A 165,651-nucleotide genomic window follows, 5' to 3' on the forward strand; every position below is an offset into this window, starting at 1 on the left:
GGCACCACGACCCCGACCCTGCCGGTCGCCCTGCAGCTGCTGCAGGCCGGGTTCTTCAAGGACATCGCGCTGATCATGGCCGGTGTCGTCATCTCGGTGATCCCGCTCATCCTGGTGTTCCTCGCCGCCGGCCGTCAGCTCGTGGCCGGCATCATGCAGGGCGCCGTCAAGGGCTGAGCACGGCGTCTCCTCAGGCCACGGACGACGGCCCGGCGCACGCCCGGGCCGTCGTCCTGCCACACTGACGCTGCACCGCAGCCGCAGGAAGGAAGACCAATGGCGGTCGACAACGCATCGACGCACGACCTGCACGCACGCCCCGCCGTTCCCACCCTCGAAGAGGTGGCCGAACGCGCCGGCGTGTCCCGGTCGACCGCGTCGCGTGCCATCAACGGCGGGCTGCGCGTGTCCCCCGAGGCGCTCGCCGCGGTCGAGGCCGCCGTCGCCGAGCTGGGGTACACCCCGAACCGGGCGGCCCGTTCGCTCGTGACCAAGCGCACCGACTCGATCGCGCTGGTCGTGCCCGAGCCCGACGAACGGGTGCTGTCCGACCCGTTCTTCGCCGGCACGCTCAGCGGCCTGTCCGCCTCGATGGCTGACACCGACATCCAGGTGGTGCTGGTCATCACCCGACCCGGTGAGAGCGACCGCACCATCCGCTACCTGCGCAACGGGCACGTGGACGGCGCGATCGTCGTCTCGCACCACCGCAACGACGAGCTGGACCGGTCGTTGCTGGACCTGCGCATCCCGAACGTCTTCGTCGGCCGTCCGTTGTCCGCCAACGAGTCGGACGTGCAGTTCGTCGACACCGACAACGTCGAGGGCGGGCGGCTGGCCACGCAGCACCTCATCGACCGGGGTTGCCGACGCATCGGCACGATCGCCGGCCCCGGCGACATGTCCGCGGGCATCGACCGCCTCGGGGGGTGGCGCCAGGCCGTCCTGGGTGCCGGGCTGCGCGACGACGCGGTCGCCTACGGCGACTTCACGATCGCCTCGGGTGGCGTGGCGATCCGCCGGCTGCTCGCGGAGCACCCGGACCTGGACGGGGTGTTCATCGCCTCGGACCTCATGGCCACGGGCGCGCTGTCGGTGCTCGCCGAGCTGGGCAAGGACGTCCCCGGCGACATCGCCGTGGTCGGCTACGACAACCTGGGCGTGTCGGCCTCGACCTCCCCGCCCCTGACGACGGTGATCCAGCCGGTCGTCGCGATGGCGCGGGCGGCGGGCCTGCGGCTGCTGGACCAACTGGAGGGGGCACCCCGGCCGTCCGAGCCGCTGATCTTCGCCCCCGAGCTGGTGGTCCGCGAGTCCGCGTAGCTGTCGCCGCGCATCAGGGCCGCTGCTGCAGCGCGGCCCGACGGTCGGGCTCCACGTGCCCGAACCGGTGCCGGGTGCGGCTGACGGCCTGCTCACGCAGCACCGTCAGCAGCTCGCGTTCCGCGCTGGCCACGACAGGTGCGTCGAGCACGGTGACCTGGCCGACGCGGCTCGCGGCGGCCTCGCGCAGTCCAGGTGCGGCGCCGACGACGCGCACGCGGCCGGTGACCGCGCCCCGCTCGACCCGCGCGGCGAACGCCGCGTGCGACTCCGCGCGCACGTCGCTGACGTGCACGGGCACTGCGACGGTCGCCGCCGCGTGGCGGACGCGTGCCACCTCGCGCGGGTGCGCCCCGTCACCGACCCGCAGCGTGAGGGCGGCGACGGGCACGTGGCGCAGCGTGTTCTCCTCGACGAGCAGGCCTGACCGGTCCTGCCCCGCGAGCAGCGTCGGCCCGACGCGGCGGTCGTCGGCCTGCGCCCACGCGAGCCACGCCGCGTCGTCGGTCGGGACGTCGGGTGCGTCCGCCCACGTGCCCAGTGCCGCGACGTAGTGCGGACCGCCGGCCTTCGCGCCGGGTCCGACCGCGGAGGCCTTCCAGCCCCCGAACGGCTGGCGCTGCACGATCGCCCCGGTGATGTGGCGGTTGACGTACGCGTTGCCGACCTCGACGTGCGCCAGCCAGTGGTCGATCTCGGCCTCGTCGAGCGAGTGCAGACCGCCCGTGAGTCCGAACTCCACCTGGTTCTGCACCGCGATCGCCTCGTCCAGGGTCTGCACCCGGATGACGCCCAGCACCGGGCCGAAGCACTCGGTCAGGTGGAACCAGGACCCGGGTGCCACCGAGTGCCGGACGCCCGGCGACCACAGCCGACCTTCGTCGTCCAGGCGCCGCGGCGCGACGAGCCACCCCTCCCCCGGCTCGAGCGTGGTCAGCGCGCGCAGCAGGCGCCCCTGGGCGGGTTCCACGAGCGGGCCCACGGCGGTGCCGAGGTCGTGCGCGGGCCCCACGTGCAGCGAGGCGACGGCGTCGGCGAGCTGCCTGCGCAGGCGGGCCGACTGCCCGGCGGAGCCGACGAGGATCAGCAGCGAGGCGGCCGAGCACTTCTGCCCGGCGTGCCCGAAGGCCGAGCGGACCACGTCGGCGACGGCCAGGTCGACGTCGGCCGAGGCCGTCACGACGATCGCGTTCTTGCCCGACGTCTCGGCCAGCACGTCCAGGTCGGGCCGCCAGCCGGCGAACAGGCGCGCCGTCTCGATCGAGCCCGTGAGCAGCACGCGGGCCACGTCGGGGTGCGTGACCAGATGGCGGCCGATCTCACCCTCGGGGCTGAGCACCACCTGAAGCACGTCGGCTCCGACCCCGACCTCGTCGAACGCCTCCTGCACGGCGGCCATCGCGACCTGCACGCAGCGCGGCGTCTGCGGTGCGGGTTTGACCAGCACGGGTGACCCGGCGGCCAGCGCGGCCAAGGTCGACCCCACGGGGATCGCCACAGGGAAGTTCCACGGCGGGGTGACGACCGTGACACCGGACGGGACGGAACACGGCACCGGGTACCGTCCCGTCGGCGAGCTCGGCGGCCCGGTCGGCGTAGTAGCGGGCGAAGTCGACGGCCTCGCTGACCTCGGGGTCTGCCTCGGCGACCGTCTTGGCACCCTCGTGCACCATCGTGGCGACGAGGTCGCCGCGCGCCCGCTCGAGTGCGAGCGCCGCGCGGCGCAGGGCGAGCGCACGTCGGGCGGGGTCGGTGGCCGCCCACCCGGGTGCGGCGGCGACGGCGCGCGCGACCACGGCGTCGACCTCGTCGGTGCTGGTGACCTGGACCGCCCCGTCCGGGACGGGCGGCGCGCCTCGCAGGAGCCCGCGCGCCCACGCACGGGAGGCGGCCACGGCGGGGTCGGTGTCGGAGGCGTTGGCGAAGAGCGCGGCGGGCTCGGACGAGCGCCCCGCGAGCGACGTGTCACCCTGCTCGGTCCCCGGACCAGAGGTGGGCCCGGGCCGGCGCGCGCTGCGGCGCGGGACGGTGGACACGGTGGCCGCGTCGTGGACGGCCGCACGGAACGCCGCCTCCTGTGCTCCCATGCCGACGCCGGACGCGGCCCCTTCCTCGCCCGTGCCTGCCTGTTCGTCGGCGAACAGCGCGTGCAGGAAGTTCTGGGCGGCGGAGTTCTCCTCCAGCCGCCGCACGAGGTAGGAGATGGCGACGTCGAAGTCGTCGCGCGCGACCACCGGGGTGTAGAGCAGCAGGTCACCGACCACCTCGCGCACCGCGCGGGCCTGCGCCGGGGCCATGCCCTGCAGCATCTCGACGTCGAGGGCCTCGCCCACGCCACGGTGCTGCGCGAGCAGGTGGGCGTAGGCGACGTGGAACAGGTTGTGACTGGCCACCCCGACGCGGACGGCGTCGGTGCGGGTCGGGTCCAGCGCCGTCTCGAGCAGCCGGACGTAGTTCGCGTCGACGTCGGCCTTGGTCGTGTACGGGGCCTGCGGCCAGCCGTGCAGCTCGGCCTCGACCTGCTCCATGGCCAGGTTCGCGCCCTTGACGAGGCGTACCTTGACCGGCGCACCGCCTGCGGCCCGGCGTCGTCGGGCGGTGGCGGTCAGTTCCTCGAGCGCGTCGGAGGCGTCCGGCAGGTAGGCCTGCAGCACGATCCCGGCGGGGACGGTGAGCAGCTCGGGGTCGAGCACGAGCCGCTCGAACACCCGCATCGTCAACGTCAGGTCCCGGTACTCCTCCATGTCGAGGTTGAGGAACGTGCCGTTCTGCGCGGCCACCCGGTACAGCGGCAGCAGGCGCTGCACCACGCGGTCGACGCTGCCGGCGGTGTCCCAGGTGGACAGCTGGCTGGCCACGGCCGAGACCTTCACCGACACGTAGTCCACGTCGGGCCGTTCGACGAGCCGACGCACGCGGGCCAGCCGGGCCACGGCCTCCCCCTCGCCCAGGACGGCCTCGCCCAGCAGGTTCAGGTTGAGGCGGAACCCGGCGGCGCGCATCCCGGCCAGGTGCGGGCCGAGGCCCCGGCCCGCGTCGGCCACCAGGTGCCCGACGAGCTGGCGCAGGCGCAGCCGCGCGGCGGGCACCACGACGGCGGGCAGCACCGGTGCCAGCCGTACGCCCAGAGCCAGCAGCGTGCGGTCCACGGGGCCGAGGAACGCCCGGGCCGAGGCGGCGTGGGTGCGCAGCCCGGCGAGCTCTGCCGCGGCGACGTGCAGGTCGTCGGGCCGCGCGACCCGGTCGACGAACCGCACCGCGAGCTCCAGACCGGCCGGGTCGCCGACCAGGGCCGCGAGCCGGCCGGTGGTGCGGCGCTCCCGCGGTGTCTCGTCGGCGGCGGTGGCGTCCAGCCACCGCCGGGCCAGCTGCACGGCGTCGTCGGTCAGGGTGGCGGGCGCCGAGGTCGTGGTCGAGGCCGGCGCGGACAGGTCGCTGCTCACGTTCCGATCCTGCGCCCCCGAGCCGCGCGCGTCTTGTGCTGGAGACCCGGCCAGGTGCACGGATCGCGACCAGGACGCACGGCCGACCCATCCCGGAAGCGTCACCGACACACACCGCCACTAGCGTCCCAGGTGCCATGGGGACCCGACCTGCACCCGCGCAGCCCGCCGAGCCGGCGTGGCCTGCGGCCAGGGCACTGCTGCGGTCCCTCGACGCCTCGTTCCTGGGCCTGGTCGACGACCTCACCGCGACGATGTTCTGCGCGAAGGACACCACCGGGCGGTACGTCGCGGTCAACGACGCGTTCGTGCGCCGCACCAGCGAACGCTCACGCCGCGACGTGGTGGGTCGGCGCGCGGCGGACCTGTTCGTGCCGCAGCTGGCGCGCCGGTACGACGAGCAGGACGCGCACGTGCTCGACACGGGTCGGCCGTTGCGCCGTGAGCTGGAGCTGATCCTGCGGCCGGGCGGGCGGCCCGGCTGGTACCTGACGTCCAAGGTCGCGGTCCGTGACGGGCGCGGTCGGACGGTCGGGCTGGTCAGCCTGTCGGAGGACCTGGGCACGCACGACCCGGCGGACCCGGCGGTGCAGTCCCTCGCACGGGTGCTGGCACTCGTGCAGGCCCGGCTCGCCGACCCTCCCTCGTCGGCCGAGCTGGCCGCCGCGGCGGGCTGCTCCACCTCGGCACTCGACCGGCGGGTGCGGCGCGTCTTCGGGCTCTCCCCGCAGCAGCTGGTGCTGCGTGCCCGGGTCGATCACGCCACGGTGCTGCTGACCGGACCCGACCCCGTCGCGGACGTCGCGGTCGCATGCGGGTTCTACGACCAGGCGGCGCTGACCAGGACGTTCGGGCGACTGACAGGTCAGACCCCCGCGCAGTTCCGACGCTGGTCACGAAGTCACGCCGCGCCTTGACAGGTCGGTGCACCGTGGGGAGGCTGAGGCGCACCGGGACCGGCTGCGGCCGGCCCCGGTCGTTCCGCCCCGCGCGCGCGGGGCGTCGTCAGATGCAGGGGGAACTCATGTCAGTCATGCCCGCACGCCCGGCCACCCGTCGGGTCCGCACAGCCCTGGCCGCCCTGGTGGTGGCCGGCCTCACCGTGACGGCCCTCGCCGGGCCGGCCTCCGCAGACGAGGACGGCCCGGTGGCCGGCACCAGCCTGCCGGTGGTCACGTTGCCCACACCCGACTCGGGCACCCGCCCGATGGCCACGATCGAGGACGCCGAGGAGTTCTGCTCCTGGATGACGGGCATCTACGACTCCAAGCCGTCGTCGTTCACGGTGCGCACCGTCAACTGCCGCACCACCGACGTGTTCGTCAAGGGCGTGTACCGCAACGGCGGGTTCGGCCCGTGCGTGCTGGTGCCGGCGCGGCACTCGCGCCACCTGGGTGGGTCGTTGCTCAAGCCCCTGGAGAAGTCGCAGATCTGCTGAGCCGCGCACGCGGGTGAGCCGTGCGCGTCCTGCCAGACGGACGTGCACGGCTCACCGGTCGGGTCGGCGTGGCGCTGGCCTGCGCACGTGCCACAGTGGGCACGACGGGCCGGGCCCGGCGGTGCGACGACGAGGTCGCGCCCACCGACCTGTCGCCAGGAGGTACAGCGTGAGCGCACCGTCCACGAACCCCGCCCAGCACGGGATCGGGTCCCCGCTCGTCACCGCGCAGGCCCAGCTCTCCGAGGCGATCGAGATCCTCGGGTACGACGAGGGCCTGCACCAGATGCTCGCCACGCCCCGACGTGAGATGCACGTCGCCGTGCCGTTGCGGCGCGACGACGGACGGGTGGTGCTGCACTCCGGGTTCCGGGTGCAGCACAACATCTCGAGGGGCCCCGGCAAGGGCGGCCTGCGCTACGCACCCACGGTCGACATCGAGGAGGTGCGCGCGCTGGCGATGTGGATGACCTGGAAGTGCGCCGTCGTCGACGTGCCCTACGGCGGCGCGAAGGGGGGCGTCACGATCGACCCCCGGGGGCACTCGGCCGCCGAGCTCGAACGGCTGACCCGGCGCTACACCAGCGAGATCTCGCCGATCATCGGGCCCGAGCGGGACATCATGGCCCCCGACATCGGCACGGACGAACGCACGATGGCCTGGGTCATGGACACCTTCTCCGTCAACCGCGGGTACACGATCCCGGCGGTGACGACCGGCAAGCCGTTGACCATCGGGGGTTCGTTGGGACGCACGACGGCGACCTCGCGCGGCGTGGTGCACACCGCACGGGCGGCGCTCGCCGACGCCGGCACGGACCTGCGGGAGGTGTCGACCGCGGTGCAGGGCTTCGGCAAGGTCGGCTCGCACGCCGCACGGTTCCTGCACGAGACGGGCGCCCGGGTGAACGCGGTGAGCGACCAGTACGGCGGGGTGCACGCCCCGGACGGGCTGGACGTCCCGGCGCTGCTCGAGCACGTGGCCGCCACCGGGTCGGTCGTGGACTTCGCGGACGCCGACCCGATCGACAACGCGGACCTGCTCGCGCTCGACGTGGACGTGCTGGTACCGGCGGCCGTCGAGGGCGTGATCGACGCCGAGACCGCCCGGACGGTCAAGGCCCGCTGGGTAGTGGAGGGGGCCAACGGGCCGACGACGGCCGAGGGTGACCGCCTGCTCGCCGAGCGCGGTGTGCAGGTGGTGCCGGACATCCTGGCCAACGCCGGCGGCGTGGTCGTCTCGTACTTCGAGTGGGTGCAGGCGAACCAGGCCTACTGGTGGACGGAGCACGAGATCGAGGAGCGCCTGGAGCACCGGATGCTCAGCTCGTACCGGTCCGTGGCGGCGCTGGCACGCGCGGAGGGCATCTCGCTGCGCGACGCCGCGCTGGTGATCGGGGTGCGGAGGGTCGCCGAGGCGCACCTGGTGCGGGGGCTCTACCCCTGACGTCCGGCGACGTGCACGAGCGGCACCGTGAACGGCTCCGCCGAGCCGTCGAGCGGCACCGGGATGTGCGTGTCGGACACCCACAGCAGGCCCTCGGGTCCGTCGATGCGGGCCCGCAGGGCCAGTCGGGTGTGCGGGTCGAGCTCGGAGCGGTCCACGACGACCTCGAACGGCACCGGCACCTGATGGTGCTGCGCGTCGATGACGCTGCGCCCCAGGGCCCGGGCCGGGGCGTCGGCACGGGAGCTGTCCTCGACCGTGACGGTGACCACCGACCGGGGCGGCAGGGCGATCCGTTGCCGGTAGGTCACGGCTCCTGTGACGACCAGGGGGCCGTCGGCGTCCAGGTGGGTGGGCAGCTCGGCGTGCCGGGGGGCGCCCGTCGGCTGCTCCGTGTCGGCGGCGGGCGCCGGCGCGGGGTCGTCGCCGGCGTGCGGGTCGAGCACGAGCCGGGCGCGGCGACCGTCGTCGGCCACCAGCTCGAGGTCGCTCGCGGGTGCCCCACCTCCCGCGGACCCGGCGGGTTCGTCCCGCTGCCGTACGGCGAGCGGGACCGCGAGCAGCTGCTGCACGGCCAGCTCGCAGGCGGTCGCGGCAGGCGGACCTGCCATCAGGGTCGACACCATCGGCCCGATCAGCAACCGGGGTGACCCACCCTCCGAGGGTTCCTCGAGGGTCCACGTGCCGCGCACCCGGTTCACACCCGAGCAGCCGTACACCTGACCGTCACCGTCGAACGTCAGCCAGGGGCGGCCGTGCACGGCCGTCACCGGGTCGAGGTCGTCGATGCTGACGAACCGCCACGTCCCTGTCAGGCCCATGCCTCGATGATCGCGCGACGGCGCGCCCTGCGCCCGTGGACGCCCGCTCGGGCGCGCGTCCGCGTCCGGCGACGCCCGCTCAGGCGCGCGGGCGCGCGTCCGCCCAGGCCGCCAGCTCCACCCGCGGACCGGTGTAGAACGGGACCTCCTCGCGCACGTGCAACCGGGCCTGCGTGGCCCGCAGGTCGCGCATCAGGTCGACGATCCGGTGCAGCTGCGGGGCCTCGAACGCCAGCAGCCACTCGTAGTCGCCCAGGGCGAAGCTGGAGACGGTGTTGGCCCGCACGTCGGCGTAGTCGCGGGCTGCCTGCCCGTGCTCGACGAGCATCCGGCGCCGGTCGTCCTCGGGCAGCACGTACCAGTCGTAGGACCGCACGAACGGGTACACGCACAGGTAGTCGCCGGCGGGCTCCCCCGCCAGGAACGCCGGCACGTGACCGCGGTTGAACTCGGCGGGTCGGTGCAGGCCGACGACCGACCACACGGGGAACAGCTGACGGCCGAGCTCGCTGGCGCGCAGGCGCAGGTAGGCGCCCTGCACCTCCTCGATCGTGGCGGCGTGCCACCACACCATCAGGTCGGCCTCGGCGCGCAGGCCTGCCACGTCGTACCAGCCGCGGATCTCGAGGCCTTCGGCGGCCACGGCGTCGAGGGCCTGGCGGACGATCGCGGCGCGCTCCTCGTCGTCGGCGGGCAGCTCGCCGTCGAAGGAGAACACCGACCACATCGTGTAGCGGACGGTGGCGTTGAGCGCCTCGGTGTCGAGCTGGGGGTGGTCGGTCACAGGGTCCTCCGGGCAGGCGGCGCGCACGGCCGGCACGAGGCCGACCGGACGAGGATGGGGCAGGTGTGCTGGCAGGTCAGGTGAGCGGGTCGGTGCTGCAGGCCGCCGGGACGCCGGAGTCGACGCCGGCCCGCTGGCGGCAGCAGCCGGGCGCGCAGACGTCGCGGAACGGCCCGAGGTCGCCGATCGTGCGCCCGTCCGCGGGCGACTGACCGGCCTCCCGCGCGCGGGCGCGGTCCGCACGCTCGAGCACCAGGTCGACCAGGCCGCGCACGAAGGCCTCCCGCGTGCCCACGGTCCCGGCGCGCACCGCGTGCAGGCCGAGCTCGCGGCACGTCTCCAGCGCCTCGGTGTCGAGGTCGAAGGCGACCTCCATGTGGTCGGACACGAACCCGATCGGGGCGATCACCACGGCACGGGTGCCGGCCTCGGCAAGCCCGGTGAGGTGGTCGTTGACGTCGGGCTCGAGCCACGGCTGGTGGGGCGGGCCGGAGCGCGAGCAGTAGGCCAGGTCCCACCCGACGGGGTGCCCCAACGCGGCCTCGGCCTCGCGGGCGACGACGCGTGCGACGTCGAGGTGCTGCTCGCGGTACGTCGCGCCGGAGACGGCCGAGGCCTCCTCCATCGTGGTCGGGATCGAGTGGGTCACGAAGACCAGTCGCGCGGCGGTCGCGTCGGCCGGTGCCTGCGCGGCCAGTGCCCGGTAGGCCTCGACGACCGCGTCGACGTTGGCCTGCACGAAGCCGGGGTGGTTGAAGTACGCGCGGATCTTGTCGACCTGCAGCGGGTGCTCACCGGGCTCGAGGCCCAGCTCGTCACCCAGCGCGTCGAGCGCGCCGTACAGGTCCTCGCGGTACTGCCGGCAGCCGGAGTACGAGGAGTACGCGCTGGTGACGATGGCCACCACGCGTCGGGCACCGTCGGCGTACGCGGCCGCGAGCGCGTCGCGCGTGTACGGCTGCCAGTTGCGGTTGCCCCACAGCACGGGCAGGTCGAGCCCCTGGGCGCCCAGCTCGGCGACGAGCGCTCGCTGCAGCGCGAGGTTCTGCTCGTTGATCGGGCTGCGTCCGCCGAAGTGGTGGTAGTGCTCGGCGACCTCGGCGAGCCTCTCGTCGGGGATGCCCTTGCCTGCCGTGACGTTGCGCAGGAACGGGAGCACGTCGTCAGGGCCGTCGGGCCCGCCGAAGGAGTAGAGGAGCACGGCGTCGTACGGCGCGGCCGGCGACGGGGACGACGTGCGCAGGGTCGGGTGCGTGTCGGGTGCGGTCTGGGCTGCCACCGCTCGATCATCGCACCACAGCAGGCGACCTCCACCGCGGACCGCGCTCGCGCCGCGTGAGTTTGTCACGACATGGCGTCAGCAAGCGTCCGTCCGGTCGGCGGACGACCGGACGGACGCTTGTGGAGGTCGGGGCCCTAGGACGAGACGGACGGCACGCAGGCCACGAGCGCGTCGGCGATGTCGCCCGCCCAGGAGGCCACAGCGGCCATGTCGCGGTGGTCGCCCTCACGGGCACGACCCCCGGCGATCACAGCCCGCTCGGCGAAGCTGAGCACTGCACGGTCGAGGCGTCCCCGGAAGTGGCGGTGACCGCGCGCACCGAGTCGCTCGCGCAGCGCGGCGATCTCGTGCGGGGAGTTGGCGGAGTTCGCAGGCTGGGTGGCCAGGCCCGAGGAGAAGAGCCACACCGGGCGCGAGACCAGCTCGTCCTCGCAGCGCTCGGCGAGCTCACGCGCCGTGGGCATCCAGTGGGCCAGGTAGATGGCCGACCCGAGGATCACCGCGTCGTAGCCGGCGACCGTCGTGACGTCCTCCGGTGCCCGGACGTCGACGACGTGCCCGCGTCCGCGCAGCACCTCGGCGACGACGTCGCCGATCTCCCACGTCCCTCCGTGCCGCGACGCGACAGCGACCAGGACATCCATGTGCGCACCCCCATTCGTGGACGAGACCGATGTGTCCCATCCTGCGCGGCGGGGCCTCGCGCGTCGTGGGCCGGAGGTCCCCCCGCCGCTGTGACGCACACCGGCGCCCGGCGGGGACGTTGGTCCGGTCAGCCGGGGTCCGGGATGCCTGCCTGCGCGAGCCGCAGCTTGTCGCTGAGGGACCGCAGCGTCGCCAGCTCCTGCGCGTCGAGCGCGCCGCCGACCAGCGCACGGATGGTGCGCACGTGCCGTCGCCCGATCTCGCGCTGGACGCGCTCCCCGGCGGGCGTCAGTGTCACGGCCACGCCCCGCGCGTCGCCCTCGACGGGCCCGCGCTCGACCAGACCGTCGCGTTCGAGCCGCTCGACCAGGCGCGACAGGCTCGGCTGCGTCAGCAGGCTGGTCTCGGCCAGCTCCCGCAGGCGCGCCGTGCCGCCGGGGCACCCCGACAGCGTGAACAGCACGTCGTACTCGCGGATCGTGAGGTCGCCCCACACGTCGGTGCGCTGGAACCGGCGCATGAGTGCGACCTGCGCGCGGAACAACGCCTCCCAGGCCTCGGCCGCCTCCCGCGTGGTGGGTTCCTCGCCCATCGTCGCCTCCCTCCGCCGCCCCTGCGCACCGGGTCCATGCGTGCGCATCGACCCTAGGGGGCAACAACGCCGCGCCGCAGGAACGTCATCCCGGGCGGAGCACGCGGCTAGCCTGGGCCGATGAGCACCGACACGGCCGCCAGCGGGACCACCTACCTGCTGGTCGACGGCGAGAACATCGACGCGACCCTCGGGTCGTCGATCTTCGGCGGACGTCCCACACCCGAGCAGCGTCCACGCTGGGAGCGGGTGCTCACGTTCGCCGAGCAGCGGTGGGGGCAGCCGGTCAAGGGGCTGTTCTTCCTCAACGCCTCCAACGGCACGTTGCCGATGTCGTTCGTGCAAGCGCTGACCGCGATCGGGTTCCAGCCGATCCCGCTGTCCGGCGAGTCGTACGAGAAGGTCGTCGACATCGGCATCAAGCGCACGCTCGCGGCGATCGCCGGGCGCGAGGGTGATGTGCTGCTGGCCAGCCACGACGGCGACTTCGCCCCTGAGGTCGAGACGCTGGTCGACGCCGGGGACCGGCGCGTGGGCCTGCTGGCCTTCCGTGAGTTCACCAGCACCGCCCTGGCGGGGATGACCTCGCGAGGGCTGGAGGTCTTCGACCTGGAGACGGACGTGGCCGCGTTCAACGTGCAGCTGCCGCGCCTGCGGATCATCCCGCTCGAGGAGTTCGACCCGCTGCGCTACCTCTGACGGGTGCGGCCGGGCCTGCGTCGCCGCGGCCCGGCCCGTTCTACAACGTTGTGTGATCCAGGTCACGAGATCGTCACGATCTCTCATGACCGCGCTCCCACGGTCGAGGGTCGCCGGGCCCGCTGGTAGACATGGCCACGGACGGCTCGGGCGGTCCGGAGCGGCCTTCGTCAACGGCGACGGAAGCCGTTCCGGAACGGCCGAGCCGTTCGGCTTCCCCGCCCCGTGACCCACCCGCAGGTCAGAGGGTCAGCCCGCGAACGCCTCCGCCAGGGCACCGTCCACGAGGCCCCGCAGCTCGTCGGCGACAGGCCCGGACAAGATCGCCACGCCGTGCGAGGAACCCTCGAGCTGCACGAACCCCTCCGGGTCGTCGGGGCGCGCGATCGTCTGCGTCTGCGACGCCGGCACGTCACGGTCGTCGGCCGAGGCCACCACGAGCAGCGGACCGGTGTAGGCCGCACGGCCCGCCACGGCGTCCATGCCGTCGAACGTGGCCGGCGAGGAGATGGCGACCACCGCGACCGCGCCCAGCTCCTGCGCCAGGGCGACGGCGTAGGTGCCACCCTTGGAGGCCCCGACGAAAGCCGTGCGCTGCGCCCCGAGCCGGTCGAGGACGGAGGTCGCCGCCCGGAACGACGCCTCGTCGTCACCCGCCCAGCCGAACGTGGCCACCAGGTAGCCCTCACCGGCCAGCCGCCGGGCCTCCTGCGCCCACTGGCACTCGTCCCCCCCGCTCTGCGGGACGAGCAGCACGGCGTCGGTGCCCCCGCCGGCCACGACCACCGTCGTGGGGTCGTCGGCCGGGCCGGCCTGCACGGCCCGCAGCCCGTCGGGGACGCAGCTGCCGACCTCGACCTCCGTCAGCCCACCCAGGTCTGCCGTCACCTCTGCGGTGACGGTCGACGCGGGAGCGCTCTCAGCATCCGGGTCGGTCGTGCAGCCGACAAGGAGGAAGGCGCCGAGAATCACGGCGGACACGGTGAAGCGGGTGGGCCGGGAAGCGGCAGCGTTGCTCACGCGTCGTTCCTAGAGGGAGACCGGCCCGCCGCGCAAGACCTCCGTCGCCGTGTCGTACCGATCCAGCACGATCCTGGCCAGCCGCACGTCCGGGGCGAGCGGTGCGGCGACCACGTCCGCCCCCGCCTCGAGCACCCGGTCGTGGAAGAACCCGGGCGCCAGCAGGTACGAGGCGACCACCACGCGGCCGCCCGGCGCGAGCCCCTCACGCACCTGCTCGACCGCGACCGGCACCCGCGGGTGCGCACCGGCGCCGTACCCGACCGTCACCGGCCGCCCCAGGTGCGCGGCCAGCCCCGACGCCACGGTCTCGACGGCCACCGCCGCGGCAGCCACGCTCGACCCGGCCGCGGCGAGGACCACACCGTCGTCCGGGCGTAGCCCGGCCTGCGCCAGGCGGTCGGCGAGGATCGCCACGAGCCGGTCGTCAGGGCCCAGAGGGACGGCGGCCGCCGCGCCCGGCCGGGCCACGGCCTGCACGATGTCGACACCCACGTGGTACCCGACGGACAGCAGCAACGGCACGACGACGACCTCCGAGGCCCCCGTCAGCGCGTCGGCCACGACATCGGCCACCTCGGGCTGCTGCACGTCGACGAACGCCTCACGCACGTCCAGACCCGGCCGCAACGCGCGCACGTCGTGCAGGATCGAGGCGATCGCCACCCGCCCGGCAGCATCGTCCGTGCCGTGCGAGCACCCCACCAGCACGGGCTGGGCCACCAGGGGGCTCATGCCTCGGGCTCCAGCTCGAGCCGGTAGCCCCGCTTGACCACGGTGCGCACCAGCCCACGGTGACCGCTCGCCTCGCGCAGCCGGGCGATGGCCACCTCGGCGGCGTGCGGGTCGGTCGAGTCGCCGGGCAGGGCCGCGAGCACCTGCTCGCGCGGCACCACCGAGCCGCGCGCGGCCGCCAGCAGCCGCAGCACCTCCAGGCCGCTGGGCGTCAGCGGCAGCACGCGCCCGTCGAGCACCGCGGCGCCGCGGTGCACCTGCAGCGGGCCCGCCACGGTCTGCAGGGCCTGCAGCCCGCCGTAGTGCGCCACGATCGCCCGCACCAGCGAGCCCAGCCGGCCACGATCGGGTACGAGCGGCTCGATGCCCCGCTCCACGAGCGGACGCGCGGTGACGGGGCCGACGGCCGCCATGACGACGCTGCCCCGCGCGCACATCCGCACGATCGTGTCGGTCACCCCGGCCGCGTCGGCCGCCGCGAGCCACGCGGCGGACCCCGGCGCCGACGTGAACGCCACCGCGTCGACCTCACCGGCGGCGACCGCGCGCACCGAGGCGTCCACGACGGCCTGGTCGGGCGGCGGGCCCCACCGGTAGACGATCAGGCTGCGCACGCGCGCACCGGCCGCTGCGAAGGCCTCGTCGAGTCCGTCCGAGCCCGCACCGTGGTGCTGCACCGCGATGTCACGCCCGGCGACACCCTCGTCGAGCAGCACCTGGGCGATCTCCGCGCTGGTCTCGGACTCCGCGACCCAGTCGGCGGTCAGCCCGGCCGCCTGGATCGCGCCGCGTGCCTTGGGGCCCCGGGCCACCAGTCGCGTGCCGCGCAGCATCTCGACGAGTTCCTCGGCCAGCCCGACCGCGTCGGCCGCCTCGACCCACCCGCGGAAGCCGATGCCCGTGGTGACCACGACGGTGTCGGGCGGGTCCTCGATCAGTGCGCGCGTGCCGGCCAGCAGGGCGGCGTCGTCGGTGTGCGGCACCATGCCGATCGCCGGTGCGTGCCGGATCGTGGCCCCACGGCGCTGCAGCGCGGCGCTGAGCTCCCCGGCCCGCCGGTCGGCGGTCACGAGCACGACGCAGCCCGCCAGCGTCTGGTCGATCGGCTCGGTCACGGCGCCATTGTGACGTGCGGGGCGGCCTCGAGCAGTCCCGGTTCCGCCACCGCCCCGAGCACCACCACCGCGGGGGCGCGCACGCCGGCCGCGGCGGCGACGTCGACCACCTGCCCGAGCGGCGCGCGGGTGACCCGCTGCCCCTGCGTGGTGCCGCTCTCGACGATCGCGACGGGCGTGGCGGCGTCGACACCCTCGTCTAGCGCCTGCGCCACCAACGCGGGCAGCACCGCGACCCCCATCAGCACCACGACCGTGCACGAGGCGTCGCGCAGCCCGGTGAGTGCCGCCGAGGACCACCCGTCGTGCCCGTTCATCACGTGGACCGCACCGACCGTGCCGCGGTGGGTCAGCGGGATGCCTGCGGCCGCCGGCACTGCCAGCGCGCTGCTGACCCCGGGGACCACGTCGACCGCGACGCCCGCCTCACGGCACGCGAGGACCTCCTCGCCGCCACGCCCGTAGACGAACGGGTCGCCGCCCTTGAGCCGGACCACCAGACGGCCCCGCTGCGCCTGCTCCACGAGGATCCGGTTGATCTCGTGCTGCGGCACCGGGTGGTTCCCGGGCGTCTTGCCCACGTCGATCACCTCGACGTCCGCCGGCAGCTCGTCCAGCACGCCCACGGGTCCGAGCCGGTCGGTGACCACCACGTCGGCCTCGGCCAGCGCACGACGACCGGCCAGGGTCAGCAGGTCGACGTCACCGGGACCGCCACCGACGAGCACCACCCGACCCTCGTGCGGTGCGCGCGGGCGCCGACGACGCAGGTCCACCTGGCCGTCGCGCAGGTGGGCGGACAGGGCGTCACGCACCACGACGGTGCGCCGCGGGTCGGGCTCGCCCGTCGAGACGACGCCGACGAGCACGTCACCGTGCCGCGTGGTCGCCGGGGTGCGCGCGGTGCCCTGCCGTCCGGCACCTGCGTCGACGCAGAACAGCCGTCGTTGCCCCGCCCAGCCGACGACCGCCGAGTCGGTCGCCCGGTCCCCCGTGGCGGTGTGCACGAGCCACACGTCGTCGAGGTCACCCTCGAGCACCTCGCGGGCGTGCCAGGTGATCAGTCCCCACCGGTGCAGGTCGCGCAGCACCTCGCACAGCTGGGGCGCCACCACGACGACCCGCGCCGCGTCCGCCAGCAGGCCCTGCACGCGCCGGGCGGCGACAGGCCCCCCGCCGACGACCAGCACGCGCCGCCCGGCCAGCTCCAGGCCGACCAGCGTGGTCACGGGGCACCCGTCGCGACGTGCACCACGCCGTCGACCACCCGCACGGGCCACGTCCGCAGGTCGGCGCCCAGACCGGGCACCGGCTCCTTGCCCGCCCGGTCCAGGCACTGCCCGGTCAGCAGGTCGAACACCTGCTTGTACATCGGCGAGGCGATCGTGGGCACGTCGACGCCATCGACGAGACGGGAGCCGACGATCCCCCGGGACAGCACGTGCGCGTCGCAGAACGGGTCGTGCTGCTGCACCGCCAGCACACGGTCGTCGAGCAGGCGGACCAGCGCGACCTGCGTGCCCCCGAGCAGGGCCGCCGCACCGCGCTCCGGGGCGAGGTCGTCGAGCCGGCAGACGGCCACCCAGCCCTCGATCGCCCCGGTCGGGCCCCCCGCGGCGATCGTGTCGAGGACGGTCATCAGCGCACCTCCAGCGTGGATCCGGCGACCAGCACCGGCTCACCGCGCAGCGCGGCGGCCTTCTCGTCCGCGGTGGCCGGGCGGGCCTGCCCGCGCTCGGGCACGTACGCCAACGACGGGTCGGGCTCGCCGGGTGCGTTGACGAACGCGGCGAACCGGCGCAGCTTCTCGGGGTCGTCGAGCGTGGCGCGCCACTCGTCCTCGTACTCCTGCACGTGCAGCGCCATCTGCGCGTCCAGGTCCGCGGCGATGCCCAACGAGTCGTCCATCACGACGGCACGCACACCCTCGAGGCCGCCCTCGACCTCCTCGATCCACGGGGCGGTGCGCTGCAGACGGTCGGCCGTGCGCACGTAGTAGAGCAGGAACCGGTCGATGGTCCGCACGAGCGTCTCGGTGTCCAGGTCCTCGGCGAGCAGCTTCGCGTGCCGCGGCGTGAACCCGCCGTTTCCGCCCACGTACACGTTCCAGCCCTTGTCGGTGGCGATGACCCCGACGTCCTTGCCTCGGGCCTCGGCGCACTCGCGGGCGCAGCCGGACACCCCGAGCTTGATCTTGTGCGGCGAGCGCAGGCCCCGGTAGCGCAGCTCGAGCATCACCGCGAGCGCCACGGAGTCCTGCACGCCGAACCGGCACCAGGTGGACCCGACGCACGACTTCACGGTGCGCAGCGACTTGCCGTACGCGTGCCCGGACTCGAACCCGGCGTCGACGAGCTTGCGCCAGATGACCGGCAGCTGGTCGATGCGGGCGCCGAACAGGTCGATCCGCTGGCCGCCGGTGATCTTGGTGTAGAGACCGAACTCCTGGGCGACCTGACCGATCGCGATGAGCCCCTCGGGGGTGACCTCGCCGCCGGGGATGCGGGGAACGACGGAGTACGAGCCGTCCTTCTGCAGGTTCGCCATGACGTGGTCGTTGGTGTCCTGCAGCGTGGCCCGCTCCCCCTCGAGCACGTGCGCGGGGGCGGTGGTGGCCAGGATCGAGGCGACGGCGGGCTTGCAGATGTCGCAGCCGCGGCCTGCGGCGCGGGTGCCGAACCGGGCGACGACCTCGCTGAAGGAGCGCAGCCCGGCGACGAGCACGGCGTCGTACAGCTGGGCACGGGACAGGGCGAAGTGCTCGCACAGCGCGGTGCTGACGGTGACGCCGAGCTTCTCCAGCTCGGTGGTGACGAGCTTCTTGACCAGCGGCAGGCACGACCCGCAGCTGGTGCCGGCCTTGGTGCAGGCCTTGACGGCCCCCAGGTCGGTGCAGCCGCCCTCGCTCACGGCGTGCCGGATCGCGCCGGCGGAGACGTTGTTGCACGAGCAGACGCCGGCGTCGTCGGGCAGCTCGAGGTCGGGTGCGCCCACTCCGCCCTCGGGCAGCAGGTAGGCGCCGGGGTCGCCGGGCAGCTCGCGCCCGAGCATGGGGCGAAGGCTCGCGTACGCGGACGCGTCGCCGACGAGGACGCCGCCGAGCAGCGTGCGGGCGTCGTCGGACAGGACGAGCTTCTTGTAGACGCCGCCGACCGGGTCGGCCCACACGATCTCCAGGGCGCCGGGCGTGGTGGCGAACGCGTCGCCGAAGCTGGCCACGTCGACACCGGCGAGCTTGAGCTTGGTGGCGGTGTCCGCACCGGGGAACCGCGCGGCGCCGCCCAGCAGGCGGTCGGCGGTGACCTCGGCCATGGCGTAGCCGGGGGCGACCAGGCCCAGGCAGGCGCCCTGGATGCAGGCGACCTCGCCGACGGCCGAGACCGCGGGGTCGTCGGTGAGGCACGTGTCGTCGACGACGACGCCGCCGCGCGCACCGATCGGCAGGCCGGCCGCGCGGGCCAGCTCGTCGCGCGGGCGGACCCCGGCAGCCACGACCACCACGTCGGCGTCGACCCGACCGCCGTCGGCCAGGTCGAGTCGCCCGACGCCACCGCGCCGGTGCGCGCGCAGCCGGGTGGTCTCGGCGTGCAGGCGCACCCCGATGCCCAGGCCGTTGATGAGCCGGCGCAGCGCCTCGCCGCCACCGAGGTCAACCTGCGCGGACATCAGGTGGGTGCCGAACTGCAGCACGGTCGGCTGGGCGCCCAAGGCCTTGAGGGCGCCGGCCGCCTCCAGGCCGAGCAGGCCGCCGCCGAGCACCGCGCCGCGCACCGGCCCGGCGGTCCGGGAAGCGAGCTCCTCGACGTACCCGCGGATCGCGGCGACGTCGTCGAGCCTGCGGTACACGAACACACCGGGCAGGTCGGCGCCCTCGATCGGGGGCACCCAGGCGGACGAACCGGTGGCCAGCACCAGGTGGTCGTAGTGCTCGGTGCGGCCACCGGCGGTCGTCACGGTGCGCTGCGCGCGGTCCAGGTCGACCACGGCGTCGCCACGGACCAGCGTGACGAGCGGGTCGTGCCACAACTGCGGGTCACCGAGCGTGAGCTCCTCGGCGGAGCGGCCCGAGAACCAGCTGGTGAGCGCGACGCGGTCGTAGGGGCGGCGGGGCTCCTCAGCGAGCACGGTGATGCGCCAGGTGCCGGCTGCGTCGCGGTCGCGCAGGGCCTCGACGAGCCGCTGGGCGACCATGCCGCCACCGACCACGACGAGGTGGCGGGCGGGCGTGGGGGGTGCGGTCATGTCTGCTCCGTCGTCGGGGTGGTGTGACTGGCGAGGGCGGCTGGTTATCAACGTAGGAAGCGTGTGTTTCGACGGGCCCCCCGCCCCGTTTCGGTGCGGGAACGGTGCGCGCACAACGCACCAGGCCTCGCCGTGAGGCCGCGCCGTCACTCGAACGAGTGAAACGAGGTCACACGGACGGCAGAACCGGCCTGTCACCGCCGACGCCGTCGCCCCGACCGGTCACCCTGTGGGACATGACCGCCGTGATCGCCCTCCTGCGCGCCGTGAACGTGGCCGGCCGCACGGTCCCGGCGGCCCGCCTGCGGGAGATCGCCGAGCAGCTCGGTCACCGCGAGGTCGTCACGCACGTCAACAGCGGGAACCTCGTGCTCGTCCCCGCCCCGGGGGCCGGTGCACCCGACCAGGTCGCCGCGGGTCTGGCCCGTGCGCTCGAGGACGAGCTCGGGTTCGCCGTGCCCACCATCGCGCGCGAACGCGCCGACTGGGACGAGATCGTCGCCGCCAATCCGTTCACCGAGCAGGCCGTGGCCGACCCCTCGCACACGGTGCTGGTCTGCTGGGACGGCACCCCCGACCCCGCCCGCGTCGCGGCGCTCGACCCCAGCGCGTACGGCAACGAGCGGGTCGTCTGGCACGGCCGCGAGGCCTACGTCTGGTACCCCGACGGCATCGGCCGCTCCAAGCTGACCCTCGACGTGCTGCAGCGCGCCAGCGGGCTGCTCGGCACCGGACGCAACTGGCGCACCGTGACCGCCCTGCAGGCCCTGGCGGCCGAACGCGACGGCTGAACGCCCGCGACTACGGTGGACGCATGAGCACCCTGTTCACCCGGATCATCGACGGCGAGCTGCCCGGACGCTTCGTCTGGGCCGACGACACGGCCGTCGCCTTCACCACGATCGCGCCGATCACCGACGGCCACACGCTCGTGGTGCCGCGCGCGGAGATCCCCGAGCTGACGCAGGCCCCCGACGACGTCCTCGCGCACCTGATGCTGGTGGCGCGCACCATCGGGCAGGCGCAGCAGACCGCGTGGTCCGCCCCGCGCGTCGCGCTGCTCGTGGCCGGGTTCGAGGTGCCGCACCTGCACCTGCACGTGCTGCCCGCGTGGGACGAGGCGTCGCTGACGTTCGCCAACGCCCGGCACGACGTCAGCGCCGACGACCTCGACACGGCCGCCGAGCGGGTACGGGCCACACTGGTGGCCGCCGGTCACGGCGCTCACGTGCCGGCGGCGCTCGGTTCCGCCACGCTCTGAGGCCGGTCGGCGTCGGCCCCGGTGCCGGCGGCTGTGCCTGCCGCGGGGTCGGATACGGGGTCGGATGCGGGGTCGGCTGCCGGGTCGGCGCGTCGCAGCCAGTCGACGATCCCGCACACCGCGTCCGTGCAGCCCCCGCAACCCGTCGTGGCACGGGTCGCCGCCACGACCCCCTCGACGTCGTGCACTCCCCCGCGCCACGCCTGCACCAGCTGCCCCTTGGTGACACCGTTGCAGCGGCACACGACCGCGCGGTCGGGCATGAGCGTGGGTGAAGTGGCCTGCACGGCCGCTCCCCCGACGGGACGCAGGAGCAGCTGGGCCGGGTCCGCCGGAGCCGGTGTGCCGCGGGTGTAGGCCGCGACCAGGTCGGCGGCGACCGCACCGGCCCCCACGCACGTCGCCGCGACCACCCGGCCGTCGGCGACGACGACCTCCAGGTGTCTGCCCCCGTCCGGGTCGCTGAGCACCACCCGTCGACCGCCGCCGTCGCTGCCCGCACCCATGCTCACCAGGTCCAGGCCCGCGGCCTTGACCCGCACCACGTCCGTGCCGGCCGCCGGCAGCGCTTCACTGACGGCAGAGTCGGCATCGACGGCACCGAAGGCACCGCCGCTCGGCCCGTCGACGACCCGGCCGTGCTCGGCCAGCCGGCGCGCCAGTCGCCGCGCCTGGTCCCAGCCCTGCGCCACCAGCCCCGTGCCACCCTCGGGCGGCTGCGCGCAGTCACCGATCGCGCACACCCGCGGGTCGGCGGTCGCCAGGTCGGCGCCGACCACGACCCCGCGCCCTACCTCGAGGCCCGCCCGACGCGCCAGCGCGACCTCCGGCACCGTGCCGGCCGAGAGCACCAGCAGGTCGGCGGGCAGCACCTCACCGCCCTCGAGCCGGACCCCGACGACCCGACCGTCGTGCAGCACGGCCTCCTCGGTGCGGGCACGGGTGCGCACCTGCACGCCCAACCCGGCCAACGACCGCTGCACGACGTCCCCGGCGCCCTGGTCGAGCTGGCGGTCCATGACGTGCCGTCCGCCGTGCACCACGGTCACGGCCAGGCCGCGACGGGCCAGACCGCACGCGACCTCCAGACCGAGCACTCCCCCGCCGACCACGACGGCCACGCGCGCGTTGACGGTCGCCGCGACGACCTCGCGGGCGTCGTCGAGCGTGCGCAGCGCGTGCACCCCGGCCGGCAGGCCCTCCTCGAACCCGACCAGGTCGGGCACACGGGCGCGCGCCCCGGTCGCCAGGACCGCGACGTCGTACGGGTGCCTGACACCGCAGTCGTCGACCACCACCTGCGCCTGCCGCTCCACGGCGACCGCGCCGACACCCGGCAGCACGCGGGTGCGCTCGTGCCGGGCGGTGCGCGGCAGGGTGATCGCCGCGACGTCGACCTTGCCGGCCACCACCTCCGAGAGCAGCACCCGGTTGTACGGCTCGTACTCCTCGGCGCCGAGCACCACCACGTCGAACCGGCCCGGTCCGCCGTACGCGTGCAGGTCCTCGACGAACCGCGCCCCGACCATGCCGTGCCCGATCACGACGACCCTGACGGGTGCGAGTGCGCTCACCGGACCTCCCCGAGTCCTGCCGCGGGTCGGCCTGCCGGGCCCGCGAGAGCGGGGGCGTCGGGATGCGGATCGACCGGGACGGGGCCGCCCCAGCGCCGCACGTCGACGGCGCACACCTTGAACTCGGGCATGCCCGAGATCGGGTCGGTCGCATCGGTGGTCAGCCGGTTCGCGCTGCCCGGACCGGACCAGTGGAACGGCAGGAACACCGTGTCGGGGCGGACCGCGTCGCTGATGCGGGCGGGGGCGAACCCGTGGCCGCGGCCGGTGCTCAGACGCACCGTGTCGCCGTCCTCGACCCCGTGCAGATCGGCCAGCAAGGGGTGGATCTCCACGAACGGACCGGGGGTGGTCCGCACCAGCTCCGGCACCCGCCGGGTCTGCGCCCCGGACTGGTAGTGCGCGAGCACCCGCCCGGTGACCAGCCACACGGGCGCGTCGGGGCGCAGGTCGTCCCGCGGCCCACGGTGGTCGACGGGGACCAGGCGGGCCCTGCCGTCGGGGTGCGCGAAGCGGTCGAGGAACAGCCGCGGCGTCCCGGGGTGCGCCGGGCCGGGCTGCCCGTCGGGCTGCTCCGGCGCGGCCGGGCACGGCCAGAAGAGATCCGGTTCGGCGTCCAGACGCGCATGGCTGAGCCCCGAGTAGTCGGCCCGCCCTCCCGCCGACGCACGCGCCAGCTCGTCGAAGACCACCGACGGCTCGGTGGGGAACGCCACGGTCGAACCCAGGCGCACGGCCAGGTCCGCCAGGACCTCCAGCTCGCTGCGCACACCGGGCGGCGGGTCCAGCAGTCGACGGCGGCGGATCACCCGGCCCTCGAGCGAGGTCATGGTGCCCTCCTCCTCGGCCCACTGGGTGACGGGCAGCACCACGTCGGCCAGCATCGCGGTCTCCGAGGGCAGGAAGTCGCAGACCACCAGCAGCTCCAGCGCAGCCAGGCGATCACGCACCCGGTCCGCATCAGGTGCGCTGACCAGCAGGTTCGAGCCGTGCACCAGCAGCGCGCGCGGACCGTCGGGCGTGCCCAGGCGGTGCAGCAGCTCGACCGCCGGCACCCCCGCACGCGGCAGCGACGCGGGGTCGACCCCCCACACGCCCGCGACGTGCGCCCGCGCGGCCTCGTCCTCGATGGACCGGTAGCCGGGCAGCTGGTCGGACTTCTGCCCGTGCTCCCGCCCGCCCTGGCCGTTGCCCTGCCCGGTGATCGCGCCGTAGCCGGACCCGACCCGCCCGGGCAGACCCAGCAGCAACGACAGGGTGATCGCCGCCGTCACTGTGTCGGTGCCCTGCGTGCTCTGCTCGACGCCCCGACCGGTCAGCACGTACGCGCCGGCACCGCCGTGCACCGGCGCGGCGGCCGCGAGCAGGTGCGCGACCCGCCGCAGCGTCGCGACCGGCACGCCGGTGACCTGCTCGGTGCGTTCGGGCCACCACGAGGCCAGCGAGCGCCGCACGTCGTCCAGCCCCGTGGTGCGGCGCTCGAGGTAGTCCAGGTCGGCCAGGCCGTCGGCCAGGACCACGTGCGCCAGGCCGAGCAGCAACGCCAGGTCGGTGCCGGGGACCGGCTGCACGTGCACCCCGCCGCCCTCCTGCGTGAGGTCGGCGGTCGCCGAACGCCGCGGGTCGACCACCACCAGGCCACCGGCCGCGCGCACCCCGGCCAGGTGCTGCACGGCCGGTGGCATGGTCTCGGCCAGGTTGGAGCCCAGCAGCACCACCGCCTGCGCCCCACCGAGGTCGGCCCACGGGAACGGCAGCCCCCGGTCCACGCCCAGCGACCGGTTCGCGGCCGCAGCCGCGCTGGACATGCAGAACCGCCCGTTGTAGTCGATGAACGGCGTGCCCAGCACGGTCCGGGCGAACTTGCCCAGGGCGTACGCCTTCTCGTTGGTCAGACCGCCCCCGCCGAACACCGCGACCGAACCCGCCCCGTGCACGGCCCGCAGGGCGGCCAGACGGTCGGTGACCAGCGTGAGTGCCTCGTCCCAGGTGGCCGGCACGAGCGTGCCGTGCACGTCCCGGACCAGCGGGGTGGTCAGCCGGTCCGGGGCGTGCAGCAGCGTGGGGCTCGTCCAGCCCTTCTGGCACATGCCGCCGCGGTTGGTCGGGAACTGCCGACCGGCCGCGGTCACCACGGCGGTGCTCGCCCCGGCTGCGGTGAGGGTCTGCGCGCACTGCAGTGCGCAGTACGGGCAGTGCGTGTCGGCCGTCCGGACCGTCATACCGGCGGGCGTGCCGGCGGTGGTGCTGGTGGGCGGCACGGCTCAGATCACCGTGGTCCCGAAGGCCGAGCCGCGCCGCTGGTAGACAGCCCAGGTGGTGGTCGCCATGACCAGGTACAGGCCGACGATCACCCACAGCGCGGCCTGGATGGTGCCCGTGAGCGAGGTGGACACCGCGAACCCGCGCGGGATGAGGAACCCGCCGAACGCGCCGACCGCACCGGCGATCCCCAGGCACCCGGCGGCGGCCTTGGCCCGGGCGGCCAGGTCCGTCGCGCCGCTGGCACCGAACCGGAACACCGCCGGGATCATCCGGTACACCGAGCCGTTGCCGGCGCCCGTCGCGACGAACAGCACCAGGAACGAGGCGAGGAACGGGCCGAACGCGTGCGCCCGCAGCGAGAAGATCGCCGACACGGTCCCGGCAGCCATGACCGCGAACGCGACGATCGTCACGCGCGTGCCGCCCCACCGGTCGGCCAGCATGCCGCCCAGCGGCCGGGCCACCGAGCCGACCAGCGCCCCCAGGAACGCGATGGACATCGTCACCTCGGGGAACTGCCCCTTCAGCAGCGTGGGGAACGCACCGGAGAACCCGATGAACGACCCGAACGTGCCGATGTAGATGAACGAGATGATCCACGTGTGCGGGTGCCGGGCCGCCGCACCGTACGCGCGCGGGTCGGCCTTCGCGTTCGACAGGTTGTCCATCGCCCGCCACGCCAGCACCGCCGCGAGGACCGCCAACGGCACGAACATCAGCCCGGCGAGCTCGAGCTGCAGGCCGGCGCCGGCCACGATGACGATCGGCACCGCGAACTGCACCGCGGCCGTCCCCAGGTTGCCCCCGGCGGCGTTCAGGCCCAGTGCACGCCCCTTCTCCCGCTCGGGGTAGAAGAACGAGATGTTCGCCATCGACGAGGCGAAGTTGCCGCCCCCGACGCCCGCGAGCGCCGCGACGGCCAGCAGCGTGCCGAACGAGGTCGTCGGGTCCTGCACCGCCCACGCCAGCGCGAGTGTGGGCAGCAGGAGCAGCAGCGCCGAGACGATCGTCCAGTTGCGGCCGCCGAACAGCGGCACGGCGAACGTGTACGGGATGCGCAGCGTGGCGCCCACCAGGCTCGGCACGGCGATCAGCCAGAACAGCTGGTCGACGGTCAGGTCGAAGCCGGCGGCGGGCAGCTGGGGCACGACGATGCTCCACAGCGCCCACACGGCGAACCCGAGGAACTCCGCGAACACCGACAGACCGAGGTTCCGGCGGGCGATCGCACGGCCGGCGGAGGCCCACTGCGCGCGGTCCTCCGGGTCCCAGCCGTCGATCCAGCGGCCGGGGCGGAACGTCAGTGCCCGCCCGGTCGCGGCCGGTGCACCGGCGTGCAGGGGCGAGGTGCCCGCCCGGTCGGTGGACGTGTCGGTGGACGTGACAGAGCTGAGGGCGGGCGCCTGGTCGGCGGCCGGGGTCACGAGCGGTGTCGCCATGGAAGACCTCCGGGAGGACTGTGGGGGTGCCTCGAACGGTCCCGACGGTAGGAAGCCGATGTTTCGGCCGGCGGTGCCGGACCGTTGCGCCCGGGGAACTTCCGCCGCACGGCGCGCAGACCCCCGGTGTGAGGACCGCGGTCCGCCGGGCGGCGGCGGGGCGCCGCCGCTGCGCCCCGCCCCAGGTCGGCGGTAGCGTCCGGGCATGGCGAAGCGGTCGAAGGGCCCGACGATCTCCGACGACGTGTACGAGGCCGAGCTGTTCCGGCTGCAGTCCGAGCTGGTGCGTCTGCAGCAGTGGACACGCGCCACCGGTGCCCGGGTCGTGGTGATCTTCGAGGGGCGTGACGCGGCCGGCAAGGGCGGCACGATCAAGCGGATCACGGAGTACCTCTCGCCCCGCATCGTGCGGATCGCCGCGCTGCCGACGCCCACCGAGCGCGAGAAGTCGCAGTGGTACTTCCAGCGGTACATCGCGCACCTGCCCGCCGCGGGCGAGATCGTGCTGTTCGACCGCTCCTGGTACAACCGCGCAGGGGTCGAGAAGGTCATGGGGTACTGCACACCGGCCGAGCACAGCCGGTTCCTGCGGCAGACGCCGATCTTCGAGCAGATGCTCCTCGACGACGGGATCCTGCTGCGCAAGTACTGGTTCTCGGTGTCCGACGACGAGCAGCTGCGCCGCTTCCGCTCACGTCTGCACGACCCCGTGCGGCAGTGGAAGCTGAGCCCCATCGACCTGGAGTCGATCCATCGCTGGGAGGACTACTCGCGGGCCAAGGACGAGATGATGGTGCACACCGACGTGCCCACCAGCCCCTGGTACGTGGTGGAGTCCGACAGGAAGAAGCACGCGCGGCTGAACATGATCGCGCACCTGCTCTCGACGATCCCGTACACCGACGTCCCGCACGAGGAGGTGCACCTGCCCGACCGGCCGGCCGACTCCAGCGGGTACACGCGGCCCCCGCGTGAGCTGTCGACCTACGTGCCCGACCACGTCGCCTCCCTGCTGGGCGACCCCGAGAGGAACGCGTGACGGCCCCACCCTCACCGGGTCCCGCGCTGCGGGTGCCCTTCCCGTCGGTCTCCCCGTCGGTCCGGGCGTTTCTGGCCACCGAGGCCGGCAGCGCGATGGTGCTGCTGGCCGCCACGGTGCTGGCCCTGATCTGGGCCAACTCGCCCTGGTCGGACTCCTACGCGGCACTGTGGGAGACGTCCGCGGGGTTCCACGTCGGGGGGTTCGGCCTCGAGCTCGACCTGCAGCACTGGGTGAACGACGCCGCCATGGCGGTGTTCTTCGCCGTCGTGGGCCTGGAGATCAGCCGCGAGGCGACCAGCGGCGAGCTGCGCGACCGACGCACCGTGGCCGTGCCCGCCCTGGGTGCGCTCGGCGGCCTGCTGGTGCCGGTGCTGATCTACCTGGCCGTGACCGCCGGACAGCCCGAGATCGCGCACGGGTGGGGTGTGGTCATGTCGACCGACACCGCGTTCCTGGTCGGGATCCTCGCGCTGTTCGGCCCGGCCTGCCCGGACCGTCTGCGGCTGTTCCTGCTGACGTTGGCGATCGTCGACGACATCGGCGCGATCACCGCGATGGCGGTGTTCTACACGGACGCGGTGTCCGCGGGTCCGCTCGTGCTGGCCGCGGTGATCGTCGCCGCGATGCTGGTCATGCGCTGGCTGCGCGTGTGGCAGGTGACGCCCTACGCACTGGCCGGGGTGCTGCTGTGGTTCGCGGTGCAGTCCTCCGGGGTGCACGCCACGCTCGCCGGGGTGCTCGTCGGCCTGCTGGTGCCCGCGACCGTGCCGCAGCGCGAGCACGCCGAGGCGGTCCCCCGGTACGCCGACCACCTGGTGGCCGACACCACGGCCGAGCGCGAGCACGTCACCGAGCTGGCTGCCCGTGCCGCGGTCCCCACCGCCGACCGGCTGCAACGGGCCCTGCACCCGTGGAGCGCGTTCGTCGTGGTGCCGCTGTTCGGCCTGGCCAACGCCGGGATCGCCCTGGACGCGGCCACCCTCGGCGACGCGTTCCGGTCGCGGCTGACCCTCGCGGTGATCCTGGCGCTGGTGATCGGCAACGCGCTGGGCATCACGGGTGCGGCCACGCTGGCCATCCGCCTGGGGCTCGGTGAGCTGCCGGGGCGCGTGCGGTACGGGCACCTGCTGGGCGGGGCCGTGCTGGCCGGGATCGGGTTCACGATCTCGTTGTTCATCGCCGGGCTCGCGTTCGACGACCCCGAGCAGCTGGCCGACGCGAAGATCGGCATCCTCACCGGGTCGCTCGTCGCGGCGGTTCTCGGCTCGGTGCTGCTGCGCTGGCTCGGCGAACGGCTGCCGTTGTGCTCCCCCGGGCCGGAGGGGCCGCCGTCCGCGCTGCCGCCGCTGCCGTGGCGGGCACCGGACCGAGGCACCACGGGCACGAGCACCTGACGTCACCGGCAGGTCAGCGGCACAACCACCGGGCACCGTGGCCGGGCCCTGTCACCGGCACTGTCACCGGCACTGTCACCGGGCGCGGGCACAATGCCGTGTGCCCTACCTGCTCGTGCTCGACGACCCCGCGCACCCGGGTGCCGTCGTGCTGCAGGAGGCCGACGACACCGGTCGACCGGGCGCGCGGCACCCTGTCCCCGCCGGGGAGCTGGCAGCCGCGGTCACCCGGTACGAGCACGAGCGGCCCCGCTGGGTGTGGGACGACACCGCCCGCCGCTACCCGCCGCTGCTGGCCGCGGGGATGCGCATCGAGCGCTGCCACGACCTGCGCCTGTGCCACGCGATCCTGCGACGCAGCACGCTGACCGCGGGCTCGGCACTGGCGGCCGCCCCGCCGAGCGCCTGGGACGCGCCGCGCAGCGGGCCACCCGTGGCCGTCGAGACCTCGCTGTTCGACGTCCTGCCGGACCCCGGCCCGACCGCCGGACCGGACCCCGCAGCCGAGCTGCGCGCCCAGCTGGACGCCGTCTCCGGCTCGGCGGCCCCCGGCCGGCTGCGCCTGCTGCTGGCCGCCGAGTCCACCGGTGCCCTCATCGCCGCCGAGATGCAGCACGACGGCATGCCGTGGAGCACGCGGACGCACGACGCGCTGCTCACCGAGCTGCTCGGCCCGCGACCCGCCGGCGGCGGGCGCCCCGCACGCCTGGAGGAGCTGGCCACGCAGGTCCGCGATGCGCTCGGCCAGCCGTCGCTGCACCTCGACTCGCAACCCGACCTGCTGCGCGCGCTGCGGGCCGCTGGACTGGAGGTCACCTCCACGCGCACCTGGGAGATCCAGGCGCTCGACCACCCCGTGACCGCCCCGCTGCTCGCCTACAAGAAGCTCTCCCGCCTGCTGTCGGCCAACGGCTGGGCGTGGATGGACACCTGGGTGCACGAGGGCCGGTTCCACCCCGACTACGTCCCCGGCGGCGTGGTCACCGGACGCTGGGCCACCAGCGGCGGCGGCGCGCTGCAGCTGCCCGCCGCGGTCCGCGGCGCGGTCCGGGCCGACCCCGGCTGGCGGCTGGTCGTCGCCGACGCCGCCCAGCTCGAGCCGCGCGTGCTGGCGGCCATGTCCGGCGACGACGCCATGGCGTCCGCGGCACGGCACACGGACCTGTACGAAGGGGTCGTCGACGCGGGCATCGTCGCGACCCGCAAGGACGCCAAGTACGCCATGCTCGGCGCCATCTACGGCGCCACCACCGGCGCCTCCGCCGTGCTCATGCCACGGCTGACCACGGCGTACCCACGGGCCGTCGCCCTCGTCGAGCAGGCCGCCCGCTCGGGCGAACGCGGCGAGCAGGTCAGCACCTGGCTGGGCCGCAGCTCCCCCCTGCCGGGCGAGGCGTGGCAGGCACGCCGCCGCGCCGCGGCCACTGAGGGCGCCGGCTCCGAGGACGCCGCCGCGGCCCGTCGGCAGGGACGCGACTGGGGGCGCTTCACCCGCAACTTCGTCGTGCAGGGCACCGCCGCCGAGTGGGCGCTGTGCTGGATGGCCTCGCTGCGGCGCCGCCTGCGTGACATCGACGGGCGACCGCACCTGGTGTTCTTCCTGCACGACGAGGTCATGGTGCACACCCCCGCGCACGTCGCGGACCAGGTCGCCCAGGCGGTGCGGGACGCTGCCGCGGAGGCCGGTCGGTTGCTCTTCGGGGACACGCCGGTGGACTTCGCCCTGCAGGTCGCGGTCGTCGACTCCTACGACCAGGCCAAGTAGCCGGTCAGACCGCCGGGTCGTCCGGCCCGTACGCGCTCAACCGCAGGCGGCGCGCATCGGTGGCCAGCACCTGCCCGGTGACCGCACGCAGCGAGTCCACCGTGTCGGCCCCGGCGCGCACGAAACGGCCCGACCACGCGTCGAGCTCACCGTCACCGAAGGCCAGCACCAGCTCGGCCACGTCCTCCACGGGCGTCCACTGCGCCCGCTCGTCGTGCATCGGCATGCCCGCGGTCATGTCGGTCGCCACCACACCCGGCGCCAGGTCCAGCGAACGGATGCCCCGGTCGCGGTACTGCGCGTCGATGGCGGTCGTCAGCCGCGCCAACGCACCCTTGCTGATGCCGTAGCCGGTGTACGTGTCGGTGGCCCGGTGACCGGCCCCCGAGTTGATGTCGAGCACCCGCCCGCCGCCGCGCGCCAGCATGCCCGGCAGCACCGCGTGCGTCACCAGCAGGGGCCCGCGCACGTTCGTCTCGACGACCCGCCACACGTCCTCGACGTCGTCGTCGACCAGGTGCGTCTCGGCCCGTTCGATCACGCCCGCGTTGTTGACCAGCAGACCGATCCCGCCCAGGTCCGCGAAGGCATCCTCGACGAGCGACACGGCGCGCGCGACGGCGGCCACGTCCACCACGTCGGCGGTCGCCGTGACGGTCATCGCCCCCAGGGCCGCCGCCTGTGCTGCGACCTCGTCCAGGTGCGCCTGCGTGCGCCCGACGAGCGCCACCGCGTACCCGGCGCGGGCCAGGCCCAGGGCGATCCCGCGGCCGATGCCCCGACCGGCCCCGGTGATCAGGGCCGTGCGGGGCGCCGGGACGGGCGGCAGGTCGGTGCGTGCGCTCATCCGTCCATCGTGCCGCACGCGTCACCGGTCGTCGCAGGTCGGGTGCCGAGCTGCACGGGCACCGGTTCGGTCGGCGCCGCGCCCCTGCCCTCACCCGCGCCGGACTGCCCGTCGCCGTCGAGCACGGCACGGACGGCCGAGCGCAACGTCTCCAGGTCGACCAGGCCGTGCAGGTGCTGGTGCCCGACCAGCAGGGTCGGGGTGGCCCGCACGTCGAGCGCCAGACCCGACAGGTAGTCCGCCTCGACCGCGGGGGCGTACCGCTGGGCGCCGTCGCCGGCGACCTCGTCCGGGTCGAGGCCCAGCGCACGGGCGTGCCCCCGCAGGTCGGCGTCGGTGAGCCGGTCCTGGTGCGCGAACAGGCGGTCGTGCATCGCCCAGAACTGGCCGTGCGTGGCGGCGGCCTCGGCGGCCAGCGCCGCGGTCAGCGCGTACGGGTGCACCTCGAACAGCGGGAAGTGGCGCCAGACGAGCCGTACCTGACCGTCCGAGGTCTCCACCAGCGTGCGCAGCACGGGGGCGGCAGCCCGGCAGTACGGGCACTCGAGGTCGCCGTACTCCACGACCGTGACGGGCGCGCCCCGCTCCCCGTACACGTGGCGGTCGGGCAGGACGGGACCGGCACCGGCGGTCTCGGGTGCGCTCATACGCCCAGCATGCCCGCTCACTCCCAGCCGGAGGAGTCCTGGCCCCAGCGGTGCCACGTCGAGCGCAGCGCCGTGCGGCCCCGTTCGAGCTGCGTCGCCGCCAGCACGGCCACGAACCCCGCACCGGCCACGAGCAGCCAGACCGCCGCACCGCCCCAGCCGGGCAGCAGCGCCACCAACGGCACCCCGACCAGCAGCACCACCGAGACCAGCACCACGAGGGTGCCGGTGACGACCCGGCGGCGCACCCGCGTCAGCGCACCCCACCCGGCCACCAGCACTCCCAGCAGCAGCACGACGGCCGCCTGCAGCACCGAGGTCGTCACCGCCTGCACGCACGGCACCACGACCAGGAACCCGACACCCACGAGCTCGAGCGGCACGACGTCCCGCAACGCACCGGACTCGTCGCGACGCCGCAGGTCCGCACGCCACAGCTCCACGACCGCCAGGGTCGCCACGCCCACGGCGATCGTGTACGCCGAGGCGCCGACGTCGAGGGCACCCGCGGCGAACGACCACCAGGCCAGGCAGGCGAGCACCGGTGCCAGCGCCTGCAGCCGCCACGACCGCAGCGTGGCCCCGGCCGCCCCCGCCTGCACGGCACCGGCCGCCAGCACCGGACCGAGCAGGAGGACATCCCCCGAGAGCAGGCCCACCACGAGCCCGACGGTCGAGGCCGCCGCTCCGGTCGACGCGGTGGCCCGGAACCACGCGTGACCCGGCGCACGGGTGGCCAGGACCGTCGCGGCGGCCGCCAGCACCGCGGCCACCCCGGCCAGCACACCGACTGTCTGCGCGGGGCCCGCGCCCACGAGCACCAGCAGGAGCAGCACACCGAGCAGGCCCTCCGCACCGCACAGCTCACGCAGACCGCTCAGGCGCCACGGGGTCGCGCCGAGCCCGGCCGCGACCGCGACCAGCCCCACGGCGACCAGCAACGCCGCGGTGACCTGGGCGACCCGCGGCTGATCGTCGCCCGCGGCGGGCAGCACCGCCACCGCACTGAGCAGACCGACCACCACCACGCCGGCGCCACCCCAGGCGAACGCCCACGAGCGGGCCGGGTGCGCGGGCCGCACCCGCGCGTGCACCGCGAAGCCGAGAGGGACGGCCGCGCCGAGCAGCGCTGTCAGGTCCCAGGCCTGCGTGCCGGGCATGTCGAGCCACAGCAGCGCCGCGCCCCATGCCAGCCAGGCCGCCAGCACACCGATCGTCAGGCGCACCGCCCGGGCCGCAGCACCCGCGCGTGCAGCCAGCGCGGTGTGCGTCGCCGCCAACGCCAGCAGCGCGAGCGCGAACCACCCGGGTCCCGCCGTGGCCGCGCCGACCAGCACGAGCAGGGTCCCGACCGCACCGAGGACCTCCGCCGTGACCGGGCGCCCGCGCCACCGCAGCGCGGCCGCCACCGCCACCGCCAGCGCGCCCGTGCCGACCAGGGTCAGCACCGGCTGCTCGGCGACACCGAGGGCCACCGTGCACACGGCCACCGGCAGCGCGGCCAGCAGCACGGGCACGTCCCACCGCGTCCAGGTGCCGCGGGAGCGGGTGCGGCGGTGCAGCACCTCCGCGGCAGCCAGCACGCCGGCGGTGCTCGCCAGCAGCACCCACGCCCGCCCCTGCAGGGCAGGGCCGGCCAGCCACACCGTCGCCGACCACCCCAGCACCACCGCGGCCCCGCCGAGCGAGCCGAGTCGCAGCACCCCCGCCAGCGCCAGCAGGACCACTGCCGAGACGAGCGTGAGCACGGCCCCTGCCGGGGCGGGCACCGCCAGGACGGCCACCGCGGTGCCGACCACCAGCTCGAGGGCACCCACGGCGAAGGGCACCAGCGTCCACGGGCGGCCCCGCCCGGCTGCCGGCTCCGCCGGGGCAGGCTCGGTCGCCACGGGTGAGCCCGACGCACCCGCCGGACGGGAGGTGAGCAGCAGGTTCACCAGCGCGCTGCGCACCCCGCGCACGGCCGCGACCAGGGCGAGCGACCCACCGACCACCACGGCGGTCGCCGCGACCAGCACGGTGTCGTCCAGGTCCGCGGCGACGGCACGGACCAGCAGACCGACGAGCGGAGCCAGGGCCAGCCAGGCGGACCATCGGGCCAGAGCGGTCCGTCGCGCGGCGGGCTGCAGCACCCCGACGACGAGCACGGCCGTCCAGCCGAGGACCGCCGGCCACGCACCCGCCCGGTCGTCGACCATGACGACGCCGGCCGTCAGCACGGCGACCAGTGCGGCCACCGAGGAGGCCCACAGGGCGACGGTGCGCAGGCGGGGGCTGCCCCACCAGCGCACGGCCGAGGCGTAGACCACGGCGACGCCCGCCGGCACGAGCACCCACCAGGGGCTCGAACCGCTCAGCACGTGCAAGATCCGCAGCACCAGCACCCCGGTCAGCGGCAGGCCGACGACCGCCAGCGACCAGGGCAGCAGGGCCGCACCGGTCCCACCGCGTGCGCACCAGGCGCCCACCGTCGAGCGGTCGCGGTCGCTGCGGACCGCCGTGACGAGCACGGCGAGGGTCGCCGCACCCGTCGTGAGGGCCAGCGCCGTGAGCGCCGCCTGCTGGCTCGTGCCGGCGTCCTGGCGCACGAGCGCCGCAGCCACGGCCAGCGCCGCGATCGTGTGCCCAGCCAGGCCGAGGTGCAGCGCGAGCGCCGACCGGGCACCGCCCGGCGCACCGGCCGGGGGCGGGGCGGCCACCGGGGACACCACGTGGGACGCCACGACCAGCAGCAGCCCGGCCACACCCAGCACGCCCACACGCGCCGCCCAGGGCACGGCCTCGGCCAGCACGGTGGCGGTGGCCAGGAGCCATGCACCGCTCAGCGCACCGGAGCAGGACCACACGGTGGCGGGTGCGGGCATCGGTCCGACGACCGCGAGCGCCGCGACCACCACCAGCACGGCCACGGCGATCCACCGGTCCAGGTCGGCCCCCGCTGCACCGTGCACGGCCAACGCGCCGGCCCCGACGACCGCCAGTCCACCGAACCACCACCGGGACCAGTAGACGTCGGACGGATCGCGGCGAAGGGCACCCGTCCGGGCCGGCACGGTGGCCAGGGCGACGAGCGCGGCGGCGGCCAGCAACCCCACGGCCGGGCGGGTCACGGAGACGAGCGCCACCACGGTCCAGACAGGCAGGACCGCAGCGGCACCGTCGAGCACCGGAGCGGCGAGCGGGCCGGCCGCGGCGAAGGGCCGGGTGCGCCGCAGCACCACCCAGACGCCTGCCGCGGCGGGGGCCACCACACCCCACCAGGACCCGCCGACGGTCAGCAGCAGCGCGGCCACCACACCTGCCGCGGGGACGGCCAGCGCCACGACCGAGGCACCACGGCGCGCACCCAGCTCGGTGAGCAGCACGAACCCGACCAGCAGCAGCGACCCGACGGCCGCCGGGGCCAGCCCCGGCAGCAGCGCCAGGCCCACGAACCCGAGGGTCAGCGGTGCGAGCACGTCGGCGACCGCGGCGGACAGTCGTGGCCGCAGGAGCTCGACCTGGAGCACGAGCATCGCGCCGGCCACCGCCACCGGCACGGTCGGCCACCCGTCGGCGACACCGGTGAGCACCACGAGCACCGCCACCACGACGGTGCCCGGCAGCGCGGCGGTGGCTGCCGGTGCCGCCCACACCGCAGTCGGCCTGCGCCAGGCGGCCACCGTCGTGACCACGAGCGCGACCGTCATGGCGGCGGTCTGCGCGGCGCTCGGCACCGCCACCCCGTCACCCGTGGGCAGCGGGCGACCGACGCCGAGCGTGAGCATGGCGGCCGCCAGCCACAGCGTCGGCGCCACGGTGAACCGGACACCCGAGTCGGGGTGCCGACGCGACCAGAGCAGCCCCGCGGTCGCGGACAGCAGGCACAGGGCGGTGAGCACGACCACGAGGGCGGCGCCGTGCGGGTCGGGGGGCACGGGGAACCCGTCGAGGGTCGAGGTGATCAGCAGGATCGGGAGCAGGAGCCCCCCGACGACCTCCAGCGCCCGCCCCACCACGACGGCCCCGTGCCCGATCAGCCACCAGGCGGCGACGAACGGGACCGCCGCGCACACCAGCTCGGCGAGGGGCCGCACCGCGGGGCGCACGTCGCCGAACGCGAACGCGACGAGCCCGAAGACACCCACGAACATCAGCAGGACGCCCAGGTACGCCAGGCCGTGCAGGGCCAGCGACGAGCCGACGGCCTCTCGCACTCGGTGCCACCACTGGGCGAACGCCGAGGGCGGACGGGCCGCGGCGACCCGCGGCAGCGCGGGGCCACCGCCTGCCGCACCCGGCAGCTGCGCACCCACCCCCGCCGCTGGTGACGCCGGCGCCGGAGCAGGCGTCGGGCGCGCGCTCGCGGTGCTGGACGCCCCCTGCCCGGCCGCTCGCGCGGGGGTGGCACCGGCGGCTGCAGCGGGGGTCGCGGCGGTGGAGGCGGCCGGCGCCGCGGTGTTCGGCGCCGCGCCAGGGGTCACCGTCCCGGTGGCCTCGGCCGTCAGCTCGGCCAGGACCCTGCGTGCGGCCTCCTCCTGCTCGGCGTCGAGCGTGACCCCGGAGCGCAGCTCGGGCAGGTACACCTCCTCGACGAACCGGAGCGCGGCCAGGTCGAGCAGGCCCAGGCCTCGCCGGACCGGCCGGGGGTCGGACCACACGCGCTGCCCGTCGGACAGCCACGCCGTCCACGCCCCGGAGCCCCACAGACGCAGGGGTGCACGGCGCAGAGGGTCGGGGTACCAGCCGTCGGCCCACACGGCGGGCCCGCCGACGCGACCCCCGCCTGCGGTGGGCCAGCCGGCGGTCCCCTGCGCCTGAGAGTCGTGCACCGTGCTCCTCCTCCGCGGCACCGGCGGGCGCCCGTGCGCCCACCCGCGACCGTGCCGTGCGCGCCCGGGAGGCCACGCCTGGGCCTGACGCTAGCGGCGGGACGGGTCCTGCCACGGCTCATCCACAGGCCGGTCATCCGGTCGACGGGCTCAGAAGAGGACGGAGCGCCCGCCGTGCTGCGCCGCCTCGAGGTCGAGCAGGGCCCGCTTGCGTTCGACGCCCGCCGCGAACCCGGTGAGCGAGCCGTCGGCGCCGATCACCCGATGGCACGGCACGACGATCGCCAGGCGGTTACGTCCGTTGGCCGCCCCGACGGCGCGCGACGACGTGCGGGGATCGAGCCCCAGCTCACCGGCCAGCTCGCCGTACGACCACGTCGAACCGAACGGGATGCGCAGCAGACCGCGCCAGACGAGCTCCTGGAACGGCGAACCGTCCAGGTGCACGGGGAGCTCGAACCGGGTCCGGTCACCGGCCGCGTACTGCGCCAGCTGCTCACGGGCGTCCGTCAGCGCGTCGTCGTCACGCCGGCCGAGCTCGACCGGCAGGGAGGAGGGCCGGGTGCCGTCGAGCGTCACCGAGAGCAGCACGTCGCCGCGGGCCACCACGGTCAGGTGCCCCAGAGGTGTGTCGAGGACGGTGTGGTGGAGGGTGGCTCGGGGGTCGGCGACCACGACCCGCACGGACCCCGTCTGCTGCATGGGGACATCCTCACCCGTGCGACTGACACGGCCGGTGCCCCGGTCACCTCAGGGGCGGCGCTCGCGTCGTGTGGAGCGCCGCTCCACCCTCGGGCCACCCGACGCGGTCGCGTCGGCGGGCGCACCTGTCGCGAAGGGGGCCGGGTCGGTGCTCAGGTAGGCCGTCGGGTCACCGGGCTCGTCCAGGTACCCGCCGCCCGGGTACCCGGCCGACGGCGTCACCGGGCCGGTCGGTCCGCCGAAGACCTGGGTGGCGCCCATCCGCGGGTCGGGCCCGGCGGGCGGCTCGGCCACAGGGCCACGGCCGTACACGATCACCGGCGGGGATGCCTGCGCCGCCACCGGCGCGGGGGCCGACCGGGGCACACCACCGGCGGGCGAACCCACCGGTGAGGACGTCGCCGACCGGCGCGGGGCGGGCGCGGGCGCCGACACCGCCGCCACGACCGGCGCGGCAGGCGCGGCAGGCGCGGCAGGCCTCGCGGTGCGGCCGCTCGTCACCACCACCCGTGCTGCGGGCGCGTCGGGCACCCGCGACCGTGCGGCCACCGCGCCCTGCCCCGGTCCGGCGAAGGCGCGTGCGCGGCCCAGGCCCTCGAGCGATCCGGCGAACTGCCGGGCGCGCTGGTCGGCCACGTCGAACGCCTGGGTCTCGCCGCTGATGGCCCGGGCGACCCTGGGAGCCGGGGCGGGCCGCACCTGTGCCGGGCCGACCTGCTCCTGGCGGGTGCGCGGCAGCACATCGCGGCCCTGCTGCTGCAGCCAGCCGAGGAGCCCTTCGCGCACGGCGCAGCGCAGGTCGTCGAGCGCGGGCGCGTCCTGGGCGCTGAGCAGTGCGCGCACCCGCACGGACCCGCCGACGGCGTCGACCACCTGGAGCACGCCGACTCGGCCGTCCCACAGCTCGTCCTGGGTGAGCAGGCGCTCGAGCTCGGACCGCAGCGCGTCCACCGGCACGGTCCAGTCCAGGTCGAGCTCGACCGCCCCGAGCGGACCGTCGGCGGTACGGGTCCAGCTCTCCACGACCATCGAGGTGACCGCCGAGGTGGGCAGCACGAGCCGTCGGTCGTCCCACAGCTGCACGACCACGCGGGTCAACGAGATCTGCTCGACGCGGCCCCACTGCCCCTCGACGACCACGACGTCGTCCAGCCGGACCACGTCGTCGAACGCGAGGCGCGCACCGGCGACGAGGTCCGCCAGCAGGTCACGGGCGGCCACGACGGTCGCGACCCCGAGCAGCGCTGCCACGGCCAGGAACGCCAGGCCGACGGGCGCCGTGCCCGGCAGCGTCAGCAGGGCGAGCCCGACCGCGACGACGGCCAGCACGGGGACGACCAGCACCCGCACGAGGTGGACCTGTGCCTGGCCGCGCGCGACCGAACGGGGGTCGGGCTGACCTGCGGCGCGTGCCGGGTCGCCGAGGTCCGCCGCCATCTCACGCTCCGCCGAGGCCTGAGCCACGCCGAGCGCGGCGGCAGCCAGGACCCACGCACCGCCGGCGATCGCCGCGACCACCAGGACGCGGTCGACGACGGTGAGCCACGTGGCCGGATCGGCTCCCCGCGTGAGCGCGACGTGCAGTGCGAGGGCGACCAGCAGTGCGCGCACGGCCGCGTGGGTCCGCGCCCCGAGGTCGGCCCCGAGCACGCTGCGGCGGGTGAGCCGGCGGACGAGCCAGGCCACGGCCAGCGAGGCGAGCCAGGCGACCACGACCGCGACGACGGCCGCCACGACGAGGCCGGGCATGCCCGACGCGGCGCCGCCGGCGGGCTCCGGGGTCACCGCGAGGGGCAGGGGCGCGAGGGCGACAGGAGAGGACAGCACGCCGCAAGGGTAGACACCTCGCCGGTCCGGTTCATCCGATTCTCGGGGCCTGGCCGCCCCCTCGCGACCGCACCGTCGCGGGACACGCGCGGCCACCTGCACGGACGCCGGCGCACGCCGGTCGACGCCGACCGGTCCGTGCAGACGAGGTGCCCCACCCCTGCGCGGGGCGGGGCACCGATCAGGAGTCGTCTCGCCGGCACGGGGCGTGGCGTGCTCCCTGACCCTCTCGGGCCCGGTCCGGCTCTCGCCGTGACCCACGAGGCGGCGGGCCCGGAACGCCCGCCGACCGGTCGCGAAGGTGCCCCCTGCGATCGGCTGACCTGATCTTGACCCTTTCCGTGCCGTCGCGCATCCGGAACGGGCACGCCGGCACGGCCACCCGGGTGGCGGACCGCTGTCGTGGGGGCATCCGATCTGTCGGGACCACGGGATGCGATCGCATGACGATCCCGTCACGATCGGCACGCCCGGGTCACGATCCCACCACAAGCGCCCCTGGTCCCGACCGTGCGCCCTAGCGTCGTGGGCATGGTCCTGGACACGGCACGGGCAGCAGCGGGGGCACCTTCGACGCACCGCGAGGAGCGCACGGACGGAACGCCACGGGCACGAAGGCCACGGCGGGCGCTGCCGCTCGCCGTGGCCCTGGGGGTGGCCGCCGCCCTGGCAGGCTGCAGCGCCGGGGGCGACTCCTCCACGGTCGGGCAGGTCGCCGCCGACCAGTCGGCCGTCGACGGCGACGCCGGTTCCGCCGGCGCGGCGACCGAGGAGCTCGCGGTCGGCGGCACGCAGGCGGCCGCGGACGCACGCCAGGTCGTCCAGACGGGCACGGTGTGGATGACCTCCCCGGACCCGGTGGGCACCGCCGCGCAGGTGGTCACGCTCACCGAGGGCCTGCAGGGGCGGGTGGACTCGCGGCACTCCGTGGCCGGCGGGGACGATCGCCAGGCCTCCGCCTCGCTCGTGGTACGGGTGCCCGCCGACGAGCTGACCGCATTGCTGGACGGGCTGGGCGGGGTCGGCGAGGTCGTCGAGCAGTCCGTGCAGTCGCAGGACGTGACGGCCGACGCGCAGGACCTCGACGCCCGGATCCGCGCCATGCAGCTGTCCGTGGCCCGCATGGAGGACCTGCTGGCCCGGGCGACGACGAACGAGGACCTGGTGACTGCCGAGCAGGCCCTCACCGACCGGCAGTCGAGCCTGGAGCAGATGCAGTCGCAGCGTGCCCGGCTGGCCGAGCAGGTCGCCCTGTCCACGGTGACGGTCGAGCTCACCGAGCCCGGTGAGGTGCCGGCCGCCGCCGAGCCGGCACCCGAAGGGTTCCTGGGTGGGCTGTCGATGGGCTGGGCGTCCCTGGTGGGCACGCTGGGCACCGTGGTGCTGGTGATCGGGGTGCTCGCGCCGTGGCTCGCGTTCGCCGGAGCCGTCGGTGCGGGCGCCGTCGCGGTGAGTCGGTGGTGGCACCGTCGTGCGGCGCGGCGCCCCGGCGCACCGGCCGTCACCCGCCCGGCCCCTGCGCCGGTGGCCGCTCCCGTCGAGGCGCGTGAGGATGACTGAGGGCCTGCGGCGGACACATGCTGGACAAGCCCAAAGGTCCCACCCGGGCCGTCCTATACGGTCCTAAAGTCCTGGCCAAGTGAGCGTCGGCCGTCCGCCGACCGGTCGACCTTCGGACGGCGCTCATGGCCGGTCGGGCTCCCGCTGCCCTCCCGCAGCTGAACCCCCGCCCGGTCATCCTCCGACGAAGGAGCCCACACCGTGAGCGTTGTCGCGTGTCCGTCGCTGGCCGACGTAGCCCTGCCCCCCGAGGTGCGTGCCGCCCTCGACGCCTGCAAGACCGTCATCGTCCCGTCTTCGCGCGCTGAGCTGTACGAGCTGACGCTCGGCCCCGCCGGCGGACCGGTCTTCTCCGTCGACTACGACGTCAACGGCTCGCCGTTCACGGAGGCCACGGTCACCCGCTGCAGCAACGGCGCCGCGGTCAACTACCCCGAGGACTACATGCGGCGGCGCGACCCCGACTGCATGCGCATCGCCGACGACCTGCCGACCGACAAGCCGCGCTACCGCGACGTCTTCGGCTCCGAGTTCGCCTCCGTCAAGCAGGAGACGCTCGACTGGCTGGCGCAGCAGGAGCTCGTCGTCGTGCCGTTCAAGGCCGGCGGCCCGCGCTTCGGGTACCCGTCGCTGGCGATCATCCCGGCGAACGCCGCGTTCTTCGCGCTCGCCCTGGTCGACCTGCAGGGCTGGGTGACGTTCGACGAGATCGGGCCGTTCACGCCCCGCTCGATCCTGTACGTGGCCCCGCCGTTCCGGCACACGCACTTCGAGGGCCGCCAGGTCGTGGTGCACGACCGCACGGACACGCTGCACGAGATCTTCGCGTACAACCTGTACCCGGGTCCCAGCGCCAAGAAGGGCGTCTTCTCGGTGCTGCTCGACATCGGCGAGCACGAGGGCTGGATCACCGCGCACGCCTCGTCGGTGCGGGTGACCACGCCGTACGAGAACGAGACCGTGATCATGCACGAGGGCGCCTCGGGCGGCGGCAAGTCCGAGATGTGCCAGGAGATCCGACGCGAGGACGACGGCCGCATCCTGTTCGGCACCAACGTCGTGACCGCCGAGCCGTACCACCTGACCCTCGGCGAGACGAGCACGCTCGCGCCGGTGACCGACGACATGACCCTGTGCCACCCGTCGGTGCAGCGCGGCGACGGTTCGCTCGTGGTCGCCGACGCCGAGGCCGGCTGGTTCGTGCGCGTCGACAACATGCAGTCCTACGGCGAGGACCCGGCGTTCGAGCGCGCGGTCATCCACCCGCAGGAGCCGCTGGTGTTCTTCAGCATCGACGGCACTCCCGACGCGACGGCCCTTCCGTGGGAGCACACGCTCGACTCGAACGGCAAGCGTTGCCCGAACCCGCGCGTGGTCATCCCCCGCCGGTTCGTCAAGGGTGTCATCGACGAGCCCAAGGCCGTCGACGTGCGCACCTTCGGTGTCCGCATGCCCGCCTGCACCAGCGAGAAGCCCACCTACGGGATCATGGGCATGATGCAGGTCGTCCCGCCGTCGCTGGCGTGGATGTGGCGCCTGATCGCCCCGCGCGGCGACAAGAACCCCTCGATCGGCGAGTCGAAGGCCACGACCTCCACGCTCAAGCACGGCGGCATGGTCGCCGAGGGTGTCGGCTCGTACTGGCCCTTCGCCACGGGCACGAAGGTCGCCGCGGCGAACCTGCTGCTCAAGCAGATCCTCGACGCCGACCGGGTGCGCTACGTGCTGACGCCCAACCAGCACATCGGCGCGTACAAGGTCGACTTCGCGGCCGAGTGGATCACCCGGGAGTACCTGGCCCGTCGTGGTGGCGGCAAGATCAGCGCCGACCACCTGACACCGGCGCGCTGCGCGCTGTTCGGGTACCGCCCGCGTGAGGTGAAGATCGACGGCCAGCAGATCCGTCCGACGATCCTGCAGCCGGAGAACCAGTCGCAGGTCGGCCTCGAGGCGTACGACGCCGGCGCGGAGATCCTCACCTCGTTCTTCAAGTCCGAGCTGAGCAAGTTCCTCACCGACGACCTGGACCCGCTGGGTCGCCAGATCATCGAGACGTGCCTGGCGGACGGCACGGTCGAGGACTACGTGGCCCTCACGCCGATGCACTTCTGAGTCGGTCCCGCAGCACCACGAGCGCCCCTGGGCACCTCCTCACGGAGGTGATCAGGGGCGCTCGTGCGTGTGCGCCGGTGCGACGGGCAGGAGCGAGGCGGGATCAGGTCCTCTGCCGGGTAATCAGCACGGGGCAGGCACTGTGCCGCACCACGCCACGACTCACCGAGCCGAGCAGCAGGCCTGCCAGTCCACCGCGACCTCGCGCACCGGCGACCACCAGGTCGGCCGACCTGGACGCGGCGACCAGGACGTCGGCCGCGCGACCCTCCGTGATCTCCCAGGACGCCTCCAGGCCGGGGGCGGTCCGGGCCAGCCGGGCACGGGCGACCTCCTGCACCTGCTCGGCGTGCGCGAGCGCCAGCTGGTCGGGCGTCGAGTCGGGGTAGGCGACGACCCAGTAGCTCATGGTCGACGTCACGGGGACGGAGGTCCAGGCCGTCAGGACCCGCAGACCTGCCCCCCGCGCGAGCGCGTGCTCGGCCGCCAGATCCAGCGCCAGGTCGGCACCCGCGGAGCCGTCGACCCCGACGGCGACCACGCCGTGCGCCGTGGCCTCGCCCGGCGGGACGACCACGACCGGGCAGAACGCGTGCTGCACGACCCCGGCTGCCACCGAGCCGATGACGGCCTCGCTCACCCAACCCGTGCCGTGCCGACCCAGCACGACGAGCCGGGCGTCACGGGAGTGGTCCACCATCACCTGGGCGGGCGGGCCGTGGCCGACGAACCCTCGCGCGTGCACCTCCGGCGCGGCCTCGAGGGCCACCGCGACGCCCTCGTCGGCGACCGCCTGGACCCCGGCGACGACCTGCGCGCCCAGCCACGAGGTCCCCGCGCCCCCGGTGCGCTGGTGGGCGAAACCCCACACGTGCACGACGAGCAGCGGGCTGCTGGTGCGTGCGGCCTCGCGGGCGGCCCAGCGCACGGCCGCGGCGGACTGCTCTGACGCGTCGTACCCGACGACCACGGACGGGACCATCTCGACCTCCTCGCCGGCGGCGCCCCCCGGACCACTGCTCATGGTGTGCCCACGCCCCCAGCCAACACCTCTGGCGCGTGCCGCGCATGGCAGGGCGCGCGGCGCAGGGCAGGATCTGCGCATGAGCGAGACACGGCGTGCCCGGCCCACCCCGGGGCCTCGTCGCGCCTGGACGGTGCTGCTGGCCGTGGTGGTGCCCGTCGCGGTGGCGGCCGTGATCGGCATGGTGCTCACCTGGCCGGGAGAGGTCGACGACGCGAGCCGCCGCCAGCTGACGGACGTGGTGGTCGAGCTCGACCAGGCGCGGGTGACCGCGACGACGATGCAGCGGTGCGACGGCTCGATCGAGGACGTGCTGCCCGACGGCACCGTCCCCGCGCAGGTCGACTGCCTGCGGGTGACCGCGACGGTGACCAGCGGTCCCCGTGCGGGCCAGACCGCCGAGGTGTTCGCCACGGCCGGCCTGACACCCCGGGACGTGCCGGTCGGCACGGGCATCGTCCTGCAGTTCTACCCGGAGGAGGACGGCGCACCGGCGATCTGGGCGTGGCACGACTTCGCGCGGGCGATCCCCTTGGGGGCGTTCGCTCTGGCCTTCGCCCTGGTCACCGTCCTGGTGGCCGGGGCGCGGGGTGTGCGCGCGCTGATCGGGCTGGGGTTCGCGTTCGGGGTGCTCGCGGTCTACGTGCTGCCCGGGTTGGTGGCCGGTGAGAACGCGGCCGCGCTGGCGCTGTGCGGGGCGTCGGTGATCGTGCTGGTGGTGCTCTACCTGACGCACGGTGTCTCGTTGCGGACCACCACCGCACTGGTGGGGACCCTCGCCGGGCTCGGCATGGTGGCCGCGCTCGGGGCGTTCGGGGCGCACGTGGCGCGGCTGGACCCGGTGACCACGGAGGACGCGTACCGGCTCGCCCAGATCCTGGGCACCGACGGTCCGCAGATCCTGCGGGGGGTGTTCCTGTGCGGTGTGGTGCTCGCCGGGCTGGGGGTGCTCAACGACGTGACGATCACGCAGGCGTCCGCGGTGTGGGAGCTGCGGGCGGCGGACCCGTCGGCCGGGTGGCGGCGGCTGTTCACGCAGGGCATGAGCATCGGCCGGGACCACATCGCCTCGACGGTGTACACCATCGCGTTCGCGTACACGGGGGCGTCCCTGCCAGTGCTGCTGCTCCTGGAGGTCTACGGGCAACCGTTCGGCCAGACGATCACGAGCGGGCCGTTCGCCGAGGAGGTGGTGCGCACGCTGGCCGGGTCGATCGGCCTGGTGCTGGCGATCCCGCTGACGACGCTGGTGGCGGCCCTGGTGGCCGTGACCGCCTCGACCGAGCAGGCCAGGGATCAGGCGGGCGACGCACCGGGGCACCTGCACGCCCACTGATCGGCGTGGGCGGCGCGGGGCCGCGGCGGTCTTCTCATCCTGGTGCCTCGCCCGGCGGCGGCGGTACGTTCGAGGCCAGTCTGCGACAGACTGTCTCGTACGCGACCTCGCCCACGAGCCACCGCGATCACCGCCGTCCGGCGTCGGCCGGCGCGCACCAAGGACCCGTGCCCCGATGGACCCTCGTCTGACCCGCACCCGCGAGGCCGCCCTGTCCGCGGCCGACGAGCTGCTCGACGCGTACGGGATGACCGCCCTGACGCACCAGAACGTCGCCGCCCGGGCCGGCCTGGCCCGCGCGACCGTGTACCGGCACTGGCCCACGACGGTGGACCTCCTGCTCGACCTGCACTCCCGGCACCGCCCGCCGGAGTTCGTGACGACGGGCGACACGCTGCGCGAACGCATGGCCGCCAGCTTCGACGTGCAGCGCGCGCACCTGGTGGACCCGCGATCACGCAACGTGTCGGTCGCCCTGCAGGGTGCAGCGCAGGACGAACGGGTGCGTCTGCGACTGGCCGAGACGAACACGGTCCGGCTGCGGTCGGTGGCCGACGCCGCGGGGCCCGCGTACGACCTGCACACGCGACGCGACCACCTGCTGACCGTGCTCGCGCTGATGACCGGCCCGGTGCTCCAGCTGGCCTCGTTCACCTCGTCGGCGATCGACGCCGACCTGCGTGCGACGGTGCTCGACGCGGTCGTGGACTACCTCAACAGCTACTGCCGCGCACCGGCACCAGCACCAGCACCCGCGGACGGCTCGGCAGGGTCTACCCTGTCCCCGGCGGTCTGAGACGGACCGCACCCGGAGCAGCACGCCGCACCCGCGGCGGGACCCGCAGGAGGTGACGCCGCCCATGCGCAGCGAACCTCCTCATCGCGCAGGCTGACCGGCCGCTCGCCGGTTCACCTCCCCCGCCCCACCTGCCCGGTCGGGTCGCGCACCGTGTCGCGTCCCCGGGCAGCCGCCTGCCCCGCACCGCGCGCCCGCACGCGCCGCACCTGAGGCTCCGAGCCCACCGTCCTCGACGGCCGCCGCTCGCCCCGCCCCGGTCTGCCGCGCGGCCTGCGTGCGCGGTGCCCTCCCGCTGGAGCGTGCCATGCCCGTCCGCCGTCACCGTCCGCTGCGTGCCCTGCGTCCCCTGCCCCTGGCCGCGGGCCGCCGTCAGGGCTTGCCGCCCACCGCACCCGCCGTACCCGCCCCGGACCCCGCCGTCGGGCCTCCCGCACGGCACGGGGTCGTCGACAGCGCCGTCTACGAGCGCGGATGCCGCGTCGCCTCGCCCGAAACGCTCGTGCAGACCTACCGCTCGCTGCGCGAGCACGAGGACGGGATGGCCTGGATCGGGCTGTACCGGCCCGACGCGAGCGAGCTGGCCTCGCTGGCGGCCGAGTTCGGGCTGCACGAGCTGGCCGTCGAGGACGCGATCCAGGCGCACCAGCGACCCAAGCTCGAGCGGTACGGCGACACCCTGTTCGTCGTGCTGCGGGCCGCCACCTACGACGACGCGGCCGAGGAGGTCGGGTTCGGCGAGCTGCACGTGTTCCTCGGGCAGGACTTCGTGGTGACCGTGCGGCACAGCCAGTCCCCCGACCTGTCCAGCGTGCGTCGGCGGCTCGAGCGGGACCCCGAGCTGCTGGCCCGCGGCACCGAGGCCGTGCTCTACGCGATCCTGGACGCGGTCGTCGACGGCTACGCACCCGTGGTCGCCGGCCTGGAGAACGACATCGACGAGATCGAGTCGGAGGTGTTCCGCGGCGACCCGGAGGTCTCCCGGCGCATCTACGAGCTGTCGCAGGAGGTCGTGGAGTTCCAGCGGGCCGGCAGCCCCCTGGCGGCGATCCTGGCCGGGCTCACCGCCGGGTTCGACAAGTACGGCGTCGACCTGGAGCTGCAGCGCTACCTGCGTGACGTCGCCGACCACGTCACGCACGTCAACGAGCGGGTCGAGGGTGCCCGGCAGTCACTGCGCGACATCCTCGCCGTCAACGCCACCCTGGTCGCGCAGCGGCAGAACGAGGAGATGCGCGCCCTGACGCTGGCCAGCTACGCCCAGAACGAGGAGGTCAAGAAGATCTCCGCGTGGGCGGCCATCCTGTTCGCACCCACGCTCGTCGGGACGATCTACGGCATGAACTTCCAGCAGATGCCCGAGCTGGGCTGGGCGTGGGGCTACCCGTTCGCGCTGGTGCTCATGGGTGTGGTCTGCGGCACGTTGTGGGCGGTGTTCCGGCGACGCGGCTGGCTGTGAGGCCGGTCACGCGGTCGGACGTCAAGACCTGAGGGGTCCGCGTCAAGAACGCGTCAGGATCGTGCGCCGGGGCCGCGCGTCCGCCGTTCACTGGCGAGGTGACCCAGATCGCCAGCCTGCCCAAGCGGCTGCTCGTCGGGCGGCCGCTGCGCAGCGACCGGCTCGACGACACGCTGCTGCCCAAGCGTCTCGCCCTGCCCGTGTTCTGCTCCGACCCGCTCTCGTCGAACGCGTACGCCACGCAGGAGATCCTGCTGATGCTCTCGCTCGGCGGGGTGGCGCTGCTGCACCTGACGGTGCCCGTCGCGGCCGCCGTGGTGGTGCTGCTGATCGTGGTCGTGGTCTCCTACCGGCAGACCTGCTACGCCTATCCGGGCGGCGGCGGGGCGTACGCGGTCAGCCGGGCGAACCTCGGCCAGCGGGCCGCGCTGGTGGCCGCCGCGGCGCTCCTGGTCGACTACGTGCTGACCGTGGCGGTCTCGATCGCCTCCGGGGTCTCGAACGTCGTCTCGGCGTTCCCGGCGCTGGCCCCGCACGCGGTCTCGATCTCCGTCGGGCTCGTCGCGCTGATGACCCTGGCGAACCTGCGCGGTGTGCGGGAGTCGGGTGCGGCGTTCGCGGTGCCGACGTACGGGTTCGTGGTCGCGGTGTTCGCGATGATCGCCGTCGGGCTGGCACGGACCGCCGTGGGCGCGGCACCCGTCGCCGAGTCCGCGCACCTGTCGATCGCCCCGGTCGGTGAGCACGCCGGGGTGCTGGCGCTGGTGGCGATCGGCCTGCGCGCCTTCGCCTCGGGGTGCACGGCCCTGACCGGTGTGGAGGCCGTCAGCAACGGGGTGCCCAACTTCCGGCCGCCCAAGAGCCGCAACGCGGCCAGCACGCTGGGCATCATGGCCGTGCTCACGGTGACGATGTTCGTCGGGCTCACCGCCCTGGCCCTCATCTCCGGGGTGCACGTCTCCGACGAGGTCGAGCGGCTCATCGGGGCACCCGAGGGGTACCAGCAGCGCACGGTGATCGCGCAGATCGCCGGGGCGGTGTTCGGCACGAACAGCGTCGGCTTCTACGTGGTGCAGGCGTTCACCGCGCTGATCCTCGTGCTGGCCGCCAACACCGCGTTCAACGGGTTCCCGGTGCTCGCCTCGATCCTCGGGCAGGACGGCTACCTGCCCCGGCAGATGGCCCGCCGCGGCGACCGGCTGGTGTTCAGCAACGGCATCCTGATCCTCGCCACGGCGGCCGTGGTGCTGCTGGTCGCCTTCCGGGCGGACCCGAACCGGCTGATCCAGCTGTACATCCTCGGCGTGTTCGTCTCGTTCACGCTCAGCCAGGCGGGCATGGTGCGGCACTGGTCCGCCGAGCTGCGCACCGCACCACGCTCCGCGCACGCCCGCATCCGACGGGCGCGGGTGATCAACGGCGGCGGCGCGCTGCTGACCGCGGTGGTCCTCGTCGTGGTGGTCAGCACCAAGTTCACGCACGGTGCGTACCTCGTGGTCATCGCGATGCCCGTGCTGTACGTGGCCATGCAGGGGGTGCGCAAGCACTACGCGCGTGCCGACGCCGAGGTCGCGCCCGGTCCGGAGGGGGTGCCCCTGCCCAGCCGGGTGCACGCCGTGGTCCTCGTCTCGCGGATCAGCCGGCCCGCCCTGCGCGCGCTGGCGTTCGCCCGCGCGACCCGGCCGTCGAGCCTGCGCGCGCTGACGGTGCGCACCAACCCGGAGGAGAGCGACCGGCTCGTCGCGGACTGGACGGCGCGCGACGTGCCCGTGCCGCTGACGGTGCTCGACTCCCCCTACCGCGACATCACCCGCCCGGTGCTCGAGCACATCGCCTCGATCCGCCGCGACAGCCCGCGCGACGTCGTCGCGGTGTTCCTGCCCGAGTACGTCGTCGACCGTTGGTGGGAGCAGCTGCTGCACAACCAGAGCGCGCTGCGCCTCAAGGCGCGGCTGCACTTCATGCCGGGCGTGATGGTGACCTCGGTGCCGTGGCAGGCCGGCTTCGACCCCGAGGGGCGCGTGGCCGCGCAGGACGACCTGCCGATGGGTGCACCGGTCGTCGCGAACCGGTGACCGTTCGCGCACGTGCCAGGCTGGGCGCATGACCAGCATGGCGGGGTACACCCCGATGTCGGCGGCACCCCGGCTGACACGCCTGTCGCGGACCCGCCGCGTGTCCGCGGTCGTGGTGCTGCTGGTCGCGCTGCCGGTGCTCACCGCCGTCGCGGGCGGCAGCAGCGAGCTCTCGTTGGGCAGCGACCTGCTGCTCTACGTGCTGCTCGTGGTGGTGGTGGCCTCGGTGGGCGGCATCGGCCCGGGCGTGCTGGCGGCACTCGCCTCGGCGTTGACGGCCAACTGGTTCCTCATCCCGCCCCGGCACACGCTGGCGATCGAGAGCCGCGACGCCGTCCTCGAGCTCGTGGTGTTCCTGGCCGTCTCGCTCATCGTGAGCGTCACCGTCGAGCTGGCGGCCCGGGAACGCGCCACCGCGGGCCGCACCGCGCTCGAGGCCCGCGTGCTCGCGGACGTGTCCGCCCGCGCCCCCGGCGACCTGCAACCGGCCGAGGTGCTGGACGAGGTGCGCCGCGCGTTCTCCATGACCGCGGTCGCCCTGGTCCGCTCGCGGCCGGGACGCGCCGACGAGGTCGTCGCCTCGGTCGGTGCGCTGCCCGAGGCTCCCGCCGCGGACGCCGTCCCGGAGGGCCCCGCCGCGCGGCTCAAGGCCGGCGACGAGCTCGAGCTGGTCGCCCACGGGCCGGTGCTGTTCGCGGAGGACCGCGGGCTGCTGCAGCGTCTGGCCGCCGCGGCCGGGCGCGCGTGGGAAGGGCAGCGACTGGCGGCGCACGCCGTGGAGCTCGCGGAGACGGACCGGATGAGGGCTGCGCTGCTCGCCGCCGTCGGCCACGACCTGCGCACGCCGCTGGCCGGGCTCAAGGCCGCCGTGTCGAGCCTGCGGCAGGACGACGTGGAGTTCTCGCCCGACGAGCGCTCGGCGCTGCTGGAGTCGATCGAGGAGTCCACCGACCACCTGACCGACATCATCGCCAACCTGCTCGACATCAGCCGGATCGAGGCCGGTGCGGTCAGCGCGCTCCTCGCCCCGGTCGCGCTCGACGAGGTCGTCGCCCGCACCCTGCTGCACGTCCCCGTCGGGCAGGTCGACCTCGACCTGTCCGACTCGTTGCCGCTCGTGCGCGCCGACGCGGGACTGCTCGACCGTGTCGTGGCGAACCTCGTCGACAACGCCCGGCGGCACACCCCGCAGGACGTACCCGTGGAGGTCCGGGCGCGGCTCGTCGGCGACCACGTCGACCTGCAGGTGCGTGACCACGGGCCCGGGGTGCCCCGCGAGAAGTGGGACAACCTGTTCGTGCCGTTCCAGCGGCTCGACGACAAGGGCGTCGGGGGTCACACCGGGCTGGGGCTGGCCATCGCCCGAGGGTTCTGCGACGCGATGGACGCCCGGCTGACCCCCTCGCAGACGCCCGGGGGCGGTCTGACCATGACCGTGCGGCTGCCCGTGGAGCCCGTGGGGGTGCAGGCACCATGACCAGGATCCTCGTCGTCGACGACGACCCCGTGCTGGGCCGGGCGCTGTCGATCAACCTGCGCGCCCGGCACATCGACGTCGACCTCGCCGTGGACGGTGCCGGCGCGCTGCACCAGGCCGCGTCGACCCCGCACGACCTGGTCATCCTCGACCTGGGCCTGCCCGACATGGACGGTGTGGACGTCGTGCACGGCCTGCGTGGCTGGTCCGACGTGCCGATCATCGTCCTGTCGGCACGCGACTCGCAGTCGGCCAAGGTGGATGCGCTCGACGCCGGTGCCGACGACTACGTGACCAAGCCGTTCGGCATGGACGAGCTGCTCGCCCGGGTGCGTGCCGCCCTGCGCCGCTCGACGCACGAGCCGGACGCCCCCGTGGTGACGACCCCGTCGTTCACGGTCGACCTGGCCGCCCGCCGGGTCGAGCGTGACGGGGTACCCGTGCGGTTGACGCCCACCGAGTGGCACGTGCTCGAGGTGCTCGTGCGACACCCCGGCAAGCTCGTCACGCAGCGCGACCTGCTGCGCGAGGTGTGGGGGCCCGGGTACGAGCAGGAGACGAACTACCTGCGCGTGTACCTGGCCCAGTTGCGCCGCAAGCTCGAGCCGGAACCCGCGCGGCCCCGGCACCTGGTCACCGAACCGGGGATCGGCTACCGGTTCGAGCCGTGATCGCGGGCGCGGACCCACCGGCCGGACCGCCGGCCGGGCCAGGTCGGTCCACCAGGCCGAGCTCGTGCGCGAGGGCATCGAGCCCGGGCAGCCGGCGCAGGCGCGGGTGCTCGGCGAGGTCGTCGGGCACGCTCTGCGCCGGGTCGATCTGGTACGTGCGTGCCCCGCAGGCCAGTGCGGCCCGCACACCCGTGGGTGAGTCCTCGACGGCCACGCACGCCGCGGGGTCGACACCCAGGCACGCCGCGGCCTGCAGGTAGCCGTCGGGTGCGGGCTTCGCCCGCAGCACGTCGTCACCGGCGACGACGACCCGCACCGTGCCGGCCGGCGCGCAGCCGGCCAGCGCGCGGGCCAGCCCGCCGTGCGTGGCGGTGACCCACGCGCACGGCACACCGGCCGACTGCAGTGCCACCAGCAGCGCGCGGGCCCCGGGCTGCCAGCGCAGCTCGCGGCGCAGCGTGCGGCCCACGTGCGCGTGCAGGCGGTCGGCCAGCTCGGCGTCGTCGAGCGGGACACCGCGGCGCCGCAGCTCGACGCACAGCGCGGGGATCGACCACCCGACCACGGCCAGGTCGTCCGCGGGTGACCACGGCAGCCCGTACGCACGCGCGGTGTCACCCACGGCCTGCGACCAGGCCGGTTCGGAGTCGATCAGCGTGCCGTCCAGGTCGAGCAGGACGGCCGCCGGTGTCAGCCGACCAGCCACGTCGGCCGGTGCAGGTACTTCTCGGCCACCTCGAGCGTGCCCTCCCGCTGGGCCGCCCACAGCTGCGGCGGCAGGGCGTCCTGGCGGTGGGTCGTGGTCCAGCCGAGCATCTGCAGCCGTCGGATCATGGACAGCGCGCACGCCCGCTGCTCGTCGAGCACGTCCAGCGGCCGCACCTGCGAGTAGCCGGACAGCCACTCCTTGGCCATCGCGTCGGCGTAGGGCACGTGCTCCATGAACGTCAGGGCGGCGGCGAAGTCGTAGGCGAACCAGCCGTAGCCGCAGTCGTCGAAGTCGATGACCGTGAGCACGTCGCCGTCGATCATGATGTTCGAGGGCCGCAGGTCGGCGTGGATCAGCCCCCACTGGTCGGGGGTACGCGGGGCGTCGACGAGGACCTCGAGCGCGGCGGTCTGCGCCCGTCCGAGCAGCCGCAGGGCCCCGGCGTCCAGGTCGGCGTCCTGCCAGCGTCCCCACCGGCACGTCGGGCCGACCATGTCGGTCAGCTCCCAGGAGTGCCGACGGAAGCCGACGGGCGGTACCCAGGCCATGGCGTGCTCGTGCAGCTCGGCCGTGGTGCGACCGATCTGCGCGTAGTACGGCACCGGGTCGGCGATGTCCTCCAGGATGCTGCCGGGCACGAAGCCGAACGACACGCACGTCCAGCGGTGCCCCACCTCGTCGAGCACCTCGACGGCGAAGCGGCCCTCGACGCTGCGCAGCCCGGCGGGCACGTCGGCCGTGCCGTGGGTGGCCAGGGCCTCGACCCACGCGAGCTCGGACTCGAACGCGGCCGGGTCGCCCATGTACCCGGGGCGCGCCACCCGGGTGACCGCGACGGGCGTCCCGGCCTGGCGGACCAGGAACGTGGCGTTCTCCGAGACGGTGATGAGCGTGACCTGGGTGGTGGTGGGGTCGAACAGCCAGGCGTCGACGATGCCGTCGCGCAGCCAGCGCGGGGCGGGCGCACCTTGGGCGAGCGCGTCGAACGCGGCCAGCGACGCAGGCGCTGGCACGGTCGAGGTCACGGGCGGGGACAGCAGCTGATCGGTCATCGGGGGCCCCTCGAGGGTCGGGGCGAGGCCGGGCGGGCAGAACCATCGTGCGCGCCCCGGCCGGTCCGGCAGAAGGGCTCGGCCGCAGATTTCACGTGCACGTCACAGACCCGCACGCGCGTGACCGGCCATTAACACCAGGCCGCCACCGGTAACACAGTTCTTACGCGCACCCGGGACGCCCGGTGCGCCCGCGGAGAACGATGGGCGTCATCCACGAGCGAGGGCCGGGCGGCCGACCGACGCGGACCGGGCGATCACGCCCGCGCACCACCCACCACCTCGCGGAGGACTCCCCGTGGCGACCCGTTCGACGATCATGGACACCAACAGCTTCCGCTCCGACGCCGGCGGTGAGCTGCCCTGGCCGACCGCACAGCTGGTCCGCCGCCGCGAGCGTGTGCTCGGCCCCTCGTACCGGCTGTTCTACCGGCGGCCCGTGCACCTGGTGCGCGGCGAGGGCGCGCACCTGTACGACGCCGACGGCCTGCAGTACCTCGACGTGTACAACAACGTGGCCTCGGTGGGGCACTGCCACCCGCGGGTCGTGGCCGCGATCGCCGAGCAGGCCGCAGCGCTGAACACGCACACCCGGTACCTGCACGACCGTGTCGTGCAGTACTCCGAGGACCTGCTGGCCACGATGCCGGACGAGGTCGACCAGGTGATGTTCCTGTGCACCGGGTCGGAGGCCAACGACCTGGCCGTGCGGGTCGCCCAGGCGGCCACCGGCGGCACAGGGGTGATCGTCAGCGCCGAGGCGTACCACGGGAACTCCGCGCTGACCTCGCAGCTGTCGCCCGCGCTGGGGACCGCGCAGCGGCTGGGGCTGGACGTGCGCACGGTGCCGGTGCCGGACCCGCTGCGCACCGGCACGGACGAGCCGGGAGCCTGGTTCGCGGCGCGCATGGCCGAGGCGGTCGCCGACCTGGAGCGGCACGGCGTGCAGGTCGCGGCGTTCGTCGCCGACTCGATCTTCTCCTCCGACGGCGTGTTCCCCGACCCCGTGGGCTACCTGGCACCCGCGGTCGAGGTGGTGCGCCGGGCCGGCGGGGTGTTCGTCGCCGACGAGGTGCAGCCCGGCTTCGGGCGCACCGGGAGCGAGTTCTGGGGGTTCGCCCGGCACGGTGTGGTGCCCGACCTGGTGACCACCGGCAAGCCGATGGGCAACGGCATCCCCGTCGCGGCCATGGCGGCCCGTTCCGGGGTGCTGGCCGCGTTCGGCGAGTCGATCCCGTACTTCAACACGTTCGGCGGCAACCCGGTGTCGATCGCGGCGGCGCAGGCCGTGCTCGCGGTGATCGCCGAGGAGGGCCTGCAGGAGCGGGCCGCGCGCACCGGCGCCCGGTTCCTGGCCGAGCTGCGCACCCTCACCGCCGACCACCCGCTGATCGGCGACGTGCGCGGCGTCGGGCTGTACATCGGCGTCGACGTGGTCACCGACCGGGTGTCGATGGCGCCCAGCACGCAGGTGGCTCTCGACCTGGTCGAGGCCCTGCGCGACCGCCGGGTGCTGACCTCGGTGTGCGGTGCGGGCGGCAACGTGCTCAAGCTGCGCCCGCCCCTGGTGTTCTCCGACGACGACGTCGACTGGTTCCTGGCCGCCTTCGCCGATGCGCTCGACGACGTGCTCGTGCCGGACCGGCCGTGACCGCCGCGTCCGTCGACACCCTGTGCGTGCGGCTGCGTGCCCGGCTGCGCGCCGAGCAGCTGGGGCCGGGTGAGCGGCTCGGCGACGAGCGTTCGCTGGCCGAGCAGCTGGGGGTGCCGCGCGCGCAGCTGCGCTCGGCACTGGACCGGTTGGAGGCCGAGGGGCTGGTCCGCCGCACCATCGGCCGCGGCGGCGGCGTGCGGGTGGCCGACGGGCGCATCGAACGGAACCTCAACACGATCGAGGGTCTGCCCGACATCGCCCGCTACCAGGGGTTCCACGTCGACACCCGGGTGCTGCGCGTCGAGCTGACCACCGCCGGTGCCCGCGAGCGACGACTGCTGCAGCTGCCGGAGGGGGCGGCGGTGCACCGCCTGTGGCGGCTGCGCCTGGCCGACGGCCGCCCCCTCTCGCTCGAGGAGTCGCACCTGCCCGCCGACCTGTTCCCTGGCCTGGCCACGCAGGACCTCGGTTCGCTCTACCGGACCTTGCGCACCGTGTACGGCGTCGAGCCGGAGTACAGCGACGAGAGCCTCGAGCTGACGTTCGCCGACCACGAGCAGGCCGCGCACCTGGGCGTCGACGTCGGTTCGCCGCTGGTGCACGTGCAGCGCACGGCGACGGGCACCGGCGGGCGACCCATCGAGGCCGCGCACGAGCACTTCGTCGGCACCCGCATGCGGTTCCACCTGCGCAAGTACGGGTACGTCACCGCGCAGCACGAGCACCAGAACCGGCACGAGGACCAGCACCAGCACCCGAGGAGGACATCATGAGCGCGACACCGACCACGAGCGTCGCCGGCGTGACCTACGCCGCCGCCGACCAGACGTACTTCGACAAGCGGGGCCTGACTCGCACGGCCGGGTTCTGGGGCCTGTGGGGCATCGGCATCGCCGCCGTCATCTCGGGCGACTTCTCCGGGTGGAACCTCGGCATCGGCGAGGCCGGCTGGGGCGGGTTCGTGGTCGCGACCGTCCTGGTCGTCGTCATGTACTTCGGGATGCTCTTCTCGATCGGCGAGATGTCGGCCGCCATGCCGCACACGGGAGGCGCGTACTCCTTCGCGCGCGCCGCGATGGGCCCGTGGGGCGGGTTCGTGACGGGCCTGGCCGAGACGGTCGAGTACGTGATGACCACGGCCGTGGTCGTGTACTTCTCCGGGCAGTACGCCGACTCGATCACCTCGGAGCTGTTCGGGGTGTCCCTGCCGGCGTGGGCGTGGTGGCTGATCATCTACGGCGTGTTCCTCGCGCTGAACACGGCCGGGGCGGAGATCTCGTTCAAGTTCGCGTTCGTCGTCTCGTTGATCTCGATCGCGGTGCTCGCGGTGTTCGCGGTGATGGCGCTGACCTCGTCCTCGCTCGACCTGGGCTCGCTGTTCGACATCGAGCCCGACCCGGGCCAGAGCACCTTCCTGCCGCACGGGTTCGGGGCGATCTTCTTCGCGCTGCCGTTCGCGATGTGGCTGTTCCTGGGCATCGAGGAGCTGCCGCTGGCGGCCGAGGAGGCGCACACCCCCGCCAAGGACATCCCCCGTGCGGGCTTCTGGGGCATGGTCACACTCGTCGTCACCGCGGCCGTGGTCGTGGTGCTCAACCCGGCGATCACCGGCTCGGCGGCGCTGTCCGGCTCCGGCGAGCCGCTGCTCGACGGGTTCCGGACCATGCTGCCCAGCGGTAACGTCGCGGCGATCCTGTCGGCGTTCGCGCTCGTCGGCCTGCTGGCCTCGACGCAGGGGATCATGTTCGCCTACGGCCGCAACATCTACTCGCTGTCCCGTGCGGGGTACTACCCGACGGCCCTGTCGCTGACCGGTGCCCGCAAGACCCCGTGGGTGGCGTTGCTGGTGGGGGCCGCGATCGGGTTCGCCGCCCTGGTACTCGTGGACTACGGGGTGGCCTCCGCCGGGTCGATCGTGCTGAACATCGCCGTGTGGGGCGCCGTCATCGCCTACCTGCTGCAGATGGCCTCGTTCGTGCTGCTGCGCCGCCGGTTCCCGGACGCCGCCCGGCCCTACCGCAGCCCGGTCGGTGTGCCCGGCGCGGTGGTCGCCGGCCTGCTGGCCCTGGCGATCTTCGTGGCCGTGATGCTCAACCCGGACTACCGTGCGGCGATCGTCGCCATCGGGGTGGTCTTCGCCGTCGCGCTGGCCGCCTTCGCCCTGTGGGGCCGTTCGCGTCTCGTGCTCTCTCCCGAGGAGGAGTACGCGCTGTCCGGAGGCCTGAGCGCCCCGGCGCCGGACGAGGTCGCCGCGGCCGACGACGAGGCCGGGGCACCGCTGGAGGACGAGGGCGAGCTCGTCGGCTCCTGAGCGAGCCGCGTCGGGGGCGCCTGCCGGGCGGGCGCCCCCGACGGTCCGGGTGGTGGGCGACGGGTCAGACGAGCACGTCGGCGAGCGGGCGACGCGGGCTGCGCCCACCGGCCCGCTCGGGGTGGCCCACGCGCACCAGCAGCAGCCCTCGCCGGGCCCCGTCGGGCACGATCCGTTCCCACCGCTGCGCCAGGTCGGCGGCCGTACGCGCGTCGCCCGCCATCCCCAGCGCCACGGCGTCGAGGTACTCGGTGACCTGGTTCATCGGCTGCGCCGCCAGGCCGGCGGCGGTGCAGGCGAGCAGCAGACGTTGCAGCGCGACTCCCCCGGCCACCTGCGCGGCCGTGTCCGTGACGTCGTCGACGACGAGCACCGCGTAGGCCGCCGCTGTCGCCGTGTGCACGTCGCGGGTGCGCTTGACCCAGAACTCGTCGCCCTGCCGCCGCGACGAGGCGGGCAGCACCGCGGCGGCGAACGAGGTCACCCGGTCCAGGCCCTGGCAGTCGAGCGTGAGGCCGTCGCGGTGGCTGTCGACCTGCGACCGGGTGGAGCGGAACCACGAGAACGCCTCGACCGACATCGCCTCGTCGGCGACGACCGCCACGGTGGCGTCGACCACGAGCGCACCGAGCGCGGCGCGCTCGTCCGGGTCGACCACCCACTGGACCCGCACGCCGTCTCGTGCGGCCTGCGTGGCCAGCTCGGCCAGCACGTCGGCCTCGACCGGCTCGTCGGTGAACGCGCCACGCGAGGTGTGCCGGTCGGCGAGCACCCGCGCGAGCGCCACGTCCTGCTCGTCGGCCGCGCGCTCCCCCACGGTGACGCGCGCGGCGGGTCCGTGCGGGCCGTCGGGCAGGTAGGCGACGGTCGTGCCGGCTCCCCGGGCGGCGGCGGCGACGACCATGTTCGTCACGGCGCAGCCGATCCCGGCCAGATGCTCGCGGCCCGAGGCGTCGTTGACGGGCATCGTGCGCGTCGGGTCCTCGTGCACGTCGATCGTCCGCCGGTCACCGGTGCCGTCCGCGACGGCGAACGTCCACGGCTGGGTGTTGTGCGGGTTCGCGGCGAGCACCCCGGCCGCGACCAGGTGCCGCCCGAGGTCGTCGACGTCCGCCCACGTCGACCACAGGTCGTAGGGTGCGCCGACGCCGACCTGGAACGCCCCGTTGAGCGCGCCGCGGACGCCCGTGCCGACGGTCGCCACCGCGACGAGCCCGCCGAGCCCGAGGGCGCCGCGGCGCAGGAGCGTGCGGCGCGTGAGCCCGCGCGGACGGTCCTCGTCCGGCTGCCGGCCGCTCATGCCTGCACCCCCAGCACCGTGCGTCCGCGGTCGGTCAGCTGCGCGAGCAACGGCGCGAGGAGCACGTCGGGCACCCGGTCGGCCGGTCCGACGGTCTCCAGGTAGCCCGGCCCCAGCTCGGCCAGGATCCAACCGCCCAGCACGACGTCGCGTGCGTGCAACGGCGGGCTGGGTGCGCGGAGCAGACCGGCCTCGACCAGCACGTCGACCGCGTGCGTGAGGGCCTCGACGCGCGTCTGGTAGCTCGCGCAGTAGACCTCGGCGAGCTCGGCGTCGGAGCGCAGCAGCGGGACGAGCTCGCGTGCGAGCGGGCCGTACCGGTCCGTGAGCTGCCCCTGCCCGCTGAGCACCGAGGCGAGGGCACGCAGTACCGCGTCAGGGTCGCCCTCGGCGAGTGCGGCAGGGAAGGTCGACTCGGCCTGCCACCGCTCGACGAGCGCGCGCAGGATCGCGGGCTTGCCGGAGAACCAGTAGTAGAGGTTCCCGGCGCTGATGCCGGCCCGTTCGGCGACGTGGTTGGTGGACACCGGACCGATGCCGCGTTCGTCGAACAGGGCGAGTGCGGCGTCGAGGATCTCCTCGCGTCGGCGGGTGCGGGTTGCGGGGACGCCGTCGCGTCGGGTGCCGGTCATGGGTTCTAGAGTAATTGCTCTAGTCCATCTCGGCCACCCGTCGGCCACCCCCGTCCGTCAGCCCGACCCCCGGCTCACTCCTGGCACCCGCCGCACGCGTAGACCGCGCCACCCAGGTACGTCGACTTGCCCACCCGTCCGCCGCACCGCGGGCACGGCACCTCCAGCGTCCGGCGGCTGAGCACCGTCCGGTACCCACCCGGCTCCCCCTGCAAGGTGCGCTCGGTGTCGCGCCCACCCCCGGCAACCATCGCCGCCAAGGTCGAGCGCACCGCGTCCATCAGGGCCGTCCGCGCCGCCGCGTCGAGCGTGGCCACCGCACGCCGCGGATGCACCCGCGCCTGCCAGCAGATGTCCTGCAGCACGCCGTTGCCCAGCCCGGGGATCCGCTGCTGCGTCGCCAGGAACGCCTTGACGGAACCGCGCTCGACACCGTCCTGCGCCCACAGCCCGGCGACCCACTCCTGGTCGAACCGCTCCGTCAGCGGCGACGGGCACCGCAGGGCCGCCTCCAGGTACGGGTCGGGGTCGCTCACGTCGACCAGGTGCAGCCCGCCGTACATCTGCACACCGACCGTCAGCGCCGACCCGTCGTCCAGGTCGAGGCGCAGCTGGTGCCTGTCCGGCACGCGCGCACCCGGTGCGTGCAGCCGGGGGTACGCCCCGTCGCCCAGCAGCAGGTGCTCACCCCCGCCGACGTCGATCAGCACCAACCCGCCGGCCGCCGACGCACCACCCAGGACCCTGCCGCGCAACCGGGACCGGTACGAGCCCGGATCACCGGAGTAGAACGCGAACCCGTGCGGTGAACGGCCTGCCTGCGCCTCGACGACGGTGCGACCCGTCAGGGCAGCCTGCAGGCCCGCGGCGTACGTGACAGCCTCGGGCAACTCGATCATGCCGCCAGCCCAGCGCGCCGAGGCCCTCGGCACCAGGGACGAAGGGACCGGTCAGGCCCGCAGCGAAGCCGTGCTGGCGCGGATGGGCGTGGGCAGCTCGGTGCGACCCGACAGGTAGGTGTCGACCGCGGCCGCGGCAGCCCGGCCCTCGGCGATCGCCCACACGATCAGCGACTGCCCACGGCCGGCGTCGCCGGCCACGAACACCCCGGGCACGTCCGTGGCGAACGTGTCGTCGCGCGCCACGGCACCGCGCTCGGTGAGCGTCACCCCGAGCTGGTCGAGCAGCGCGCCGCGCTCCGGCCCGGTGAAGCCCATGGCCAGCAGCACCAGCTGCGCCGGGATCTCCCGCTCGGACCCCTCGACCGGCGCGAACCGCCCGTCGACCAGCTCGACCTCGACCAGCCGCAGCGCACGCACCTGGCCGTCGTCGTCCGCGAGGATCTCCTGCGTGCTGACCGCGTAGACGCGCTCGCCGCCCTCCTGGTGGGCGCTGGAGACCCGGTAGATCATCGGGTAGGTCGGCCACGGCTGCGAGGACGGACGCTCCTGCGGCGGGCGCGGCATGATCTCCAGCTGCGTCACCGAGCGGGCACCCTGCCGGATGGCCGTGCCCACGCAGTCAGCGCCGGTGTCACCGCCGCCGATCACCACGACGTCCTTGTCGGTGGCCACGACCTGGTCCTCGACGACCTCGCCGCGCGCCACCCGGTTGGCCGGCACCAGGTACTGCATGGCCTGCAGCACCCCGCCGTGCTCGCGACCCGTGACGGGCAGGTCGCGCGGTGTGGTCGACCCGACCGCGACGACCACGGCGTCGTACCGCTCACGCAGCTGCTGACCCGTGATGTCGGTGCCGACCGCGACGCCGTTGTGGAACCGGGTGCCCTCGGCCTCCATGAGCGCCAGACGGCGGTCCACGTGCCGCTTCTCCATCTTGAACTCGGGGATGCCGTAGCGCAGCAGTCCACCGGGGCGGTCGGCACGCTCGTACACGGCCACCGTGTGACCGCAGCGCGTCAGCTGCTGGGCAGCGGCCAGGCCGGCCGGGCCGGAGCCGATCACCGCGACGGTCTTGCCGGTCATCCACTGCGGCACCTGCGGCTGCACGAGCCCGCGGTCGAACGCCTCGTCGATGATCGTGACCTCGACGTTCTTGATGGTGACCGGCGGCTCGTTGATGCCGAGCACGCACGCGGTCTCGCAGGGCGCCGGGCACAGGCGGCCGGTGAACTCCGGGAAGTTGTTGGTCATGTGCAGGCGCTCGATCGCATCGGCCCACTGCCCGCGCCAGACCAGGTCGTTCCACTCGGGCATCACGTTGCCCAGGGGGCAGCCGTTGTGGCAGAACGGGATGCCGCAGTCCATGCAGCGCCCGGCCTGACGGGTGACCATCGCGACGTCGTCGGGGTGGCCGGCACGGTGGGCGTGCACCTCGCGCCAGTCCATGATCCGGACGTCGACGGGCCGGTCCGCGGGCAGCTCGCGCTGCCGGGTCGTCAGGAACCCTCGGGGGTCTGCCACGTCGCCGCCTCCTCATGCCGGGCTCACGCCCGTTCCCGCGCCGGGCGACGGGCCCGACCAGCACGCAGGCTACGGGGGTGGGCCCCGCTCGACCCAGCCGAAGGTCCCGCTCCGCGGACACCAGTCGCCCGGCACGCACATCTGCGCAGGTCAGCAGGGGTAAAGGCGCCCCCGAAGGTCGAGCGCCCGCTGCCCGGAGCGTGAGACCGTCACCTAGCACGGGCCGGTGGCGCGGCGAGCCAGGCCAGCAGGTACGTCCGCGAGTCGGCGTCGTCGATCGCCGTGTCGGGCAGGTCCGCGGCAGCCGTCGCGGCAGCGTGCGGGTCGACCAGCGCCAGGTACATCACCAGGTAGTCGCCGAACTGCACGTCGAACCCCGCCGGCGCGGCCTCGGCGACGGCCGACCTGACCTGCTCGGCGTCCGCCGCGAACAGCCCGTCCACGGCCGGCATGGGCAGCAGCTGGATGCCGAGCATGGCCGACGGCTGCGCGCTGAACCACGTCGCGTAGTCGCGCTTGGCACCCCACGACATCGCCAGGATGCGGTGGCCGAACCCCTCGTCCACCAACCAGCCCAGGTCCGGCTCGGTCCAGTACGCCCGGGCGCTGAACGCCTCCGTCGACAGCATCCACGCCGCCTGCGTGGCCAGGTCGTCCTGGCCGGAGGCCCGCGCCCACAGCCCCAGCCCGTTCCACGCCGAGATCGCCTCGGCCGTCGACTCCTGGTTGTTGCCGTCGGCGAACGGCGAGGTGCCCGACGCCCAGGAGTGCCCGCGGTACACGTCGAGCACGCGCAGCGCGGGGAACCAGGCGGACGGCTCCCCCGCGGCGATGTCGAGCGCGAGCAGGTCCATCACGGGCGCCAGGTCGGCGGCCAGGTCCGGGTCGTCGGCCGCCATCAGGCCCGCCGCCCCGAGCAGGTAGCCGTAGTGGAAGTGGTGGTCGTTGAACTCCTCGGACCCGAACGACGGCGTCAGCCCGACCACACCGCGGGCGGTCTCGTCGTACAGGAAGCAGCGCGCCGCGCGGGTCCGGCAGCCGTCCGGCTCGGTCCACTCGCGCAGAGCCCCCACCACGCGCTCCGACAGCGCGGCCACGGCCTCGTCCTCGCCGAGCGCGCGGCCAAGGGTCACCAGCATCGCCGAGCGGTACAGCGCCTTGCCACCGAAGTAGGTGTCCGACGGGTACGCGGACGTGGTGGCCACGTCCGCGCGCAGCTGGTCCGCGAGCGCCGCCCGCGTGGGCCCGTCGACCTGCGCGATGTCGGGCGCGGCGGTGGGCGTCAGTGCCGGCACGCGCGTGACGAGGTCCGTGCCGGGGCACAGCGTGAGGGTGCCGTACACGCTGGGGTAGGTCCCCAGGTCGCACTCCGACGCCTGACCGGTGCCGCCCACGCCGCCCGCGACGTGGTGGGGCATCGCGGCCACGACGGTCGGGGTCCCGCGCGCCGTGGTGTAGCGCAGCGTGGTGCGCGCGACCCCGTCGGCGACCCCGAGCTCGCTGACCCCGTAGGTCAGGGCCGTCGCGGTCACCGGGTCGGCCGCGGCCTGCGCCAACCGGTCCAGCGCCCGCTGGTCGGCGTCGTCCGGCAACGGGTACACGGTGGCGCTCTGGCCGGCCGCGAGCGCGACCTGCTGCCCGCTCACCGCCCCGGCCGGCCCGGTGGCCACCAGCGCCCACGTCCGCCCGGCGACGTGCGCGGTGGCGGGGTCGTCGGCGGTGCCGGTGCCGGCGAACGCCACGTCGGAGCGCAGCGTGAGGTCGCCGGCGGCGGTGAACGCCACGAACGGTGAGCCCTCGGCCAGCACGAGCCGGCCCAGCGGCTCCCCCGACGCGTCGAGCGGTTCGAGGGTCACCGACGCGGTGTCGTAGGCGACCACGCGGGAGGTGGCGGCGCCCACGTCGAGCGTGACGGCCGGCACGTGCGGGCCGACGACCGCTGCGTCGGAGACCACCGGCACGGGCAGCCCGAGCGACCAGCCGGCGTCGGTGAGCGCGAACGATCCGGGCAGCGCGAACACGGGCTGCGGCGCGGGCCCGAACACGAGGCCGCTGAACCACCGGTTGGTCGGTGGCACCATTCCGTCGGCCAGCCGCATCGGCCCGAGGTCACCGGGTGACCCGTGCTCGACGGCGTCGACGAGCGCGGCGGCGTCGAGGACCGGTGGCCTCGCGTCGGGCGGGTCCCCGGTGAGCGCGGCGGTCGAACCACCGGTACCCCCGAGGTCCGCACCGGGTGCGTCGGCACCGGCCCAGGGCGGCCGCAGCGCCGCCACCAGACCGCCGGCGACCAGCACCGTGGCGACCGCGGCCACGAGGGGCGCCCGGTTCACCCCGGCCACCGGTCCAGGAGCGAGTCCACCGCGACGGTGAGTCGGTCCGCCATGGTGCTCACGACACCGTCACGGCGCAGGTGCAGCGTGGCCGTCACCGGGGTGCCGGGGGCGACGAGGCCGTCGGCCGCACCCCGCACCAGACCGGCGCTCGTGACCGTGGCGACCGCCTGGGCCGCACCGCCGGTCGACTGCACGCTCACGTCGCCGACGGTGCCCGTCAGCCGGGTGCCGTCCGGCAGGGCGAGGGCGACCTCGGCGGAGTCCTCGAGCCGGGCGTACTGCTCGGGCGTCAGCTCGTACTGCGCGGAGACGTACAGGGTGCCGGTCCGCTCCACGGTGGCCAGCACCGTGCCGGCCTGCACGAACGTGCCCGTGGTGCTGCGCAGGTCGGCGACGATCCCGTCGCCGGTGGCCGTGACGGTCAGCAGCCCGCTGGCGTCGATGGTCGCCGCCGAGGTGTCGGGGTCGACGAGGCCGTGCGCGACGTCCTGACGCAGTGCCGCGCTGTCGATCACGACCAGCGGGTCCCCGGCGGCGACGTGGTCACCGACGGCCACGGGCTGCTCGACGACGAGCCCGGCGTACGAGGTGCCGACGTCGTAGGTCAGGGTCTTGATGGACGCCTCGCGGCTGGCCACCTGGGCCTGGCTGCGGTCCAGGTGCACGGTCAGCGCCGCCACCGCCAGCAGCACGGCCAGCAGGCCCGTCAGGAGCCGCAGCACCGCGGCGGCGGTCACGCTGCACCGCCGCGGGCGGTGGTGAGCTCACGACGGCGTCCGGGCGCGGCGGTGATCGCCACCCGGACGGGTGGCACCGTCGCCACCCGTCGGCCTCGACGTGCTGCGGCCCGCGCCTGCCGGCTCTCGCGGGCGGCGGTGACGACGAACGCCCCGAGGATCGCCGCGTTCGTGGTGTTCCAGGCCAACGCCAGGCTGAGGGTGCCGACCCCCAGGTCGCGCCAGAGCCCCACGAGCGAGGTCAGCGAGAGGAACACGAAGAACAGGATCTGCGGTGCGATGAACGCGAACGGGGACACCGCCGCGCCCTGGCGCCCGGTGACGTGCCAGCCCTTCTCGCGGCGCAGCAGGGCGTCGACCAGGGCCCGGGTGTAGATCGGGAACGAGACGGTCGACAGCATGAGAGTCTCCCAGCGGAACGTGCCCAGCGTGTAGAACGCCAGCGCGATCTGCAGCACGTAGAACCCCGCGTAGTAGAGGACCCACGTGCCGGTCGAGGTGTCGATCGCCATCGGCGAGAGCCCCAGGTAGATCTGCATCGGTGGCACGAGGAGCAGGAGCAGCGGCGTGATGCCGGTCAGGTAGTGCGTCGCGGTCACGGTGTACTGCAGCCGCTGGTCGAGGGTCAGGGTGCGGCGCGGCGCGAGCGGGTTGTGGGTCAGCAGGATCTCGAACCCACCGGTCGCCCACCGCTGCTGCTGCTTGGTGTACGCCTCGATCGTCTCGGGGGTGTCACCGATGGCCAGAGGCATGGGGATGAACACCGACCGCCACCCGCGTTCGTGCAGCAGCAGCGAGGTCCACACGTCCTCGGACTTGGAGTCGGTGTACATGCCGCCGACGTCGTCGATCGCGGTGCGCCGGAAGACGACGTTCGTGCCGACGCAGAACGCGGCGTTGAAGCGGTTCCGCCCGGGCTGGATGTACCGGTAGAACACCGTCTGCATGTACCCGGCACCCCGGGAGATCAGGGTGTCGAGGTTGCCGTACACCTGCGGTGTCTGCACGAACGCGACGTCCGGCGAGGCGAAGAACGGCAGCGTCTCGCGCAGGAACGCCCGGTCGGCCACGAAGTCCGCGTCGAGGATGACGAAGAAGTCGCCGTGGGTGAGGGACAGCGCGTGGTTGATGTTGCCGGCCTTGGCCCCGCCCGAGGAGCGGCGGCGCACGTACCGCACACCCAGCTCGGCGGCCAGGTCGCGGATCGCGTCGGAGCGGCCGTCGTCGAGCACCCAGGTCAGGTGGGCGCCGTCGATGTCGCGGGCGGCCACGAGGGTGCGGCGGACCACCTCGGGGTCCTCGCCGTAGGTCGTCACGAACACGTCGACGTCGACCGGACGGTCGTGCAGGTAGGGCCGCCAGCGGCGTGGGTCGTCACCGGCTCCCTCGCGCAGGATCTCGGGGGCGTCGAACAGGCGGTCCTGCGCGTGGTGGAACGCGAACCCGCGCGGGTTGTGGCCGGCGGACAGGATCGTCCACATGGACAGCAGCGCCTGGACGACCAGCACGGTCTCGGCGGCCATCACCATCAGGTACGGCACGAGGTCGCCGCGGTGCGAGGGGTCGAGCAGGAACGCGGCGTAGGCGAGCACGCCGGCGCTGGCCAGGAGCACCAGCAGCATGAGCGAGGGGGACTCGGCCGCGGAGTCGCCGGTGCGGGCGCCCGCACGGGGGTCGTCGGTGCGGCGGGGGGTGGTGAGCAGTCGGTCGACATCGGTGAGGGTCATCGCAGCTCCCGTACTGGAGAGGGGGCGGGGCGCTCGCACGGTGGGACTGGCGGCGGGTGCGCACCGGCTGCGATGGCGGCGGCGACGGGTCCCGACATCCGGAGGAACCGGAGGAATGGGACGTTCCGCATCGACGCTACGAGGCCCGTGTGTCGGACAGGTGAACAGTTGATGTGACCTGGGTCACATGCGTGCGGTCGGTCGGGACTTTGGCGCCTCAGGGGCGCCCGGCACCACCACCTACGCTGGAGCAGTCGTCGGACGCGGGCAGCCACCTCGCCGGCACCCCGGTCGACCGCACGGGCCGACACCCACCGCACGGACGGAGCACGGACGATGCACGGCGAGCGCCTGCCCTCGACGCGCGCCGCGACGATCGCCCTGAGTGCCGCGGTCCTCGCCTACTTCATCGCCGTCGTGCACCGCACCGCGCTCGGCGTCGCCGGCGTCGAGGCGATCGACCGGTTCTCGCTCGGCGCCACCGGGCTGGCAATGTTCTCCGTCACCCAGCTCACCGTCTACGCAGCCATGCAGATCCCCGCCGGTCGCCTCCTTGACCGGTTCGGCGTCCGCGCCATGATCGTCACCGGTTCGACCGTGATGGCCGTCGGGCAGCTCGTGCTCGCCCTGGCCACCGACGTGCCCGCCGCCCTGGTCGCGCGGGTGCTCATCGGCGGGGGCGACGCGGCCATCTTCATCAGCGTCTGCCGCCTGGTCGCGGCCTGGTTCCCGCCCCGCCGCGTCCCGGTGCTCGTGCAGACCACCGGGCTCGTCGGCCAGGCGGGGCAGATCGCCTCGGCCATCCCCGTCGCCTGGTTGCTGCACGGGTACGGCTGGACCGCCACCTTCGGCACCCTCGCCGGGGTCGGGCTGCTCGCCGCCGGGGCCTCCGCCTGGAAGATCCGCGACCGGCCGCCGACCGCGCAGCCCACCGGCCCGGGCTCGACCGGCACACCCCACGACCCGTTCTGGCCCGCCGTGCGCGAGTCGGTGCGACCGGCGGCGACCAAGCTCGGGTTCTGGAGCCACTTCGTCAGCCCGTTCAGCGCGAACGTCGTCTCCTTGCTGTGGGGCGTGCCGTTCTTCGTCACCGCGCAGCAGCGCACACGCGCCGAGGCGAGCCTGCTGCTGACGATCCTGACGCTCACCGCCATGACCTCCGGCCCGATCATCGGCCACCTCACCTCACGGCACCCCCTGCGCCGCAGCTGGATCGTGCTGGCCAGCAGCACCGCGACCCTGCTCGCCTGGGTGTCCCTGCTGCTGCACGACACCCCCCGCCCGATGTGGCAGCTCGCGCTGTTCGTCGTGGTGATCGGTGTCGGCGGCCCCGTCTCGCTCGTCGGCATGGACTTCGCCCGCTCGACCGCGCCGGCCCGGCTGCAGGGCACCGCGACGGGCTTCGTGAACTCCGGCGGGTTCATCTCGACGATCGCCGGGGTGCTCGCCGTCGGACTGGTCCTGCAGACCGCCTCACCGCCCGGGGCCACCACGTACTCGTTGGACGCCTACCGGCTGGCGTTCAGCGTGCTGCTGGTCCCCTGGGTGATCGGCGTCGGCGGTGTGCTGCGCAACCGGCGGCGTGCGCGCGCCGTGCTACTCGCGTCCGGCACCACCGTGCCACCGGTCCGCGAGGTGCTGCGCCGCCGACGGCAGACCAGCCGCTAAGCCCCCGGCATCTCGCCGAACCGGGCGACGATCGCCTCGACCGCCGCACGGTCCAGCCCGACGCCCCGCACCAGCGCGTCCACCACGCCGACCCCGGCGTACACGCCGACGGGCACCAGCAGCAGCCACTCCCGCACCGAGCCGGCGTCCCCCAGCAGCGGAAGAGCCAGCCGACCGCTGGGACGCCACACCTCGCGCAGACCGGGCACCGAGCGCACCCAGCGCGGCGCCTTCGGCATCCACGGCCACAGGAGCGGCACCCCCCGCGTGGTCAGCAGGTCGCCCAGCACGTGCACGGACGCACCCAGGCCGACGGCCAGGGGGAGCCAGTCCGTGCGGTCCGGCGCCGCGACGAGCACGAAGAACGCCGCCGAACCCGCCACCAGCCACGGGCCGACCACACCGTCACCCGTGAGCCGCCACACGCGCGCCGCGAACGCCACCAGGAGCAGGGCGAGGATGGCCGCCCCGAGCGCCAGCCGGCCGTACGAGCTGGGCACCGTCACCTGGCCGAGCAGCGCCGCCAGAGCGGTCGCCACACCCACGCCCAGGATCGAGTGCGTCCCACGCCGGTGGCCGCCCGAGACCTTCTCGACCGCGGCGCACACCAGGTCGGAGACCGGCGGCAACGACTGGGCGATCGTCGCGCTGCCGTGGTCGGCATCCGGCAGCAGCGCAGCGCCGGCGCACACGAGCGCCCCGGCGATGACGCCGGCGGGCGGGACGGGGTGCCACCCGAACGCGAAGCTCGCCGTGGAGGTCACCGCCACCCACGCCGCCGCACCCGACAGCGCGTGGTGCCCACCCATCATCGGGACGTCACCTGCCCGTCGAGGTCCGTCCCGTCGTCCTGCGGGCGCGCCCCGTGCGCCCGGACGCCCGTCGAGGACCCTCGACCGGACTCCCCCACCGCGACGAAAGGCGTGCGCGGACCGTCGACGTGCCACGCCGGCCCACCCTCGTCGACGCCATCCGGCTCGGGAGATCGGGGCGCACGCAGGCGCAGCGGTTGCGTGTCGCCGACCTCCGGCAGGAACGAGGGTGGCAGCGGGACGGGGGCGGACGAATCGGGCACGGAGGACACCTCACCATGCGCCACCGACACGCCCTCCCGCAGGTCAGCGCCCGATGCGGCCTGTGCGGCTGCGGGAGCGGGTGCAGGCGCCGCACCGAAGCCCGGCAGGCCGGGGGGCCGCCCCTGGCCCGGCGCGAAGATCGTGGCGCACAGCCGCCGGTACGTCTCGTCCGGGCGCGCGACCCACCCGATGCGCCGCATGGCCTGGTCCTGACCGGCCGACTCGAGCACGAACTCCCCGTACCCGAGCACCTGCCCGACCAGCGACCTCGAGTAGCTCATGTCGGTGACCTTGTGCAGGGGCATCATGGCGACCCGGTGCGTGAGCAGCCCGGTCAGCAGCAGCATCCGGCGGTCGGTCGCCACGAACCACTCGACCCGCCACTCCAGCAGCCGCCACACGAGCCGGACGGTGGGCAGCAGCCCGAGCCAGAGCACGACCAGGCCGACGTCGCCGACCGCCGCCTGGGCGCGCTCGGCCAGCACGGCGCCGACCGCGAGCGCGACGACGGCCGTGATCGCCGGTTCGGCGAGCCGCGCCCAGTGCCGCCGCACGGCGAGCACCACGTTCTCGTCCGCGAGCACGTACCGACGCAGGCCCCGGTGCCGCTCGACGGCGTCGACCGAGGCGCCCGTCGCCCCGCTCACGTCAGGAGGTCAGACTGTCGAAGAACCGGCCGAACCCGGCGAAGGCGGCCGAGATCATCTCCCACAGCGCGCGCACCACGTCCGCGGCCCGTTCGGGGCTGGTGATGACGGCGTAGACCAGGAAGATGACGATGACCCAGATCAGGGCGCTCTTGGCCTTGGGCGGCATGGTGTCCTCACACGTCGTCGCGCACGCGTCACGCGTCGGCACGGGCTGTGGCTGATGGGTGGGTGCAGGGGTCGGCCCGACCGTGCGGGGGCGGGGTCGGGCCGACCGGCGGTGACGATACAGACATATCGGGCGGACGCGCCGACGACGCGCGCGACGCGCCCGGTCCGACACGCTCGACGTCGTCCGACATGCGGTCAGGGGTTGTTCGCGCAGGCCACGGCGACGACGATCTGCCCATGCCTGCCGCCCGCACACCGTTCGTGGTGGTGGTGCGCGCACTGACCGGCACCCCCGTCGCGGGGTGCTCGGCGACGTCGTGTCGCCCGTGTCCGCGGTCCTGCTGACCGCCTCACCGGCCCGACCGACCCCGCTGCCCCCGACGGCAGCCGCCCCGCTGGAGCATCCCTGCCATGTCCTCGCTCGTGCTCGACCGCACCCGTCCGGTGCCGGCACCCGCCCCTGTCGTCTTCCGGCCGTCCTCGGCCGTCGCCGTCGCACTGGCTGCGGCGCGCGCCGATGTGGTCCGTCTCGAGTTCAGTGCCGCGTGGCCTGATATCGCCGCGCTGCGCGGGGCCGTGAGCCTGCTGCACGAGGAGCTGGCGGCGGTGGGTCGCCCCCGCGCGCAGGTGCGCGTCGAGCTGGCCGTCGAGGTGATCGTGGTCGCGGACCCCCGGGTCGCCGCCGCGACGAGGACCCGGTTCGAGATGCTCGACGCGCTCTCCGGCGTGGCCCCGCACGTGGGTCGCGGGAGCCTGGTGGGGACGGCCGACCAGGTGCGCGCGCAGGCGCAGCGGCTGGCACGGCAGGTGGGGGCCGACGCGGTCGTCACCGTGCCGCTCGCCGGCACCTGACGAGGAGCGGGCCCGGGGCCGATCCAGGTGTGGTGTCAGGCCAGGGAGAGGAACAGCTTCTCGAGGCGGGCGACGTCGAGCTGCTGCTCGCCCTCAGGACCGGTGAGGCACTGGCGCATGCCGGTGGCGATGATCGCGAAGCCTGCTTTGTCGAGCGCGCGGCTGACGGCCGACAGCTGCGTGACCACGTCCTCGCACTCGCGGCCCTCCTCGAGCATCCGCAGCACGCCGGCCAGCTGACCCTGGGCGCGCTTGAGGCGGTTGACCACTGCGGTCATCTCGGCCGGGTCCAGCTGCATGGCGACTCCTCCGCTCGTCGTCGCGGGGCATGCTGCCTGCGCGCTCGTCCTGCACCCAGGATACCCCGGAGGGTAACCGGGACCTTCGTCACTGGCCGTTCGTCGGCGCCGTCCTAGCGTCGGAAGCAGACGAAGGGTCACATCGACGAAGGCGTGGTGTGGGGTCATGTCCAGACGTCTGCTCGTCCTCGGTGCCGGCACCGCAGGGACCATGATCGCGAACAGGATGCGCCGCGCCCTGGACGCACGCGACTGGCAGATCACGATCGTCGACAAGGACGACGTGCACCTGTACCAGCCGGGCTTCCTGTTCCTGCCTTTCGGCACGTACCGGCCCGAGCAGGTGCGCCGGTCACGGCACACGCTGCTCGCCGACGGCATCGACCTGGTGCTCGCCGGTGTCGAGCAGATCGACGCCCCGGCCAGCACCGTGACGCTCACCGACGGGCGCGTGCTGGCATACGACCAGCTCGTCATCACCACCGGCACCAGCCCGCGACCCGACCAGACGCCCGGCATGCTCGGCGAGGAGTGGCGGCGCAGCATCTTCGACTTCTACACGGTCGAGGGCGCCACGGCCCTGCACGCCGGGCTGCACGGGTTCACCGGCGGCCGGCTCGTGGTGCACGTGACGGAGACCCCGATCAAGTGCCCGGTCGCACCGCTGGAGTTCGTGTTCCTGGCCGACGCCTGGCTGCGCGCACGGGGTCTGCGCGGGCGTACCGAGCTCGTGCTCGCGACCCCGCTGTCGGGTGCGTTCACCCAGCCCATCGCCTCGGAACGGCTCGGCTCGATGCTCGTCGAGCGGGGCATCCAGGTCGAGACCGACTTCCTGGTGGAGCACGTCGACGACCAGGCCAAGGCACTGGTCTCCTACGACGAACGGCAGGTCCCCTTCGACCTGCTCGTCACCGTGCCGCTCAACATGGGCGCCGACGTGATCACCCGCTCGGGGCTCGGCAACGAGCTCGGGTACGTGGGCGTCGACCGCCACACGCTGCGCTCGCGCGCCCACCCGAACGTGTTCGCCGTGGGCGACGCGGCCGACCTGCCCACGTCCAAGGCCGGGTCGGTCGCGCACTTCGCGGTCGAGACGTTCGTGCGCAACTTCGCGTTGCTGGCCGACGGGCACGACCCCGTCGACTCCTTCGACGGGCACGCGAACTGCTTCATCGAGACCGGCCACGGCAAGGGGCTGCTCATCGACTTCGACTACGACACCCAGCCGCTGCCCGGCACCTACCCCCTGCCCTGGGTCGGGCCGCTGCGCCTGCTGACCGAGACCCGCGCCAACCACCTGGGCAAGCTCGCGTTCCGCTGGCTCTACTGGAACGCGCTGCTGCCCGGTCGCCCGATCCCCCTCCCTGCCCACATGTCGATGCGCGGGAAGGACACGACCCTGCTGGCCGACGCGGCCTGAGGGAACCACCCACCGACCCGGTACCGAGCACACGAGAGAAGGACCGCCATGCCCGAGACCACGCTCGACGGCCACCGGATCCACGTCGACGCCGAAGGGTTCCTCACGGACCCCGCCGAGTGGGACGAGGAGCTCGCCGCGGTCCTGGCCGCGCAGATCGGCCTGACGCTCACCGACGCCCACTGGAAGGCCCTGCGGTTCCTGCGCGCCGACTTCGCCGAGCAGGGCGAGACCGCCACGCTGCGCCGCGTGTCGACCGTGGGGGCCATCCCCGTCAAGGAGCTGTTCGCGCTCTTCCCCGGCAAGCCGGCCAAGAAGATGGCCTACGTCGCCGGCCTGCCCAAGCCGCACGGCTGCGTCTGAGACGCGACCGGCCCGAGCGATCAGGAGACCGTCATGACCGTCAACGACACGACCACGCACCCCGAGGCACCGGCGATCGTCCCCCAGTTCGACGCCGTCGACGAGGCCTCGGCCGGGCGCACGCTCGCGATCATCTGCTCCAAGGGCAACCTCGACATGGCCTACCCGGGCCTGATCCTGGCGAACGCCGCCCTGGGCGAGGGCGTGCAGACCCACCTGTTCTTCACGTTCTGGGGTTTCGACATCATCACCAAGAAGACGATGGGCGACCTGAAGTTCACGATGCTGGGCAACACCGCCACCCACATGCCACAAGGACTGGGAGGGCTGCCCGGCATGACGGCCATGGCCACGAACCGGATGCGCAAGTCGATCGCGGAGATCGACGTGCCGACCGTCCCGGAGTTCCTCGAGCAGATCGTCGCCTCCGGTGGCCACCTGTGGGCGTGCCGCATGTCCGCCGACATGAACCACCTGACCAAGGACGACCTGTACGACGACGTGGAGGCGATCATCAGCGCGTCCGACTTCATCGAGAAGACCGCCGGCGCCCAGCTGCTGTTCATCTGAGGGCGGGCGCCCACCACCGCAGGGTCGGGCGGCGCTGCCTGTCCGCAGGGTGAGGAGTCCCAGGTCGTCGGCCCGTGCGGCTCCTACGATCGTGCGGGCCGACCGCCCGTGCCGGCCGCCGTCGATCCGAAGGAGCGGGCAGCCATGCTGGGTCTGCACACCGAGTACCTCGTCGAAGAGCTGGACGAGGACGGCGCACCCCGCTCGTTCTCGTTCACGTGCCCACCGTCGTTCAACTTCGCGTACGACGTGGTCGACCGGCTCGGCCGTGAGACCCCGGATCGTCGCGCGTTGCGCTGGTGCAACGACCACGGCGAGGAGCGCACCTTCACGTTCGCCGAGATCTCCCGGCTGAGCGACCAGGCGGCCGCGTACTTCCTGCAGATCGGCGTCCGCAAGGGCGACCGCGTGCTGCTGGTGCTCAAGCGGCACGCGCAGTTCTGGTGGGCGATCCTCGGCCTGCACAAGATCGGTGCGATCGCCGTGCCGGCCACCGACCAGCTCAAGACGTACGACCTGGTGTTCCGCCTGACCGAGGCGCGCATCTCGACGGTCGTGTGCACCCTCGAGGGGGGCGTCGCCGAGCAGGTCGACGGCGCGCAGGCCGAGCTGGGCCGCCCGCTGACCCGCATCGGCGTGCGCGGCACCCGCGAGGGCTGGGACGACTTCGACGCCGGCGTCGCGACGGCGCCCCCGTTCGTGAAGCCCACGGGCGAGGACCTGCCCGTGGCGGCGGACCCGCTGCTCCTCTACTTCACGTCGGGCACCACCGCGCAGCCCAAGATGGTGCTGCACGACCACTCCTACCCGGTCGCGCACATCGCCACGGCCAAGTACTGGCACAAGGTCGACCCCGAGGGCCTGCACCTGACCCTCTCGGAGACCGGCTGGGCCAAGTCCGTGTGGGGCAAGCTCTACGGCCAGTGGTTCCTGGAGACCTGCGTCGACGTCTACGACTTCGACCGGTTCGACCCCGACCGCCTGCTCACGCACCTGCAGGACGCGCGCGTCACCACGTTCTGCGCCGCACCCACCGTGTACCGGTTCCTCATCCAGCAGGACCTGTCCGGCTACGACCTGTCGGCGCTGCAGCACTGCACGATCGCCGGCGAGGCGATGAACCCGGTGGTCTACGAGACGTTCCGCGACCAGACGGGGATCGAGCTCAAGGAGGGCTACGGCCAGACGGAGATGACCCTCGCCGTCGTCACGAACTGGTGGCAGGCGACGAAGGCCGGCTCGATGGGCCTGCCCTCCCCCGCCTACGACGTCGTGCTCCTGCGCGAGGACGGCACCGAGGCGGGCGTCGACGAGGACGGCGAGATCTGCCTGCGGATCCCCGAGGGCACCCGCCCGATCGGCCTGTTCACCGGCTACGCCGACGACCCCGCCACCACGGCCTCGGTCTGGCACGACGGCTACTACCACACGCACGACCTGGCCCGCCGTGACGCCGACGGCTACCTCTGGTACGTCGGTCGCACCGACGACATGATCAAGACCTCCGGCTACCGGGTCGGCCCGTTCGAGGTCGAGTCCGTCGTCATGGCGCACCCGGCCGTGCGCGAGTGCGCGGTCACGGGCGCCCCCGACCCCGTGCGCGGCGTCGTCGTGAAGGCGACCGTCGTCCTCACGGCCGGCTACGAGCCGTCCGACGAGCTGGCCAAGGACATCCAGACGTTCGTCAAGGCCCGCACCGCTCCCTACAAGTACCCGCGCAAGGTCGAGTTCGTCGAGGCCATGCCGACGACGATCTCGGGCAAGATCCGCCGGGTGCAGCTGCGCGAGAAGTCCGAGGGCTGAGCGGGGCGCTCGTCGGCATGCACCCGTCCGGGGCGTCCGTCGGGTCCCGGACAATGGGTCCCATGAGCGCGACCGTGCAGGCCAAGGGTGTGGGTGCCGGGTTCGGCGACCGAGAGCTGTTCGCGGGCGTGGACCTGGTGGTCGCACCCGGGGACGTCGTCGGGCTCGTCGGGCCGAACGGGGCGGGCAAGTCGACGCTGCTGCGCATCCTCGGCGGGCACCGCGCGCCCGACGCCGGGACGGTGTCCGTGTCGCCGCAGCACGCTCAGCTCGGGTACCTCGCGCAGGAGATCGAGCGGCGCGCGGACGAGTCGGTGCACGCGCACCTGGAGCGGCGCACGGGGGTCGGGCCGGCGCAGGTGGCGATGGATGCGGCCGCCGAGCGGCTGGCGACCGGGGAGCCGGGTGCGGACGACGAGTTCGCCGAGGCGCTCGAGCGGTGGATGGGACTGGGCGGCGGTGACCTGGACGCCCGGATGGGCTCGGTGCTGGCCGACCTGGGCCTCGACGTCTCCCCCGACCTGCCGATGACGGCACTGTCCGGCGGGCAGGCCGCCCGGGTGGGGCTCGCGGCGCTGCTGCTGTCGCGCTACGACCTGTACCTGCTGGACGAGCCGACCAACGACCTCGACCTGGAGGGTCTGGACCTGCTCGAGGACTTCGTGCACCGCTCGACCGCGCCGGTGGTCGTGGTCAGCCACGACCGGGAGTTCCTCTCGCGCACCGTCACCTCGGTGGTCGAGATCGACCGCAGCCTGCAGCGCGTCGCCGTCTACGGCGGGTCGTACGACGCCTACCTCGACGAACGCTCCACGGCCCGCCGCCAGGCCCGCGAGGCCTACGAGGACTACTCGGCCCGGCGTGACGCTCTCGAGGGACGCGCACGCATGCAGCGCGCCTGGATGGCCAAGGGTGTCAAGAACGCCCGCCGCAAGTCCGCCGACAACGACAAGATCGGCCGCAAGTTCCGCTCCGACGCCTCCGAGAAGCAGGCCGCGAAGGCCCGCCAGACGCAGCGGATGATCGAGCGGCTGGACGTGGTGGCCGAGCCACGCAAGGAGTGGCAGCTGCAGATGAGCATCGCGGCGGCGCCCCGCTCGGGCGCGGTCGTGGCGGCTGCCCGGCACGCGAGCGTGCAGCGCGGGGACTTCGTGCTCGGTCCGGTCGACGTGCAGCTCGACTGGCGCGACCGCGTGGCGATCACCGGCCCCAACGGTGCGGGCAAGACGACGCTGCTCGGCCTGCTGCTCGGCCGGCTGACCCCCACCGAGGGTCGCGTCGACCAGGGCTCGGGGGTGCTCGTCGGCGAGGTCGACCAGGCACGCGCGGCGTTCGAGGGCGACGACCCGCTGGTGACCGCGTTCTCGCGCGAGGTCCCCGAGTGGACGACCGCGGACGTGCGCACGCTGCTGGCCAAGTTCGGGCTGGGCGGGCACCACATCCCGCGTCCGGCCGCCTCGCTCTCCCCCGGCGAGCGCACCCGCGCGGCCCTCGCGCTGCTGCAGGCCCGCGGGGTGAACCTGCTGGTGCTCGACGAGCCGACCAACCACCTCGACCTGCCGGCGATCGAGCAGCTCGAGCAGGCGCTCGAGGCCTTCGACGGTACGGTCCTGCTGGTCACCCACGACCGCCGCATGCTCGACACCGTGCGCCTGACCCGTCGGTGGCACGTCGAGGACGGGCAGGTCACCGAGGTCACACCTGACTGACGCGATGATGGGGTCTCGGTCCGACGCATCGCCGGGAGGCAGCGCAGTGAGCAGGCAGGACACGACGCCGGCCCCCGGCGTGCACGTGGTCGTCATGGGTGTGTCCGGCTCGGGCAAGTCGACGGTCGCCGGGCTGCTCGCCGAACGCCTGTCGCTGCCGTTCGGCGAGGGCGACGAGTTCCACGGCGAGCGCAACCGGGCGCTGATGGCCTCGGGTGTGCCGCTCACCGACGAGGACCGTGCGCCGTGGCTGGTCGCGGTCCGCGACTGGATGAGCGAGCAGGTGGCGACCGGGTCGGTCGTCGCGTGCTCGGCCCTGCGCCGCGCGTACCGCGACGTGCTGCGCGGGGCGACGGGTGAGGTGCTGTTCCTCGAGGTCGACGTGCCGGCGCAGGTGCTGCGCACCCGCATGGCCGCCCGGACGGAGCACTTCATGCCGGTGAGCCTGCTGGACTCCCAGCTGGCCACGCTCGAGCACCTGGCGCCCGACGAGCCCGGCCTGCGGGTCGACGGCGCCGCACCGCTGCCGCAGGTCGTCGACGCCTGCCTGGCGGGCCTGCGGGCGCAGCGGGGTGCTGCCGGGGGCACGCCGCTCCCGCTGGCGTGACCCCGGCAGCGGCCGCTCAGAGCAGCGAGCGGTAGAGCTCCTCGATCTCGGCGACGGACGCCGGGCGGGGGTTGCCGCCTGCGCACACGTCCTCGAACGCGGCCTTGGCCAGGGCGGGGATGTCGGTCTCGGTGGCGCCGACCGCGGTGATGGACGTCGGGTTGCCCAGGTCGCGGGTCAGCGCCGCGACGGCCTCGACGGCGGCGGCGCGCGCCTCCTCCAACGGCATCGTGTGTGCGCCCTCGACACCGAACGCGGCGGCCACGTCGCGCAGCTTCTCGCCGGTGGACGCGGCGTTGAACGCCATGAGCGGCGCGAGCAGGATGCCGTTGGCCACGCCGTGCGGGGCCGAGTAGAACGCACCGAGCGGGTGGGCCATGGCGTGCACCAGGCCCAGGCCGACGTTCGAGTAGCCCATGCCCGCCACGTACTGCGCCAGCGCCATGCGTTCGGCCGCGACCGGGTCGCCGTCGGCGGCGTCGCGCAGCGAGGCGGCGATGACCTGGATCGCCTTGAGGTGGAACAGGTCGGACAGCTCCCATGCCCCTGCCGTGGTGTAGCCCTCGATGGCGTGCGTGAGGGCGTCCAGGCCGGTGGCGACCTTGAGGGCGCGGGGCGCGCTGGACATCATCTCGGGGTCGACGACGGCCATCACGGGGATGTCGTGCGGGTCGAAGCAGACGAACTTGCGCTGGCGCTCGACGTCGGTGATGACGTAGTTGATCGTCGTCTCCGAGGCGGTGCCGGCCGTGGTGGGCACGGCGATGATCGGCACGGAGGGGTTCTTGGTGGGCGCGCCGCCCTCGAGCGAGCGCACGTCGGCGAACTCGGGGTTGGCCACGATGATGCCGATGGCCTTGCAGGTGTCCTGCGGGGAACCGCCACCGACGGCGATGAGCACGTCCGCGCCGGAGGCGTGGAACGCGGCGACCCCGGCCTGCACGTTCTCGATCGGCGGGTTCGGCAGCACGTCGGAGTAGACCTCGTAGGGGAACCCGGCCTCGTCGAGCAGGTTCGTGACGCGGCCGGTCACGCCGGTCTCCACGAGCACCTTGTCGGAGACGACCAGGGCCTTGGTGAACCCGCGCCGGGCGAGCTCCTCGGGGATGACGGTGATCGACCCCGCGCCGAAGTACGCGGTCTGGTTCCAGATCATGCGCTGTGCCACGTCGCACCTGCTCCGTTCTCGTGCGGCGCCCGTGCGCCGCCGTCCCGCCACCCTGCGCGGGTGGCTCGACTCGATGAATCGATTCAGTCATCCAACCAGCCCCACAGCCGGCACGCACGGGGCAAAAGTCCCGACGACCTGCACACCTTCCCGCCCACTGCCGCCCTGGCGACCCCGGCCAAGGGCGCACGGCGCCGACCGGCACACCCCCGCTACCGACCGGACGGTTGACATCGCGGGAGGCGTCGACCTACCGTGGTGATCGTTGATTCATAACCGAATTTTCATTCACCGCATCGGCGGGGCCGCCGCAGGACGGCGTGCCGCACCGGTGCCGGTGCCACCAGGCAGGAGGAGCGGTGACGGACGTCGTCGTCGCGATCGACCAGGGCACGACCAACACCAAGGCGGTCGCCGTCGACCCCACCGGTGCCGTGCTCGCCCGGGCCTCGGCCCCGCTCGGCATCCGGCACGGCGACGGCGGACGGGTCGAGCAGGACCCCGTCCAGCTCTGGCGCACCGTGCAGCAGGTCGTCGCCGACTGCCTCGCCGCCACGCCCGGGCTGCACCCCGTGGGCGTCGCCCTGTCCACGCAGCGCGAGTCCGTGGTCGCCTGGGACCGCCGTGACGGCCGTCCCCTGGGCCCGGTGCTCAGCTGGCAGGACACCCGCACCGCCGAGGACTGCCGCCGCCTGCTCGCCGACCGACGTGCCACCCTCGTGCCCGCCCGCACCGGCCTGCCCCTCGACCCGATGTTCTCCGCCCCGAAGATGGCCCGGTTGCTGGCCGACGCCCAGCGCGCCGGCGCCGACCTCGCGCACGCCGCCGTCGGCACCGTCGACTCCTGGCTGCTGTGGAACCTCACCGGCGGCGCCGCGCACACCATCGAGGCCGGCAACGCCTCCCGCACGCTGCTGCTCGCCCTCGCCGACGTGGACTCCCTGACCTGGGACGCCGAGCTGGCCGACCTGTTCGGCATCCCGCTGCCCACGCTGCCCCGCCTGGCTCCCTCCTCCGGACCGTTCGGGCTCGTCACCGGCGACGGCCCGCTGCACGGCGTGCCCGTGCTGGCGGTGCTTGCCGACTCGCACGCGGCACTGCTCGGGCACGGCGCCACCGGCCCGAGCACCGTCAAGGCGACCTACGGCACCGGGTCGTCCGTCATGCGTCCGTGGCCCGCACCGGACGTGGTCGGCACCGGGGTGTCCACCACGCTCGCCTGGCTCACCGACCGGCCCACCTACGCCCTCGAGGGCAACATCCGCTACTCCGGCGCCGCGCTCGACTGGACCGCCTCGCTGCTCGGGCTGACCGGCGGCGCCGCGCTCGGCCAGCTCGCCGCCACCGTCCCCGACGCCGGCGGCGTCACGCTCGTGCCCGCGTTCGGCGGCCTCGGCGCACCGCACTGGGACGCCGACGCGGTCGGCCTGCTCACCGGCCTGACCGGAGGCACGGGCCCGGCACACGTCGCCCGGGCAGCCTTCGAGGCCGTCGTCTGGCAGGTCGCCGACGTCGTGGCCGCCATGAGCCCCGACGGCGCACCCTCCCCCGACCTGCTCGTCGCCGACGGCGGGGCGAGCGCCAGCGCGCTGCTCATGCAGCTGCAGGCCGACGCGCTCGGCTGCGAGGTCCTCACCTCGCGGCACGCCGAGCTGTCCGCGCTCGGCGTGGCCGGTCTCGCCGGGCAGGCGCTCGGCTGGGACCCCGACCTGCGGGCCGACCCGCACACCGGCGGGGCCCGGTACCTGCCCTCGATCGACCCCGACGAGCGCGCCGCCCGGCGGGCCCGCTGGGACGCCGCCCTGCACCGGTCCCGAGGCCTGCCGGCCGACACGGACCCCTCGACCTCACGCACGTCCTGATGAACGGAGAGAACGACCATGTCTGAGCTGCCCCGCTTCGGTGCCGGCCTGTGGCACTTCGCGTCCTACGTGGACCGCTACGCCGTCGACGGCTACGCGCCGCCGCTGTCCACGCTCGAGCAGATCGCGCTCGCCGGGACCGTCGAGGACCTCTCCGTCGTCGACGTGCCGTACCCGTTCACCCCGGGCGTCACGGTCGACCAGGTCAAGAGCGCCCTCGCCGAGGCCGGGCTGTCGTGCATCGGCGTGACCCCGGAGATCTACCTGCGCAAGTTCGGCAAGGGGGCGTTCACCAACCCCGACCCGCAGGTGCGCGCCGAGGCGATGGAGCTGCTGCACGAGGCCACCGGTGTGGCCAAGGAGCTCGGCGCGGACTACGTGAAGATCTGGCCCGGTCAGGACGGCTGGGACTACCCGTTCCAGGTCAACCACCACGACCTGTGGAAGCTCGCCGTCGACGGCATGAAGGAGCTCGCCTCGGCGCACCCCGACCAGCGGTTCGTCATCGAGTACAAGCCGCGCGAGCCCCGCGTGAAGATGACCTGGGACTCCGCCGCCCGCTCGATCCTGGGCATCCAGCAGACCGGCTGCGACAACATCGGCGTGCTCCTCGACTTCGGCCACTCGCTGTACGGCGGGGAGTCGCCGGCCGACGCAGCCCAGCTGCTCATCGACCACGGGCTGCTGTGGGGCATGGACGTCAACGACAACCTGCGCGGCTGGGACGACGACCTCATGGTCGGCTCGGTGCACCTCACCGAGATCTTCGAGTACTTCTACACGCTGAAGATCAACGGCTGGGAGGGCGTCTGGCAGCTCGACCAGTTCCCGTTCCGGGAGGACACCGTCGAGACGGCCCGCGCCTCGATCCGGCTGCTCAAGGCGCTGCACCGGGCGCTGGACACGCTCGACATCCCGGCGCTGCGCGAGGCACAGGCCCGGCAGGACGCCATCGGTGCGCAGCGGCTCGTGCAGGACGCGCTGCTGTCGAGCATGGGCGGTGAGCGATGACCGTCACGGTGCCGCCGCTCGGGCTGGTGCACGACCCCGGGCCCATCCCGCTGCTGCCCGCCCCCGACCGGGAGATCGCCGTGCTGGGTCGCGTCCCGGCCGGTGCCGACCGGGACGCCGTCGTGGCGCACCTCACGCAGGCCTCGCACGAGGTGCGCCGGCGGGCGGTGCAGACCGTGCACGACGCCGGACTGGGCCACATCGGCGGGGAGTTCTCCATCACCGACGTCCTGGTCACGCTGTACCTGCACGTGATGAACATCAGCCCCGAGCAGGTCGAGGCTGGCGACCCCGAGCGTGACCGGGTGGTGCTGTCCAAGGGGCACGCCGCCAACGCGCTCTACACGGTGCTGGCCGTCGGCGGGTACATCGCCCCCGAGGCGCTGCGCACGTTCATGCAGCCCGAGTCGATGCTCAACGGGCACCCCGCCCGCGGCAAGATCCGTGCCGTCGAGGCCAACACCGGTCCCCTCGGTCACGGCCTGCCGATCGCGGTCGGCACGGCCGTCGCCGCGCAGATCGACGGTTCCTCGCGCCGCACGTTCGTGCTGCTCGGTGACGGCGAGCTGCAGGAGGGCTCCAACTGGGAGGCGCTGATGACCGCCGGTCACCGAGGCCTGTCGCACCTGTGCGCCGTCGTCGACCGCAATCGCCTGCAGCAGGGCGCCCGCGTGGCCGAGACGAACGACCTCGAGCCGCTCGCCGACAAGGTGCGCGCGTTCGGCTGGGACGTCGTCGAGGTCGACGGCCACGACCACGCGGCCCTGCTCGACGCGTTCGCGGGGGTACCCGCGGCGTCCGGCCGACCGACGTTCGTCATCGCCCGCACCGACAAGGGCCACCCCGTCAGCTACATGCGCGACCACGTCGCGTGGCACCACAAGGTGCCCTCGGCCGAGCAGGTCACCCAGGCGCTCGCCGAGCTCGACGCCCTCGCGGGCGGGCAGGAGGAGAAGTGAGCACCACGGCACCCGCAGCCCCCCCGACCGCGCGGACCCTGCACGACTGCCGCGACGCGTGGGCCGCGACCCTGATCGAGGTGGCCGAGGCAGACCCGCGCGTGGTCGCGGTCGTCAACGACTCGGTGGGCTCCAGCAAGCTCGGCGGGTTCCAGGAGCGGTTCCCCGAGCGGACCGTCAACGTGGGCATCGCCGAGCAGGACATGGTCGGTGTGGCCGCCGGTCTGGCCAACGGCGGCAAGGTGCCGTTCGTCTCGGCGGCCGGCTGCTTCCTGACCGCGCGCGCCATGGAGCAGATCAAGGTCGACGCCGCGTACTCCGGGTACAACATCACGCTGGTCGGGCAGTCGCCCGGCATGGCGTACGGAGAGCTCGGCCCGACACACCACTCGATCGAGGACCTCGCCTGGCTGCGCACGATCCCCGGCATGACGGTGGTGGTCCCGGCCGACCCGACCGAGACGGCGCAGGCCGTGCGGTGGGCCGCCCAGCACGACGGCCCGGTGTACCTGCGGATCTCCCGCATGGGCGTGCCGGACGTGTACCCGGAGGGGTACAGGTTCGTCCCCGGCCGGGCGGTCACGCTGCGCGAGGGCACCGACGTCACGCTGATCGCCACGGGCACCACGGTGTGCCGCGCGCTCGACGCCGCCGACCTGCTCGCCGCGCGCGGTGTGCAGGCCAGGGTGCTGTCGATGCCGACGATCAAGCCGCTCGACGTGGACGCCGTCGTGGCGGCCGCCCGCGAGACGGGTGCGATCGTGACCGTCGAGGAGGCGCTGGTCACCGGTCTGGGCGGGGCGGTGGCCGAGACCGTCGTGCAGCACCACCCGGTGCCCGTGCGGTTCGTCGGGATGCGCGACGAGTTCGCGATCACCGGGTCGGCCGAGTGGCTGCTCGACCACTACGGCATCAGCGCCGCCGGGGTGGCCGACACGGCGTACGACCTGCTCGGACGCTGATCGCCACACCCCACGGCGGATAGAGTCCCGGGACGACGAGGCGCCGGTCCGTACCCACGGGCCGGCGCCCACCGGACGGCCCGGACCGGTCAGGTCGACCGGGCGGCACCCGGTTCAGGACGAGAGAGGCGCACGTGACGGCCACCAGCGGAGCACCCCGGGGCGGACGACGCCTCGGGCACGCCGACGAGCAGACCCGGCTGCTGGCGAAGGTCGCCCGCATGTACCACGAGCGGGGTCTGCGTCAGTCGGAGATCGCCGCCGAGCTGCACATCTCCCAGCCGCGCGTCTCCCGCCTGCTCAAGCGCGCGGTCGACACGGGGGTCGTGCGCATCACCATCAGCGTCCCCTCCGGTGTGCACACCGACCTGGAGGAGGCGCTCGAGGCGCGGTACGGCCTGGCCGAGGCCGTCATCACCGACGCCGGCACCACCGACCCCGACGACGAGGCCGGTGTCGAGCGCGCCCTGGGCGCCGCCGCCGCGGTGTACCTGGAGACCACGCTCATCGGCGGCGACACCATCGGCATCTCGTCGTGGAGCGCCACGCTGCTCGCCGCCGTCGAGGCGATGCGGCCCTCCACCGGCCAGGTCGTCGACGAGGTCGTGCAGCTGGTCGGCGGGGTCGGCGACCCGCGCGTGCAGGTCGAGGCCACGCGCCTGCTGTCGTCGTTCGCCTCCGCGACCGGTGCCGCACCGGTCTTCCTGCCTGCTCCGGGGCTGCTCGGCACGCCGCAGGCCCGGGAGTCGCTCATGGGCGACGCATCCGTCACGCAGGTCACCGCGCACTGGGCCACGCTCACCACGGCCCTGGTGGGTATCGGCACGCTCGACCCGTCACCGTTGCTGCGCAGCAGCGGCAACGGCATCTCGGACGCCGACCAGGCGCAGCTGCGCGAGCTGGGGGCCGTGGGCGACGTGTGCCTGCGGTTCTTCGACGCGCAGGGCACGCCCGTGGCCTCCGCCCTGGACGAGCGGGTCATCGGCATCAGCGCGACGGACCTGCGTCGCATCCCGCGCCGGATCGCTGTCGCCGGTGGCGTGCGCAAGGTCCCGGCCATCCGCGGCGCGCTGCAGGGCGGCTGGGCGAACGTCCTGGTCACGGACGTCGCGGCGGCCAAGGTGCTGCTCGCCGGCTGACGCCCGCAGCACGTCGCCCGGTCAGCCCCGGTCGAGGTGCTCGCGCAGCTCCTCGATCGACACCAGCGGCAGGCGGTGCTGCTGGGCGAACGCCGCCAGGGCATGGCCGCGCAGCATCGTGCCGTCCTCGGCGGCGATCTCGCAGATGACGCCCGACGGGTCGCGCCCGGCGAGCCGGGCCAGGTCGACGGCGGCCTCGGTGTGCCCGGGGCGCTCGCGCACTCCCCCGGCCACGGCCGCCAGCGGGAACACGTGCCCCGGCCGCGCGAGGTCCTCGGGGCGGCTGGTCGGGTCCACGAGCACCTGCACGGTGCGGGCGCGGTCGGCGGCGCTGATGCCGGTGGTGACGCCCGTGGCGGCGTCGACGGACACGGTGAACGCGGTGCGGTGCGACTCGGTGTTCCTCGCCACCATCGGCGGCAGCTCGAGCCGGTCGAGCGCGTCCTGGGTCATCGGCACGCAGATCAGCCCGCGGCAGTGGGTCATCATGAACGCGATGTGCTCGGCGGTGACCGCGTCGGCGGCGACGATCAGGTCGCCCTCGTCCTCCCGGTCGGCCTGGTCGGTGACCACGACGGCCCGCCCTGCGGCGATCGCCTCGACGGCGTCGTCGACCCTGGACATCCGACCTCCTGGTGCTGGCACCCGCGACGCGATGGCCTTGGTGTGCCGGGGCGGATGGGCGTCGATCGTACCGAGCGAACCTGGACGACCCGGCCGGTCGTCCGGTCCGTGGCGACCTCAGCGGGCAGGTTGGCTGGAGGCCCGCACGACCAGCTCGGGCTGGAACACGACGTGGTCGGTGCCCGTGGCCGTCCCCGCCCGCCGGGCGAGCAGGATGTCGGCCGCACGGAACCCCAGCTCATGGGTCGGCTGCCGCACCGAGGTGAGCGGCACGGCCAGCTCGGCGGCGACGTCGATGTCGTCGTAGCCGACCAGGGCCAGGTCGCCCGGCAGCGGGTGCCCGGCTCGGCGCAGCCCGCGCTGCGCGCCGATCGCCACCAGGTCGTTGACGCAGAACAGGCCGCTGGGCAGGCCTCCGTCGCGGGAGAGCAGCGCGGTGATCGCCGCCTCGCCGCCGGCCGCGTCCAACGACGCCAGCAGGACCTCCTCGACGACCTCGTCGGGGTCGAGCCCGGCCGCCCGCACGGCGCGCACCACACCCTCGAACCGGTCGCGGCACTGGCGGATCGTGTGGGCCCCGTTGAGCATCGCGATCCGCCGGTGCCCGAGCGACAGGATGTGCCGCGCGGCGGCCTCTCCCCCGGCCACGTCGTCGACCGCGACCGACGGGATCGAGGCGTCGGGCGACGGGGAGTCCAGGAGCACGACGTCGACGCCCCGGTCCATCACCGCGCGCAGGTGCGCCACGTCGTCCCCGCTGCTGACCACGAGCACCCCCGCCACGCCGTGCTCCTCGAACAGCCGCAGGAAACGGCGCTCGCGTGCGGCGCTGTCGTCGGAGCTGGCCAGCATGAGCGTGAAGTCGTCCTGCGCGAGCCGGTCCTCGACGCCGCGGGCCATGTCGGTGAAGAACGGGTTGCGGATGTCGAGCACGACGACGCCCACGGTGCTGACCGTGCCGGCCCGCAGCTGCCGAGCGGGGGCGTTCGGCACGAACGAGAGGGCGGCGATGGCGTCGGTGACCCGCGCGCGCGTGTCGGGTGCGACGCGCTCGGGGCGGTTGAGCACGTTGGACACCGTGCCGACCGAGACCTGAGCGGCGCGCGCCACGTCCGTGATGGACGCGCGCCGTGAGCGTGCAGCCGGGACCACCGTGCGACCTCGTTCTCCGCGGCGACCCGCACCGCTGGCTGGACCGGATGGGCTCCCAGGCTAGGCCACCCTGTGACGGCTCCCCGTCAGCCCGGCCTCATGCCACGACGGTGTCGACCGGCAGGTCGAGCGTGTGCTCGCCGTGACCGAGCGTGCGTGGAGGTTGTCCGGGCAGGTCGAGCACCGCCGTGGTGCCCACCGGCACGACGGCGTGGAGGACGAACCGGCCCGCGGTGACCTGCCAGTCGACGGACGCCGTGCCGTACGGGGTCAGGTGCGTCGCGCCGGCGTGCGTCAGACCGCCACCAGGCCGCGGGGCGAGCCGGAGGCGCCGGTAGCCGGGCGCATCCGGTGCCAGACCGGCCACGACGCGGTGCAGCCAGTCGGCCACGGCGCCCAGCGCGTAGTGGTTGAACGAGGTCATGTCGCCGGGGTTCACGGTGCCGTCCGGCAGCAGGCTGTCCCACCGCTCCCACGTGGTGGTCGCGCCCATCGTCACCGGGTACAGCCACGACGGGCAGCGTCGTTCGAGCAGCAGCCGGTACGCGCTGGCCACGGCACCGGCCGCGCTGAGGGCGTCGCACACCACGGGGGTGCCGGCGAACCCGGTGGCGATCGTGCCGCCCGACTCCTCGACGAGCGCGGCGAGCCGCGCCGCGGCGGACTCCCGCGTGGCCTCGTCGGGGAGCAGGTCGAAGACGAGCGCGAGCGCGTGACCCGTCTGGGTGTCCCCCGCGACATGCCCGTCGGCGTCGACGTAGCGGGCGGCGAACGCGGCCTGCACCTCGTCGGCGAGCGAGCCGAACCGGGCCGCGTCCTCCCCCAGCCCGAGCACGGCGGCGCTGCGCGCGAGCACGCGGGCGGAGCGCGCGAAGTACGCCGTGGCCACCAGGTGCGGGTCGGTGCGTGCCTGCAGCGGGTTCTCGGGTGGCGCGGTCGGGTCGAGCCAGTCGCCCAGCTGCAGGTTCTGGTCCCACACGCGGCCCGGGCCGGCGAGGGCCTCGACCTGCTCCACCCATGCCTTGGCGCTGGGGTACTGGCGGGCGAGCAGGTCACGGTCGGCGAACCGCTCGTGCAGCACCCACGGGGTCAGTGCGGCGACGTCGCCCCACACGGCTCCGGGCTTGGTCGGGTCCCACCAGTGCCCGCCCGGGATGAACGGCACGTACCAGGGCACGGTGCCGTACTGCTGCTGCTCGGCCGACACGCTGCGCAGCCACTCGGCGAGCATCCCGGCGGTGTCGTACAGGAACGAGGCCGTCGGGGCGAACACCTGGATGTCGCCGGTCCAGCCGAGCCGCTCGTCGCGCTGCGGGCAGTCGGTGGGGATGTCGACGAAGTTCGAGCGCAGGGACCACACCACGTTCTCGTGCAGCCGCTCCACGTCGGGCTCGGAGCAGCGGAACCAGCCGGTGCGCTCCATGTCGGTGTGCAGCACGCGCGAGACGACGTCGTCGGGCCCGAAGTCGCCGACCCAGCCGGTGATCTCGGCGTAGCGGTAGCCGTGGATCGTGAACCGGGGCTCCCACTCGCCCGGGCCGTCGTCACCGAGCACGAGCACGTCGGTGGCCGCGGCACCCCGCAGCGGGCGCGTGCACAGCTCGCCGTCCTCGAGCACCTCGGCGTGCCGCAGCCGGATCGTCGTGCCCGCCGGTCCGTGCGGGCGGATGCGCAGTCGCCCGGCGTGGTTCTGCCCGAAGTCGAGCAGCAGCCGGCCGTCGGGGCGACGGTCGACGCTCACGGGTCGCAGCTCGTCGGTGCAGCGCACCGGGGGGCCGTCCGGCGCGGCGAGCGTCGCCAGGTCGACCTCGGCGATCTGCACCGGCGCCCAGGCGGTGTCGTCGAACCCGGGGCGCGACCACCCGGGCACGCCGAGCCGCTCGTCGTGGTGCTCGCCCTCGTAGAGCCCGGTCGAGATCAGCTCACCGACGGACGTCCGCCACCCCGGGCCGGTGGCGACCGTCTGCCGGGTGCCGTCGGCGAGCACCAGCTCGAGCTGGGCGAGCAGGCCGATGTCGGAGCCGAAGTTGTCGTGCGTGCCGCCCTCGAACCCGATGTGCCCGCGGTACCAGCCGTCGGCCAGGCGCGCGCCGATCGCGTGCGGCCCGGCAGCCCCGAGCAGGTCGGTGACGTCGTAGGTGAGGTAGCGCAGCCGGTGGGTGTAGCTGGTCCAGCCCGGCACGAGCTCGTCGCGGCCGACGCGGGCGCCGTCGATCTCGACCTCGACCAGGCCGTGCGCGGTGACGTACAGCCGTGCGGAGCGGACCGGCTGGTCCACGGTCAGCTCGGTGCGGACCAGCGGCGGGCGGCGCAGGCCACGCGCGGCCGCGTCGGGCGCCTCGGCGGGCTCGGGCTCCGCGGGCCCGACCATGCGCGCCACCCAGTCGGTGGCCTCGAGCAGCCCGAGCTCGGTCGTGGCCCACTCGCTCCACGGGCTCCACGCGGCGTCCTCACCGGCGCCCTCGACGCGGACCCGCAGGCGTACGGCGTCCCGCGAGCGCAGCGGTGCGCTGGGCCACGGGACGAGGACCTGCTCGGCGGAGTCGACCACGGCGTGCACGGGGCGGCTGCTGCCGTCGGCCGACATGACCTCGCCCTCGACCTGGTAGCGCGCCTGCTGGTAGCCCGCCGGGGCCTCGGGGACCGACCAGGACAGGCGGGGGCTGCGCTCCCCGATGCCGAGCGCGCCGGCCTCGTGGTGCTCGAAGCGCACGTGGACGGGAGCCGCCGGGGAGGAGGGAGCCATGAAGCGATTCAACACCGCAGGGGCCCGATTGGCCAACGCGCCTCGACCTGACGCACTCCGCGAGATGAGGAACCGCCCGACCTTGCGCGCGGCGGCGGGCTTGCCTCGGGCGCGAGGACGTGGTTTCATCGATGAATCGATTCATTCTGCCGCACACCGCGGCGCTCCGGTTCGAAGGAGATCCGATGTCGCACTCCCTGCCCGCGCCCGCCGCGGACGCCCTGCGGTCCCAGACGATCGAGATCCCGTCGTGGGCGTTCGGCAACGCGGGGACCCGGTTCAAGGTCTTCACCCTGCCCGGCGGCCCGCGCGACCCCTACGAGAAGATCGCCGACGCCGCCCAGGTGCACCGGTACACCGGCATCGCCCCGCGCGTCTCGCTGCACATCCCGTGGGACCGCGTCGAGGACTACGACGACCTGGCCCGACACGCCGCCGACCTGGGTGTGCGGATCGGCGCCATCAACTCCAACCTGTTCCAGGACGACGACTACCGGCTCGGCTCCCTCACGCACGCCGACGAGCGCATCCGCGCCAAGGCGATCGCGCACCACCTGGAGTGCATCGACGTCATGCGCGCCACCGGCTCGCAGGACCTGAAGATCTGGCTGCCGGACGGCACCAACTACCCCGGCCAGGACTCGATCCGCGCCCGCCAGGACCGCCTGGCCGACTCCCTCGCGCAGATCTACGCCGCGCTCGACGCCGACCAGCGGCTCATCCTGGAGTACAAGTTCTTCGAGCCGTACTTCTACACGATGGACATCCCCGACTGGGGCACCTCGCTGCTGCACTGCCTGGCCCTCGGCGAACGCGCCCTGGTGGTCCTCGACACCGGCCACCACGCGCCGAACACCAACATCGAGTTCATCGTCGCCCAGCTGCTGCGGCAGGGGCGCCTGGGGGCGTTCGACTTCAACTCCCGGTTCTACGCCGACGACGACCTCATGGTCGGGGCCGCCGACCCGTTCCAGCTGTTCCGGATCATGCACGAGATCGTGCAGGCCGGGGCCCTGTCCCCCGACTCGGGCGTCAGCTTCATGCTCGACCAGTGCCACAACATCGAGCCGAAGATCCAGGGCCAGATCCGCTCGGTGCTCAACGTGCAGGAGGCCACCGCCAAGGCGCTGCTGGTGGACGTCGACGCGCTGACCGCCGCGCAGCGCGCCGGGCAGGTGCTCGAGGCCAACCAGGCGCTCATGGACGCCTACCACACGGACGTGCGCCCGATGCTGGCCGAGCTGCGCGCCGACCAGGGGCTCGACCCCGACCCGATCGCCGCGTTCAAGGCCAGCGGGTACGTCGACCAGGTCGCGCAGGCCCGCGTCGGCGGCGCCCAGGCCGGCTGGGGGGCCTGAACGACCATGGCGAGCACGGCAGCCCCCGCGGGGGCGCCCCCGGGCACCTGCCGGGTCGTCGCGGTCGATCTCGGCGCGTCCAGCGGGCGCGTCCTGTCGGTCCGCGTCGGCCCCGGCACGCTCGAGGCGCACGAGGAGCACCGGTTCCCCAACGAACCCGTCACTGCTGGTGGGACGCTGCACTGGGACGTGCTGCGGATCGCGCACGGCATCGAGACCGGCCTGCGCGCCGCCGCGGCCTCCGGGCCTGTCGACGCGATCGCCATCGACTCCTGGGCCGTCGACTACGGCCTGCTCGACACCGACGGCACGCTGCTCGGCAACCCGGTCAGCTACCGCGACGACCGCACGATCGGTGTCCCCGAGCGCGTGCACGCGGTCCTCGACCCCGCCGCGCTCTACGCCGTCACCGGGCTGCAGCACCAGCGGTTCAACACGCTGTTCCAGCTCGCCGCGCAGCGCGGCAGCGCCCAGCTGGCGGCGGCCGACCGGTTGCTGATGATCCCCGACCTGCTGGCCTACTGGCTCACCGGGGTGGTCTCGGGCGAGGTCACCAACGCCTCGACCACCCAGCTGGTCGACGCGCGCCGCCGCGACTGGGACCCGGAGCTGCTGGCCGTCGCCGGGCTGCGGCGCGACCAGGTGCCCGACCTGCTCGAACCCGGGGCGGTGATCGGCACCGTCGCGCCGGACGTCGCCCGCCGCACCGGCCTGGCCGTCGACACCCCCGTGATCGCGGTCGGCTCGCACGACACCGCCTCCGCGGTCGTCGGCGTCCCGGCCACCGGCGAGGACTTCGCCTACGTGTCGTGCGGCACGTGGTCGCTCGTCGGCCTGGAGCTGCCCGCCCCCGTGCTGACCGAGCAGGCCCGCGCGGCCAACGCCACCAACGAGCTCGGCGTCGACGGCACGGTCCGGTTCCTGCGCAACACCATGGGCCTGTGGATGCTGCAGGAGTGCCTGCGCACCTGGGAGCGCGACGGCCTGCCGTGCGACCTGCAGGAGCTGCTGGCCGCAGCCGCCGCCGAGCCGACACTGGCCTGGACGGTCGACGCCGACGACGACACGTTCCTGGCCGCCGGTGACATGCCCGCCCGCATCACCGCGGCGGCATCCGCCGACGGGCGCCCGGCGCCGGCCACTCCCGCGCAGGTCGTGCGCTGCATCCTCGACAGCCTGGCCCTGGCGTACCGCGGCACGATCCGCACGCTCGAGCAGCTCACCGGCCGGCAGGTCCGCACGATCCACCTGGTCGGCGGCGGCTCGCAGAACGCCCTGCTGTGCCAGCTCACGGCCGACGCGTGCGGGTTGCCCGTCGTCGCCGGCCCCACCGAGGCGGCCGCGCTCGGCAACGCCCTCGTGCAGGCACGCACCCTCGGCGCCGTGCACGGCGACCTGGCCACGCTGCGCGACCTGGTCGTCCGGACGCACCCGCTGCCCACCTACCTCCCCCGCGACGAGCACCGCGCCGCGTGGGACGCCGTCGCCCGACGCACCACCACCTGACGCACCACACGACAAGGAGCACCACCATGAGCGCTGCGAGCACCCAGATCCGCGAGGAGATCCTCTACTGGTGCCGCGAGTCGGTCCGCACCGGTCTGAACTTCAACACCCAGGGCAACATCTCGGTGCGCCTGCCCGAGCACGAGGCGATCGTCATCACCCCGTCCGGCATCCGCTACGACGTGCTGACCCCCGAGGAGATGGTCGTCGTCGGCTACGACGGCGTGGTCCGCGAGGGCGACCTGTTCCCCTCCACGGAGACCGACGTGCACCTGGCGCACTACCGCCGCCGCCCCGACGTGAACGCCATCGTGCACACCGAGTCGCCGTACGTGAACGTGTTCGGTGCGCTCGGCAAGGCCATCGACCCCGTGCTGCTCAACATGGTCCTGTACGCCAAGGGCGCCGTGCCGGTCATGCCGTTCGAGTTCTCCACCAACTCCGCGTTCGGCGAGCGCTCGGCCGAGATCCTCGGCGACGCCGTCAACGCGGTCGTGTGGGCCAACCACGGCCTGCTGTCCGTCGGCGAGGACCTGCCCGGCGCGTTCAAGGTGGCCGTCGCCGTGGAGGCCAACGCCCAGGTGCTGGCCGGCGCGCTCGCGCTGGGCACGCCCCGCCTGCTCGACCTGGCCGAGATCGTCATCCCCGAGGGTGCACGCCTGCCCTGACCGGGCCGGGCCGCGATCGGTCGTCGGGTGCATCGCGACGCCCGACGACCGATCGACCTCAGAAGGTGAACTGCGCGACGTCCGAGCGCAGGCCGTGGGCCACCTGCGCCAGCTCGTTCGCGGCGGTGTCCACCTGCACCATCGCCTCGTTGGAGGTGGCCGCCGCGGTCGCGACGCTCGTGATGTTGCTGGCGATCTCACCGGCCCCGGCAGCGGCCTCGGCGACCGAGCGGGACATCTCGGCGGTCGTGGTGGTCTGCTCCTCCACGGCCGAGGAGATCGTCAGCTGGTAGTCGTTGATGCCGGCGATGATCGCGGAGATCTCGCCGATGGCCGTGACCGCGTCCTGCGTGTCGGCCTGGATGGCCTCCACGCGGCGGGCGATGTCCTCGGTCGCCTTGGCCGTCTCCTGCGCCAGCTCCTTGACCTCCCCGGCCACCACCGCGAAGCCCTTACCGGCCTCCCCGGCCCGCGCCGCCTCGATCGTGGCGTTCAACGCCAGCAGGTTCGTCTGCTCCGCGATGGACGTGATCACCTTCACCACGTTGCCGATCTCCTGGCTGGACACCCCGAGGCGCGTCACCTTCTCGTTGGTCGAGGCGGCGACCTGCGTCGCCTCGCCGGCGACCGTCGCCGCCTGCGACGCGTTCTGCGCGATCTCCCGGATGCTCGCACCCATCTGCTCGGCGCTCGCGGCGACCGTCTGCACGTTCCGGCTGACCTGCTCGGCCGCGGCCGCCACGACCCCGGCCTGCGCCGAGGTCTCCTCGGCGGTGGCCGACACCTGCGTGGAGGCGGCGGACATCTGCTCGGTGGCCGCTGCGACGGTCTGCGCGGTCTCCGCGACACCGGCGATGGTGCGGCGCAGCGTGCGCTGGGCGGTGACCAGCGAGGTCGTCATGCGCCCGAGCTCGTCGGCTGCCACCACGGGCGGCTCCCTGGTCAGGTCACCCTCGGCCATGGCACCCAGCGCGGACTGCACGCCTCGCACGCCACGCAGGATGTCGCGCACCACGGCGACGGCGATCACGGCGGCGACCAGCAACGACACCGCGAGGACGAGCCAGACCGTGACGATCGAGGTGCGGGCCAGGGCGGTGCCGTGGTCCGAGGTGGCGCCGGCCTTGTCGGCCAGCGCGGACGACTCGGCCTCGATCGCGTCGGCGGTCGCCTGGCCGTTCGCGGCCAGCTCACCGGTCACGTACCCGTCGATGGCCTCCTGGTCGCCTGCGGCCAGGAGCGGGAGGAAGTTCTGCTCGGCATCCGAGTAGTACGTCAGCACGGCCTCCTCCAGCTCGGCGAACAACTCCGGGCTGGAGGCCACGGGCTCGAGCTGCGACAGGTGCAGGTCGATCTCGTCGCGGTTGGCCTCGATGGTGTCCAGCAGGTCGGCCCGTGCGGTCTCGGTGTCGACCGCGGCAAGCCGGGTGTAGCGGACCCGGTCGCCGGTGAGTGCCTGCGCGAGGCCGTTCAGCGCGGCGAGCGGCACGGCGGACTCGGCGTACATGACGTCCTGCTCGGCCGACAGCTCGTCGAGCCGCACGGTCGCCACGGCGGAGATCGCGACGGCCACGACCGCCACGAGGCCGAGGCAGGTGCCGAGCTTGACGCCGATCGGCCGGTCGGCGAACCACCGTCGCCGACCGTCTGACCTGGTGGACCCGGTTCGGGCGGGGTGTTCTGCGTGGGGCTGGGAGGACACGTGGAGCTCCGTTCATCGACAGGTCAGGGGCGACATCGCGTCGCCACGGTTCCTATCGCGTCACCCATTCCCACCTTGAGAATTCACCCGTCAATTCTTCGATCCAACGGCACTCAGAATGCAAATGACGGCTTGTCGCCGCCGGATCCTTCAGCAACAGTCAGGTATTTTGGATTTGCGATCACGCTCATTCCTCGCCCAGATTCACTCGGTCGGCGGGCGTGGACCGGACGGCCCTGCCCGGCACGTTCAGACGGCCTGCGAGGCCGCCCATGCCGCGTGCTCGGCCAGCTTGAGGAACATGTCCTCGAACATCAGCCGCGTGTCGACGCGGGTGAGCACCCGGATCTCCCGTCCGGCCGGGTCGGCGACGAACCCACCGTCGGGACCCAGCTGCGGCGCGGGGCGCCGGACCCAGGCGGACGAGGACGCGTCAGGCTCGAACGCGGACTGCAGGGCGGTGGCCAGCACCAACGGCTGGTCGCCGAGCGCGTAGGTCTCGCGGCGGCCGCCCAGGTACTCCACGAGTCGGTCCTGCAGGGTGGCGATCTCGCGGTACAGGTAGGCGCCGAGCGGACCGGCGGGGGCCACGCGGGCACGCAGCTCGGCGTCGGAGACGAGGCACTGCCGGTAGGCGTCGCGCGGCACCTGCCACAGGGGCACGGGTGAGGCGAGCAGCACCCGACCGGCGGTCACGTCGATGCCCAGGTTGTACTCGAGCACCGGGGCACCGGGTGGGGCGTCGGCCAGCTCGGGGTCCTCGGGGCCGCCGATCCACACGACCGTCAGGCGGTCGGCGATGGACGGTTCGCGCAGGTACGCCGAGGCGATCTCGGTGAGCCCACCGCCGCAGACCACGAACAGCGGTGCCGTGGTGTCCTCACGCAGGGCCTCGGCCACGATGACGTCGACGCCGGCCGAGTGCTGCGGGGTGTGCTCGTCGACCAGGGCGTCCTCGGTGCCGAGCACGAGCAGGTCGTCGAGGTCGACGCCCATGACGTCCGCCAGCTCGCGGACCCGCCGTGCACCGTTCGCGGCGGAGTGCGGCCCGGGGTCGAACCCGTCACCCGGCGCCAGGTGCGAGCTGATCACCGCCCGCAGGTCCACGGAGGGCGAGAGCAGGTGGTGCGCCAGCTGGAACAGGTCGTCCGGGTCGCCCGCGAAGTCGTTGTCGACGATGACGCGCACGGACGGGTGGTGCGGCCCGGGCAGCCAGGGCGGCCGGCCGGGGGCCCACCGGGCGGCGGGGGATCCGCCCGGTGGGCGCTCAGGCGACGGCACCGGCCTGCTCGTCCTGCTCGGCCTGGATCGCCAGCAGGCGCTGCCGGTCGGCGCGTCGACGCATCTGCTCGTCGGGGTCGGGCACGGGGGCGGCCATCCAGAGTCGCTGCGTGTACGGGTGCTCGGGGGTGCGGGTCACCGCGTCGGTCTCGCCCCACTCGACGATCTCCCCGTGGTACATCACCGCGACCCGGTGGCTGACGTGCCGCACCACGGTCAGGTCGTGCGTGATGAACAGGTACGCGACGCCGGTGCGTTCCTGGATCTCCACGAACAGGTCGAGCACACGGGCCTGCGTCGACAGGTCCAGGGCCGAGACGGGCTCGTCGCAGATGATCAGCCGCGGCTCCAGGGCCAGGGCCCGGGCGATCGCCACGCGCTGGCGCTGACCGCCGGAGAACTCGCGCGGCAGCCGGCCGAGCGCGTCCGAGGGCAGCCGGACCTGGTCGAGCAGGTCACGCACGCGCGAGCGGGCCTCGCTGCGCGAGACGCCGTTGGCCGTGAGCGGCTCGGCGAGGATGTCGCCGACCGTCATCGACGGGTTGAGCGAGGTGTACGGGTCCTGGAAGACCACCTGGATCTCGCTGCCCATCTTCCGGCGGGCCTGCCGGTCGGCGTGCGCGATGTCGGTGCCGCGGTAGTCGATCGTGCCGCTGGCGACGGGCGCGAGGCCGAGGACTGCACGGCCCAGGGTCGTCTTGCCCGAGCCGGACTCGCCGACCAGGCCCACGCACTCCCCCGGCCGCACGTCCAGGCTGACGCCCTTGAGCACGCGGAACGGCTCCTTGCGGTGCCCCGGGCGCGGGTACTCGACCACCAGGTCGCGCACGTCGAGCAGCGGAGCCGCGGCCGGTGAGGTCCCGGCCGGGGCGTAGGGCGGCTGCGGTGTCGTCATCGACGTGCCTCCTGTGCGGGGACGCCCTGGTGGGCGACGAACGGCGGGCGGATGCCCTCCTCGGAGAGGATCGCGCCGAACAGCTGACGGGTGTACGGGTGCTGCGGGTCGCGGAACACCTGGCGGACGTCGCCCGACTCCACGATCTCGCCCTCCTGCATGACCGCGACGCGGTCGCACAGGTCGGCGACGACCCCGAAGTTGTGCGTGACGAGCACCATGCCCATGCCCAGGTCGGCCTGCAGGCTGCGCAGCAGCTCGAGGATCTCGGCCTGCACGGTGACGTCGAGCGCCGTGGTCGGCTCGTCGGCGATCAGCAGGTCGGGTTCGCAGCTGATGGCCCCGGCGATGAGCACGCGCTGGGCCATGCCGCCGGACACCTCGTGCGGGTAGGACCGCATGGTGCGGGCGGGGTCGGGGATACCGACGCGACGCAGCAGCGCCATGGCCCGCTCGCGGGCCTCCTTCTTGCTGATCTTCAGGTGCAGCCGCATGGGCTCGATCAGCTGGTGCCCGATGGTGAACGTCGGGTCGAGGTTGCTCATCGGCTCCTGCGGGATGTACGCGATCGTGCTGCCGCGCATGGCGGTCATCTCGCGGTCGCCGAGCCCGGCCAGGTCGGTGCCCTTCCAGAGCACGCGGCCGCCGGCGACGGCACCACCCTCGGGGAGCAGCCGCATGATGCCGAACGCGGTCTGCGTCTTGCCCGAGCCCGACTCCCCGATCAGGCCGAGGACCTCACCGGCCCGCACGTCGAAGCTGATGCCGTGCACGACCTCCTTGGCACCACCGGCGTAGGCGATGCGCAGCTGCTGCACCCGCAGGATCACCGACGGGTCGTCGGTGGCGAGCACCGCACCGTGCGTGGAGGTGGACTCCGTGGGCACGAAGTCGGCGGCCACCCGGGTGGGCCGCGCCTTCTTGGCACCGGCGGTGCCCTCGAGCGCGTCGCGCAGGGAGTTGGCGACCAGCGACAGGGCAAGGCAGACGAAGGCGATCAGCAGGCTCGGCCACAGCAGCAGGATCGGCGCCTGGTAGATCTTCGCGAAACCGTCGTTGAGCATCGAGCCCCACGTCGGGATCGTCATGTCGCCCAGGCCCAGGACCTCCAGACCGGCCTGGATGGCGATGGCCACCGCCGCGATGGAGGCGACCTGGATGATGATCGGTGCCCGGACCACGCGCAGCACGTGCCGGAAGATGATCCGCAGGTCGGACAACCCGCTGACGCGGGCGGCGTCGACGTACAGCTCGCCGCGCACCGACTGCACGGTGCTGCGCACGAGGCGGAACACCGACGCGGACAGCAGCACGCCGAAGATGCCCATCGCCCACCATGCGGAGGGGCCGACGACAGAGCGGGCGGCCAGCAGCACGACCATGGCCGGCAGGGCCATGAGGATGCTCGCGGCCCAGGACGACAGCTCGTCGAACCACTTGCCGAAGTACCCGGCGATCAGACCGGACACGGCGCCGATGACGACGGCGAAGAGGACAGCCAGCGCGGCACCCAGGAGGCTGAACCGGCAGGCGTAGAGCAGGCGCGCCCACACGTCACGACCCGAGCTGTCCGCGCCGAGCAGGTGGTCGCCCCCAGGAGGGGCCAGCACGTCGGCCAGCACGGCCTCGTTCGGGTCGTGCGAGGTGAGCAGCGGGGCGAACACCGCGGCGAGCACGACGAGCAGCAGGAAGCCGAGCGCGAGCGCTCCGAGCGGGTCGCGCAGCAGCCGGCGCGCGAGGGACGGCGTGGGTGCCGTCAGGTCAGGAGTGGTCGGGGTCGTGGTCACGAGATCCGCGCCTTCGGGTTGAGCCAGCCCTGGACGATGTCGATCACCAGGTTGACGACGAGCACGATGATCGCGACCACCACGACGACGCCCATGATCACGGGGATGTCGCCCTGCGTGGTGGTCGAGACGGACAGCGAGCCGAGGCCCGGGATGGCGAACATCTGCTCGATGACGACGGCGCCGCCGAGCAGGCCGACGAAGAGCAGGGCCAGCACCGACAGCGCGGGGCCGGCGGCGTTGCGCAGCACGTGCTCGAGGATCACGCGACGCTCGGGCAGCCCGCGGCTGCGCAAGGTGCGCACGTAGTCCTGGCGCAGGCCGTCGATCATCGACGAGCGCACCTGCTGGGCGACACCGGCGACGCACCCGATGGTCAGGGCGATCACCGGCAGGACGATCGAGGTGGCCCAGCCGGCCAGGTCGTCCTGGGGACGCACGTAGCCGGTGGGGGCGACCCAGGCGAGGTTGATCGCGAAGACCAGGACGAGCGCGATGGCCACGAGGTAGTTGGGGATCGCGGCGCCGACCAGGGAGACGATCTGCAGCACACGGTCGACCCAGCCGCGCTTGATCGCGGCCCAGACGCCGACCACGGTCGCCAGGACCGCGGAGATGAGGGTGGCGAGCACGACCAGCGAGAGGGTGACGCCCAGGCGGGCGGAGACCAGGTCGGTCACCTGCGCCCCGGAGAACCACGAGACGCCGAGGTCGCCGCGGATCGCGCCGGACAGCCAGTCGACGTACCGCTGCAGGAGCGGCTGGTCGAGGCCCAGCTGCTGCGCCTTGAGGTCGACCGCCTCCTGCGAGGCGTTCTGACCGAGCAGCGTGCGGGCGATGTCCGCGCCGGTGAGGTAGATCAGCCCGTAGGCGACGGTGCTGATCACGAAGAGCATGGCGACGCCGGAGACCAGCCGCCGCAGGAGGAACTTCAGCACTGAGGACTCCTCAGGTTCTGACGGGGCGGACCGGGGCGGACGGTGAGGTCCGCCCCGGTCCTGGCCGCTCAGGAGGCGGGCTGGATGAGGTAGAGGTACGGCGTGGCGTTGTCCGCCGCCATGGTGACCTGCACCGTCGGCTTGCTGACGAACAGGTTGTCGAGCCGGTACATCGGCACGAACCACGCGTTGTCGGTCACGTAGGCGTTGAGCTCCTGCGCGGCCGCGGCGGCCTCGTCATCGGTGCCGGTCTGCATGGTGGCCAGCATCGCGTCCGTCTCGGCAGTCTGCGTGCCGAGCGGGTTGAAGGTCGCGTTGGGCACCAGGGCCAGCTGGGCGAACTGCCAGTCGTTGGCCGAGGCCAGCTGCATCCACGTGCTCGTGTACTTGCCGGCGATCAGGTCGGTGATGAAGTTGGCGCCGGTGTCCTCGTAGGTCACGGTGATGCCGACGTCGGCGAGCTCCTGCTGGATGGTGGTGAGCAGGCTCTGGTTGATGAGCGAGGACGAGGGCATCGTCAGGGCGAACCCGTCGGGGTACCCGGCCTCGGCGAGCAGCTCCTTGGCCTTCTCCGGGTCGTAGGAGTACGTGGAGTCGAGGTCCTCGTCGTAGCCGGCGGTCGTGGGCCCGAACACCGAGCTGGTGACCTCGCCGTAGCCGAGCTGGATCGCCTTGAGGATGCCCTCGCGGTCGATCGCGTAGTTGAGCGCCTGGCGGACGCGCACGTCGGCGAGCGCCGGGTCCACGGTGCCGTCACGGTCGAACAGGATCAGGCCCATCCAGTCCAGCTGCGAGGTGTTGACCGTGTAGCCGGCGTTCTCGACCTGGGTGAGCGAGGAGACGTCGGAGAACGTCGCGGCGTCGACCTGCCCACCCTGGATGGCGTTGAGCAGGGCCGTCGGGCTCTCGTAGTAGTTGATCGTCAGCGAGTCGTAGACGTGGTACGAGTCGTCCCAGTAGTCGGGGTTCTTCGTGTACACGTACTTGGAGCCGACGACGGTCTGGTCGGTGTCGAGCGTGTAGGGACCGGTGCCGACGGGGTTGGTGGTGACGTCCTCGGCGGTGAACGACGCCGGCGAGGCCATGTAGCCGAGCGAGCCGGTCATCCAGGTCAGCAGCATCGGGTCGGGCGCGGACAGCGTGATCGTCACGGTGGTGGCGTCGGTCGCGGTCACGTCGGTGATGTACTGCGCGTTGGACAGGTCCGGGGTGGCCGAGGCCTGGAAGTTCTTGATGTTCGCCACGACCGCCTCGGCGTCGAACGCCGTGCCGTCGGTGAACTCCACACCCTCGCGCAGTGTGAGCGTCAGGGTGGTGCGGGCCTCGTCGTACGACCAGTCGGTGGCGAGGCCGGGCACGAGCATCCCGCCGCCGTCCTGGCGGACGAGGGTGTCGTAGACAGCCTGGAAGTACGTCACGTAGTGGGCGATCGAGTAGCCGTTGACGTCGAAGGACGCCGGGTACGACACCTCACCGAGCGTGAGGGTCGAGGTCTCGGACGTGCCGTCGGTGCTGGTGGTCGTGCCACCGCCGCCTGAGCAGGCGGCCAGGGCGAGCATCACGGCGGTGGCGCCGAGTGCGATGAGCCGTCGTCGCATTCCCATCTCCTTTGATGTGGATCGTCGAGCAGGTGACGCCTGGGTGCCGACCGCGGGGACCCACGTCACTGAAGGTCCCGTGTGCTGCCGACGCAGTGCATATCTACTCAGTACGAAAGAGCCGATTCACTGTGACGTATCAGCGACGGTACCCGTCCGGTTCGGCAGATGGCAACACCCCGACGACTGCGGGAGGGTCACAGATCGATCACGCTTGCGTGAAGCGCCGACCCCGGGCGGCCGCGGACAGCTCAGGCGGACTCGCGCCGGACGAGCGTGGCCCGCGGGGCGTTGACGCCCTGGACCGCGCCGCCCGTGACGGCCGTCAGGACCATCTGGGAGAGCTGGTCGGCGATCTCCGGGGAATGGATGTCCACACTCGTCAGCGGCGGGTGGGCGAACGGGGCGAGTGCGACGTTGTCGACACCGACCACCGCCAGGTCGTGCGGCGCCGACAGCCCCAGCACGCGCATGCCCGCCAGCAGGGCGAACGCCTGCTCGTCGTTGTAGGCGCAGACCGCCGTGACCCGCTCCTCCTGCGGGACCGACATCCACTCGGCGACCGCGGCCGCCGCCTCGGTGACGTCCAGCGGCATGGCGACAACGGAGGGCTCCGGCACCCGCGCGGCAGCGCACACCTCACGCACGCCGGAGAGCCGCCGGCGGAAGTAGCCGGAGACGCGCTGGTCCACCGGGGCGGCGTACCCGAGCCGGCGATGGCCGCGTTCCAGCAGGTGAGCGGCCTGAAGGCGGCCGATCGCGACGTCCGAGATCGACAGCTTGCCCGGCCCCTCGTCGTCCATCGGCGCCCGCACCAGACGGATGCCGGCCGCCTCGATCTTCGCCTCGTCCTCGACGGAGAAAGCCGCGAGGTTCACCAGCGCGGCGGGCATGAGCTCACGCCAGGCCTGCTCGAGCATCGCGCTGCCCCGATGCCGGCGGTAGACCACGGAGTAGCCCTGCGGGTCGAGGTCGTCGCTCAGACGCTCCATCAGCATCGAGATGTTCGAGCCGATCGGTGCGTCGGGAAGCACGGCCAGGACCACCTGGCTGGCACCGAGCCGTAGCGCCCGGGCGGCGGCCGACGGCGCGTAGCGCATCTCCTCGGCGGCCTGCAGCACCCGCTGGCGCGTCGCCTCGGAGATCTTCTGGTTCGGGGTGTTGTTGAGCACGTAGCTGACCGTGCTCTGCGACACCCCGGCCTGCCGCGCGACGTCCTTCGCGGTGACCCGCCCCTGTGCGACCACGCCGACCCCCTCCTCGACCCCGACTCGACACCCGCGGGGGGGCGGGTGCGGCGAGCAGCTCTGCGTCCCGGAGCCTACAGCGGAGAGGCGTCGTCGAGGTGAACACTTGCTGATTCGTATGAGTTCAGGGTAAGCATAGGGCTGTCGGTGCGCGCGACGAGGCCGCACCCACCCCCGCGATGGAGCAGACCGATGACGTTCCCCACCCCGCAGGAGTCCCGTTGACCACCGTGCCGCCGCAGCCGACGCTGCCGCCGAACCCCCTCGCCTCCGGCTTCCACCCCGACCCCTCCGTGGTCCGGGTCGGTGACGACTACTACCTGGCCAACTCGACCTTCGAGTACCTGCCCGGCATCCCGGTCAAGCACAGCCGCGACCTGGTGACCTGGGAGCACGTCGGCCACGTCGTCGAACGCGACGGCCAGCTCGACATCACCGACGTCCCCACCCTCGGCGGCGCCTGGGCGCCCACCATCCGGCACCACGACGGCCGGTTCTGGATCGCCGTGACCGACGCCATGGGCCGCGGCACCCTCGTCTTCACCGCCGACGACCCGGCCGGCCCGTGGAGCGACGGCGTGCTCGTCGAGGGCATGGACGGCATCGACCCCGACCTGGCCTGGGACGAGGACGGCACCTGCTACCTCACCTACTCCGCGCTGCGGCTGTCGGGCATGGGCCACGACGGCATCGAGCAGTTCCGCGTCGACCCGCTGACCGGCACGATGCTCGAGGAGCCGCGCTCGTTGTGGTCCGGCACCGGCCTGATGTTCCCCGAGGGGCCGCACCTCTACCAGCACGACGGCTGGTGGTACCTGTTCATCGCCGAGGGTGGCACCGAACGCGGCCACAGCGTGTCCGTGGCACGCGCCAGGCGACCCGACGGACCGTTCGAGGGCTGCCCCGCCAACCCGCTGCTCACCGCTGCCGGCACCGACCGCCCCGTGCAGAACACCGGCCACGGCGACCTCGTGCAGGCCCCCGACGGCTCCTGGTACCTGGTGCTGCTCGGCATGCGTGTCCGCGGCGGCACCCGGTCGTTCTCCCCCATGGGCCGCGAGACCTTCTGCACCCCCGTCACCTGGCACGACGGGTGGCCGCAGATCGCCCCCGTGGTGCTCAGCGAGCCCGGACCCGCCGTCGTGTGGGAGGACGAGTTCGACACGAGCACGTCCGACCCCGCCTGGCTGGCCGTGCGCCGGCTGCCGACCGAGGTCGCCGACCTCACCAGCCGTCCCGGCCACCTCGTGCTGCACGCCGACGGCTCGGACCTGGGCGACCTGCGCCCGGTGTTCCTCGGCATCCGGCAGGCGCACCTGCGCTCACGTTTCAGCGCGGTCGTGGACGCCTCCGCGGGCGTCGGCGGCATCGGCATGCGCATCGACGAGCTGCACCACGTGGGCATCGAGCTGTCGGGCACCACGCTCGTCGCGCACGCCCAGGTGTCCACGTTCGGGCAGACGTGGAGCGCCCAGGCCCCCGAGGGGCCCGTCACGCTGTGGCTTGCGACCGCCCCGGTCGAGCCCGGTGGCGAGTTCCTGGAGCAGATGTCCAGCGACCACCTGACGCTCGGCTACGACGGGCCCGACGGGCCCGTCACCCTGGCCCGCATCGACGGCCGGTACTTCACCGCCGAGACCACGGCCTCGTTCGCCGGCCGCGTCGTCGGCCTGTACGCCACGCACGGCACGATCGCCGTCGACCGCGTCCGCTACGACGGCACCGACGCATGAGCTCCCCCGCACGCCACCCCGACCACCACCCAGCCCCACCCGAGGAAGCGCACATGACCACCACCGACACCGCGTCCGCGATCGACCAGCTGCTGTCCCAGCTCACCCTCGAGGAGAAGGCAGCGCTCACCTCGGGCCAGGACTTCTGGACCACGGAGCCGGTCGACCGCCTGGGCGTCGCGTCCGTCATGGTCACCGACGGCCCGCACGGCCTGCGCAAGCAGACGGGCGCGTCCGACCACCTGGGCATCGGCAGCTCGGTGCCCGCCACGTGCTTCCCCCCGGCAGCGGCCCTGGGCTCCACCTGGGACGTCGACCTGCTGCGCCGGGTCGGCGAGGCCCTCGGCCGCGAGACGCGGGCGAACGAGGTCTCGGTCCTGCTCGGCCCCGGCGTGAACATCAAGCGCTCGCCGCTGTGCGGCCGCAACTTCGAGTACCTCTCCGAGGACCCGGCGCTCGCCGGCGACCTGGGCACCGCGATCGTGGCGGGCATCCAGAGCCAGGGCGTGGGCACCTCGCTCAAGCACTACGCGGCCAACAACCAGGAGACCGACCGCATGCGCGTCTCGGCCGACGTGGACGAGCGCACGCTGCGCGAGATCTACCTGCCGGCGTTCGAGCGGGTCGTCACCGGCGCCCAGCCGTGGACCGTCATGTGCTCGTACAACAAGATCAACGGCACGTACGCCTCGCAGGACCACTGGCTGCTCACCGAGGTGCTGCGCGACGAGTGGGGCTTCGAGGGCCTGGTCATGTCGGACTGGGGCGCGGTCAGCGAGCGGGTGCGCTCCGTGGCGGCCGGCCTCGACCTGGAGATGCCGGGCACCGGTGGCCGCACGGACGCCGAGGTCGTCGCCGCGGTGCGCGAAGGGCGGCTCGAGGAGTCGGTGCTGGACACCGCGGTGCGACGCGTGCTGCGCATGGTGGCGCAGGCCGGCCCGGCGCTGGCCGAGCCGGGCTCGTTCGACGTCGACGCGCACCACGAGCTGGCACGCGAGGCGGCCGCGGCCGCGTCGGTGCTGCTGCGCAACGAGCCGGTCGACGGCGCTCCCCTGCTGCCCCTGACGGCCGCCGACACCGCCGGTCTGCTGGTGGTCGGTGAGTTCGCCCGCACGCCGCGCTACCAGGGTGCCGGGTCCTCGCAGGTCAACCCCACGCGCCTGGACGACGCGCTGACCGCGCTGCGGACGGGCACCGGCACGGAGGTGCCGTTCGAGCCGGGCTTCACGATCGCCGGCGGTCCCGACGGCGACGACGACGCACTGCTGGCCGCGGCGGTCGAGGCGGCCCGCACGGCCGCCACCGTCGTGCTGTTCCTCGGCCTGCCCGCACCCGACGAGTCCGAGGGCTACGACCGCTCGCACATGCGGCTGCCCGCGAACCAGGTCGCCGTGCTGACCGCGATCGCCGAGGTCTGCCCGCGCGTCGTGGTGGTCCTCGCCAACGGCTCGGCCGTGACCGTCGAGTGGCAGGAACTGGCCCCCGCCGTCCTGGAGACGTGGCTCGGAGGGCAGGCCGGCGGTTCGGCCGTGGCCGACGTGCTGCTCGGCACGCGCGCCCCGGGCGGACGCCTGGCCGAGACGATCCCGCACCGTGTCGAGGACACCCCGGCGTTCGGCAACTTCCCCGGCGAGCACGGTCACGTGCGTTACGGCGAGGGCGTGCTGGTCGGCTACCGCTGGTACGACACGCGCGACATGGCCGTCGCCTACCCGTTCGGCCACGGCCTGACGTACACCACGTTCGGCTACGGCGACGTGCACGCGACCGTGCAGGGCGAAGGCGCAACGGCGCAGGTCGAGGTGCGGGTCACCGTCACCAACACCGGTGAGCGCGCCGGCGCCGAGGTCGTGCAGGTCTACGTCGGTGACGTGCAGGCCAGCGTCCTGCGCCCCACCCGTGAGCTCAAGGCGTTCCGCAAGGTCGTCCTCGAGCCGGGGGCCTCGCAGGAGGTCGCCTTCACCCTGACGGCCCGCGACCTGTCGTTCTGGCACCCCACGCTGCGCCGCTGGGTCGTCGAGGGCGGCACGTTCCGCCTCGAGGTCGGCTCGTCCTCGCGGGACGTGCGCGGCACAGCCGAGGTCGACGTGGTCGGCGAGCCGCTGTGGGGGCCGTTGACCCCGGACTCGACGTTCACCGAGTGGACCACCCACCCGGTCGGCGGGCCGCTGCTGCTGGCGGCGATGGCCCCCGACGGCGGCGACCTGCCGGTGGACGAGACGCTCGCCTCGATGATGGGCGACATGCCCGTGCGGGTGCTGGCCGGGTTCGGCATGGCCGGCTTCGACGTGCCCGCGCTGGACGCGCTGGTCGCCGACGTGGCGGCACGCCCCGTGGCCTGACCCGGTTCCCGATCCGCAGGTCACCGGCCGACGACTCCCACCCCCTGGGGAGGACTCGGTCGGTGACCTGTGCCCGTCCGATCAGTCCTGCGGGCGCCCGCGACGCAGCTCACGGTCGATGTCGGCCTCGGTGATCGGGCGCCGACCGAGCACCTCCCACGCGTTGAGCGCCAGGCCGATCCCCCAGCCGCCGAGCACCCACACCGGCCAGAAGTACCCGTTCGGCGTCGTCACCCACCACACCAGCACCAGGAACGCGTTGACCACCAGGTACGTGACGGCGTGCGTCGTGAGCTCACGGCGTGCACGGATGCGCTTGAGGGCGAGCTTCCGCTCGTCGTCATGCGAGGGCAGGGCGGGCTCGGTCACGACGGACTCCGTATCGATCGATGGTGGGCCCGCCCATTCTGCCCGCGCAGGCCCGCGGCCGGCGGCAGTCCGGAGCCTCTGATCTCGGACGACGCTGCTCGCCACCTGCGATCAGCGAAACTCTACGAGAACCGATAGTGGACGTTATGTCACATCTCGGCTGAGGTGGGTCGTGCGTCGACCGTCGTGACCTTGATGCGGTACTCCCCGATGAGGTCGCGATCGAATACCTGACCGAGACCGCTGGCGAGCAGCGCGTTGAGTGCGAGCTGGGCGTCGGCGTCGTGTTCGACGTTGTGCTGGCCGGCGCCCATGCTGATCACGCGGCCGACCGACGAAGCCAGGCGCTCAGGGTCGTCGATATCGATGATGCCGCTGATGGTGAACGTGAACCGGCTGCTCAAGCGTGGCTCCTGTGGTGAGTTGGGTCGAAGCTCATTGGGCGTCGGGGTGCTCGTAGCGGATCTGGGTGAGCAGGAGGCTGACGAGGCCGAGGACACCCAGGGCGTAGCGGCGACCGTCGGGGCGGTCGTCGATCCCGTGTCGCACGACGTTGCTCACGGCGGCAGTCAGCCCGGTCCCCAGGTTGCGCCACCCCTCTGTCTCGTTGGGCTGGCTGCCGAGGACGAGCGGTCCGTCGGGGCTGAGTGCTCTGACGAGCAGTGCGTGCCCGACCAGTTTCTTGCCGTTCGGGTCGAGCGGTGTCCCTGCCCACCGGCGGACCTTGTCCTCGAGGTAGATCACCGCGGCGCTGGCCACCTGTTGCCAGCGCTCCTCCTCCACCGAATGCTTGACCTCGTCCCACAGTCCCGGGTCGTAGTTCGCGCCCTCAAGGGCTGCGGGCGCAGTTGTGAGCTCGAGCTGGTAGATCGCCGCGTCAACGAGCCCCAGCGCGTCGTACAGCCGGGCGCGGAAGTACACCGCATCCCGCTTCGCCTCACCCGGGGCGCCCGTCCACACGCCCACACCCCAGCGCATGTCGGTGAACTCTCTGGTCGTCGAAGCATCGACGCCAAGGCTCTGCTCGAGGACCGCGGTCACTTTGGCCTTCCACGCCCGATGCTGGGGTGTACTTGCGCCGATGTGACCGTCGTCGAGGGCCTCCTGGCGGAGGACTCGCAGCTGCTCCGCAGCCAGATCAGGCCTCACGTCGGTTCTCCCTGGTCACGGTCCGATTGTCGACGGGTAGGCGCGTAGAACCAGGATGACGTGCCGAGGGGGTGGGCTCTGCATCACCGCTCCCCGCGCTGATGCCACCGCTCGGGGCCCGTCCACGCGGCGGCGGCTGCGCGAGCAGAACGGCGAACTGCCCGTTCGGTGACTTGTCGAGCTCGTCAACGGACCTGAGAAGCGGAGATCGTCGGCTCGATGTCGAGGCCGTTCTTCCGCAGTAGTTGCCGCACGGATTCCTTGCCTCGCTCGGCGTAGGGCGAGGGCCCGATCATCACCGAGACGATCGGCAGTGGGGTCGCTGGAGGGTCGTTCTTCGCGCGCACGACGAAGCCGGACGTGCGCGGAACGGCGCCGAGCTCGACGTAGCGGACCACGCCGTAACGCGAGGCGCGGTACTGGACGAAATCCTCGCCCCACAGCGAGCGGGCGACGACCCGGACCTCACTCTCCGCGGCGAAGCCGCCGTCCTTGGCTAGACGACCGATCTCAAGGAGAGCGGTGATGACTCGAGCCTCGGCCGCCTGACGTTCCGCCTCGTAGTCGTACTCCTCCTCGACGCCCACGCCCGCATCGGCGACATAGCCCTGCGCCCAACTCGGGAACTCGGCAAGCACCTTGTCGATGTTCTCTTGGCCGTAGAGCACGCGTGACCACCGCGTCGTGTACGCCACTTCACTGAGCCGCACCGTTCTCCCAGGGCTGCGCGTGCCCTCGGTGTCCCTCGGGGGACCGGTGCGGACGACGCCGAGCTGCACCGTCGCGTCCAGACCGACGGAGTACCCGACATCCGGCCATGGCGTGTACCGAACCCATTGGCTGACGTCGTCCTCGCGCGTGCAAGCGCAGGCGACGTAGACGGGGTCTCCTGCGACCGACTCCATGGCCTCCAAATGCGATCCGAAGTCCTCGCGATCGCCCTCGGGCGGTTGGTGCCGTCGCAGCGCATCGAGGCCGTACTCACCCTCACGGGGGTCGTTCATGCCGCTGGACTCGGTCGCCCACAGCACCCGGTCCTGGACCATCCCGATCAGGCCGGCAGCATCCGTGTAGTGGTACACCGCTGGTCCGGTGAACACCGGAGGAAGGTCGCCAGGCATGGGTCACACTGTGCCCCAGCCTGCGCTGCTCGGCAGGACTCGCCCGGGCCAACCTCGCCGCCAACGCCGCGGCGGCCAGACGCCAGGAGTTGAGCCTGGCGCGTCTGTTTCCGATCAGCGTGCACGCTGCCCGCTGTCCGGCCGCTCAAGCGGCCGCGCGCCTGGCATGCTGCAAAGGTGCGAGAACGGTTTCCCACCCGCGGCGAGCCCGACGACGTCGCTGCGTTCGTCCGTGGCGCCACAATCGTCTTGGACACGAGTGTGCTGCTCGGGCTGTACCGATTGAGCGCACCAGCGCGAGCGGGTGCCTTCCAGGTGCTGGAGCGTGTCGAGTCGCAACTGTGGATACCCCACCAGGTTGGCGAGGAGTTCTACCGCAACGTCGACACGGTGCGAGGCGAACTGCAGGCCGCCTACGCGAAGGCGGCAAAGGAACTGCGTCGTGGCGCTGAGAACGCCAAGGCGGCCTTCGGGGCCTCGGACCGATGGAAGGAGAGCCGGAAGGCTGTCGCCGACCTTGTCGAAGCTGTGATCGCGCCGCTGATAGTGCAGGTGTCAGAAGTCGCCGACGGTGACGCGGCGGTCGTCGACCCAGTCGATGACGATGTTCAGGCCAAGATCGAACGCCTCCTGGCGGGCAGGATCGGGCCAGCGCTACCACCTCGGGAGGTTCGGGCTCGCGTGGAGGAATTCACCACTTGGCGCGTTCCTAACCAGATCCCACCCGGGTACATGGACGCCGCGTCCAAGTCCGCGCCGTTGCGCGCCGCCGGCGACTACCTTCTGTGGACGCAGGTCCTCGACCATGCGAGTGCCGTAGCGGCGCCGATGCTCCTCCTGACGAACGACGTCAAGCGCGACTGGTTCACCGACACACGCCCGCGCCCGGAACTACTGGCGGAGTTCGCGGCGCACAGCGCGCACCCCTACTGGCAGATGCACTTCGACGCCTTCCTGAACGTGGCGCCCAGCGCTCTCCATGTGCCGGTCGACCGGGCCACGATCGAGGAGGTCGCCGGGGACCGCGCCGAAGACGAACTCCTTCGCAGGACCGATGAGTTCCTGCTGCGCGTAGGGAACATCGAGATCGCGGATCTCTTCGCCGCGGTGGCACCCGGAACAGCGATCGGCGACCTCCCCCCGGCCCTGCGCCGATGGCTCACAACCACCCTCTTGAATGCGGACCCCGCGGTCCGGGTGAAGTACTTGCGCGACCTCCGGGCCCACCTGGGCAGCGGGCCATGGGACATCGCGAAGGCGGCGGGTGAGTACGTCCTACTGCCAGAAGGGACGCTCAGGCCAGAGGATCAGCAACCCGCGCTCGGGGACTTCGGGGCGCCGACTGCGACCGAGTGACATCGACGACCTGGTCAATCCAACAGAGCGCGGCCCCTTGAACCGCTCTGGTTGCTTGGAGGCTCCAGACCTTGGAGACGAGGGTGGAGCCATGCCGAGAGATCTGTCGAAGGGGACGCCGAGCACGCGTCGGTGCTCTGATCAGGAGAAGGCCGCGGTGGTGCGGATGGTCCGGTCGCTGCGGGCTGAAGGTCGCGCGAGGCTGCTCGGTTGCGGACGCCGATGACGCGCGTGGGGTCGGTACGGGGTTCCGCGGAGAGTCTCTCGGCGTGATGCGGGGCCCGGCCCAATGGCCGTGTCAAGTCTCTCCGGCGCCCGGCCTTGGACGGGTCTAGCGTGGATGGGGGCGTCTGCTTACGCCGGGGGTGTGTGATGAGCAAGGGTGCACAGGGGTGGTGGACAGCGCTCCGTGTCGCGGGGCTCCTCGCGCTCCTCGCCGTCGGGCCCGTGTTGTGGGCGCTTGCAGCGTCCAGGCCGTCGACAACGACCGGGGAGAGCTCGTCGGACGGGAGTGCGAGCGTGAGCGACCCCGTCGACCTCGTGTGCCGCAGGGCCGCCGAACTGAACATAGAAGGCAAGCCGGATGCCGCGATCGCCCTCATCGACTCCGCGGCCGCCTTCCGCGGCGAGAAGGCACCGCCGATTTGCGCGACCGAGCTCGCAAGCGCGCTCGTGAAGCAGGAGAAGGCGGCGCTGGACAGGCCCGCGGTGGTGCAGTGGTTCGCTGGACTCGCCGGGGAGGACGGCGACGCGGGAGACGCGGCTGCGCTGGCCGCGGCGATCCTCGTGACGCTCGCCGTCATCGCTCGGCTGTCCACCAGTGCCGTCTCGAGTTGGCCCGCGATCAGGCCGCAGTGGTCGCGCCTCTGCGTCGCTGTCGGCCTCGTGCTCGCCGGTGAGGGAGCCGTCGGTGCGGCGCTGACCGTGACCGGGACCGGCGGGCCGAGAACCTGGTCCGCCTTCTGGCTGTCAGCCGCCTGGGGCGTACTCGGCTGCGCCGTCCTGGCTCTGGGACTTGCCACGCGGCTCAGGCTCACGCTCGAGTGCACGGTGGCCGGGACGCCATCCACGGCACTGCAGGGGCGGGTGGTCGCGCGGCTCTCCGAGCTGGGCATCGAGCCACCATCGGGTGTTGAGATCCCGCGCGCGACCGACGTCGAAGCGCTCGACGGCAGCGCCCTGAGCGACCTGCCTGAAGGGCGGCTGGCCAAGGCCGTGACGCGCTTGGCACGGTCGGTGCTCGCCACGACGCCGTGGACGGTTCTCGTCGACGAGCAGGCCGACGGCAGCTACGCGGTCGCAATGTCCCGCAACGGGCGCGCGGTCGGGTCCGCCCTGGTGAGCCGGGACGTCGTCGGGCTGACCGGAGAGAGTGCGAGCGTGAAGAAGGATCGCGCGGCAATCGACCTGGTCACTCTGGCGGCCGCCTTCATCCTCGCCCAGCTCAGCGACCGCCACGGCACGTTCCCGGGCCTGGGCGGCGCGACCGACTGGCGCAGCATCGGCCTGCTCGCGGTCGCGACGACGCAGGAGGAGCTGAGCGCGGAGAGCAAGCGCGCGCTGGCCGGGCTCGCCGTGCAGCACGACCGCCGAAACTGGCCGGCGCAAGCCGCGCTCCAGTACTGGACGTGGCGCCGATCTACCGACAAGAACGACCTCGGCGCGTACATCGATTGGCTCGATACGACGATCGGGAACGTCAGCGAGTACCCGAACCTCGAACTCCGCCTCGCCACCACCCGCGCGTTTGCGCAAGTGAACCGCTGGTTCGTGACCGCGAAGGAGCCGGCCGCGACGACCCCGACCCCGCCCCTGCCCCCGCCCCCAGCGGGCTCGACGAATGCGAGCCAGTGGTTCGCTCGCGCGTTTGCGCAGGTGAAGCGCTGGTTCGTGACCACGAAGGGAGCGGAGCAGGCCGCGACGACCACGAAGGGAGCGGAGCAGGCCGCGACGAGCGCGACCGAAGCGGAGCAGGCCGGCACGTTCACGACGCTGGCGAACCTTAAGGATGCCGTACGGAAAGACCTTGAGAAGCTGCTCAGCATCGTGGAGGCCGGCAGGGCCGCGCCGTCGCTGGTGAACGAGACGAAGCCCGCCGCTCTGGCCCTAGCTTTGCTGTTCGTGCCGGAGCCGGAGAAGGAGGCGAAGGATCTCCCCGACACCCAACTGTCGACCGTTCGCGGCTGGCTCAAGCCGAATTCGAAGGACGGGGGCCCCCTGCCTGACCCTCCAACGGGCGGTCGGAGGTCGAAGAGGGAGGCCAAAGGCAACGAGGACTCATGGTGGAGGCCGCCCACACCAAAGGGCAGCTACGCAATGGGGTGCACCTACGCCACGCTCCACGGGTCGGGGAACAAGTCGGAGAAGGGCGCGGTGCTCGCGGTGCTCGCGGTGCGACACCTGCGGGATGCCTGCGTGCTCAAGGAGGCGCGGGACTGGATCGGCATGGACCCGCAGTTGGCCGCTCTGCGGGAGACAGCTGAGTACAGGGAATCGGACCTGATGCCGACGGCCAGGGGCATCCTCGACGTCGAGCCCTTCGCCACGCACGCTGACGCGCTCAAGAGGGCCGGCCTGTCGAGCCTCGAACGCCTACGCTGCCTCAAGCCCGACCAGGTTTCCGACGCCCTTGGGATCTGGCCGGGCGTGGTGGCGACCCTCGCAGAACGGGCGAACCTGAGGGCGTCGATGGGCACCGACCCGTGGCTCGACTGCTACGGGTCGGAGGTGATCGACGACCTCGCGAGGCTCGGCAGGGCGCGCATCGCCGACGTCCGCCTGGGCGGAGAGATCGATCCAGGCAAGGTCGCGCGCGAGGTGCTGAAGCGTTGCCGGGTCGTCAAGGTCGACGCCGCGGTGGCCCCAGAGAGGGCGCTTGAAGCAGCGGTGGAGACCTGGGTCAAGAGGATCGGTGGGACTGTGGCCGCGAAGCCCGCGGCTCCGGTCAAAGAGACGACCACGGAAGGAGCGGTGTGATGCCTGAAGCACTCAAGGCCGCGGGTGCGGTGGGGGAGCCAGGGCGTGTCGCGTTCGTGTCGTTGACGAACGACACACGTGCAACCAAGGCCGCGTTGATGCGCGTGACCGCCGCGAACCTGTGCCCCTCACACCGTGCGGCGGCCTGCCTGCTCGTGGACGCCGTACCAGTCGCTTCTGCGCCCGACCTGGGTGAACTCAAGGACCTCGGCCGGACCTTGACGGCGCCGGTGGCCCCTGGGCAGTCGGCGGTGCTTGTCGTGACGATGGTCGAGGCGAGCACCGCGATGTGCATCCGGCTGGGCGAGACGGAGTTCGAGCTCGTGCTTGCGCCGGTCGAGCCCTGATCGGCCCCGGGCTGCTCCGAGCCGGACGCAGGTCCAGCACCGCGTCGCGGTCGCCGAGTGGTCGACGCTGCTTGACCGGCTCGGTACGTCACGTCGTCGTGAGCATTCGCGTGTCAGCGCCGCTCGGACCGGTCGATGAGAGGGTCGAGCCTGGAGCGGCGTCACTGACAGGAGTAGCCGCGCACCTTCGCCAGGCGCGTGGGGGCTTGACCCCGTGAGGTGGACACGCTGACGGCGAGGAGCACCCGCTCGACACCGCAGGTCGGATGCGCTGGGCCCTGTGCGACGGCGGAGGCGCTGGTCGTTCCGACCACCGCGCTCGTCGTCAACTACGCCAGCGGTACACGGTCAGGGATTCCCCCGGCTGGCCGGCAAGGCGCGGCCGCAGGCTGAGCCAACAGCGGGCCGTCTCAGTTCCTTGGAAGTGAGACGACAGACGAACTCCCCTCGCCGGTTCACTCCGGGCCGCGATGCGTGTTCCAGAAGTCCCCGTACAACCTGCGCTGCGGAACGGTGTCGTGACGGCGACTTTCGCTACGGTCGCCGCCAGGGCAAACCCGCGCCGCCCATCGGCGGTCGAGTCGCTGACGGAGACGGAGACGTCTCAGGAGGGACCGTCTGAGGGTCCCGTCAGATTGATGACGTGCTCGAGCGAGCACTCTTGGAGGATGAGCATCCTGAGCCACCACTCGTACAGGTTCGGCCACTGGTCGATGGGCTCCCCGTAGAAGTAGACGACAGGGTGCCCGCCGTCGGTCACGGGTCCACCCATCCAGAGCGCCATGACGTCCGTGTCGTACGGCGAGGCGTGGATGGGTACCAGCTCGTGGCGCGGCGGCCAGCTGGCCGAGTCGCCTTCCTCGTAGAACGCGTCGAGCCACTGGTTCGCCTCGTCCCACAACGGCCCCTGACCGAGCTCCTCGGAGCTGAGCAGGTTCCCCATCTGGAACCCCATCTCCCACCCGTCGGCGAGCCGCAGAAGTGCTTCGAGCTGTCCGTCGAGCGAACCACCAAGGCGCGACGCGGCTGCGGCGATGCTCTGGTCGGTAGCCCCCAGGTGGGGAACCGACAGCGGGAACGCATCCGGGGCGACCTGCGTGAGCCGCATGCCGGTTTTGATCATGTCGCCGAGCATGACCTCCCACCAGGGGGTGCCGTCAGGGTGCTTCACGATGTCCTTTCCTCGGTGATCTCCGCATACGCGCGGCCACCGTGAGCCTATGGCGCATGTCACAGTATCTCAGTGTCACGTCACGTCTCCTCATGACATGTCAGGGGTGACAGCGTCCGTCCGCGGGCGCCCCCGGTCGCGGCGTTGGTGACGAAGGAGGGCTCGCCATCACCGTCGCGACCGGGTGACCGCCACGGGCGGGCGAGTACCCCGGCGCGAGAGGGACCATCGGCCCGTCACGTCACCTACCAACCAGTAGATACTCGGCCTGGAGACCCGGCGCGGACGCCCCCCGACCCCCGCACCGGGAGGAAGGGCACCATGACCGCCGTCCCCGTCGACCTGCAGGCGCCGCGCGCCTCCTTCGACCGCACACTCTCCCCCGGCCGCATCGGCTCGCTCGAGCTGCCGAACCGGATCGTCCTGGCGCCCATGGGCACCGAGATGGGCACCCACGAGGGCCTGTTCACCGAGCGTGAGATCGCCTACTACACCGCGCGCGCCGCCGGTGGCGCCGGCCTGGTCATGACCGGCATCAGCGCCGTCTCGCAGGACTTCGAGCACATCAACCCGGGCCTGTGCCGCGTCGACACCGACGAGTCGATCGCCGGGCTGACCGCGCTGGCCGCCTCGATCCACGCGGTCGGCGGGCTGGTCAGCCTGCAGCTGACCGCCGGGCTCGGCCGCAACATCAACGTCGTCGACCCGAACCTGGCCCCCATCTCGGCGTCCGACAACCCGCACTTCTCGCAGCCCGACGTGACCTGTCGCCCGCTCGAGATCGACGAGATCGCGCTCATCGTCCGCCGCCACGGTGAGGCCGCCGCACGCGCCGCCGCCGCCGGCATCGACGCGATCGACATCCACGGCCACACCGGCTACCTGGTCGACCAGTTCCTCTCGCCCGTCTGGAACCGCCGCGAGGACCAGTACGGCGGCTCGGTCGAGAACCGCTGCCGGTTCGCCGTCGAGATCCTGCAGGCCATCAAGGCCGCCGCCCCCGGCCTGCCCGTCTCGTTCCGCCTCTCGGTCGACCACCGGTTCCCCGGCGGTCGCACCGCGGACGAGTCCCGCCAGATCGCCGTCATCCTGCAGGACGCCGGCCTCGACCTGATGATCGCCGACGACGGCTCCTACGAGGCGATGGACTACGTCTTCCCGCCCTACTACCTCGGCGACGCGTGCATGGTCGGCGCGGCCGCCACCCTCAAGGAGGTGCTCGACATCCCCGTGATGGCCGTCGGGAACCTCACTCCCGAGAACGGCGAGGCGCTGCTCGAGGCCGGTCAGGCCGACTTCGTCGGTGTCGGCCGCGGCCTGATCGCCGACCCGGACATGCCGCGCAAGCTCGCCGAGGGTCGCCGCGGCGACGTGCGTCCGTGCATCCGCTGCAACTCGATGTGCGTCGGCAACGCGTTCTTCGCCCTGCCCCTGGGTTGCGCGGTCAACCCGCAGGTCGGCATGGAGCTCGAGCGGGCCATCACCCCGACGGACGCACCCCGGCACGTCGTCGTGGTCGGCGCCGGCCCCGGCGGGCTCGAGGCGGCCCGCGTGGCCGGCCTGCGCGGCCACACGGTCGACGTCTACGAGAAGTCCGACGTGCTCGGTGGCGTGCTGTGGCCGGCCGCGACGCCGGAGTTCAAGAAGGAGCTGCGGGCGATGGTCGGCTGGTGGGAGCGGCAGATCGCCGACCTGCCGGTGACCGTGCACCTCGGACACGAGATCACGGCGGACTCCCCCGAGCTGGACGCGGCCGACGCGATCGTCGTGGCCACAGGTTCGGTGCCGATCGTGCCCGCCTCGATCCCGGGCATCGACGGGCCGACCGTGGTCGGCGTGCTCGACTTCCACCAGGGCACGCCCGTCGGCCGCCGCGTGGTCGTCGCCGGTGGTGGCCTGTCGGGCGCGGACGCCGCGCTCGAGCTGGCGCAGGAGGGCCACGAGGTCACGCTCGTCGAGATGGCTGACGAGATCGCGCGCGACATGCTGCTCATCAACCGGATCACACTGCTGCGCCAGCTCGCCGAGCACGGCGTGACGTCGCTGACCGGGCACGCCGTCTCGGCGGTCGACGCACACGGCGTGCGTGTCAGCGGCCCCGACGGGGAGCGCACCATCGAGGCCGACACCGTCGTGACCGCGTTCGGCGTCCGGCCTGCGGTCGCGCTGGTCGAGGCGCTGGCCGGGCGTGCGGACGTGCACGCGATCGGCGACTGCGTGAAGCCGGCCAAGGTCGGCGAGGCGATCAACGCGGGGTTCACGGTGGCCCTCGCGCTCTGAGCGCGCCCCCGCGACCCCTTCAGACCTGAGGCCTCGAGCGCTCGCCCCTCCCCGGGGTGGGCGCTCGAGGCGGCTCAGCGGGCGCCCGCCCCGAAGCGCAGACCGTCCACGACGAGGTCGAGGAGCCGGCGCACCTGCTCGTCCCACTCCGGGCCGGCCCCGACGGACCACACGGCGCCCATCGCCCGCATGACGTCCTCGGCACCCATGTCCTGGCGGATCGTGCCGTCGTCGGCCCCGGCCTGTAGCAGCAGCGCGAGCGCGCCGACGATGCGGTCGCGCGTCTCGCCGAACAGCGGGGAGTCGGTGCCGACGGCGGAGCGCAGCGCCGCACCCATGCCGCGCTTGGTCGCGGCGTACCGCACGAACCGGCCCATCCATTCGCGCAGCGACTCCACGGCCGGACGGTCGGGGGCCAGCAGCGCCGGTGCGGCGTCGCACAGCTGCTGGACCTCCTGCCGGTAGGCGGCCTCGACGAGCGCGTTCCGCTGGGGGAAGTGCCGGTAGAGCGTCCCGATGCCGACGCCGGCGCGGGCGGCGATGGTCTCCAGCGGGACGTCGCCGTCCTCCGCGAGAGCGACGACGGCCACGGCGAGCAGCTTCTCGCGGTTGCGCTGCGCGTCGGCGCGGGGTGCACGGACCGGTGCGGTGGACACGGGAGCTCCCTTTCCTCTTGCTGAACGGAGGACCCTCCGCTTAGAGTGGCACCACAAACGGAGGAGCCTCCGTTCCAGGGTACGACGAAAGCCCCGGGACGTCGACGCCGCACCTCCGCCCCCACCCACCCCAGGGAGCCACCCATGGCCAGCACCTTCCGCGGACTCACCTTCGACGCGCACGACGCGCACGCCACCGCCGTCTTCTGGGCCGCCGTGCTCGGCCGCGACATCGCCCCCGGCGCCAGCACCGCCCGCGCCGAGCTGCTCGACGACCCGGTGGACCACGCCCCGCGCATCGTCTTCGAGCAGGTCCTCGACGGGCACGCCGTGCACGGCGCCCTGCGACTCGACCTGGTCACCCCTGACCTCACCTCTGAGTCCGAGCGCCTCGTGCGCCTGGGCGCCCGCCGGCTCGGGCGGGTCACCGCCGGCACCAGCTGGGTGACCCTCACCGACCCCGAGGGCAACCCGTTCGACCTGGTCGCGGCGGCGTGACCGCCTGACCGCCCGGTGGGTCGGCAGTCCGCGGCGGGCCCGGCAGCTCAGCCCTCGGCCAGAACCTCGCGCCCCTCCCGCACCTCGTGCGCGGCGTCCGCGGCGTCCGCGGCGTCCTCGTCGTCCGCCGCGGGCGCAGCCGACCCGAGGGCCACCGCGGGCACCGGGCCGCCGGAGCGCACCACGACGGCGGCCACGATCGTCGTCAGCGGGATCGCGAGCACCAGCCCGATCGACCCGACCAGCGTGCGGGCGACCTCCTCGGCCAGCTCACCGCTGGCCAACGCGTCGAGCAGGCCCCGGTCGGAGATGCTGACCAGCAGCACCAACGGCAACGTCGCGGCCACGTAGGCGAACACGATCGTGTAGACCGTCGAGGCGATGTGGTCCCGCCCGATCCGCATTCCTCGCGAGAACAGCCGGCGCCACGAGGCCTGCGGGTCGGCGCCGTGCAGCTCCCACACGGCCGAGGCCTGCGTGATCGTCACGTCGTTGAGCACCCCCAGACCGGCCAGCACCATGCCGCACAGCAGCACGGCACGCAGCTCCAGGTCCGGGGCGTAGGCGATCAGGTCCAGCGCGTACTCCCCCGACAGCCCGGTCAGGTGCGCCGCATCGCTGACCCACGTGGACAGCGCGGCGGTGAGGACCAGCCCGACCAGGGTGCCCACGAGCGCGGTGGACGTGCGCAGGCTCACCCCGTGCGCCAGGTACAGCACGACGAACATGATCGCCGAGGACGTCACCAGTGCCACCGGCACCGCGGGCCCGCCCTGCACCAGCGCCGGAAGCATGAACGCCCCGACCACACCCAGCGACACGACCAGCCCGACGAGGGCCGCCAGGCCACGCCAGCGTGCGACCAGCACCACGAGCACCGCGAACACGGCGGCCAGCACCGCCAACGGCACGTCCCGCACCAGATCGACGAACACGTACGGCGTGGCCACCTGCGTGTCGAAGCCCTCGAGCCCGCTCAGGTCGCTCACCCGCACCCGGTCACCCGGGCTCAGCTCGGGCAGGTACTCGGGCGGCACGTTCACCTCGATCGCTGCGCCGTCGCCGCGCGTCGCACCCACCTGCTGGGTGCTCACGTCGACCGACGTCACGGTGACGACCTCGAAGGATGTCCCCGGTGCGGTCGTCTCGAGCACCGGCTGCTCGCCGCGCGGCCACAGCAGCCAGGCGCCGATCACGGTGGCCAGCAGGGCGGGGAGGAGGATCGCGGCGAACACCCGGCGTGCGTGCCGACGCACGGGCGGCTCGACGGTGGCAGCGGGGCCGTCGTGGTGGTGGGGGTGCGCGCTCACGGCGTCAGCATGCCCGACACCGTCAGCCCGCCCGGTGCGCCTCGCTGGACGCCGACCGCAGGGCGTCAGCGGGCCGGCCACGTCCGGTCGGGGCCCTCGAAGGCCAGCTGCGCCGCCTCCGCCGCCCGACACTCCGCCGCGCGGCGGAGGCGCGTGGGCCCCGGGGTGTACACCAGAACGCGTACACCCGAGTACGACGTCAGGCCGATGCCGGGCGTTCACCGATCGGCCATGATCGGTACCGGTGAGAACCGCCTCGACGTCCCCGTCGCGTGGCGGGCCCCCGTTGTCACGCGTCCGAGGAGCCATGGGATCGATCCACGCCGTCAGCAGCACGCCGCCCCCTGCCGACACCGCGACAGCCGGTCGGGTCCTCGCGCGCCTGCGCGCCCTGCGTGAGCGGCACCGCGGGCTGGCCGAGATCACCCTGCTGGGCGTGCTGTACGCGGCCTACTCGATGACCCGCTCCTTCGCGGACCACACGTTCGCCGCGGCCGCCGCGAGCGCGCAGTCCATCCTGCAGCTCGAGCGGCCGTTGCACCTGGACTTCGAACTGACCCTGAACCGCTGGATCATGGGTTCCGAGGCCTGGAGCGTGGCCGCGAGCTTCTGGTACGCCGCGGCGCACTTCCTCGTCACCGGCGGTGTGCTGTTCGTGCTGTTCCACCGTCGACCCCGGCTCTACCCGGCGCTGCGCAACACGTTGGTGCTGGCCACGGTCATCGCGCTGGTGTTCTTCTACCTGCTGCCGACCGCTCCCCCGCGTCTGATCGACGGGCCGTACCAGGACGTGCTGGCGGCCACGGCCGACCACGGCTGGTGGGGTGCGCACGCGTCGGCGCCGCGCGGCATGGCCTCGATGACCAACGAGCTGGCCGCGTTCCCGTCGATGCACGCCGGGTGGTCGCTGTGGGTGGCGGTCGCCGCGTTCGCCGCGTCCCGCTCACGGGTGGTGCGCGGGCTGGGCATCGCATACGCGCTGACCACCGCCGTGTGCGTGCTGGTCACCGGCAACCACTGGACGTTGGACGTGCTGGCCGGCTGGGTCGTCGTGGGTGCGGCGGCGGCCGTGTGCCACGGGCTCCGCGTGCGGACGCGCCCCACCGTCGGTGCCGCGGCCCCCCTGACGTCCGACCGTGTCGACCGTGAGGCGGGACGCAGCGGGAGCGTGCCCACACCGGCAGACCTGGTCGACGAGCCGGTCACCGCCGAGGACCAGCTCGCCGCCGTCTGAGCCCGAGCACGTCAGTCGCCGAGCAGGTCCTTCATGCGGTCGGCGATGATCCCGGGGACCCGGGTGGGTACCAGGCGGGCGAGCCGGTCGAGCATGCGGGCGTCGCGGCCGATGCGCACCCGGAACGTGCCCCGCTCGACGGCGTCGACGATCTGCCGGCCGGCCTCCGCCGGGGTGGTCAGCGAGGAGGTGTCGGCCGACCGTCGTTCGGCACCGGGGATCGACACCCCCGAGTTCCGGGCGATGTCCGTGCCGACCGCGCCGGGGAACACGACGGTCACCGCCACGTTCGTGCCCCGCAGCTCGGCGTAGAGACCTTCGGTGAACAGCTTCACGGCGGCCTTGCTGGCCCCGTAGGCCGACTGGCCCGGCACAGGTGCGAGCGCACCCATGCTCGAGACGTTCACCAGGCTCGCCGCGGGTCGTGCCAGCAGGTCGGGCAGGAACGCGGTGGTCGTGGCCACGACACCCCAGAAGTTCACCGCGAGCACCTTCTCGATCTCTGGGTAGGTCAGGTCGGCCACCCGGGCGAACCGTTGGATGATGCCCGCCACGTTGAGGAGCCCGTCGACGTGCCCGTGCGCGGCCAGCACGTCGGTGCGGGCGGCGGCGACCGCGGCGCGGTCGCTCACGTCGAGCACGTGCGTGGTCAGCCGGCCGCCGGCACCCTGTGCGAGCCGGGCGGTCTGCGCCAGCCCGTCGGCGCTGAGGTCGAACGCCGCCACGCGGGCGCCTCGGGCGATCAGCTCCAGCACCACCTCGCGGCCGATCCCGTTGCCCCCTCCGGTGACGACGAGCACTGCGCCCTGGAGCTTCATGACTGCCTCCCTGCTGCGTGCCGCCCGCCGACGTAGCCGAACGTCATCGCCGGGCCGATCGTGGAGCCCGGACCCGGGTAGGTGCGACCCATGACCGAGGCGGAGGTGTTGCCCGCGGCGTACAGCCCGGCGATCACCGACCCGTCCTCGCGCAGCACGCGCGCGTGCTCGTCGGTGAGCAGACCACCCTTGGTGCCCAGGTCGCCCGGCCAGATCCGCACCGCGTAGAACGGTGGTCTGCTGACCGCCCCGAGGTTCGGGTTCGGCCTCACCCGCGGGTCGGAGTAGACGCGGTCGTAGGCGCTGGCACCACGCCCGAAGTCCTCGTCGACGCCCGTCTCGGCGAACCGGGCGAAGCGTGCTGCGGTGTCGAGCAGCCCGACGGGGTCGACACCGACCTGCACCGCCAGGTCCTCGAGCGTGCGAGCCCTGACCATGAACCCGGAGCGCAGGAACGAGCGGGGCGTCACACCCGGCAGGGCCATGCCGAACGGGTAGTGGCGGCGGTGCCGGGAGTCGATGAGCAGGTACGCCGGGATCGCGTCGACCTGGGCGTGACGCGCGTACTGGTGGTGGCCGGCGTCCACGTAGGACTCGGACTCGTTCATGAACCGTCGGCCGGAGGAGTCCACGATGAACCCGTACGGCAGCGAGCGTTCACCGAGCAAGAACATGGCCTTGCCGTCGGGGCCGATCACGGACGGCCCCCACCACGCGTCGTCCATCAGGGCGACCGCCGCACCGACGGCCATGCCCGCCTTGACCGCATCGCCGCGGTCGCCGGGGTTCGCGCTGGTCCAGGCCGTGCCGATGGGGTGCGGGTGGTGCGCCTGCCGCATCGCGTCATCGTGGGCGAACCCTCCGGCGGCGAGCATGACGCCCTGGCGTGCACCGACGCGCATGCGGCGTCCCTGGTGGTCGACGACCACGCCGACGACCGAGCCGCTCTGCTCGATCAGCTCGATCATCGGCGAGCCGAGCCAGATCGGCACCGACCGTTCGAGCAGCAGGTACAGCAGCTGCCCCATGAGCGAGCCACCGAGCCCGCGCAGCCGCTTGCCGAGCAGGCTCGCCCCGATCGTCTGGACGCCCACCACGTTGGCGGCCGTGAGGAACCCGTCGAGCGTGCGCAGCGAGAGGAGCATGGAGGCCACCTCGGAGGTGTGCACGGGCAGCGGCACCTGGCCACGCAGGCGGTCGCGCCACGGCCCGAGCCTGCGCACGTCCCACCGGACGCCTTCGATGCCGCGGCCGATGGCGAGCCCACCGGGCCGTTCGGGGTAGTAGTCGGCGTACCCGCGGGCATGCACGAACCGCATGCCCAGGCCGCGCAGGAAGTCCACCATGGCGGGCCCCTGCGTCAGGAACGCGTGGCGCCGCGCCGAGGAACTGGCGGGCCCGACATCGCCGATGACCTCGTCCATGTAGGTGCGGGCCAGAGCGTACGTGTCGGGGACTCCGGCCTCGTGGAGCACGGCGTTGTCGGGCACCCACAGCCCGCCGCCCGACATCGCGGACGAGCCGCCGAACAGCTCGGTGCTCTCCAGCAGGAGCGGTTCACGGCCGGACTCCTTGACGGCGAGCGCCGCGGTGGTCGCCGCCGAGCCGCTGCCCACGACCACCACGTCGACCACGTAGTCGAAGGTCATCACGCCCACCCTCCCGAAACGGACTCCATCGTCCGTTTCTTCAGCGTAGCCGCGACCCCCCGGCGCCGCCCGGCGTACCCCCTCCTCCCGCTGCGGTCTCGCCGGCCTCCGCGCAGCCCTACGCTCCAGGGATGGGCGAACGGAGCGACGTGGTGCGCAACCGGGCGCGCCTGGTCGCCGCCGCCGAGGACGTCTTCCGCGAGCTCGGCGCCGCTGCCCCTCTCGACCAGGTGGCCACCCGGGCCGGTGTGGGCCGCGCCACCCTCTACCGACACTTCCCCGACCGCGCCGCCCTCGTCGCCGCCGTCTACTCCCACCGCGTCTCGACGCTCGCCGCACGCGCCGCGACCCTGCCGCCCGCGACCCGCCTGGTGCACCTGGTCCTGGACATCACCGAGCTGCAGTTGGACACCCCGGGTCTGCTGACCGTGCTGCGCACCGCGACCGACGGCACCGCACGGCTGACCGAGATCGGCGGCCGGGCGCGCGCGCTGCTCGGCTCCGCCCTGGCCGCCGCGCAGTCGCACGGCAGCGTGCGCGAGGACGTGACGCTCGAGGACGTCCTGCTGACCTTCGCCATGGTCGAGGGCGTGATCGCGCTGGAGCCCCCGCAAGCCGCCGCCCGAGCGGTCCGGCGCACCGTCGAGCTCATGCTGCGCGCCCTGCTGACCGAGGACGCCGCCACCGCACCCCGGCACGCACCCCCACCACCCTGACATCTGAGACAAATGCCCCATCCGGGGCACCGCGACAGGTGATGGAATCGACCGTTCACCTGTCTGACCACCACGTCCATCGGAAGGACACCGGCTCCCATGCCCCTCTCGCAGCTCATCGGCTTCGCCGTCGCGGCGTTGTTCGCCCTCATCCTGCTGGGCAAGACGCTCAAGACCGTCGACCAGGCCCACGTCGCCGTGGTCACCGTGTTCGGCAAGTACCGCCGGGTGCTCAACCCGGGCCTGAACGTGCTCATCCCGTTCATCGAGAAGGTGCACCGCCGGGTCCCGGTGCAGAACCAGACCGCGCAGCTGCAGTTCTCCGCGATCACCGGCGACCAGGCCGCGGTGCACTTCACCGCGACGATCATCTTCACGGTCTCCGACCACAGCCCGCAGACCGTGCAGCTGGTGGCGTTCAAGTTCATCGACGCCAACTCGTTCGGCGTGGCGCTGACCAGCGCCGTCGAGGCGTCCGTGCGCGAGTTCGTCGCGACCAAGCGTCAGGCCGAGGTGCTCGGTCTGCGCACCGACATCGTGCAGCACGCCAAGGCGAACCTCGACGAGCAGCTCGGCTCGTGGGGTTACACGCTCGTCGACCTGACGGTCAACGACATCCAGTTCGACGCCGAGGTCATGTCGTCGATGTCGCGCGTGGTCGCCGCAAAGAACGCGCAGACCGCCGCCGAGTTCGAGGGCCAGGCGCTGCTGATCGCCCGGACCAAGGCCGCCGAGGCCGAGGGTGCCGCCATCAAGATCGCCGCCGAGTCCGAGGCCGAGGCCGCCCGTCTGCGCGGTGCCGGTCTGGCCAAGTTCCGTGAGGAGCTCGCCAAGGGCATCTCGCAGTCCGCGCAGGTGCTCGAGGCGCAGGGCGTGGGTGCCGAGATGCTCGCCTTCACCATGTGGACCGAGACGATCCGCGACGCCGCCAAGGAGGGCACCGGCAACGTGGTGTTCCTCGACGGCAGCGTCGAGGCGATGGACGCCTCGCTGCGTCGCCTGCAGGGGCTGACGGTCCTGCAGACCACCGCCGGGTCGAAGAACTGACCTCGAGGACCTCTCCCGGCGACCGCGTCGCCTGCTCGCACCGGCCCGGTGGCGCACCCCGCGCTGCCGGGCCGGTACGCGTCCGGGGCCCGTTCCCGGGTACTCGCAGGGCCTCCCTCGGTCGCCGCGCGGCCCGTACCGTCGGTGCCATGGACAACCGCGACGAGATCCGGGACTTCCTGGCCTCCCGGCGGGCCAGGCTCACCCCGCAGCAGGCGGGCCTGCCCGCGTGGGGCGCCAACCGGCGCGTCCCCGGGCTGCGACGCGAGGAGGTCGCGATGCTGGCCGGCGTCAGCAGCGACTACTACACGCGGCTCGAGCGCGGGAACCTCAGCGGGGTCTCCGAGAGCGTCCTGGAGTCGCTGGCCCGCGCACTGCAGCTCGACGAGGCCGAACGGCTGCACCTGCACGACCTGGCCCGCACCGCCGGGCCCGGCGCGGCCCGCGCGCGGCGTCGCACGGTCACCTCGAAGGTCCGCCCCAGCGTGCACGCGATGCTCGCCGCCCTGACGGGCGCACCGGCGGTGGTGCGTAACGACCGGCTCGACATCCTGGCGATGAACCCGCTCGGGCGGGCGCTGTACGACCCGCTGTTCCGTGACCCGGTGCGGCCGGTGAACCACGCAAGGTTCGCGTTCCTGGACCCCGCGGCCAAGGAGTTCTGGGTCGACTGGCAGCGCGCCGCGGACGACACCGTCGGGATCCTGCGCGCGCAGGCCGGCCGCAACCCGTACGACCGGTCGCTGACCGACCTGATCGGCGAGCTGTCGACCCGCTCGGAGGAGTTCCGCACCCGGTGGGCGGCGCACGAGGTCCGCCTGCATCGCACCGGCAACAAGCTCATCGACCACCCCGTGGTGGGGCGCCTGGAGCTCATGTACGACATGCTCCCGCTGCCGGCCGACCCCGGGCTGACGCTGCTGGTCTACACCGCCGAGGCGGGCAGCACCACGGCCGACGCGTTGACCTTGCTGGCCAGCTGGGCGGCGACGAGGGCGCTCGACGAGTCGGCACCCGATTCAGTGCACTGAGTGCAGCGTTGCACCGAGTGCAACGAAATGCCTAGAGTTCCCCCGTGCCCACCACGACCCCCGGCCGACGCGCCGCGCTCAAGGAGCGACACCGGCAGGCGATCGTGGACGCCGCCGCCGCACTGATGGACGAGACCGGCGGCACCCAGTTCACCGTGGACGAGCTCGCCGCCCGGGCTGACATCGCCCGGCGCACCGTGTTCAACCACTTCGCCTCGATGGACGACATCGTCACCGCGGTCTTCACCGACGTGCTCGGGGACGTCGTCGAGGCGTTCGTCGCAGACCCCGACCCGTCCGGCCCCGCCGCGGGCTCGACCATGCTCGAGGAGATCACCGCCGCCCTGCGGGGCACCGACCTGGTCGCCCCGATGTCCTACCTGACCCGCACGCTCGGCGGGCAGCCCGGCACCGCCGGCCCGATGCGGCTCGACCTCATGCTGCGCGCGTTCACCGCGATGAGCGAGGCCCTGGCCCACGCGGTGCGCCGCCGCCACCCCGAGGTCGCCCCCGTTGACGCCGACCTGCTGGTCAGCGCGCTGGCCGCCGGCCTCATGGCCATCCACCGGCACTGGCACGCCGCGACCGACGCCCGCGACGACGAGGCCTCCCGTCAGATCTGGGACGCCCTCGTCGAGCAGCTGCTCGACAGGTTGCACGGCGGGTGGGCGTCGGTCGGCACCGACGCCTGACCCCTCCTCCCCTCGCCCGCCCTGCCACCCCTCCCCGTCTCCGCGCCCTCCCCGAACAGGACCACCATGGCTGAGTTCCTCTACCGCGTCGGCCTCACCGCCGCTCGGCGCGCCCGCACCGTCGTGGCCGCGTGGCTGGCGGTGCTCGCCGCCGCCGCCCTGGCCTACGTGCTGGCGGCCGGCACGCTGGCCACCAGCTTCTCGATCCCGGGGACACCGACAGCCGAGGTCACCACCCGGCTGCAGCAGGAGCTTCCCGGGCTGTCCGGCGGCAGCGGCACCGTGGTCGTGCGCACCACGGTCGGCTCGGCGTTCACCGCCGAGCAGCAGGCGCAGGTCGCCGCGCTGATCGAGACAGCCTCACAGGTCGACGGCGTCGAGATGGTCGTGGACCCGTTCGCGACCGAGGCGGAGCGCGTCACGCAGACGCAGCAGGTCACCGAGGGCAGGGCCCAGCTCGACGCCGCCCGGGCCGAGCTGGCAGCCGGGCAGGCCCAGCTCGACGCGGCGCGCGCACAGGCTCAGGCAGCCGGCCTGCTCGACCAGGCGGCCGCGCAGCTCGACGCGCAGCAGGCCCAGATCGACGAGGGTGTCGCCCAGCTCGACGCGCAGGCCGCACAGCTGGACATGGGAGGGGCACTGCTCGCCATGGCCGACCCGATCCGCCAGGTGTCCGAGGACGGCAGCACGGCGATCGTGACGGTCGCGTTCACCGAGCCCCAGCTGACCGTCCCCACGCAGACCAAGGAGGCGGTCGTCTCCGCGTTCGAGCAGGGACCACTCGAGGGTGCCGGCGTCGACTTCTCCTCCGAGCTGGCCGGCGGTGTGCCGAGCATCGTCGGCATCGGCGAGGCCATCGGAGTCGTCGTGGCCGGGGTCGTGCTCGTCGTGATGCTCGGCACCCTGATCGGTGCCGGGCTGCCGCTGCTCACCGCGCTGATCGGCGTCGGCATCGGCGCACTGGGGTCGCTGTCCCTGTCGGGGATCGTCGAGATGGCCTCGGTGACCCCGATCCTCGGGGTGATGCTCGGGCTCGCAGTGGGCATCGACTACTCGCTGTTCATCATCAACAGGCACCGGCACCAGCTGAAGCAGGGCTACGACGTCGAGGAGTCGATCGGCCTGGCCAACGGCACGTCGGGCAACGCCGTGGTCTTCGCCGGGGCGACCGTGCTGATCGCGCTGCTCGCGCTCAACGTGACCGGCATCCCGTTCCTGGGCCTCATGGGTTCCGTGGGCGCGGCGAGCATCGCCATCGCGGTGCTCATCGCCGTCACGTTGACCCCCGCGCTGCTCGCCCTGGTCGGGCCGCGCATCCTCTCGCGCCGCGAGCGCGCGGCGCTCGGCCCCGCCACGACCGGCGGTTCCCCGGGTGCGGTCACCGGCATCGAGCCCGGCGCATCGGCAGCGGCGCCGCGCCTGCGCCCCCAGTCCACCCCGGCAGCGATCGGCCGCGCCCTGCTCAGCGTGGCCGCACTCGTGCTGATCGCGCTGCCCGCCGCCGACCTGCACCTCGGACTGCCCGACGGTTCCTCCGAGTCGCACGGCTCGACCCAGTACCGGGCGTACAGCGCGGTCGCCGAGCAGTTCGGCGCCGGGCGCAACGGCACGCTGCTGGTCGTCGCCGACCTGCCCGGTTCGCCGACTCAGGCCGAGGTGCTCGGCCATCAGGTGAGCATCGCCACCCAGCTGGCCGCGCAGGACGACGTCGTGGCCGTGGCACCCATCGGCGCGTCCGAGGACGGCACCGTGGCCGCGTTCCAGGTGGTGCCCGCCGACGGGCCGACGACGCGGTCCACCGAGCAGCTCGTGCATGCACTGCGCGAGCTGACGTTCTCCGACGGCGTGCAGGTGGGTGTGGCAGGCCAGGCCAGCGGCAACATCGACATCTCCGACAAGCTCGCCGACGCCCTGCCTGCCTACCTCGGGGTGGTCGTCGGGCTCTCCCTCGTGATCCTCGTGCTGGTGTTCCGCTCGCTGTTCGTGCCGGTCATCGCCACCGCCGGGTTCGTCCTGTCGTACCTGGCCGCGCTCGGTGGCGTGGTGATGATCTACCAGTGGGGCTGGCTCGCCGACGTGTTCGGTGTCGACAACCCGGGAGCGATCCTCAACTTCCTCCCGACGATCCTGGTGGGCATCCTGTTCGGCCTGGCCATGGACTACATGCTGTTCCTCGGTTCGGGCATGCGGGAGGCCTACGCCCATGGCGCCCCTGCGCGCATCGCGGTCGTGCAGGGGGTGCGGGCCGGGCGGGCGGTCGTCTCCGCGGCGGCGATCATCATGGTCGCGGTGTTCGGCGGCTTCGTGTTCTCGCACAGCGCGATGATCCGGCCCATCGGGTTCGCCTTGGCGTTCGGTGTGCTGATCGACGCGTTCGTCGTGCGCATGGTGCTCGTGCCCGCGCTCATGCACCTGGCCGGCGACAAGGCCTGGTGGTTGCCGCGCTGGCTCGATCGGCTGCTGCCGAACGTCGACGTCGAGGGTGCGGCGCTGGAACGTCGGCATCCGCACGTCGAGCACGCCGACGACGCCGCTGCCGCGGGCGCAGCAACGGCTGCCGGGCGATGACGGACCACCCGTCCCGACCGAAGGGCCACGGCGGGCGCCCCGTCGTGCCAGGCTGACGCTGTTCCCCGTGCAGGTCCGTCCGACCTGCCGCCGCGCGGACCACGGAGCCTGCATGGACGTCACCCCCGTGGATCTCGTGCCCGACGCGCGGTTCGACGACGCCGACCGCGCACCGACCGCGCACCGGTTCGGGTTCGACGCGACGGGCACGAGCTGGCAGGTCGTGACGGACGAGCCCGTGGACGCACGCACGCGCCGCGCCGTGCTGGACCTGGTGCGGGGGTTCGAGGTGGCCTGCTCGCGCTTCCGCACCGACTCCCTGCTGTCACGGTGCCGGCACGCACCCCGCGGCGGCCGGTTCCGCTTCCCCGCGCACACCGCCGCACTGTTCGACCTGTTCGACGAGCTGCACGAGGCGACCGGCGGGGCCGTGGACCCGCTGGTGGGTCGCGACCTGGAGCGGCTCGGCTACGACGCGCAGTACACGTTGACGCCTGCGCCCCCGGTCCCCCGCCCGCCCCTGGCCTGGGGGACGCACGTGCGGCACGAGGGCAGCGACCTGCTGACCGACGGGCCGGTGGTGCTGGACCTCGGTGCGGCCGGCAAGGGGCACCTGGTCGACCTGGTGTGCGCCCTGCTGCGGGGACGCGGCATCGAGCGTGCGGTGGTCGACGCGAGCGGCGACCTGCGTGCCACGGGTGGCCCTGCCCTGCGCGTCGGCCTGGAAGACCCGCGCGACGCCCGCCGGGTGATCGGCGTCGTCGAGCTGCGTGACCGGGCGCTGTGCGCGTCGGCGAGCAACCGCCGGGCCTGGGGCGAGGGGCTGCACCACCTGCTCGACGCCCGCACCGGCCGGCCCGCGCACGGGGTGCTGGCCACCTGGGTGCTCGCCGACAGCGCGGCGCTGGCCGACGGGTTGGCGACGGCGCTGTTCGTGTGCGACCCCGCGCCGCTGACCGCGCGCTTCCCGTTCTCCTGGGTGCGTCTGCTCGCCGACGGCCGCGCCCAGACCTCGGCCGACCTGGCCGGCCAGCTGTTCACGTCCACGTCCACGTCTCCACCTCCGCCCCCGCCGACCGCCGCTGCCGCATCCCGAGGAGCCACCCGATGACCCGCCCCCGCGCCCGACGTGTGCTGCTGGTGGTCACCGCGGCATCGGCCCTCACCACGGCCGGCTGCACCGGCCGGGACGACGCGGCCCCGGTCGTGGTCCAGGAGGCACCCGCCGACCACCCCGACGGGACCTACTCCGCGACCGGCTGGTACGACGACGGCGCCGCGGCGCTCGACGTCACGGTGACCCTGGCGGACGACGAGATCACCGCCGTGGAGGTCACACCGACGGCGACCGACCCCACGGTGCTCGACGAGCAGGAGCGCTTCGCCGAGGACATCGGTCAGATCGTCCTCGGCGTCGACATCGACGCGGTCGAGGTCGGGTGGGTCGCCGGGTCGAGCGCGACACCGCGGGGGTTCAACGACGCGCTCCGGCAGATCAAGGAGCAGGCCACCGAGCCGTGACGGCGCGGCGCACGGCACGTCGATCGAGCTGATCACCGGGCACGCGAGCGCCGGAGGGGTCGCGCCGCGAGACGGGCGGCCCTACTTGCTCAGGTCCGGGCGATCAGGCCGTCGCGGTCAGGCCGTCGTGCTCGACCACCGCGGTGCGGTGCGCGCCGAGCGTGCGGCGCAGCGTGAGGAAGTTGCCGAGCCCGACGGCGGCAGTCGTGGCGTAGACGACGAGCACGCTGCTGAGGTGGCTGGCACCCGGGGCGACCACGTGCCACCACGACAGGGTCGCGCTCGTGGCGACGAAGCCCACGAGCGCGGTGGCCGTGCCGACCCCGTGCCCGCGCAGCCAGGAGCGCTTGGTGGCGTGGGCGAAGGTGAAACGGCGGTGCATCTCGTTGGCGACCAGGGTCGAGACCGCCGTCGCCAGCACGTGCAGCAGCGCCGGGCCACGGTGCGTGAGGTTGCCGACCAGCAGGAACACCAGGCCGTACGACCCGTTTGCCGTGAACCCGACCGCGACGAAACGCACCAGGGCGCGCAGGTCGGTGAGATGGTGCGCAAGGTGCCACCGGGAGGCCGTCACCTCGGGGTCCGAGGTGTGGCGCACATCGACCAGCATCCGGTGGGGTACCTCTCTGCCGAGCTCGGGGCGCCCACTCGGCGCCGATCGTGACGGGCCCCCCGACCCGGGGTCGCCCACCCGCCTGTCAGGCATGCGGCCACCGTCGTCGTCCACTCGGTCCGCCGATGCTACCCGGCGTGCGGACGTGAGATCCATGATCCGCGGCATGTGCGCGACCACCCGGGCCGAAGGGCCCTCGCCCCCGACCCGGCCGGCTCCGCCCGCTCACCGCGCCGCGCACGCACGCCGGTGCCATGCTGGCGCAGGCCCGTCGGTGCGTCCGGGAGGTTCGATGGCCGTCGCAGGGGACCCGTCGAACCCCGCTGCGGGCGGCCTCGTGCGGATCTGGTCCTCCGCAGCGGACGCCCCGCGACAGCGGCGACCGACCGACGTGCTGCTCCTGACGGCCTCGCTCCTCGCGCTCGCCCTGCTGGCGCTGGCCGCACCCGGGCCGACCGGCGCCGACCGGGCGCTCGAGACCGTCCTGGCCCGCCTCGAACCGCTGCTCGGTCGCCTGTGGAGCCTGGCCTACGCGTTCCTGGCCCTGTGGGCGGTCGCGATCGTGCTGGCGGCCGCCGTCAGCCGAGGGCGTCGAGGACTGCTCGTCGACCAGGTGACCGCCGCCGCCCTGGCCATCGGTGCCGGGCTCGGTGCAGGCGCGCTCGCAGGAACGGCACCGGCCGACGGCCTCGACGGACTGCTGCGGCCCGGCCCACCGGCGGTGTACGTCGCCACCCGCGTCGCCGTCATCACGGCGGTCGTCGTCACCGCCTCACCGCACCTGGCCCGTCCCTGGCGGTACACCGGGCGGCTCGTCATCGGTGTGGGTGCCCTGGCGGCCATCGGTCTGGGCGCGACGCACCTGATCGGAGCGGGCGCAGCCATCGCCGTGGGCATCGGCGCCGCAGCGGCCACGCACCTCGTGCTCGGGTCACCCCAGGGGCGACTGACCCCGGCGCAGGTGCAGCTCGCGCTCGCCGACCTCGGCGTCACCGCGACGCAGGTCACGCCCTTCCCGCAGGCGCCCGGCGGGCGGACCCTGCTGCTGGCCCGGACCGCGCAGGGCGAGGACCTGCGGGTCGAGGTGTTCGGCCGCGACGCGTGGGACAGCCAGGTGGTGGGCTCGCTGTGGACGGCACTGACCCGGCGCGGGGAACGCGTGCACCTGCTGGGCAACCGTCGCACGCGGGTCGAGCACGAGGCGCTGATGACCCTCATGGCCGCCCAGTCCGGCGTGCCCGTGCTCGACGTCGTCGCGGTGGGGCTGGCCGCGCAGGGCGATGCGCTGCTGGTGACGCACGCACCGGCGCACGCGCTCGACGAGCTCGGCGCGTCGGGCGGGGCCGACGGCGAGCAGCTCGGCGACGACCTGCTCGCCCGCACGTGGCAGGCCGTGCTCACGCTGCACACGGCCGGGACGGCGCACGGGCGCATCGACGGGCGCACCGTCGTGGTCCGGGCCGACGGCAGCCCCGCACTGACCGACCTCGACCAGGCCGTGCTCAGTGCCGACGAGGGCGATCGACGCACCGACCGCGCCCGGCTGCTGGTCGCGACGGCGCTCGCGGTCGGTCCGCAGCGGGCGCTGCGTGCGGCCGTGGCGGCGATCGGCACCGACGGGCTCGCGCAGGTCCTGCCCTACCTGCAACCGGCGGCGCTCGGGCGCCAGACCCGGGCGGTCGTGCGGGCTGGGGCCTGGTCGCTGGACGACCTGCGGGCCGCGGCCGTCGCCGCCGCCGGGGTCGAGGAGCCGGCGCTGGAACGCCTGCGGCGGGTGACACCGCGGTCGATCGGGACGCTCGCCGTCTTCGCGCTGATCGTCTACCTGGTCGTCACGCTGCTGGCCGGCGTCGACCTGGCGAGCGTGGCCGATGCGCTGCGCTCCGCGGAGACCGTGTGGGTGGTCGCGGCGCTGGTGCTGTCCCCGTTCGTCCAGGCCTCGCTGGCGGTCTCGACCCTGGGGTCGAGCACCGCGCGTCTGCGCTACGTACCGGTCCTCATGCTGCAGTACGCCATCGGGTTCATCGCGCTGGTGCTCCCCGCGACCGCGGCCCGGCTGGCGCTCGAGGTGCGCTTCTTCCAGCGGTTCGGCATCGCGGCGGCCACCGCGGTCACGTTCGGGGTGATCGACAGCGTCAGCGGGTTCGCCGTGCAGGTCGCCCTGGTGCTGCTGATCCTGGTCAGCGGGCTGCCGGGTTTCACCTCGAGCCTGCTGACCGACTCCGACACCTCCTCGGGGGCGGGCGGGACGGATCCCTCGCTGCTGGCGGTGCTCGTCGGCCTGGTGCTGCTCGCCGTGGTCGTGACCGCGGTGGTGCCACGGCTGCGGCGACGGGTGGTCGGTCAGGTCCCCCGGATCCGGGCGGTGCTGACCGAGCAGGCACGATCGGCCCACTCGGCGCTCGGGGTGCTGCGCAGGCCGTCCAAGCTGGGCGCGATGCTCGGCGGGAACCTGGGCGCGCAGCTGCTGCAGGCCGCCGTGCTCGCGCTGTGCCTGCAGGCATTCGGGCAGACCGCCCACTTCTCGCAGCTCGTGCTGATCAACACGGCGGTGAGCCTGTTCGCCGGGGTCATGCCGGTGCCGGGCGGCATGGGCGTGGCGGAGGCGGGCTTCACGCTCGGGCTGCAGGCCATCGGTGTGCCGAGCGCGATCGCCGTGTCCACCGCCATCACCTTCCGGCTCGTCACGTTCTACCTGCCGCCGATCTGGGGCTCCGCCGCGATGCGGTGGCTGCGCCGGCACGAGTACGTGTAGCGACCGCACCACCGCAGAGCACCACCGACCGAGAAGAGGCGACCCGACCGTGAAGTCGATCCTTCGGATGAGCGAGGCCCGACGGCAGCAGATCTACTCCGGGGGCCTGGACGTCTCGGCCCGTGCCGGGCTCCTGCTGGGCGCCTACTCCACCGGGTTGTCGTACCAGCCGAACCTGCTGTCCCGGGGCACCCGCGACCAGGCCGTGATCAGCGGGGTCGCGGCCGCGACCGCGTACGGCTGGGGCGTCACCGCGCACTCGTTCCTGCGGTCCACGGCCGACCGGTTCCCGCTGACCGGGCGGTCCGCGGCGGGGCGGGTCGCCGCCGGTGCGGCGGTCGACACCGTGGCCGCGCTGACGGGCCTGGCGGTGACCCGGCTCGTGCCGTCCCGCGAGCACGAGTCGCCGAGGCGCGCGCTCGTGCGACTCGCCGGTGTCGGCCTGTGCGCCGCCGCTACGGCGGGCACCGTGGCCGACGCCCTGGAGTTGCGGCGCGGGCGTCCCGGCGCGCGGACCGCGTCTCTGCTGACGGCGCTCGGCGCGGTCGGGGTGGGCTACGCGATGACACGACCCGGCACGGCCACGCGCGGCTCGCTCGAGCCGGGCGACGACACCCCGCGCGAGAACGTGGTGCGTGAGGTCGAGCTGCCCCGCGCGCTCGCCTCGGGTGTGGTGCTGACCGGTCTGCTGATGGGCGCGGCCCGCGGTGAGTCCCTGATCAGCGGCACGGCCGCACGGGCCGCCGCGCTCACGCTCGGCGGCATGCCGGACGACCACCGGGCGCTGGGTCGTCTGGTGTCGACCGGTGCGCTGTACGGGGTCGGGTGGGGTCTGGTCTCCGTGGCGACCACGGTGCTCAACCGGGCGGGCACCGAGCTCGAGGAGGCGCACGCCACACCACCCGACACCCCCGAGGTGACCGGCGGTCCGGGTTCGCTGTCCACCTGGGCCGACCAGACCCGCGAGTCGCGCCGCTGGCTGTCGATGGCCCTGAGCCCCGAGGCGATCACCCGGGTGATGGGCGAGCCCGCCGTGCAGCCGATCCGGGTGTACGGCTCGCTCGCGGCGGCCCGCACCCCGCAGGAGCGCGCCGAGCTGCTGCTGGCGGAGATCGACCGCACGGGGGCGCTCGACCGTTCGGTGTTCGCACTGTTCTCGCCGACGGGCTCGGGGTACGTCAACTACGTGGCCACCGAGACGCTCGAGCACCTCACGCGGGGCGACTGCGCGTCGGCGAGCATCCAGTACTCGGTGCTGCCCTCGGCGTTGTCGTTGACCAAGGTCGGGTATGCGACCGAGCAGACCCGGATCGTCGTCAACGGGCTCGTCGAGCGGCTGCTGGCGCGTCCGGCCTCGGCCCGGCCCCGGTTCTTCCTGTTCGGCGAGAGCCTGGGTTCCCAGGTCAGCCAGGAGATGTTCCGCGGTCAGGGCACGAGCGGGCCGAGCGGTATCGGGCTCGATGCGGCGGTGTGGATCGGCACGCCGGCCTCGACGGACTTCCGGGCGGAGCTGTGGGGCGACCGGTCGGTCGCGCAGGCCCCGGACGTGGGTCCGGGCGGGTTCTTCCTGCCGCGCGGGATCCGTGACTGGCGTTCGCTGCCGCCGGACGCGCGGGCGCGGGTGCGGTTCCTGCTGCTGCAGAACGGTGACGACCCGGTGCCGAAGTTCGCTGCGCCGCTGCTGTGGCGTCGCCCGGACTGGTTGGGGCCGACGGACTCACGGCCCCCGGGTGCACCCCGGCACACGCGCTGGCTGCCCGCGGTCTCGTTCGTCACCACGTTCGTCGACCTGCAGAACGCGCTGGCGCCGACCCCCGGTGTGTTCGACGAGGGCGGGCACGACTACCGGCGCGAGATCCCGGAGGCGCTGCGCACGGTGTTCGAGCTGCAGGCGAGCGAGGCGCAGATGGCCCGCGTGCAGGAGGCGCTGCGGACGCGTGAGCTGGTGTGGGCGGCCCGGCGGGTGTGGGCGAAGGCCCTGGCGACTCCCCCGTCGCAGGACGCGGAGGCGGTGCCGAAGGCGATCGCCCAGCTGTCGGCCTGGACGGGTCGCGAGCTGGACCGGCAGGCGGTCGAGGACCTGGTCGGCACGCCAGTCTGACCGACCGCTTGCCATACCTAGAACCACGAGGGTTAGATACCTTGTAGATCTAGGTAGAGGAGATGCGGTGCACATCGACAAGGACCTGGTCGCCGCCTCGGCCACCCCGCTCGTGCTGGGGATCCTGGCCGACGGCGACCTGTACGGGTACGCGATCCTGCGACGCGTGAGCGAGCTGTCCGGCGGCCGCATGCAGTGGACCGACGGGATGCTCTACCCCCTGCTGCACCGGCTCGAACGGCTCGGCTACGTCTCGGCGAGCTGGGGCACGTCCGAGGCCGGGCGCCGACGCAAGCACTACGCGATCACCCCCGCCGGCCGCGAGGTCCTCACCGACCGGCAGGAGCAGTGGAGCGTGGTCGCCGACGCCCTGCGGCAGGTCTGGCAGCAGGCCCAGCTCCCCCCGCGGACCGCCGAGGGGTGGGCGTGATGACCGCCGAGCTGGAAGCCCGCATCGACCAGTGGCGCGGCTACGTGCAGCGGCGCCAGGCCATCGCCCCCGCCGATGTCGACGAGCTCGAGGATCACCTGCGCGGACAGGTCGCCGACCTGTGCGCCACGGGCCTGGCCGAGGACGAGGCGTTCCTCATCGGCATCTCACGGCTCGGCGCCCTCGACACCATCTCCCGCGAGTTCGCCCTCGAGCACAGCGAACGCCTGTGGAAGCAGCTCGTGCTCGTGCCGCAGGAGCCGGGCGCCGACGGCACACCCGCCCACCGCGAGCTCGCCGTCGTCCTCGGGCTCGCCGTCGGGGCCGGCCTGGCGGTCAAGGCCGGACTGACCTGGATCGACGACGCGGGCACCCTGGCCCGCAACCTCGGGTTGCTCCTCGCCCCGTTCCTCGCCGCGTACTTCGCCTGGAAGCGACGCCTCACCGGCCGCACGCTCGTCGCCCTGGCCGTGCCGTACGCGGTCCTCGCAGTGCTGCTCAACGTGTACCCGTTCGAGCCAGACGGCTCCACCGAGGTGCTCGCCGCACTGCACGCACCCGTGGTGCTGTGGGTCCTGATCGGCATCGCCTACGCCGCCGGACGCTGGCGCTCCGACGCACGCCGCATGGACTTCGTCAGGTTCACCGGCGAGCTCGCGATCTACTACGCGCTCATCGCTCTCGGCGGAGGCGTGCTCGTCGGGCTCACCGCGGCCGTGCTGCAGCTCGTCGGCATCGACGTCGAGACGGCCATGGCGGGCTGGGTGCTGCCCTTCGCCGCACCAGGAGCCCTGCTGGTCGCCGCCTGGCTCGTCGAGGCGAAGAAGGACGTCGTCGAGAACATCGCCCCCGTGCTGACCCGCGTGTTCACCCCGCTGACCATCGTCATGCTGCTGGCCGTGCTCGTCGCGCTCGGCGCGGCCGGGGGGTTCGTCGAGGTCGACCGGGACCTGCTCATCGCGATGGACGCGATCCTCGTGCTGGTGCTCAGCCTGCTGCTCTACTCGATCTCCGCGCGCGACCCGCTGGCACCACCCGGGGTGTTCGACGCGCTGCAGCTCGTGCTCGTCGTGGCCGCGCTCGCCGTCGACGCGCTCCTGCTCACCGCGATGGTCACCCGGATCGCCGAGTTCGGCTCGAGCCCCAACAAGGCGGCCGCGCTGGGGCTCAACCTGCTGCTGCTCGTGCACCTGGTGCGGGCCGGCTGGCTCACCCTGCAGTTCCTGCGGCGCCGGTGCGGCTTCGCCGCCCTCGAACGGTGGCAGACCCGCTACCTGCCGGTCTACGGCCTGTGGGCCGCGTGCGTGGTCGTCGTCCTGCCGCCGGTCTTCGGCTTCGCCTGACCCGCGCTCACCGGGCCGCGCGACGCACGGCCGCCACGGCGCGCTCGACGTCCTCGTCCGTGGTGGCCGCGTTGCTCACCGACACGCGCAGCACGTCACGGTCGCGCCAGCGGGACCCGGACATCCACGTCTCGCCGTCGGCCAGCACACGCTCGATCACCCGGCGGGTCCTGGCGTCGTCCTCGAACGCGACGCACACCTGCGTGAACACCACGTCGTTGAGCACCTGCGCGCCCTCGATCCGGCCCAGGCCGTCCGCGATCGCCCTCGCGTGCCGCGCCAGGCCGTCGACCAGGTCCGCCACCCCGCTGCGACCCAGCGCCCGCAGCGCGGCCCACACCGGCAGGCCGCGGGCCCGGCGGGACATCTCCGGGGTCTTCTCCACGGGGTCTGCCGCCTCGTGGAAGTCCGCCAGGTACGCCGCATGCACGCCCATCGCCCGCCGCAACGGCTCAGGGTCGGCCACCACCGCGATGCCGCAGTCGTAGGGCACGTTGAGAGTCTTGTGCGCATCGGTCGCCCACGAGTCGGCGCCCGCGAGGCCCTCGGTCATCGGGGCGAGCGTCGGGGACGCCGCGGCCCAGAGGCCGAACGCCCCGTCCACGTGCACCCACGCACCTCGCGCGTGCGCTGCGGCCACGGCCTGCGCCATCGGGTCGCACGCCCCCGAGTGGATGTTCCCGGCCTGCAGGCACACCACCGTCGGGCCCTCGCCCTGGGCCAACGTCTCCGCGAGCGCCGCCGGGTCGATCCGTCCCTGCTCGTCGGCGACCACGGCCTGCGGAGCACCCAGGCCCAGGTAGCGCAGTGCCAGGTCGACACTGACGTGCCGTTCGGCGCCGACCAGCACGCGCACGCGCGGCCCACCCGCCAGCCCGTGCTGCTCGACGTCCCAGCCGGCCGTCCGCAGCGCCTGGTCGCGTGCCGCGGCCAGGCACGTGAGGTTCGCGGAGGTGGCCCCGGTGACGAACCCGACGTCCGCGCCGGACGGCAGGCCCAGCAGGTCGAGCAGCCAGCGACCGGCCACGTCCTCCAGGGCGGCCGGGCCGGGCGACATGGCACGCATGCCCACGTTCTGGTCCCACGCGCTGACCATCCAGTCGGCGGCGAGCGGCGCCGGCTGGGTGCCGCCGACGACCCAGCCGAAGAACCGCCCCGACCCGAACGACATCAGGCCCGGCTCGGCCAGCGCCGCGAGCTCGTCGACGACCACGTCGGCGGGGGTCGGCCCCTCGGGCAGGCGTGCCTCGACGGCGGCGATCGCCTGCGCGGGCGACGAACGCGGCGGCACCCGACGCTCGGCGGTTCCCGCCAGCCACCGCTGCGCGTGCACCGTGGCGCGGGCCAGGGCCGGTCCGAAGACGTCGTCCGTGGGTGTGCTCTGCGGGGTCATGGCGTCGTCCTCCGTCAGCCGGCGGGCACCTGCGCGAGCAGACCGCGCAGGTGCGCCAGCAGCTCGGCGCGGGTGTGCAGGTCGAGGCGCTGCCGCATGCGCGCCACGTGGTGTTCGACGGTCTTCGGCGAGATGTACAGCCGTTCGGCGATCTGCCGGTACGTCTGCCCGTCGACGACCAGCCGTGCGACCTCGAGCTCGCGCCCGCTCAGCTGCGTGGCCGGGCCGTGCGGCGCGACCGGCCCCGCGACGTGCTGCGCCCGCGGCTCCTCACGGGCCGGCCGCAACGCCCGGGCCAGCTGGAGCAGCCCGACCATGGAACGGCGGTCCGGGGTGCGGGCCGCCGCGTGCCCCACCAGCCGCCCGGCATCCCAGGAGAGGCCGACCCCCACCAGCCGGCGGGCCGCCCGCTCGACCACCGCAGGGTCCACGCGACCCCCCATGACCTGCACCCACACCCGCGCAGCCTCGGCCAGCACCTCGGCGTAGTCGCTGTGCCGGGCGGCGGCCGTCAGCAGGCGCACATGCTGCTCGAGCAGGTCGGGGCGCTCGGCCGGCAACGTGGCCTGGACGCCGTACCAGTGGTACGGCACCGACCACAGCAGCGGCTGCCCGAGCGACTCCAGCAGCGCGGACGCCTGCGCCAGGTGCGGGGCGACCCGAGGCCCCTCCCCGAGGCGTGCCGCCGCGACCGCCACCTCCCCGAGAGGCAGCAGGCCGAACAGGTCGACCGGTCGCTGCACCAGGGCGTCGAGCGCCGCAGGCCACGCCTCGACCAGCCCGGCCAGGTCGTTGGAGCGTCGGGCGACACCCAGGTCGAGGGCGCGGGCGAACAGCTCGTCGCGGGCACCGAACCGCCCGTCGGCCGCGCGCACGGCCAGCGTCACCTCGTCGGCCGCCTCGTCCAGGCGACCGTCGATCATGGCGGTCCACGCGAGCAGCAGCCGGTGCCGCGGCTGCGCGACCGGCCCGCCGAGCCCGCACGCCACCGCTTCCCGCAGCACCGTCACCGCATGCCCGCTCGCCCCGCCGTGCAGGGCGACCAGTGCCGCGACGGCGGCCGGGGTGTCGGGCAGGAGTGCCGCCCGGCCGCGGGTGCGCAGCACCGCCGCAGCCCCCAGCAACGTCGACAGGGCGCCCGTCCCGGCGCCCTCGAGCGACTGCTGTACCCCGCGCACCATGGCCTCGCGCGACCCGTCGAGCAGCCCCGGCGAGTGCGCGCCCACGGACCACACGGCCCGACGACCCTCGGCCTGCCCGATGGCCATCGCGGCGAACGACCACAGCTGCGCGGCGGCAACGTCCCCGGCGTCCGCCGGCGGCCGGTACACCGCGGCCGCATGGGCGAGCAGCCCTTCGTGCACCAGGACCGCCCCGAGCACCTGCGCCGCGTCGGCCGCGTGCGTGCCGGTGGCGTGCGCGAGCACCTCGTCGGCCAGGCGCAACGCGCTCGGCAGGTCACCGGCCAGGGCGGCGCAGCGCGCCCGGTCCATGCCGAGCGCCTCACCGTCGGCACCGGCGGCGACCGCGTCGGCGAACAGCCCGGCGGCGCGACCCGGGTCGTCCTCGACCAGCGCGCGGGCAGCCCGGGTGCGCTGCGCGGCCAGGCCGGGGTGGTGCGCGGCGACGTGCGCGGTCCTCTCGGCGATCTCCACCGGGGGCATGCCGAGGTCCTCGAGCGCTCCGATCACCTGACCCAGGACCGCGGAGGCGCGGTGGGGTGCGGTGAGGGCGTGCACGGCATCCCGCACGGCGGGCACGATCGTGCCGTCGGCGGCCAGCAGCCCGCTGGCACGCACGCGCTGCAGCGCCTCGACGACGTCGGTCGGGTCGCGTCCCGTGACGGCGGCCAGCACTGCCGGGTCGGGCGGCGACCCCAGGCTCATCGCCAGCACCAGGTCACGCAGCTGCGGCAGGTCGCCCGCGTCGGCGCCGACCAGCCGCCGCACCGGGTCCCAGGCGGCCAGCACCGCGGCGCGGTCCCAGGGCTGCGGGCCGATGCCGTCGGCGCCGTCGAGGACCGCTTCGACGAGCCCCGGCACACCGCCGGTGGCCGCGACGAGCGCATCGACGGACGGGTCGTCGAGCGGGCGGCCCAGGCGGTGGCGTGCGCGGGCCGCGACCTGTCCGCGATCGAGCGGCTCCGCCCCGACGAGCCGCAGCGCGCCCGCCTGGACGGCAGGCGGGTGGCGTTCGGTGGGGCGCCGCTCGACCGGCCGCCGACGGGGCGCCCGCACCGCGCCGACGACCCGGCGCACCACGTCGTCGTCGAGCACCTCGATGTCCATGCTGCCGTCCCCCACCGCGCTCTCGTCCCCCACGGCGCACGTCCCCGCGGCGTCGCCCTGCGACGCACCGACGGCGCCCTGCTGATGTGAGCGACCACCCCGGGTCGCGATCTGCGCCGGCCCGCAACCACGGGCGTCGGCTCCGGCACCCGCGGCGATCTCCCCCCGCGCAGGACCGGTTCGGACCGTGCAGGGCTGCAGCACCGCGCCCCCACACCCTTGGCATGATCCCCCGGCGTTGGGCGACTCGCACCTTCTGTCCGGTTTCACGGAGCGGCCCCGTCGGGGCGCCTGCGGGGCCGTGACGATCCCCGCAGGTCACACCGGACGCCGGTGCACCCGACACCCGCCGCACCGGCTGCGCGGCCACCTCAGACCGGGTCGACCGCCGCGGCCATCCAGGCCGCCACGCCACCACGGCGGCACTGCCGGACCCCCCAACGCCCCCTCGGCGGAAGGGGGGGCACCCCCGATGGGCACCGGGGTCGGTCTCCGTAGCGTCGAGCACGGCCGACCTGATCGGCACCCGACGAAGGGAGCATCATGTCCAGCGTCTCCAGCACCCTGCTCGACTTCATCCTCAACCTGCTCCGGGACCCCGAGACCGCCGAGGCCTTTGCGAGGGACCCGCAGGGAACGCTCGAGGACCACGGGCTCGGTGAGATCACCTCGGTCGACATCGAGGACATCATGCCCGTGCTCATGGACGCCTCGACGTCGAGCTTCGACGCGACGTCGAGCTTCGACCGCGACTACTCCACGGGCGGCAACACGCTCACCGCGATGCAGTCGTCCGCGGGTGGCGGCGGCACGGCCGGCGGCGGCTCCGACTCCGGCGGGGGCGGCGTGGAGGCCGCGTCGCTGGCCAGCGGCGGCAGCCTGGGCGTCAGCGCCGTCATCCCGCAGCTGCAGCAGGTGTTCCAGACGTACACCTACAACACGACGGCGATCGACGACCGCGACACCATCGTCGACTCGTCGGTGAACCAGAACATCTGGGCGGACGGCGACGTCGACCAGATGTTCGACCTGGACACCGTGACGGCGTCCGGCGGCGGCGTCGCCGCAGGGCGGGACCTGTCCGGTACGGCGGTCGTGGGCGACAGCAACGTGGTCGGCGAGGACAACACGGTCGGCAACACCAACAACTCCAACCAGGGCAACACGACCGACTCGTACAACGACAGCTCGCACAACGCGACCGACTCGTTCAACGACAACTCCGACAACTCCGACAACTCCACGACCGACTCGTACAACGACAGCTCGCACAACGCGACCGACTCGTTCAACGACAACTCTGACAACTCCGACAACTCGACGACGGACAACTCGGACAACTCGACCACCGACAACTCCGACAACTCGACCACCGACAACTCCGACAACTCGACCACCGACAACTCGGACAACTCCACGACGGACAACTCCGACAACTCGACCACCGACAACTCGGACAACTCCGACGACGACGGGATCGACGACTCGGGCAACGACTCCTCGACCGAGACCGAGACGGAGACCGAGATCGACAACTCGGTCGACGACCACTCGCAGACCGACAACTCGGTGGACAGCTCCGACGACGACTTCATCGACGACGACAGCTCGTACGCGGACGCCTCGGACGACGACGGCATGGACTTCGACGTCTGAGCGCGCAGGACCCGACCGGTCCGGGGGTGCAGCCCCGGACCGGTCGCACTCGCGCTCCGCGTCGTGCGGGGTGACCCTGAGAGTCGGAGCTGCACCGAGGGAGCTGCCGTGCTGCCGATGATGGACCTGCTCGACCGCGCCGAGGCCCTGGCCGGTGGTGCCGACCGGTCGGACCTGCTGGGGCGGCTGCGTCAGGCGCGCCGCCGCCTGCAGGACCCGCACGTGCGGGTGCTGGTGGTCGGCGAGCTCAAGCAGGGCAAGAGCCAGCTGATCAACGCGCTGGTCAGCGCACCGGTGTGCCCGGTGGACGACGACGTGGCGACGTCGGTGACCACCGTGGTGGGCTGGTCCGCGGCGCCCACGGCCGTGCTGATCGGTCTGCCGCGCGCCGCCGACGGCTCCCCTGACGCGGAGGGCGCGCACCTGCGCCGCACGTCGGTGCCGATCGACGCGCACGCCCGGTACGTCACGGAGCGCCGAGCCCCGGACGGGTCGGTGGTGGACTGCTCCGAGGTGGGCCTGCCACGGCACGTGCTGGCCGGCGGTCTGGTGCTGGTGGACACCCCCGGTGTGGGTGGTATCGGTGCGGCGGACGGTGCCGCGACCATGTCGGCGCTGCCGTCGGCGGACGCGGTGCTGCTGATCTCGGATGCCGGCCAGGAGTACTCGGCGCCGGAGGTCGAGTTCCTGCAGCAGGCGTTGGCGGTGTGCCCGAACGTGGCGTGCGTGCTGACCAAGACGGACCTGTACCCGCACTGGCGGGCGGTGGCCGAGCTCGATCGTCGGCACCTGCAGCAGGCGGGGGTGCGCGCACCGTTGATCCCGGTGTCCTCGACCCTGCGGTTGCTGGCCGCGCGCCGCCAGGACCGAGCGCTGCACGACGAGTCGGGTTTCCCCGAGCTGGTGCGGTACCTGCGTGACGAGGTCGTCGACAACGCGGGGGTGCTGGCGCGGCGGTCGGTCGCGCACGACGTGCTGACGGTGACCGACCACCTGCTGATGGCCGGTCGGGCACGGCTGGCGGCCCTCGAGGACCCGGCGGGCGGGGAGCACCTGATCGCAGGCCTGCAGACGGGGCGGCAGAACGCCGGTGACCTGCGGCGGCGCAGCGCCCGCTGGCAGCAGCTGCTCGCGGACGGGGTGACCGACCTGGGTGCCGACATCGAGTACGACCTGCGTGACCGTCTGCGTCGCATCGGCCGCGAGGCCGAGGAGGCGATCGAGGCGGCCGACCCGGGTGCGGTGTGGGACGAGTTCGACGAGTGGCTCTCGCAGCGGGTGCGGGCCACGGTGGCGGCGAACTTCGTGTGGGCGCACGAGCGGGCGCAGTGGTTGGCCGCGCAGGTCGCCGCCCAGTTCGACGCGTCCGACGTGGAGCTGCCCGAGCTGCTCGGCGGTGACGAGAGCGAGGCGCTGGACCTGGTGGCGCAGCTCGAACGGGTCGAGCTCGAGCAGGTCTCCCGCACGCAGAAGGCGCTGATCGCGATGCGGGGCTCGTACGGGGGTGTGCTGATGTTCGGCATGGTCACGGCCCTGGCGCTGGGCATGTCGATCGTGAACCCGATCTCGGTGGGTGTCGGTGTGATCCTGGGCGGGCGGGCGTACCGCGAGGACAAGGCGAACCGGGTCCGGCGGCGTCAGGCGGAGGCGAAGGGTGCGGTGAAGCGGCACCTGGACGATGTCGCGTTCCAGGTGGGCAAGGACTCCAAGGACCGGTTGCGGCGGTTGCAGCGCGTGCTGCGCGACCACTTCACGACACGGGCCGACGAGCTGGTGCGCTCGCTCGACGAGTCGATCCGGTCGGCTCGTGAGGCCGCGCGGACCGACGCGGGCGACCGGGCGGGGTCGCTGGGGGCGTTGCGCGCGCAGGTCGCCGAGCTCGAGTCGCTGCGCGCGGAGGCGCAGCGGTACGCGCAGCCCACGCTCGAGGCGGTGCCCGCATGAGCGGCGAGGACGCCCTGGGCCGCCCGTTGGGTCGGCGGCGGCGTGTCGGGGAGCCCGAGCGTCCCGCCGGGCCGCCCCGCCCGGCCACCCGCGGGGTGCGGGTGCTGCTGCGGGCCGCGGCCGACGCGTACGCCGACGACGCCATGCGGGGCCCGGCGCTGCGGGACCTGCTGACGCCGCTCGACCGCCCGTTGACGGTGGGGCTGGCGGGCAGGATCAAGTCGGGCAAGTCGACGCTGCTCAACGCCCTGGTCGGCGCCCGGGTGGCGGCCTCGGACGCGACCGAGTGCACGCAGGCCGTCACCTGGTACCGGTACGGGCAGGTGCCGCGCGTGATGGTCCACCCCCGCCGCGGTCCGGCGTGGCAGAGCCCGGCCATGGTGGGGCGCACGGGACTGGAGATCGACCTGCGGGGTGCGGCGGCGGACCAGATCGAGCAGGTGGAGGTCGCCTGGCCGGCGCCGGCGTTGCACGCGTTGACCTTGGTCGACACCCCAGGGCTGGACTCGCTGTCGGCGACGGCCTCGCGCCGGTCGCAGGAGTTCGTGAGCGCGGGCGCAGAGACGTCGGCGATCGACGTCGTCGTGTACCTGGTGCGGCAGGTGCGGCGTTCGGACGTGCGCTACCTGGAGGACCTGCAGCGTCTGCGGGGTCCGGGCGCGGCGGCGAGCACGATCGCGGTGGTGGCCCGGGCCGACGAGGTGGGTGCGGGGCGCATCGACGCCCTGGTGTCGGCGGAACGGCTGGCCCGTCACCACCGCGAGGACCCGGACCTGGCGGCGCTGTGCGCGACGGCGCTGCCGGTGGCCGGGCTGCTGGCCGAGACGGCGCAGACGTTGCGGCCCGAGGAGGCAGCCGACCTGTGCACACTGGCGGCACTGGACCGTGAGGTGGTCGAGGAGCTGCTGCTGTCGGTGGACCGGTTCCGGCGCCCGTCGTTGTCGGTGCCGGTGAGCGCGGGCGCGCGGGCAGGTCTGCTGGACCGCCTGGGCATGTTCGGGGTGCGCACGTGCCTGGCGCTGCTGCGGGGCAACCCGATGGACGCCCCGGCGTTGGCCGACGAGCTGACGCGGCGCAGCGGGGTGGAGGAGCTGCGCCGGTGCCTCGACGGGGCGGTCGAGCGGCGCGAGCGGGCGCTGACGGTCGACGCGCTGACCCGGATGCTGGAGCTGGTCGGGCACGAGGACCGGGTGCCGGACGTGGCGCGGGCGGCGCGTGCGCTGCTGGCGGCGCAGCCCGGTGCGCCGGCGGGCGGTCCGGCGCTCAGCCTCGGCGCCGCAGCTCCTTGAACCACCGGCCGGCCCGGCGGGTGACCAGCAGCATCGACCCCAGCAGGGCCAGCAGCGCCTGGGCCGTCAGGGCGATCCGGTTGAGGTCACGCCACCAGTCGATGTCCGGGTCGGCCAGGATGTCCTGCAGCAGCAGCACGACGGCGGCGCCGAGCAGGCCCAGCAGCACCAGGGCCCACCGCGCCGCACCGTGCCCACCGGCCGTGCGCACGACCAGCACCAGGTGCACGAGCCACACCAGGGCCAGACCGGCGACGATCACCCACACCAGGACGCTCGCGGCGTCCTGCGCGGTGCCGAGGGTGGCGGTCGGGTCGGCGGCGAGGACGTCGTCCGTGAACCGGTCGCGCAGCGCGGGCTGCGAGCGCACGATCGACCCGGCGGCGAGCAGCCCCACGGCGAGGCTGCCGACCCACAGGCTCAGCCCGGTCGAGACGGTGGGCGGCATGGGCGGTGGAGCGGTCCGTGCGACGAAGCGCTCACCACCGACCTCGGGGCGGGGCGGCACACGGTCGGGTACCGGGGCCCCCGCCGCGGGCTCGCCCTCGGTCGCCGGTGACATGGCTCTCACGCTAGCCGCAGGCCTGGCGGGCCGCGTGCCGGAGATGTACAAGAAGCCTTGTCAACCGCGCGGACCCTGGGCACCCTGGCGCCCATGCCTGTCGCCATCGACGTCCTCGTCGCCGTGCACCACCCGCTGCGTCGCCGCCTGCTGGACTACCTGTCGGTGGAGGGACCGGCGAAGGTCGGTACCCTCGCGGCGCACCTCGACCAGCAGGTCGGGAGCGTCTCGCACCACCTGCGGATGCTGGAGCGGGTGGGGGTGGTCGAGCGCGCCCCGGAGCTGAGCACCGACGGGCGCACCAGCTGGTGGCGCAGCACCGGGGGCAGCCTGACGTGGTCGGTCGACGACTTCGCCGGGCCGGCCGACCGGCTGCGGGCAGCCGCGGCCGAACGCCTCGACGCCGAGCGCAGCACGCGCAAGCTCGCCGAGTGGCACCGGGCCCGGGCGTCCGCCCCCGCCGAGCACCGCGACGCCGCCACGAGCATCGACTGGTCGGTGCGGGCGACGCCCGCCCAGCTGCAGGACCTCGGGCAACGCCTGGCCGACGTCGTCTCGGAATGGACCGACGACGTGCGGGCGGGCAGTCCCCCGGGCGGGGACGAGGGCACCACGATCCCGGCCCACGGGTTCATCCGCGTCTTCCCGAGCCGTCCGTGAGCGGGACCCCGGTCGCGCCGCCGTTCTCCCGGGACGTCCTCGCCCGCACCTGGCTGGCCGTCAAGGCGTTCTCCGACGCCGGCGACGCCGCGTGGACGGTGGCCCTGGCGTGGGTGGCCGTGCAGGTGGCCTCCCCCGCGGTCGCGGGCCTGGTGGTGGCCGCAGGGACGGTCCCCCGGGCGCTCGTGCTGCTGGTCGGTGGGGTTGCCGCCGACCGGCTCGACGCGCGCCGCGTGATGGTCGCCTCGACCGGTGCGCGACTGGTCGTGCTCGGTGCGGTGCTCGTGGTCGACGTCGGTGGGCAGATCACGTTGCCCGCGCTGCTGGTGGCCTCGGTCGCGTTCGGGGTGTGCGACGCCGTGTACGAGCCGTCGGCCGCCACCATCGGCAGGCAGCTGGTGCGACGCGAGGACCTGTCGGCGTACGCGGGCCTCGGTCAGGCGCTGAGCCGGCTGGGCACGCTGGCCGGGGCTGCGCTCGGCGGGCTGCTGGTCGCCCGCGGGGGTCTGGCCGGTGCGGCACTGTTCGACGCGGTGACGTTCGTCGCGGTCGGTGCCGTGCTGGTCGGCTGGCTGCGTCCACGCCACCGGTTGGCCCGCGCCGAGGCAGAGCCCGTGCTGCGGTCGGTCGCCGCCGGGTTCGCCCATCTGCGCACCGCACCCCACACCCGGTCGTTGGTGCTGACCCTGTCGGGTCTCAACCTGTTCGTGGGGCCGGCGTTGAGCATCGGGCTGGCCGTGCGCGCACAGGCCGACGGCTGGGGTGCCGCGGCGTTGGGCACCGCGACGTCGCTGGTCGGTGCGGGCGGCGTGCTGGGCTCGCTCGTGATGACCCGGTGGCGGCCCGGGCGGCCCGCCGTCGTGGCCTTCACGTGCCTGGTGGTGCAGGGGGCGGCGATCGTCGCGCTCGGTGCCGGTGGGCGCACCGTGAGCGCCGCGGCGTGCCTGGTGATCGGCGTGAGCGCCGGGATGGCCTCCACCCTGCTGGGGGCTCTGTTCGTCGCGACAGCGGACGAGGCGTACCTCGGGCGTCTGTCGGCGGTGCTGCGGCTGGGCGACGACGTGCTGATGCCGGCCGCCATGGCCGCGTTCGGTGCGCTGGTCTCGGTCGGCGGGGCCACCATGGCGTGCACGGTGTTCGGGGGCACCATGGCCGCACTGATGTTCGCCTCGCTGGTGCGCTCGTCGAGGTGGGCGCCGCCCGAGGCACCCGGGCCGGGGGTCACGAGCACCGCGAGCGCCGCACGGGAGTCACTGACGCGGTAGCCATGGCCCACGCCGAGCTCAGCGCGGGCGCGTCACGGCCTTGTGCACCCCGTCGACCACGGCGACCGCTGCACCGGTCGCGAGCGCACCCGCCCACCCGACCGGTCCGGGCCATGTGCCGCCGAGCAGCCCTGCCAGGGGTGTGGGCCCGACGAAGAGCACCAAGGCTGCGAGCTCACTGACGACCGCCCAGCCCAGGAGCCGGTTGCCGCGCCATCGCAGGGTCCACGCCGGGCGGGTCCGCGACCGGCAGGCGACCGCGTTGACCATCTGCCCGACGACGATCGCCGCGAACGCCGAACCGGACGCCGTGGCCAGCAGTGCCGGGGCGGGTGCCGCACCCCACGACCATCCGCCGACCGTCAGCACCGCCAGGAAGGTCGCCAAGGACCCGGCCGCCTCCGCCGGTCCCAGGATCCCGAGGGCGCGGACCAGCAGTCCGCGGTCGATCAGGTGCTCGGCGCGCACAGGGCCGTGCAGCGTGCGGGCGTGCGGCGGTTCGGCACCGAGAGCGAGTGCGGGAAGCAGGTCCGTCCCGATGTCCAGCGCGAGCACCTGCAGCACCCCGATGGCCAGCGGCACGTTGCCTCCCCCGAGGGCCCAGAGCACGAACGGTGCGAGCTCGGCCACGTTGTCGGTGAGGTGGTAGGTGAGGAACCGTCGGATGTTGTGCGTCGTGGCCCGGCCCAGCTCGACGGCCGCGACGATCGTCCCGAAGTGGTCGTCGAGCAGCACGAGGTCGGCGGCCTCCCGGGCGACGTCGCTGCCGCCGGCGCCCATCGCGACTCCGACGTCGGCTGCTCGCAGCGCCGGCGCGTCGTTGACGCCGTCGCCGGTCATCGCCACGACGTGCCCGGCGTCGTGCAGCGCCCGGGCGATCCGCAGCTTGTCCTCGGGAGTGACCCGTGCGACGACGGCACCGGAGGGGCGGTCCAGCAGCGCCGCGAGCGCCGCCGGGTCGGCGGGCAGGTCCGTGCCGAGCAGCGCCGCACCCTCACCGCGCAGCAGGCCCACCTGCCGTGCCACGGCCTGCGCGGTGGCGGGGTGGTCGCCGGTGACCATGATCAGCCGGATTCCCGCCTCGCGGCACGCGGACACGGCGTCGGCGACGTCCGGCCGTGGGGGGTCGTGCAACGCGATCAGGCCGATCAGCTGAAGGTCGTGCTCCGGGTCGCTCTCCGCGAGGAGGTCGTCGGCGGGCCGTCCGGCCACGGCCAGGACCCTGAGCCCCAGCGCCGCCAGCTCGTCGGAGCGGTGCGCGGCGGCGGCCACGTCGGTGCCCGGTCGGCAGACGGCCAGCACGGCTTCGGGTGCCCCGAGCACGTGCAGGTCGTGGCTGCCGCCGCCCTGCCCGGGGTGCAGGGCCTGCGTCACGACGGCCGACCGTCGCCGTGACGCGGTGTAGGGCAGGCGCCGAACGGGGCGGGGCCGCGCGGGCCCGCCGCACCGGCGGTCGAGCACGTCGAGCGCCGCCTCCATCGGGTCCCCGTCGGCGACCCAGCCGGCCCTCGTGTGGTGCACGGCACGCCCTTGGACGCACAGCGCAGCCGTGCGGGCGGCCAGGCGGACCGTGTCCCGCTGCGGCGGGGGCAGCGCGGGGCCGGGGTCGTAGTCGGAGCTGTCCAGCACCTGCTCCCCTGCTGGTGTCCACACCCGCGCGACGGTCATGTGGTTGAGCGTGAGGGTGCCGGTCTTGTCGGTGCAGATGAACGTCGTCGCACCGAGGGTCTCGACGGCGTCGAGCCGCCGGACCAGGGCGTGACGGCCGGCCATCCGTTGTGCCGCCCGGGCCAACGAGAGGGTGACCGTCGGCAGGAGCCCTTCGGGGACGAGCGCGACCATGACCCCCAGCCCGAGCAGGAAGCCGTCCACGAGGTCCAGGCCCAGCAGTGCCGCTCCCCCGCCCAGTGCGACGCCGACGACGACGGCGACGGTCGAGACGGTGCGCACGACACGGTCGAGCTCGCGCGCCAGGGGTGTCCGGTCGCGGGCGGTGGCGGTGGTCAGGGCGGCGATCCCGGCGAGCCGGGTGCGCGCACCGGTGAGCTCCACGACGGCTTCGGCTTCCCCCTCGACCACGAACGTGCCGCACAGGAGCCGGCCCCCGACCGTGGGGCGCACGGCCACGCTCTCGCCGGTCAGCAGCGACTCGTCGACGGCGAGCGCGTGGCCCTCGACCAGCCGCAGGTCGGCGCACACCCGGTCGCCGGCGCTGAGCAGCACCAGGTCACCGGCCACGACGTCCGTGGCGTCGCACGTGACGGGGTGCCCGTCGCGGCGCACGCGCACCCGCGACGGCACGAGGGAGCCGAGCCTCTCGGCCGCGCGGTCGGCCCGGTACTCCTGCCCGAACGCGAAGACACCGTTGACGAGCACGACGACGACGATCGCGACGGCGAGCGTCGTCATGCGCGCGAGCACGGCGAGTGCGGCCGCGGCCCACAGCATCCCGGCGAACCGGTGCGTCATCTGGGCTGCCAGCTGCCGCACCGGGTGGGGGCGCGCCGGCGCCGGCATCAGGTTCGGGCCGTCGTCGAGCAACCGCCTGGCTGCCTGCGCAGCCGTGAGGCCGGCCCCGGGCCCGGGCTCGCTCACCTTCAGCCGTCCCTTCCGACGTTGCACGGCCGACCCGGGCCCACGGGCGGTCGGTGTCAGGCGCGGCCCGGGGAGGCGGCGCTCTCACCCGTCATCGTGGGGCGCGGGCGCCGTCCGCGCACGCGAGGAGCCGCACAGGGCCGGGTCGGTCAGCCCTGGCGGACCTGGCCCCGGCCGTCGACGCGCGAGGTGACGTCCGCCCCGCCGGTGTGCGTCACCGAGCCGCTGCCGGCGATCTGCACGCCGAGCCGGCCGCTGACGGCCACGTCCACGTCACCGGACCCCGCGACGGAGACCGTGGCGTCGCGGGTGGTCAGGTCACCGGCGCTGTAGTCCCCCGAACCGTCCACGGTGACGACCTGGCCCGTGGCACGCCCCGTCAGGGCGACGACACCGGACCCTTGGATCGACACGGACACCTCGTCCACGTCCACGTCGTGCACCACGACGTCACCCGACCCGTCGACCTGCACGTCGAGCCGTTCCCCGGACGCCCCGTCGGCGTCGACGTCACCTGAACCTTCGACCCACAGCTGCTGCAGGTCCCCCAGCACGAGCTCGTACCGGATGTCGCCCGCAGCAGCCCCGGGGTGCCCGCCCTGGACGCCCAGCACGAGCACGCCGTCATGCACGTCGCTGGTCAGGTAGGGCAGGACGTTCTCGGCCGCGGTGACGGTGAGCCCCGGCACGTCGCCGCGGGCGATCGTCAGGGAGCCCGACGTGGTCAGCCGCACGGAGCTGACGTCACCCACCTCGCGCGGTTCGCTGGTCCGCGGCCCCGTCGGCACGTCGCACGCGCCGAGCCCGGAGGCCAGGGCCACCAGACCGACGGCCAGCAGACCGGCGACGACGGGTGCGGGGGTGCGGCGGCGTGTCATGAGGGTCCTCGTCGGTGCGGGGCACGGACCGTCCCGCGCCACGACCACCCTGGCAGCGGCCCCGCACCGGGCGGCATCGGGTGAACCCCTGACCTGCCCCTGAACGACCCCCGAGTCCGACCCGCATCAGCGCCCCTCACGGCGACGGCGGCGCGTCATCCGCGCGACAGCCCCCCGCCGTGTGCCGTTCACGGCAGCCTGACACGCTCACACGAGCGGTCCGACCGAGCACGCCCGCCGGGCCGTCCGACGGCGCCGACACCGAGGAGCCACGACCACGAGCGCGATCCTGCCCCGCCGGACCAGCCGCAGCGGCACCCGGATCGTGGTCCTCGTCCGGCTCGTCCTGGCGGTGCTGGTCGCCGCCCCGCTCGTCGCACTCACCCTGATGGGTGTGGACGACTGGCACCACGTGGACACCCGGTCCGTGCCCGGGGTGTCCACGACCACGCACTGCCGGTACGCCGAGGGCGACCCGGTGGCGTGCTTCGGCAGCTTCACCTCGGACGACGGCACCCTGGTGCTGCACGACGTGGAGATCCGGCTGGACCGCACACCCGACCGCACGGGGCCCGCGTCCGCCGCACCCTCCGGCGGGTCGTGGGTGGCCGCCGGGACGGGGTCCGGCCGGGTCGTGGCGCTGCTGGTGGCGCAGGCCCTGAGCACCGCGGGCGTGTGGCTCATCGCGTACGGCGTGACCATCGCCGCCCTGATCTGGCTGGTGCTGCTGTGGACCGCACGCCAGGTCGGCAGGGCCTTCACCTCGGTCGGCTCCGGCGCCTCGGTCTCACGCGTCGAGAGGTGAACCACCGGCCTGCCGACGTCCTGGTGCAGGGTCGGCCTCGCTAGAGGTGCGCGAGCTCGTGCTCGATCCGCTCGGTCGGATGCCGGGTGAGGACCCCGCTGCGCGCATCGAAGTCGGCACTGGTGACTGCCTGTTCGACCCCACCCGCCACCGTCTCGCCCAAGGCGAGGTCGAGGACGAGGAAGCTGACCTGGAGCCCACCGAGCCACACGAGCTTGGCGTCCTTGCCGGAGGGTGTGGCGTTGGACGAACCGGCATGGTCGATCGAGACGAACAGGACGTGCGACACACCTTTCGCCAAGGCACGCTCCCTGAGCAGCGCGGCCACGAGCGGCGGGAGGGTCCCGTCGGGGGACGCCATCAGCGCCGCCACGGTGTTCGCGGCCGTCAAGGCGCCGTCGACCACGGCGAGCGCGGCGGCGTCCGCCGCGTTGGCGGCGTCGGACTCGGCGAGGTGGACCGACACCTCGCGGGTCCGGCTGTCGAGCACGTCCGACACCTCGCCCTTCTTCGCCAGGTCGACGACCGCGGCACGGAGCTCACCGAGCTCGGCCTCGAGCCGGACGATGGCGGCGCGGCCTGTCGTGACCCTCGACCGCAACCCGACCGCGTCCGACAGCAGGCGTGCTGCCCTGGTCCGGCACGCGGCCAGCCGTTCCAGCAGAGGCGACGGGGCACCCACGGTGAAGCCGTCGACGAAGGTGTCGACCCCTCGACGGCGGAGCGTCCTGACCGTCTCTGCCACGAGGGGTGTGCCGGACGGGGTCATCACTCGTCCCGCGTAGGAGTACGACGTGCGGAACATGCCGACGACATCCATGGCGGCGCCCATCAGCGCGGGCGCGGCGCCGAGGATCCCGACCGCCGCGGTGGCCCCGGGCAGGAGCGCGGTGAGCGAGGCGGCAGCCCCCGCGAGCAGTGCGGGGCCCGCGATGGCCCGTTCACCCCTGTCCACCTCCCCGCTGGGGCCGGTGCCTTCCACGACCTCGAGGTTCGGAGGGCTCAGGTGGGCCTCGAGCATCGCCTCGGCCTCGGTGAGGACCCCCTCGAGCGCGGCGAGCTGCGCGTCGACGGCCGTGTGGGACCAGCACGAGTGCAGGAACGCGCGGTCCTCGACGACGAGCACGGCACGTGCCTTCAGGTCGACGACCGAGTCGACGACCGGGCCCACCACGTCGTCGAGCAACGAGTAGGCGATGAGGTTCTCCAGCTGTCCGTGCGCATCCGCGTCGACGCTCACCGAACCCGAGGCGGGCTTGGTCTCGCTCTCCGGAAGCTTGCCGAGGGCCGCCAGGAACGACTCGAGCGGGGTGGTGGTCGTGCTCTTCGAGTCCGATGCGGTCTCGCCAGCAGCGGTGTCGCCGGTCGCCATGATTGCCCCCTTGGATCAGTGTCCGACCCCATCCATCGTCCTCCAGGGCGGGCGATCCGGCGCGGCCACCGCGGGTCACGCGGACGCGTCGCGGACCGTCTCGAGCGGGTACCGGCGGCGCAGCACCAGCCGCTGCACGAACGTCCACCAGGCCGTGACCAGCAGGTAGAGACCCGCAGCCAACGGCACGAAGCACGCGACCACGGCCGTCATGAACTGCAGGGCACCCAGAGCACGCTGCACCCGCACCCCCGCCAGGGGGTTCGCCGCCGCACCCGGCGTCCCCGGTGCCCCGGCAGACGCGACCGGCGACGACGGAACGGGGCCCGCGAGCCGACCACCCGGCGACGAGGCCCGCCGGGTCAGCTCGCCGACCAGCGCGATCCCCAGCACGACCGCGCCGACCACCAGCACCGTCGCGAGCGTGGCCGCGCCACCACCGGGCACGTGCACCAGGCTCGACCCGAGCGGCACCCCGGCGAGGGTCCGACCGAGCAGCGCGTTGCCGTGCCCCGCGACCTGCGTGTGGATGAACACCCCGTAGATGACGCCCAGCACGGGCATCTGCACCAGCAGGGGAACGACGCCCGCGAACGGGGTGGTGCCCTCGTCCGCGTACAGCCGCATCGTCGCCCTCTGCAGCTGCTCCGGGTCGTGGCGGTGGCGGCGCTGCAGTTCGGCCAGCTGCGGCGCCAGGCGTGCACGGGTCCGCTCGGCTCTCGCCTGCGAGACACCCACGGGCACGAGCACGGCACGCACGGCCAGGGTCACGAGCACCACCGCCGCGGCGGCCGCGGCCTCACCGGCGACGGGTTCGAGCAGGTCGGTCAGGCCCATCAGGGCGCGGTAGGCAGCATCGAGCAGCGCCGCAACGGGCGGCCAGGCATAGACGTTCATGGGGGTCCCTCGGTCGGACGAACGGGTGGGTGCGCGTTCGCCGACCACCCCGTGCACGCAGGGGCGGGACGCCACGCATCGCGCGGCGTCGGGTCAGTGGTCCTGGGCCGGGGTGGTCAGCCGAGGCAGCAGCCGGGAGCCCGAGGTCGGGCCCGCCCGGGTGCGTCCGGGTCGCTCTGCGCCACGAACGGGCGCACGTCCAGCGCGTCGCGCACGTGCCCGGCCGGCAGGGCCGTCACGTCGAGCGTGGCCAGGCTCGTCGTCCCCCGGACCAGGAGCGCTGCGGCAGCCGCAGCGAGGGTCGCGGCACCCAGCAGGACGAGCGTGGTCGTCAGGGTGTGGGCGCCCAGCAGGAGCGCGACCGAGGCCGCAGCATCACCCACGACCGCGAGGAGCACGTCACCCATGGCGCCTCCTCGGATCAGATCGCCGACGAGCCAGTCGACCAGGCCCACGATACGACGCCGAGAGTGTCAGGAGAACGGGCCCTCGCGACACGTCACGGGGCGTGGAGGCCGTCACCCAGCAACACGTCCCGCCCGGCGTCCTCGATCCGCGGCAGGGCCGAGATGAGCCCCTGCGTGTACGGGTGCCCGGGCGTCGCGACCACCTGCTCGGTCGGCCCGTGCTCGACGACCTTGCCGCGGTGCATGACGACGACCTCCTGCGCCATGTACCGCACGGCCGCGAGGTTGTGGCTGATGAACAGCATCGACAGGCCGAGCTCGGTCTGCAGCTCGCGCATCAGGTTGAGCACGACGCCCTGCACGGACGCGTCGAGCGCGCTGGTGATCTCGTCGGCGACGATCAGCCGGGGTCGGACCGCCAGCACGCGGGCGATCGCGACGCGCTGGCGCATGCCGCCGGAGATCTGCCGGGGGTGCTGCCGGGCGACGTCCGGGTCGAGGCGCACCAGCTCGAGCAGCTCGCGCACGGCCTCGGCACGGCCGGAGGCGGGCACGGCGGAGTGCACCGCGAGCACCTCGGCGATGGCCTCGCCGACGCGCATCCGCGGGTTGAGCGAGGAGTACGGGTCCTGGAAGACCATCTGGACCATCGACGCCCGGGCGCGGGCGCCGGTCCGGCCGCGCCGCGTCATGTCGTGGTCGTCCACCGCGATGGTGCCCGCGTGCACGGGTGCCATCCCGACGATGGCGCGGGCGAGCGTCGACTTGCCCGACCCGGACTCCCCGACGACGCCGACCACACCGCCCCGGGGGACGGTGAGGGAGACCCCGTCGACGGCGTGCACGGCGCGCGGTCCGTGGCCGTAGCGGACGACGAGGTCGTTGACCTCCAGGACGTCGGCACCACGCATCTCAGGCCACCTCTTCCTCGCGTCGTCCGGGGGCGGCGAGCAGCGCCTCCACGGTCGCCAGCGGTGTCGTGACGTCGGTCGACAGGTCCGGCAGGGCCTGGACCAGCGCCCGCGAGTACGGGTGCGCGAGCCGTTCCGGGGTCCGCAGGTCGGCGGTCGGGAACGCGTCGACGACCTCGCCGTGGTACATCACGACCAGTCGCTGACACAGCTCGCCGAGCACCGCGATGTCGTGCGACACGACGACCGCCGTCTGCCCGTTCTCGGCGCACTGGCGACGCAGCAGCGTGAGCACCTGACGCTGCACGGTGACGTCGAGGGCGGTGGTCGGTTCGTCGGCCACGAGCAGCGGCGGCCCGGAGATCTGCGCCATGGCGATGAGGGCCCGCTGGCGCATGCCGCCGGAGAACTCGTGCGGGAACTGCCGAGCGCGCCGCTCCGGGTCGGAGATCTGCACCGCGCCGAGGGCCTCGACCGCCTGCTGGTGCGCCGCGCGCCGCGAGGGGCGCTCGACCCCGGCCACGCGGGACGCCCGGGGCACCTCGGCGAGCTGGGTGCCGACCCGCAGCGCGGGGTTGAGGGCGGTGAGCGAGTCCTGGAACACCATCCCGACGGCACGCAGCGCGGCCGACCGGTCGCGGGGCGTGAGCACGAGCAGGTCCTCGCCGCGCAGCAGCATCCGGTCGGCGTGCACGCGGGCGGTCGGGTCGGCCAGCCCGGCGATCGCCGTCATGGTGACGGACTTGCCGCTGCCGGACTCCCCGACCACGCCGACGATCTCGCCGGGCATGAGCACCAGGTCGACCCCGCGGACCACGGCGCGCGGGCCGTCCGGTCCGGGGAACGTGACCCGCAGCCCACGCACCTCGAGCAGCGCACCGTCGACCGGCTCCGGCAGCGCGACGGACGTCTCGGTGAGGAGCTGCTCGGCACTCTCACGGTGACCGACGGGACGGGTGCGCCCGCCGCGCAGGTGGGCGGCCAGCGACTCGCCGAGCATGCCGAACGTCAGGCCGGCCAGGATGATCACGGCACCGGGGCCGAGGGCCGCGGCGGAGCTCGTGTAGATCTGGTCGAAGCCGTCGGCGAGCAGACGCCCCCAGTCGAAGTCCGGCGGCTGCACGCCGACCCCGAGGAAGCTCAGCGAGGACAGCGCGAGCAGCCCGCCGCCGATCGACAGCGTGACGTTGACGATGACCGGCTCGGCGATGTTCGGCACGACGTACCGGGTGAGCTGGCGGGTGCGCGAGATGCCGAGCAGCCGCGCGGCCGCCAGGTACTCCGAGCCACCGACGCGGGCCGCGAGGGTCTGGGTGAGCCGGGCGAAGGACGGGGTCATGGTCACGGCCAGCGCGATCACGGCGGTGACCGTCCCGGCGTCCAGCAGGATCACGACGAGCATCGCGACCAGCAGCACCGGGAACGCCAGCCACGTCGTGATCACGGCGGAGGCGGCACGCTGGACCCGTGCCCCGAACGCCACGGGCAGCCCGCCGAGCAGCACCCCGGCGACGGCGCCCGCGGCGGTGGCGCTGAGCGCCATGACGAGCGACAGGCGCGTCGCGACCATCACCCGGGCGAAGATGTCACGCCCGAGCGCGTCGGTGCCGAACCAGTGCTCGCCACTCGCGGGCAGCAGCACCGCGTCGGGGTGCGTGGCGGTGGCCGCCTCGCCCCACACGGTCGGCCCGATCACCGCGACGACGACGAACGCCGCGAGCAGCACCAGGGACACGGCGGCCATGGGCGAGGCGAGGAACCGGGCGGCGCCCGAGCGGGCACGCCCGGCGCGGGCGGCGGGTGCGGCGGCCGGCACCGTGGCGGTCGGGGTGGCGGTCGGGGTGGCGGACAGGGTGCTCATGAGGTCTCGATCAGGGTGCTGCGCCGGTCGATCAGCGCGATGACCACGTCCACCAGCAGGTTCACCAGCAGCACGATCGCGGCGTAGACCAGGGCGAGCCCCTGGACGATGCCGTAGTCGCGTGTGGTGATCGCGGTGACGAACGCGTTGCCCATGCCGGGCCAGTTGAACACCCGCTCGACCAGCACCGAACCGGTGACCAGGGTGGCGAGCAGGCCGCCGCCGAGCGTGAGCACGGCCGTGAGCATGTTCGGCAGCACGTGCCGCACGTAGATCCGTGGGGCACCGAGCCGTTTGGAGCGTGCCGTGCGCACGTAGTCCTCGCCGAGCGCGTCGAGCGCCTCGACCCGCGCGATGCGGGCGAGGGCGCACGTGGAGGACAGCGCGAGCGCGATCACGGGCAGCACGTACGCGGCGGCGGAGCCGTTGCCGGCGACGGGCAGCAGCCGCAGGTTCACCGAGACGACCACCACGAGCAGGACGCCGAGCAGGTAGTCCGGCACGGAGGCGAGGAAGCCGGTGATCCCGGTGAACGCGAGCTCCGTGCCGCGCCGCCGGCCGCCGTAGGTGCGCACGGCGACGAGCAGCCCGATCGGGACGGCGAGCAGCAGCACGACGACGAACGCCAGCGCCGCGAGCTCGAGGGTGGCCGGCAGGCGCGTCGCGACGAGGTCGGTGACGGAGCGGCCGGTGATGAGGGAGACGCCGAGGTCGCCGCGCAGCAGCCCGGTCAGGTAGTCGAGGTACTGCGCGGGCAGGGGGTCGTCGAGCCCGAGCTGGGCCCGGCGTTCGGCGACGAGGTCCGGCGAGGCCGTGGGGCCCAGCGCGTTGCGCACCGGGTCTCCCCCGGCCACACGCAGCACCAGGAACGCCAGGGTGACGACCACGAGCATCGAGGCCACAGCCCGGCCGAACCGTCGGGCGAGGAACCCCCACCAGGGGTGCAGGGTGCGGGACCGCGCGCCCGCCGAGGGGTCGGCGCCGGGCACGGGCCCCTCGGCGAGCGCGACGGTCACGGCTCAGCCCACCCGCAGCGTGGTGGGCAGCAGCTGCCCGTTGCTGTTCACGCCGAGCTCGACGCCGGAGCCGAAGAACGTCTCGGTGTCCTCCCAGAGCGGCAGCACGTCGACGTTGGCGAACAGGGCGGCCTCGGCGGCCGACCAGGCCCCGCAGGAGTCCTCGCCGGAGAGCTGCTGCGCCTCGGCGACGGCGGCCTGGTACGCGGTGTTGGCGTTGTAGGTCCAGTTGCCGCCGTCCGGCGGGAAGTCGCCGGACAGGATGCCTGCCCAGATGCTCGGCAGCTCCGCGCTGATCGGGGCCCAGACCAGGTCCCAGTCACCGCCGGAGAAGATCACGTCGGTGTACGAGGCGGACGGGGTGAGCTCGACGGTGACGCCCACCGCGGCGAGCTCCTCCTGGATCAGCTCGACTCCCGCGGTGATGCCGGGGCCGCCCGCGCTGTTGTAGAGCAGCTTGAGCGTGATCCCGGCGTCGGCCAGGACGGTCTCGGCGGCGGCCGGGTCGTGGGCGGGAATCGACGCGGCGTTGTCCTCGCCGACGCACACGCTGGACGAGTTCGACATCAGCGAGGTCATCGCCTGGCCCCGCCCGCCGGTGGAGACCGAGCCGACGGCGTCGCGGTCGATCGCCTGGGCGATGGCCTCGCGCACGGCGAGGTCGTGGGTGGCGCGGCCCGGCGCCTGGTTGAAGAAGAGGCGCCCCGGGCCGGCCGAGACGTCGACGGTGGTCAGGTCCTCGCCGGAGAGCCGGTCGCGGTCGGTGCCGCCGATCTGCACGATGTCGAGGTCGCCGGTGGTCAGCATGTTCGCGGCCGTCGTGTCGTCGGCGACGACCTCGACCTCGAGCGTGGCGGGCATGCCCTCGGTCGGGGACCCGTAGTCGTCGCGCAGCGTGTAGGTGTAGCTCAGCCCGGCGTCGGCGGTGTCGAGCACGTACGGGCCGGTGCCGGCGGTCGTGGTGTCGAGCGTGGTCGGGTCGGCCAGACCGTCGGCACACACGATCGGCAGCTGGCCGACCGTCTCCAGCGGGAAGCTGAGCGGGGTGGCGAAGGCGAAGGTCACCACGCCGGCGTCGTCGTCGGCCGTGACCGTCATGCCTTCCGAGGGCACGTAGACGTCGAGGAACGGCGAACCGGTCGCGGGGTCGGCGGCATAGTCGAAGGTGGCTTTCACGTCGCTGGCGGTCAGCGGCTCGCCGCTGGAGCACGTGGCGTCGGGCGAGAGGGTGAAGGTGGCGGAGGTCGGCGTGACCTCCCAGTCGGTGGCCAGGAGACCTTCGGCCGCGGCGCCGGCGGGCAGCCGCACGAGCGACTCGTACGCGAGCAGCGCGAGCTGCTGGCCGTCGCCGGTGGCGTTGGTGATCGGGTTCAGCACGCCGGGGTCGGAGGCCACCGCGAAACGGGTCGCGGCCGAGCCGTCACCGGTGCCCGTGTCGGCCGAGCTGCCGCTCGAACAGGCCGCGAGCGACGCCGACACCACGACGGCGCCGACGAGGACAGAGGAGCGCTTCATGAGGGTGTCTCCGATCATCGGGGGGGCACTGCACTCAGAGGTGGTACGACAGAAATCAGTATGATCAATACGCTTTATCGGAGCGTATCCGTGGTGTGTCGTGCAGGTTTCCCGCCTCCGGGCCACCGCCGGTGGGGTCGGCAGAGCCGGCCGGGCACCGTCAGGCGGGCGGCGCGACCCGGTCGGCGCCCGGCGCGAGCGGCGCCGGCGTGGACAGCCCCTCGTGGATCAGGTGCCACGGCGACGGGAACTCCCCCACCGGCACCTCGATCAGCACCGGCTCGCGCGCCGTCAGCGCGTCGGCCACCGCCGCGGCCAGCCCCGCCGGGTCCCACACCGTCACGGCCCGGATGCCGAAGGCCGCCGCCAGCGCCGGGTAGTCGGGGTTGGTGAGGTCGCTGGCGAACACCCGTCCGCCGTAGGAGTCGCGCTGGATGCGCCGCACGTTGCCGAAGTACCCGTCACGGAACACGATCGTCACCACCGCCAGGCCGTACCGCTTGGCGGTCGACAGCTCGGGCAGGGTCCACGAGAAGCCGCCGTCACCGTTGACCGAGACCACCGCACGGGCCGGGTCGGCGGTCTGCGCACCGAGGGCCGTCGCGAAGCCGTAGCCGAGGGTGCCCTGGTAGCCGGGGCCGAGGTAGCCGCGCGGGCCGTAGGTCGGCAGGCACAGGCTCGCCGCGTAGCCGATCTGGGTGTACTCGCTGACGAACACCGCATCCGCGGGCAGCACGTCGCGCAGCGCGGTCAGGTACTCCCACTGCGGGGAGATCTCCGTCAGTCGACCGGCCACCCACGCACGGGCGGCGGCCAGCTCGTCCTCGCGGGACGGCCGCCGCGGCAGGCCGGGTGCCGTCACCTCGGCGAGCAGGGCGGTCAGCGTGGCCCGGGCGTCGCCGCGCAGCGCGAGCCGCGGCTCGCGGATGCCGCCCAGGTGCTCCGGCTCGGAGTTGACCAGCAGCACCGGCGCCCCGCCCGTGTCGACCCGGGTGCCGAAGGTCGAGACGAACCGGCTGCCCACGGCGAGCACCAGGTCGGCGTCCTCGCGCAGCGTGCGCAGCGCGAGGGAGTCGAATGCCAGCCGGTGCCGGGCGTCGATCGCCCCGCGACCGTTCTCGCTGACCAGCACCGGCGCCTCGAGGGCCTCGGCGAGCGCCACCAGCTCCGCCTGCGCACCCGACGCGCGGATGCCGCCGCCCACGTAGAGCAGCGGACGCTCGGCGGCGAGCAGCAGCCGGGCGGCCTCGACCACCTGGTCGTTGGGCGGGGCCGTGCGTGTGTGGGCCACCCGAGCGGGGACCGCGACGTCGTCGACGACCTCGGCCAGCACGTCCGGCGGCACCTCGATCGCCACCGGTCGCGGCCGGTCGGAGCGCAGCCGCCGGAACGCCTCGACGACCAGCCCGGGGATGTCCGCCGCGCGCCGCGCCGTCCCGGTCCACCCGGTCACGCGCTCGAGCACGCCGGTCTGGTCGGGCAGCTCGTGCAGCACGCCGAACCCCTGACCGATCTGGTCGGAGCGGATCTGTCCGGCGATCAGCAGCACGGGCGAGCCGGTGGCGTACGCGGTGGCCAGGCCTGCGAGGGCGTTGAGCACGCCGGGGCCGGGCACGACCATCGCGACGCCGACCTGGCCCGAGCTGCGGGCGTACCCGTCGGCCATGTAGGTCGCGGCCTGCTCGTTGCGCACGCACGTGAAGTGGATGGCGTCCTGCCGCGCGTGCAGGGCATCGGCCGCGGCGTCGAGCTGCACGCCCGGGATGCCGAACACCTCGGTCACGCCCTGGGCCAGCAGCGAGGCCACCAGCAGCTGGCCACCGGTCTGTCGCGTCATGTCACTCGCCTCTCGTGCGTCGACCCGCGGGCCAACGCCACCATTTGTGTGTATTGATCAGTACTGTTCTGGTGCGACAGGTCACCCGAACCGGGTGCCCCGCCCGACCGACCGGCTACCGCCGGCTCGTCGCTGGACCGTGAGGGAGACCCCGATGACCACGCCGCGCCCCCGCAGCCGCCCGGCCGCGTCCGCCGCCGACTACGTGGCCGACGACCTGCAGCGCCGCATCGGCGAGCAGGGCTGGGCCCCCGGGCGCCGGATCGGCACGAAGGTCGAGCTGTGCGCCGAGTACCAGGTGGCCCCGGCCACGCTCGGTGAGGCGTTGCGCGTGCTGCGCGCCCGGGACGCCGTCGAGGTCCGGCCCGGCCCCGGTGGCGGCATCTTCGTGGCGGCGCAGTCCCCGCTGATCCGGCTCGCCTACGAGGTGCTGGACCTGCGGCAGGCCGGCACCGCGGTGAACGACGTGGTCGAGGTGCTCGACGCGCTGGACGACGCGGTGCTGCACGACGCCGCACGGCACCGCACCGAGGCCGACCTGGCCGACCTGGACGCGCTGCTCGCCGAGCTCGAGAGCACGTGGGCCCACCCGTCCGACGGCCTGCACCCGAACTGGCGCCTGCACCGCCGGATCGCGGAGATCTCGCCGAACGTGGTGCTGCGGACCTTCTACCGGAACCTGGTCGACTACATCACCGCGGAGAGCCAGACCGACGTCACCCTGGGCGTGATCGGCCTGGAGCCGACCTCCGAGGAGCGCTTGCAGGTGCACCGCGACCTGGTGGCCGCCATCCGCAGCCAGGACCCGGACGAGCTCGCCGCCGTGCTGCGGGCGCACCGCACCGCCGTCGCCCCCTGAGCGGCGGCCGCGGCGCAGCACGTCCGCGCGCACGTCACACGCCCCGCAGGAACGCACTGACGTCCGCGGTCATCGCCGCGAGCGCCGCGTCGTCCACGAAGGCCATGTGCCCCGAGTCGTAGGCGCGCACGGTCACGTTGGCGCGCAGCCGCTCGCCGAGGAACAGGTGCGCCAGGTCGTGACGTGCGCCGAGGTACGGCGTCGCCAGGTCGTACCGCCCGCCGAGCACCAGCACGCGCAGGTGCGGGTTGCGACGCATCGCGGCAGACAGGTCCAACGCGACGTTGGGCAGCGGCATCGGCTCGTCGATGGCCGGGGCGCGGTGCCGCCAGTCCCACGCGGGCTCGACGACCATGTTGTTCAGGGGCACGTAGGCGGTCGGCGAGACGTACCCGATGTCGTGCGCCAGGTGGTCGGCGAACGTGGTGACCAGCGCCGAGGTCACCCCGGCGGTGGCCGCGTCGTCGGTGGCCGGGTCCATCGCCCCGCCGCCCACCACGTAGGCGTGCTCGGCGACGAACCGGGTGTCGAACCGGCCGATCAGCCGACCTTCGTCCGCGAGCAGCCGGGCGCGGAACTCCTCGAGGCCGACCCGCAGGTGCCGGGAGGCCAGGTGGCCGGCGTCGAGCCCGACGAAGGCCGCCATCGCCTCCGCGACCCGCACCTCCTCGGCGGGGTCGAGGCCGTCGCCCCGCTGCAGCGCTGACGCGTACGGCCCCTGCGCGAAGTCGATCGCTGCCGCGTCGAACGCGGCGTCGTCCAGCTCGGCGTGCCCGGCGCGCCCGTGGTACCGGGCCGTGGCGGCGAAGGTCGGCAGCAGGTTCACGAAGCCCTGGTCGGCCCCGGGCAGGTTCGCGGTCCAGTCGAGCAGGGTCGACAGCAGCACCACGCCGTTGAGGTCCAGGCCCATGTTCTGCAGCCGGTGCGCGACGACCGCGGCGCGCGTGGTGCCGTACGACTCGCCGAACAGGTAGCGCGGGGAGTTCCACCGTCCGGTGACCGCCAGGTGCCGCAGGATCGCCCGCGCGAACACGTCGGCGTCGGCGTCCACGCCCCACACCCGGGCGGGGTCGACGCCGTCCAGGATCCGCGAGTGCCCGGTGCCGGGGGCGTCGATGAACACCAGGTCGCTGGTCGGCAGCAGCGACCGGGTGTTCGCCTCGATCGTGTACGGCGCGGGCGGGGTGGCGTGCGGGGTGCTCTGCGCGGGCCGGCGCGGGCCGAAGCCGCCGACGTTGAGCCACAGGCTGGCCGAGCCGGGGCCGCCGTTGAACAGGTAGGTCAGCGGTCGGTCCGGGCTCACCGCGTCGCCGGTGGACGTGTAGGCGACGTAGAACAGCGTCGCCAGCGGCTGCCCCGCGCCGTCGCGGACCAGCAGGTGGCCGGCGTCGGCCCGGTACGGCAGGTCGCCCGCGGGGGTGGTCAGCACCAGGTTCGCGGAGACGACGACCTCGCGCTCGTCGGCGGGCGGCTCCG

The 165,651-nt window shown here is 73.6% G+C and carries 132 protein-coding genes and 1 pseudogene (1 of these 133 cut by a window edge); 64 read left to right on the forward strand and 69 right to left on the reverse strand.

The window, feature by feature from the left end; genetic code table 11:
* Both ACTHAM_RS08230 and ACTHAM_RS08235 read left to right on the forward strand, forming a co-directional pair.
* On the forward strand, positions 1 to 177 hold the 3' portion of the coding sequence (locus ACTHAM_RS08230) for a carbohydrate ABC transporter permease (protein WP_440686239.1). The gene continues 747 nt to the left of window position 1, outside the view; 177 of the gene's 924 nt are visible here — the last part of the coding sequence; the start codon falls outside the window, past its left edge; it ends in the stop codon at positions 175 to 177.
* 99 nt (positions 178 to 276) lie between these two features.
* Positions 277 to 1,323 carry a LacI family DNA-binding transcriptional regulator gene (locus tag ACTHAM_RS08235; RefSeq protein WP_440686241.1) on the forward strand — a complete coding sequence of 349 codons (1,047 nt, stop codon included), beginning with the start codon at positions 277 to 279 and terminating at the stop codon, positions 1,321 to 1,323.
* Between the two features lie 13 nt (positions 1,324 to 1,336).
* On the opposite strand, the pseudogene ACTHAM_RS08240 reads toward ACTHAM_RS08235, so the two are convergent.
* Positions 1,337 to 4,766, reverse strand: a pseudogene (locus tag ACTHAM_RS08240) (proline dehydrogenase family protein).
* A 137-nt stretch (positions 4,767 to 4,903) separates the two neighbouring features.
* Here ACTHAM_RS08240 and ACTHAM_RS08245 point away from each other — a divergent pair.
* The 3 genes from ACTHAM_RS08245 to ACTHAM_RS08255 all read left to right on the forward strand — a co-directional run bounded on the left by ACTHAM_RS08245 (position 4,904) and on the right by ACTHAM_RS08255 (position 7,651).
* Positions 4,904 to 5,683 (forward strand): helix-turn-helix domain-containing protein, encoded by a 780-nt coding sequence (locus ACTHAM_RS08245; RefSeq protein WP_440686243.1) that lies wholly within the window; start codon positions 4,904 to 4,906, stop codon positions 5,681 to 5,683.
* Positions 5,684 to 5,790: 107 nt separating this feature from the next.
* A complete protein-coding gene (locus tag ACTHAM_RS08250; protein WP_440686245.1) occupies positions 5,791 to 6,204 on the forward strand; it encodes a hypothetical protein in 414 nt (137 codons plus the stop codon).
* 169 nt (positions 6,205 to 6,373) lie between these two features.
* The gene (locus tag ACTHAM_RS08255) at positions 6,374 to 7,651 is read left to right on the forward strand and encodes a Glu/Leu/Phe/Val family dehydrogenase (RefSeq protein WP_440686247.1); all 1,278 of its coding nucleotides are present in this window, start codon (positions 6,374 to 6,376) and stop codon (positions 7,649 to 7,651) included.
* Here the strand turns inward: ACTHAM_RS08255 and ACTHAM_RS08260 are convergent.
* From ACTHAM_RS08260 to ACTHAM_RS08280, 5 genes are all read right to left on the reverse strand, one after another.
* Positions 7,642 to 8,472, reverse strand: a complete 831-nt coding sequence (locus ACTHAM_RS08260; protein ID WP_440686249.1) for a YbaY family lipoprotein — start codon at positions 8,470 to 8,472, stop codon at positions 7,642 to 7,644. The genes ACTHAM_RS08255 and ACTHAM_RS08260 overlap by 10 nt on opposite strands.
* A gap of 79 nt (positions 8,473 to 8,551) precedes the next feature.
* The gene (hemQ, locus tag ACTHAM_RS08265; protein ID WP_440686251.1) at positions 8,552 to 9,256 is read right to left on the reverse strand and encodes a hydrogen peroxide-dependent heme synthase; all 705 of its coding nucleotides are present in this window, start codon (positions 9,254 to 9,256) and stop codon (positions 8,552 to 8,554) included.
* Between the two features lie 76 nt (positions 9,257 to 9,332).
* On the reverse strand, positions 9,333 to 10,535 hold the full coding sequence (locus ACTHAM_RS08270; RefSeq protein ID WP_440686253.1) for a ferrochelatase: 1,203 nt from the start codon (positions 10,533 to 10,535) through the stop codon (positions 9,333 to 9,335).
* 137 nt (positions 10,536 to 10,672) lie between these two features.
* A complete protein-coding gene (locus ACTHAM_RS08275) occupies positions 10,673 to 11,182 on the reverse strand; it encodes a flavodoxin domain-containing protein (RefSeq protein WP_440686255.1) in 510 nt (169 codons plus the stop codon).
* 128 nt (positions 11,183 to 11,310) lie between these two features.
* Positions 11,311 to 11,775 (reverse strand): MarR family winged helix-turn-helix transcriptional regulator, encoded by a 465-nt coding sequence (locus ACTHAM_RS08280; protein ID WP_440686257.1) that lies wholly within the window; start codon positions 11,773 to 11,775, stop codon positions 11,311 to 11,313.
* Between the two features lie 120 nt (positions 11,776 to 11,895).
* Here ACTHAM_RS08280 and ACTHAM_RS08285 point away from each other — a divergent pair, with 120 nt between their 5' ends.
* Positions 11,896 to 12,474 carry an NYN domain-containing protein gene (locus tag ACTHAM_RS08285; RefSeq protein WP_440686259.1) on the forward strand — a complete coding sequence of 193 codons (579 nt, stop codon included), beginning with the start codon at positions 11,896 to 11,898 and terminating at the stop codon, positions 12,472 to 12,474.
* 249 nt (positions 12,475 to 12,723) lie between these two features.
* Here the strand turns inward: ACTHAM_RS08285 and ACTHAM_RS08290 are convergent, their stop codons facing one another.
* The 6 genes from ACTHAM_RS08290 to nirB are packed head-to-tail and all read right to left on the reverse strand — an operon-like array spanning position 12,724 to position 19,586.
* Positions 12,724 to 13,494 (reverse strand): alpha/beta hydrolase family protein, encoded by a 771-nt coding sequence (locus ACTHAM_RS08290; RefSeq protein WP_440686261.1) that lies wholly within the window; start codon positions 13,492 to 13,494, stop codon positions 12,724 to 12,726.
* Positions 13,495 to 13,503: 9 nt separating this feature from the next.
* Positions 13,504 to 14,229 carry a sirohydrochlorin chelatase gene (locus ACTHAM_RS08295; protein ID WP_440686263.1) on the reverse strand — a complete coding sequence of 242 codons (726 nt, stop codon included), beginning with the start codon at positions 14,227 to 14,229 and terminating at the stop codon, positions 13,504 to 13,506.
* The gene (locus ACTHAM_RS08300) at positions 14,226 to 15,344 is read right to left on the reverse strand and encodes a uroporphyrinogen-III synthase (protein WP_440686265.1); all 1,119 of its coding nucleotides are present in this window, start codon (positions 15,342 to 15,344) and stop codon (positions 14,226 to 14,228) included. The genes ACTHAM_RS08295 and ACTHAM_RS08300 overlap by 4 nt, the downstream gene beginning before the upstream one ends.
* A complete protein-coding gene (gene cobA, locus ACTHAM_RS08305; protein WP_440686267.1) occupies positions 15,341 to 16,573 on the reverse strand; it encodes a uroporphyrinogen-III C-methyltransferase in 1,233 nt (410 codons plus the stop codon). The genes ACTHAM_RS08300 and cobA overlap by 4 nt, the downstream gene beginning before the upstream one ends.
* Positions 16,570 to 16,983, reverse strand: coding sequence for a nitrite reductase small subunit NirD (nirD, locus tag ACTHAM_RS08310; RefSeq protein WP_440686268.1), 414 nt, complete (start codon positions 16,981 to 16,983; stop codon positions 16,570 to 16,572). Before nirD ends, cobA begins: the two co-directional genes overlap by 4 nt.
* Positions 16,983 to 19,586 (reverse strand): nitrite reductase large subunit NirB, encoded by a 2,604-nt coding sequence (gene nirB / locus ACTHAM_RS08315; protein WP_440686270.1) that lies wholly within the window; start codon positions 19,584 to 19,586, stop codon positions 16,983 to 16,985. The genes nirD and nirB overlap by 1 nt, the downstream gene beginning before the upstream one ends.
* Positions 19,587 to 19,822: 236 nt before the next feature.
* On the opposite strand from nirB, the gene ACTHAM_RS08320 reads away from it, so the two are divergent.
* Together ACTHAM_RS08320 and ACTHAM_RS08325 are read left to right on the forward strand one after the other, a co-directional pair.
* The gene (locus tag ACTHAM_RS08320; RefSeq protein ID WP_440686272.1) at positions 19,823 to 20,377 is read left to right on the forward strand and encodes a DUF1697 domain-containing protein; all 555 of its coding nucleotides are present in this window, start codon (positions 19,823 to 19,825) and stop codon (positions 20,375 to 20,377) included.
* A gap of 23 nt (positions 20,378 to 20,400) precedes the next feature.
* Positions 20,401 to 20,847, forward strand: coding sequence for an HIT family protein (locus ACTHAM_RS08325; protein WP_440686274.1), 447 nt, complete (start codon positions 20,401 to 20,403; stop codon positions 20,845 to 20,847).
* On the opposite strand, the gene ACTHAM_RS08330 is transcribed toward ACTHAM_RS08325, so the two are convergent.
* Genes ACTHAM_RS08330 through ACTHAM_RS08340 form a run of 3 tightly spaced genes read right to left on the reverse strand, consistent with a single transcriptional unit; the run spans position 20,811 to position 26,125 of the window.
* Complete coding sequence (locus ACTHAM_RS08330) at positions 20,811 to 22,421, reverse strand: FAD-dependent oxidoreductase (protein ID WP_440686276.1); 1,611 nt, start codon at positions 22,419 to 22,421, stop codon at positions 20,811 to 20,813. The two genes, ACTHAM_RS08325 and ACTHAM_RS08330, sit on opposite strands and share 37 nt — an antisense overlap.
* Complete coding sequence (locus tag ACTHAM_RS08335; protein ID WP_440686501.1) at positions 22,418 to 24,643, reverse strand: molybdopterin oxidoreductase family protein; 2,226 nt, start codon at positions 24,641 to 24,643, stop codon at positions 22,418 to 22,420. Before ACTHAM_RS08335 ends, ACTHAM_RS08330 begins: the two co-directional genes overlap by 4 nt.
* Positions 24,644 to 24,685: 42 nt before the next feature.
* Entirely contained in the window at positions 24,686 to 26,125 is a 1,440-nt protein-coding gene (locus tag ACTHAM_RS08340) for an MFS transporter (protein WP_440686278.1), read from the reverse strand.
* Positions 26,126 to 26,330: 205 nt separating this feature from the next.
* Here ACTHAM_RS08340 and ppk2 point away from each other — a divergent pair, with 205 nt between their 5' ends.
* From ppk2 to ACTHAM_RS08355, 3 genes are all read left to right on the forward strand, one after another.
* A complete protein-coding gene (gene ppk2, locus ACTHAM_RS08345; RefSeq protein WP_440686280.1) occupies positions 26,331 to 27,164 on the forward strand; it encodes a polyphosphate kinase 2 in 834 nt (277 codons plus the stop codon).
* Positions 27,161 to 28,561, forward strand: coding sequence for a Na+/H+ antiporter NhaA (nhaA, locus tag ACTHAM_RS08350; RefSeq protein WP_440686282.1), 1,401 nt, complete (start codon positions 27,161 to 27,163; stop codon positions 28,559 to 28,561). The genes ppk2 and nhaA overlap by 4 nt, the downstream gene beginning before the upstream one ends.
* Positions 28,562 to 28,661: 100 nt before the next feature.
* Positions 28,662 to 30,326: a bifunctional 3'-5' exonuclease/DNA polymerase gene (locus ACTHAM_RS08355; protein WP_440686284.1), complete on the forward strand. Its 1,665-nt coding sequence runs from the start codon at positions 28,662 to 28,664 to the stop codon at positions 30,324 to 30,326.
* Positions 30,327 to 30,330: 4 nt separating this feature from the next.
* On the opposite strand, the gene ACTHAM_RS08360 is transcribed toward ACTHAM_RS08355, so the two are convergent.
* The 5 genes from ACTHAM_RS08360 to ACTHAM_RS08380 form a co-directional block, all read right to left on the reverse strand.
* Positions 30,331 to 31,173: an SDR family NAD(P)-dependent oxidoreductase gene (locus ACTHAM_RS08360; RefSeq protein ID WP_440686286.1), complete on the reverse strand. Its 843-nt coding sequence runs from the start codon at positions 31,171 to 31,173 to the stop codon at positions 30,331 to 30,333.
* A complete protein-coding gene (locus ACTHAM_RS08365; RefSeq protein WP_440686288.1) occupies positions 31,170 to 31,820 on the reverse strand; it encodes a DsbA family protein in 651 nt (216 codons plus the stop codon). The genes ACTHAM_RS08360 and ACTHAM_RS08365 overlap by 4 nt, the downstream gene beginning before the upstream one ends.
* Before the next feature lie 17 nt (positions 31,821 to 31,837).
* Positions 31,838 to 36,631 carry a hypothetical protein gene (locus ACTHAM_RS08370; RefSeq protein WP_440686291.1) on the reverse strand — a complete coding sequence of 1,598 codons (4,794 nt, stop codon included), beginning with the start codon at positions 36,629 to 36,631 and terminating at the stop codon, positions 31,838 to 31,840.
* Between the two features lie 150 nt (positions 36,632 to 36,781).
* Positions 36,782 to 37,333 carry a methylated-DNA--[protein]-cysteine S-methyltransferase gene (locus tag ACTHAM_RS08375; protein WP_440686293.1) on the reverse strand — a complete coding sequence of 184 codons (552 nt, stop codon included), beginning with the start codon at positions 37,331 to 37,333 and terminating at the stop codon, positions 36,782 to 36,784.
* A 48-nt stretch (positions 37,334 to 37,381) separates the two neighbouring features.
* The gene (locus ACTHAM_RS08380) at positions 37,382 to 39,160 is read right to left on the reverse strand and encodes a mechanosensitive ion channel family protein (protein WP_440686295.1); all 1,779 of its coding nucleotides are present in this window, start codon (positions 39,158 to 39,160) and stop codon (positions 37,382 to 37,384) included.
* Between the two features lie 531 nt (positions 39,161 to 39,691).
* Between ACTHAM_RS08380 and ACTHAM_RS08385 the strand changes: the two genes are divergently transcribed.
* Positions 39,692 to 40,720, forward strand: a complete 1,029-nt coding sequence (locus ACTHAM_RS08385) for a DUF4349 domain-containing protein (RefSeq protein WP_440686297.1) — start codon at positions 39,692 to 39,694, stop codon at positions 40,718 to 40,720.
* A gap of 201 nt (positions 40,721 to 40,921) precedes the next feature.
* Positions 40,922 to 42,832: a DUF4914 family protein gene (locus tag ACTHAM_RS08390; RefSeq protein ID WP_440686299.1), complete on the forward strand. Its 1,911-nt coding sequence runs from the start codon at positions 40,922 to 40,924 to the stop codon at positions 42,830 to 42,832.
* A gap of 103 nt (positions 42,833 to 42,935) precedes the next feature.
* Here the strand turns inward: ACTHAM_RS08390 and ACTHAM_RS08395 are convergent, their stop codons facing one another.
* Complete coding sequence (locus tag ACTHAM_RS08395; RefSeq protein WP_440686301.1) at positions 42,936 to 43,856, reverse strand: universal stress protein; 921 nt, start codon at positions 43,854 to 43,856, stop codon at positions 42,936 to 42,938.
* Between the two features lie 79 nt (positions 43,857 to 43,935).
* Here ACTHAM_RS08395 and ACTHAM_RS08400 point away from each other — a divergent pair, with 79 nt between their 5' ends.
* The 6 genes from ACTHAM_RS08400 (at position 43,936) to ACTHAM_RS08425 (ending at position 51,670) form a co-directional block, all read left to right on the forward strand.
* A complete protein-coding gene (locus tag ACTHAM_RS08400) occupies positions 43,936 to 45,192 on the forward strand; it encodes a YibE/F family protein (RefSeq protein ID WP_440686303.1) in 1,257 nt (418 codons plus the stop codon).
* 175 nt (positions 45,193 to 45,367) lie between these two features.
* The gene (locus ACTHAM_RS08405) at positions 45,368 to 45,988 is read left to right on the forward strand and encodes a TetR/AcrR family transcriptional regulator (protein ID WP_440686305.1); all 621 of its coding nucleotides are present in this window, start codon (positions 45,368 to 45,370) and stop codon (positions 45,986 to 45,988) included.
* Between the two features lie 307 nt (positions 45,989 to 46,295).
* Positions 46,296 to 47,447, forward strand: coding sequence for a magnesium/cobalt transporter CorA (corA, locus tag ACTHAM_RS08410; protein WP_440686307.1), 1,152 nt, complete (start codon positions 46,296 to 46,298; stop codon positions 47,445 to 47,447).
* A 98-nt stretch (positions 47,448 to 47,545) separates the two neighbouring features.
* Positions 47,546 to 49,522, forward strand: a complete 1,977-nt coding sequence (locus tag ACTHAM_RS08415; RefSeq protein WP_440686309.1) for an APC family permease — start codon at positions 47,546 to 47,548, stop codon at positions 49,520 to 49,522.
* 28 nt (positions 49,523 to 49,550) lie between these two features.
* Positions 49,551 to 50,999 (forward strand): sensor histidine kinase, encoded by a 1,449-nt coding sequence (locus tag ACTHAM_RS08420; protein ID WP_440686311.1) that lies wholly within the window; start codon positions 49,551 to 49,553, stop codon positions 50,997 to 50,999.
* Entirely contained in the window at positions 50,996 to 51,670 is a 675-nt protein-coding gene (locus ACTHAM_RS08425) for a response regulator (protein ID WP_440686313.1), read from the forward strand. The genes ACTHAM_RS08420 and ACTHAM_RS08425 overlap by 4 nt, the downstream gene beginning before the upstream one ends.
* On the opposite strand, the gene ACTHAM_RS08430 is transcribed toward ACTHAM_RS08425, so the two are convergent.
* On the reverse strand, positions 51,633 to 52,376 hold the full coding sequence (locus ACTHAM_RS08430; protein WP_440686315.1) for an HAD family hydrolase: 744 nt from the start codon (positions 52,374 to 52,376) through the stop codon (positions 51,633 to 51,635). The two genes, ACTHAM_RS08425 and ACTHAM_RS08430, sit on opposite strands and share 38 nt — an antisense overlap.
* Entirely contained in the window at positions 52,361 to 53,431 is a 1,071-nt protein-coding gene (locus tag ACTHAM_RS08435; protein ID WP_440686317.1) for a phosphotransferase enzyme family protein, read from the reverse strand. Before ACTHAM_RS08435 ends, ACTHAM_RS08430 begins: the two co-directional genes overlap by 16 nt.
* A 298-nt stretch (positions 53,432 to 53,729) precedes the next feature.
* On the opposite strand from ACTHAM_RS08435, the gene ACTHAM_RS08440 reads away from it, so the two are divergent.
* The 3 genes from ACTHAM_RS08440 to ACTHAM_RS08450 are packed head-to-tail and all read left to right on the forward strand — an operon-like array spanning position 53,730 to position 57,396.
* Positions 53,730 to 55,082, forward strand: a complete 1,353-nt coding sequence (locus ACTHAM_RS08440; protein ID WP_440686319.1) for an aspartate aminotransferase family protein — start codon at positions 53,730 to 53,732, stop codon at positions 55,080 to 55,082.
* Positions 55,079 to 55,858 (forward strand): GntR family transcriptional regulator, encoded by a 780-nt coding sequence (locus ACTHAM_RS08445; protein WP_440686321.1) that lies wholly within the window; start codon positions 55,079 to 55,081, stop codon positions 55,856 to 55,858. The genes ACTHAM_RS08440 and ACTHAM_RS08445 overlap by 4 nt, the downstream gene beginning before the upstream one ends.
* Positions 55,855 to 57,396 carry an amino acid permease gene (locus tag ACTHAM_RS08450; protein WP_440686323.1) on the forward strand — a complete coding sequence of 514 codons (1,542 nt, stop codon included), beginning with the start codon at positions 55,855 to 55,857 and terminating at the stop codon, positions 57,394 to 57,396. The genes ACTHAM_RS08445 and ACTHAM_RS08450 overlap by 4 nt, the downstream gene beginning before the upstream one ends.
* 64 nt (positions 57,397 to 57,460) lie before the next feature.
* Here ACTHAM_RS08450 and ACTHAM_RS08455 read toward each other — a convergent pair whose 3' ends face one another.
* From ACTHAM_RS08455 to ACTHAM_RS08485, 7 genes are all read right to left on the reverse strand, one after another.
* Positions 57,461 to 58,696 (reverse strand): Acg family FMN-binding oxidoreductase, encoded by a 1,236-nt coding sequence (locus ACTHAM_RS08455; protein ID WP_440686325.1) that lies wholly within the window; start codon positions 58,694 to 58,696, stop codon positions 57,461 to 57,463.
* Positions 58,693 to 59,328 (reverse strand): TetR/AcrR family transcriptional regulator, encoded by a 636-nt coding sequence (locus ACTHAM_RS08460; RefSeq protein ID WP_440686327.1) that lies wholly within the window; start codon positions 59,326 to 59,328, stop codon positions 58,693 to 58,695. Before ACTHAM_RS08460 ends, ACTHAM_RS08455 begins: the two co-directional genes overlap by 4 nt.
* 74 nt (positions 59,329 to 59,402) lie before the next feature.
* Positions 59,403 to 60,227, reverse strand: a complete 825-nt coding sequence (locus ACTHAM_RS08465; RefSeq protein WP_440686329.1) for a DNA-formamidopyrimidine glycosylase family protein — start codon at positions 60,225 to 60,227, stop codon at positions 59,403 to 59,405.
* A 51-nt stretch (positions 60,228 to 60,278) separates the two neighbouring features.
* On the reverse strand, positions 60,279 to 61,751 hold the full coding sequence (locus ACTHAM_RS08470) for a glutamate synthase subunit beta (protein WP_440686331.1): 1,473 nt from the start codon (positions 61,749 to 61,751) through the stop codon (positions 60,279 to 60,281).
* A 209-nt stretch (positions 61,752 to 61,960) separates the two neighbouring features.
* The gene (locus tag ACTHAM_RS08475; RefSeq protein ID WP_440686333.1) at positions 61,961 to 64,084 is read right to left on the reverse strand and encodes a glycosyl hydrolase; all 2,124 of its coding nucleotides are present in this window, start codon (positions 64,082 to 64,084) and stop codon (positions 61,961 to 61,963) included.
* On the reverse strand, positions 64,081 to 64,824 hold the full coding sequence (locus tag ACTHAM_RS08480) for an HlyD family efflux transporter periplasmic adaptor subunit (protein WP_440686335.1): 744 nt from the start codon (positions 64,822 to 64,824) through the stop codon (positions 64,081 to 64,083). Before ACTHAM_RS08480 ends, ACTHAM_RS08475 begins: the two co-directional genes overlap by 4 nt.
* Positions 64,821 to 66,551, reverse strand: a complete 1,731-nt coding sequence (locus tag ACTHAM_RS08485) for a glycosyltransferase family 2 protein (RefSeq protein WP_440686337.1) — start codon at positions 66,549 to 66,551, stop codon at positions 64,821 to 64,823. The genes ACTHAM_RS08480 and ACTHAM_RS08485 overlap by 4 nt, the downstream gene beginning before the upstream one ends.
* A 336-nt stretch (positions 66,552 to 66,887) precedes the next feature.
* On the opposite strand from ACTHAM_RS08485, the gene ACTHAM_RS08490 reads away from it, so the two are divergent.
* Complete coding sequence (locus tag ACTHAM_RS08490; protein ID WP_440686339.1) at positions 66,888 to 68,219, forward strand: MFS transporter; 1,332 nt, start codon at positions 66,888 to 66,890, stop codon at positions 68,217 to 68,219.
* Here the strand turns inward: ACTHAM_RS08490 and ACTHAM_RS08495 are convergent.
* Genes ACTHAM_RS08495 through ACTHAM_RS08505 form a run of 3 tightly spaced genes read right to left on the reverse strand, consistent with a single transcriptional unit; the run spans position 68,216 to position 70,111 of the window.
* Positions 68,216 to 69,028 (reverse strand): metal-dependent hydrolase, encoded by an 813-nt coding sequence (locus ACTHAM_RS08495; protein ID WP_440686341.1) that lies wholly within the window; start codon positions 69,026 to 69,028, stop codon positions 68,216 to 68,218. The genes ACTHAM_RS08490 and ACTHAM_RS08495 overlap by 4 nt on opposite strands.
* Positions 69,028 to 69,942, reverse strand: a complete 915-nt coding sequence (locus tag ACTHAM_RS08500; RefSeq protein WP_440686343.1) for a PH domain-containing protein — start codon at positions 69,940 to 69,942, stop codon at positions 69,028 to 69,030. Before ACTHAM_RS08500 ends, ACTHAM_RS08495 begins: the two co-directional genes overlap by 1 nt.
* A gap of 1 nt (position 69,943) precedes the next feature.
* Positions 69,944 to 70,111, reverse strand: coding sequence for a hypothetical protein (locus ACTHAM_RS08505; protein ID WP_440686345.1), 168 nt, complete (start codon positions 70,109 to 70,111; stop codon positions 69,944 to 69,946).
* A gap of 413 nt (positions 70,112 to 70,524) precedes the next feature.
* Between ACTHAM_RS08505 and ACTHAM_RS08510 the strand changes: the two genes are divergently transcribed.
* Positions 70,525 to 70,965 carry a hypothetical protein gene (locus ACTHAM_RS08510; RefSeq protein ID WP_440686347.1) on the forward strand — a complete coding sequence of 147 codons (441 nt, stop codon included), beginning with the start codon at positions 70,525 to 70,527 and terminating at the stop codon, positions 70,963 to 70,965.
* A 35-nt stretch (positions 70,966 to 71,000) separates the two neighbouring features.
* On the opposite strand, the gene ACTHAM_RS08515 is transcribed toward ACTHAM_RS08510, so the two are convergent.
* Positions 71,001 to 71,264 carry a metal-sensitive transcriptional regulator gene (locus ACTHAM_RS08515; protein WP_440686349.1) on the reverse strand — a complete coding sequence of 88 codons (264 nt, stop codon included), beginning with the start codon at positions 71,262 to 71,264 and terminating at the stop codon, positions 71,001 to 71,003.
* Between the two features lie 166 nt (positions 71,265 to 71,430).
* Here ACTHAM_RS08515 and sqr point away from each other — a divergent pair, with 166 nt between their 5' ends.
* The 6 genes from sqr to ACTHAM_RS08545 all read left to right on the forward strand — a co-directional run bounded on the left by sqr (position 71,431) and on the right by ACTHAM_RS08545 (position 77,736).
* Entirely contained in the window at positions 71,431 to 72,684 is a 1,254-nt protein-coding gene (gene sqr / locus ACTHAM_RS08520) for a type III sulfide quinone reductase, selenoprotein subtype (RefSeq protein ID WP_440686351.1), read from the forward strand.
* A 48-nt stretch (positions 72,685 to 72,732) separates the two neighbouring features.
* Positions 72,733 to 73,047, forward strand: a complete 315-nt coding sequence (locus ACTHAM_RS08525) for a TusE/DsrC/DsvC family sulfur relay protein (protein ID WP_440686353.1) — start codon at positions 72,733 to 72,735, stop codon at positions 73,045 to 73,047.
* 33 nt (positions 73,048 to 73,080) lie between these two features.
* Positions 73,081 to 73,617, forward strand: a complete 537-nt coding sequence (locus tag ACTHAM_RS08530) for a DsrE/DsrF/DrsH-like family protein (protein WP_440686355.1) — start codon at positions 73,081 to 73,083, stop codon at positions 73,615 to 73,617.
* A gap of 144 nt (positions 73,618 to 73,761) precedes the next feature.
* Positions 73,762 to 75,420, forward strand: a complete 1,659-nt coding sequence (locus ACTHAM_RS08535; protein ID WP_440686357.1) for an AMP-binding protein — start codon at positions 73,762 to 73,764, stop codon at positions 75,418 to 75,420.
* Positions 75,421 to 75,482: 62 nt separating this feature from the next.
* On the forward strand, positions 75,483 to 77,129 hold the full coding sequence (locus tag ACTHAM_RS08540; RefSeq protein ID WP_440686359.1) for an ABC-F family ATP-binding cassette domain-containing protein: 1,647 nt from the start codon (positions 75,483 to 75,485) through the stop codon (positions 77,127 to 77,129).
* A gap of 46 nt (positions 77,130 to 77,175) precedes the next feature.
* Positions 77,176 to 77,736: a gluconokinase gene (locus ACTHAM_RS08545; RefSeq protein ID WP_440686361.1), complete on the forward strand. Its 561-nt coding sequence runs from the start codon at positions 77,176 to 77,178 to the stop codon at positions 77,734 to 77,736.
* Positions 77,737 to 77,752: 16 nt separating this feature from the next.
* Here the strand turns inward: ACTHAM_RS08545 and fucO are convergent, their stop codons facing one another.
* Entirely contained in the window at positions 77,753 to 78,904 is a 1,152-nt protein-coding gene (gene fucO / locus ACTHAM_RS08550; protein ID WP_440686363.1) for a lactaldehyde reductase, read from the reverse strand.
* A 359-nt stretch (positions 78,905 to 79,263) separates the two neighbouring features.
* Here fucO and ACTHAM_RS08555 point away from each other — a divergent pair, with 359 nt between their 5' ends.
* From ACTHAM_RS08555 to ACTHAM_RS08575, 5 genes are all read left to right on the forward strand, one after another.
* The gene (locus ACTHAM_RS08555; protein WP_440686365.1) at positions 79,264 to 80,766 is read left to right on the forward strand and encodes an FGGY family carbohydrate kinase; all 1,503 of its coding nucleotides are present in this window, start codon (positions 79,264 to 79,266) and stop codon (positions 80,764 to 80,766) included.
* An 18-nt stretch (positions 80,767 to 80,784) separates the two neighbouring features.
* Complete coding sequence (locus ACTHAM_RS08560) at positions 80,785 to 81,777, forward strand: sugar phosphate isomerase/epimerase family protein (RefSeq protein WP_440686367.1); 993 nt, start codon at positions 80,785 to 80,787, stop codon at positions 81,775 to 81,777.
* A complete protein-coding gene (locus ACTHAM_RS08565) occupies positions 81,774 to 82,736 on the forward strand; it encodes a transketolase (RefSeq protein WP_440686369.1) in 963 nt (320 codons plus the stop codon). The genes ACTHAM_RS08560 and ACTHAM_RS08565 overlap by 4 nt, the downstream gene beginning before the upstream one ends.
* Positions 82,733 to 83,698 (forward strand): transketolase family protein, encoded by a 966-nt coding sequence (locus ACTHAM_RS08570; RefSeq protein WP_440686371.1) that lies wholly within the window; start codon positions 82,733 to 82,735, stop codon positions 83,696 to 83,698. Before ACTHAM_RS08565 ends, ACTHAM_RS08570 begins: the two co-directional genes overlap by 4 nt.
* Before the next feature lie 134 nt (positions 83,699 to 83,832).
* Positions 83,833 to 84,837 carry a sugar-binding transcriptional regulator gene (locus ACTHAM_RS08575; RefSeq protein WP_440686373.1) on the forward strand — a complete coding sequence of 335 codons (1,005 nt, stop codon included), beginning with the start codon at positions 83,833 to 83,835 and terminating at the stop codon, positions 84,835 to 84,837.
* Positions 84,838 to 84,858: 21 nt separating this feature from the next.
* Here the strand turns inward: ACTHAM_RS08575 and ribB are convergent, their stop codons facing one another.
* From ribB to ACTHAM_RS08590, 3 genes are all read right to left on the reverse strand, one after another.
* A complete protein-coding gene (gene ribB, locus ACTHAM_RS08580; RefSeq protein WP_440686375.1) occupies positions 84,859 to 85,461 on the reverse strand; it encodes a 3,4-dihydroxy-2-butanone-4-phosphate synthase in 603 nt (200 codons plus the stop codon).
* A gap of 117 nt (positions 85,462 to 85,578) precedes the next feature.
* Positions 85,579 to 86,613 carry a LacI family DNA-binding transcriptional regulator gene (locus ACTHAM_RS08585; RefSeq protein WP_440686377.1) on the reverse strand — a complete coding sequence of 345 codons (1,035 nt, stop codon included), beginning with the start codon at positions 86,611 to 86,613 and terminating at the stop codon, positions 85,579 to 85,581.
* A gap of 97 nt (positions 86,614 to 86,710) precedes the next feature.
* Positions 86,711 to 89,359 carry a glycoside hydrolase family 78 protein gene (locus ACTHAM_RS08590; protein WP_440686379.1) on the reverse strand — a complete coding sequence of 883 codons (2,649 nt, stop codon included), beginning with the start codon at positions 89,357 to 89,359 and terminating at the stop codon, positions 86,711 to 86,713.
* Between the two features lie 185 nt (positions 89,360 to 89,544).
* On the opposite strand from ACTHAM_RS08590, the gene rhaI reads away from it, so the two are divergent.
* From rhaI to ACTHAM_RS08605, 3 genes are read left to right on the forward strand one after another with little or no spacing between them, the layout of a single operon-like run.
* A complete protein-coding gene (gene rhaI, locus ACTHAM_RS08595; protein ID WP_440686381.1) occupies positions 89,545 to 90,717 on the forward strand; it encodes an L-rhamnose isomerase in 1,173 nt (390 codons plus the stop codon).
* A gap of 6 nt (positions 90,718 to 90,723) precedes the next feature.
* Positions 90,724 to 92,223 carry a rhamnulokinase gene (locus tag ACTHAM_RS08600; RefSeq protein WP_440686383.1) on the forward strand — a complete coding sequence of 500 codons (1,500 nt, stop codon included), beginning with the start codon at positions 90,724 to 90,726 and terminating at the stop codon, positions 92,221 to 92,223.
* A 26-nt stretch (positions 92,224 to 92,249) separates the two neighbouring features.
* Positions 92,250 to 92,891 (forward strand): class II aldolase/adducin family protein, encoded by a 642-nt coding sequence (locus ACTHAM_RS08605; RefSeq protein ID WP_440686385.1) that lies wholly within the window; start codon positions 92,250 to 92,252, stop codon positions 92,889 to 92,891.
* Positions 92,892 to 92,949: 58 nt separating this feature from the next.
* Here ACTHAM_RS08605 and ACTHAM_RS08610 read toward each other — a convergent pair whose 3' ends face one another.
* From ACTHAM_RS08610 to ACTHAM_RS08640, 7 genes are all read right to left on the reverse strand, one after another.
* Complete coding sequence (locus ACTHAM_RS08610; RefSeq protein WP_440686387.1) at positions 92,950 to 94,593, reverse strand: methyl-accepting chemotaxis protein; 1,644 nt, start codon at positions 94,591 to 94,593, stop codon at positions 92,950 to 92,952.
* Between the two features lie 249 nt (positions 94,594 to 94,842).
* On the reverse strand, positions 94,843 to 95,781 hold the full coding sequence (locus tag ACTHAM_RS08615) for a nucleoside hydrolase (protein WP_440686389.1): 939 nt from the start codon (positions 95,779 to 95,781) through the stop codon (positions 94,843 to 94,845).
* A 79-nt stretch (positions 95,782 to 95,860) separates the two neighbouring features.
* Positions 95,861 to 96,769: an ATP-binding cassette domain-containing protein gene (locus tag ACTHAM_RS08620; protein WP_440686391.1), complete on the reverse strand. Its 909-nt coding sequence runs from the start codon at positions 96,767 to 96,769 to the stop codon at positions 95,861 to 95,863.
* The gene (locus ACTHAM_RS08625) at positions 96,766 to 98,556 is read right to left on the reverse strand and encodes a dipeptide/oligopeptide/nickel ABC transporter permease/ATP-binding protein (protein ID WP_440686393.1); all 1,791 of its coding nucleotides are present in this window, start codon (positions 98,554 to 98,556) and stop codon (positions 96,766 to 96,768) included. Before ACTHAM_RS08625 ends, ACTHAM_RS08620 begins: the two co-directional genes overlap by 4 nt.
* Positions 98,553 to 99,494, reverse strand: coding sequence for an ABC transporter permease (locus ACTHAM_RS08630; RefSeq protein WP_440686395.1), 942 nt, complete (start codon positions 99,492 to 99,494; stop codon positions 98,553 to 98,555). The genes ACTHAM_RS08625 and ACTHAM_RS08630 overlap by 4 nt, the downstream gene beginning before the upstream one ends.
* Positions 99,495 to 99,562: 68 nt before the next feature.
* Complete coding sequence (locus ACTHAM_RS08635) at positions 99,563 to 101,092, reverse strand: ABC transporter substrate-binding protein (protein ID WP_440686397.1); 1,530 nt, start codon at positions 101,090 to 101,092, stop codon at positions 99,563 to 99,565.
* 251 nt (positions 101,093 to 101,343) lie between these two features.
* Positions 101,344 to 102,339, reverse strand: a complete 996-nt coding sequence (locus ACTHAM_RS08640; protein WP_440686399.1) for a LacI family DNA-binding transcriptional regulator — start codon at positions 102,337 to 102,339, stop codon at positions 101,344 to 101,346.
* 230 nt (positions 102,340 to 102,569) lie between these two features.
* Between ACTHAM_RS08640 and ACTHAM_RS08645 the strand changes: the two genes are divergently transcribed.
* Together ACTHAM_RS08645 and ACTHAM_RS08650 are read left to right on the forward strand one after the other, a co-directional pair.
* Complete coding sequence (locus ACTHAM_RS08645; protein ID WP_440686503.1) at positions 102,570 to 104,072, forward strand: family 43 glycosylhydrolase; 1,503 nt, start codon at positions 102,570 to 102,572, stop codon at positions 104,070 to 104,072.
* Between the two features lie 53 nt (positions 104,073 to 104,125).
* The gene (locus ACTHAM_RS08650; protein WP_440686401.1) at positions 104,126 to 106,414 is read left to right on the forward strand and encodes a glycoside hydrolase family 3 C-terminal domain-containing protein; all 2,289 of its coding nucleotides are present in this window, start codon (positions 104,126 to 104,128) and stop codon (positions 106,412 to 106,414) included.
* 81 nt (positions 106,415 to 106,495) lie between these two features.
* Here ACTHAM_RS08650 and ACTHAM_RS08655 read toward each other — a convergent pair whose 3' ends face one another.
* From ACTHAM_RS08655 to ACTHAM_RS08670, 4 genes are all read right to left on the reverse strand, one after another.
* On the reverse strand, positions 106,496 to 106,783 hold the full coding sequence (locus tag ACTHAM_RS08655; protein WP_440686403.1) for a 2TM domain-containing protein: 288 nt from the start codon (positions 106,781 to 106,783) through the stop codon (positions 106,496 to 106,498).
* Between the two features lie 149 nt (positions 106,784 to 106,932).
* Complete coding sequence (locus ACTHAM_RS08660) at positions 106,933 to 107,187, reverse strand: hypothetical protein (protein WP_440686404.1); 255 nt, start codon at positions 107,185 to 107,187, stop codon at positions 106,933 to 106,935.
* Positions 107,188 to 107,218: 31 nt separating this feature from the next.
* On the reverse strand, positions 107,219 to 107,932 hold the full coding sequence (locus ACTHAM_RS08665; protein ID WP_440686406.1) for a TIGR02391 family protein: 714 nt from the start codon (positions 107,930 to 107,932) through the stop codon (positions 107,219 to 107,221).
* A 185-nt stretch (positions 107,933 to 108,117) separates the two neighbouring features.
* Positions 108,118 to 109,053: a hypothetical protein gene (locus tag ACTHAM_RS08670; protein WP_440686408.1), complete on the reverse strand. Its 936-nt coding sequence runs from the start codon at positions 109,051 to 109,053 to the stop codon at positions 108,118 to 108,120.
* A gap of 177 nt (positions 109,054 to 109,230) precedes the next feature.
* Here ACTHAM_RS08670 and ACTHAM_RS08675 point away from each other — a divergent pair, with 177 nt between their 5' ends.
* The 3 genes from ACTHAM_RS08675 (at position 109,231) to ACTHAM_RS08685 (ending at position 113,732) form a co-directional block, all read left to right on the forward strand.
* The gene (locus ACTHAM_RS08675) at positions 109,231 to 110,409 is read left to right on the forward strand and encodes a PIN-like domain-containing protein (protein ID WP_440686410.1); all 1,179 of its coding nucleotides are present in this window, start codon (positions 109,231 to 109,233) and stop codon (positions 110,407 to 110,409) included.
* A 519-nt stretch (positions 110,410 to 110,928) separates the two neighbouring features.
* Entirely contained in the window at positions 110,929 to 113,385 is a 2,457-nt protein-coding gene (locus ACTHAM_RS08680; protein ID WP_440686412.1) for a hypothetical protein, read from the forward strand.
* Positions 113,385 to 113,732 carry a hypothetical protein gene (locus tag ACTHAM_RS08685; protein WP_440686414.1) on the forward strand — a complete coding sequence of 116 codons (348 nt, stop codon included), beginning with the start codon at positions 113,385 to 113,387 and terminating at the stop codon, positions 113,730 to 113,732. The genes ACTHAM_RS08680 and ACTHAM_RS08685 overlap by 1 nt, the downstream gene beginning before the upstream one ends.
* Positions 113,733 to 114,336: 604 nt before the next feature.
* Here ACTHAM_RS08685 and ACTHAM_RS08690 read toward each other — a convergent pair.
* The gene (locus ACTHAM_RS08690; protein WP_440686416.1) at positions 114,337 to 114,903 is read right to left on the reverse strand and encodes an SMI1/KNR4 family protein; all 567 of its coding nucleotides are present in this window, start codon (positions 114,901 to 114,903) and stop codon (positions 114,337 to 114,339) included.
* Between the two features lie 321 nt (positions 114,904 to 115,224).
* Between ACTHAM_RS08690 and ACTHAM_RS08695 the strand changes: the two genes are divergently transcribed.
* On the forward strand, positions 115,225 to 117,183 hold the full coding sequence (locus tag ACTHAM_RS08695; RefSeq protein WP_440686418.1) for an oxidoreductase: 1,959 nt from the start codon (positions 115,225 to 115,227) through the stop codon (positions 117,181 to 117,183).
* 74 nt (positions 117,184 to 117,257) lie between these two features.
* Here the strand turns inward: ACTHAM_RS08695 and ACTHAM_RS08700 are convergent, their stop codons facing one another.
* On the reverse strand, positions 117,258 to 117,839 hold the full coding sequence (locus tag ACTHAM_RS08700) for a TetR/AcrR family transcriptional regulator (RefSeq protein WP_440686420.1): 582 nt from the start codon (positions 117,837 to 117,839) through the stop codon (positions 117,258 to 117,260).
* Positions 117,840 to 117,983: 144 nt separating this feature from the next.
* On the opposite strand from ACTHAM_RS08700, the gene ACTHAM_RS08705 reads away from it, so the two are divergent.
* The gene (locus ACTHAM_RS08705) at positions 117,984 to 118,337 is read left to right on the forward strand and encodes a VOC family protein (protein ID WP_440686422.1); all 354 of its coding nucleotides are present in this window, start codon (positions 117,984 to 117,986) and stop codon (positions 118,335 to 118,337) included.
* A gap of 47 nt (positions 118,338 to 118,384) precedes the next feature.
* Here ACTHAM_RS08705 and ACTHAM_RS08710 read toward each other — a convergent pair whose 3' ends face one another.
* The gene (locus ACTHAM_RS08710; RefSeq protein ID WP_440686424.1) at positions 118,385 to 119,647 is read right to left on the reverse strand and encodes a YibE/F family protein; all 1,263 of its coding nucleotides are present in this window, start codon (positions 119,645 to 119,647) and stop codon (positions 118,385 to 118,387) included.
* Positions 119,648 to 119,954: 307 nt separating this feature from the next.
* On the opposite strand from ACTHAM_RS08710, the gene ACTHAM_RS08715 reads away from it, so the two are divergent.
* The gene (locus ACTHAM_RS08715) at positions 119,955 to 120,881 is read left to right on the forward strand and encodes a phosphatase PAP2 family protein (RefSeq protein WP_440686426.1); all 927 of its coding nucleotides are present in this window, start codon (positions 119,955 to 119,957) and stop codon (positions 120,879 to 120,881) included.
* An 11-nt stretch (positions 120,882 to 120,892) separates the two neighbouring features.
* Here the strand turns inward: ACTHAM_RS08715 and ACTHAM_RS08720 are convergent, their stop codons facing one another.
* Positions 120,893 to 121,699, reverse strand: a complete 807-nt coding sequence (locus ACTHAM_RS08720) for an SDR family NAD(P)-dependent oxidoreductase (protein ID WP_440686428.1) — start codon at positions 121,697 to 121,699, stop codon at positions 120,893 to 120,895.
* Positions 121,696 to 123,348: an FAD-binding protein gene (locus ACTHAM_RS08725; protein WP_440686430.1), complete on the reverse strand. Its 1,653-nt coding sequence runs from the start codon at positions 123,346 to 123,348 to the stop codon at positions 121,696 to 121,698. The genes ACTHAM_RS08720 and ACTHAM_RS08725 overlap by 4 nt, the downstream gene beginning before the upstream one ends.
* Positions 123,349 to 123,479: 131 nt before the next feature.
* Between ACTHAM_RS08725 and ACTHAM_RS08730 the strand changes: the two genes are divergently transcribed.
* From ACTHAM_RS08730 to ACTHAM_RS08760, 7 genes are all read left to right on the forward strand, one after another.
* Positions 123,480 to 124,064 carry a TetR/AcrR family transcriptional regulator gene (locus ACTHAM_RS08730; protein ID WP_440686432.1) on the forward strand — a complete coding sequence of 195 codons (585 nt, stop codon included), beginning with the start codon at positions 123,480 to 123,482 and terminating at the stop codon, positions 124,062 to 124,064.
* Positions 124,065 to 124,163: 99 nt separating this feature from the next.
* Entirely contained in the window at positions 124,164 to 125,111 is a 948-nt protein-coding gene (locus ACTHAM_RS08735; RefSeq protein WP_440686434.1) for an SPFH domain-containing protein, read from the forward strand.
* A gap of 149 nt (positions 125,112 to 125,260) precedes the next feature.
* Entirely contained in the window at positions 125,261 to 126,142 is an 882-nt protein-coding gene (locus ACTHAM_RS08740) for a helix-turn-helix transcriptional regulator (protein ID WP_440686436.1), read from the forward strand.
* A 44-nt stretch (positions 126,143 to 126,186) separates the two neighbouring features.
* Positions 126,187 to 126,834, forward strand: coding sequence for a TetR/AcrR family transcriptional regulator (locus ACTHAM_RS08745; protein WP_440686438.1), 648 nt, complete (start codon positions 126,187 to 126,189; stop codon positions 126,832 to 126,834).
* Between the two features lie 66 nt (positions 126,835 to 126,900).
* On the forward strand, positions 126,901 to 129,402 hold the full coding sequence (locus ACTHAM_RS08750; RefSeq protein ID WP_440686440.1) for an MMPL family transporter: 2,502 nt from the start codon (positions 126,901 to 126,903) through the stop codon (positions 129,400 to 129,402).
* Between the two features lie 112 nt (positions 129,403 to 129,514).
* Positions 129,515 to 130,513 (forward strand): FAD:protein FMN transferase, encoded by a 999-nt coding sequence (locus ACTHAM_RS08755; protein ID WP_440686442.1) that lies wholly within the window; start codon positions 129,515 to 129,517, stop codon positions 130,511 to 130,513.
* The gene (locus ACTHAM_RS08760; protein ID WP_440686444.1) at positions 130,510 to 130,923 is read left to right on the forward strand and encodes a hypothetical protein; all 414 of its coding nucleotides are present in this window, start codon (positions 130,510 to 130,512) and stop codon (positions 130,921 to 130,923) included. The genes ACTHAM_RS08755 and ACTHAM_RS08760 overlap by 4 nt, the downstream gene beginning before the upstream one ends.
* A 103-nt stretch (positions 130,924 to 131,026) precedes the next feature.
* Here the strand turns inward: ACTHAM_RS08760 and ACTHAM_RS08765 are convergent, their stop codons facing one another.
* Positions 131,027 to 131,521, reverse strand: a complete 495-nt coding sequence (locus tag ACTHAM_RS08765; protein WP_440686446.1) for a GtrA family protein — start codon at positions 131,519 to 131,521, stop codon at positions 131,027 to 131,029.
* A 307-nt stretch (positions 131,522 to 131,828) separates the two neighbouring features.
* Here ACTHAM_RS08765 and ACTHAM_RS08770 point away from each other — a divergent pair, with 307 nt between their 5' ends.
* The 4 genes from ACTHAM_RS08770 (at position 131,829) to ACTHAM_RS08785 (ending at position 138,165) form a co-directional block, all read left to right on the forward strand.
* The gene (locus tag ACTHAM_RS08770; protein WP_440686448.1) at positions 131,829 to 134,291 is read left to right on the forward strand and encodes a lysylphosphatidylglycerol synthase domain-containing protein; all 2,463 of its coding nucleotides are present in this window, start codon (positions 131,829 to 131,831) and stop codon (positions 134,289 to 134,291) included.
* Between the two features lie 67 nt (positions 134,292 to 134,358).
* Positions 134,359 to 136,392, forward strand: a complete 2,034-nt coding sequence (locus ACTHAM_RS08775) for an alpha/beta-hydrolase family protein (RefSeq protein WP_440686450.1) — start codon at positions 134,359 to 134,361, stop codon at positions 136,390 to 136,392.
* A 67-nt stretch (positions 136,393 to 136,459) separates the two neighbouring features.
* On the forward strand, positions 136,460 to 136,822 hold the full coding sequence (locus tag ACTHAM_RS08780; RefSeq protein WP_440686452.1) for a PadR family transcriptional regulator: 363 nt from the start codon (positions 136,460 to 136,462) through the stop codon (positions 136,820 to 136,822).
* Positions 136,822 to 138,165 carry a permease prefix domain 1-containing protein gene (locus ACTHAM_RS08785; protein ID WP_440686453.1) on the forward strand — a complete coding sequence of 448 codons (1,344 nt, stop codon included), beginning with the start codon at positions 136,822 to 136,824 and terminating at the stop codon, positions 138,163 to 138,165. The genes ACTHAM_RS08780 and ACTHAM_RS08785 overlap by 1 nt, the downstream gene beginning before the upstream one ends.
* Before the next feature lie 7 nt (positions 138,166 to 138,172).
* On the opposite strand, the gene ACTHAM_RS08790 is transcribed toward ACTHAM_RS08785, so the two are convergent.
* Entirely contained in the window at positions 138,173 to 139,558 is a 1,386-nt protein-coding gene (locus ACTHAM_RS08790) for a pyridoxal phosphate-dependent decarboxylase family protein (protein WP_440686455.1), read from the reverse strand.
* 14 nt (positions 139,559 to 139,572) lie between these two features.
* Entirely contained in the window at positions 139,573 to 141,879 is a 2,307-nt protein-coding gene (locus ACTHAM_RS08795) for a LuxR C-terminal-related transcriptional regulator (RefSeq protein WP_440686457.1), read from the reverse strand.
* Between the two features lie 510 nt (positions 141,880 to 142,389).
* On the opposite strand from ACTHAM_RS08795, the gene ACTHAM_RS08800 reads away from it, so the two are divergent.
* From ACTHAM_RS08800 to ACTHAM_RS08810, 3 genes are all read left to right on the forward strand, one after another.
* Positions 142,390 to 143,502, forward strand: a complete 1,113-nt coding sequence (locus ACTHAM_RS08800) for an IniB N-terminal domain-containing protein (protein WP_440686459.1) — start codon at positions 142,390 to 142,392, stop codon at positions 143,500 to 143,502.
* 117 nt (positions 143,503 to 143,619) lie between these two features.
* Positions 143,620 to 145,446 carry a dynamin family protein gene (locus ACTHAM_RS08805; protein ID WP_440686505.1) on the forward strand — a complete coding sequence of 609 codons (1,827 nt, stop codon included), beginning with the start codon at positions 143,620 to 143,622 and terminating at the stop codon, positions 145,444 to 145,446.
* Positions 145,443 to 146,735: a dynamin family protein gene (locus ACTHAM_RS08810; RefSeq protein ID WP_440686461.1), complete on the forward strand. Its 1,293-nt coding sequence runs from the start codon at positions 145,443 to 145,445 to the stop codon at positions 146,733 to 146,735. The genes ACTHAM_RS08805 and ACTHAM_RS08810 overlap by 4 nt, the downstream gene beginning before the upstream one ends.
* Here ACTHAM_RS08810 and ACTHAM_RS08815 read toward each other — a convergent pair.
* Positions 146,710 to 147,297 (reverse strand): hypothetical protein, encoded by a 588-nt coding sequence (locus ACTHAM_RS08815; protein WP_440686463.1) that lies wholly within the window; start codon positions 147,295 to 147,297, stop codon positions 146,710 to 146,712. The genes ACTHAM_RS08810 and ACTHAM_RS08815 overlap by 26 nt on opposite strands.
* Before the next feature lie 93 nt (positions 147,298 to 147,390).
* Between ACTHAM_RS08815 and ACTHAM_RS08820 the strand changes: the two genes are divergently transcribed.
* Positions 147,391 to 147,957, forward strand: coding sequence for an ArsR/SmtB family transcription factor (locus tag ACTHAM_RS08820; protein WP_440686465.1), 567 nt, complete (start codon positions 147,391 to 147,393; stop codon positions 147,955 to 147,957).
* Positions 147,954 to 149,222 (forward strand): MFS transporter, encoded by a 1,269-nt coding sequence (locus ACTHAM_RS08825; RefSeq protein WP_440686468.1) that lies wholly within the window; start codon positions 147,954 to 147,956, stop codon positions 149,220 to 149,222. Before ACTHAM_RS08820 ends, ACTHAM_RS08825 begins: the two co-directional genes overlap by 4 nt.
* A gap of 18 nt (positions 149,223 to 149,240) precedes the next feature.
* Here ACTHAM_RS08825 and ACTHAM_RS08830 read toward each other — a convergent pair whose 3' ends face one another.
* Together ACTHAM_RS08830 and ACTHAM_RS08835 are read right to left on the reverse strand one after the other, a co-directional pair.
* The gene (locus ACTHAM_RS08830) at positions 149,241 to 151,817 is read right to left on the reverse strand and encodes a cation-translocating P-type ATPase (protein WP_440686470.1); all 2,577 of its coding nucleotides are present in this window, start codon (positions 151,815 to 151,817) and stop codon (positions 149,241 to 149,243) included.
* A gap of 149 nt (positions 151,818 to 151,966) precedes the next feature.
* Positions 151,967 to 152,695, reverse strand: coding sequence for a GIN domain-containing protein (locus ACTHAM_RS08835; RefSeq protein WP_440686472.1), 729 nt, complete (start codon positions 152,693 to 152,695; stop codon positions 151,967 to 151,969).
* Between the two features lie 325 nt (positions 152,696 to 153,020).
* Between ACTHAM_RS08835 and ACTHAM_RS08840 the strand changes: the two genes are divergently transcribed.
* A complete protein-coding gene (locus ACTHAM_RS08840) occupies positions 153,021 to 153,500 on the forward strand; it encodes a hypothetical protein (RefSeq protein WP_440686474.1) in 480 nt (159 codons plus the stop codon).
* 40 nt (positions 153,501 to 153,540) lie between these two features.
* On the opposite strand, the gene ACTHAM_RS08845 is transcribed toward ACTHAM_RS08840, so the two are convergent.
* The 8 genes from ACTHAM_RS08845 to ACTHAM_RS08880 all read right to left on the reverse strand — a co-directional run bounded on the left by ACTHAM_RS08845 (position 153,541) and on the right by ACTHAM_RS08880 (position 163,316).
* On the reverse strand, positions 153,541 to 154,872 hold the full coding sequence (locus ACTHAM_RS08845) for a hypothetical protein (protein ID WP_440686476.1): 1,332 nt from the start codon (positions 154,870 to 154,872) through the stop codon (positions 153,541 to 153,543).
* Positions 154,873 to 154,947: 75 nt separating this feature from the next.
* Positions 154,948 to 155,769 carry a YidC/Oxa1 family membrane protein insertase gene (locus ACTHAM_RS08850; RefSeq protein WP_440686478.1) on the reverse strand — a complete coding sequence of 274 codons (822 nt, stop codon included), beginning with the start codon at positions 155,767 to 155,769 and terminating at the stop codon, positions 154,948 to 154,950.
* Positions 155,770 to 155,885: 116 nt separating this feature from the next.
* A complete protein-coding gene (locus ACTHAM_RS08855) occupies positions 155,886 to 156,176 on the reverse strand; it encodes a DUF6412 domain-containing protein (RefSeq protein ID WP_440686480.1) in 291 nt (96 codons plus the stop codon).
* Positions 156,177 to 156,268: 92 nt separating this feature from the next.
* The gene (locus ACTHAM_RS08860; RefSeq protein ID WP_440686482.1) at positions 156,269 to 157,087 is read right to left on the reverse strand and encodes an ABC transporter ATP-binding protein; all 819 of its coding nucleotides are present in this window, start codon (positions 157,085 to 157,087) and stop codon (positions 156,269 to 156,271) included.
* A gap of 1 nt (position 157,088) precedes the next feature.
* Positions 157,089 to 158,948 (reverse strand): dipeptide/oligopeptide/nickel ABC transporter permease/ATP-binding protein, encoded by a 1,860-nt coding sequence (locus ACTHAM_RS08865; protein ID WP_440686484.1) that lies wholly within the window; start codon positions 158,946 to 158,948, stop codon positions 157,089 to 157,091.
* The gene (locus ACTHAM_RS08870; RefSeq protein WP_440686486.1) at positions 158,945 to 159,964 is read right to left on the reverse strand and encodes an ABC transporter permease; all 1,020 of its coding nucleotides are present in this window, start codon (positions 159,962 to 159,964) and stop codon (positions 158,945 to 158,947) included. The genes ACTHAM_RS08865 and ACTHAM_RS08870 overlap by 4 nt, the downstream gene beginning before the upstream one ends.
* Positions 159,965 to 159,967: 3 nt before the next feature.
* On the reverse strand, positions 159,968 to 161,479 hold the full coding sequence (locus ACTHAM_RS08875; RefSeq protein WP_440686488.1) for an ABC transporter substrate-binding protein: 1,512 nt from the start codon (positions 161,477 to 161,479) through the stop codon (positions 159,968 to 159,970).
* A 160-nt stretch (positions 161,480 to 161,639) separates the two neighbouring features.
* Positions 161,640 to 163,316 carry a thiamine pyrophosphate-dependent enzyme gene (locus ACTHAM_RS08880; protein ID WP_440686491.1) on the reverse strand — a complete coding sequence of 559 codons (1,677 nt, stop codon included), beginning with the start codon at positions 163,314 to 163,316 and terminating at the stop codon, positions 161,640 to 161,642.
* 154 nt (positions 163,317 to 163,470) lie between these two features.
* On the opposite strand from ACTHAM_RS08880, the gene ACTHAM_RS08885 reads away from it, so the two are divergent.
* Positions 163,471 to 164,175: a FadR/GntR family transcriptional regulator gene (locus ACTHAM_RS08885; protein WP_440686493.1), complete on the forward strand. Its 705-nt coding sequence runs from the start codon at positions 163,471 to 163,473 to the stop codon at positions 164,173 to 164,175.
* Between the two features lie 34 nt (positions 164,176 to 164,209).
* Here ACTHAM_RS08885 and ACTHAM_RS08890 read toward each other — a convergent pair.
* Positions 164,210 to 165,651: S10 family peptidase (locus tag ACTHAM_RS08890; RefSeq protein ID WP_440686495.1), on the reverse strand; the 1,442-nt coding region annotated here is incomplete at its 5' end.

Source organism: Cellulomonas soli (assembly GCF_052036975.1).
Taxonomy (GTDB): domain Bacteria; phylum Actinomycetota; class Actinomycetes; order Actinomycetales; family Cellulomonadaceae; genus Cellulomonas; species Cellulomonas soli_A.

Excerpts from the sequence above, each read along its gene's own strand:
- ribB (WP_440686375.1), bottom strand. The coding sequence starts at position 85,461 with ATGTCCAGGGTCGACGACGCCGTCGAGGCGATCGCCGCAGGGCGGGCC.
- ACTHAM_RS08425 (WP_440686313.1), top strand. The coding sequence starts at position 50,996 with ATGACCAGGATCCTCGTCGTCGACGACGACCCCGTGCTGGGCCGGGCG.
- sqr (WP_440686351.1), top strand. The coding sequence starts at position 71,431 with ATGTCCAGACGTCTGCTCGTCCTCGGTGCCGGCACCGCAGGGACCATG.
- ACTHAM_RS08750 (WP_440686440.1), top strand. The coding sequence starts at position 126,901 with ATGGCTGAGTTCCTCTACCGCGTCGGCCTCACCGCCGCTCGGCGCGCC.
- ACTHAM_RS08705 (WP_440686422.1), top strand. The coding sequence starts at position 117,984 with ATGGCCAGCACCTTCCGCGGACTCACCTTCGACGCGCACGACGCGCAC.
- ACTHAM_RS08800 (WP_440686459.1), top strand. The coding sequence starts at position 142,390 with ATGTCCAGCGTCTCCAGCACCCTGCTCGACTTCATCCTCAACCTGCTC.
- ACTHAM_RS08875 (WP_440686488.1), bottom strand. The coding sequence starts at position 161,479 with ATGAAGCGCTCCTCTGTCCTCGTCGGCGCCGTCGTGGTGTCGGCGTCG.
- ACTHAM_RS08365 (WP_440686288.1), bottom strand. The coding sequence starts at position 31,820 with ATGAGCGCACCCGAGACCGCCGGTGCCGGTCCCGTCCTGCCCGACCGC.
- ACTHAM_RS08450 (WP_440686323.1), top strand. The coding sequence starts at position 55,855 with ATGAGCGCGACACCGACCACGAGCGTCGCCGGCGTGACCTACGCCGCC.
- ACTHAM_RS08565 (WP_440686369.1), top strand. The coding sequence starts at position 81,774 with ATGACCGTCACGGTGCCGCCGCTCGGGCTGGTGCACGACCCCGGGCCC.
- ACTHAM_RS08790 (WP_440686455.1), bottom strand. The coding sequence starts at position 139,558 with ATGACCCCGCAGAGCACACCCACGGACGACGTCTTCGGACCGGCCCTG.
- ACTHAM_RS08740 (WP_440686436.1), top strand. The coding sequence starts at position 125,261 with ATGGACAACCGCGACGAGATCCGGGACTTCCTGGCCTCCCGGCGGGCC.
- ACTHAM_RS08815 (WP_440686463.1), bottom strand. The coding sequence starts at position 147,297 with ATGTCACCGGCGACCGAGGGCGAGCCCGCGGCGGGGGCCCCGGTACCC.
- ACTHAM_RS08235 (WP_440686241.1), top strand. The coding sequence starts at position 277 with ATGGCGGTCGACAACGCATCGACGCACGACCTGCACGCACGCCCCGCC.
- ACTHAM_RS08730 (WP_440686432.1), top strand. The coding sequence starts at position 123,480 with ATGGGCGAACGGAGCGACGTGGTGCGCAACCGGGCGCGCCTGGTCGCC.
- ACTHAM_RS08250 (WP_440686245.1), top strand. The coding sequence starts at position 5,791 with ATGTCAGTCATGCCCGCACGCCCGGCCACCCGTCGGGTCCGCACAGCC.
- ACTHAM_RS08535 (WP_440686357.1), top strand. The coding sequence starts at position 73,762 with ATGCTGGGTCTGCACACCGAGTACCTCGTCGAAGAGCTGGACGAGGAC.
- ACTHAM_RS08510 (WP_440686347.1), top strand. The coding sequence starts at position 70,525 with ATGTCCTCGCTCGTGCTCGACCGCACCCGTCCGGTGCCGGCACCCGCC.
- ACTHAM_RS08785 (WP_440686453.1), top strand. The coding sequence starts at position 136,822 with ATGACCGCCGAGCTGGAAGCCCGCATCGACCAGTGGCGCGGCTACGTG.
- ACTHAM_RS08600 (WP_440686383.1), top strand. The coding sequence starts at position 90,724 with ATGGCGAGCACGGCAGCCCCCGCGGGGGCGCCCCCGGGCACCTGCCGG.
- ACTHAM_RS08620 (WP_440686391.1), bottom strand. The coding sequence starts at position 96,769 with ATGACGACACCGCAGCCGCCCTACGCCCCGGCCGGGACCTCACCGGCC.
- ACTHAM_RS08485 (WP_440686337.1), bottom strand. The coding sequence starts at position 66,551 with ATGACCCTCACCGATGTCGACCGACTGCTCACCACCCCCCGCCGCACC.
- ACTHAM_RS08495 (WP_440686341.1), bottom strand. The coding sequence starts at position 69,028 with ATGGGTGGGCACCACGCGCTGTCGGGTGCGGCGGCGTGGGTGGCGGTG.
- ACTHAM_RS08880 (WP_440686491.1), bottom strand. The coding sequence starts at position 163,316 with ATGACGCGACAGACCGGTGGCCAGCTGCTGGTGGCCTCGCTGCTGGCC.
- ACTHAM_RS08760 (WP_440686444.1), top strand. The coding sequence starts at position 130,510 with ATGACCCGCCCCCGCGCCCGACGTGTGCTGCTGGTGGTCACCGCGGCA.
- ACTHAM_RS08335 (WP_440686501.1), bottom strand. The coding sequence starts at position 24,643 with ATGACGGTCCGGACGGCCGACACGCACTGCCCGTACTGCGCACTGCAG.
- ACTHAM_RS08420 (WP_440686311.1), top strand. The coding sequence starts at position 49,551 with ATGACCAGCATGGCGGGGTACACCCCGATGTCGGCGGCACCCCGGCTG.
- ACTHAM_RS08735 (WP_440686434.1), top strand. The coding sequence starts at position 124,164 with ATGCCCCTCTCGCAGCTCATCGGCTTCGCCGTCGCGGCGTTGTTCGCC.
- ACTHAM_RS08395 (WP_440686301.1), bottom strand. The coding sequence starts at position 43,856 with ATGAGCAGTGGTCCGGGGGGCGCCGCCGGCGAGGAGGTCGAGATGGTC.
- ACTHAM_RS08515 (WP_440686349.1), bottom strand. The coding sequence starts at position 71,264 with ATGCAGCTGGACCCGGCCGAGATGACCGCAGTGGTCAACCGCCTCAAG.
- ACTHAM_RS08845 (WP_440686476.1), bottom strand. The coding sequence starts at position 154,872 with ATGGCGACCGGCGACACCGCTGCTGGCGAGACCGCATCGGACTCGAAG.
- ACTHAM_RS08405 (WP_440686305.1), top strand. The coding sequence starts at position 45,368 with ATGGACCCTCGTCTGACCCGCACCCGCGAGGCCGCCCTGTCCGCGGCC.
- ACTHAM_RS08540 (WP_440686359.1), top strand. The coding sequence starts at position 75,483 with ATGAGCGCGACCGTGCAGGCCAAGGGTGTGGGTGCCGGGTTCGGCGAC.
- ACTHAM_RS08775 (WP_440686450.1), top strand. The coding sequence starts at position 134,359 with ATGAGCGAGGCCCGACGGCAGCAGATCTACTCCGGGGGCCTGGACGTC.
- ACTHAM_RS08805 (WP_440686505.1), top strand. The coding sequence starts at position 143,620 with ATGATGGACCTGCTCGACCGCGCCGAGGCCCTGGCCGGTGGTGCCGAC.
- ACTHAM_RS08530 (WP_440686355.1), top strand. The coding sequence starts at position 73,081 with ATGACCGTCAACGACACGACCACGCACCCCGAGGCACCGGCGATCGTC.
- rhaI (WP_440686381.1), top strand. The coding sequence starts at position 89,545 with ATGTCGCACTCCCTGCCCGCGCCCGCCGCGGACGCCCTGCGGTCCCAG.
- nirB (WP_440686270.1), bottom strand. The coding sequence starts at position 19,586 with ATGACCGCACCCCCCACGCCCGCCCGCCACCTCGTCGTGGTCGGTGGC.
- ACTHAM_RS08885 (WP_440686493.1), top strand. The coding sequence starts at position 163,471 with ATGACCACGCCGCGCCCCCGCAGCCGCCCGGCCGCGTCCGCCGCCGAC.
- ACTHAM_RS08285 (WP_440686259.1), top strand. The coding sequence starts at position 11,896 with ATGAGCACCGACACGGCCGCCAGCGGGACCACCTACCTGCTGGTCGAC.
- ACTHAM_RS08720 (WP_440686428.1), bottom strand. The coding sequence starts at position 121,699 with ATGAAGCTCCAGGGCGCAGTGCTCGTCGTCACCGGAGGGGGCAACGGG.
- ACTHAM_RS08835 (WP_440686472.1), bottom strand. The coding sequence starts at position 152,695 with ATGACACGCCGCCGCACCCCCGCACCCGTCGTCGCCGGTCTGCTGGCC.
- ACTHAM_RS08685 (WP_440686414.1), top strand. The coding sequence starts at position 113,385 with ATGCCTGAAGCACTCAAGGCCGCGGGTGCGGTGGGGGAGCCAGGGCGT.
- ACTHAM_RS08435 (WP_440686317.1), bottom strand. The coding sequence starts at position 53,431 with ATGACCGATCAGCTGCTGTCCCCGCCCGTGACCTCGACCGTGCCAGCG.
- ACTHAM_RS08820 (WP_440686465.1), top strand. The coding sequence starts at position 147,391 with ATGCCTGTCGCCATCGACGTCCTCGTCGCCGTGCACCACCCGCTGCGT.
- ACTHAM_RS08860 (WP_440686482.1), bottom strand. The coding sequence starts at position 157,087 with ATGCGTGGTGCCGACGTCCTGGAGGTCAACGACCTCGTCGTCCGCTAC.
- ACTHAM_RS08400 (WP_440686303.1), top strand. The coding sequence starts at position 43,936 with ATGAGCGAGACACGGCGTGCCCGGCCCACCCCGGGGCCTCGTCGCGCC.
- ACTHAM_RS08670 (WP_440686408.1), bottom strand. The coding sequence starts at position 109,053 with ATGCCTGGCGACCTTCCTCCGGTGTTCACCGGACCAGCGGTGTACCAC.
- ACTHAM_RS08490 (WP_440686339.1), top strand. The coding sequence starts at position 66,888 with ATGCACGGCGAGCGCCTGCCCTCGACGCGCGCCGCGACGATCGCCCTG.
- ACTHAM_RS08245 (WP_440686243.1), top strand. The coding sequence starts at position 4,904 with ATGGGGACCCGACCTGCACCCGCGCAGCCCGCCGAGCCGGCGTGGCCT.
- ACTHAM_RS08260 (WP_440686249.1), bottom strand. The coding sequence starts at position 8,472 with ATGGGCCTGACAGGGACGTGGCGGTTCGTCAGCATCGACGACCTCGAC.
- corA (WP_440686307.1), top strand. The coding sequence starts at position 46,296 with ATGCCCGTCCGCCGTCACCGTCCGCTGCGTGCCCTGCGTCCCCTGCCC.
- ACTHAM_RS08465 (WP_440686329.1), bottom strand. The coding sequence starts at position 60,227 with ATGATCGAGTTGCCCGAGGCTGTCACGTACGCCGCGGGCCTGCAGGCT.
- ACTHAM_RS08455 (WP_440686325.1), bottom strand. The coding sequence starts at position 58,696 with ATGAGCGGCCGGCAGCCGGACGAGGACCGTCCGCGCGGGCTCACGCGC.
- ACTHAM_RS08460 (WP_440686327.1), bottom strand. The coding sequence starts at position 59,328 with ATGACCGGCACCCGACGCGACGGCGTCCCCGCAACCCGCACCCGCCGA.
- ACTHAM_RS08590 (WP_440686379.1), bottom strand. The coding sequence starts at position 89,359 with ATGGCTCCCTCCTCCCCGGCGGCTCCCGTCCACGTGCGCTTCGAGCAC.
- ACTHAM_RS08650 (WP_440686401.1), top strand. The coding sequence starts at position 104,126 with ATGACCACCACCGACACCGCGTCCGCGATCGACCAGCTGCTGTCCCAG.
- ACTHAM_RS08855 (WP_440686480.1), bottom strand. The coding sequence starts at position 156,176 with ATGGGTGACGTGCTCCTCGCGGTCGTGGGTGATGCTGCGGCCTCGGTC.
- ACTHAM_RS08505 (WP_440686345.1), bottom strand. The coding sequence starts at position 70,111 with ATGCCGCCCAAGGCCAAGAGCGCCCTGATCTGGGTCATCGTCATCTTC.
- ACTHAM_RS08320 (WP_440686272.1), top strand. The coding sequence starts at position 19,823 with ATGACCGCCGTGATCGCCCTCCTGCGCGCCGTGAACGTGGCCGGCCGC.
- ACTHAM_RS08850 (WP_440686478.1), bottom strand. The coding sequence starts at position 155,769 with ATGAACGTCTATGCCTGGCCGCCCGTTGCGGCGCTGCTCGATGCTGCC.
- ACTHAM_RS08865 (WP_440686484.1), bottom strand. The coding sequence starts at position 158,948 with ATGAGCACCCTGTCCGCCACCCCGACCGCCACCCCGACCGCCACGGTG.
- ACTHAM_RS08605 (WP_440686385.1), top strand. The coding sequence starts at position 92,250 with ATGAGCGCTGCGAGCACCCAGATCCGCGAGGAGATCCTCTACTGGTGC.
- ppk2 (WP_440686280.1), top strand. The coding sequence starts at position 26,331 with ATGGCGAAGCGGTCGAAGGGCCCGACGATCTCCGACGACGTGTACGAG.
- ACTHAM_RS08810 (WP_440686461.1), top strand. The coding sequence starts at position 145,443 with ATGAGCGGCGAGGACGCCCTGGGCCGCCCGTTGGGTCGGCGGCGGCGT.
- ACTHAM_RS08280 (WP_440686257.1), bottom strand. The coding sequence starts at position 11,775 with ATGGGCGAGGAACCCACCACGCGGGAGGCGGCCGAGGCCTGGGAGGCG.
- ACTHAM_RS08275 (WP_440686255.1), bottom strand. The coding sequence starts at position 11,182 with ATGGATGTCCTGGTCGCTGTCGCGTCGCGGCACGGAGGGACGTGGGAG.
- ACTHAM_RS08375 (WP_440686293.1), bottom strand. The coding sequence starts at position 37,333 with ATGCAGCAGACGGGGTCCGTGCGGGTCGTGGTCGCCGACCCCCGAGCC.
- nirD (WP_440686268.1), bottom strand. The coding sequence starts at position 16,983 with ATGACCGTCCTCGACACGATCGCCGCGGGGGGCCCGACCGGGGCGATC.
- ACTHAM_RS08385 (WP_440686297.1), top strand. The coding sequence starts at position 39,692 with ATGGTCCTGGACACGGCACGGGCAGCAGCGGGGGCACCTTCGACGCAC.
- ACTHAM_RS08635 (WP_440686397.1), bottom strand. The coding sequence starts at position 101,092 with ATGCGACGACGGCTCATCGCACTCGGCGCCACCGCCGTGATGCTCGCC.
- ACTHAM_RS08755 (WP_440686442.1), top strand. The coding sequence starts at position 129,515 with ATGGACGTCACCCCCGTGGATCTCGTGCCCGACGCGCGGTTCGACGAC.
- ACTHAM_RS08340 (WP_440686278.1), bottom strand. The coding sequence starts at position 26,125 with ATGGCGACACCGCTCGTGACCCCGGCCGCCGACCAGGCGCCCGCCCTC.
- ACTHAM_RS08725 (WP_440686430.1), bottom strand. The coding sequence starts at position 123,348 with ATGACCTTCGACTACGTGGTCGACGTGGTGGTCGTGGGCAGCGGCTCG.
- ACTHAM_RS08360 (WP_440686286.1), bottom strand. The coding sequence starts at position 31,173 with ATGAGCGCACGCACCGACCTGCCGCCCGTCCCGGCGCCCCGCACGGCC.
- ACTHAM_RS08770 (WP_440686448.1), top strand. The coding sequence starts at position 131,829 with ATGGCCGTCGCAGGGGACCCGTCGAACCCCGCTGCGGGCGGCCTCGTG.
- ACTHAM_RS08325 (WP_440686274.1), top strand. The coding sequence starts at position 20,401 with ATGAGCACCCTGTTCACCCGGATCATCGACGGCGAGCTGCCCGGACGC.
- ACTHAM_RS08525 (WP_440686353.1), top strand. The coding sequence starts at position 72,733 with ATGCCCGAGACCACGCTCGACGGCCACCGGATCCACGTCGACGCCGAA.
- ACTHAM_RS08715 (WP_440686426.1), top strand. The coding sequence starts at position 119,955 with ATGGGATCGATCCACGCCGTCAGCAGCACGCCGCCCCCTGCCGACACC.
- ACTHAM_RS08295 (WP_440686263.1), bottom strand. The coding sequence starts at position 14,229 with ATGAGCCCCCTGGTGGCCCAGCCCGTGCTGGTGGGGTGCTCGCACGGC.
- ACTHAM_RS08560 (WP_440686367.1), top strand. The coding sequence starts at position 80,785 with ATGTCTGAGCTGCCCCGCTTCGGTGCCGGCCTGTGGCACTTCGCGTCC.
- ACTHAM_RS08695 (WP_440686418.1), top strand. The coding sequence starts at position 115,225 with ATGACCGCCGTCCCCGTCGACCTGCAGGCGCCGCGCGCCTCCTTCGAC.